Here is a 179,837-nt window from a genome sequence, read left to right on the forward strand (position 1 = left end):
AGCAAGGCGAAGCCGATGACATTGGTGAGCCAGACCTGCATCGCACCCAGGAGCAGCGGCATCCCTGACCCGCCCTTGTCCGTCAGGGAGTGGACCAGCAGCCCGAGCGAGACCATGTTGGTGATGATCACGATGGAGGCGAGGACGATGGACGCGATGCGCGACCACCGCGTCTCACGCGTCATGCGACGCGGGTTGGTCGCGATGAGGGCGACCAGCAGCGCGAGCTCGATGGCCGGGATGACGTATCGCGGCTCGAACAGCAGCGACTTCGGCAGCAGGGCGTACGCGAGGCCGGCGACGATCACCGCGATCGCCGGCGGCAGACGATGCTCGCCGTCGGCGTTGCGACGCGAGCTGAGCTCCTTCTTCGCCTGTTCCTTCGGGTTGGCCATGCCTGCACGCTAGACCCGCTCGGGGCCGTTCGCTCGTCGGCGCGATCGCCGTAGTCTGGAGTCGCCCGCCGACCCGAACAAGGAGCGCCATGCCTGCCACTCGTCTGATGCCGTCCGAGGAGTCGTCTGACCTGATCGCTCTGACGCGCGACATCGTGGCCAAGGAGCTGGCGCCGAAGGTCGCGCAGATCGAGGCGTCGGGGGAGTTCCCGCGCGAGGTGTTCCGCACGCTGGGCCGGGCCGGGTTGCTGTCGTTGCCCTATCCGGAGGAGTTCGGCGGGGGCGGTCAGCCGTACGAGGTCTACCTGCAGGTGCTGGAGGAGATCGCGGCGGTGTCGGCGTCGGTCGGTGTGGGTGTCAGCGTGCATGCGTTGTCGTGCTTCGGGCTGTTCACCGCCGGCACCGATGAGCAGCGCAAGCAATGGCTGCCCGAGATGTTGTCCGGGGAGCAGCTCGGCGCCTACTGCCTGTCGGAGGCCCATGCGGGCTCTGACCCGGCGGCGATGAAGACCCGCGCGGTGCGTGACGGTGATTCGTACGTGCTCAACGGCGCGAAGGCGTGGACCACGCACGGCGGGAAGGCCGACTTCTACAAGGTCATGGCCCGCACCTCCGACGACGGCGGACGCGGGATCTCCTGCTTCCTGGTGCCGGCCGACACGCCTGGGCTGAGCGCCGACAACCCTGAGCAGAAGATGGGGCTGATGGGTTCGACGACGGCGACGATGCTGTTCGAGAACGTACGCATCCCGGCCGAACGGCGGCTCGGCGACGAGGGCCAGGGGTTGCCGATCGCGTTGGCCGGCCTGGACTCGGGACGCCTGGGCATCGCCGCTGTCGCGACCGGGCTGGCGCAGGGGGCGCTCGATGCGGCGGTCGCGTACGCCAAGGAGCGCCAGACGTTCGGCAAGGCGATCATCGACCACCAGGGTCTCGGCTTCGTGCTCGCCGACATGGCCGCAGCGGTCGAGTCGGCGCGCGCGACGTACCTGGCCGCAGCGCGGCTCAAGGACGCCGGGCAGAAGTTCTCCCGGCAGGCCTCGATCGCCAAGCTCGTGTGCACCGACAACGCCATGAAGGTCACCACCGACGCCGTGCAGGTCTTCGGCGGCGCCGGCTACACCCGTGACTTCCGCGTCGAACGGTTCATGCGCGAGGCCAAGGTCATGCAGATCTTCGAGGGCACCAACCAGATCCAGCGACTCGTCATCGCCCGCGACCTCGCCCGCTGAGGTTCGCCTAGACGTTGCGGCGGTACTGGCCGCCGACCTCGAAGAACGCCTCGGTGACCTGCTGCAGCGAGCAGACCCGCGCGGCGTCCATGAGGACCGCGAAGACGTTCTCGTGATTGATCGCCGCCAGCTTGAGCCGCTCGATGGCCTCGGCAGCCTCGTCGCGATGCGTCTTGTGGAACGTCTGGACCCGCTCGAGCTGTGAGGACTTCTCGGCCTCGGTCGCCCGGGCCAGCTCGACGGTCGGCGGCTCGAGGTCGTCGGCGTGCGGGTTGCGGAACGTGTTGACGCCGACGATCGGCAGCGAGCCGTCGTGCTTGCGCTGCTCGTAGAGCATCGACTCGTCCTGGATGCGGCCACGCTGGTAGCCGGTCTCCATCGCGCCCAGCACGCCGCCGCGCTCGTTGATGCGGTCGAACTCGGCGAGCACGGCCTCCTCGAGCAGGTCGGTGAGCTCGTCGATGATGTACGCACCCTGGGTCGGGTTCTCGTTCATCGCCAGGCCCCACTCGCGGTTGATGACGAGCTGGATCGCGAGTGCGCGGCGTACGGACTCCTCCGACGGGGTCGTGACGGCCTCGTCGTACGCGTTGGTGTGCAGGCTGTTGGCGTTGTCGTAGATCGCGATGAGCGCCTGCAGCGTCGTGCGGATGTCGTTGAAGCTCATCTCCTGCGCGTGGAGCGAGCGGCCCGAGGTCTGCACGTGGTACTTGAGCTTCTGCGAGCGCTCGTTGGCGCCGTACTTGTCGCGCATCGTGATGGCCCAGATGCGGCGGGCGACCCGGCCCAGCACGGAGTACTCGACGTCCATGCCGTTGGAGAAGAAGAACGACAGGTTGGGGGCGAAGTCGTCGATGTCCATGCCGCGCGCGAGGTAGGCCTCGACGTACGTGAATCCGTTGGCGAGTGTGAACGCCAGCTGGCTGATGGGGTTCGCCCCGGCCTCGGCGATGTGATAGCCGGAGATGCTGACCGAGTAGAAGTTGCGCACCTGGTTGTCGATGAACCACTCCTGGATGTCGGCCATCATCCGCAGGCTGAACTCGGTGGAGAACAGGCAGGTGTTCTGCCCCTGGTCCTCCTTGAGGATGTCGGCCTGCACGGTGCCGCGGACGTTCTGCAGCGCGTACGACCGCAGGACGGCGTACTCCTCGGCGTCGGGCTCACGATTGTGCTCGGCGCGGAACACGTCGGCCTGCTGCTCGATCACGGTGTTGAGGAAGAACGCGAGCACGGTCGGCGCGGGGCCGTTGATCGTCATCGACACCGAGGTCGACGGCGAGACCAGGTCGAAGCCGTCGTACAGCGCCTTCATGTCGTCGAGCGTCGCGACCGAGACGCCTGACGTGCCGACCTTGCCGTAGATGTCGGGGCGGAGGTCGGGGTCGCGACCGTAGAGCGTGACCGAGTCGAACGCGGTCGACAGCCGGGTGGCCTCGCCGTCGGCCGACAGCAGCTTGAAGCGGCGGTTGGTGCGGAACGGGTCGCCCTCACCGGCGAACATACGGGCCGGGTCCTCGCCGTCGCGCTTGAACGGGAACACGCCGGCGGTGAACGGGAAGTGCCCTGGCAGGTTCTCGCGACGCCAGTACGACACGAGGTCGCCGTGGTCGGTGTGCCTCGGCAGGCTGACCCGGCGGACCTTGGTGCCCGACAGGGACTCGCGGGTCAGCGCCGTGTGGTTGTCGGTCTCGCGGATGCGTACGACGAGCTCGTCGCCGGAGTAGGTCTCCACGACTGCCGGCCAGCCCTCGATCTGCTGTGCGACCTCGTGGGGCAGGTCCTTCCTTGCGTTGGTCAGCAGAGCCGCCAACTCGTCCCTTGAGCTTGTCGAAAGGTGCTCTTCCGAGGCGACCGCCTCGAGGCGCTGCAGGCGGCGCGCCTTGGCCACCAGGTCGTCAGTCGTCGCGTGATAAGCCCGTACGGTCTCGGTGATCTCGGCGAGATAGCGCGTGCGCTCGGGCGGGACGACCTGGTCGATGCCGCTGGAGAACTTGACGTCGGCCGGAGGCAGGATGCCCTCCGAGACCGCAAGCCCCTCGGGCGCGAGGACCGAGACGAGGTGCTGGAACAGTGCCGTCACGCCATCGTCGTTGAACGTCGCCGCTGACGTGCCGAACACCGGCATGTCCTCGGGCTTCTGCCCGAACGCCTCGCGGTTGCGCACGAGCTGGCGACCGACGTCACGCAGCGCGTCCTTGGCGCCACGGCGCTCGAACTTGTTGATCGCGACGACGTCGGCGAAGTCCAGCATGTCGATCTTCTCGAGCTGCGAGGCCGCGCCGAACTCCGGCGTCATGACGTACATCGACGTGTCCACGAAGGGCACGATCGCGGCGTCGCCCTGGCCGATGCCGGGGGTCTCGACGATCACGAGGTCGTGGCCCGCGGCCTTGAGCAGGTCGATGACGACCGGGAGGCAGTCGGGCAGCTCGTGGCTGCCGCGGGTGGCCAGCGAGCGGAAGTAGATGCGGTCGCCGTCGAGCGAGTTCATCCGGATGCGGTCGCCCAGCAGCGCTCCGCCACCACGGCGGCGCGTGGGGTCGACCGCGAGGATGCCGATGCGCAACTTGTCCTGCTGGTCGAGGCGGAAGCGGCGCGCGATCTCGTCCGTCAGCGACGACTTGCCCGAGCCACCGGTGCCGGTGATCCCGAGGACCGGGGTGCCGGACGAGGCAGAAGCGGCGCGGATCGCGTCGAGGAATCCGGGCTCGAGCTTGCCGAGCTCGGCGCCCGTGATGGCGCGGGCGAGGGCGCCACGCTCACCCGACAGCACGGCGTCGGCGGCGGACTGGTGCTCGTCCCAGAGGTCGAGGTCGCACGCCTCGATCATGGTGTTGATCATGCCGGCAAGGCCGAGCCGCTGCCCGTCCTCGGGGGAGAAGATCGTGACGCCGGCCTTGCGGAGCCGGGCGATCTCCTCGGGGACGATGACCCCGCCACCGCCGCCATAGACCTTGACGTGCCCGGCGCCGCGCTCCCGCAGGGACTCGACGAGGTACTCGAAGTACTCGACGTGGCCGCCCTGGTAGGAGCTGACCGCGACGCCTTGGACGTCCTCGTCGATCGCGGCGTCGACGACTTCCTGGACTGATCGGTTGTGGCCGAGATGGACGACCTCGGCCCCCTGCGACTGCAGGATGCGACGCATGATGTTGATCGAGGCGTCATGGCCGTCGAACAGCGCCGAAGCGGTGACGAAACGGACGGGGTGCGACGGGGTGTGGAAGTCCGGCTTGTTCATGAAACCTCGATCATGGTGGTGCGGGGAATATTCCTAGGGCTTAAAATAGTCGGGCATCCAACTAATTGCCAGTTGACGTGACCTATTCCCCCTACGATGGTGCCCATGCCAGGCGATCCCAAGTTGCCGTTCGACCCGATCGAGCGCGCTTCAGAGCTGTGGAGCAAGCGCATCGGCGACCCCACGTCGATGCGACTGGCGACGTCGATCATGCGGGTCCAGCAGCTGATCATCGCCGAGCTCGATGCGACCCTGAAGCCGTACGGCATCACGTTCGCACGCTACGAGGTGCTGGTCCTGCTGTCGTTCAGCTCGACCGGACGGTTGCCGCTCAGCAAGATCGGCGAGCGGCTCATGGTGCACCCGACGTCAGTGACGAATGCGATGGACCGGCTCGAGGCGCAAGGCCTGGTCAAGCGCGTCGCCGACGTCGAGGACCGTCGGCGTACGTTCGCGGAGCTGACGGCTGAGGGGAAGGACGTCCTCGCCAAGGCGACCGAGCAGATCATGTCGATCGACTTCGCGGTGAGGGGTCTCGACGCGAAGCAGCAGGATGAGACCTACGAGCTCCTGCGAAGCCTGAGGTCGTCCGCCGGAGATTTTGCCTGAGCGAGCGAGCTCAGCTCCCGGCGCAACCGAAAAGCCCCGCCTCCCTCGACGGGAGACGGGGCTTTGTCGACCGGATCGATCAGATCAGGCCGGTGGGGATGGTGCTCGAACCCAGGATCGTGTCCGTCGTCGGGTAGTAGACGCGGTAACGACGCTTGGTGTTCGTCGTGGTCGAGAACGACCCCGTGCCGAAGCCGTTGAGCTCGATGGTCTTCTTGGTCTGCCAGCGACCGGCGCTGTCCTTGTACTGGAGCTTGATCGTGTTCATCGCGACGTATGTGCCCGTCGCAGGCTTGAAGATCTTCCAGTTCTGAGCCTTGAACGTGATGCGTGAGCCGCTGCGCGTGACGACGAGGCCGTACTTGTTGGTCGTCTTGGTCAGGCGGCGCAGGAGGAACGTGTTGCTCATCGTGGAGTCGACGCTCGTGCTGCTGTCGGTGTAGTAGACCGTGCTCGGGCCGAGCTGGGCCGTGCCGGCGCCGACGGTGTTGAGCACGTTGACGAACTGGCCGATCTCGTCCTCGAGGAGAGTGACGGTGCCGCGCGGGGAGCCGTTGAGCGTGAGGTTTGACTCGATGTGATCGATCGGCTTGGTTCCGTTGCCCTCGATGATGCCGTCGACGCTGTTCTCGCCGGCGCTCCAGAGCACACCATTGGAGAAGCTGAGTGTCGTGATGTCGAAAAGCGTGTCGGCTGCAAGGGTTGTGAGTCGTTGGGTCTTGGCCTTCGGCTCGCCCAGGTCGGCCCCGGTCACGGGTGCTCCCGTTCGGGTGCCGGCAGTGTCGGACGCCGCGACGGCCTTCTCGGTCTGGGTGGAATCAGCTGAAGCCGTACCGGCGGTGAGGCTGATGGCGAGGGTTGCTGCGGTCAGCAGCGCGCCTCCGCGGGCAAGGGTCGTTCTACGCACAGGGGTCTCCCGATGTGTGGTGTTGGGGTGGGTTGGTCGAGCAAGTGTTTCATGGGAGGGGCCCTTTGGGACGTGCTTTCACCAATGCCGCTGAACCTGTTGCGGCGTGGGTGGCTTCGCGTGGTCTGGGGGCCGGCTCAACCCGCTGGAGCGGGCTCCGACGTGGTCGGTTCGGGGGTCGGAACCGGCTGGGTCGTCTCGACCGGCTCGGGCTCGCTCGTCGTGGCACTGGTCGCCGGCGAAGGCGTTGTCGCGGAGGGATCTCCGGAGTCGGCGGGCTCGGGTGGGGTGGCTGAACCGTCGGTTGTCGGCGTCGGATCCGTGACGGGCTCCTCCTGGTTCAACGTCTGGTCCTCGTCCACGACCGCCAGGATTCGCTCCTCGAACTGCTCCAGGCGGTCCTGGATCTCCGACAACGGCACGTCCTCGATCGTGGCCCCGAAAGCCGCGATCTCCTCCCACAGCGCGGCGATCTCGCGCATCGCGTCCTCCGACAGTGGGCCGTCCAGCGTCACGAAGAGCTGGGTCGCCAAGGCGTAGGTCAGGCAGTTGGTGCAGTCATAGTTGACCGCCGCGGCGATGTTCTGCGGTGCCGCGACGTGGTTGTCGCCCGTCACCAGCACGACCTGGAAGGCGATGGAGACCGCAGCGCAGTCCGAGCAGCTCGCGAGCGCGTACGACTCGTTCTTCTGCAGGGCCGGCGAGTCACCGGTGACCCAGACGAGCGCGAAGGCGATGTCGTACTGGATCGTGCCGTCCTCGGTGTTGACGGCCAGTGCCTGGTTGTCACCCTTGCCGGGCTTGAGCGGCTTGTTGAAGGGGAAGACCCACGACTCGGCGTGGCCCGAAGCCGGCTGCTCCCGAGGCACGAGGACGAGGGCGAGCTGGGGTGCCTCACGCGTGGGGCGTGCGTCGGCGTCGGGCCAGGCGGTGGCGAGCGTGCCCCGCTGCCCGACGGACAGGCCCGTCGGCGCGTCGTGATTGATCGGCAGTGTGTTGGCGGCATCGACGAGCGTGCCTCGCTCGTACGGCATGATCGGACGGTAGTTGTCGCCTCGGGGCCACCAGGCGAATGCGAGCGCCGCGACGAGGGCCGCGGCGATCAGGGCGACGCCCGACCTCCGCACGGGCCTGCCCTCCGTACTCCGCCAGGCACCGCCGCCGACCTGCTTGACGAGCCGTCCGAGGATCAGCACCGAGGCGACGATCGGAAACGTGAGCGCCAGCATGCCCAGGAGGCGACCTGCGCCTCCGACGAGATCCCCGTCGCCGAAGGCCGCGGACATCAGGTCCTGCTGACGACCGAGGCTCGACCAGGCGGTGCCGATCACGCGGGGCAGCGTGATCACGAGCGTGAACAGGGAGAACGCCAGGATCGGGACGACCAGAAGGACCCAGACCGAGACGACCGACCGGGCCCACGGCTTGAGGACCGTAGCCTCGGGCGATGACCAGCGCCACGGCAGGAGGCCGATCAGGGTCGGCTTGATGCGGTGGAACAGGTCGGGCACGCCGGTGAGGTCGGCCAGGACGTGGTAGCCGTCGAAACGTACGAGCGGCGTGAGCTGGCGGATCATCTGCAGGATCTGCGCGACGACGACGAGCAGCAGCGCGTCATAGCTGGTGGCCCACCAGGCGCCGACGATCGCGATTGCGACGATGGCGTTGAAGTAGAGGCCGCCGAGATCGGTACGCAGGCGACCGCCCCGGCCGAGCCGGTAGGAGTCCGTGACGTCGGTGTAGAACGCCGGCCACACCAGGTAGATCCCGGTGCCCATCGCGCCCGGCGTGGCGCCGCCACGGCGGGCGGCGGCAGCGTGGCCGAACTCGTGGAAGCCGGCGGACAGGACCGTGACCACCACGACCACCAGGAACAACGCCGGCCGGTTGAAGGCCTGGCTAGTCGCCGAAGCCAGGCCCTTGTCGAACAGGAGCCACCACGACACCAGGGCGAACGCCGCGAGGACGAGAGTCACCAGCGCGGGATGGAACAGGAAGGTGAACGGACTGGTCAGGCGCCGGGTCCGCTCAGGATCGGTGACCGCGTATCTGAACCGGAGACCCAGCAGCGGCTGCGCCTTCTTCGTCTCCGGCTGGGTGCCGTCCGCGTTGGCCAGCAAACCGGTGTGACGGAGCTTGGTCTCGACCAGGGTGCGTACGTTGTCCTCGGAGACTTGGGTGCCGGTCTCGGCGGTGACTGTGTGGGCGATCTGGCTGTACGTGCGCCGGCCATCGCACGCGGCCAGAATCTCGTGGAGCAGGGGCGTCAGCTGCACGACCTGGCCGTCTGCTCGGCGCGCCAGGGCCGGCGGGACCCGGTAGCCCGAGCCTGGCATCTGGCCGATGAGCTGGACGTTGTCCGCGCGCAACGGGACGTCGGTCGCGGTGACCGTCGTGACGACCCCGGGGACCGACGCGGCGGAAGCGGCGTCGCCCCCCGGTGAAGGGGTGCTCATCGGGACTGCTGCTACTGCTCGATGTCGGACGACTGGTCGGACGTCGCTTCAGCAGAGCCGGTGATGTCCTGGTTGATGATGGCGTCCTGCTCTGCCACCGCCACGGCATCGCTGTCGACCGACCCGATGTTGGCAGCGACTGCGGCATCGATCGGCGCTGCGACGTTGGCGTTGGCCGCGACCGCACCGTTGATGGGTGCGGCGATGTCGGCATCGGCATCCACGTTGACGTCGACGTCGAGCAGGTTGCCGTCGAGCGAGCCGATGCTGCCCGCGTCCGGGATCGCAGCGGCGGTTGCGTCGGCGGGGGCCGGGGCGTCCGTGCCGATCGTGTCGTCGCTCTGGTCGAGGCCGCTGTCCTGCGTCGCGGTCGCTGTGGCGTCGGCGTCGATGCCCTGGTCGATCATGACGCCCTGGTCGCTGAGCGCCTGGGCCGTCGATCCCTCCGACAGGATGTTGGCGCCGGCGGCCGCATCGATCGGGGCTGCGACGTTGGCGTTGGCGGCGACGGCGAGGTCGATCGGCGCTGCGGCGTCAATCGCGAGATCGATGTCCGCGTTGAGGTCGAGGATCGAGACGACTTCCTTGTCAGGAAGGGCGGTCGCGCCCTGTGCCTCGAGCTCCTCGTCAGAAAGGCCGGCGGGGTCCTGGTCATTCATGATCATTTCTCCATCCCGACGGAGCCGGGTTTGCCCCGTCGCTCGTGGAGCGATACCCGTGGAGCCCATGCACCAAACTCGGAAAAAGTCCCGAACCGGGCCGATCTCGGGCTAGTCCTGGAGCATCGCGGCGTTGAGGGTCGCCTCCGGCACGCCGAATCCCTCGACCAGCGTCAGGGTGTGCGGGCGCAGCTTGTCCAGCAGCTCGTTGACGAGCGAGGTCACGGTCTTGGCGCGGGTGTCGGCGAGCCGGTTGTGGCCCATGAACCAGGCCAGGTCCTCCTCGATCGACGTCAGCGCGTAGAGCGAGCAGACGTCGCGCAGCAGCTCTGCGGCCTCGGCGCTCTCGCAGCGGGCGATGCCGGCGGTGAAGGCTTCCAGGACGACGCGCTCGATGTGGACCCGCCCGGCGCGGATGACGTGGTCCTGTGCCGCGTTGAACACCGCGAACGCCTCGGCCTTGTCGCCGCCCGTGGCGCGGCGGAGTCGCCGGGCCGCGGTCTCGAGGACGTGCTCCTCACGGTCCTCGAACAGGCTCAGCTGCGTGCCGCGGTCGAGCAGGTCGTGGTTGTCGTCGCTGCGGCCGGGACGTGAGTCGATGAGCCTCTGGATCAGCTGGGCGGCGGCGGTGCGCTCCTTGACGACGTCGGCGACCGTGCTGGCCGCGAAGCGTACGAGGCCAACCGGATCGAGGCCGCCGACCTCCTGGGCGTACGACGTCAGCAGCTCCTTGGCGACGAGCTGGAACAGGACGTGGTTGTCGCCCTCGAACGTGGTGAAGACGTCGGTGTCGCCCTTGAGCGTCGTGAGCCGGTTCTCGGCGAGGTAGCCCGCGCCGCCGCACGCCTCGCGGGCCTCCTGGATCGCCTTGGTCGCGTGCCACGTCTGCGCAGCCTTGAGCCCGGCGGCGCGGGTCTCGAGCTCGCGCAACGCCAGCGGGTCGGGGTTGTCCTCGCTCTGCAGCTTGTCCATGCGGGCGACGAGCTGGTTCTGGGCGAACCGGTAGGCGTACGACCGGGCGATCAGCGGCAGCAGGCGACGCTGGTGCATGCGGTAGTCCATCAGCAGGATCTCGTTGCCGGGTTCGGGGCCGAACTGGCGACGCTTGAGGGCGTACCGGCCGGCGATGCTGAGCGCGACCTCGGTCGCCGCGCTCGCCGAGCCGCCGACGCTGACCCGACCGCGGATCAACGTGCCGAGCATCGTGAAGAACCTGGCGTTGACGCTGGCGATGGGCGAGGAGTAGGTGCCGCCCTGGTCGACCTGGCCGTACTTGTTGAGCAGGTTCTCGCGGGGGACGCGCACGTGGTCGAACACGATGCGACCGTTGTCGACCGCGCCGAGCCCGCCCTTGTGCTTGTCGTCCGAGGTCGTGATGCCGGGCAGGTCGTTGCCCTCGTCGTCACGCAGCGGCACGACGAAGCAGTGCACGCCATGGTTCTCGCCCTTGGTGATGAGCTGCGCGAAGACCGCGGCGACCTGGGCGTGCGCGGCGGCACCGCCGATGTAGTCCTTGCGCGACGACGGCGTCGGCGAGTTGATGACGAACTCCTCGGTCGCCAGGTCGTACGTCGCGGTGGTCTCGAGGCTCTGTACGTCGCTGCCGTGGCCGGTCTCGGTCATCGCGAAGCAGCCGATGATGTCGAGGTTGATGAGGCCGGGGATGTACTTCTTGTGGTGCCTTTCGGTGCCGAGGTTCTCGATCGCTCCGCCGAACAGCCCCCATTGCACGCCGGCCTTGACCATCAGTGAGAGGTCGAACTGGGCGAGCATCTCGATGCCCGTGACAGCCATCCCGGGATCGCCCGTGCCGCCGCTCTCGACGCGGAACCCGGCCGCGGGGATGCCGGTCGGGACGAGCTTGTGCATCTGCTCCAGGACGCGGGCACGGGCCTCGTCGAGGGTGAGGTCGTGGTTGTACGCGAGGTCGAGGTCGGCGAGCTCCTTGCGGGCTTGCTCCCGGACGTGGCGCCATTTGCCGTCGAGGGCGATGCGGACGTCGTCGCTGAGGGCCATGACCCACAAGGTACTCGCGTGAGGCGTGGTCGGCACGGGTCTCACCTTGTGCTGGTCGGCTGGCAGCGTCTCAGCATTCGAACAGGTGTTCGACAATGTCGCCGGTTTGCCGTAGCGTTGTCAATGCGCCGATCTGGAACGAAATGGATCGGGTGAGAACCCTTCAGTGGGCCCCAAGGTTGATGATGACTCCCTGCCCGTACGGCCTGAAGGCTTCTTGTGTCTGTTGCTCCCGTCGCTTCGCTCCCGCACCCGTTGGTGTGTGCGGTCGAGCAGATCGAGAGCGCACTGGACCGTATGCCTGTCGGTGGGTGGTCCGGTCTGGAACCGGTCGAGGTGCGCGGCCTGGTGGAGCGGTTGATGCGGGTCGAGGCTCGGGTCAAGGCCCAACAGGTCGCCGGCACCAGGGCGTTGGATAAGTCCGGGTTGGCCAAGGCGTCCGGGGCGTCGTCGACCGGTGCGATGCTGGCCGGTGCTTTCGGCGGTGACCGCCGGTCCGGTGACCAGCTGGTGTCCATGGGCAAGGCACTGGAGTCCGCGTCGCGGACTGAGGACGCGCTGGCTCGCGGTGACATCGGGTCGGCGCAAGCCGCGATCATCGCCAACGCGGTCGCTGACCTGCCCGAGGACACCACGGCGGAGCAGAAGCAGGCCTGTGAGGACACGTTGATCGGCGACGCCGGCCGGTACTCGTTGAAGGACCTGCGGTCGCGGTCCAGGCGGATCACGGACCAGTTCAAGCCCGAGCCCGAGGTCGACGAGATCGAGAACCAGACCTTGGAACGGCAGGAGAAGGACGCCTGGCGGCGTTCGGAGTTCTGGATGGTCAACGACGGTGACGGGACCTGCCGCGGCGGGTTCCGGATCCCCGAGGCCCAGGCCGACATGCTCAAGACCGCGATCGAGGCCATCTCCGCACCCCGCCGCGACCACCTCCACGACCAGACCCCTGCTGCGGAGTCCTACTACGACAAAGACCTGGAGCACCGGCACCGCCTCGGCATGGGGTTCGCCGAGCTCTGCAACCACCTGCCCGGCGACACCCTCCCCGGCAAGGGTGGACTCGGCGCCACGTTGATGGTCCGCTTCGACTACGACACCCTTCTCCGGGGCATCAAGCCGGCCACGTTGTCCACCGGCACCCGCATCAGCGCCGGGCAGGCCCGGCAGATGGCCTGCCGGCTCGGCATGATCCCGCAGGTCTTCAACGGCAAATCGCTCCCTTTGGATCACGGACACGAGCAACGGGTCTTCACCAAGGCCCAGAAACAAGCCCTGGACAACCGTGACGGCGGCTGCACCTTCCCCGGCTGCGACAGGCCACCCGAATGGTGCGAAGCCCATCACTGGCGCACCCGATGGGCCGACGGCTCCGAGACCAGACTCGACGACGGGGTTCTGATCTGCCCCTTCCACCACCGCACCGTCCACGACAACGGCTGGGCCATCAGGATGAGCCCAATCGACGGCTACCCCGAATACCGGCCACCCGGAACCGACACCTGGAAACGAAACCACCGCTGGCGACCCTGATCGGTGGGGGCGCCTCTGCCTCAAAGCCCCCGTCTGCCCGGTCCTAGGCTGGTGCCATGTCCGGACCCGTCACCGTCTCCATCACCCGAAAGGTCGATCCGTCGCAGGAGGACCAGATGCTCGCGTGGCTGCGGGCCGGGTTCGAGCTGGCCGAACGGTTCGAGGGTTACCTCGGCTCAGGCTGGGTGCGACCGTCACCCGGATCGGCCGAGTGGCACATGCTCTATCGCTTCTCGTCGCAGGATTCGCTCGAGGCGTGGGAGCTGTCGGCGCAGCGCCGCTGGTGGCTCGACTCGGCGCAGGGATTCGTCGACGAGGCAGCGCGTGAGCACCGCACGGGAATCGAGGGTTGGTTCGACGAGCCCTCGAGCGTCGACGTCGAGGACCTGCGGCCTGTCGCGCCGGCACCGCCGCGGTGGAAGCAGATGTGCGCGATCTTCATCGTGTTCTACCCGCTGAGCCTGGCCGCCAACTACGTCGCCAAGGATTTCGCTGCGGACTGGTGGCTCCCGTTGCGGGTGCTGGCGATCGTCGGGGTCATGACGCCGCTCATGACCTACGTTGCCCTGCCGTGGATCACCCGGCTGCTGCACGGGTGGCTCAACGCGGCGCGTACGCCATGAGCGGCTCGCTGCTGGTCGCCGGCACGACGTCGGACGCCGGCAAGAGCATCGTCACGACCGGCCTGTGCCGCGCGTTCGCGCGTCGCGGGCTCAAGGTCGCGCCCTACAAGGCGCAGAACATGTCCAACAACTCGATGGTCTGCGGGGACGGCGCAGAGATCGGCCGGGCCCAGTGGGTCCAGGCGCTCGCCGCCGGGGCCGTGCCTGAGGCCGCGATGAACCCCGTGCTGCTCAAGCCGGGCGGCGACCGCAAGAGCCACGTCGTCGTCATGGGGAGGCCGGCCGGCGAGATCTCCTCGGCCGAGTTCATCGGCGGGCGTACGCACCTGGCCGCGGCGGCCCACGCGGCATACGACGACCTGGCTTCGCGCTTCGACATCGTGGTCAGCGAGGGTGCCGGCAGCCCCGCCGAGATCAACCTGCGCGCCGGTGACTACGTCAACATGGGACTTGCGCGTCACGCCGACATCCCGACGGTCGTGGTCGGCGACATCGACCGCGGTGGAGTGTTCGCCGCGATGTACGGCACCGTGGCGCTGCTCGAGCCCGAGGACCAGCGGCTCATCGCCGGATTCGTGGTCAACAAGTTCCGCGGCGACGAGACGCTGCTCAGGCCCGGGCTCGACCGGCTCGAGTCGCTGACCGGGCGCCGGGTCTTCGGTGTGCTGCCGTGGAGCCCCGACGTCTGGCTCGACTCCGAGGACGCCCTCGACCTCGAGGGCCGGCGTTCGGCCGACCGTGACGCCGCGCTGCGGGTCGCGGTGATCCGGATGCCGCGCATCAGCAACTTCACCGACGTCGATGCCCTGGGCCTCGAGCCGGGTGTCGACGTGGTGTTCGCCGCAAAGCCGCAGGACCTCAGCGGCGCCGACGTCATCGTGCTGCCCGGCACTCGCGCCACGATCTCCGACCTCGCCTGGCTGCGCTCACGGGGCCTCGACCAGGTGGTCCTGCAGCATGCCGCGGCCGGACTGCCGGTGATGGGCATCTGCGGCGGCTTCCAGATGCTGGGGCGCACCGTCAGCGATCCCGACGGCGTCGAGGGCGAGGCCGGCGCGTCGGTCGAGGGGCTCGGTCTGCTCGACGTCACGACGACGTTCGAGGCCGACAAGGTCCTGCGGCTGCCGACCGGCTCGGCACTCGGCACCGATGTCGCGGGCTACGAGATCCATCACGGCCGCATCGCGCAAGGGCACGACGAGCCGTTCCTCGGCGGTGCTCGGTCGGCGAACGTGTTCGGCACGATGTGGCACGGCAGCCTGGAGTCCGACGGGTTCCGCAAGGCGTTCCTCGCCGAGGCGGCCAGGCTGAGCGGTCAGGCGTACGAGCCGTCGGAGGTCAGCTTCGCGGCGAGCCGTGAGCGGCGCCTCGACCTGCTGGGTGACCTGGTCGAGCGGCACCTCGATGTCGACGAGCTGCTCGCGATCGCCACGGACGGTGCGCCTGCCGTTCCGCTGCTGCCGCCGGGAGCCCCCTCATGACGGTCCTCGTGCTCGGCGGTACGTCCGAGGCCCGCGAGCTGGCGGTGCTGCTGCAGGACGCCGGCGTGCGTTTCGTTTCGTCCCTCGCCGGCCGGGTCGCCCGCCCCCGGCTCCCGGTCGGGGCGGTACAGATCGGCGGGTTCGGCGGGGTCCCGGGCCTGCGGTCGTACCTGATGGAGATGCGGATCTCGGCGGTCGTCGACGCGACGCACCCGTTTGCGGAGGGCATGAGCGCCAACGCGCTGGCCGCCTGCCACGCCGACGGCGTACCGCTGCTGAGGCTCGAGCGGCCGGGCTGGTCCGAGGCGCCCGGCGCGGATCACTGGCACTGGGTCGACGACCACGACGAGGCTGCCGGCCTGACCGCGACCTTGGGCGACCGGCCGTTCCTGACTGTCGGGCGCCAGTCGCTCCACCGGTTCGTGGATGCGCTGGCCGGCAAGCCGGCGCTCGTCAGGGTCGTCGATCCGCCGGACTTTCCATTGCCCGAGCCGTGGACGCTGCTGCTGAGTCGCGGACCCTACGGGCTCGAGGACGAGCGCGAGGTCATGGCCGACGTCGACGTGCTGGTCACGAAGGACTCCGGCGGCTCCTACACCTGGGCCAAGATGCAGGTCGCCAACGAGCGTGGCATCCAGGTCGTGATCGTCCGGCGTTCAGCCGTGCCGGCCGAGGTGGAGCTGGTCAGCGACCCTGTCGCTGCCGCCGCCTGGGTCACAGCCCGCCAGTGACCCGGATCGTCGTCGCGGTGACGTAGGCGGCCTCGGGCCGGAACAACCATGCGACCGCGCCGGCCACATCGTCAGGTTCGCCGGCTCGGCCCAGCGGGACACGTCCGGCAACCCGGTCAGCGCGGCCAGGGTCACCGGCATCGGCGTGGATGTCGGTGCGGATGATGCCCGGCGCCACCCCGACGACCCGGATGCCGAGCGGCGCAACCTCCTTGCCGAGCCCCAGCGTCAGGGCATCGACGCCGGCCTTGGCTGCGGCATAGTGGACGTACTCGCCGGGCGAGCCGAGCGTCGCTGCGCCTGACGAGATGTTGACGATCGTGCCCCCGTGGCCGGTCATGGCCTGCACCGCCCGCCGGGCGCACAGCACCGCGGACGTGAGGTTGAGGTCGATGACGGATCGGATGACGTCTGGATCGGTCTCTGCCAAGGGTCCGATGTGAAGGGTCGCCCCCGCGTTGTTGACGAGCCCGGTCAGTGGGCCGACCCGCTCCGCGGCAGCGAACAGCGTGTCGAGTCCTTCTGCGGTCGTGACGTCAGCTCGTACGGGGGTCACCACGTCGAGCTCGTCCGCGAGGGCCGCGGCGCTGGCGTCGTCGCGGACGTACGAGGCGATGACCTCGTGGCCGTCCGCGACGAGCGCGCGGGTGACGGCCGCTCCGATGCCACGCGTGCCACCTGTGACGATCGTCGTCATCGGCGGCGCCTGAGTGCGATGCCGACACTGAGCGCGAGGGCGCCGAGTCCGACGGCGTCCGCGAGGCGTACGGACCGGTCGATGTCGGTGGGCAGGGCGGTCGGCCCGTCGCCGAGGACGGGGCGGTGCTCGACCCGGGCGCCATAGACGTTCGTGCCGCCCAGCCGCACGCCGAGCGCTCCGGCGAATGCCGCCTCGACCGGCCCCGCGTTGGGGCTCGGGTGGCGGTGCGCGTCGCGGGTCCACGTGCTGAGCGCGCTGGTGCCACTGCCGCCGACCGTGGGTGCGAGTGCGGCGGCGAGCAGCGCCGACGCGCGGGCCGGCACGAGGTTAAGCACGTCGTCGAGCCGCGCGGAAGCCCAGCCGAAGTTGCGGTAGCGCTCGCTGCGGTGCCCCACCATCGCGTCGAGCGTGTTCGCCGCACGGTATGCCGCGATGCCGGCGACCCCGCCGACCGCTCCGGCGAGCAGGGGCGCGACGACCGCGTCAGACGTGTTCTCGGCGACGGACTCGACGACGGCCCGCGAGATCTCCTGCTCATCGAGCTCCGACGGGTCGCGGCCGACCAGGTGCGTCAGCTGCTCGCGGGCGGCCGGCAAATTGTCGGCATCGAGCCACGCGCGGACGTACGACGCCTCCTTGGAGAGTGAGCGGCCGCCGAGCGCGGCCCACGTCGTGGCGGCGGTGAGGAGCATACGCATCACCGGTCGGCGAGCAGTCATCCGCTCGGCCAGGAGTCCGGCGGCGCCGACGCCACCAACCAGCACGGAGGCGTAGGCGAGCCCAGCGTTGCGGTTGTCGCGGTAGACCCGTCGCTCGACATCGCGTGCCATGAGGCCGAAGCCGGCGACGGGGTGGAAGCGCGCCGGATCGCCGAAGAGCCGGTCCGCGGCGTACCCGAGCGCGAGTCCTGTGGCACGTGCGCGCATCGGGCTCCTCAGGGGCGGTCGTGGTCGGTAAGGTGAAGTCGACAGTAGCGAGGTGCGATGAAGATCCTGATCACGGGCGGTGTGCGCTCCGGCAAGTCGTTCCACGCGGAGTCGTTGTTGCTGGCGGAGCCCAAGGTCACGTACGTCGCGCCCGGGCCGCTGGCCGATCCGGTCTCGGACCCCGAGTGGGCGGCGCGGGTCGCACGGCACCAGAGTCGCCGCCCGGCGTACTGGACGACGGTCGAGACGAGCGACCTCGGCGAGGCGGTCCGTTCGGCCGATGGGGCGGTGCTGATCGACTGCCTCGGCACGTGGGTCACCTCGATCATCGACGAGCTCGATGGCTGGGACGCGGTGCTCGAGGACTGGGAGCCGGTGCTGTTCGAGCGCCTCGACGACGCATTGACCGCGATCGCCGAGCACGAGGGCACGGTCGTCGCGGTGACCAACGAGGTCGGCATGAGCGTCGTCCCGGAGCGCCTGTCGGGCCGCGTCTTCCGCGACATCCTGGGCACGGTCAACCAGCGGGTCGCCGAGGAGTGCGAGGACGTCATGCTTGTCATCGCCGGCCGCGCCCTGCGCCTGTGACTGGGTGGCGGTCTAGAGGTCTTTGGCGAAGCAGAGGGAGATGTCGCTGTCGGCGTAGTGACCGAAGTTGGGGATGCGCTCGTAGCCGGCTGACTCGTACAGGCCGATCGCCTCCGGCTGCGCGTCGCCGGTCTCCAGCAGCAGCCGGGCCCAGCCCAGCGAGCGGGCGTGCTCCTCGAGCCCCGCCAGGACGATCCGCGACAGTCCGCGACCCCGGTGCTCCAAGGGCACGAACATGCGCTTGATCTCGCCGCTCGTCTCGTCGATCGCTCGCAGGCCGCCGCACGCGACGGCCCGATCATCGTCTCGCAGCAGGAAGAACGCCGTGATGTCGTCGGCGCTGGGCGCGGGTCCGGGTTCGCTGTCGGGCGTGCCGTAGCGCTGCTCGATGTCGACGCGTTGGGCCGCACGGAGTGCCTCGGCGTCGGGATCCGACCACTCACAGGGGATGAGCTTCACGCGCCCAATTCTTCAGGAGGCGGCCACGAGCATCGCCGCCAGGGTGACCTCGATCGCGGCGCCGAACACGTCGCCGGTCACGCCGCCGAACCGGGCGACGCAGCGGTATGTCAGCACGGCTCCGACGAGCAGGCCTGCACCGGCGACGACGAGCCCGCGCCACCACGGCCAGCCCGCCCAGTCGACCACGTCGACACAGACCACCGCGACGATGAGCCAGGTCAGCACCGTCATCGCGCGCACGACCGTCCCGGCGTACGTCACCGCGAGCCCGTCGACGCGTGCCGCCGGGACTCCGCGGGCGCAGCACACCGACAGGATCGCCCGCGAGGCGCAGACGAGCACACCGGCGACAACCGGACCCCGGGGTGCGGCGAGGACGGCCGACAGTGACGCGGCCTGAATGCCGAGCACCACGACGAGCGCCGCGGCGCCGGCAGGGCCCGCGGTGCCGCCCTTCATCACCGCGAGCGAGCGCTCACGGTCGTACGAGGCCGTGAGGCCGTCGGCGACGTCCGAGAGCCCGTCGAGGTGCAGTGCCCGGCTGCCGAGAGCGAGTGCGCCGACGGCGACCAACGCGACCGCGAGCGGGGCAAGCTCGAGCTCGCGCCCGCCCCAGCAGATGAGCCCGACGAGCACGCCGAGCGGTGCCACTGCGAAGGGCGCGAGCAGCATGGCCCGCCCGGCGACCTCCCGGTCGACCGCCGTCGGGTGCCGCCACCGCAGGGCGGTCAGCGTGCCGACGGCGAGTCGCCAGGAGTCGTTCACATCAGGTCGGCGAGCAACGCCACGTCGGAGAGCAGCAGGGCCGCCGAGCGTACGAGCGGCACCGCGGCCACCGCACCGCTGCCCTCGCCGAGCCGCATGCCGACGTCGAGGATCGGCTCGAGTCCGAGCTTGTCGAGGGCCAACGACTGGGCCGGCTCGGTCGACCGGTGGCCGGCCGCGAACCAGGCGGCAGCGCCCGGTGCCAGCCGATCGGCCATGACGGCCGACGCGACCGAGATGACGCCGTCGAGCAGGACGGGCACGCCGGCACGGGCAGCGGCAGCCATGAAGCCGGCCGCAGCGGCGAGGTCGGCGCTGCCCAGCGCGGTGAGCGTCTCGACGGGATCGGCCGTACGCTCTCCGGCTCGGTCGAGGGCCTGCTGCACGACCGCCATCTTGTGCACGAGTGCGGGCTCGTCGATCCCCGTGCCACGGCCGGTGACCTCGGTCGCCGGGAAGCCGAGCGAAGCCGCGATCAGGGCCGCGGCGGGGGTCGTGTTGCCGATGCCCATGTCGCCACTGATCAGGAGCTGTGCGCCGGCGGCGATCTCCTCGGCCGCGACAGCCTCGCCGGCGGCGATGGCCTGCAGCGTCTCATCGGTCGTGAGGGCGTCCTCGAGGTGGATCGCGCCGCTGCCGCGACGGACCTTGAACGCCGTGACCTCCGGCGCAACGCCCTCGAGGTCGTCGTCGACGCCGAGGTCGAGCACCCGCACGGTCACGCCGTGCTGGGCGGCGAGCACCGAGACGCCGGCCTTGCCCATCAGGAACGTGCGAACCATGGCCGGCGTGATGGCCTTGGGGAACGCCGAGACGCCGTGGTCGGACACGCCGTGATCGCCGGCGAAGATCACCGCGCGCACGCGGTCGATCGGGACCGGGGGCACCGAGCCCTGGGTCGCGGCGACCCAGACGGCGAGGTCGCCCAGCCGGCCGAGCGCACCGGGCGGGGTCGCGAGTCCGGCGAGGCGCTCGTTGGCGGCGGCCCGGACGTCGATGGACGGGGCGGCGACCGCTTCGTACGCGCTCACAGGCTGGCCGCCAGATCGCGGCGGGCCTGGCTTGCGGACTCCTGGGCGTACAGCTTGCCGATCAGGCCGGTCAGCGCGATGCCGATGACACCCCAGAGGGTGGCCAGGGTCATGAGCGAGCCGCGGCGGAAGTACCAGAGCGTGTCGGCCGGGAAGTCGCCGATCTCGTTGACCGTCGGCATGAGCTCGCCGGCGAGGACCACGACCGCGAGGTAAATCGCCGCGCTGACCACCACCGCCGTGTAGGCGCCGAGGCGTTCGAGCAGTGCGCGGAACAGCAGCACCACGGCGATCATCGCGACGACGGAGATGGCGAGCATCACGAAGTACTGCGTCGTGCGCGCGCCGATCGTGTCCGCGTCGCCGACGGCCGGCGGGGTGGCGGGGTACTTGATGAACGGTACGAGGGCGACGGAGATGAAGCCGAGCGCCGCGACGAGCGCCGTCGACTGGCTCGGGCGCAGGCGGCCGATGCGGCCCAGCGCGAAGGCGGAGGCCAGCGCGACGATGCCGCCGAGCGCGATGCCGGTCGGGACGGTCGCGGTGAGGAGGCCCCACGTCGACTGGTTCTGGCGCGAGACGACGGTGCCGTTCTCTTCATGCGTGTGCTCGGCGGCGCCGGCCTCATCGTGGTGATGGCCGGACTCGGCCGACTCAACCTTGATGGCGGCGTCGATGGAGGGCTCGCCGGCGATGTAGGCCACGGCGAACGTCAGGATGCCGGCGATCAAGCCGGCGAGGAGTCCTCGGACGAGGAAGTTGCGGGGGGTCATGTCGGTCCGTTCGGGTATGCCGAATAAGCCGGACCGCGAATGCGGGTCCGGCTTGGTCGGGTCAGATCAGTGGCAGGGGAATCCGAGCAGGTGGCGTCCATCGTGGACCCACTCGTGGATGGCCGTGCCCGCCGGGAGCGACACTGCGCCCTGGTCGGCGCTGATGAAGAACAGGACGAAGGCTCCGAGGAGACCGAAGAACAGCGCCCAGGGGGCGAGCTCGCGAAGAGGGATCGACGGGATCTCGATCTCGGGTGTTGCGGTGATGGCCTGTGACATGAATTCTCCTGAGGGGATGATTGCGTCCCATGAATGGATGAAATTCCGAGGCGTTGGGTCTGGCTCCACTCGCTGATGCGGGTGTCACAGTAGCGCTACTGCGCCGGAGTCCCACCGGCTTCCTCGACCTCGGTGAAGTCATCCTAGGGCATGGCGACCGCGACCTGTCGAGTGTCGGGATCGACTTGCGTGATGGAACCGTTCGCCGGAAGCTCAGGCCGCTGGCCACTGAGCAGTCCGACGGCAAGACCGATGGTGTCGCCATGGCTGACCGCGACGGTGTGGTGGGGCAGGTCCTGCTCCAGCAGCTGCTGCACGCGGACCAGCACCGACGAGTAGTCCTCGTCGAGACCCTTCTCCAGCAGCAGCGGCTCCTCGACGACCTCGAGCCCGAGCTGTTCGGCGATGATGTCGGCGGTCTGCCTCGCGCGCACGGCGGGTGAGCTGAGGACGCGTACGACACCGCGATCGGCCAGCAGGGCGGCGGTCTGTGCCGCCTGCGCGCGACCGAGCTCGGTCAGCGGCGGGCTCAGCTCGTGCCCCTGCATGCGGTCGATGACGTTCCACGTGGACTGGCCGTGGCGCACCCAGAGGATCATGCGAGTCCTTCGATGTCGGCAACGTCGCCGATCACCGCGACGGCCGGAGCGCCGAGGTCGGCGGCCGCCTCGTCGATCGTGGCGAGCGTCGCGCGTACGACCCGCTGGCTCGGCATCGTGCCGTCGGCGATGACTGCGGCAGGCGTCTCGGGGTCGAGGCCCCCCTCAGCGAGGGCGGCGCAGATCGCGCTGAGCGTGCGTACGCCCATCAGCACCACGATCGTCGTGCCGGAGGCGGCGAGGGCGGCGTAGTCGAGCGTCGAGTCGGGGTGTCCGGGCGGCACGTGGCCGGAGATCACGGTGAAGCCCTGCGTGAGGCCGCGATGCGTGACGGGTATGCCTGCGAGTGCCGGGGCGGCGATCGCCGAGCTGACGCCGGGGACAACCCGTGTCTCGATGCCCGCGTGCAGGCAGGCCAGGAGCTCTTCGCTGCCGCGGCCGAACACGAAGTTGTCGCCGCCTTTGAAGCGCACGACGTTCTTGCCGGACTTGGCGTGCTCGACGAGCAGCTGGTTGATCTCGTCCTGGCTCGTCGACCGGCCGCCGGGGATCTTGGCGACGTCGATGATCTCGGCGTCGGGCCGGGCCCACGCCAGAGCCGCGAGCGGGGCGAGCCGGTCGGTGACGATGACGTCGGCGTTCTCGATCGCCTCGCGTCCGGCGACCGTCACGAGGCCCGGATCGCCGGGGCCGCCGCCGACCAGGGTCACGACACCGGTGTCGAGGATCTGGTCGGGTGCGGTGCGGTCGGCGTGCTGGGTGAGGACGATGCCGGCCTGGTGGACGTCGCTCAGGTCGGCCTCGCGTGCGTGCCAGGTGATCAGCCCGCGGTCCGCGAGGTCCTCGATCGCGGCCGTGGCCGTCGGCGCGACCACGGTGACGACGGCGTCGGCGGCCAGCAGGATCGCGACCTGCGCCGCGGCGCGCGCGTCGCCGCCGATGACGAGGGCGGAGGTGCCGGGGGTCAGGTCCATGGTCCCTCGATCCGCAACGTGGCCAGCAGCTTGCGAGTGGTGTCGGGCTTGCGCACCGCAATGCGTACCCACGTGCCGTCGAGGCCCGGGAACGTGTCGGCGCGCCGAACCGCATAGCCCGCAGCCCGGAGCCGGTCATGGGCGCCGAGGCCGACCTTGGCGAGCACGTACGGTGCGGCGGCGGGCACATGATGGATGCCGAGCTCGGTCAGGCCGTCGGTCAGGACGCGGCGGTGCTGCGCGATCTTGTTCGTACGCTTCGCGGCTTCGGCGAGCGCTTCGGGCGTTGCCGTTGCGATCATCGCGGCGATCGCGGCGGTGGAGACCGACCACGGCGCCTGGTGGGCCTTGAGCTCGGCGAGCAGCTGCGGCGACCCCAGGACATACCCGGCGCGGATGCCGGGGATCGACCACAGCTTGGTGAGGCTGCGGACGACGAGGAGTCCCGGGTCGGGGATCGCCGCTAGCGAGTGACGCTCGTCGGGGACGGAGTCCATGAACGCCTCGTCGACCACCACGACGCGTCCTGGTCGCATGAGGCGGCGCAGCGACTGCTCGGGGTGCAGGACGCTGGTGGGGTTCGTGGGGTTGCCGATCATGACGAGGTCGGCGTCCTCGGGAACCTGTGCTGGGTCGAGGACGAAACCGTTCGCGGGATCGGTGAGGACGTGCTCGGGGTGATGGCCGGCAGCGGCCAGGGCGACGTCGGGCTCGGTGAACTGGGGGTGCACCACGACGGGCCGGCGCCAGGCGCGAGCCCGGGCGATGAGCCCGAAGGCCTCGGCGGCTCCGGCGGTCGGCAGCACCTCGTCGGTGCGGCGGCCATGGCGCTTGGCGATGGCGTGCTGCGCTGCCTCGGCGTTGGGGTAGGCACCGATGTCGGCGAGGCTGTCGCGCAGCGCCACGTCGAGCCACTGCGGGCGTACGTCGTCGTGGATGTTGACCGCAAAGTCGATGAGGTCGGAGGAGAGCTCGCGATCCCCATGGAACGCGAGATCCGGTGGTTGAGGTGCGGAGCGAAGCGGAGCCTCGAAACCACCGTGGTTTCGAGACGCCTCGTTCCTCGCCTCCTCAACCACCGAACTCGGCACGTACGCGTGCACGGCTTCGGCGAAGCGCTGCGCCATCTTCGGGTGACCGGCCCAGTGGGTGTGGAGGTACGAGGCGTGCAGCGTCGCTGAGCCGAAGCCGTGTGGCTGTCCGTCGACCAGCCAGGCAGCCTCGGCTGAGGCCGGGGTGACCGTGGTCCGGTGGAACTCGTGGCCGGTGACCCGGGTTCCCGCCACACCGGTCAGCTGGTCGGCGGGGACGATCGCGGTGCGGTACGAGAGGGTGAGCCTCGGCGTCATGACCGCCTCGGCATCGAGGGCGCCGACCATCGGCATGTCGTCGACCGTGCGGCAGAGGTAGAGCAGCCCGGCGCACTCGGCGTACGTCGGCATGCCGGAGTCGACCGCTGCCCGCAGGGCCTCACGAAGCGGCGCGTTGGCGGACAGCCCGGCGGCGTGCACCTCGGGGAAGCCGCCGCCGAGGTAGAGCCCGGCYGTGCCTTCTGGCAGCGCTTCGTCGGCGAGCGGGTCGAACGTCACCACGTCGCAGCCGGCCGCGCGGAGCAGCTCCTCGGTCTCGGCATAGCGGAACGTGAAGGCACGCCCGCCCGCCATCGCCACGACCGGCCGGCCCTCGGAAGGGGCGCTGATCTCGTTGGCCGCATCCCAGGGCTCGGCGTCCAGGTCTGGCGCGGAGTGGGCAAGGGCCAGGAGCTGCTCGAGATCGATCTTCTCGGCGATCTGGGCGGCGAGCCGGTCCAGGGCGTGCGCTGCGTCGTCACGCTCGGCGGCTGGTACGAGCCCGAGGTGACGCGACGGGGCGACGATGCCGTCGTCGCGCTGCAGCACGCCGAGCACTGGAAGCCCGGTCGACTCGAGCGCGCTGATGACCTCTCCGGCATGCCGCGGCGAACCGGCCTTGTTGAGGATCACGCCGACGATGCGCACGGACGGGTCGAACGCGACCATGCCCTGCACCAGCGCGGCGATCGAGCGGGAGGCGTGCGAGATGTCGACGACCAGGACCACGGGCGTACGCGTGACGGTGGCGACGTGAGCGGTCGAGGCGAATCCTTCGCCGCCGATCTGTCCGTCGTACAGGCCCATGACGCCCTCGATGATCGCGAGGTCGGCGCCACGAGCGCCGTGCAGGAGCAGCGGGACGAGGCGTTCCTCGCCGACGAGGTGCGGGTCGAGGTTGCGGCCGGGCTTGCCGGTGGCGAGCGCGTGATAGCCGGGGTCGATGTAGTCGGGGCCGACCTTGTGGCCGGACACGTCGTGGCCGCCGCGGGACAGCGCCGCCATCAAACCCGTGGCGACGGTCGTCTTGCCGTGGCCCGAGGCGGGTGCGGCAACGATCAGCCGGGGGAGGCCTACCATTCGATGCCCCGCTGACCCTTCTGGCCGTTGTCGAACGGGTGCTTGACGTGCTGCATCTCGGTCACCAGGTCGGCGATCTCGACGAGCTTGGGGTCGGCGTTGCGGCCGGTGATGACGACGTACTGCCGGCCGGGCCGGTTGGCGAGGGTCTCGACGACGTCGTCGACGTCGACCCAGCCCCACTTCATGGGATACGTGAACTCGTCGAGCACATAGAGGTCGTGCGTCTCGGCGGCGATGCGGCGCTTGACCTCGGCCCAGCCCTCGGCGGCGTCGGCGGCATGGTCCTCGTCGGAGCCCTCCTTGCGCGACCACGACCAGCCGGAGCCCATCTTGTGCCACTCGACGGGTCCGCCCTCGCCGGTCTCCTCGTGCAGCTGGCCGAGGCGTTCGAGCACAGTCTGCTCGCCGATGCGCCACTTGGCGGACTTGACGAACTGGAAGACGCCGACGTTCCACCCCTGGTTCCACGAGCGGATCGCGAGGCCGAACGCTGCGGTCGACTTGCCCTTGCCGTTGCCCGTGTGGACCATCAGCAGCGGTCGGTTTCGGCGCTGCCTGGTGGTGAGGCCGTCGTCGGGGACGGCAACCGGCTGACCCTTGGGCATCAGGCGGCTCCCGTCTCGTGGAGGCCGGAGCGGACGACATCGGTGAGCGCGGACGCGCTGACTTCGCCGAGGGGTACGTACTCGGCCATCAGGTGGTCGGCCAGCTGGTGCGCGAGGCCCATGCGGAACTTCCCGGTCTCGCAGTCGATGACCAGGCTGGCGAGTCCGGTCGCGCCGAGGTGCTTGGCAACCTGGTGCGCGCGGGCGAGGGCGTTGTCGCCGTACGTCGCCCGGCCGTCGGTGATGACGACGAGCAGGGGTCGGCGGCGCGGGTCGCGTACGCGCTCGAGTCGCAGCACGTCGGCGGTCTTGAGCAGCGCCTCGGCCAGCGGCGTGCGGCCACCGGCGGGCAGCTCGGCGAGCCGGGTCGCGGCGATGTCGATCGAGCCGGTCGGCGGGAGCGCGAGCTCGGCGCCGTCCTGGCGAAACGTGATGAGCCCGACCTTGTCGCGGCGCTGGTAGGCGTCCATCAGCAGCGACAGGATCGCGGTCTTGACCTGCTCCATGCGCTTGCGCGCGGCCATCGAGCCGGAGGCGTCGACGCAGAACAGGATCAGGTTGGACTCGTGTCCCTCCTTGACCGCGAGTCGCAGGTCGTCGGCGCGGAACTGCAGGTTGTCGACGCGGCCGCGGGCGTGCTGGTGCGGCGCCGCGGCGCGGATCGTCTCCATGAGGTGGATCGAGCCGCCCTGGCCGGTACGCCGTTGGGCGCCGATGCGCCGGCCGGTCTTGGTGATCGCCCGTGAACGCTTGCCGGACTCACCTGCGCCGGTGCCGCCGACGGTGAACAGCCGGGGCCGGTAGGGCTGCTGCGGTGCCGCAACCGTGACCTCATCGGCCCCACCCGGCTGCTGCTCCTGCTGCTGTTCGCGCTGGGAGTGACGCTCTTGAGGATCCTCCCGGCGTGTCCCATCAAAAGCGTCACTCTCAGCGGGGTCGGAACCCGGCTCGGAGGGTGACTCTGACTCGGAGGCCTGGGACTCCTGGGTCTCAGCGTCGTCGGTGCCGTCGCCCTCGGGCTCCGGCGGCGGCTCGTCGTCGCCGAGGATCTGGTCGAGCAGGTCCTCGTCGATGCCGGGAGCGTCGAACGGGTTGCGCCGGCGACGGTGCGGCAGGGCCAGCCTGGCCGCAGCGCGGATGTCCTCGCGCAGCACGCTCGTACGCCCGTTCCACGCGGCGTGAGCGGCAGCGGCGCGGGCCGTGACGATGTCGGCGCGCATGCCGTCGACCTCGAACGCGGCACAAACCTCAGCGATCTTGAGCAGCGCCCAGTCGCTGAGGTCGACCTGGTCGACGAGCTTCTGCGCCGACTGGATGCGATCGGTCAGCGTGGCCTCGTCCTCGGCGTACCTCGCGGCGAAGGCGTCAGGATCGGCCTCGTACGCCAGCCGCCGGCGTACGACCTCGACGCGCGTCGAGGGATCACGCGGTGCCGCGACCTCGACCGTCAGGCCGAACCGGTCGAGCAGCTGCGGGCGGAGCTCGCCCTCCTCGGGGTTCATGGTGCCGACGAGCACGAAGCGGGCGGCGTGCTCGACCGAGACACCGTCGCGCTCGACCGTCGAGCGGCCCATCGCGGCGGCGTCGAGCAGCAGGTCGACGAGGTGGTCGTGCAGCAGGTTGACCTCGTCGACGTAGAGGATGCCGCGGTGCGCCCGCGCGAGGAGCCCGGGCTCGTACTCGGTGATCCCGTCCGACAGCGCCTTCTCGAGGTGCAGCGAGCCCAGCACGCGGTCCTCGGTCGCACCGACCGGCAGCTCCACCAGGCGTACAGGCCGGGTCTCGACGTCGACATCGGCGGCGAACGGGCCGTCGGGGGACAGTGGGTTCGACTCGCGCGGGTCGGTCGAGAACCTGTCGCCGGCGATCACGTCGATCGGCGGCAGCACGGAGGCGAGCGCGCGGACCATGGTCGACTTGGCGGTGCCCTTCTCGCCGCGCACGAGCACGCCGCCGATCGCAGGCGAGATCGTCGAGAGGGTCAGGGCAAGCGCCATGTCGTCGGATCCGACGACGGCGCTGAAGGGGTAGTGCTGTGGCATATGGGGCTCCCGCTCGATCTGCCATCGATGACGGGCACGGTTGCGTCCGCCAGTCAGCCTCGAGGCCGGTCTTCGGACTTCCTGGGTTTGACGCCAGGTCACCGCAGCGGGCCCTGTGCCGGATTTGCACCGGCTTCCCGATTCTCCCCGTGAGGGGCACCTCAAGACTGTGCTGGCAAGACTAACGGTTGTGGTCGTATGTCAATAGGTCGCCGGGTTGGCAGACCTTGGGTGGCAGATATCGTCACCCGCATGAGCACACAGGTCACGGTCGTCGGGATCGGCGCGGACGGCTGGACCGGACTGACGTCCCGAGCCAAGGAGCTGGTCGAAGCCGCTGACGTCGTGCTCGGCGGCGAGCGGCACCTCGCGATGCTGCCTTCGACAAGCTCAGGCGAGGGCGCTGACCAAACCCGCGAGCCCTGGCCGTCGCCCCTGCGTGAAGGCTTGCCGGCCCTGCTCGACAAGCACGATGGCAAGAACGTTGTCGCGCTCGCCTCGGGTGACCCGCTCGTTTCCGGCATCGCGACGACACTCGTCGACCTGCTCGGCAAGGATGCCGTCGAGGTCGTGCCCGCGCTCTCCTCGGTCGCCCTGGCCCGCGCCCGGATGCGCTGGTCGGCCGAATCGACCGAGGTCGTGACCCTCGTGGGCCGCGACCCGCACCTGGTCGCCCGGTCGCTGGCGCCCGGCCTGCGGCTGCTCGTGCTGTCGTCCGACGGATCGACTCCTGCTGAGGTCGCCGGACTGCTCACCACGGCCGGATACGGCGCGAGCCCCATGACCGTGCTGGCGGATCTCGGCTCGGAGACCGAGTCGCGTACGGACGGCGTCGCCGCCTCATGGGGCGATCAAGCCGCACCTGACCTCAATGTCGTCGCGGTCGAGCTCGTCAGCTCCGGCGCCACGGTGCTCGGCTTCACCGCCGGCTTGCCCGAGGGCGCTTTCGACCACGACGGACAGATCACCAAGCGGGACGTACGCGCCTCAGCATTGGCCCGCCTCGCTCCGCTGCCGGGCCAGCTGCTCTGGGACGTCGGAGCGGGCGCCGGTTCGGTGGCGATCGAGTGGATGCGCGCCCATCCGACCTGCCGCGCGATCGCGATCGAGGCCCGCGAAGACCGATCCGCGCGGATCGTCCGCAACGCCTCGATGCTCGGCGTGCCGTCCCTCGAGGTGCGGACCGGCCACGCCCCCGAGGCGCTCGAGGACCTGGAGGCGCCCCACGCGATCTTCATCGGTGGCGGCGCGACCGAGGACGGTGTGCTAGACGCGTGCTGGTCAGCGCTTCGCCCGGGCGGTCGCCTGGTCGTCCACGGTGTGACGCTCGAGACCGAGGCGGTGCTCGCGGTCCGCTACGCGCAGCTCGGCGGGGAGCTGACCCGCCTCCACGTGGAGCACGCAGCGCCGATCGGCACGTTCACCGGATGGACCCCCGCCCGCGCGATCATGCAGTGGGCCGTGACGAAGGGCGAGAACGTATGACCGTCCACTTCGTCGGTGCCGGTCCGGGCGCGGCCGACCTGCTCACGCTGCGCGCCGTCGCGCTGCTCAACGCCGCGGACGTGTGCGTCTACGCCGGCACCTACATCGACCACGCCGTGCTCGATCACTGCCCCGAGGGTGCGCAGCTCGTCGACACGCAGGACCTCGACCTCGACCAGATCACCGCCCGCATCGTCGATGCCCACGCGGCCGGACTCGAGGTCGTACGCCTGTGCTCCGGTGACCCCTCGATCTACTCAGCCCTGCACGAGCAGGCCAAGCGGCTCGATGCCCATGGCGTGCCGTGGGACGTGACTCCCGGCGTGCCGGCATACGCAGCAGCGGCGGCCCTGCTCGGCGCCGAGCTCACGGTGCCCGAGGTCGTGCAGTCCGTCGTGCTGACGCGTACGCAGGCCAGGTCGACGGCGATGCCATCGGGCGAGGCGCTGGCAGCCTTCGCGGCGACCGGCTCGACCCTGGTCCTGCACCTCGCGATCACCCGCGCCCGTACGCTCGCCGCCGAGCTCGCGGAGTCGTACGGGGCTGACTGCCCCGTGGCGGTGGTGGCAAATGCGAGCCAGCCCACCGAGGTCGTGCTCCGCGGCACCCTCGGCGACATCGCCGACCAGGTCGAGGCCGCGGGGCTGCGCCAAGCGGCGGTCATCCTCGTCGGCAAGGCGCTCGCCGAGGACGTACGCGGTGGCGAGTCGTACCTCTACGACCCGGCTCGCGACCGCTCCGCCAAGCGCCGCTGAGCTACAACGACAGCTTCGGCATGTCCTGCCATGCCTGGAGGAACCGGGCTTCGGACTCGAGTGCCCGGTTGGCCTCCACGTCGTACAGATGCAGATAGACGAGGTCGTTCTCGCCTCGTCGGCGCGCGTCGGCGGTGAGCTCGAGCAGGAGGTCGCGGACCACGGCGCTGTCGTGGTGCTCGCCGAGGATCCGTTGCAGCTGGTGGGCGGCGCGGGCCAGCTTGGCCGCCCGCTTGGGTCGGATCGGGGTCGCCACCTCGGCTGAGTAGCGCAGCCGCTTGGCGCCCTTGCGGACCTCGTGCAGTGCGACGTCGCGATCGGCAGTCTCGACGGCGGCCGCGACCTCGACCGCCCGAGCCAGCCGCTTGCCGGACTTGGCGACGAGGCGAGGGAGGACCTTCTTCGCCGGCTTCGACGCTCGTGGCGTCAGCGGCGGGTCTGCCAGCAGCGCGTCGAGTGCCTCGAGCAGCCGGGCATGACGGTCGCTGTCGAGCGCGGCCACCGCCTCGTGCCGTCCGGCGACGAGAGCGGCCTCGAGCTTGGCTTCGACCCGTTCGGACACCGGCCCGGCGATGAGCTCTGCGGGCTCGGCGACCAGCAGCTCGGTGAGTCGCTCGCGCGTGACCTGCGCATCACGCGCCACCGCCGACGCGCCAGCCAGCCACCTCAGCTCTCCACGCAGGTGAGCAACGACATCGGGATCGAGGAGCTTTCGGTACGCCGCGAGTGCCGCCCGTAGGCGACGGATCGCGATGCGCATCTTGTGCACCGCGTCGGCCTCGTCCTCGCGGACGCGGGACCCGTGATGCCGGAGCATCGCGACCTGGTCCTCCAGGTAGGACATCAGCAGGACCGAGGCAGGGCTGTTGCGCGTCGGATCGCCCATGTACGACCTCCGCTCCCGGTACCTCGTTCGATCGTAACGGCCGGGGCCTCCGGTGGGACCGCCTCAGACCAGGGCGTACCAGCGACCGGTAGTATCGACGACGGCTCCCAGCGTGGCGCCCACCTCGAGGTCGTCTGTCCCGTCGCGGGTGTGGCTGACCTCGAACGGCTCGATGCCAGGCGCGCTGATCGACAGGCTGAGCTCTGCGCGAGTGCGGTCGTCGTAGCTCGTGGACGTGATGGAGAGGATCTCGGCGGTCGCGGCGACTCCTGCGACCTGGAGCCGGCGCATGCCGCGTGCCGCCCGTCGCACGTCCGACGAGAGCGCCACGCCGAGGGGGATCAGGACGAGCGACAGCACCACAGCGATCAGGACGCAGGCCCACGCGTCGGCATCGAGCAGCAGGCCGAGCGCCAGGAAGCCGGGACCGCTCAGCACCATGACGACGCACAAGGCATACATCGACATGCGCCACACGCGGCCGACGGGCGTCACCTCTGTCATGGTGACATCCTGTCAGCGCTGGTCAGTCAGTGAAGCGCGGGGTCCAGGTCAGGCCGGCGGTCGTCGTGCGGGTGCCGCTGGCGCCGACGAGCAGCAGGCACTTCATGTCGATCGTGGCCGGATCGAGCTCCGCCAGGGTCGTCACCGTCAGCGACTCCTCGTCGCGGCCGACGTCACGGCCGACGACCACGACGGTGTCGCCGGCGCGGTGCTCGAGCAGGATCCGCTGGGCATCGGCGACCTGCGTCGTCCGTGAGCGGGAGGCGGGGTTGTAGATCGCGAGCACGAGGTCAGCCTCGGCGACGGCGCGCAGCCGCTTCTCGATCAGCGCCCACGGCTTGAGCCGGTCCGACAGGCTCATGACCGCGAAGTCGCCGCCGATCGGCGCGCCGGCGCGGGCCGCGACGACCTGGACGGCCGAGAGCCCGGGCAGTACGCGGATCGGTACGTCGGCGTATGCCTCGTCCTCGGCAGCCTCGAACACCGCGGCGGCCATGCCAAAGATGCCGGCGTCGCCGCCGGACACCACGGCGACGCGTTCGCCCTTGAGCGCCAGGTCGAGGGCCAGTCGCGCGCGGTCGACCTCGACGGTGTTGCCCGAGGCGTGGCGGGTCAGGCCCTCGCGCTGAGGGACGCGGTTGACGTACGGCGCGTAGCCCACGACGTGCTGCACCTCGGCGAGAGCCGCGGTGACCTCGGGGGTGATCCAGCGGTCGGGGCCGGGCCCGAGGCCGATGACGAGGAGCTCTGCTGCTGTGCCCCTTGATCTCGATACACCGCTCGTTCCGCCCCCTGCTCGCTGCGCTCGCGGGGGGACCCCCAGCGGCACTCGATCAGCGGGGAGGACCAACATGGGCTTGGCGTCGCCGGGGACGACGATGAGGGAGAAGTACGGCACGGTGTCCGGGTCGACGTCGGCGACCGGTAGCCAGCGTTCCTCGGGCATCGACGCGCGCTCGACGTAGAGCGCACCCTCGAGCCGGCCGGCCTGGCGCAGCGCCGAGACGACTTTGGGGAACGTACGGCCGAGCTTCATGATGATCGCGCCGTCAGTGTCAGCGAGGCGGCGCGCCAGCTCGGGCTCGTCGAGTGTGCCGGGCAGGATCGTCAGGACGTCGGTCTGGCGTACGAGCGGGGACGCGACCGTCGCGGTGGCCGCCGCGAACGACGTCACTCCCGGGACGACCTCGGTCTCAAACCGGTCGGCGAGCCGGTCGTGCATGTACATGTAGGACCCGTAGAACAGAGGGTCGCCCTCGGCCAGCACGACTACGGTGCGGCCGGCCTCGAGGTGCACGGCGAGCCGGGCGGCGGACTCCTCGTAGAACTCCGCCATCGCACCGGCATACCCGCCGGCGTGCTCGGTGGTGCCGGTCGTCACCGGATAGCGCAGCTCCTCCTCGATGACGCCGTCGGGAATGAGCCCGGCGGCGATCCGGCGGGCGTTGGACTGCTTGCCGACGCCGGCGTGGAACGCGATGACGTCCGCCTCGGCGATGAGCCGGGCCGCCTTGAGGGTGATGAGCTCGGGGTCGCCCGGGCCCAGCCCCACCCCGTACAAGCGGCCGGTCACTCCTGCTCCTGGGCGATCGCGTTGAGCGCCGACGCAGCCATCGCCGATCCGCCGCGGCGACCGTGCACCGTCAGGTAGGGGATGTCGAGCTCGAAGCTGGCGAGGGCTTCCTTGGACTCAGCGGCGCCGATGAAGCCCACTGGCGTACCGATGATCGCGGCGGGCCGTGGCGCACCGTCGAGCAGCATCTCGAGCAGGTGGAACAGCGCGGTCGGGGCATTGCCGAACGCGACGACCGCGCCCTCGAGCCGGTCCTCCCACAGCGACACGGCAGCCGCGGAGCGCGTCGTCGACCAGGCCCTGGCCAGTCCCGGCACCCGCGCGTCACGCAGGAAGCACAGCACCTCGTTGTCCTTCGGCAGTCGCGTGCGGGTCACGCCGGAGGCGACCATGTTGGCGTCGGTCAGGATCGGCGCGCCGGCCTGGAGCGCCTCACGTGCCGCCGAGACCAGACCTGGGTGGATGTCGAGGTCACGGGTCAGGTCGACCTGGCCGCAGGCATGGACCATCCGCACGGCGACCTTCTCAGCGTCGGCTGGGATGTGTGACAGCTCGGCCTCGGCGCGGATCGTGGCGAACGAGTCGACATAGATCGCCGGTCCGTCGGCGACGTAGTCGTAGTGCCGTGTGGGCTGCTTGGGATTCATTCCGTCTCCAGGTCGGGGATGACGATGCTTCGCCACGGCGTCACGATCACTTCGGTCCGGGCGCGATCCAGGATCTCGGCTGCGAGCTCGGGGGTGAGCAGGCCGTCGGGCACCGCGAGATGGTCGGCGCTGCGGCCGTCGTCCTGCGCGATGATGCCGTACGGCGGGGGCAGCGCGCTGACCTGGGTCCGGAGATCACGGGCATGATGCGTGCCGAGCAGCTCGGCGCCGCCCTCGGGCATCTCGTCGATGTGCCACAGGGCGGAGTCACCCTCGCCGCGCAGCCGGAGGAAGGCCTCGGCATACGACAGCAGGGCAGCGGGTGCCTCGTCGAGCGGGATCAGCGGCCCCCAGTGGTGCGAGCCGATGCGGAGCTGGACGGTCTCGGCATCGACCGCCATCAGCCCGAGGTCGAGGGTGCGCGAGGCGATGTCGCCGCGACCGTCGTCGAGGACGAACAGGAAGCGCCCGGCGAGGCCTGCGAAGTCCGGCTCGGCGCACAGCAGGTGGTCCAGCTCGCGCGCCGTCGCCCGGAGGTCGGCACGTCCGCCGAGGCGGCCGGTGAGGGGCGACACCATGATGTTGCGCACCAGCTCATGGCTCGGCGACGGCAGCAACCCGGTCTCGGCGATCGCGTCGACCAGCACCGCGGGCACGCACCCGTCCGAGTGCTCGATGCCGCGGAGCTGCAGGTTGGTCCGCTTCGTCAGCAGGATCGTGCCGTCGGCGAAATCCGCTGCGATGCCGACCAGGTCGCGCAGGGCCGAGGTCGGCAGCACGCCACCGATGAGCCGCAGCCGCACGATCGCGCCGTCGTCCGCGATCCATGGGCGCAGGACGCCGGGGCACCGGTCGGCATGGGAGCGATTCGTCACCCCGTCATGGTGTCACGCGGGCTTTGGCGCCTCGTCCAGCACGCAGTCGCCGCAGATCCCCGCGCCGGGCACGCGGTAGAACAGGCAGCACGAGCGGCGTACGAATGAGGGTCCCGCGGGATCGAGGTCGCCGGTTCCGGCGAGCGTGCCGTGCTCGAGGAGCTGCTCGAGGAGCTGCGTCGCGGCGGCGGCCCGATCGGGACGCGCCGTGCGCAACATCGTCAGCGCACCGGCGAGGCTCGAGGCGACATTGCCCCAGAGCACCTGTGGCGACAGCGAGAACGTACGCCCGAAGGCATCCAGCACCGGAGCGACGATCGGCCGCAGGATCCTGTCATCGAGGTCGTCGGCGAGGTCGCCGGCCGCCTCCGACCCCTCGGCGTCGGAGCGCGCCATCGGCCACGGCCCGCCGACTGTCGGCTTCCACCACAACCCATCGAGCTGCAGGTCCGGGACGCGATCGGCGAGCACCGCGCAGGCGAAGGCCGGTGACACGAGCCGGGCAGCCAGGCCGAGGAAGACGATCGACGCGGTGGCGCGCTCCTCGATCTCGTCGACCGCGACGCCCGACCGCTCGGCGAGCATCTCGCGAGCCGCAGCGACGCGCTCCACCAGCGCTTCGGGGCTCTCCACGAGCTCCCGCAGCGGGCGCCAGCCGGCATCGGGCGCCCACCGCTCGAGGACGAAGAACGGGCCGACCTCGGCAGCGAGGTCGAGCGCCGCATCGTCCATGCCGGGCATCAGCCGTTGGTGCCGCTGAGCAGCCCTGTCGTACGTACTTCGGAGACGTCTCCGCGCGCCGCCCGTGCGGACGCCTGACCCGCGAGTGCATCGGCGGCGACGTTGAGCGGCCACACGGTCAGGTCCGTGAGGTGGGCCTTGACCTTCTGGAAGAACACCGGGGCGTCGGAGTCGCGGCGTGCCTGCATCAGCGCGTAGATCGCCTGGACGATCTCGACGTTGGCGACGATCTCCTTCTTGGAGTTGCGCCAGCCGTTGCGGGCCCAGCCGCTGGCCCAGGTCGTCGAGCAGCCGATCGTGTAGGACGAGTCGGCCTGGATCACGAGCGGGCGATCGGCGAAGTCGCGCAGCGCGTTCTCGACCGCCAGCAGCTCGCCGATGTTGTTGGTGCCCTGCAGCAGCCCGCCGCAGGCCGAGGTGCCGTCGTCCGCGACGTAGGCCCACCCGGTCGGCCCCGGGTTGGTGACGCACGAGCCGTCGGTGCCGACGACGATCGCGCCCCCGAGCTGCATCACGGCGGTGTGGGTCCTGGCGAGTGTCACGGGCTGCTCCTGGCGTCGATGGGTCGTCCGCCAGTATGGCTGCTCGGTCCACCAGAATCTCGCAGCGACCGAGCCGGTAGGCTGATCGGCACTTCCACGTCGCAGGAATCCGGTGCAACTCCGGAGCGGTTCCGCCACTGTGTCGCCGTCAGGCCAGCCAGACACTGGGCGTGGAGCAACCCACCACACGGGGCGAGAACCCCGAGGAGGAACATGACGCGCATCGCGCTGCTGTCCACGTCCGACACCGACCTGCTGTCCGCGCGGGCGAGCGGCGCCGACTACGTGCTGGCCAACCCGGCACGCCTCGACGTCGCCGCTGAGCTGCCGCCCACGATCGACGGTGCCGACCTCATCGTCGTACGCATCCTCGGCACCGCGAGCTCGTGGCGCGACGGCCTCGACGCGGTGCTGGCCTCCGGCGTGCCGGTCGTGGTGCTCGGCGGCGAGCAGACCCCGGACGCCGAGCTGATGAGCCACTCGACCGTGCCGGTCGGCACCGCAGCAGAGGCGCATCGCTATCTCGCCGAGGGTGGCCCGGCCAACCTCGGGCAGCTGCACGCCTTCCTGTCCGACACCGTGCTGCTGACCGGTGTCGGCTTCGAGCCCCCTGCGGTGCTTCCGGAGTTCGGTCTGGCGGAGCGACCCGCGCCGACCGGCGACCTTCCGAAGATCGGCATCCTCTACTACCGGGCGCATGAGGCGTCGGGCAACAGCGCGTTCGCGCACCAGCTCGCCGACGCGATCGACGCGACCGGCGAGGCGTACGGCGTGCCGATCTTCTCCTCGTCGCTGCGGGCCGCGCCCGATGAGCTGTTCACCGAGCTGGCCAAGCTCGACGCGCTGATCGTCACGGTGCTGGCGGCCGGCGGCACCAAGCCCGGCACCGTCAGCGCCGGCGGTGACGACGAGGCATGGGACGTCGAGCGCATGAAGGCCCTCGACATCCCGATCCTGCAGGGTCTCTGCCTGACCTCGAGCCGTGAGGACTGGGAAGCGTCCGACGACGGCGTCACGCCGCTCGACTCGGCCAACCAGATCGCGATCCCGGAGTTCGACGGCCGCATCATCACGGCGCCGTTCTCGTTCAAGGAGATCGACGAGGACGGCCTGCCGCGCTACGTCGCGGACGCCGAGCGCTGCACCCGGGTCGCCGGCATCGCGGTCGCCCACGCGCGGCTGCGCCACATCGCGCCGTCCGAGCGCAAGATCGTGCTGATGCTGTCGGCGTACCCGACCAAGCACAGCCGGGTCGGCAACGCCGTCGGCCTCGACACCCCGGTGTCGACGATCCGCCTGCTGCGCGAGATGCGCGACGCGGGCTATGACCTCGGTGCGCCAGGCGAGATCCCGGGACTGGAGCTCGACGACCTGACCGAGGCCGGTGACGCGCTGATCCATGCGCTCATCGCGGCCGGTGGCCAGGACGAGGAGTGGCTCACCCAGGTGCAGCTGACCGAGAGCCACGTCCGTATCCCCGCTGCGCAGTACGCCGAGTGGTTCGAGGGCTTCCACCCCGACCTGCGCGACGCCATGCTCGAGGCGTGGGGTCCGGCTCCGGGCAAGCTCTTCGTCAACACTGGGTCTGATGGAGGGGCACAAGAAATCGTGCTGGCCACGATCCGCGCCGGCAACATCGTGCTGATGATCCAGCCGCCTCGCGGCTACGGCGAGAACCCCGTCGCGATCTACCACGATCCCGACATGGCGCCATCGCACCACTACCTGGCCGCCTATCGGTGGGTGGAGCAGGCATTCGGTGCTCACGCTGTCGTCCACCTCGGCAAACACGGCTCGATGGAGTGGCTGCCGGGCAAGAACGCCGCATTGTCGGCGTCCTGCGGCACTGACGCCGCGATCGGCAACCTGCCGCTGATCTACCCCTTCCTCGTCAACGACCCGGGCGAGGGCGCGCAGGCCAAGCGCCGCGCACATGCCACGATCGTCGACCACCTGATCCCGCCGATGGCGCGCGCGGAGTCGTACGGCGACATCGCCAAGCTCGAGCAGCTGCTCGACGAGTACGCCAACATCGCCGCGATGGACCCGGCCAAGCTGCCGGCGATCCGGTCGCAGATCTGGACCCACATGCGGGCCGCGGAGATGCACCGCGACCTGGGCCTCGACGACATCCCGGACGAGGACGACTTCGACGACTTCATCTTCAACGTCGACGGGTGGCTCTGCGAGATCAAGGACGCACAGATCCGCGACGGTCTCCACGTGCTCGGCCATGCGCCCCAGGGCGAGGCGCGGGTCAATCTCGTGCTGTCGATCCTGCGTGCGAGCCAGATCTGGGGCGGTGAGACCGGAGCAGTCCCCGGACTCCGTGCTGCGCTCGGCCTCAAAGAAGGCTCGCAGCTTGGCGACATCGACCAGATCGAGGAGCAGGCCCGCGCCCTGGTGCAGGGCATGGAAAATGCACAATGGGAACCTTCAATGGCTGAGACTCTCAGTGAAGATGCGGATGTCGTGCGGGTCCTCGAGTTCGCCGCCACTGAGGTCGTGCCGCGACTGGCCAAGACCACCGACGAGCTCGACCATGTGCTGCACGCGCTCGCCGGCGGCTTCATACCCGCGGGTCCATCGGGCTCGCCGCTGCGCGGACTCGTCAACGTCCTGCCGACTGGTCGCAACTTCTACACCGTCGACCCCAAGGCTGTCCCGTCCCGCCTGGCGTGGGAGACCGGTCGCGCCATGGCGGACTCGCTGATCGAACGCCACCTCGCCGACACCGGCGACTACCCGCGCTCCGTGGGTCTTTCGGTTTGGGGCACGTCGGCGATGCGTACGTCCGGCGACGACATCGCCGAGGTGCTCGCGCTGATCGGCGTCGAGCCGGAGTGGGATCCCGCCTCGCGGCGGGTCAACGGCCTGCGGGTCATCCCGCTCGACGAGCTGGGGCGTCCGCGCATCGACGTGACCGTACGAATCTCCGGATTCTTCCGCGACGCGTTCCCGCACGTCATCGGCATCCTCGACGACGCGATCCGCCAGGTCGCCGAGCTCGACGAGCCCGACGACCAGAACTACGTACGCGCGCACGCGCAGCGCGACCTCGCCGACCACGGCGACCAGCGCCGGGCCACGACCCGTATCTTCGGCTCGAAGCCCGGCTCCTACGGCGCCGGCATCCTGCAGGTCATCGAGGCCGGCAACTGGCGCGACGACAAGGACCTCGCCGAGGTCTACACCGCGTGGGGCGGGTTCGCCTATGGCCGTGACCTCGACGGCGCGCCGGCGGCCGACGACATGCGGGCCAACTACAAGCGCATCGCGGTCGCCGCCAAGAACATCGACACCCGCGAGCACGACATCGCCGACTCCGACGACTACTTCCAGTACCACGGCGGCATGGTCGCGACCGTCCGCGCGCTGACCGGCACGGACCCCAAGGCGTACGTCGGCGACTCGACGACACCCGACGCCGTGCGCACGCGGACCCTGCAGGAGGAGACGACTCGCGTGTTCCGCGCCCGTGTCGTCAACCCGCGGTGGATCGGCGCGATGCAGCGGCACGGCTACAAGGGCGCGTTCGAGCTCGCCGCGACGGTCGACTACCTCTACGGCTTCGACGCCACGACGGGCGTCGTCCACGACTGGATGTACGAGACCCTCGCCAAGGAGTACGTGCTCGACGAGGTCAACCAGGAGTTCATGAAGAAGTCGAACCCCTGGGCGCTGCGCGGCATCATCGAGCGGCTCAACGAGGCGGCCGAGCGCGACCTGTGGGCCGACCCGGATCCTGACGTGCTCGCCGAGATGCAGCAGGTCTACCTCGACATCGAGGGCGACCTGGAGGACCGAGGATGAGGCGCATCCGGGTCATCGGGATCGGACCCGGCGACCCGGACCAGGTGACGCTCGAGGCGGTTGCGGCGATGCACTCGGTGGCCTACTTCGTGGTCGCCGACAAGGGCCCCGACGACCCGCTGCTGGCCGCACGGCAGGCGCTGCTGACCCGGCACGTCGGGTCAGGCGCGCAGGTCGTGGCCGTACGCGATCCCGATCGCGACCGGGCTGACCCTGCCGACTACCAGGGCGCCGTGAGCGACTGGCACGAGGCGCGCGCCGAGGCGTACGAACAGGTCATGCTCGAGCAGCCCGGCGACGTCGGCTTCCTGGTGTGGGGCGATCCGGCGTTCTACGACTCCACCATCCGCATCGTCGAGCGGGTGCTGGCGCGCGGCAAGGTCGAGGCCGAGTGGGACGTCATTCCTGGCATTTCCAGCCTGCAGCTGCTCGCGGCCCGTCACCGCATCGTGTTGCACGAGATCGGCCAGCCCATCACGGTGACGACGGCTCGCAAGCTGCGGGAGGCCGTCGAGGCCGGTGCCGACAACATCCTCGTCATGCTCAGCGCCCGGATCGACCTCGACGGGTTCGACGAGTGGCACATCTGGTGGGGTGCCAACCTCGGCACCGAGCACGAGCGACTCGTTGCCGGCTCGGTCGCCGATGTCGCTGCCGAGGTCGACGCAGCCCGCGCCGCCACGAAGGCTGACGCGGGCTGGGTCATGGACGCCTACCTGCTGCGGAGCTGATCAGGCGGGCTGGGCAGCGAGCTGCGGGTACATCGCCTCGATCGGTGCGGCGAGCCCGGCCTTGACCTGGTGGCTCACGTCGTCGGCGAGCACCTCGAACGCTCCGGCCTCGATGCCGTCGAGGGCGGACTTCACGACGTCCGCGGGGTCGGACTTCGGCGCGTCGACCTCCGCGACCATGTCGGTGTCGACATAGCCGACGTGCAGCCCGACGACCTGGACACCGCGGGGCGCGAGTGCCAGCCGGATGCCGTTCGTCGCGCTCCAGAGCGCAGCCTTGGTCGGCTCGTACGTGCCGCCGAACGACACCCAGGACAGGGCCGAGTGGGTGTTGAGGACGACGCCGTTGCCGTTCTCGGCGATGCGGTCGCCGAGCAGCGAGGCCAGGCGCAGCGGCCCGAAGTAGTTCGTCTCGAACTCCTGGCGGATCGCGGTCTGGTCAGCGGTCAGCAGCGGCCCGCCCGCGACGATTCCGGCGTTGTTGATCAGGACGTTCACGTCGGGGGTCGCGGCGACAGCGGCCTCGACGGAGTCGGCGTCGGTCACGTCGAGCTGGAGCGCGACGACACGCGGATCACTCGTGTCGATCGTCGAGGCGTCGCGAGCGGTCGCGTAGACCTTCTTCGCGCCGCGCTCGAGGAGCTGACGGACGAACTCCTTGCCCATGCCGCGGTTGGCTCCGGTGACGAGAACGGTCTGGTTGGCGAGTGAGGTCATGGTGGGTCCTTGAGAGAAGTAAACAGATGGGTGTACTTCTGGAAGAGTACACAGATCAGTTTACTTTCCGCAACCGGGCGCCTATTCTGGGTGCGTGACCACGACGACCAAGCCCAAGCCCCGCGAGCGACTGCTGGCGGCTGCCGAGGAGCTGTTCTACGCGGAGGGCGTCCACATCGGCGTCGATCGGTTGTGCGACGTCGCCCAGGTCTCGAAGCGGTCGATGTACCAGCACTTCGGCAGCAAGGACGAGGTCCTCGTCGAGATGCTCAAGCTCCGCGCCTCGCACGTCATGGACGGGCTCGACACCGCTCCCGATGCTCCGCCGCGCGAGCGGATCCTGGCGGTCTTCGACGCGCTCAACGCGCAGGCGGCCACGCCGGAGTTCCACGGCTGCCCGTTCGTCAACGTGGCCACCGAGCTCAAGGACCGCGAGCATCCAGCGAGCGTCGCCGCCCTCGGCTACAAGCTCGAGCTCAACGCGTTGTTCGAGGAGCAGGCACGTCTCGCCGGCGCCAAGGATCCGGAAGCCCTCGGCATCCAGCTCACGATGATGTTCGACGGTGTCAGTGCCTACAGCGTCGTGCGCGGTGCGGGGTCGCCGGCTGTGCGGTCGGCGGTCGAGGCGCTGCTGGCCTCGCAAGGGGTCTGACTCAGCTGCTGATGACCGCGCTGAAGGCGGCAGTGAGCGTGTCGGCGACGGCCTCAGGCGTACGCCCGACGTAGCCCGCGACCATCGCCCCGTCGCGCAGCATCATGAACTGCTCAGCCTTGGCGTCGACATCGGCGGCGCCGAGCTCGGTCAACAGCTCGGCGAACTGGCCGACGAGCCACGTGCGGTGATCCATGACGACCCGGTGCCCGGGGTGGTCCGGCTGCGACAGCTCCGCGGCGGCGTTGATGAACGCGCAGCCGCGGAAGCCCGGCGAGCAGGCCAGTGCGCCGATGCCTTCGGCGTACCAGCGCAGCACACCCATGGGGTCGCCTGCGAGCTCGGCCCGCTTCTGGGTCAGGAGTCCTTCGGACCATGCGACCTGTTGCTGGAGATAGGCCGTGATCAGGTCGTCCTTGGTGGGGAAGTGCCGGTAGAACGTGACCTTCGAGATGCCCGCCTCGGCGATGAGCCGGTCGGCGCTGACGGCCCGGATGCCGTCGGCGTAGTAGCGACGCGTCGCGGCATCGAGGATGCGATCACGCACGGGGGCTGCGGTGGTCGCCATCGTCACACTCCTTCGGGTTTGCCATGGTCCCATGATCGTGGTTTGATCAATGTAGACGTACTAGTTAGTCTACCTCAAACCTAGGAGCCCCGCATGCCCGAGCAGATCCTCTACACCGCCGTCGCCACCTCGACCGGAGACGCCCGCAACGGACACGTACGTTCGAGTGACGGCCTCCTCGACACGGACGTCCGCTTCCCGGTCGAGCTCGGCGGAGCAGGCGGCGCGACCAACCCCGAGCAGCTGTTCGCCGCCGGCTATGCGGCGTGCTTCCACTCGGCGCTCAAGTCGAGCAAGGCACAGCACGGCGTCGACGTCGTCGACTCCGCCGTCACCGCTGAGGTCGGCATCGGCCCGAACGGTCTGGGCGGGTTCGGCCTCGCGGTCACGCTGCGCGTCGAGATGGCCGGCGTGTCCCAGGAGGACGCCGAGAAGGCCGTGTCGGTGGCGCACGAGTGGTGCCCCTACTCCAACGCGACTCGCGGCAACATCGACGTCATCCTCGACGTCGAGGTCGCCTGAGGCTCAGTCCTCCGGGTCGACCGGCGGCTCGGCACCTTCGTGCTCGTCCCGGTCGGCCCACTCCAGCAGTGGCGCGATGTCGAACACCGCCTGGTCGATGCCCTCGTGCAGGTCACCGAGCTCGGCGAACCGGGCCGGCACGGTCTCGATCGTGAAGTCGTGTGGATCGACGTCGTCGACCTCGTCCCACCTGATCGGCGTCGAGACCCGCCCGTCCGGGAAGCCGCGCACCGAGTAGGCCGCCGCGATCGTGTGGTCGCGGGCGTTCTGGTTGTAGTCGACGAACAGCTGCGCCGGGTCGCGATCCTTGCGCCACCAGGTTGTCGTGACGTCGTCAGGCGCTCGCCGCTCGACCTCCCGCGCGAACGCGAGCGCCCCACGGCGTACGTCCTTGAAGCCGTGCTCGGGCTTGATGCGGACGTAGACGTGCAGGCCGTTGCCGCCTGAGGTCTTCGGGAATCCCGTCGCCCCGATCTCGTCGAGGACCTCCTCGGCGACCCGGGCGACGCGCTGCACGGTCGCGAAGTCACACTCCGGTCCGGGGTCGAGGTCGATGCGCCACTCGTCGGGCTTCTCGACGTCGGCCTTGCGGCTGTTCCAGGGGTGGAACTCGACGGTCGACATCTGCACGGCCCAGATCACCGAGGCGAGCTCGGTGACGCAGAGCTCGTGGACGTCGCGGTTGAAGCGGGGAAAGTGCACGCTGACGGTCCTGACCCACGGCGGCGCGCCCGACGGGAGCTTCTTCTGATGCACCTTCTCGCCTGCCAGCCCCTTTGGGAAACGGTGCAACATGCAGGGCCGCTCGTACAGCGCGTTGACGATGCCGTCGCCAACCGCGAGGTAGTAGTCGACGAGGTCGAGCTTGGTCCAGCCGCGGTCGGGGAAGTAGACCCGGTCAGGGTTGGTGACGCGCACGACCTTGTCGTCCACCTCGATCTCCACCGCGGGCGACGATGCCTTGGCCATGGCCCCACGCTAGAGGCTAGGGCCGACGTACGCCCGTGGGATTGGGGTACGGCACTGCGCCGGTCGCGTCGATCGCCTGGGCCAGCGCCAGCAGCGGCGCCTCGATCGTGATCATGCGGCCCGTGGCCTCGCGATCGATTCCTGCCGCGCACACGCGATCCGTCGCGTCCTCGATCTGCTGACGGGCCGAACGCCCGGTCTCGGTGATCGTGCCATCGGCATCGACCCAGCCGCGCGTCGCCAGCCGGCTGATCGCAGCCGCCCATTCGTCCTCGGTCCAGCCGCGCATCTTGCGCTGCTGCTCACCAGCGAGACCCGCGGCGACGGCCAGGGCGTTCGCGGCTGCACCGTCGAGGCCCGCGGAGGTCAGCACCGCGATGTGGCAGTCGCCGCGATACTCGCGGATCACGGTCGCGGCATGCCACAGCCGCCCCGGGGCATCATCCGGCTCCGGCAGCGAGAAGTGCGCGGCGGCGAGGGGCTTGCCGGCGAAATCGATGCCTCGCGTGATCGCTGACAGCTCCCTGGCGAGGCGGTCGGTGTCGAGGTCGACGAGTGCCGGCGCGAGCGCCTCGCGGGCCAGGTCGTACCGGGTCCGCAGGACGTCATCGCGCGATGCCATCGACCAGGCATCCGGCAGTGCACGGGCGACCATACGCGGCGCGAAGCCCTGGAACAGCGCCACGACGAGCTCCGGCGCCGGTGTCCCGACCGCCGCGGAGCGGGAGGCCATGTAGCCCATCCAGTAGCCCTTGAGGCCGATCGCCTCGTAACGCTGCCGGGTGCCAGGAGCGAAGTAGACGACGTCGTGAACCGCCTCGATCGAGCGCCAGAAGGCTGTGCCGTTGGTCATGCCGCAAGTCTCGCCGACTGAGCGCAACCCCGGCGGGCCGGGTCGCTCCCGGACGCCGGGACGGACTCCCGAAGACGCGGGAGCCCTCCGGGATGCGCTGCCCTGTCCCCGGGAAGGGTCCGCGCTCAACGATCGAGGCAACCCATCGTGGGTCCATCGTCAGGAGTCGATCATGAAGACCCGAAGCGCACCTCCCACCACTCCCGAACCTCAGGCGCCACCTCGCGACAGACGTGGCTTTTGGCGCATCGTGCTCGCGATCATCGTGCTGCTGCCGATGCCCGCCAAGGCCGTGTACTACCTGCTGACGCCCGTCGCGGGCGACGTGACCTTCAAGGAGTCCGTCACGTGGTTCGAGGCGCACCGCGGACTGATGGAGACCCTGAAATGGCTCGACGCGGTGTTCGTGGTCCTGCTCATCCCCGCCACCATGGGAGTCATCTGGGTCGCCCGCCGGGGCGCTCCGCGGCTGTCCACGGTTGGTGCGCTCATCGCGCTGTCAGGCTTCTTCACCGGCATCGCCCTCCTCCCGTCAGGCAACCTGGGGCTCGTGACCGTGCAGCACGATCTGGACCCCACCTCGATGGCGGCGCTGCAGGATGCGATGGAGCACGACCCGCTTCTTGGGATCGCTTCGGGAATGTTCATCGCCGGCATCGTCTTCGGGCTGGGCCTGCTCGGCGGCGCCCTGCGGCGGAGCAGGGCAGTGCCGGCCTGGGCGGCGTTCGCCGTGATGATCGGCGGCGCCACGCACCCGTTCATTCCCGGCACCGTCGGTCAGGGAATCGGCCTGCTGGTGCTCGCCGTCGGGTTCGCCGGAGTCAGTGTCGCCCTGATGCGGATGACGAACGACGACTTCGATCTCGCGCCGATCGGCCCCTGAGCCCGCTGGGAGTGACGTTTGCGTCGGGGTCGCACGGCGATTCGCGACCCAAACGTCACTCCCATCGAGGGTCTACTGCAGCGTCATCCTTGGTTCGCCCGCTGACGTCAGCCCGGTGCCGGTGCGCACGCAGGCGCCACTCCTGGGCGTACCGCCGTTGTATGCCTGACGCACGCACGAGCGGGTCGCGAGCTGGCCCCAGTAGTTGGGGTGCAGCGATTCCTGGATGTAGTACGGGCTGTCGCCAGCAGTCGTCACCGTGCGGATCTGGTTGACCCACTCCGTACGGTCGACCGCCGTCGGGGCCGTCCAGTTGGCCAGGCCGACCTCTTCGTACAGGCCGATGCCGCCCTCGCAGAGCCGCCGGCCGTTGAAAGTCGACGCGAGGTTGAGCGTCTTGGCGTTCGTGATGCCGGCCTGGCTGATCGCCCCGGTCACGGTGTTGTTGATCGTGGGCAGCGCGGTGCTGTTGGCCCAGTCGGCGTCGGCGTTCCAGAAGCCGCAACCGCCGGTGTTCTGGCGCGTGTAGCCGCTCTCGCTGTAGCGGAAGCCCGAGCCGTTCGGGACCGGTGACGGGTAGTTCTGCACCAGCAGGGTCCACGAGCTGTCGGCGTACCCGGCGTTGCGCATCGCGGTCCGGACGTTGGCGTACGCGGTCGCGATCCGGGTCTTCACCGCGGCGACGTTGCTGGTCGTGAAGTTGGCGACGACGCTGCTGTCGTCCTTGCAGTAGTCCTTCCACCACGACGGCGACGAGAGGAAGTCCGTCACGCACGACTGCACGACGCTAGCGAAGTTGAAGTCGTTGCCGCCGATCGACACCGTGACCATCTTGACGTTGTGCGTCGCAGCGAACTGCTGCAGCATCTTGGCCTGCCCCTGCTTGCCGGCCCCGTTGTCGTAGAAGTCGAGTCCGGGCTTGAAGTCGCTGCCGTCGGACGTCGCCGTGCGGGCTCCGGAGCAGGCCAGGTTGAGTCCCAGCACCCCGCCGCCGATGTAGATCTCGGCGCTCTTGCTGCGGTGGCACCGGTTGATCTGCTCGCCGGTGTTCGAGGCGTTGTCGAAGTACGCCGTGCCGCCCAGCGCGTCGGCCCGCGAGGCGCTGTCGTTGGACGAGCCGGCCCAGCGGCCGGCCTCACCGGAGATGTACGAGTCGCCGACCGACACGACGTACGGTGTGCCGCTGCCGGGGCCGTCCGCCTGGGCGGATGGTGCGGGTACGAGGGTGAGTGCGGCGAACGCCAGACTCAACGCTCCGACGAGTGGACGTGCTCGGCTGACCAGCGACATGCGGTGCCTCCTAGGCGGTCGTGCTCCCCCCGACCCGGTGGGCCCGAACCGAACCTAGTGGTGCACGTCACACTTTGGGAAGACCTAAATTACTTTCGGGTAACGGCCGCTGACGCAGCGGCCGGGTCAGGACCTTCGCGATGCACGCAGGTATGCCCTCGTCGTCCCCGTGGTCGCGGGCCCGGTACGCGCTGGGGCTCTCGCCGACGAGCTCGGAGAACCGCGTGCTGAAGGTCCCGAGTGAGGAGCATCCGACCTCGAAGCAGACCTCGGTGACCGACAGGTCGCCGCGACGCAGCAGCGCCATGGCGCGCTCGATGCGCCGGGTCATGAGATAGCCGTACGGTGTCTCGCCGAACGCCGCGCGGAAGCTCCGCGAGAAGTGACCGGACGACATCAGCGCGACGCGGGCCAGCGCCTCGACGTCGAGCGGCTTGGCGTACTCCCGGTCGATCGTGTCGCGCGCCCTGCGGAGCAGGACCAGGTCCTCGTTGGCCACGCCTCAATGATGGCACCCGGCTCGGTCGCATTTGACCTGGAGTGCGCTCCAGGGTGAATGCTGAAGTCATGACTGTGACCGAGGTCCCCGCCGAGGGGCTGACCATCAGCGGCGCCGCCGAGCTGAGCGGGCTGAGCGTCGACACCCTGCGTTACTACGAGAAGGAGGGCCTGTCCCTTCACCGCCCCGAGCGCTCTGCGTCGGGGCAGCGCCGCTACACCGAGGAGGACGTGCGCTGGCTCGGCACCCTCGTCATGCTGCGCCGGACCGGTATGCCGATCCGTGACGTCCGCCGCTTCGTCGACCTCTACCGGGTCGACGGCAGCGAGTCCGCGCGGATGGCGATCCTCGAGGCGCACCGCGAGCACGTGCTGGAGCAGCTCAGCGAGGTGCAGACCCACCTCGCCGCAATCAACCGCAAGATCGAGATCTACAAGGAGATGGTGAACGGATGAAGACCACCGCATGGGGGAGCCAAGGGCTCGAGGCCAGTGTCGAGGGGCTTGGCGCGATGGGTATGTCGGCGTTCTACGGCGGGCGCGACGACGTGGAGTCGACCGCGACACTCAACCGGGCGCTCGACCTCGGCATCACGATGATCGACACCGCCGAGATCTACGGACCGTTCCTCAACGAGCGGCTCATCGGGCAGGCGATCGGCCATCGGCGTGACGAGTTCGCGCTCGCGACGAAGTTCGCCACGCACATCGAGGACGACGGCACGATGGGCCCGGCCGATGGCAGCCCGGCGTACGCCCGCAAGGCGCTCGAACGCTCGCTCAAGCACCTCGGCATGGAGACGATCGACCTCTACTACCTGCACCGCGTCGACCCGACCGTCCCGATCGAGGAGACCGTCGGCGCGATGGCGGAGTTCGTCGCCGAGGGCAAGGTCCGCTACCTCGGTCTGTCCGAGGCGGCGCCCGAGACGATCCGGCGCGCGCACGCGACGCACCCGATCACGGCGCTGCAGACCGAGTACTCGCTGTTCGAGCGCGACCCCGAGGTCAACGGCGTCCTCGACACGACGCGTGAGCTCGGCATCGAGTTCGTGGCGTACTCACCCCTGGGCCGTGGCGTGCTGACCGGAGCAATCTCGTCTCCGGCGGACCTGCCGGAGGGCGACTGGCGCCGCAACATGCCGCGGTTCGGCGACGCGGCCATGACGCACAACCTGACGGTCGTCGACAAGGTGCGGGCGCTGGCTGGTGCCAAGGGCGTCACGCCCGGGCAGCTGGCCCTGGCCTGGGTCCTGCATCAGGACGGTGTCGTCGCGATCCCAGGGACGAAGCGTCGGACCTACCTCGAGGAGAATGCTGCGGCGGTCGACGTCGAGCTCACCGACGAGGACCTGGCCGCTCTCGCCGACGCGGCCCCCGTGGGTGTGACCCTGGGAGACCGCTACGACGAAGCCGGCATGAGAGCGGTCCACGTCTGACGAGTCCGTTGGTTGAGGTGCGGAGCGAAGCGGAGCCTCGAAACCACCGTGGTTTCGAGGCTCCGGCCGCGGGCGGCCTGCGCACCTCAACCACCGAGGTGCTCACGGGGCCGAAGAACTACGCCTTGGCGTAGCGCAGCACCCACTCGACGAACGGTGTCGCCTCGCGCCAGTCCGCGCGTACGTGGTCGAGCAGCTCGGGCGTGTGGATGAACGGTTCGAAGCCGTAGCTCTTGCCGAGCGTCATCGACTTGTGCCGCAGCAGCTCGATGCGGGGGTGGTCGACGTCGAAGCCGCGCGGCGCGGTCTTGAGCCGGTCGCCGCCCAGCTCCCACCCGGCAGCCTGCATCGTCGCGAGGATCTCCTCGAGCTCGCCACCGCGGCGCTTGTCGACGATCGCGTCGCGGATGCTGGCCAGCCGGGGCGACGATGCCTCGTAGAACCCCACGCCGACGCGCACGCCCGGCGCGCCGACCTGCACGTAATAACCGGTCGCCGGGCCTCTCGGCACGAACGCGCCCTGGTGGGTCTTGTAGGGCGTCTTGTCCTTGGCGAACCGCACGTCGCGGTAGGGCCGGAACACCTTGGCGTCGCCGAACTCGTCAGCCAGCGCAGCGACCAGAGCCTTCATCGGCGTCGCGACGGCCGTGTCGTACGTCGGCTTGTGGGCTTCCCAGTACGTCTTGGTGTTGTCCATCTCGAGGTCGTCGTAGAAGTCGAGGGCCTCGACGGGAAAACCGGTGAACTCGGACACCCTGCGAGGCTACTTCGTGACCACGAGGTCCTGCTCGGCGAGATGTGCCGAGGCTCAGGGCAGAAGCAGGACCTTGCCGGTGGCCCGGCGCTCGTCGAGGGTGAGGAGCGCCTGCGTGGCTTCGGCGAGCGGGAACGTCGGGCCGACGACCGGGCGCAGCGCACCGCTCTCGAGGTGCGGCGCCAGGGCCGCCCATTCCTTGGCGACATGACCCGGGCGCGACAAGGCGTACGCGCCCCAGCCGACACCGACGACGGAGACGTTGTTAAGCAGCAGGCGGTTGACCTTGACGGTCGGGATCTCGCCGGCCGTGAACCCGATGACGAGCAGGCGGCCGTCCTCGTTGAGGCAGCGGAGCGAGTCGGTGAACCGGTCGCCGCCCACCGGGTCGACGACGATGTCGACCCCGCCCTGCTCCTTGACGGCGTCCTTGAAGCCGTCAGGCAGCACGAACGCGTCGGCGCCTGCCTCGAGGGCGATGCCACCCTTCTCGGCAGTCGACGTGACCGCGATGACCCGGCCCGCACCGAAAGCCTTCGCGACCTGGATCGCGGCGGTGCCGACACCGCCGGCGGCGCCCTGGACCAGCACCGATTCACCCTCCGCGAGACGGCCGCGTTCGACGAGCGCGAAGTAGGCGGTGCCGTAGTTGAAGACGATCGCGGCGCCCTGTTCGTACGAGATGCTGTCGGGGATCGGGAACGTCAGGTCGAGCTGGGCCACCGCCTCCTCGGCGAAGCCGCCGAGCAGGCACAGCGCCGCGACCCGGTCGCCGGGGGAGAACCCCGAGCCGTCGGGCGCGCTGATGACCTCGCCGGCGATCTCGGCGCCCGGCGTGAACGGCAGGTCGGGCTTGAGCTGGTAGAGGCCGCGACTCTGGAGGACCTCGGGGAACGCGACGCCCGCCGCGTGCACGCGGATCAGGACCTGGTCATCAGTGGGTTCAGGGCTCGGGATGTCGACGAGCTCGATCGCCGAGGGACCGTCGAGAGTCGTGATCTGTACGGCTTTCATGTCCGCGAGACTAGCGCACCCACTAAGCGATCGCTTAGCGCGCGCAGGGGACACGACTGCGCCCCCGGTGCCGAGGCAGTCCGGGGGCGCGGTCATTCGAGTGATCAGCAGCGCGTACGGGTGTAGTAGTCGGTGCTGTAGTAGACGACGGGGCTCTCGCCGAAGACGATCTTCTTGACGTCTCCGCTGAGCCGCTGCTCGTAGTGCAGGTGCGACGTCGGCTGGTCGCCGGACTTGCCGACCTGAGCGATGGTCGTGCTCGCGGTGACCGACTGGCCGACCGACACGGTGGTGGTGCCGCCCTTGAGGTGGGCATAGAACGACGTCCATCCGTTGCCGTGGCTGATCTCGATCGTGTGGCCGTACGTGTGATCGCCGGCGTACTGCGGCGCGTAGTAGCGCACGGCCTTGACCGTGCCGGCGGCGCTCGCCTTGACCGGCTTGCCCCAGTCGTCGTCGCCGGATCCCTGGTTGAGGTCGATGGCGTAGAGCGGGCTGTGGGTCGAGTACGTGGCGCCCCGCCACGTGTCGCCACAGGAGAACGGGATCTTCATCAACGGGCGGGACGTGTCGGCGGCGTCAGCTGATCCGGCGATGGTCGCGCCTCCGGTGACCAGCGCGGCGGTGCAGACAACGGCGGCACCCAGGCGAGCCAGGCGGGAATGACGGATGCTCATGGCGTTTCCTCTCTCGTGGGCCCAGCCCCGGTGGCCGTGCCGTGGCTCGAGCGTTGCCGGGGCCGCTGCGACATCGCTGCGCGTGGCCTCACAGGAAGTTCGCAGCAGATTCGCAGCGCCCGGGACGACGGTGCTGTCGTCGAGCCGAACGGTTCGGCCTCCCACACCGAAACGAGGACGACATGTTGCTCTCCCTTCGCCGCACCGCCCTGGCCGCGGCCTCGCTCGCACTGGTCGGCGGCACCGCCGCCTTCTCCGCCCCGGCATCGGCCAACCTCCCCGCACCGGACGGAGGTGGAATCTCGGCGCTGCGTCAGGAGACGATCGACCGGGCCCGCGCGAACCTCAACAACCCGCGCAAGTTCAAGACCTCGTCGACCTCCTCGATCTACACGAGCACCGTGCTGGACGCCGAGAACCGCAACGTCCTCGAGCGCAGTGGCAGCAACGCCAACCGGGTCGAGTTCAACGACTACAACGGCCAGGAGTGGTGCGGCTACTTCGTCGCACGGGTGTGGAGTGGCGAGAACACGCCGAACCCGGCGGACTACCCGCGCATCCCTGACGCGTACCCCTCCTCGCAGGCCTGGCGCACCGGCGTCGGCGACCGCTTCCACGCCTTCAACGGTGCCGGCGGCATCAAGCCGAAGCCGGGCGACGTGCTGGTCTGGCAGAACCTCGACACCAGCACGGGCGGTCACGTCGGCGTCGTCATCAGCTACAACTACGACACCAACCAGGTCGTGACGATCGAGGGCAACGTCAACGGCGACGAGGTCGCTCGCAAGGTCTACGCCTGGGACTCCAACGGACCGTCGATCTCGGGCAAGACGTTCAAGGGCTTCACCGATCGGGAGTGAGTCGGCGCCGAGCAGGGGGGTGCCCGGTGGAGTCTTCCACCGGGCACCGTTGCGCCTAGTCGGTCGACGCGCCGTCCGTACGACTGTCGTCGAGGAGCGCGCCCTCGAGGTCGTCGGCCGTCACGAGCTGGGCCGAGGCGCGGGCCGCACGCTCCTGCCGGTAGACCTCGTTTGCCTCGGCGTGGCGACCCTGGAGGTCCAGGACCAGGGCCAGCTCTCGCAGTGAAGCCGCAACGCTGAGGGCGCGGTCGATCAGGGTGAACTCCTCGACACTGGTGCGGAGCTCCGCGGCCGCTTCGTCGAGGCGGCCGAGCAGTCTCAGGCCACCGGCCCGGGCGCGCCGGGCACGGGCGGTGAGGAACGAGTCCTGTGACTGCGAGGCGCGTCGCCACGCCTGGTCGGCCTGCTCCAGCGCCTCCGCGCCGCGCCCCAGGGCGACGCTGACTTCCGCACGTGCGTCGAGGACGTAGCTGTAGATGTGAGCCTCCGCCTCGCCGTCGAGGAGTGCGAGTGCCTCGTCGACGAGTACGTTCGCCGGTCCGAGCGCGCCGCGCCGGCGGCAGGCTCGTGACAGCTCGAGCGTCGCCTGCCCGAATGCCGCACGGGCCGGGGTCGCGGAGAGGACCTCTCGTGCGCGGGTGAACTCCCGCGTGGCGTCCGACAGCTCGTCGTAGTCGTTGTGGATCGTCCCGCGGACGATCGCGACCCAGCCCGCGAGCACCCGGTCGTCGACATGGGCCAGCGATGCCTCGGCCCGGCGCACGTCCTGCTCTGCCTCGGCACGCCGGCCGAGGGAGAGCCAGGAAAGGGCGCACAGGATGGCGGAGGCCGCCGCGGCGCTGTGGGCACCGAGAAGCGTGAGCTGGCGACGTGCCTGGTCGGCGAGCGCTCGTGCCTCGGCGGACGACGACGCCCGCGACTGCAGGTGCCAGCCGCGGCACAAGGCGAGGTGTGCTGCACCCAGACGGCCGTCGTCGCCGGGCCCGAGGTGTGGCTGGACCTCCTCCACCGCAGCGACCCAGTCACCCTCGGACGGCGAGACGTGATGGGCGCCGGCTGTCACCGCGAGCAACCGCCAGGCGAGATCGGGACGGTGCGGGGCGAGGTGGCGCGCACACGCCCTGGCCAGCGAGTTCTCGGTGGCGAAGAACTCCTGGCTCAACCGTCGCTCCTGCGGAGTCGTGGCCCGGCCCAGCGGGGAGGGCGCGTCGACTCCTCGCAACGCTGACAGCGGCACGAGCTGGGTGGAATGCGTCAGGTGCGGCATGGCGGCACGCTCGAGGAGCTGCTCGGCGACGCGCACGAGGGCATCGGGACCGGCCGGGCCCTCGTTGCGCGGTACGACGAGGCGCTCCACGACGTCGTGCATGCGGTACTGGGCGGTGCGACCGGTGCTGATCACGGGCTCGACGAGGCTCGAGGCCACGAGGGCGTCCATGGCCCGGTCGCCCGCATCCTCGTCGTCGAGCAGGGCGCCCGGCACCCACCCGCTGAACGTGCTGGTGGGCAGCTGCGAGATGAGGATCGCTGCGTGACGCGCTTCCTCCGGCAGTCGTTCCCACACCAGCGCCAGGCCCGCCGCGAGCGCCCCGAGCCCGTCCCGGTCAGGCACCTGTTCGGCCACCCTCGCCGCCACGCGCGACAGCGAGAGGTCGGGACGTTGGGCCGCGCGGGAGGCTCCGACACGCAGGGCGAGCGGCATACCGCTGAGGATGCGTACGAGTTCGGCTGCGCCGGCCGGGTCGGAATCGACCCGCTCGGCACCCACGACAGAGCGGAGCAGGTCGAGTGACTCACCGGGCGAGAGCGGGCCGACCCGCAGCTGGGTGTCGGCGGCGAGGTCCTCGATCGGGTATCGCGACGTGACGATGGCCATCGACCCTGCTGCGGCGGGGACCAGGGTGCTGAGGTCGAGGGTTCCTCCGGGCGCGGCGTCGACCCCGTCCAGCACGATCAGAACCCGTCTGCCGTCGAGCAATGACCGGAAGAGAGAAGCGCGATCCTTCGGCTCGTCTGGGACCGCCACGGGGTGCACCCCCAGCAGCCGGAGGAAGGAGGCGAGGACCGTCTCCACCGCGGTGGTGTCACGGTCGTTCGCTGCGTCGAAGTACAGCGTGCCGTCCGGGAACTCGTCCCGCAGTCGCTGCCCGGCCTCGATCGCGAGCGCGCTCTTGCCCATGCCGGTCAGCCCCGTCACGTGCACCACGACGGCGTCGTCTCTCGCGCGGACGGCAGCGTCCTCGAGCGTCGCGAGCGCGTCCCCGCGTCCGACGAAGCCGGGCGTCCGTCGAGGCAAGGTGCGAGGGACCGGCAGGTCATGTGCCGGGGCTGCCGGACCGTCAGGATCCGGTGCCAGGATTCCGCGCTCCTCGGCGGAGGCCGGAGGTTGGCCGTCGAGCACCTGCGCGTGCGCCTCCCGCAGTCGCGCCGACGGAGCGACGCCGAGCTCCTCGTCCAGGCGGTCGTACGCCGTGCGGTAGACGCGAAGTGCCTGCTCCTGCTGCCCGGTCGCGGCAAGGGCCAACATGTAGTGGGCGACGAGCACCTCCCGGAACGGGTGCCGGGCCGTGAGTGCGGCGAGGTCTGCCTGCACCGTGTCGGCGCGCCCGAAGGCCAGCGCCGCTTCGGCGTGCTCCTCCCAGAGCGCGAGCCGTTCCTGTTGCAGCAGATCGCGCTCGATCTCGACGGCCGGCGTCGTCGCAATGCCCTGAAGCGCCTCGTCGTCGAACAACGTCAGCGCGTCACGGAATGCGTCGAGGCACTCCGGGGATCCGTTGGCCGCGAGGCTCCGTGCGCGGCCGCGGTGGTCCTGGTGCTCCAGCAGATCGACCCGGACGCCTGGTGAGAGCCGGTAGCCGCCGCCCTCCGTGAGCAGGGGCGAGGCGCCGGCGTCGGCGCACTTGCGACGGATGCCTGACACCAGCGCCTGGATGCGGTTGGGCGCCGAGGGTGGCGCGTCGTCTCCCCACAGCCAGGCCTCGAGACTCGGACCGGCGACGGTCGAGGTCAGCGCAGATCGGGCGAGGAGGCTGCGCTCGAGGGCAGACAGTCGTACCGGTACGCCGTCGGACTCGAGCGTCACTGGCCCGAGCACCCGAAGCTGAAGCTCGACGTCCCCCGATCGCGTCACGGCGCCGACGATAGCGGGTCGGACCCCGCATGTCTCGGGATGCGGCGCAGGTCGGTTGCGAGGTGCGGGACACAATGATTCATATGCGTCTGATCGATCTGCTGCCGAAAGGCGTGACGACGGACGAGGACGTCGTCTACGACGCCATCACGCAGTGGGTCGACCACCGGGGGCTGACCCTCTATCCCGCACAGGACGAGGCGATCCTCGAGTGCGTCGCCGGGTCCAACGTGATCCTGGCGACGCCGACCGGTTCCGGCAAGAGCCTGGTGGCGACCGGCGCGATGGCCGCAGCGCTGGCCCGCGGCGAGTGCAGTGTCTACACCGCGCCGATCAAGGCGCTCGTCAGCGAGAAGTTCTTCGACCTCTGCGAGATCTTCGGCGCCGACAACGTCGGGATGGTGACGGGCGACGCGGCGGTCAACGCCGACGCGCCGATCATCGCCGCGACTGCCGAGATCCTCGCCAACATGGCGCTGCGTGAGGGCGCCGACGCCGACATCGGCCTCGTCGTGATGGACGAGTTCCACTTCTATGCCGACCCGGACCGGGGCTGGGCGTGGCAGGTGCCGCTGATCGAGCTGCCCAAGGCGCAGTTCCTGCTGATGTCGGCGACGCTGGGCGACACGACGCGGTTCGAGGCCGATCTCAGCAGGCGTACGGGCCGGGAGACCACGCTCGTCACGACGTCGGAACGACCCGTGCCGCTGATCTCGGAGTACGTCTCGACGCCGATCCAGGAGACGCTCGAGCAGCTGATCGAGACCCACCAGACGCCCGTGTACGTCGTGCACTTCACCCAGGTCTCGGCGCTCGAACGGGCCCAGGCGCTCACCAGCATCAAGGTCGCGACCCGTGAGGAGCGCGACGTGATCGCCGAGCATCTCGGCGACTTCCGGTTCTCCTCGGCGTTCGGCAAGACGCTGTCGCGGCTCGTACGCATGGGGGTCGGCGTGCACCACGCCGGGATGCTCCCGCGCTACCGGCGGCTCGTCGAGACGCTGACCCAGGCCGGGCTGCTCAAGGTCGTGTGCGGCACCGACACCCTCGGCGTCGGCATCAACGTCCCGATCCGCACCGTGCTGTTCAGCGGGCTGTCGAAGTACGACGGGGTCCGCCAGCGTCAGCTCCAGGTGCGCGAGTTCCAGCAGATCGCCGGACGTGCAGGCCGGGCCGGCTTCGACACCGTCGGCCACGTGATCGTGGAAGCGCCCGAGCACGACATCGAGAACGCCCGGCTGGTCCGCAAGGCCGGCGACGACGTCAAGAAGCAGCGCAAGATCCAGCGCAAGAAGGCGCCGGAGGGCTTCGTGTCGTGGGGCGAGGGGACGTTCGCCAAGCTCTCGACCGGTACGCCCGAGGCGCTCGTCTCCCGCATGCGGGTCAGCCACGCGATGGTGCTCGACGTCATCTCTCGGCCGGGAGACGCGCGCGCGTCGCTGGAGCGGCTGCTGCGCGAGAGCGACGAGACCGAGGAGTCGCAGGACCGCCTCCTCGCCGAGGTCGACGAGATCATCGACGCCCTGCTCGCCGGTGGAGTCGTCGAGCCGGTCGACCCGCCGGACGCTGACGGGCGTACGCTCCGGCTGACCGTCGACCTGCAGGCCAATTTCGCCCTCAACCAGCCGTTGTCGCCGTTCGCCGTCGCGGCCTTCGAGCTGCTCGATCGCGACGATCCGGCATACGCGCTCGACATGGTGTCGGTGGTCGAGGCGACGCTCGACGACCCACGGCCGATCATCAACGCGCAGCGCCACCGCGCCCGCGGCGAGGCCATCAACGAGATGAAGATGGACGGCATCGAGTACGACGAGCGGATGGAGCTGCTCGAGGAGATCACGCACCCCAAGCCGCTCGAGGAGCTGCTCGGCGTCGCCTACGAGTCCTACCGCAAGGGCCATCCGTGGGTCGCCGACCACGAGCTGCGGCCCAAGTCGGTCGTGCGCGAGATGTGGGAGCGGGCGATGACGTTCTCCGAGCTGATCGGCGACTATCAGCTCGCCCGGTCCGAGGGACTCGTGCTGCGCTACCTGTCCGACGTCTACAAGACCCTGCTGCGCACGGTGCCCGAGCAGCTGCGCAACGAGGAGCTCATCGACCTCACGGAGTGGCTCGGCGAGCTCGTCCGGCAGACCGACTCGAGCCTGCTCGACGAGTGGGAGCAGCTCATCAACCCGGACGTCGACCCCGAGGACGTACGCCCGAAGGCGACCGGGGCCGAGACGCCGCGACCCGTCACCGGCAATGCGCGGGCGTTTCGCGTGCTCGTGCGCAATGCGCTGTTCCGCCGCGTCGAGCTCGCGGCGCTCGGCCGGTGGAGCGCTCTCGGTGACCTCGACGGCGAGGACGGCTGGGACGCCGCGGCGTGGATGGAGGCGATGGCGGCGTACCGCGAGGAGTACGACGACCTCGGCACCGGTCCAGCCGCCCGTGGGCCCGAGCTGTTCATGGTCGAGGAGGGCTCGACGACGTGGAACGTACGCCAGACGTTCGACGATCCTGACGGCGACCGCGACTGGGGGATCACGGCCCAGATCGACCTGGCTGAGAGCGACGAGATCGGCGAAGCCGCCGTCACGATCCTCGAAGTCGGCCCTCGCTGAAGTGAGGTCATCGGTGGTCGAGTGCCGGCGAGGGACGAGCCGGTGTATCGAGACCACGTGACGTGATCTCGATACGGCTCCTCGTTCCTCGGAGCCACTCGATCACCGAGTGATGCGTCAGCGAGCCGTCAGCCTCAGGGGGGCCTTGTCGCCGGGGACATTCGTGATGTTGCGCAGCTTGTTGGGGGCGACGGCGTCGGCGGTGACCTCGTAGCGCTGCAGCACCTCGCGCAGCACCACGGTGCCCTCCATCAGCGAGAACGCCGCACCGATGCAGCGGCGTACGCCTCCGCCGAACGGGATCCACGTGTTCGCCGCGATCTTGCCGGCGGTGAACCGCTCGGGCTTGAACAGGTGAGAGTCGGCGAAGCTCGCCTCGCGGCTGTGCGACAGCATGATCGACGGCGTGACGGTCGTGCCACGCGGCAGCCGGCGACCTGCCACGACCTGGTCGCTCTGAAGCGTACGGGCGACGAAGTCGATGATCGGGTGCAGCCGCATGCCCTCCTTGAGGCAGGCCTCCAGGTAGGCGTCGTCGCCCGTGTCGGCGGCGACCAGCGCACGGGCGTGGGTCTCGGGGTCGCGGCCGAGCTCGTGCAGCGTCCACGACAGCGCCGACGCCGTCGTCTCGTGCCCCGCGAGCAGCAGTGTGACGAGCTGGTCGCGCATCTCGGCGTCGGTCAAGGGCGCCTCACCATCGTCGCCAACGCGCAGCAACCGGGACAGCACGTCGTCGCGCCCCTGGAGGTCGTGCGCCTCGCGCCGCTCGGCGATCTCGGCGTACAGGAGCTCGTCGACCTCCTGCTGGTTCTTGAAGTAGCCGCGCCACGGCGGGAGCTTGAACAGCCGAGGGTATGACCACGCGAGCAGCATCTTGGCGTCGATGTTGACCATCCGGTTGACCTTGGGTCGCAGCACCGCGAGCCGCGCCTCGTCAGTGACGCCGAAGACGACCTGCAGGATCACGTCGAGGGTGATCGCATTCATCCGGTCGAGCGCCACGACGACGTCGCCGTCGTGCCACGAGTCGACCTCAACCTTGGCGATCGCCTCGACGAGCGGCTGGTACGCCCGCATCGACGGCCCCGTGAACGCCGGCATGAGGAGCTTGCGAGCTCGCTGGTGCTCGGCGTCGTCGGTCAGCAGCACCGAGTGCTCGCCCATGACCGGCTTGAGGATCTCGTTGCCCTTGCCGGCATGGAACTGGGACGGGTCGGCGGCGAAGATCTCCTTGATGTCTGCCGGGTCGCTGAACACGACGAGCGTACGAGGGCCCGGCAGGATCTTGAGGGAGAACGTGTCGCCGAACTCCTGGTGGTACGCCGGGATGGTCCCGGCCCGGTCGCGCAGGAACTTCCACGTCATCCGGCCCGCCGAGAGCCTGGGCCCGGCCGGGATGTCGTATTCCTGCGCAGCCATTACGCCGCCTTCTCCCACTCGAAGTCGGTCGCGTTGACCTTCCGCGTCTCCCACCAGTACTGGAACGTGAACTTCGGCCAGATCGTGCGGTTCTTGCCCTTGCTGTCGAGGTACCACGACGTGCAGCCGCCCTGCGTCCAGATGCCCTTCTCGACGAGGCGCTGGATCTCCTCGTTGAACTCGTCCTGCGCGGGCTTGGTCGGCTCGGCGGAGATCGCACCGCGACGATCCATCTCGTCGAGCATGCGGATGATGAACTTCGTCTGCTGCTCGATCATGAAGACGACCGAGTTGTGGCCGAGCGCCGTGTTGGGGCCGAGCATGAAGTAGAGGTTGGGGAACCCGTTGATCGTCATCCCCATGTACGTCTCGACGCCCTCCTCGCGGAACTGCGTGGCGAGGTCGACGCCGTTCTTGCCCTTGATGTCGAGGTAGTCGAATGCGTCGATGACGTGGAAGCCGGTGCCGTAGATGATGATGTCGGCCTCGTGCTTGACGCCGTTGCCGTCGATCACGCCGTCAGCGACGATCTCCTTGACCCCGTCGGTGCTGAGCTCGACATCGTCGCGCAGGTACGTCTTGTAGTACGTGTTGGACTGCAGCACGCGCTTGCACCCGAGGCGGTAGTCCGGGGTGAGCTTGGCCCGGAGCTCGGGGTCCGGGATGGTCTTCTCGAGGTAGCGCTTGACGATCTTCTCGGCGAACGGGAGCACGTTGATGTGCCCGTTGAAGCCGATCGCCCGCGCCTCGAGCGCCCAGTAGAGCGCGTTGCGGTAGGCCCGCGTGGCGCCCGGGACCGTGGCGAAGAGCTTCTTGCGCCACTCCGGCGTGGGCTTGTCCTTCTTGGGCAGCACCCAGGCCGGCGTGCGCTGGAAGACCGTGAGGTGCTCGGTCTCCTGGGCGATGATCGGGATGAACTGGATCGCGCTGGCGCCGGTGCCGATGACGACGACCTTCTTGCCCTTGAGGTCGACCGAGTGGTCCCACTGGGCGGAGTGGAAGCGCGGTCCCTCGAATGCGTCGGCGCCCGTGATCTCGGGGACGTTGGGGATGTGCAGCCCGCCGACGCCGGCGATCACGACGCGAGCCTCGTAGTCCTCGCCGGAGCGCGTACGCACGGTCCAGACGCTGCGGTCCTCGTCCCACGACGCGCCGGTGACCTCGACGCCGAACGTGATGTAGGGGCGGATGCCCTGCTCGTCGGCGACCTTGCGCATGTAGGCCCAGATCTCCTCCTGGCCCGAGAAGCTCTTGCTCCACTCGTGGTTGAGCTCATAGGAGAACGAGTACATGTGGCTCGGGATGTCGCACTCGCAGCCGGGGTAGGTGTTGTCGCGCCACGTGCCGCCGACGTCGTGTGCCTTCTCGAGGATCACGAAGTCCTCGCGGCCCGACTCGCGCAGCTTCATGGCCGCGCCCATGCCGGAGAATCCCGTGCCGATGATGACGATGTCCTTTTTGATCACCTTTCAGATACTATCGGTATCTGAGAATGTTGCAAAGAGACGAGGGAGCGGTTGTGGCGTCGGACATGACGAAGGTCACCAGGGCTGAACGGCAGGCCCAGACGCGTGAACGACTGATCGAGGTCGCGCGTGAGATGTTCCTGTCGGACGGCTACGGAGCCACGTCTCTCGACAAGGTTGCCGTGCGCGCAGGGTTCTCCAAGGGCGCCGTCTACTCCAACTTCGCCGGCAAGGAACAGCTCTGCATGGCAGTGCTCGACAGCATCCACGAGGAGCAGATCGAGGGGGTCGTCACAGCGTTCTCCCAGGACACCGACCTCGACGGCCGCATCGAGGCCTTCGCCGCCTGGGCCCGTGAGGGTCTCGGCCAGCCACGATGGACCGCGCTCGAGGTCGAGTTCGGTGCGATCGCGCGTCAGAGCCCCTACGTCGCGAAGGAGCTGGTCAAGCGGCACCGCGAGATCCGTGCCGCGATCGCCGATCTGGTGCGCCAGGTGACGGCAGAGGCAGGTCTGGGTGACACGGTCGACGCGGACCAGGCGGCGACGACGCTGCTGAGCCTCGGCATCGGACTCGGCACCCTGCGTTCCCTCGACAGCACGATCGACGTCGGCGTGTTCGCCGACACGATGCGCGCCCTCCTGAAGAGCTCCGGCGGGTAGTCACTCTGGGGGGTTTGTTGTCGCTCCCAGCAATTAGTTTGAAATTCATCTAGGAGGGAGGCTGTCCGCTGCTAGCGTCTGGCACGACCTCTCCCGCATGTCTAGGGCAGGGGCAGGGAGAAGTAGCCCGACCGGGCTACTTGGGATGGCTAGGAGTGGCCAGCCCCACTATGCGAGGGAGATTTCGTCATGCTCAAGAACAACCGCAAGAAGGTCAGCATCGCCGCAGGCCTGGTCATCGCGATCATCGCCGGCGGTGCGGCGTACGCCTACTGGACCGCCGGTGGATCCGGGACCGGGTCCGCCTCGACCGGCACCACCGTGCCGATCACCGCCAACCAGACCAGCACGGTCAGCAACCTGCGTCCCGCGGGCACTGCGCAGACTCTTTCCGGCACCTTCACCAGCACCAACGCCGGCCCGGTGTACGTCGCCAGCGTCGCTGCCGCGGTGACTGGCACCGACAAGGTCGGCTGCGACGCAAGCGACTACACCATCAGCGGCTCGCCCGTCACGGTTGGCGCGGAGGTCACCACCGGTAGCACCTGGGGCGCCGGCGGCACCATGACGATCGCCTTCAACGACAAGCCGGGCACCAATCAGGACGCCTGCAAGGGCGCGGCGGTGACGATCGGCTACACCGTCAACTGACCGATCACTGACACGGCACGGCAGGCGAGGGCCACAGCTCTCGCCTGCTGCGCCGTGTCGATCGTGCCGTCGATGACGGACGAATGACCCTGAGGGAGGAGGCCGGCATGACCAGAGAGCGACACACGACGTGGCTCGTCGCCTTGGCGATCCTGGTCGCCGCCGCCGTACTCGCCCTCCGGTCGTGCGATACGCCGAATGCCCGCAGGATTGGCGGGCTGGGTGCCTCGTCCGCCGAGCAAGGCCGCGGCGACGGAACGTTCACGGTCGCCGGGGACGTCACGCAGCCGATTGCGCCGGGCATCGACGTGCCGATCGTGCTGCGGTTCACGAATCCGTACGACTTCGACTTCGCAGCCAGCCATCTGGTGGTCTCGGTGTCGTCGGTGGAGACCCGTGTCGCGGACCTGTCGCAGACTTGCACGGTCGATGACTTCGCCGTGGTTCAGCTCTCGCCGCAGGCGACAGTGACGATTCCGTCCCACGACAGCACGACGGTCGGATCGATCGGCGGGTCTGGCGCGGGTCGGCCCACGATCAGCTTGATCGACCGTGCGGTCAATCAGGACGGCTGCAAGGACGCGACGGTACGCCTGCGCTACTCGGCGCAGGGCAGGCGACACGGATGAGCATCCGTCGATGGGCCGGTCGGGTCACACCCGTGGTTGTCGTCTCGGTCGTGTGGGTCCTGTTCCTCGGCGGTGGGGCCTTCGCCTATTGGACTGCGTCGGGCTCGGGCTCGGGCGCGGGCGGCACGGGAACGCTGTCGGCGATAACCCTGACGCCGGGCACCCCGGTTGGGGCGCTCTATCCGGGCACGAGCTCAGCGGTCGCGGTGACGGTGACCAACAGCAACACCACCACCGTGCGGATCGGCTCGCTCGAGCTCAACACCTCGTCGGGCACCGGCGGTTTCGCGGTCGACGCGGGCCACTCGGCCTGCGTCGTGTCGGCGTTGAGCTACACGACCCAGTCGAACGGCGGCGCCGGATGGATCGTGCCCGCGCGGACGGGCGGTGTTGACGGCACGCTGGGGGTGACACTGACCGGGGCGCTCACGATGAGCGCAGCCGCGGCCAATGCCTGTCAGGGCGCAACGTTCACCGTCTACCTGACGGCCGGGCCATGATCCACAAGGCTCGGCGCTCGCGTCGTCGGCAGCTCGTCGTCAGCACGTTCGTGCTCCTCCTCACGGTTGGCGCCGCGTACGGCTACTGGACGGCGATCTCCAACCCAGGTGGTGGCGGGGCGGCGGCCGCGACCACGGTCAATGCGGGCAACACCCCTACTGTGTCTGCGACCGGCAGCGCTGTCACCGTGACCTGGTCTGCGAGCACGATCGCGACCGGCTCTGCTGTCACCGGCTACCGCATCACCCGCTACGACCAGGCCACGCATACGGCGCAGACCATGCTCTCGGCCTGCAACGGCGTGGTTGCCGGCACGAGCTGCACCGAGTCGGCGGTTCCCCCCGGCACCTGGAGATACACCGTGACGCCGCTCGTGGCGAGCAACTGGCGCGGTGCCGAGAGCGCCGACAGCAGCTCCGTGACGGTCGACACGACCCCGCCGACCAATGTCCTGTCCGTCTCGGCGCCCGGTGGCAACGCGGCGCTCAACAGCGCGACCGTCTACTACCGCGGAGTGGAGGCCGGATCGCTGCGGGTCACCAACTCGCTGACCGACGCCGGGTCCGGACCGGCGTCGAGCGCCACGGCGGCTCTGGGCGGCACGTCGACGGGCTGGAGCCACACCGCGTCGACGGTGTCCACTCCGTCGGGTGGCCCCTACGTCTCCAATTCGTTCAGCTGGACCGCCGGCACCTCCAGCGCACCGACCGAGGTCGTCACCGGCCGGGATGTCGCCGGAAACTTCGCAACCACCACGCTGTCGTTCGTCAATGACTCGACCGCCCCGGCAGCCGGCACGATCTCGTACGCCGACGGCTATCAGTCGGGCCGGTCGGTGACGGTCACCTTCACCACCGGCACGGACACCGGCTCGGGCGTCGCGACGCGGCAGCTCCAGCGTGCGTCGGCGGCCCTCACCAGTGGCACCTGCGGCACGTTCGGGTCGTTCGGCGACCTCGGCACGGCCGGCCCGACGTCGCCCTACGCCGACACGACGGTCGCCTCCGGTGCTTGCTACAAGTACCGCTACGTGGTGACCGACGCCGTCGGCAACCAGGACATCGCGACCAGCGCCAACGTCGCCAAGATCGACTACGCCGGCGCGGTGAACACCAACGCACAGGGCCAGTGGCGGCTCGGCCAGAGCCTCTTTGCCTCCGACTCGTTCACCGGAACCTCGGGCACCGCGCTGACCAGTCATGCCCCCGAGATCGGCTCGACCTGGTCCACGACCGGTGGTCTGGCCACCGAGCAGATCAGCTCCGTCGGCCGGGCGTACAAGTCCGGGACACTCGGCGGGATCGCGGTCCTTTCGGCCACGTCGCCGACCTCGTCCGACTACGCCGTCGAGTCGGACATCTACGTCAGATCGGTGGTCAACGGCGACTTCGCGGGGGTGATGGCCCGCCAGGACAATGGGGGGTTGGCTGCGGCTGCCAGGTACTACGCGGCCGGATTCCGGAAGTCGCCGACGGGCGGGGCGGGGACCTGGGTGATCATCAAGAACGATGGGATCGTCACGCCCGCGACATTGGGAACCACCTCGGCGGCGACACTGGCGAGCAGCACGTCGTACCGGGTCAGGCTCGAGATCACCGGGACGACCCTGAAGCTGTACGCCGACGGTGTCCTGAAGGTCACGACCACCGACAGCACCCTCGCCGCTGCCGGGAAAGCGGGCATCGTCAGTGGGGACCCGCGATCGGCCACACCTCCGGCGACCTCGGACACGACCGGCATGCACCTCGACAACTTCCTGGTCACCCCGCGGGCCGCCGACAGCAAGGGCACCAACACCGGCGACCACTACAGCGGCGTCGTCCTGGGGCAGACCGGCGCACTCGGAAGCGACACCAACACCGCGGCCCTCTACGACGGTGCCAACGACTACACGACCATCGCCAGGCAGATCTCCGACGACTTCACCATCGAGTTCTGGTTCTCATCCACCCAGGGCCGCGGCACCGGTGCGGACTGGTGGAGCGGCGCCGGCATGGTCGACGCTGAGGTGTCCGGAGCAGCCAACGACTTCGGCGTGTCCCTGCGATCGGACGGCAAGGTCGTGGCCGGCGTCGGCACGCCGGACGTCTCCGTTGTCTCGTCCTCGGGTGGCTACAACAACGGCGCGTGGCACCTGGTGACGTTCACCCGGGTCAAAAGCACTGGCGCCCTGAATCTCTATGTGGACGGCGCGCTGGCCGGCACCGCGACGGGCAGCACCGCGTCGCTGACCAGCTCGAGCACGATCTACTTCGGGCGCCTCGCGTCGTCCACAACCCAGAACTACGCCGGAAAGCTGGACGAGGTCGCGACCTACACGTCGCCGCTGGACGCCGCAGCGATCCTGGCTCACTACCAGCTCGGGTCGGCCTCCGCGCCAGACCTGACCGGACCGACCGGCGGCTCGGTGGATGCCACCGGCCTGACCGGCACCGGCTCGCGCCACTCGACGAGCACGACGCTCAGCCTGGCTCTGGCGAAGGGCACCGACCCCAGCGGCATCGCCACGTCGGGCAACCTGCTCAAGCGGGCCACGGCGACGCTGGCCAGCGGCACCTGCGGCACGTTCGGCAGCTACGTCCTGGTGTCCGGCGGGACCGATCCCGTCTCGCCGAAGTCCGACACGGTCGAGGATCAGGCCTGCTATCGCTACCAGTACTCCGTGGCCGACACCGTCGGGAACTGGACGACCTACACGAGCCCGGACATCAAGGTCGACACCGGGACGCCCTCGACACCGGCCCTGTCCTTCTCGGCGATGACGAACGCGTACTGGAGTGGCGGCGCGTCGACGAGCGTCTACTACCGCTCCGCGGCGGCGGCCTCGTTCACCGCGACCGCCTCGAGCTCCTCGTCATCGGGCATCGCGAGCTATGCGTACCCAGCACTCGGTACGGGCTGGAGCTCGACCGCCGGCACACTCGGCGTCAACACCTACTCCTGGACGGCGAGCCCCGCCGCGCCGGGCACCAAGAACGTGACGGCGACGAGCAACTCCGGGGCGGTCTCGGCGAGCTCGCCGTTCACCATGGTCGGCGACGACACCGCCCCGACGGCCGGCTCGGTCAGCTACGTCAACGGCAGCACGATCGGCTCGACCGCCAGCGTCAGCTTCACGACCGGGACCGACAGCGGTTCGGGCGTGGGCACCCGACTGCTGCAACGGGCGTCCGCTCCGTTCACCGGCATCACGTGCGGCACCTTCGGCTCATTCACGACGATCACGGGCGGCACCAACCCAACGTCACCTGTCAGCGACTCCGTGACGGCCGGCAACTGTTACAAGTACCAGTACGTCGTCAGCGACAACGTCGGCAACCAGCACATCGCCTCCAGCACCGACGTCGCGCACACCCCGTTCGGTGGGATCTGGAGGCTCGACGCCGGATCCGGGTTCTCCGCCGTCGACTCCTCCGGCAACGGCAACACCGCAACTCTCCAGAGCGGTGCCCTGTGGACGTCACCCGGCAAGGTCGGCGCGTCATCGCTCAACCTGAGCGGTGCGACGACCAGCTGGGCCTCGGCCCCCACGGCCGTCGACACCAGCGACAGCTACTCGGTCGCGGCCTGGGTGCGCCCGACGAACGTGACCGGGTTCCGGACATTTGTCGCGATCGACGGCGTCAACATCAGCCCGTTCTACCTGCAGATGGACGCCGGCGTGCTGAAGTTCACGCAGCGCACGACCGACTCGATCAGCACGTCGGCGGCTGTCTCGGTGAACGGTCCGACGGCCGCCGTGAACACCTGGTACCACCTGGTGGGTGTGCACGACAAGACCAACCAGGTCATGAGGTTCTACGTCAACGGTGTGCTGCAGGGCACGACGCCCTACACGTCAGCGTGGAAGGCCACCGGCACCACCACGATCGGCAGGGGGAAGTGGAACGGCGCAGGGGTCGATTTCGTCCAAGGCAACATCGACGAGGTCCGCTTCTACGACAAGGTGCTGACGCAGGCGGAGATCACGGCGCTTCAGTAGGCCCGGCCTGCTGGCGGGCCGAGCCGAGCTTCGCGAGCAGCAGGACCTCGGTGAGGCAGGCGCGCTCGAACTCGGCGAGGTGCAGGCCTTCGTTGGTGCCGTGCGCCCGGGTGTCGGGGTCCTCGACGCCAGTGACCAGCACCGACGCCTGTGGGAACGCCTCGGCGAACGTCGCGATGAACGGGATCGACCCGCCGACCCCCATGTCGATCGGGGCCACGCCGTCCCATGCGGCCGTCATGGCCTCGCGCGCGGCATCGTATGCCGGTCCGGTCGCATCGAGCGCGGTCGGATCGCCACCGTCGGCGTACGTCAGGGTGGCCTGAGCTCCCCACGGAACGTGCGCCATGACGTGCTCGCGAAGGCGTTCGAACGCCCGGTCGGCGGCGTCGCCAGGAGCGATCCGCACCGTGATCATGGCCGACGCGACCGGGACGAGCGTGTTGCTGGCGGCGGCGGTGCTGGGGGCGTCGATCCCGGTCACGGTCACGGACGGCTTGGTCCACATGCGCTCGACGAAGGACCCGGTGCCGATCAGCTGCACGCCGTCGGCCAGTCCGGACTCGTGGACGAGGCGCTCCTGCGGGTAGTCGACGTCGGCCGCATCGGTGGCGACCAGTCCGGCGACCGCGACCGAGCCGTCGTCGGCGTGCAGCGAGGCGAGGATGCGTGTCAAAGCCATCAGGGCATCGGGCACGACCCCGCCGTACATTCCGGAGTGAACACCGTGGCGCAGCGTGCGGACCTCGAGCGTCGCGCGTACGAGACCGCGCAGACTCGTGGTCAGCGCGGGCTCGCCGATGTCCCAGTTGCCCGAGTCGGCGATCACGATGACGTCGGCTTCGAGCAGCGTGCCGTGCTCGGCGATGAACGCCTCGAGGGTCGGCGAGCCGATCTCCTCCTCGCCCTCGACGAAGACCTTGACGCCGACCGGCAACCGGTCGCCGAGGGCTCGCACCGCCGCGAGGTGCATCGCGATGCCGGCCTTGTCGTCGGCCGCGCCGCGGCCGTACAGCCGCTCGTCGCGCTCGGTCGGCTCGAATGGCGGCGAGTCCCAGGCACCGTGATCGCCCTCGGGCTGCACGTCGTGGTGGGCGTAGAGCAGGACGGTGGGGGTCCCGTCAGGACCGGGCTTGCTGGCCAGCACTGCAGGCGCTCCGCCGCTGCGCAGGATCTGCGTGTCAAAGCCCTCGGCGTCGAACAGCGCCCGGGTCGCCTCAGCCGATCTCTCGACGTCGTCGGTGTGCTCGGGAGCGGCGCTGACGGACGGGATCCGGACGAGTGCCTCGAGGTCCTCACGGACCGAGGGGAGTACGGCGGTGAGCGCGGAGCGCAGGTCGTCTGGGGTGCGGGACGTCATGCGTCCGACCCTAGCCAGCGCTCAGTAGCCGCCGTTGACCTTGAAGCGCTCGTAGCTCGCCTGGATCTCGGCCTCGGCCTCGACCCGGCCGGTCCACGTCGAACCCTCGACCGACTTGCCGGGCTCGAGGTCCTTGTAGACCGTGAAGAAGTGCTCGATCTCGAGCCGGTCGAACTCCGGCACGTGGTGGATGTCGCGCAGATGCTCCTGGCGGGGATCCTTGGCCGGGACGCACAGGACCTTGTCGTCTCCGCCGGCCTCGTCGGTCATGCGGAACATCCCGATCGTGCGGCACGAGATCACGCAGCCGGGGAACGTCGGCTCCGACAGGAGCACCAGGGCGTCGAGCGGATCGCTGTCGAGGCCGAGCGTGTCGTCGATGAAACCGTAGTCCGCGGGATACTGGGTCGCGGTGAACAGCGTGCGGTCGAGCCGGATGCGGTGCGTCGCGTGGTCGACCTCGTACTTGTTGCGGCTGCCCTTCGGGATCTCCACGGTGACGTCGAAAATCACTGGTGCCTCCGGCGGTTGAAATGTGGGGTGCGCGTGCCGTGAAGGCGGCGCAACGGGTTCTCTATAGTCTGGCGCATGTGCCATCTCACGGGGAAAGCAGGGTCGCGAAGCCTCGTGGGGCGATCGTCATCCCGTCGCTGGTCCTCGCCGTCGTCGTGGCGCTCAGCATCACGCTGTGGTCCCGTGGCGACCTCAATCGCCTGATCTGCGACGGTGACTGCGGCCCGGCCAATGTCATCCCGCCGCGCACCCTGACTTCCGACACGGTGCCTGCGGAGTCAGCGCCCGGTGTCCCGTCACCCGGCGACATCGACCCGGTCAAGCTCAAGGCGGCCATCACCCCGGCGCTCGCTGCCTCGGTGCTCGGCCCGCACGTGGGGTTCTCGGCCGTCGCGCCGTCCAACGGCAGCGAGCTGGTGTCGTCGGCCCCCGGCCCGTACGTCCCGGCGTCGACGACCAAGGTGCTCACGAGCTTCGCCGCCCTCTCGCTGATCGATCCCCAGACCCGGTTCGCCACGCGAGTCGTCCGCTCGGGCGACCAGGTCGTGCTGGTCGGTGGCGGTGACCCCTATCTGGCCGTCAAGCGCAAGAAGACCAGCGATCCGGTCGTCCAGGCCGACCTCACGACCCTCGCCGCGCGCACCGCCGCCGCGCTCAAGAAGGACGGCACGACGAGCGTCAGCCTCGGCTTCGACGCCTCGTTGTTCACCGGCCCAGCCTCCAGTCCCGGGTGGGAGCCGAACTACGTCAGCCAGAACATCGTCACGCCGGTCAGCGCCCTGTGGGCCGATCAGGGCGCACAGAACGGCGTACGCGCGACGGATCCGGCGGCGAGTGCGGCGCGCACGTTCGCGGGCCTGCTCAAGGACCAGGGCATCAGCGTCGCGGGAGAGCCGGTGCCGGCGGAAGCACCTGCCGACGCGGCGGTCGTGGGAGTGATGCGCAGTGCGACGGTCGCGCGCATCGTCCAGACCCTCATCCGGGTGAGCGACAACCAGGCCGCCGAGGTCATGCTGCGGCAGCTGGCGATCGCGGCAGACAAACCCGCGACGTTCGACGGCGGCACCGAGGCCGTGGTTGACGTCCTCAACGCTGCCGACATCGACACGCAAGGGCTCGTGCTGCGTGACGGGAGCGGGCTCTCGCGCCGCAACCGCATCGCACCCCTGACGCTGGCGCAGACCGTCAACGTCGCGGCCTCGACGCCGCGAACGTCGGGCCTGATCACCGACCTCCCGATCAGCGGGTTCACCGGCACGCTGGTGGGCCGGTTCTCCAAGCTGAGATCGTCGCTGGGGATGGTCCGGGCCAAGACCGGCACGTTGACCGGCGTCCACTCACTCGCGGGCTACGCACTCGATGCCGATGGTCGCCCCGTGGTGTTCGCGGTGATGGCGGATCGTACGAGCAAGATGGCGCCGATGGAGGCGCAGGCCGCGCTCGACAAGGTCGCCGCCGCGATCACCAGCTGCCGCTGCGGTTGATTCGGTGGTTGAGGATTGGGGGTCCCCCCACGAGCGCAGCGAGTAGGGGGCGGAACGAGCGTCTCGAAACCACCTCGCTGTCCCAATGTGGTTTCGAGGCTTCGGCCGCGGGCGGCCTCCGCACCTCAACCACCGAGTCCGGCGCGGCGCAACCACGTAAGTTAGCCACATGATCGATTGGAAGCTCGCGCTCTCGACGGCGACGAAGCTGTCGAAACCCGGTCCGGACCTCTCGGCCGCCGAGGTGGCCGAGGCGGTGGCCGAGCTGCGCGAGGGTGCCGCCAGGTCCGAGGGGCCGGTCCGCGAGTTCAGCGACCTGCACGCAACCTCCGCAACGGCACCGGTCCTGGTGGTGGATCGCCCGCGCTGGATCGAGGCCAACCTCGACACGTTCAAGATCATGATGGACCCCGTCATGGCCAAGCTCGCGGCGTCCAACAAGGCGCCGTCAGGCATGGGCCGCGTCGTCGGAGAGAAGATCAGCGGAGCCGAGCTCGGTGCGCTGATGTCATTCATGTCGAGCAAGGTCCTGGGCCAGTTCGACCCGTTCTGGAATGGCCCCAACGGCGAGGGCGGGCGGCTCCTGCTCGTGGCGCCCAACATCGTCCAGGCCGAGCGGCAGCTCGACGTCGACCCTCACGACTTCCGCCTCTGGGTGTGCCTGCACGAGGAGACCCACCGCGTGCAGTTCACCGCGGTCCCCTGGATGCGCGACCACATGCGCTCGCTGCTCGACGAGTTCATCGACGCGACCGACCTCGACGCGTCCGCGCTCTCGTCGCTCGTGACCGAGGGCCTGGGCGAGGCGATCCGCATCGCCCGCGGAGACTCCGACGCATCGCTCGCCGATCTGTTCCAGAACGACCGCCAGCGCGCGATCGTCGATCGCCTGACCGGCATCATGTCGCTGCTCGAGGGCCACGCCGACGTCGTGATGGACGGCGTCGGACCTGAGGTCATCCCGAGCGTCGCGGAGATCCGCCGGAAGTTCACCGAGCGGCGCAAGGGCACCGGTACGTTCGACCGTCTGCTGCGCCGGTTGCTGGGCCTCGACGCCAAGATGCGTCAGTACCGCGACGGTGCCGAGTTCGTCCGTGAGGTCAATGACAAGGTCGGCCTCTCGGGATTCAACGCGGTGTGGGCCGAGCCGGCCAACCTGCCCACCAAGTCCGAGATCCTCGACCCGTCCTCGTGGGTCGCCCGCGTGCACGGCTGAGCTCGGCGACATGGGCGGCGCACTCGACCCGACGGTCGCAACCGCTCGCAACCTCGTGCGCAGCGCGCTGTCGGACCTCGGCCCCGGCACCCGGATCGTCGTCGGTGTCTCCGGCGGTGCGGACTCCCTGGCGCTGGCGGCAGTCGCGGCGTTCATCGCCGACCGTGAGGCGTACGAGCTGACTGCCGTGATCGTCGACCACCAGCTGCAGGAGGGCTCGGACGGAGTCGCCGACCGGGCGGCCGAGCAGCTCGCGGGGCTCGGTGTCGCGACCGAGGTCGTGCGGGTTGACGTCGGCACCGCGGGCGGACCGGAGGCGTCGGCCCGGCGGGCACGCTACGAAGCGCTCGAGCGCACCGGCGCCGAGGCGATCCTGCTGGCGCACACGCTCGACGACCAGGCCGAGACGGTCCTGCTGGGACTGGGTCGCGGCTCGGGGCCGCGCTCGATCGCGGGCATGTCTCCCGTCGACGGGGTCCTGCGCCGGCCGTTCCTGAGGCTGCGACGGGCCGAGACCGAGCACATCTGCCGGACGTACGAGCTCGAGTGGTGGACCGACCCGCACAACACGGACCCGGCCTACCGGCGGTCACGGCTGCGCGGCGAGGTCATGCCGCTGCTGGAGGACGTGCTGGGTGGCGGCGTCGCCGAGGCGCTCGCGCGCACGGCCGACCAGGTGCGCGCCGACAACGACTGCCTCGACGATCTCGCCGACGCCGTCGAGTCCCCGCTCGACGTGCCGGCACTGCTGGCGCTGCCTGTCGCCCTGCGATCCCGGGTCCTGCGGCGAGGGGCCCTCGAGGCCGGCGCCGAAGGCTCCGCACTGACCGCCGCGCACCTTGCCGAGCTCGACCGTCTGGTGACGGACTGGCACGGCCAGCGGCGGATCGAGCTGCCTGGCGGCATCGCGTGCGTACGGGAGGGGGATTCCCTGTCGTACATGCGGACCCCTGTGGGAGGCTGATCCCGTGGACCTGACTCATGTCGAAGGCGACCTCGAGCTCGATCAAACCCTGTTCACCGAGGAGCAGATCGTCTCCCGGTTGAAGGAGATGGCTGCGGACATCGAGCGTGACTACGAGGGCAAGGACATCCTGCTCGTCGGCGTGCTCAAGGGCGCGGTCATGGTGATGGCCGATCTGGCCCGCAGCCTCGACCGTCACGTCGAGATGGACTGGATGGCGGTGTCGTCCTACGGGTCCGGCACCAAGTCGTCCGGCGTGGTCCGCATCCTCAAGGACCTCGACACCGACCTGCAGGGCCGGCACGTCCTGATCGTCGAGGACATCATCGACACCGGCCTGACGTTGTCGTGGCTCATCACCAACCTGCGCTCGCGCGGTCCGGCGTCGGTCGAGATCGCGACACTGCTGCGCAAGCCCGAGGCCCAGCAGATGGACGTCGAGGTCAAGTACGTCGGCTTCGACATCCCCAACGCGTTCGTGGTCGGCTACGGCCTCGACTACAACGAGAAGTACCGCAACCTGCGATGCATCGGCACGCTCTCCCCGCACGTCTATTCGTAGCAACCGCAGGGGATGGTTCGCTGCGGGCGAACGCTTGCGGGGAACGTTGAGCGGCCGGATACTCGTTCAACTGGTGGACGGCGCTCCGTGTACCGTCTCATTACCGACCAGAACACCAGGAGGAGTGGACCCGCTCCACGCCGTACATGAACTTCAAACGCCTCTTCAAGGGCCCTTGGCTCTGGATCATCCTGATCACGATCATCGTCATCTCGATCATCAGCGTGTCCTCGAACGCCGACGGCTACAAGTCCGTCAAGACCGCCACGATGGTGAGCTACCTCGACGACGGCAAGGTCAAGGACGTCACGTTCGTCGACGGTGACCAGGAGATCCAGGCGACCCTCGACGACGGCAAGAAGGTCAAGGCCAAGTACCTCGGCGACCAGGGCGTACGCCTCGTGGAGCAGGCCGAGAAGGCCCACGCCGACAAGCAGCTCAAGACGTTCGACGTCAAGGTCCCCAAGACCAACCCGCTGCTGTCGCTGCTGTTCACGCTGCTGCCGATCATCCTGATCTTCCTGCTGATCATCTACATGATGAACAACGCCGCCGGCGGAGGCGGACGCGTCATGCAGTTCGCCAAGTCCAAGGCCAAGCTGATGACCAAGGACACCCCCAAGACGACGTTCGCCGACGTCGCGGGCGTCAACGAGGCGATCGAGGAGCTCGGCGAGATCAAGGAGTTCCTCCAGGAGCCGGCCAAGTTCCAGGCCGTCGGCGCCAAGATCCCCAAGGGCGTCCTGCTCTACGGCCCTCCGGGCACCGGCAAGACGCTGCTGGCGCGCGCCGTCGCGGGTGAGGCGGGCGTCCCGTTCTACTCGATCTCCGGCTCCGACTTCGTCGAGATGTTCGTGGGTGTCGGCGCCAGCCGCGTCCGCGACCTGTTCGAGCAGGCCAAGGAGAACGCTCCGGCGATCGTCTTCATCGACGAGATCGACGCCGTCGGACGCCACCGCGGCACCGGCATGGGTGGCGGCCACGACGAGCGCGAGCAGACCCTCAACCAGCTCCTGGTCGAGATGGACGGCTTCGACGTACGCGGCGGGGTCATCCTGATCGCGGCGACCAACCGCCCCGACGTGCTCGATCCAGCGCTGCTGCGCCCGGGCCGTTTCGACCGGCAGATCGGCGTCGAGGCGCCCGATCTCGCGGGCCGTACGCAGATCCTCAAGGTGCACTCGCGCGGCAAGCCCATCGCGCCGGGTGTCGACCTCGAGGCGATCGGCCGACGTACGCCCGGCTTCAGCGGTGCCGACCTGGCCAACGTGCTCAACGAGGCCGCACTGCTGACCGCCCGCAACAACGCCAAGACGATCGACAACCTCGCGCTCGACGAGGCGATCGACCGGGTCATCTCCGGCCCGCAGAAGCGCAGCCGCCTGATGAACGAGGACGAGCGCCGCATCACCGCCTATCACGAGGGCGGACACGCGCTCGTCGCCGCTGCCCTGCCGCAGAGCGACCCCGTGCACAAGATCACGATCCTGCCGCGCGGCCGTGCCCTGGGCTACACGATGGTGCTGCCCGACGAGGACAAGTACTCCCAGACGCGTGCCGAGCTGCTCGACAAGCTGGCCTACATGATGGGCGGCCGGGCGGCCGAGGAGCTGGTGTTCCACAACCCGACGACGGGCGCCGGCAACGACATCGAGAAGGCCACTGGTCTGGCCCGCGCCATGGTCACGCAGTACGGCATGACCGAACGGCTCGGCGCCGTACGCCTCGGCGAGAACGAGTCGCAGCCCTTCCTGGGCCGCGACATCGGTCACGCCCGCAACTACTCCGAGGCGGTCGCGGCCGTCGTGGACGAGGAGATCAACAAGCTGATCTCCTACGCCCACCAGGAGGCGTTCGACATCCTCAACGAGAACCGCGACGTCCTCGACGCGCTGGTCACCGAGCTGCTCGAGAAGGAGACGCTCGACAAGAAGCAGGTTGCCGAGATCTTCGCTCCGTTGCGCCGGCGCGAGATCCGTCCGGCATGGACCGGGTCCGAGACCCGCGTCCCGTCGACCCGGCCGCCGGTCGCGACGATCCCCGGCCAGTCCTACAGCGGCAACAACGGCACACCGATCGTGGTCGGTCCCGACAGCGGCGTGGACGCCCCGTCGCCTGCCGCCGGCGACGTCCACGGCAACCCCGAGCTGCCATGACGGTTGACCGTCCGCGCGCGGAGGCGGCAGTCCGCGAGCTGCTGATCGCCATCGGGGAGGACCCGGATCGCGAAGGTCTGCGGGACACCCCGGCGCGGGTGGCCAAGTCGTACGAGGAGCTGGTCGCCGGCCTCGACCAGAACCCGGCAGAGGTCCTCACCGCGGTGTTCGAGGTCGGTCACGACGAGCTCGTCCTGGTCAAGGACATCGAGATGTGGTCGATGTGCGAGCACCACCTGGTGCCGTTCTTCGGCGTCGCCCACGTCGGCTACATCCCGACCGACGGCGGTCGGGTCACGGGGCTCTCAAAGCTCGCCCGTGTCGTCGACGTCTTCGCCCGCCGCCCACAGGTGCAGGAGCGCCTCACGACGGACATCGCCGACGCGCTCATCGAGCACCTCGACCCACGCGGCGTCATCGTCGTGATCGAGGCCGAGCACCTGTGCATGACGATGCGCGGTGTCCGCAAGGGTGGGGCCAAGACCATCACGAGCGCCGTACGCGGGCAGCTGCGCGACCCGGCGACCCGAGCCGAGGCCATGGGCCTCATCACGGCCCGATAGCTCGCTGTGCTGCCTGTCCTGCCCGGGCTGCCCGAGGACCGCTGCCTCGTGATGGGCGTCGTCAACGTCACGCCTGACTCGTTCTCCGATGGTGGCAAGTGGCTCGACGCTCCGGCCGCGATCCAGCACGGCATCGACCTCGTCAGCGCTGGCGCCGACCTGGTGGACGTCGGCGGCGAGTCGACCCGGCCGGGCGCCACCCGCATCGACGGCGCCGAGGAGCTGCGCCGCGTCGTTCCCGTCATCGAGGGTCTCGTCGCGGAGGGCATCACGGTGTCGGTCGACACGATGCGCGCCTCGACCGCGCAGCAGGCACTCGACGCCGGAGCGGTGCTCATCAACGACGTGTCCGGCGGGCGTGCGGACCCGGAGATGATGCGCCTCGCGGCCCAGGCCCATGCGTCGATCGTCCTGATGCACTGGCGCGAGCACTCCGCGGTGATGCAGAACCACACGCACTACGACGACCTGGTCGACGACATCATCCGCGAGCTGATGGGCCAGCTCAACGCCGCGGTGCACGCCGGCGTCGACCCGGAACGCATCATCCTCGACCCGGGCCTGGGGTTCTCCAAGACGGGGGAGCAGAACTGGACCGTCCTGGCGCACCTCGACGCGTTCATGGAGCTGCGCCACCCGGTCCTCGTTGCCGCGTCGCGCAAGCGCTTCCTCGGCGAGCTGTTGGCGGACCCTTCGACAGGCTCAGGACAAGCGCGGCTTCGGCCGACGGACGGTCGCGACGACGCGACGGCGGCGATCACGACGCTGGCCGCCCTCGCGGGGGCGTGGTGCGTCCGCGTCCACGAGCCGGCGGCGTCGGCCGATGCCGTACGCGTCGTGGCTCGTCTGGCGCAGGAGGCTGAGTGAGCGACTACCTCACGTCGCACCGGCTGTTCTACGACGCCGTCGAGACCGGTGATGTCGACCTGATGGCCTCGCTGTGGGTCGACGACGCCGACACGTCGTGCGTACACCCCGGCGCGGTTCCGTTGCGGGGCACGGCGCAGGTGCTGCGGTCGTGGACTGTGTTGATGGCCAATGTCGGCTACATCCAGTTCTTCCTCACTGACGTCGAGGTCACGACCTTCCCGCGCGGCGACGCCGAGCCCACGACTGCCGTCGTGACCTGCACCGAGAACATCCTGTCGGGCGAAGCCCTCTCCGTGGAGGCCTTCTCGGGGGGCAAGCTGGTGTGCACCAGTATCTTGGTCAAGGAACCCGGGGGCTGGAAGTTCTGGTCGCGCCATGCCTCCCCGATCGCCGAGCTGCACATCGAGGACGAGGACTCTGCATGATCCCGAACGGTCTTGACCGCATCGATCTGCGCGGCATCTCGGCACGTGGTTTTCACGGCGTCTTCGCCGAGGAGCGGCAGAACGGCCAGACCTTCATCGCCGACGTGAGCCTGGGCCTCGACCTCGGCCCGGCGGCCCGCGAGCACGACCTGACCAAGACGGTCCACTACGGCGTACTCGCCCAGCAGATACACGATGCCATCGTCGGGGACCCGGTCGACCTCATTGAGTCGCTCGCGCTCCGTATGGTGGACTTGTGCTTGGCCGAAGAGTCGGTCCAATGGGTTAGCGTGACGGTGCACAAGCCGGAGGCGCCCATCGAGGTGACGTTCGAAGATGTCGCCGTCACGATAGAGCGGAGCAAACTGTGACCGAAGCGCCCACACCGTATGTCCTGGACGCCGACACGATGACTGGCGGGATGCGTCCCATCCGCCAGGCCGTCCTGTCCCTCGGCTCCAACCTGGGCGAGCGGCACGCCAAGCTCCAGGGCGCGGTCTCCGCGCTCGAGGACACCCCGGAGGTCACGGTCGTCGCGATCTCCTCGGTCTACGAGACGGATCCGGTCGACGCGGTCGAGGGCTCCGGCAAGTTCCTCAACGCCGTGGTGCTGATCGACACGACGCTCACGGTGCACACCCTGCTCGACCGGGCCCTGGCGATCGAGGACGCGTTCGGCCGCGAGCGCTCCGAGCCCGGTGCCCCGCGCACGCTCGACGTCGACCTGATCGTCGTGGGGCCCCGCGTCGCCGACGACGAGTCGCTCAAGCTTCCGCACCCCCGCGCCCACGAGCGCGGCTTCGTCCTGGTGCCGTGGCTCGAGATCGACCCGGAGGGCGAGATCCCCGGTCGCGGTTTCGTCGCAGACCTCCTCGAGGGCATCGACACCAAGGGCGTCCACAAGCGCGAGGACCTCGAGATCATCCTGTGATCTCGTCTCGCGGATGAACCGGGTTCGCCCCACATCAGCGCTTCTGGTCGTCGCGCTGATCGGTACGGGGCTGGTCGTCGGCCGGCTCATCCCGCCGGTGATCGTCCGCTTCGACGGCAGTGTGCCTCGCCTCGGCTGGGCTGCCCCGCTCACGCTGTTGCTCGCCGCCATCCTCGTCGGCACTCTCGCCTGGAACACCTGGCAGACCCTGCACAAGAAGCACGAGCGGATGACCGCCGACCACGGCATCAGGATGCTCGCGATCGCCAAGTCCTGCGTCGTCGTGGGATCGCTGGTCGCGGGTGTCTACGGCGGTTTCGCGCTGGCCTACATCGGCGCGCTGGACGCGCCACTCGGCAAGGAGCGAGTCGTACGCGGTGGTGCCGCGGCGATCGCCAGCCTCCTGCTGCTGACGGCGGCGCTGTTGCTGGAGCGGGCCTGCCGACTGCCCGGTGACGACGACGACGGCAAGAACGGCAAGACCAAGAACGGCCGCCCCGACCCCACCCCCGCCTAACCCACGCTGACGAGTCACTCACCAAGCGCTGAGGAGTCACTCCACGTCGGATGACGAGTCACCTACGACGTGACGAGGAGTCACTGACCATGGGGCCGACCTGCGCGAGTGACTCGTCGGTCCGTGCGGAGTGACTCGTCAGCGGGGTCAGGTCAGAAGGGTCTTGCGGAGGGTGCCGAGGCCGACGCTGCCCACCGCAAGAGCCTGACGGTGGAACTCCTTGAGGTCGGTGCCGTTGGCGGCCACCCACTCATCACGCAGCTGCTCCCACATCCGCTGGCCGACCTTGTAGGACGGCGCCTGACCCGGCCAGCCGAGATAGCGGTTGGCCTCGAAGCGGATGAACGGCTCGTTCATGTTGACGTGTTGCGACAGGAACGGGAACGCATCGTCGCCGGTCCACGTGCCGCTGCCATCGGGCTTGGGCTTGCCGAGGTGCACGCCGAGGTCGATCACGACCCGTGCGGCGCGCATGCGCTGACCGTCGAGCATCCCGAGGCGGTTCGCCGGGTCGTCGAGGTAGCCGAGGTCCGACATGAGCCGCTCGGCGTAGAGGGCCCAGCCTTCGCCGTGACCGGAGTTCCAGTTGATGCGACGCCAGCCGTTGAGCTCGGCGCTGTTGTGGACCGCGAGGCCGCACTGGAGGTGATGGCCGGGCACGCCCTCGTGATAGACCGTGGTCAGCTCGCGCCACGTGTCGAACTCCGTGATGCCCTCGGGCACGCTCCACCACATACGGCCGGCGCGCTCGAAGTCCTCGCTCGGCGGCGTGTAGTAGATGCCGCCCTCCTGCGTCGGCGCGATCATGCACTCGAGGCGGCGCATCCGCTCGGGGATGTCGAAGTGCGTACGCCCGAGGTCGGCGACGGCCCGATCGCTGGTCTCTTGCATCCACGCCTGGAGAGCTTCCGTGCTGTGCAGCTTGTACGCCGGATGGCCGTCGAGGTGCTTGATCGCCTCGGCGACCGTGGCGCCAGGCAGGATCTGGTCGGCGATCTTCTCCTGCTCCTCGACCATGCGGGCCAGCTCCTCGAGTCCCCACTCATAGGTCTCGTCGAGGTCGATCTCGGCGCCGACGAAGTAGCGCGACGCGAGGGCGTAGTGCTCGCGGCCCACTCCGTCCGCCTCGGGGGCGTGGGGTGCGAGCTCGCGGTCGAGGAAGTCCGCCATCGCGGCGTACGCCTCGGTGGCTGCCTGCGCGCCCTCTTGGAGCTCAGCCTTGAGCGAGGCCAGGACGTCGGCACGGGCGGCGAGCGTGAGGAAGAAGCTGTCGGCGCGAGCCTGCTTACGGGCTTGGTCGCCGACCTCGTGAACCTGACGGATGGCCGGCACGTTGCCCGCCGCTATGCCGGCGCGCAGTGATTCGAGGTAGCCCGACATCGCGCCCGGGATGTTGTGCATCCGGCGGGCGATGTGCGCCCAGTCGTCCTCGGTCTCGGTGCTCATGAGGTCGAAGATGTCGCGCAGGTCCTGGCCGGGCGAGGCGATCACATTGAGGTCGCGCTGCCAGAAGCCCGCCTCGTGCTTCTCCACGCCGAGGCTCAGCGTGCGGATCAGCTCGGCCTGCGTGACGGTGTCGACCTCGTCAAGCGGCGTCGCTGTCCGTACGCGCGCCAGCATGGCCTTCGCCGCCTCGACCGCTGCCGCCGCCCCGTCGGGCGACCGGTCGGCGTAGTCGGACTCGCGGCCAGGCCGGCCGAGGTGGATGTGGAGCTCGGGTTCGAGCTCGAGCATCGTGTCGAGCCACTCCTCGGCGAGGGTGTCGATCGGCGTGGGGGTGCGGGGCGTGGTGTCGGCCATGATCCGACCCTATGCGAGCCCGGGCGCTCTCTCCGCCGTGCCGGTTCTGGTGAGGCCTGACACGATGGTCGGGTGGCCTTCCGTGTCGCCACCGGGCTGGGGTGGCTCCTGCTGCTGGTCCTGGTGACATCGATGTTGCAGCCCATCGGTGACCCCGTCACCTCCTCACTCACCTACTTCGCGACCTGGATCCTGTCGACGACTCTTCCGGGTGTCCTGATGTGGAGGGCCGTGGGCCGGCCCACCAGCCTGGTCCAGGAGCTCGGCTTCGGGTCGGTGCTCGGCATCGCGTTGCTGCTCCTGGCGTGGCTGCCGGCCACGCTCCTCGGCACACCCACGCTGATGTGGCTCTGGCCAGCGGGGTTGATTGCCGCGTTCGTCGCCACGCCATCCCTTCGACGTCATTGGCTCCCGGTACGTGACCCGGGCCTGCGGACGCCTGGGAGATGGCACGCCGCGATGATCGTGGTGACAGCTGTCGGGTTCCTTCGTCTGTACTCGATCGCCCTCGATCTGTGGCCGCTTCCCCCCAAGGCATCCTCGGTGATCTTCCAGGACGCTTGGTACGGGATGGGGCTGAGCCAGGCGCTCTCACACAATGTGGTGATCGACGACCCCGCCGCGGCCGGCGTCACGTTGCACTATCACTGGTTCGCCAACGCCCACGTGTCGGCAACCCGGTCGATGAGCGGGCTTCCCGCCGCGGAGGTGAGCCTTCACCTCTGGCTCGTCGGCATGGTGATCACCCTGGCGCTGGTGGTGGCGGCGGCGGCGGAGCGCATCCTCGAGGGGGCGGGTGGAGAGCCTCGCCGATCGGTCGCCTGGTGGGCCGGCCCTCTGGCGGCGCTGATGGTGGTCGCGCTCCCGGCGGCGATCTTCCTGGGCGAGCCGCGCCTGCCCGCGATCAACAACGGTTTCGTCCACTCAAGTCCTTCGGGGATCCTGGCCATGGTCGTGGTCCTCGCTGTCGTGGGGCCGGTTCTCGACGTCATCAGCGGCCACGGCCGACGCGGCAGCTGGCTCTTGTTGCTGACGCTGTTCGTCCTGAGCGCGGGAACCAAACCGAGCCTGCTGCCCGTGTTCGCCTGCGGTGGCCTCCTGCTCACCGTGGTGCAGTGGCTGCAGACCCGGCAGCGGCCGACCGTGCCGATCCTGCTCACCGTGATACCGATCGCCCTGACCGGGATCGCGGCGATCGCGCTGATCGGGAGCGCTGACGGCAGCCGGTTGCAGCTGTTCCAGACGCTCGCGCTCGACCCGGCGTTCACCCTGGCTGCCGGTATCGACGTGAGCCTGCCGGCGCGGGGTGGCTGGATCCAGCCAGGCCTGGAGAACGGGCCAGACGGCATGGTCAGCCTCGCACTGGGGCTGTTCGCGTTGTTCGTCCTGACCGAGCTCCCACGCCTCCTGGGTCTCCTCGGTCCGCTGACCGGCAGGATGCGCCACGATCCAGGCGCCTGGTGGTGCGCAGGAGTCGTGGGCTCTGGCTGGTGCGGGCTGTGGGTCCTGGCCCATCCCGGCAACAGCCAGCACTACTTCTGGCGCATCGTGATCCCCCTGGGCATGGTGCTGACCGTCACGATGATCGTCCGGCTCCTGCCAGAACCTCCGCGCCGATCGTTCCTCGCGATCGCCGTGGTGGGCCTCACCGGGCTGGCGATGGCCGCGATCTACGCAGATCCCGACCCGGTATTCGACCTCGTCGTGCAGGTCGTGGAACCAGTCGAACCACCGCCTCCCATGCCGGACAGGCTTCAGCCGTATGTCATCGCGGGCGTCGTCGCGATCGTCGTGATCGTCGTGGTCAAGGTGTTCTCGTGGCGGCTGAAGCGGGCGCAGGTGCCAGCAATCGCCCTGCTGGCGGTCTTCGTGTGTGCCGTGGGCGTCGGTTCGGCGGCCATCGACCTGCGCGCCGCCGTGCGTTACTCCCGGGCGGATCTTCCCGTCGTGGACCGGTCGAGCTCGCGCTACGTCAGCAGCGCCGAGCAGCGGGCCGCCCTCTGGCTCAACGCGAACTCAGATCCGGATGACGTCGTCGCGACCAACGTGCTGTGCGTTCCGGCGCGCTATCGGCCCCACTGCCGGCACGCGTCGTTCTGGCTGTCCGGTCTCTCCGGAAGGCAGCTCTTCATCGGCAGTTGGGCCTACACGGAGGCGAACCTGGCTGCGTACGGCAAGGCAGACGACGAGGTGCAGTACCAGCGGCGCCGGTCGCCGTGGCCCGACCGGGTCGCACTCTCGCTGGATGCGGTGCGAGCTCCGAGCCGGGCGACCATCACGGCGCTCGAGCGACGTGGGGTGCGGTGGATCTTCGCCGATTCCCGCGCCACCGCAGTGTCGCCGGCGCTCAAGGACCTGGCGACCCTGCGCTACAGCAACCGGGAGGTCATGATTTTCGAGTTGCCCTGACCGCCGGTGCCGACCCTACGATGACCACATGTCACTGACGCTGTGCGTGCAGCTCTGGGCGGTCCCGGGCAACGAAGGACTCCTGGCGACGTACGAGGACGAGGTGCTCAGCCTGCTCGGCGATCACGGTGCCCGCCTGGTGCAGCGGGTGCGCAGCGTCGAGCGCGGCGACGGTCCGTACGAGGTGCAGATCATCGAGCTGCCGGACGAGGCGGCGCTCGACGCGTTCATGGCCGACCCGCGCCGGCTTGCCTCCGCGCCGATCCGCGACCGCTCGGTCGCCCGCACCGAGATCACGAGGGTGACGCAGGTCTGAGCCGAGGCGTCAGCGGGTGACGCGCCAGACGCTGGGCGCCGACCCGTGATCGCGCTTGAAGGCGCGGCTGAAAGCCTCCTCCGACTCGTACCCGACCCGACGCGCGATGGCAGTGACCGGCAAGGTCGTGGAGTGCAGCAGGTCCTCGGCGACGTGCATCCGCCAGCCGGTCAGGTAGCGGATCGGCGCCAGGCCGAGCACCGTGCGGAATCGCTCGTCTAGCACGGTGGACGAGACCGTGGCCTCGCGCGCGAGGTCGGCGAGCGTCCACTTGCGCGCCGGGTCGCCGTGGATCGCGGCAAGCGCGGGCGCGACGACGGGGTCGTGCAGGGCAGCCAGCCAGCCGGTGTCGGTCGCCGGTGCGTTGGACAGGTGCAGCTTGAGCACCTCGCGCAGCAGCAGCTGCGGTATGTCGGTGGGACCCGCGAGGCGGTCGTCGGTCACCGGGCTCGTCTGCTGCAGGACGAGGTCGCTGCTGGCCCTGACCCACGACCGGACCGGTCCCTCCGGCGGAGTCACGACGAACACGGGCGGGAAGACCCTCATGTGCGGGTCGAAGAGACGGTCGTCGCATGCCAGGTAGCCACAGATGACTTCGCTGCGCGCCCCACCAAGACCGTGGACGATGTGCGGCATCGCGGTCCACGGCGGCGGATCGACGAGCTGCGTGATCGGCACGAGCTCGGCCGTCTCGAGCCCGCCCATCCGATGCTGGTCGTTGTAGGGCAGCACGATGACGTCGCCCTCGTGGGCCCAGACCTTGTGCGCGCCGGCCTCGACCCAGCAGCTGCCCGAGACGAGGACGTGGAAGAGCACGATGCGCACCGCCTCGGGGGCCAGCACGGCGGCAGCGTCCTGCGACGGCAGCGACTCGTACGCCCAGGACTCGGTGTATTCGCCGCGCAGGAAGATCGCGCCGGACAGCTGGATCTGCGCCAGTGCGGCGGCAAGTGCGGCGGATCGGTCAGGTCCGGCGGTGCCTGGGTCATGGCCGGACCGGGTGATCGTCATGAGACTGAGTGTGTCAGCAAATCCCTCGAAGGAGACCGAAAATGCCGCTCTACATGGACGTTCACGAACAGCTTCCCGAAGGCGCCGGCGCTGCAGATGTCGCCGAGGCGCACAAGGCCGACCTGGCCACGCAGGACGCGTACGGCGTGCAGTACCTGCAGTACTGGGTCGACGAGGCCAACGGCAAGGCGTTCTGCCTCGTCGATGCACCGGATCCCGATGCGGCGATCGCGGTGCACCGTGAGGCGCATGGTCTCGTCGCCGACCGCATCTATCCGGTCGTCGAGGGCCTCTGATGTCGCTGGCCCAGCGGTTCAACGCCACCGGCTTCTCTCGCTGGGTCAACGGCCCGAGCGGCCGCGCGTTCCGGCTCCTTGCCGGAGCTGCGTGGCTCGCCTTCGGGCTGGTGTTCCTCGGTCACTGGTGGGGGATCGCGGCGATGGCGTGGAGCGTCCTGCCGCTCAGCGCCGGCATCTTCGACGTCTGCTGGATCAGCGCCGTACTGGGCGGCCCGCTCCGGGGCAAGTCGATCCGTGCCGGCCAGACCGTCCGCACCTATTGAGGGCGACCTATTTGTCGATGTCGCCGACGACGAAGAACATCGAGCCGAGGATCGCGACGAGGTCGGCGACGACCGCGCCGCCGACGATCTCGGGCAGCACCGCGACGTTGTTGAACGACGCCGATCGCAACTTGAGCCGCCACGGGGTCTTCTCGCCCCGCGACACCAGGTAGTAGCCGTTGAGCCCCAGGGGGTTCTCGGTCCACACGTAGGTCGAGCCCTCCGGCGCCTTGAGGATCTTGGGCAGCCGTACGTTGACCGGCCCCGGAGCGATGTCGGCGAGGCGGGCGAGGCAGGCGTCGGCGAGGTCGAGCGAGACCTTGGTCTGCTCCAGCAGCACCGCGAACCGGGAGTAGCAGTCGCCGTCGGTCATGACCGGCACCCGCAGGACGTCCTGCAGCTCGCCGTACGCCAGGTAGGGCTCGTCGCGCCGCAGGTCCATGTCGAGTCCCGAGGCTCGCGCGATCGGCCCGGACACGCCGTACGCCTCGACGAGGGCCGTGGAGAGCACGCCGACGCCGCGCGTACGGGCCCGGAAGATCTCGTTGCCGAAGATCAGGTCCTCCAGCTCCTGCAGCCTCGTGCGTACGGTCGAGATCGCCGCCGAGGCGCGCCCGGTCCAGCCCGCCGGGATGTCCTCCTTGAGGCCGCCGACCCGGTTGAACATGTAGTGCATGCGTCCGCCGGAGACCTCCTCCATGACCTCCTGGATCGTCTCCCGCTCGCGGAACGCGTAGAAGATCGGCGTGATGGCGCCGAGCTCGAGCGGATAGGACCCGAGGAACATCAGGTGGTTGAGCACCCGGTTGAGCTCGGCCAGCAGCGTACGGATCCAGGTCGCCCGTTCGGGCACCTCCATGCCGAGCATGTCCTCGACCGCGAGCACCACGCCGAGCTCGGAGGAGAACGCGCTGAGCCAGTCGTGCCGGTTGGCCAGCACGATGATCTGCCGGTAGTCGCGGACCTCGAACAGCTTCTCGACGCCGCGATGCATGTAGCCGATGATCGGCTCGCACGCCACGACCCGCTCGCCGTCAAGCGTCAGGCGCAGGCGTAGGACGCCGTGCGTCGCCGGGTGCTGTGGCCCGATGTTGAGGACCATGTCGGTCGTGGCGAAGCCCGTGCCGACGCTCGCGGTGACCTCGGTCATGAGCGCCGGAACGTTCGCTGGACGCGTCGCACGATGCGCTTGACGAGGCCGCGCGGTGAGTGCCGCTCCACCCGCTCCAGCCGGGCATACAGCTCATCGATCTGCCGCTTCTGGGTCGCCAGCTGGTCGGCCGTCGACGCCTGGATGCGGGCGTGCCGGCTGCCCGCGCCGCTCCATGGCGGGTGCGGGAACGGCTGCTCGTACGCCTGGGGGTGACGCGTGATGTCGAGGACCATGCCGTCGCGCAGCCACTTGAGTCGGGACGCGATCTCGTGACCGTCCGAGGCGATCAGCGGGTGCACCGGCTGCGGGAAGGTCGCGGCGGCGAGGCGCTGGTCGAAGCCGCCGTCGCCGTTGCCCTCGGTCCACATGTGGTCGAGGCGATTGCGCTCGAGGAACGCGGTGTAGCGGTCGAAGCCCTCCGGCATCGCGGCGTTGAACTCCGACATGTCGGTGGCCTCGTAGAGGTCCTCGGCCTTGAGCTCGGCGGTGAACTCCGGCATCAGGGTGTACGGCATCCGGTGGTACTCGGCGAGCTCCAGCGTGCGGGAGTCGTGCGCCAGCAGCAGCGCCGGCGTACGTCCGAGGAGCGCCGCGACGTTGCCGTGGAACCGGGTGCCGTACGCGAAGTCCTGCGTCGCGAGGAAGTCGTACCAGGTCCAGGTGTCGAGGAAGAGCCGGATGCGGTCGGACTGGTAGAGCGGGTGCTCGAGGTGCACCGGCACGAGCGGGTCGTGGACGTGCGGGAAGGGCGTGCCCCACAGCAGCATCCGCAGGTCGTGGGCGTCCTGGCCGATGTAGGTGAGGTTGGGGTGGCGCTCCGCCTGAGCGGTGGCGAACGCGCCGATGCCGGCGACCTCTGGCGTCAGGTTGAGCGCGAGCGGGCTGTCGACCGAGATCGAGTCGACCTTCTTGTCCACCCGGAAGTCGCGGCCGTGCAGGTAGAGCGAGGGGCAGCCGATGACCTCGACGGACGCCTCGGGGAAGCCGAGCCCCAGCAGGTATGACCGGGTGAACTCCCCGCGTACGCCGATGGAGGCCGAGCGGTCGAGGACGAGCCCGACGAACCGCTTGACCGTGTCGGCGATCGGTTCGAGTGACTCGACGCCCTGGCCGTGTGCCGCCTGGGCGCCGATGCCGACGACCGTGACGGGGATCGTCAGGTCCTTGAGCAGCTCGCTGAGCCGGTCGAGGCGGGGCGCGAAGTCGGGGCGGAACGCGTTGGCCATCGGTATGACGAAGTGGTCGAACTCCTCGTTGACCCGCGCCGCATCGCCGCGCTCCGGGACGACCCGCTCCGAAAGCGTGCCGTTCGAGACCAGCTCGGCGCCGTCGATCGACAGCGCCTTCCACACCGAGTGCTGGAACAGGTAGTTGCCGCTGTTGCTGTTGAACACGTCCTGCGTCAACGTCGACTCGGCGACGACGGGGGTGAACGGGTCCTTGCCGGAACGGACCAACAGCCGTGTCATGAGAGCAGTCTTCCATGGCCGAGGGTGTCCGTGACGAGCCACCAGAAGTCACCGAGCCCGCCGCTGGCCATCAGCTCGCCCGCCTCGCCCGCCGCCGCCAGCCCTCGCATGTACGCACTGGGATCCGAGTGCGCGAGCTCGAGCGGCGGTCGTGCCCCTGCGAGGCCCAGCCGGGCCAACGCATCGCGCTGACGGAGCAGGGTCGCGCCGACGGCTGCGACCACCGAGTCGACGGCGACGTGGGCGGTGATGTCGCGGCTGCCGTCGGGAACCACGTCGACCTCACGTCCGCCGGCGTACGACCGCAGGGTGCCGAACGGCGGCCGGTCGTCGCGGGTGTGGCCGTAGTCGATCGCGATCGCGGTGCCCTTCACCCTGGAGACGGCGTCGGCCCACGCGGTATCCCGGGCGTCGCCGACCTCGGCCCGCTCGCCGGTCTGGGTGAGTGGCCACCAGTCACGCAGCCACGGCGAGTCATACGCATCGCCGAGCGTCTCCCCGCCGGTCGCTTTGTCGACGAGCACCTCACGTACGACGCCCTGATCGTCGAGCTCAACGACCTCGCACGGCACGTTGTCGAGCCACTCGTTCGCGATCAACAGCCCTTCGACGCGGTCGGGCAACGCCGGCAGCCACTCGATCCGCTCGTGCAGGGTGTCGGGGCGGTCGGAGACCTCCACGCCGATGAGCTCCACGTCATCGCCGACGAGGAGGCGCAGGGCGTCGAGCAGCTCGCCGCTCCCGGCGCCGACATCGACGACGGTCGGCGACTCCGTGCGGCGGACCAGCTCAGCGATGGCGCCGGCGAATGCCCCGACGTGCACGCTGGTGCGGAAGTGGTCGGCGGGCCTGGAGGTGCGGAAGAAGCCACCCTCGGCGTACAGCGCACGCTCCCAGGCCTCCCGCCAGCGCACCAGCCCTCTCGTCATGGGATCAACCTAGAGCGGCGTCGCTATGCTCGGCGCGTGGCTCGACTTCGGAGGCGTCTGCGACGGGCCCTGGCGATGCCGCTCGACCGCTGGCGCCAGCGCTCGCGGCCGCTGCTGAGCATCGTCGTCCCGGTCTTCAACGGCGAGGCGTACCTCGACGAGTGCCTCACCTCGGCCCGCCGTCAGGACTACCGCCGGGTCGAGATCGTGGTCATCGACGACGGCTCGACCGACGGCAGCCTCGACGTCGCCCGCCGCCACGCCGCGGCCGACAGCCGGATGACCGTTCTGAGCCAGGCGAACGCCGGGGTCGGTGAGGCCCGGCGGGCGGCCGTAGCGGTCGCGACAGGGGAGTTCCTGACCTTCCTCGATGCCGATGACTCGGTGACGCGCGGTGGCCTGCGCGCGGCGATGGACGTGATCGAGGAGACCGGGTCCGACGTCTCCGTCATGCCCTACCAGCGGCAGGAGGGCACGGCGATCCGTCCGCCGGCGCCGTGGATCCGCAGCCTGCACGCCCGCCCGGCCCGGCACACGACCCTGAGCGAGCGCCCCGACGTCCTCGTCAACGCGGTGGCGTGCGCCAAGATCTTCCGGCGTACGTTCTGGGACGCGACGCAGCTGACGTTCCCGACGGTGCTGCTCGCCGGTGACCAGATCGTCACTGCCACGGCCTACCGAGACGCCGACGGCATCGACATCTCCGGCGTCACGGGCTACACGTGGCGGCGCCAGGAGTCGTCGATCTCGCAGGGTCAGGTCACCGCAGACGCGGTCCACGCCCGGCAGGACGCGATCGATGCCGTCCTCGAGGTGCTCGCGCCCCTGCCGGACGTACGGGCGGAGCGCGCGCTGCAGTACCTCCGCTACAACATCCCCAACTCCGTCCTCAAGCTCGAGCGGGCCGACGACGCCTATCTCGACGCGCTGGTCGAGCGGGTCCCGCGCGTTGTCGAGGCAGCGCCCGCCGATCGGTACGCCCGCGAGGTGCCGGCGCAGTACCGCGTCCTCTACGCGCTGCTCGCGAACGGCGACCGGGAGGCGATCTGGCGCTACGTACGCGCGGAGGGCATGCAGTCAGAGATGCACCCGTCCGGCGTCGAGCCCGCGGGCCTCACGTCCTACCTGCCGGGCTGGCAGAACGACCCGGTGCCGGCCGAGGCGTACGTACTGACCGCCGAGCAGACGGCGCTCAAGGTGCAGGTCCGTGGCTCGCACGCCGATGGGGCGGACCTCGTGCTCGATGTCGCGGCGTGGTTCCCCAACCTCGACCCTGCGGAGCCGGTGCTCGAGGTCAAGACCGACGGTGACGTCGCCGACGTCGAGCACGCGGGGGAGCCGGCGGTGTTCACCTCGCGTATGGGCAGCACGCGCGCCTACCCCGGCTCCGGCTGGACCGTGACCCTGCGCGGAGCCGCCCGCCGCGCGCCGAAGCAGATCACCCTCACGCTGAGGGACGGCGACCGAGAAGGCACCGCCACGGCGAAGGTGCCCAGGTAGCGAGGTCTCGATACGCCTCCTCGCAGAGCTCGTCGGCTACTCGACCGGCGAATGCTCGCGTAACAACTCGCTGGTCGAGTGCCTGCGAGGGACGAGCAGGTGTATCGAGACCGCCCCACGCTCAGCGTGTGACTCATGGCATAGGTCGTAGCCCTGTCGCCACGGCGCCCCGACGGTAGACTGAACACGTCAGTTTGTCTGGTACCCGCTCGCGGGACTGGAACGAAAGGCACCACGCATGCAGCGTTTCTCCATGGGCGTGATCGGAGCCGGAAGAGTCGGCGCCGTCCTCGCTTCACGATTCCGTGCCGCCGGCTACCCCCTCGTGGGCGTGAGCGGCCGGTCCCGGGCCTCGCAGCTCCGCATCGCGACGCTGCTGCCCGGCGTCGACGTGCTCTCGCCGGTCGAGCTCGCCGCGGCCAGCGACATCCTCGTGCTCGCCGTTCCCGACGACGACTTGATCGCGATCGCCGAGGAGCTGGCCGCCTCTGGCGCCGTCCGCCGTGGCCAGTACGTGCTGCACACCAGTGGTCGCCACGGGCTCGACGCGCTCGCCTCGCTGACCCGGCTCGGCGCGCGGCCCATCGCGTTCCACCCCGCCATGACCTTCACCGGCACGCCGGTCGACCTTGACCGCACACCGGTCTTCGGACTCACCGCCGGTCCCGCCGAGCGTGCGCTTGCCGAGGAGCTCGTCGCCGCTCTCGGCGGCACCCCGATGTGGGTCGCCGAGGCCGACCGCGTGCTCTACCACGCAGCCCTGGCCCATGGCGCCAACCACCTCGTCACGCTGGTCGCCCAGTCGATGGACCTGCTCCGCACCGCCGGCGCAGCCGATCCGGCGGCCGTGCTCCGGCCCCTGCTGACCGCAGCCCTCGACAACGTGCTCGCCTATGGCGACGCGGCCCTCACCGGCCCGGTCGTACGTGGCGATGTCACCACGATCCGCGCCCACGTCGACGCGCTGGCTGCGGCCGACGTCGACGACGCGACCGTCGATGCCTACCTTGAGCTCGCGCGCGCCACCGCAGGCCGTGCCGAGTCCGACGGACGCCTCGCCCCGGTCCAGGCCAGCACGATCCGCCAGGTCCTCGACGAGGCCGACTGGGACACGCTCGCCGAGATCGCCGCCGGGATCTGACCCATGGCCACGCCGACCATCGCGCGTACGCGTGCGGAGCTCGACGCCGCCCGCGGTGACTCGACCGTCTCGTTCGTGCCCACGATGGGCGCGCTGCACGACGGTCATCTGCAGCTGCTCAAGCACGCCCGCCCGCTCGGCGACACCCTCGTGGCGTCGATCTTCGTCAACCCGACGCAGTTCGCGCCCGGCGAGGACTTCGAGGCCTACCCCCGTACGTTCGACGCCGACCTCGAGCGCTGCGCCGAGGCGGGCGTGGACGTCGTGTTCGCGCCCGCCGTCCAGACGATGTACCCGTCCGGCCTGGTCGACACCGTCACGGTCGATCCCGGCCCGCTCGGTGCTGTCCTCGAAGGCGCGGTCCGGCCCACCCACTTCCGCGGAGTGCTGACCGTCGTGGCCAAGCTGTTCGGCCTCGTACGCCCCGACGTCGCGGTGTTCGGTGAGAAGGACTACCAACAGCTCACCCTGATCCGGCACATGGCGCGCGAGCTCGCCCTCGGTGTCGAGATCGTGGGTTGCCCGACGGTGCGGGAGTCCGACGGGCTCGCGATGAGCTCGCGCAACCGCTACCTCTCCGACGACGAGCGACAGCGTGCGGCGTACATCTCGGCTGCCCTGCGGGCCGGCGTTGCCGCGGGTCCGGACGGGGCGGACGCCGTGCTGGCCGCCGCGCAGACCGAGCTCGACTCCGCAGACATCACGCCGGACTACCTCGTGCTGACCGATCCCGACCTCGGGCGTGCGCACCCAGGAGCCGAGGCCCGGCTGCTCGTCGCCGCCAAGGTTGGCACGCCGCGCCTCCTCGACAACACCGCCCTCACGCTAGGAGCCTGACGTTGATCCGCACCATGATGAAGTCGAAGATCCACCGCGCGACGGTGACCCAGGCCGACCTGCACTACGTCGGCTCGGTGACGGTCGACCAGGACCTCCTCGATGCCGCCAACCTGCTGCCCGGTGAGCTCGTCCACATCGTCGACATCGACAACGGGGCCCGCCTCGAGACCTACACGATCGCCGGCGAGCGCGGCAGCGGCGTCATCGGCATCAACGGCGCCGCCGCCCACCTCGTGCACCCGGGCGACCTCGTGATCCTCATCGCGTACGCGCAGCTGGAGGACGCCGAGGCGCGTACGTTCGAGCCCAGCGTCGTGTTCGTCGACGCCGACAACCGGGTCATCGGCACCGGCAGCGATCCCGCTGAAGCGTTGCCCGGCTCCGGCCTGACCCGCGGCGACATCCTCGACAACCCACTCGTGGCATCGCGGTGATCACATGACGCTGCTCTGCCTGGACGTCAGCAACAGCCACACGACGATCGGCGCGTTCGACGACGACGAGCTGATCGCCCACTGGCAGGTGTCGTCCGACGAGCGGCGTACGTCCGACGAGTGGCACATGCTGGTCATGGGACTCGTCGACCAGGAGGGCATCTCGCACATCAGCGCAGTGGCCCTGTGCTGCACCGTGCCGGCGATCCTCGTCGAGCTCCGGGCGATGCAGGAGCGCTACTGGGCCGACCTGCCCGTCTCGATCGTCGGGCCCGGCGTCAAGACCGGCGTGCCGATCCACACCGACAACCCGCGCGAGGTCGGCGCCGACCGCATCGTCAACGCCCTCGCCGCTGCCGAGCTCTATGGCGGACCCGCGATCGTGGTCGACCTCAACGGCACCGCGACGATCTTCGACGTCGTCGATGACGACAACCGCTACATCGGCGGCGCGATCGCCCCGGGCGTCGAGCTCTCCCTCGAGGCACTGGCTCGCCGCGGCGCGCAGCTGCGCAGCGTCGAGCTCGCCCTCCCGCGCGACGTCATCGGCAAGAACACCGTCGAGGCGCTCCAGTCCGGCATCGTCTATGGCTTCGCCGGACTTGTCGACGGCCTCGTCACCCGCATCATCGAGTCCCTCGACGCCGATCCCGACCATGTCACGGTGATCGCCACCGGGTCCTACCCCGAGGCCGTCGTCGACCACTGCACGACCATCACGACCCGCGACCCGTGGCTGACCCTCACGGGCCTCCGCCTGGTCCACGAGAAGAACCACGCCTGAGCCGAGGTCTGACGAGAAAATCTGGTTTTGTCTGCCTATAGCCGGACAAAACCCGATTCTTCGGTCACCACGGGCACCGATAGGATCGACCCTCGTGAGCGACGCGACCAGCACCCCTGCCCCCGAGGACGACCTCCCCGAGCAGATGCGCGTGCGACTGGACAAGCGCCAGCAGCTGATCGACCGCGGTGAGGAGCCATATCCCGTCGTCGTCGGCCGCACCCACACGCTCAAGCAGATCGTCGAGGCGTACGACGCCGAGGCCCTCGGCGCTGACACGCAGACCGGCGATGTCGTCACGGTTGCCGGCCGGGTGATCTTCGTCCGCGGCACCGGCAAGCTCGTGTTCGTGGCACTCCGCGAGGGCGACGGCACACCACTGCAGGCCATGATCTCGCTCGACGGCGTGGGCGAGGAGCGGCTCGCGGCGTTCAAGTCGACGGTCGACATCGGCGACCACCTGGCGGTCACCGGCGAGGTCATCACGAGCAAGCGCGGCGAGCTCTCCGTCATGGCGAGCTCGTGGCAGATCGCCGCCAAGACCGTGCGCCCGCTGCCCAACGAGCACAACCCGCTGTCCGACGAGGCTCGCAGCCGCATGCGCTACGTCGACCTGATCGTGCGGCCCGAGGCGCGGGACAACGTACGCGTGAAGGCCAAGGTCCTGCAGTCGCTGCGCGCAACCCTCGACGCCCACGAGTTCATCGAGGTCGACACCCCGGTCCTGCAGCACACCAACGGCGGTGCCGCAGCCCGGCCGTTCTCGACGCACACCAACGCGTTCGACGAGGACATGCTGCTGCGCATCGCGATCGAGCTCGACCTCAAGCGCGCGCTGGTCGGCGGCGTCGACCGGGTCTACGAGATCGGCAAGACGTTCCGCAACGAGGGCGTCGACAACACCCACAACCCCGAGTTCATGATGCTTGAGGCGTATGAGGCCTACGGCTCGTACGACACGATGGCCGAGCTCACCCGCGACCTCGTGGTCAATGCCGCGCGGGCGGTCGGCAAGACCGTGGTGCCGGGTCGCGACGGATCGCAGATCGACCTCGAGGGCGAGTGGAAGCACGCCACGATCCACGAGCTCGTCTCGGAGGCGACCGGCACGACGATCGACAACGACACGTCGGCCGACGACCTCACGGCGCTGGCGGCCAAGCACGATGTGGCGCTCCAGCCGCACTGGGTCGCCGGCGACATCGTGCTCGAGCTCTACGAGAAGCTCGTCGAGCACACGCTGATCCAGCCGACGTTCGTCCGCGACTACCCCGAGGCCGTACGCCCGCTCGCCAAGAAGCACCGCACGAAGCCGGGACTCGTCGAGGCGTGGGACCTCATCATCAACGGCGTCGAGCTGGCGCCGGCCTACTCCGAGCTCAACGACCCGGTCATCCAGCGTGAGCGGCTCGAGGAGCAGTCCCGGCTCGCCGCCGCTGGCGATCCTGAGGCGATGGACGTCGACGAGGACTTCCTGCGCGCCCTGGAGTTCGGCATGCCTCCGGCCGGTGGCATGGGCCTCGGCGTCGACCGGCTCGTCATGCTGCTGCAGGGCATCGGCATCCGTGAAGCGATACTGTTCCCGCTCTCGCGGGCAGAGTGACCCGAGACTGCAGGAAAAAACCTCACCGGAAAGTGATCCGCCAGAGCGGGTGAGAGCCACAGTACTTATGTGAGCAACCACCAGGACAGCACGGACGCGGAGTTGATCCGTGCTGTTGGCGAAGAGGATCAGGCGGCCCTGCGGGAGCTGTTCGACCGCCACGCCGCGTGGATCACGGTGCGCCTGCGGCACCGCACCTCGAGCGAAGAGTTCATCTCCGAGGCGCTCCAGGACACGTTCGTGGCGGTCTGGCGAGGAGCGTCGAAGTTCCGCGGCGAAGGGGACGTCGGCGCCTGGATCTGGGGCATCGCGATCCGCCAGCTGATGCAGCACTTCCGCGGGAGGAAGGTGCCGGTCCCGGTCACCGCGGAGCAGATCTCCGCGACCGCGCCGGTGGTGCAGAGCGCCGAGGACGAGCTGCTCATCGCGGTCGAGCACGGTGACGTCGGTACGGCGATGCGCTCGCTGTCGCCCGAACTTCGCACGGTGTTGAAGGCGACGGTCATCGACGGCCTGACGACGCGTGAAGCCGCACGCCTGCTCGGACTGCCCCACGGCACCGTGAAGAGCCGATTGCGGACCGCCAAGACACGACTGCGCGAGCAGCTGATTCCGATCCAGGGATGGGAGATCTGATGACCAGCACCGAGTGGCATGTCGGACCTGAGCTGTGGCAGCGATACGCCGGCCACACGCTCGACTACGCGACCGAGAGCGCGGTCGAGGCGCATGTCGACCGTTGCGCCGACTGCCGCCGGGCCGCACGCGCGTACGTCGACCCGGCGCCGCTGGAGATCGCGTGGAGCGCGATCACCACTGAGACCGCTCGACCGCAGCACCCGGTCCTGCTCCGCGGGCTCGTACGGCTCGGCCTCGCGGAGCGGGATGCCGTGCTGCTCGGTGGATCCTCGGGTCTGCACCGGCCATGGGTCGTGGCGGTCCTGAGCTCCGTGATGTGCGCCATCCTGACCGGCTTCCTGCCGGTCTACCAAGACCGGTTCTACATCCTGCTCGCCCCATTGATCCCGGTGCTCGCGGTCGCCGCGTCGTACGACTCGACTGACCGGCTGCGCGAGCTGCTCGCCACGACGCCGCACAGCAAGCTGCGCCTGGCCCTGTTGCGTACGTCGGCGGCGCTCGCCTCAGCGGTTCCGCTGACCCTCGCGATCGGCCTGCTCGTGCCCGGCCTCGAGAACCTGGCCTTCGCGTCGCTGCTCCCGGGGCTCTGCCTCACGGTCACGATGCTCGTGCTGCTCACGTGGTGGGAGGCCGTGACGACGACAGGTGTCGTCGCCACGACCTGGGCCGTGGTGGTCGGGTTCGCGGGGCGCGACGCTCCGGCGCTGGTCGACACCGCGCAGATGCAGGTCTTCTTCCTGGTGGCAGCGCTCGTCATCGCCTCGATGTTCGTGGTCCGCACCGCCACCAGCCGCGCCAACGGAGGTTTCTGATGAGCACTGCGACGCTCGAAGGCGTCTCGAAGACGTACGGTCGCACCATCGCCTTGCGGCCCACCGACCTGCGACTCGAGAACGGTGTCATCGGGCTCCTCGGCCCGAACGGCGCGGGCAAGACGACGATGCTGCGCCTGCTGGCCTCGGCGCTGCCGCCCACGACGGGCCGCATCGTCGTTGCAGGACACGAGATCACCGGCACGATGGCAGAACGTACGGCGGCCCGCCGCTGCCTGGGCTACCTCCCGCAGGAGGTGACGTTCCCGCGGAGCATGACGGCCTTTGCCTTCCTGGACTACGTGGCGGTGCTGAAGGAGTGGAACGTCACCGCGACGCGGCACCGTGAGGTACGCCGGGTGCTCGACCTGGTGCAGCTCGGCGATCGAGCGACTCGGCGGATCGCGAAGCTGTCCGGCGGCCAGCGTCGCAGGCTGGCCGTGGCGCAGGCGCTGATGGGGGCTCCCGACCTGGTGATCCTCGACGAGCCGACCACCGGCCTCGACCCGGAGCAACGAGCGTCGCTTCGGGGCATCCTCTCCGGGCTCGCCGGGACCGTGCTGCTCTCCACCCATCAGACCGAGGACGTGTCCGCGCTGTGCGACCGGGTGATCGTCCTCGACGACGGAGCGATCAGGTTCGACGGCACCGTCGCCGAGCTCGTGGCGCTGGCCCGCGGGCGGGTGCACGTCGCTCTCGAGGCGTCACCGTCCGCCGTCACCAGCTGGCGCACCGGCACCGGTGCGATTCGCTCCGTGGGCGGCACGCCCGCACTGGACGCAACGATCGTCGAGCCGACGGTCGAGGACGCATACCTGCTGCTTCGGGGACAGCAGACCGACAACGAAGGAGCACTCCCATGACCAACCTGGATCGCAACCTGGAGCGGCGAGAAGGGCCACCCCTCTCGACCCTGGCCCGCAAGGAGATTGTCCGCTACCTACGCCACCCGGTCTTCCTCGCCGGTCTGGCCCTCACCACCCTGGTCAGCCTCGTCGTCGACGAGACCAGCTCGACGGTGCTCGACGGTCTCGCCCCGGCTGCGGGCCTGGGGCTGTTCGGACTGATCGTGATGGCGTCGCTCACCAAGAGCTCGGACCGCGCGGCAGAGGCCGCCGGGACCGTGGCGATCGACCAGCGGACGCGCACCCTGGCCCTCGCCTCGGCCGTCGTGGTGCCCTTCGCCTTCGCGCTGCTGTGGTTCGTCCGCTCGGTCCTGATCTACAACTCGTCGCCGCCTGACGCCAACACCGTTCCGTTCGGACCGGTGAGCGATGCGTACGTCTACATGGTCATGTTCGACCAAGGCGTCCTCGCGGCCGTTGGCGGTCCGCTGCTGGGCCTCGTGATCGCGCGCTGGATCCCCAGGCGCGGAGCCACTCCGGTCGCCGTCGTGGTCATGGTCCTGGTCACGATCATGCTGCAGGGCATCTTCGAGTCGACCCGGTCGTTCCGCGAGATCTGGCCCTGGACACACTTCTACGGCCCGATGGGGGTGGAGGGTGACGCTGATCGGTGGGTCGTGCTCACCGGCTCGCCGTACTGGTACGCGGCCTACCTGGTGGCTCTCTGCGTGATCGGCCTGCTGGTCGCGCTCTACCGGGATCACGAGTCGCCGCGGGGGAACCTGCGCAATGTCATCGTCGTGGTCGCGGTCGTCGCAACGGTGTTGTGCGTGCTCGCGATGACTGGCGGGTTCGACAGCACGCTGGTCAACCCGCTGCCTTCGGGCAAGGCCTGATCCGATGCTCGGCTATGCCGGCCGTGCCCTTCCTTGGGCACGGCTCGGCGTCGTCAGCGTGCTGATCGTCGTCCTGATGGAAGTGGTCCACCGCTGGCCGTGGACCATGTGGCCGCTCCAGGGCGTCGCGGTGGGCCTGCTGGCCGCCGGCGCCGGCTGGTGCTTCGACGAGACCGCCGCAGCCGTGGTCGACACCGCGCCACGGCGGCTGGCCTGGCGTACGGCCGTACGTTCGAGCGGCCTGGTCCTGCTGCTGGTCTCGTGGGTCGGGGCGGTCTGGTGGTCCCGGGAGAGCCTCTTCGGTCATCCGTGGGCGGTCGCCGGTCAGGGCGTCGCCGCGGTGATCGCTGCAGCGGCGTACGCGACATGGCGCCGCTCCGGCGGCGATCCCGAGCCGGGCCGGACGATCGCCTTCACGGCCGTGCCGACGGCCACGTTCTGGGCCCTGCTCAAGCCGCTGGACGAGTCGGTGGCGGTCTTTCCCTACGCCGATGCCGGATCGGGGCTCGGCAGCTGGGAGGGCTCCGTCGCGCTGTGGTCGATCGTCGCGGGCGCAGCCCTGATCATCCTGGCCGCGGCATTGACCGACGGCCGTTGGGCCCGCCTCCGAACACGTCGGGTTCCGACGACAGGAGACCCTGGAATTCCGCGCTTCCAGTGAAGAACGACCAGTAGGATGACTCCCCGTGGCAGAAGCGAAGGTCGGCGAGCTCCCACTCGACCGGACGTTCTTCGGCGCTCTCCGGCAGTTCGGTGACGCGCCCGCGTTGCGCTCGGCAATCGGCGACCTCTCCTACACCGAGCTGGCCGCCGCCGCCGAGGACGTAGCGGCAGCCTGGGGCCCCGGCCGCCATCTGGTCATGATCTCGTGCTCCAACACGGTCGAGACGATCGTCGCGCAGGTTGCCGCACTCGCCCATGGGCACGTCGCCATCCTGCTCCCGCCGGACGCGGCCCTCGCCGGTCGCATCAGCGAGACGTACGGGCCGGACGTCCTGATCGCCGACGGCGAGACCATCCTGCGGGAGGACGAGCCCGAGCACCTGCACCCCGATCTCGCGCTCCTGCTGGTGACGTCGGGCAGCACGGGCTCGACCAAGCTGGTCCGCCTCTCGCACCGCAACCTGCGTTCCAACAGCCAGGCGATCATCGACTATCTGGCGATCGAGGCCGACGACCGAGCCATCACGAGCCTCCCGGTCCACTACTCGTACGGCTTCTCCGTCGTCGCCAGTCACCTCGAATCAGGGGCGAGCCTGGTCGTCACGGCCTACTCGGTGGCGGACCCGTGCTTCTGGGAGCTGGCCAACGAGCAACAGGTCACCTCGTTCGCCGGAGTGCCCTACACGTACGACCTGATCGATCGCGGCGGCTTCCATGACCAGCTCCCCGGCTCGCTCCGCCGGGTGACCCAGGCAGGCGGCCACCTGCCTCCCGCCAAGGTCGTCGAGTGGTCGGCTCGCGGGCGCGCGAACGCCTTCGACTTCTTCGTCATGTACGGCCAGACCGAGGCGACGGCCCGGATGGCGTACCTCCCTCCGTGGGCCGCGGAGTCCGCGCCTGACGCCATCGGCCAGGCGATCCCGGGCAGTCGCTTCCGGCTCGAACCGGTGCCGGAGTCGGCGGAGCCTGGGGTCGGGGAGCTCGTCTTCACCGGCGACGGCGTGATGATGGGGTACGCCGAGACCCCTGCGGACCTCGCGGAGGGTGCCGGACCCGACGAGCTGCGCACCGGTGACCTCGCCCGGGTCGGCAGCGACGGGTTCTACCGCTGGGTCGGACGGCGCAACCGCATCGCCAAGACCTTCGGCATGAGGATCGACCTCGACCACCTCGAGGAGGAGCTCGCCGAGCTGGGCACGGATGCCGCCAGCGTCGAGATCGACACTGGCATCGCCATCTTCGCGACATCTGGCGACGACCTGCTCGCTGCGGTCGCCCAGGCAACCGGGCTCCCGCGCCATGCCATCCAGGTGAGGACCGTCCCGGAGCTGCCGATGACGCCGAGCGGCAAGGTCGACTACGGCCGGCTGCGTCAGCTCGCCAACGAGCCCATGGACCAGACCGGCGCGGGGCCACGGGGGCGTTCGGCCGAGGAGGCGGTTCGTCACGCCTTCGAGCTGGTCCTGCATCGTCCTGACGCCAAGCCGACCGACAGCTTCACCTCTCTCGCGGGTGACTCGCTCAGCTACGTCGAGCTGTCCGTACGTCTGGCAGACCTCGACGTGGACACCGCGCCGGGCTGGCAGCACCTCACGATCGCCGAGCTCGCCACGACCACCCGCCCGCGCCGGGCCTGGGCGACCCTCGACTCGACCATCGTCCTGCGCGCAACGGCGATTGTCCTGATCGTGCTGTCGCACGCCGGTGTCGTCAGCGTGACCGGTGGTGCGCACGTCCTGCTCGCGGTCGCCGGCTACAACTTCGCGAGGTTCCAGCTCGGCCGCGCGGACCGCGCGACCCTCTGGCGATCCCGCTGGCGGTCCCTCGCGCAGGTGATGGCTCCCTGCCTGCTGTGGATCAGTGCCATGACCGTGCTGTTCCGCGCGTACGACGTCGACTCGATCTTCATGCTCGAGGGCATCCAGGGGTTCGAGGTGACAGCAGGGCGGCGTCTCTGGTTCCTCGAGGCGTACTTCTGGGCCCAGGTCATCGTGATCCTCGCGCTCGCGATCCCGCTGTTTGATCGCCTCCGGCGGCGTGCCCCGTTCAGGTTCGCCCTCGGCGTGCTGGCGGTCGCGACGGTCTCTCGCCTCGCCTACACGGGGATCTACGCCGACTACGACCTTCACCACGAGTACGACCTGGTCGCGATCGCCTGGTGCTTCGCGGCCGGCTGGGCGGCCGCGCTCGCCCCGTCGGTGGCGGCACGGGTCGGCATGACCGTGATCTGCGGACTGTCGACGTTCGGGTTCTTCGAGGACCTGCAGCGAGAGCTTGTCCTGTTCACCGGGTTCGTCGTGCTGACCTGGTTCCCGCTCGTCCCCGTGCCGCACCGCCTCGTACGGCCGATCGGCATGGTGGCCAGCGCCTCGCTGTTCATCTACGTGAGCCACTTCCAGTTCGTGCCGGCGGTCATCGAGATCAACCCGCTGCTGGCGGTCGGCGCGGCCATCGCCATCGGGATCGCGTTCGAGCGGGCCTGGGCCTACGGCCTGTCGTTCCTGCGTGCCCGGACCCGGCGCCCCTTTCTGCCGACAGCGAACTCCGGAACACCGGGTCTCCGGTGAAGGTTGGGTTACACATATGGACATCGATGCGTGCAGATTTCCATACCCGACTAAACTGAACTGATAGTCCAGCAGAGGGGGACGCCATGTTCGAAAGATTTACCGACCGTGCTCGTCGCGTGGTCGTGCTTGCCCAAGAAGAGGCACGCATGCTCAGCCACAACTACATCGGCACGGAGCACATCCTCCTCGGCCTCATCCACGAAGGTGAGGGCGTTGCGGCCAAGGCTCTGGAGAGCCTCGACATCTCGCTCGAGGCGGTCCGCGGCCAGGTCGAGGACATCATCGGCCAGGGTCAGCAGGCTCCGAGCGGGCACATCCCGTTCACGCCCCGCGCCAAGAAGGTCCTCGAGCTCAGCCTGCGCGAAGCACTGCAGCTCGGCCACAACTACATCGGCACCGAGCACATCCTGCTCGGCCTGATCCGCGAGGGCGAGGGCGTCGCCGCCCAGGTCCTCGTCAAGCTGGGCGCCGACCTCAACCGCGTACGCCAGCAGGTCATCACGCTCGTCAGCGGCTTCCAGGGCAAGGAGGCCGAGCAGGCCGGCGCGCCCAGCGAGTCCGCCCCGAGCACGTCCGCCGTGCTGGACCAGTTCGGCCGCAACCTGACGCAGGCCGCCCGCGAGGGCAAGCTCGACCCGGTCATCGGCCGGGACGACGAGGCCGAGCGCGTCATGCAGACGCTGTCGCGACGCACCAAGAACAACCCGGTGCTCGTCGGTGAGCCCGGCGTCGGCAAGACCGCCGTCGTCGAGAGCCTCGCCCAGGACATCGTCCGCGGCGACGTGCCCGAGACGCTCAAGGACAAGCAGATCTACACGCTCGACCTCGGCGCGCTCGTCGCCGGCTCGCGCTACCGCGGTGACTTCGAGGAACGCCTCAAGAAGGTCCTCAAGGAGATCCGCACCCGCGGCGACATCATCTTGTTCATCGACGAGATCCACACCCTCGTGGGTGCGGGTGCCGCCGAGGGCGCGATCGACGCCGCCAGCATCCTCAAGCCGATGCTGGCCCGTGGTGAGCTGCAGACCATCGGTGCCACGACGCTGGACGAATACCGCAAGCACTTCGAGAAGGACGCAGCGCTCAACCGCCGCTTCCAGCCGATCCTCGTCGACGAGCCGTCCGTGCTCGACACCGTCGAGATCCTCAAGGGCCTGCGCGACCGCTACGAGGCGCACCACCGCGTCTCCATCACCGACGACGCGCTCGTGGCGGCCGCGACGATGGGCGACCGCTACGTCTCCGACCGGTTCCTGCCCGACAAGGCGATYGACCTGATCGACGAGGCCGGCGCCCGCCTGCGCATCCGCCGCATGGCGACCCCGCCGGAGCTCAAGGAGTTCGACGACAAGATCCAGGACGTGCGCCGCCGCAAGGAAGGCGCCATCGACGCGCAGGACTTCGAGGCTGCCGCCTCCCTGCGCGACGAGGAGAAGAAGCTCATCAACGCCAAGGGCGAGCGTGAGAAGGCCTGGAAGTCGGGTGACCTCGACACCGTCGCGGTCGTCGACGAGAACCTCATCGCCGAGGTCCTCGCCAAGGCCACCGGCATCCCCGTCGGCCAGCTCAGCGAGGCCGAGTCGAGCCGCCTGCTCAACATGGAGGAAGAGCTCCACAAGCGGGTCATCGGTCAGGACGAGGCCATCAAGGCGCTTTCCCGGGCCATCCGCCGTACGCGTGCGGGGCTCAAGGATCCCAAGCGTCCCGGTGGATCGTTCATCTTCGCCGGGCCCTCGGGCGTCGGCAAGACGTGGCTGTCCAAGGCCCTCGCCAACTTCCTGTTCGGCGACGAGGACTCCCTCATCCAGCTCGACATGTCCGAATACAGCGAGAAGCACACGGTCTCGCGACTGTTCGGCTCGCCTCCCGGCTACGTCGGCTACGAAGAGGGCGGCCAGCTCACCGAGAAGGTCCGTCGCAAGCCGTTCTCCGTCGTCCTGTTCGACGAGATCGAGAAGGCTCACCCCGACATCTTCAACTCGCTGTTGCAGATCCTCGAGGAGGGCCACCTCACCGACGGTCAGGGTCGCGTCGTCAACTTCAAGAACGCGGTCGTCATCATGACCACCAACCTCGGTGCGCGTGAGATCTCCAAGGGCGTCAACCTGGGCTTCAGCCAGGCCGGCGACACCGCGGGCTCCTACAACAAGATGAAGGAGCGCGTCTCGATCGAGCTCAAGCAGCACTTCCGGCCTGAGTTCCTCAACCGAGTCGACGAGATCATCGTGTTCCCGCCGCTGACGCAGGAAGAGATCCTGCAGATGGTCGACATGATGATCGACTCGCTCGAGCTGCGTCTCGGCGAGAAGGACATGAACATCGAGCTGACGGTGGAGGCCAAGGACCTGCTGTCCAAGCGTGGCTTCGATCCGGTGCTCGGTGCGCGTCCGCTGCGTCGCACGGTCCAGCGCGAGATCGAGGACGTCATGGCCGAGAAGCTGCTCTACGGTGAGCTTCGGCCCGGTCAGCTCGTGCTGGTCGGTGTCGAGGGCGAAGGCCCCGAGGCGGTCTTCACGTTCGAGGGCCGCAACAAGGCCGACCTGGCCCTCGAGATGCCTGCCGATGTGCCGCCGGCCGTCGAGGCATCAGCCGAGTAACCTCCGCACGTACGACACGAAGCCCCCGCAGCCAGGCTGCGGGGGCTTCGTCGTGCCGGAGCGTCAGTGCGACGTCTGGGTGTTGAGCAGCACGACGCCGGCGATGATCAGCGCGATCGCGGCGACCTTGACGATGTTGACCGGCTCGTCGAGGAACACCACGCCGACGACCGCGATCGCCGCGGTGCCGAGTCCCGCCCAGATCGCGTAAGTCACGGACACTGGGATCTCCTTGACCACCAGGGTCAGCAGCCAGATCGACACCGCGTAGCCGGCGACGACGATCGCGGTCCAGCCGGGGTTGGTGAACCCGTGGGCGCGGGGGAGGGCGGCGGTGGCGAACACCTCGGTGGTGATCGCGACGGCCAGCAGGGCTGCGGCGACGTACATGGGATTTCCTGGCTTCCTGTAGCACTTGCTACATGCTCGACTGTAGCACATGCTACGTTTGGTGTCGATGAACAAGCGAGACGACCTCACCGAAGCGGCCACCGACTATGCCCTGGCTCACGGGCTGATCGGCCTGAGCCTGCGCCCGCTTGCTGCCGAGCTCGGCACGAGCGACCGAATGCTGATCTATCACTTCGGCTCCAAGGACGAGCTGGTCGCGGCCGTGCTCGCGAACTCCAACGAGCGCTCGAAGGCGATCATCAACGACATGGTGCCGTCAGCGTCGCTGCGCCAGGCCGTGCTCGACCTCTGGACCACCTATACGGAGGGACAGGTGCAGCGGTGCCAGCGCATGTACGTCGAGGCGGCCGCGCTCGGGCTGTTCGGCCGCGAGCCCTATGCCTCGTCGATGCGGGAGTCGAATGCCGTCTGGATGGCAGCGATGGCGGCCCACCTCCAACGGTCGGGAGTGGCGGCTGCTGACGCACCGCGGTTGGCCGGCCTGATCGACGCGACGTTCAACGGCGTGCTCCTCGACCGGCCGCTCGACGACGAGGCCGAGTCACGCCAGATCATCGACGACCTCGCGAAGGCTCTGGGCTGATCGTCAGCTCGGCAGGGCATACGTGTCGTCGGCGAGCGGCTCGACGAGGCCATCGGCGACCAGGCCGTCGAGGGCACGCTCCCGTTGCGGCGCATCGGCCCATACGAGGTCGAGAGCCGACTTCGGCACCGGACCGGGTGCCTCGCGCAGCACCGCCATGAGACGGCCGCGGCACTGGCGATCCGTGCCGTGCCAGGCCTGGCCGCGTCGAGCCGGTCCGTCGTACGCCGGATAGCCGGCGGCCCGCCAGCGGCACAGGTCAGCCACCGGGCAATCGCCGCAGCGCGGCGACCGGGCGGTGCAGACGAGTGCGCCGAGCTCCATCGTCGCGGCGGCCCAGCGGTGCGCATCCCGTTTGGGCAGCAGCGCGCCGGCCAGATCGCGCTCGGCGCTGGTGACGGTTGCCGCCGGGAACTGCTCGCCGCCCACGACCCGGGCGAAGACCCTCCGGACGTTGGTGTCGAGCACCGCCTCGCGCCCCCCGAAGGCGAAGGACGAGACAGCGGCGGCGGTGTACGCGCCGACGCCGGGCAGCGCCAACAGCTCGTCGAGGGAGTCCGGGACCTCGCCGCCGTGGCGGTCGACGATCGCGGTGGCGGCGGCGTGCAGGCGGAGCGCGCGACGGGGATAGCCGAGCCGGCCCCAGGCGCGTACGGCCTCACCCGGCGACTCAGCGGCGAGCGCTGCCGGGGTGGGCCAGCGCTCGACCCAGGCCTCATAGACGGGGAGGACTCGCGAGACCGGGGTCTGCTGCAGCATGAACTCAGAGACCATGACCGCCCACGGTGACGCATCGCGGCGCCAGGGCAGGTCACGGGCCGCGCGAGCGAACCAGCCGAGGAGCTCGTCGTGCATCCGCGCAAGGTCTGCGAGGGGCAGCGGATCGGTACGGGTCGTCATGTCGCGTCGATCCTCGCATGCGAGGCGAAAGTCCTCTCCTGACCGTCCTGCGAGGGCGCGTCGAGCCGGGTTGGGGCCCGCCGCGCAGATAGCGTGGGTCTGTGAGCCAGCGACGGTTGCCTGCGGAGGTCTACTGGCGTCGTCGGCTGCTCGTCCTCGCGGCACTGATCGCCCTCGTGTGGCTGGCTCTGCGGTTCGTCGGAGGCGAGGACGCTCCGGATCCCAAGCCGACCGCGAAGGCCACGGTGGCCACCACGCCGGCGCCGACCGTGGCCGCCCCCGTCAACGGCATCATCGACGTCACGCTGGTGAGCGCGAGCCGACCGTGTGATCCCGAAAAGATCCGCATGACGCCGACGGTCGTGCCGGGCCAGTTCACCAAGGCCCCTGTGACGATCGGTCTCGTGGTCAGCTCGACCGAGAAGACCGCGTGCACGCTCACGCCCGAGCATGCCGACATGGTCGCCGTGATCAGCGCCAACAAGACGGCGATCTGGGACTCCACGGTCTGCAAGACCGCCCTGCTCGACCAGCCGGTGTCGGTCTCACCGCAGTGGGCGTCCCTCGTCACGGCCACCTGGTCCGGCCGCGGTTCGGGCGGCAAGTGCTCGACCAAGGAGGGCTACGCGACGCCGGGCACCTATTCGGTGCAGGTCGGCACGCTCGGCGGGGAGCCGGGCAAGACCACCTTCACCCTCGATCGCAAGCCGGAGCCCAAGCCGACCAAGACCACGCCGACTCCGACGAAGACGACCCCCTCGGCCAAGAACACGACGAAGCCCGCCGACGACTGATCGGCCCGGCTAGTTCGATGGTCCGGGCCGACGACTGAACGGTTATACGTACCGCTCGAGGATGCTGGACTCGGCAAGCCGCGAGAGGCCCTCGCGAACGCCACGGGCGCGCAGGTCGCCGACGCCCTCGACGGTCTGGAGATCCTCGATGCTGGCAGCAAGTAGCTTCTGCAGCGAGCCGAAGTGCTCGATGAGCCGCTCGACTACCGTGATCGGCAGCCGCGGGATGCGGGCGAGCAGGCGGTAGCCGCGCGGCGCCAGCGGACTGTCGAGGGTCTCCTCGGTGCCGATGCGCAGGGCGCGGGCGACCGAGCCCAGGTCGACGAGGTCGGTCGACTCGATCGCGGCGAGCTCGGCCAGCACTGCCTCGGTCGTACGGCCGCGGCGGCCGCTGGGCATGTAGTCGCGGATGATCAGCTCACGCTCGGCGTCGACCCCGCTGATGAGCTCCTCGAGCTGGAGCGCCAGCAGGCGGCCGTCCGAGCCGAGCTCGAGGACGTACGTGTCGATCTCGCCGGCGATGCGGCTGACCATCTCGAGTCGCTGGGCGACGGCAGAGACGTCGCGGACGGTGACGAGGTCCTCGATCTCGAGGGCCGACAGGGCGTCGGAGACCTCGTCGAGCCGGTTGCGGTAGCGCTCGAGGGTCTGCAGGGCCTGGTTGGCGCGGCCCAGGACGGCGCCGGTCTCCTCGAGCACGTGACGCAGGTCCTCGAGGTAGAGCGCGATGATGTGCATCGACGCCGAGACGGAGATGACGGGCGCGCCGGTCTGGCGGGCCACCCGGTCGGCGGTGCGGTGACGGGTGCCGGTCTCCTGCGTCACGATCGACGGGTCGGGCATCAGGTGGACGCCGGCCATGAGGATGCGGGTCGCGTCGCGGTCGAGGATGATCGCGCCGTCCATCTTGGCGAGCTCACGCAGGCCGGTCGCCGTGAACGGCACGTCGAGGGCGAAGCCGCCGGTCGACATCGCCTCGATCTGGCGGTCGTGACCCACGACGATCAGGGCGCCGGTGCGGCCACGCAGGATGCGTTCGAGGCCCTCACGCAGCGAGGTGCCCGGCGCGACGGTCGCCAGGGTGGCACGCAGGCGCGCGGAAGTCTCGGCTGCCGCCGCGGCTCGCTCCGCAGATGACACCATGCCCCTCACCACCTCACTCAGGTCGCCTCAGTGTATGCGGTCTCAGTAGGGTGCCGTGACATCGAGACAGGCCATCGCTGCTTCGATGTTGCTGACGGCAGCGATCGCCATCGACGATCGGAGCCCGTCGAGTCCCTCAGAGCCGGCTGGCACCACTGCCCGGCGAAACCCGATCCGTTCGGCCTCGCGAAGCCTGGCGGCGAGGTTGCTGACCTTGCGGACCTCACCCGCGAGCCCGACCTCGCCGATCGCCACGAGGTCGGCCGGCACCGCGAACTCCCGCTCGGCGGACACCGTCGCGATAGCGAGCGCCAGGTCGACCGACGGCTCGACGAGTCGCGCGCCGCCGACCGTCGCGGTGTAGACGTCGAGCTCGGACAGGTTGATCCTGCAGTGCTTGGTGAGGACCGCGAGGATCATCGCGACTCGCGACGAGTCGAGACCGCTGGACGTACGCCTGGGGGAGGGCGTCGACGACTTGACGGTCAGCGCTTGCACCTCAGCGAGCAGCGGCCGGCGGCCCTCCATCGTGACGGTCACGCACGTCCCGGGCACGGGCTGCTCGTGGCGGGAGACGAACAACCCCGTGGGGTCGGGGACCTCGACGATGCCGTCGTCGACCAAGTCGAAGCAGCCGATCTCGTCGACCGGGCCGAAGCGGTTCTTGACCGCTCGCAGCAGACGGAGTCGCGAGCTGCGATCGCCCTCGAACTGCAGCACGACGTCGACGAGGTGCTCGAGGACGCGAGGCCCGGCGACCGAGCCGTCCTTGGTGACGTGGCCGACCAGCAACGTCGCGATGTTGTCGCGCTTGGCCTGCTGGATGACCGCCGATGCGACCTCGCGGACCTGGGTGACGCCACCTGGCACGCCGTCGACATCCGCCGAGCCGATCGTCTGGACCGAGTCGACGATGAGGAGCCCCGGCTTGACCGTGTCGACGTGGGTCAGGACGGCGCCGAGATCGGTCTCGGCGGCGAGGAAGAGGTTGTCGTCGACGGCACCCGTGCGCTCGGCGCGAAGGCGTACCTGCGCCGCCGACTCCTCGCCGGAGACGTAGAGCGTGCGGCGGCCGGCCCTGGCCCAGCGAGCAGCGACCTCGAGCAGCAGCGTGGACTTGCCCACCCCGGGCTCGCCGGCGAGCAGCAGCACTGCACCGGGCACGACGCCACCGCCGAGCACCCGGTCGAGCTCGCCGATGCCCGATGTCGTCGAACGCGCCGACTCGATCGTGACATGGCTGATCGGGACCGCCGGTGTGACGACGGGAGCGGCCTGGGTGCGGCCGGTGCGCACGGGAGCCGCGACGTCGACGGTGCCCCACGCCTGGCACTCGCCGCAGCGGCCGACCCATTTGCTGGTGGTCCAGCCACAGTCCGCGCACACATATGCGGGTCGGGCGGTCTTGGTGGCGGCCATGCCCACACGCTAGGCGAAGCAGGTGACGAAATGGCTCAGGCAGTGACGAAACGTGCTGGGTCGAACTGGCATCAGTCGCGACTGGGCGTCGCGATCTAGACTTCTGTCGATGCTCGAGCCTCAGCAGAAAGCCCCGTCAGCACGTCTCGGGCCGGTGACGCTCCCGCGGGTGTTGACGATCATCGCGGCGATGGGCAGCCTCGTCATGCTCACCCTGGTGCTGTGGGCGAGCGACCGGGGCATCGACTTCACCGACGAGGGCTACTACCTCGTGTCGATCGCCACGCCGGACCTCGACGCCCCCTCGGTCACACAGTTCGGGTTCGTCTATCACCCAATGTTCGAGCTGGTGGGGTCCGACATCACCCGGATGCGGCAGCTCAACGTGGTCCTGACCTTTGGCCTGGCCTGGCTGCTGAGCGATCTGGTGGTCCGTCTTGTCCTGGTTGGGCGCGAGGTGCCTCGCTGGCAGCGCGTGAGCCTGTCGGCTTCCCTCGCGTCCGCCTCGCTGGCCCTGTTCGGCACCGTGTGGATCCTCACCCCGAGCTACAACGGCTTGGCACTGCAGGCCTTGATCCTCGTGGGCATCGGCGTGCTGCTGTCGGTCACCAGCGAGCGCACACCGGTGTGGGCGATGGCGCTGATCGGCGTCGGAGGCTGGCTTGCCTTCCTGGCAAAGCCGACGACGGCCCTCGCAGCGGGTGTGCTGGTCGTCCTGTTCGCACTGTTGGTGCGCAAGCCCCGACTCATCCTCGGATCGGCTGCGGTGGCCTCCGGGCTGCTGGTCGCGACGGCACTCGCGATCGACGGATCGGTCCGCGACTTCATCACCCGGGTGCAGTCCGGAGCGGACATCCTGGCTGCACTCGGCGGTGGTGGACACACCCTCGCCGAGACCGTCCGCATCGATCCGCTCGACATGGGCGTGCGGCTGATCCTCGTGTCGATCGGGTTCGCGGTCACAGTCGGGCTGTTGGCAGCGGCCGCCCTGCTGGCCCGCCCGCGTTCGCGACTCGGGCTCGTCGGGCTCGCGGTCCTGTCGGCGGCCATCGTCGGCCTGCTCGGTCAGGGTCACTGGAGAGAGCAGTTCGGCGACGACGCGTTCCGCGAGCTGGTGTTGCTGAGCATTCCGCTCGCAGCAGTGATCGCCGCCGCGAGCACGGCCCTGACCGGTCGGCGTCGACCCACTCGCGCAGAGCTCGGGGTCGCCGCGCTGCTGTTCCTCATGCCGGCCGCGTACGTCATGGGCACGAACAACAACTACTGGATGGCCAGCGGCAGTGCGGCGCTGCTCTGGATCCTCGGGGGTCTGGTCCTCCTCGGCGTCGCCCGCGAGCTCGACGGGGTCGTGACGACGCTCGCGGTGCTCGGGATCGGGACGCAGGTGCTGACCGCGGCGCTGTTGGTGCAAGCCGCCGACAAGCCATACCGGCAGGTCGCCGCGATCCGCGACAACACCATCGCAACCCAGATCGGGCCCGATGGTGCGAGCCTCAAGCTGACGGCGGACTTCGCCACGTACGTCGACGACGCCCGCAAGGTCGCCGACGAGGCGGGATTCGTCCCGGGCACGCCGCTGATCGACCTGACGGGAGCGTCGCCGACCCTGGTCTATGCACTGGATGGCCGGACGATGGGCCAAGCCTGGACGATCGGCGGATACGAGGGCAGCGAGGAGGCGGCCGGCATGTCGCTGGCCTACGCGGACTGCCGGGATCTGGCGCGCGCCTGGGTGCTGACCGATCCCGCCGGCGCCAGGACCATTCCGGAGACCGTGCTCCGCGCATCAGGGATCAACCTGTCCGAGGACCACCGCGTCGCCGGCGAATGGAAGACTGCGCAGGGGGCCTCGGGGTACCCAGCAACGACCCAGACCCTCTGGAGGCCGGATCGCTCAGCAGAATCGGCGAGCGAAGCCTGCAGCGTGGCCCGTGGCGAGCAGAACGGTGGCACCGATGAGTGAGCACGTAGAGACCGATCGGCCGATCTCGGTGTCGATCGTCATCCCCGTCTACAACGGCGAGGCGACGCTGAACAGCCTCATCGACGAGATCGCGACCCTGACCACCGTCCAACGTACGCAGGGCGGTCTGGCGTACGTCGTCGACTCCGTCGTGCTCGCGTGGGACCACGGCAAGGATGCGAGCGACGAGATCATTCGCGAGCTCGCGACGAAGCACTCGTGGATCCGTCCGGTGTGGCTCTCCCGCAACTTCGGCCAGCATCCGGCGACCTGCGCCGGCATCCTGGCCACGGGCTCGGACTGGGTCGTCACGATGGACGAGGACGGCCAGCACGATCCCGCTTTCATCGCGTCGATGCTCGACCGGGCGTATGAGACGCGGTCGCAGCTCGTCTACGCCAAGCCCTCCAACCAGCCCCCGCACGGGTTCGTCCGCAACGCCATGTCGCGGCTGGCCAAGCGCATCTTCAAGTGGCTCATCGGCAACGCAGCGGTGGGCGTCGACTTCCACAGCTTCCGGCTCATGTCAGGGGGACTGGGCCGCGTCGTCGCCGCCTCGATCGGGCCCGGCGTCTATCTCGACGTCGCGCTCGCCTGGGTCGTGCCGACCGTGGCCGGCGTGGACATCCCCATGCGGACGGAGGGGCGACCTGCCACGACCTACACGCCGAGACGCCTCGCCTCCCACTTCTGGCGACTCGTGCTGTCGTCGGGGACCAAGCCGTTGCGGGTCGTGTCGGGCCTCGGTGTGATGTTGGCGTTCCTGGGCTTTGCCCTGGGTGTCTTCTACGTCGTGCGGAAGGCGACGGGAGGCGTGGAGGTGGCCGGGTGGACGACCGTCATGGTCGGCGGACTCGTCGGCGGCGGCCTGATCCTGCTGTCCCTCGGGGTCATCGCTGAATACATCGGGATGATCGCTGCCCGCTCCATGGGCCGCACGAGCTATCTGGTCGTCAGCGACCCGAAGTCAGCGTTCCCCGGCGCGATTGACGCACGGAGCGACTAGGAGCATGTCTCCCGTCAAGACCTGGGTCGTCGGAGCCGGCGGGCTTGTCGGCTCGGCCGTGGCGCGCGCTCCGGGTCTACGGCCGTTCGACTCGGTCAAGGTCCCGTGGGGCACCGATCGCGCGGCAGGCGTCCTGGGTGATGAGCTCGACCGGTTCGCCGACTGGGTCAGTGATGACGACTGGGGGATCGTGTGGGCGGCCGGAGCGGGCGTCATGCTCACCAGCCAGGCTGCGCTCGACGGCGAGCTGGAGCTGTTGGAGTCGTTCTGCGGCCGGCTCCCGGGCCGCCTCCCACACGGTCGGGGCGGCTTCTATCTGGTCTCGTCGGCCGGCGGCGTGTATGCCGGCTCGGCCGATCCTCCGTTCGGCGTCACCACACCGCCGAGGCCGCTCAACGCGTACGGGCGCATGAAGCTGGCCCAGGAAGGCCTGGTCGACTCCATGTCGACCCGGTTGCCGGTGTCGATCGGCCGGTTGTCCAATGCGTACGGACCCGGGCAGGACCTGTTCAAGCAGCAGGGACTGATCACGCAACTGGCCGTCGGGGCACTGTTGAACCGTCCGGTGACGATCTTCGCTCCGCTGCCGACCCTGCGTGACTACATCTATGTCGACGATGCCGCCGGCTTCGTCGTGTCGGACATCCACCGCATGACCCGGACCGACGAGCCGGGGGTGACTCGCCGCGTCGTGAGCTCAGGGCGCGCGGCGAGCATCGCCGAGCTGCTGGTGACCGTCGAACGGATCAGCGGACGCTCGATCCCGGTCATTCACCGACTGGCGGACGGCCCGTACTTCCTGGATCTGCGGATGCAGACGTCGCGTGAGGTGAGCCGCGGGCAGCGGACGCCCCTCGAGGCGGGTGTCGGCCTCGTCCTCCAGGACCTCAGGCGACAGCTCGCGGACGGCCGGCTGGCGCAGCTCGTGTGACTGGCTCGACGAAATTGCGGACTCCGCATCCGCCACTAAAATATGAGCAATGGATTCCATCGAGATCCAGCAGATGGCTGTCATCGAAGAAGGCCACTGGTGGTTTCGCGAACGGCGGGCGCTGATCGCTCGCGAGCTGAGGCGTATGGTCCCCGGCCGCGCCATCGACATCGGGGCCGCCGCGGGCGGCAACACGAGGGTGCTCGAGGACTTCGGCTGGCAGGCCGTCGCGCTCGAGTACGACTCCTCCGGCGCCGAGATGGCCAAGGACCGAGGGATCAAGGTCGTACGCGGCGACGCCACGCAGCTGCCCATGCCCGACGCACAGTTCGACCTTGCCGTGTCGTACGACGTGCTCGAGCACATCAAGGACGACGCGGCCGTGGCCGAAGAGATGATGCGGGTCCTCAAGCCGGGTGGTCGTGTGTTGATCGCGGTGCCGGCAGATCCCCGGCTCTGGAGCGAGCACGACGATGCCGTGAGTCATCTGCGTCGCTACACGCGCGAATCGCTGACGACGCTGTTCGAGGACGCGGGGTTCACGATCGAGAAGGTCAGGTCATGGAACGTGATCCTGCGACCTGCGATTGCGTGGAAACGAAGTCGTGAGTCCAACACCGGGAGCGACATCGAGATGGTGTCTGCTCCACTCAACCGGGTCCTGCACGCGATCGTGGGCATGGAGCGCTTCCTGCCGACCGGCGGGCTGCCCGGCGTCTCGCTGATGCTTCGAGCCCGCAAGCCCTAGCCAGCGACTGCTCAGATTCGGACGACGCCGTCCGGGGTCGTGAACTCCGCAGCGAGGATGCCGGGGGTGCCGTGCGGGGCGACCCAGCGGACCTCGATGTCCTCGAGCGCCTCGACGGCCGGCTCACCGAGGTAGTCGGCAAGGCGGCGGGGGTCGCCGGCGATCTCGAGGGCCGTGAGCGAGATCTCGGAGTCGGCCATCTGCGACGGGTGCTCGGCCGGGTCCTTCTCCCACTTGATGACGAATGGCAGCTGCGGGTCGGCCTTCATGCCGCTCGTGCCGATCTGGCGCCACTCGAGGTTGTAGCCGTCGGGGCGCCGCCGGTTGCCCGGCACTGCGTGCCGACCCATGCGGTGCTCGACCTCGGTGATGTCGTCGACCGAGACGACCCATCCCAGCCAGCCTCCGCCGGCGTCGCGCCGGGCCCGGACGGCCTGGCCGAAGGCGGCCTTGTCGGCGGCGGGGTGGTCGAGTACTTCGACGACCTCGAGGTACTGACGATTCTTGAGCGGCAGGATCATGTTGCGGGTGCCGAACCGGGGGTGGGCACCGCCATCGATGAACTTGGCATTCAGCAGCCGGCCGAGCTCTGCAGTCGTACCGGCGAGGCCGTCAGGGCCGACGGCGAACGAGACGTGGTCGAGGTGCATACGGCATTGTTGCCTGACCGCGGATCACCCCGGTGCAGGGGGTCAGCGGTGGGGGTCGGCCGGGTGTGGTGTATTGGTGCCACCGGCCTCATGCTCCCTGCAATAGCGGGCCAGCTCGGCATATCCAGCCTCGCCCATGAGCTCGGTCAGCTCATCGCGGTTGGTCACGTAGACCGGCTCCAGGCCGACGTGCGCCTCGGTGTTGGACGAGCAGTACCAGTCGAGGTCGGCACCTCCCGGTCCCCAGCCCGCGCGGGTGTACTCGCCGATCTGCGTCTCGGTGTATGTCGTGCCGTCGCCGCGGTCGACGTCGCGGAACTGTCTCCGCAGCGGGAGCTGCCAGCACACATCGGGCTTGGTCGTATGAGGCTTGAGCCCCTGCTCGAGCGCATAGCCGTGCAGTGCGCACCCGTAGCCGCCCTCGAAGCCGCGTGAGTTGTGGAAGATGCAGGCGCCCTCGAACGCGCGCGTCTTGAGCTCACCCTCGTCGTCCTTCTCGGTCCAGCCGTTGCGGTGGCCCTCGTCGTGCCGCTCCCAGTGCGCCGGGGTCAGTTTGTCCACGACCGCGCCGACCCGCGTGGCGTCGTCATCGTCGGCGAAGTGCGCTCCGAGGGTGCAGCAGCCGGCCTCGGGACTGGTCTCGTAGATGCCGGGGCAGCCGGCGCCGAAGATGCAGGTCCACCGCGAGGTGAGCCAGGTCAGGTCGCAGCGAAAGACCTCGGTGGCGTCCGCGGGATTGGCGAACTCCACGTACGTACGGGGGAATCCGAGCTCGACTTCTGGCATCGCTTTCATCGTAGTGCGCGGGTGCACAGCACGGACTGTGCGCCGGCCAGTGAGAGGATGGGCGTATGCGCATGGGCGTCCTCGACATCGGCTCCAATACGGGCCACCTCCTCGTGGTCGACGCGTTCCGCGGAGGCCCGCCGGTCCCGGCGCACAGCTACAAGGAGCCACTGCGCCTCGCGGAGCACCTCGACACCGACAACGCCGTGACAGAGGAGGGCGTCTCGCGGCTGGTCAAGTACGTCGTCGACGCTCGCGCCGAGGCCGAGGACAAGGGCTGCACGACGATCCTCGCGTTCGCGACCTCCGCCGTGCGCGATGCGGTCAACGCCGACGACGTCATCAACCGGGTCAACGAGGCGAGCGGCCTCGACCTGCAGGTGCTCAGCGGTGAGGACGAGGCCCGGCTGACCTTCCTGGCCGTACGCCGTTGGTTCGGCTGGTCCGCCGGACGCCTCGGGGTCTTCGACATCGGCGGCGGGTCGCTCGAGATCGCCGCGGGCCGGGACGAGAACCCCGACGTCGCCCAGTCGATGGCGCTCGGCGCCGGCCGGCTGACCCGTGACTGGCTCGACGCCGGGCGTACGCCCGCTGAGCTGCGGCTGCACGTCCGGTCGACGATCGCCGATGAGGCCGGAGCCGTGCTGCGCGGTGGGGCATTCGACCGCGCGGTCGCCACCAGCAAGACCTTCCGCTCGCTGGCCCGCATCTGCGGGGCCGCCCCTGCGAGCGAGGGCCAGTACGTACGCCGCGTGCTGCGCAAGGAGGACCTCTCGCCCCTGGTCGAGCAGCTCGCCACGATGTCGGCCGAGGAGGTCGCTGGCCTGCAGGGTGTGTCGCCGGATCGCGCCCACCAGATCAGGGCCGGCGCGATCGTGGCCGAGGCGACGATCGACCTGTTCGACCTCACGCAGCTCGAGATCTGTCCCTGGGCGCTGCGCGAAGGCGTGCTGCTGGAGCATCTCGACGCCCTGTAGACCCTGCGGACTAGCCTTGGGCACGTGCCTGGTCCCATCCGCGTCTCACTGTCGACCTCCTCGGTCTACCCGGGGTCGACGGCGAGCGGATTCGAGTCGGCGGCCCGGTTGGGATACGACGGGGTCGAGGTCATGGTCGGCATCGACGACGTCAGTGCCGACATCACCGCGATCAAGGCGCTGAGTGCCTTCCACGAGATCCCGGTCGTCTCGATCCACGCCCCCTGCCTCCTGGTCACGCAGCGGGTGTGGGGCAACGACCCGTGGGGCAAGCTGCACCGCAGTGCCGAGATGGCGCACGAGGTCGGCGCCTCGGTCATCGTCGTGCACCCGCCGTTCCGCTGGCAGCGCGACTACGCCAGGGGATTCGTCGACGGCATCGCCGCCCTCGAGGACCGGCACGGCGTCACGTACGCCGTCGAGAACATGTATCCCTGGCGCACCGGCAAGCGCGAGTTCCAGGCGTACGCGCCGGGGTGGGACCCCCTGCAGCACGACTACGCGCACGTGACGGTCGACCTCTCCCACAGCTCGACCGCCGGCGAGGACCCCGTGGAGATGGCCAAGGCGCTCGGCGGCCGGCTCTCCCACGTCCACATCGCCGACGGCTCCGGGTCCGCCAAGGACGAGCACCTGATCCCGGGACGCGGCTCGCAGCCGTGCCGGGAGTTCCTCGAGCTCGTCGCGGCGTCGGACTACGAGGGCGAGATCGTCGTCGAGATCAACACCCGCAAGGCCAAGGACCAGAACGAACGCGAGGCCGACCTGCTCGAGGCCCTGGCGTTCACCCGCCTCCACGCCTCTGTCTGACCCCGCCAGATTCTGCGAGGATGGCAGGCATGATCACCGCCGACCAGTTCCTCGCCTTCGGGGTTGCGGCCTTCATCCTCATCGCGATTCCCGGGCCCAGCGTCGTGTTCACGATCGGCCGCGCGCTCGCCTACGGTCGCGCGGTCGCCCTCGCGACCGTCGTCGGCAACACCTTGGGCCTGCTGACGGTCGTCATCCTGGTCGCGTTCGGCCTCGGCGTGATCGTCGAGGAGTCGATCGTGGTCTTCATGATCCTGAAGTTCGCCGGAGCCGCATACCTCGTGTGGCTCGGCGTCCAGGCGATCCGGCACCGCAAGGCGTTCAGCGTCAAGAACGCGGGAGCCGGCGGCTTCCCGGTGCTGACCTGGCCCAAGGTGATCCGCCAGGGCTACATCGTCGGGGTCTCCAACCCCAAGGCGTTCATGATCATCGGTGCCGTGCTGCCCCAGTTCATCGATCGCGGCAACGGCCACGTCCAGGCCCAGATGCTCCTCCTCGGCCTGATCGCCGTGGTGATCGGCCTGCTCTCCGACAGCCTGTGGGCGGTCATCGCGAGCCAGCTCCGCACCTGGTTCAACGCCTCGCCCAAGCGCGGCGAGGCGATGGGCGCGGTCGGTGGGACGTCGATGATCGGCCTGGGGGTCGGGCTGGCCGTCTCCGGCAACCACCACTGACCCGCCCCGGGAGACCCGCCCTACACTCGCCGGTATGACTCAACGCATCGCGATTCTCGGCGCCGGCGTGATGGGCGAGACCCTCCTGTCGGCGATCCTCCGATCGGGCCAGCCTGCCACAGACGTCGTGATCTCCGAGAAGCGCGAGGAGCGGGCGACCGAGCTCCGCGAGGCGTACGGGGTCACGGTCACCGGCAACGCCGAGGCCGTCGCCGACGCCGATGTGGTCCTGCTGGTCGTCAAGCCGCAGGACGTGCTGGCGCTGCTCGACGAGATCGCCGGCTCTGTCAGTCCTGACGCCACGGTCGTGTCCCTCGCCGCCGGCATCACGATCGGGACGATCGAGGGCGCCCTCCCTGACGGGGTCGCGGTCATCCGCGCGATGCCCAACACCCCGGCCCTCGTGGGTGAGGGCATGTTCGGCATCTCGCCCGGCACCTCGTGCTCGAGCGATCGCGTCGATGAGGTCGTACGCCTGCTGGAGTCCGGCGGCAAGGTCGTGGTCGTCGACGAGGCCAAGCAGGACGCCGTCACGGCGGTCTCCGGCTCCGGACCTGCCTACGTCTTCTACCTCGCCGAGGCGATGATCGCCGGGGGCGTCGACGCAGGCCTCGACGAGGAAACCGCGCGTACGCTCGCCGCCCAGACGCTCGTCGGCGCGGCAAAGCTGCTCTCGGAGTCGGACGACACCGCCGAGGAGCTCCGGCGCCGGGTCACCTCGCCCAACGGCACGACGCACGCCGCCATCACGACGTTCGACCAGCACGGGGTCAAGGACGGGTTGATCGCCGGCATCTCGGCTGCCGCCGCCCGATCCGCCGAGCTCTCCGGCCCGGCATAGGCTCTAGTGCATGACCGAGCGCCAGCGAGGGAATCATGAGGCACTCATGCCGTCGCCTCCGTATCGTTGCCTCTTCTTGGAGGTGACGGCATGACTGACCGGGCATGCGTCGTCTTCGACCAGCATCTGACCGAGTACAACTTCGGTCTGTCCCACCCCATGGCGCCGGTCCGCATCGACCTCACGATGGCACTCGCCCGCGAGATCGGCATCGTCGACGGGCTTGATGTCGTCGGGGCGATTCCAGCCACCGACGACGAGCTCAACCTGATCCACTCCGCGAGCTACATCGAAGGCGTCCACAGGCTCAGCGACCACCCGACGGACACCGATCCGAGCATCGGTCTGGGCACCGACGACAACCCGGTGTTCGCCCACATGCACGAGGCCAGCGCCCTGATCGCCGGCGCCAGCGTCGAGGCGGCCCGCCGGGTCTGGACCGGGGCCGCACCCCGCGCGGTCAACGTCAGCGGGGGACTGCACCACGCGATGCCCGGCAACGCCAGCGGCTTCTGCATCTACAACGACGTCGCGCTAGCGATCCGGTGGCTGCTCGACAACGGTGCGCAACGCGTGGCGTACGTCGACGTCGACGCCCACCACGGCGACGGCGTGCAGCAGATGTTCTGGAACGACCCACGGGTCCTGACGATCTCGATCCACGAGGGCCCGCAGACGCTGTTCCCCGGCACCGGCTACTCCGCCGAGACCGGTGGGGAGGGCGCCGAAGGCTCCGCGGTCAACATGCCGCTCCCGCCCGGCACGTCGGACGCCGGGTGGCTGCGCGCGTTCCACGCCGTGGTGCCGGCGCTGGTGCGCGAGTTCAAGCCCGACATCCTTGTCACGCAGCACGGGTGCGACTCCCACATGGACGACCCGCTGACCAACCTGATGCTCAGCGTCGATGGCCAGCGCGCGTCCTACCTCGCCCTGCGCGACCTCGCCGAGGAGGTCTGCGGCGGCAAGTGGGTCGCCACGGGCGGTGGCGGCTACGCCGTCATGGACGTCGTGCCCCGGGCCTGGGCGCATCTGCTCGCGATCGTCGCGGGATCACCGCTCGACCCCTCCACGCTGACCCCGGAACGCTGGCGTGCGCGCATCGAGGAGCTGCGCGGATCGCCCGGACCGCTGCGCATGACAGACGGTCGCGCCGTGGGCTATCGCGCCTGGGAACAGGGCTACGACCCCGCCAGCTGGCTGGATCGCTCGATCCAGGCCACCCGCACCGCGGCATTCCCCCTGAACGGCCTCGATCCCCAGCCGTGAGCCCTGAAATACCGGGCAGAATGCGCTCTAGCGAGGGAATTTGGGTAACTACTGTCCCGGAGGCCTCAGGAGGCACTAGTCTCAACCAAGGCACGCGCGCTGTTTCTCCGGTGGGGAAGCCGGAGAGCGCGCGTGCCCCTCAGGAAGCAGGTGGTGACATGGCATCCGGACCGACGTTCTTGACCGTCGCGGAAGTGGCGGCTCAGATGCGAGTCTCGAAGATGACGGTCTACCGTCTCGTGCACTCCGGCGAGCTCGAAGCCGTCCGCGTGGGGCGCTCCTTCCGCGTGCCCGAGCACGCTGTCGAGGAGTTCCTCGGCAAGTCCTACTTCCAGGCTGGCTGACCAGGCGCCCAACGTACGATTCGCGGCTCCCAGCGCGTGCATGGTCGGGCAAAATCCCGGCGGATGCTCACGTGTAGGCTGTTCGCAGCCAGTACCGGGGACCAAAGGCACGTCGGCGATCTCCGGAATGGCCACCAATCTCAGGCACCAGCCACATCGCGTGGCCAACAAGAATTGAGTCGTGACCCGTGGGTTCAGTCATCAAGAAGCGTCGCAAGCGGATGTCGAAGAAGAAGCACCGCAAGATGCTCAAGCGCACGCGAGTACAGCGTCGTCGTCTGGGCAAGTAGTCCTCCATGGCCCGGTCTGTCCTCGTCACCGGTGTTGCGGGTTCGTTTGCGTCGCTCTTCGCGCGCCGACTCGCGGACCTTGGCGAGGATGCGGGCATCAGCAAGGTCGTCGGCATCGACACGATGCTGCCGCCAGGTGACCTCGGTGGCGTGAAGTTCGTCCGCGCCGACATCCGCACTCCGGTCGTGGGCAAGGTCATCGCCGTCGAGGACGTCGACACCGTCGTCCATCTCGACGTCAACCCGCCCAAGCGCGGCCGTGCCGGTGGCGCCAAGGAGCTCAACGTCATCGGCACGATGCAGCTCCTGGCTGCCTGCCAGCGCTCGTCGACGGTCACCAAGTTCGTCCTGGGCTCCTCGACCGCGGTCTACGGCTCGTCGCCGCGCGACCCGGCGATGTTCACCGAGTCGCTGCTCGCCCGCGACGGCGTACGCAGCGGGTTCCCCAAGGACATCGTCGAGGTCGAGTCGTACGTTCGTGGGTTCGCCCGGCGCCGCCCCGAAGTCATCATCACGACGCTTCGATCGGCGCAGATCCTGCACCCGTCGATCGAGACCCCGCTGGCGACCTACTTCTCCAGCCCGGTGCTCCCGGCGGTCATGGGCTTCGATCCCCGGCTGCAGTTCGCCGACCTGAGGGATGCGTTCGCGGTCCTGGAGCAGTCGATCCTCAAGGACCGTCCCGGCACGTTCAACATCGCCGGCGACGGCGTCGTGCTGCTCAGCCAGGCGGCTCGTCGGCTCGGTCGGCCGATCATCCCGCTGCCGCCGATCGGTTTCGCCACAGCTGCGCGGCGGGTGCTGCGGGCAGCAGGATCCGACATCCCGCCTGATCTGCACCGCCTCCTGACCTACGGCCGCGTCGTCGACACCTCAGCGCTGCGAGAGATCTTCGGCTACGAGCTGACCCGCACCTCCCAGGACACCTTCGACGACTTCCGCGAGTCAGTGAGGCCCGGCCTCATGTCTGCGGTGGGGGGACGAGCATGACCGACGACCGCAAGACCATCGGATCGGGTGGCAAGGCTGGCCGCGGCAACCGCCAGACCTCGCCATCGGCGGCAGCGCGCGCGCTCGCCGGTGCGCCTCCTGCCAAGAAGCCAGTCGCCAAGAAGCAGGTCCCCGAACCCACGGCCAAGAAGAGTGCCGCCAAGACTGCCAAGCCGGCCGCCAAGAAGACTGCGGCCAAGAAGACTGCGGCCAAGAAGACGGCGCCCGCGGCACCCCCACCACCGCCACCGAAGCCGCGGCTGCGTGCCGTGACCGACGAGGACGCGGCCGAGGCGGCCGCTGCGGCGGCCGAGGAAGCCGCCAAGCGCACCCGGACGGCTGGAGCTGCACCGCTGTCGGCCGGCATCCCGATCGACGAGATCGTGGTCGCCCTGATCCAGGGCGCGCAGCGAGTCCTCGGCTCCGACTGGGAGTCGCGCGTCGCCACGCTTCTCGCGACGATCCGCAAGCGCATGAGCGGCGACTACGAGGTCGACGAGTTCGGCTTCGACCCGCAGATCACCGAGGTCCTGGCGGCCGCGATCGAACCCCTCGCCGAGAAGTGGTTCCGCCTCGAGGTCCGCGGGATCGAGAACATCCCGGCCGACGGCGGGGCGCTGCTGGTCGCCAACCACTCGGGCACGGTCCCGATCGACGGTCTGATCACGGGCTACGCCGTCAAGAAGTACTCCGGGCGCAACCTGCGGCCTCTGGGCGCCGACCTCGTGTTCTCGCTCCCGTTCGTCGGCCAGATCGCCCGCAAGGTCGGGGCGACGCTCGCCTGCACCGAGGATGCCGAGCGGCTGCTCACGACCGGCGAGCTCGCCGGTGTGTGGCCCGAGGGCTTCAAGGGCATCGGCAAGCCGTTCGCCGAGCGCTACAAGCTCCAGCGATTCGGCCGGGGCGGCTTCGTCTCGTCGGCCATGCGGGCACAGGTGCCGATCGTCCCGGTGTCGATCGTCGGCGCCGAGGAGATCTACCCGCTCGTGGGCAACGTGCCCTCGCTGGCCCGCCTGCTCGGGCTGCCCTATCTGCCGATCACGCCGTTCTTCCCGCTGCTGGGTCCGCTCGGCATGGTCCCGCTGCCCAGCAAGTGGATCATCGAGTTCGGTGAGCCGATCCGCACCGACGCGTACGACCCGGAGTCCGCGGACGATCCGATGCTGCTGTTCAACGTGACCGACCAGGTGCGGGAGACGATCCAGCAGACGCTCTACGGCCTGCTGGTCGACCGAGGCAACGCGTTCTTTTAGATCGGCTGAGGCCGCCAGCGGCCGAACGTCGATCAAGGTTGAGCCGAAGCGCGCCGAAGGCGCCACCTAGTCGAAACCCAGTGAGCTGAGCACCCAAGTTGGGTAGATCAACGCGCCCTTACTGGTTTCCGAGCAGCCCGTTCAGCAGACCGGGGATGAGACCCTCTTGGTTCTCGTCACCCAGCACGGCACCGAGGACCGGATCGGTGACATCAGCCAGCGACGGGGTCTTGGTGGTGGGTGCGGGCGTCGGGAGTGCCACGAGCGGCTTGTCGGTCGGCGTGGCCGTGGTCGGGCTCGAAGCGGGCTTGGAGTCGGTGCCCGACTTGGTGCTCGACTTGTCGTCCTTGGCGCCCGACTTCGTGGTGCCCTGGGGCGTCACGGACAGGCCCTCAACGGAGGAGACCAGCTTCTGGAGATCCCCGGTCGTGCACGCGCTGCAGAGCGAGGAGGCCCGGGTCGCCAGCTCGCTGATCGTGGCGGTCGCCGAGTCGAACGAGTCGCTGGCACCGGGTGGCAGCTGGGAAGACAGCGCCGAGAGGTTGGCTGTCGCCTCGATCGCGAAGTCGTTGACGGTGCGGATCGACTTCTGCTCGCCGCTGTCGGTGAAGTCGTCGAAGAGGGCGCTCGAACCGGACTCGGCCTGCGTCGCGAAGGATTCGAGTGTCTCGGCGATGAGGTTCTCGGAGCCGTCCTTGCCGCTCAGTTCGCGAGCCTCGGCGAGGCGCTCGGAGGCCTGACGGAGCTGGAACGAGCCGCGGGAGGCCTCGTCGCGGTGGAGGGTGAGCTCGACTGACTCAACGCTGCGCTTGACCGGATAGAGCATGTCGCCCGGGACGGCGGACGCGCTCGAGGCGACGACGCCGACAACGCCGGCCGAGGCGACCATGGCTGCGGTGAGGCCGGCAACGCGACGACGGACGGGACTGGTGTGGCGTGTGGGCGCTGCTGCGCGCGACGTGGTGGCAGGCATCGGAACGAGCGCCGTCTCGGCCTCGGTCATGAGCATCGTGCGGAGTGACTCGCGGAACATCGGCGAGGGCTCGGCAACGGCGGCTTCGCAGATACCTTCGACGAAGCGCACCAGCCCGGCGATTTCTTCGTCGCCAGCTGTGCGGCCGCTCCAAGCCTCCTCGAAGGACTGGGCGTCGTCGTGGAAGCGACGGCCGATCATGATGGGTTCCTCACTGCTGTGGATGTTCCACGACCTACAACGACCTCAGGCGCCCTGAGGTTACGGGGAAATGACAGGACAAAGACGTCTGTGGAAATCATCGCGCGTCCTCCGGCATCGTCTTGGCCAGGCTCCGGACGGCACGCAGCTGGAGCTGCTTGATGGCACCTTCGCTGCGGCCGAGTGCGGCAGCGGTCTGGGCGATCGACAGGCCTTGGATGAAGCGCATGAGGATGCAGTCGCGCTGTTCGTTGGGCAGCGAGTTGACCGCCTCGAACAGCATCTCGTTGGAGATCAGTGCCAGGACCTCGTCCTCGGGGCTGGCGACCGTGGCCTTTCCCTCGGGAATCGTCTCGGCGACGATCTCCAGTCGCGCCCGGCTGGACTTGAAATGGTCGGCGACGAGGTTGCGGGCGATCGTCGTCAGCCACGCCCCGAAGTCCTTGCCCTGCCAGTTGAAGCGCTGGATCGCCCGGAGCCCGCGGACGAACGTCTCGCTGGTCAGGTCCTCCGCGAGCTGCTGGGATCCGACGCGGTAGTAGATGAACCGGAAGACACCCGAGACGTAGTGGTCGTAGAGCTGTCCGAACGCCTCGGCGTCGCCCTCCTTGGCAAGGTCGACCAAGGCGCGCAGACGGGTGGCCTCGGGATCGTTGTCGTCGCTGGGGCTGCCGGAGCCGGTGGAGGGCGCGTACGCCGGGGAGTCCGCGACCGAGAGGGCGATCAGGAGCGAGCGGTCGTCGGGGGTCGCCAAGGCAAGTGACAGCGCAGCGCGCAATCGACTTGTGGTGTCCCTCACAGGCCCTCCCTGTTCTCCGAAATACTAACGCGGAGGGGGGTAACTGTCAGTTTCTTCCGGTTTTTCTGTGACGCAGCACACGCCACGCACCGCCGGCGGCAGCGGCCGCGATGACGCCCTTTCCGCTGACCAGCGCCACTTTGCGCCCTGTGCGGTAGTCGCGGATGCGCCAGCCGTTGGACCTGGCGTGAGCGCGGAGCGTGGAGTCAGGATTGACGGCACAGGGATGTCCCACGAGGGACAGCATCGGCAGGTCGTTGCTGGAGTCGGAGTACGCGTAGCAGTCCGCCAGCACCAGACCCTCGCGCTCGGCGATCTCCTTGATCGCGGTGGCCTTGCCCTCGCCGTGCAGCATCTCGCCCACCAGCTCGCCGGTGTAGACGCCGTCGATGTGCTCCGGGACAGTGCCCAAGGCGCCGGTCAGGCCGAGGCGACGGGCGATGACGTTGGCGATCTCGATCGGCGCGGCGGTGATGAGCCAGACCCGCTGGCCCCGGTCGAGGTGCCACTGGGCGATCGCGCGGGTGCCCGGCCAGATCTTGTGCGCCATGTGCTCGTCGAAGATCTCCTCGCCGATCTCCTCGAGCTCGGAGACCTTGTGCCCGGCGATGAACGCGAGCGCCGACGAACGGGCCCTGGCGATGTGCTCGGGGTCCTCGACGCCCGCGATCCGGAAGTAGAGCTGCTGCCACGTGGCCTTGACGATGTCCTTGGTCGTGAAGAACTTGCGTCGGTGCAGGCCGCGAGCGAGGTGGAAGATCGACGCACCTTGCATGATCGTGTTGTCGACGTCGAAGAACGCTGCCGCCGTCGTGTCGGGCTGGGTCGTGAGCGCATTCTCCATCTCGGCCGCCGCCGCTGCGGCCTGGCCGGACAGCACTGATCGCGACCGCAGATTGCGTGGTTGATCGGGTCGAGCGTCCCGTGGCATGTAACCGAGACTAACGTCCTCTGTCCTCAGCTACCTGTGGTTGACTCGGAGGCGTGACAGTCAATGTCAGCGACTACCTCCGAGACGCTGCGTCCACCGATCCTGATGGCGTCGCGTTGGTGGAGCACCGCGCCCAACGGCGTGAGGTCACCTGGCGTGAGCTCGACGACGCAGCCGACGCGGTCGCGCGTGGCCTGTCCGCCCGCGGGCTCGTGGCCGGCCAGCGCGTCGCGGTCGTCATGGCCAACCGCATCGACCTGCCGATCGCCTACTTTGGCATCCTGCGCGGCGGCATGGTCGCGGTGCCGATCAACCCCCGGTCGACGACCCGGGAGATCGGGCGCATGCTGGCCGACTCGTTGGCTCGTGTCGTGCTGTGCGACGAGGCCGGCATCTCGCAGGTCCGCGAGGCCGTGACCGACGACCACCAGGTCAGTGTGATCGTTGACGGCGCGAAGCCTCAACAAGGTGAGACGGCGTTCGAGGCGTTCCTGGCCGACGCGGTCGGCACCGACCCCGCAGCGCCCGTCGATGCCGAGGCCCTGGCCGTCGTGCTCTACACGTCCGGCACAAGTGGCAAGCCGCGCGGCGCGATGCTGACGCATCGAGCGCTGATCGCCAACATCGAGCAGATCGCCCGGCTCGACCCGCCGGCGATGACGTCCGACGACGTATGCCTGGGGCTGCTGCCGATGTTCCACATCTACGGCCTCAACTGCGTGCTGGGCCAGGCCGTACGCCAGCGGGCCCGCGTGCTCCTCGTCGACGGATTCGACCCCGGCGGGCTGCTGGACCAGATCGTGGCCGAAGGCGTCACCAACATCCCGCTCGCGCCGCCCGTCGTGGCAGCCTGGGCCGGACGCGACGACCTGCGGGACAAGCTCGCTCGCGTGACGACGATCCTGTCCGGGGCCTCGGCCCTCGACCCCGAGCTCGCCGAGACCTTCTTCGCGTCGTCCGGCAAGCACATCGAGCAGGGCTACGGTCTCACTGAGACCGCGCCGGTCATCGCCACGACGTTCGATTCCCCCCGCGAACCGGGCACGCCGCCCAAGCCCGGCTCGGTTGGCCGTCCGCTGCCGGGCATCGAGGTCCGGATCGTCGAGGCCAACGGTGCCGACGCGCATGCGGGTGATCCTGCGGAGATCTGGGTCAAGGGCGACAACCTCTTCTCGGGCTACTGGCCCGACGGGGTGGACGGCCCGCGTGACGACGGCTGGTATCCCACGGGTGACGTCGGCTTCCTCGACGGGGACGGTGACCTCACGCTGGTCGACCGGCTCCGGGAGCTGGTCATCGTGTCGGGCTTCAACGTCTACCCGTTCGAGGTCGAGGACGTGATCGCCGAGGTGCCGGGAGTCACGCAGGTCGCGGTCGTCGGCCTGCCCGACGAGGAGACCGGCGAGGCCGTCGTGGCGTTCGTCGTCCCCGAGAACCCGGAGACGGACGAGACCACGATCATCGAGTCGGTCGAGGCGCACTGCCGTACGCGGCTGGCTCGGTTCAAGCAGCCCAAGCGGATCGTGGTCGTGCAGGGCCTGCCGCACTCGGCGACCGGCAAGGTCGCCAAGGGTCGCCTGCGTGCCCTCGCCCGCAGCGAGACGCTCGGCCTCGACGCATCGTGACGATCGCCCATTCCGGCGATGCCCGTGTCGTCGTCTACTCCCGTCCCGGGTGCCACCTGTGCGAGGTGGCGGAGGCGCTCGTCGCCGAGATCTGTGCCGAGACCGGCGCCACTTGGTCCCGGGTCGACATCACGACGGACGACGACCTGACCTCGCGATTCACCGAACAGGTGCCGGTCACGTTCGTCGACGGGGCCCAGCACGACTTCTGGCGCGTCGACCCCGTACGCCTGCGAAAGGCGCTCGAGCGTACGTCCTGAGGCGCAAGCACATGTGACATATGCCATCGCTCCGACTCACGATTTTGTTAACGCGTTCACAAACTCTTAAACTGAGGGCGCATCGCATGCCAGTCCCGACAGGGATAATCCCGGGCAATGCAGTGCAGGAGCACCGTGACCATACTTCGCACCCCCCTCGCGGACGGAAGCGCCCGTGGCATCCCTGATGCCACCGTTGCCCGTCTGCCGGTCTACCTGCGCGCTCTCAACGCGCTGACCGAGCAGGGCGTCGCGACGTGTTCCTCCAACGACCTCGCTGAGAACGCCGGCGTCAACCCGGCCAAGCTCCGCAAGGACCTGTCCTACCTCGGCTCCTACGGCACCCGTGGTGTCGGCTACGACGTCGAGTACCTCCGCTACCAGATCGCCCGCGAGATCGGCCAGACCCAGGACTGGGACGTCGTCATCGTCGGCGTCGGCAACCTCGGCTCCGCTCTGTCGGCCTACCAGGGCTTCAGCACGCGTGGCATTCGCGTGGCGGCGCTCGTCGATGCCGACCCCAAGCGCGTCGGCGCCGTCATCTCCGGCATCAAGGTGACCTCGCTCGACGACCTGACGACGGTCGTCAAGGAGCGCGAGATCTCGATCGGCATCATCGCGACCCCGGGCACGGCCGCCCAGGAGGTCGCCGATCGCCTCGTCGCGGCGGGCATCACCAGCATCCTCAACTTCGCGCCTGCGCTCGTGCAGGTCCCCGACGGCGTCGACGTCCGCAAGGTCGACCTGTCGATCGAGCTGCAGATCCTCGCCTATCACGAGCAGCGTAAGGCCGGGAACGACAAGGTGGTTGGTGCATGAGCGTTCTCGTTGTTGGTATGTCCCACAAGTCGGCCCCGATCGACATCCTCGAGCGCGCGTCGCTCGACGTCGACGCGGCGGTCAAGCTCTCGCACCTCGTGCTCGAGGCCCCCTTCGTCTCCGAGTCGGTCGTCATCTCGACGTGCAACCGGGTCGAGATCTACGTCGAGGCCGAGCGCTTCCACGGCGCCGTCGAAGAGGTGTCGCGCCTGCTCGCCGAGCACTCGGGCCTCGACCGTGACGACTTCGTCCGCCACGTCTACGTCCACTTCGACGAGGCCGCCGTCGCGCACCTGTTCGGTGTTGCCGCCGGCATGGACTCGATGATCCTCGGTGAGAGCCAGATCCTCGGCCAGGTCCGCGACGCGCTCCACAGTGCACAGGCCGAGTCGACCGTGGGCTCGGCGCTCAACGCGCTGTTCCAGCAGGCGTTGCGCATCGGCAAGCGTGGCCACGCCGAGACCGGCATCGACCGACTCGCTCCGTCGATCGTCACCGCTTCGCTCGATGCCGCCGGTGACGTCGTCGACGCCGAAGACACCCGCTTCCTGGTCGCCGGCGCCGGCACGATGGCCAGCCTCGCCGTCCGCACCCTCGTCGGTCGCGGAGTGGCGCCGAGCCGCATCATGGTCGCCAACCGCACGTTCCAGCGTGCGTACGCCCTGGTCGCCGCGTTCGGCGTCAGTGCGGTCCGCTGGGAGGCCATGGACGTCGAGCTGTCCGCGACGGACGTGCTCATCAGCTGCACCGGCGCGACCGGCGTCGTGTTCGACCGCGAACGCATCGCCAAGGCCGGCGCGGGCCGCAGCATGGCGCTGATCGACCTCGCCCTGCCCCGTGACATCGACACCGCGGTCCGCGATCTCGAGGGCGTCGACCTCATCGACCTGGTCGTGCTGGCGCGCCTGGGCGAGAACTCCGAGCTCGCCGGCGACATCGAGCTGGTGCGTGGCATCGTCGAGGACGAGGTCCGTACGTTCCTCGCCGCCAAGGCCGCCTCACACATCACGCCGACCGTCGTCGCGCTGCGCACGATGGCGACCGATGTCGTCGCCGCCGAGCTGGCCCGCATCGAGACCCGGCTCCCTGACCTCACCGACGACCAGCTCGCGGCGGTCCGCAAGGCCCTGCACCGCGTCGCCGAGAAGCTCATCCACGCGCCGACCGTGCGCGTCCAGCAGCTCATCGACGGACGGGCCGACCTGACCTACGCCGAGGCTCTCGCCGACCTGTTCGCACTCGACCAGTCGACCGTCGACGCCGTGACGCAGGTCAAGGGGGAGTCCTCATGACGGCCCTGCGACTCGGCACCCGCGCCTCGGCGCTTGCCATGACCCAGTCGGGCCTGATCGCCGACCGGCTCCGCGCGACCGGCGTCGAGGTCGAGCTCGTCACGATCTCGACCGAGGGCGACCGCAGCTCGCAGCCGCTGGTCGAGTTCGGTGGCCAGGGTGTGTTCGTCGCTGCCCTGCGCGAAGCGCTCGTACGTGGCGATGTCGACATCGCGGTGCACTCGCTCAAGGACCTGCCGACGACCCCCGATCCCCGCCTCGCCCTCGCCGCGATCCCGCAGCGCGAGGACCCCCGCGACGTGCTCGTGGCCCGCGACGGGATGACTCTTGGCGAGCTGCCGCAGGGCGCCCGCATCGGCACCGGCTCGCCGCGCCGCGAGGCACAGCTCAACGCGCTGGGCCTCGGTGTCGAGGTCGTCCCGGTCCGCGGCAATGTCGACACCCGCATCGCCAAGGTCGCCTCGGGCGAGTACGACGGCGTCCTGCTCGCCCGCGCCGGACTGCTGCGGCTCGGCCGCGCCGACGAGGCGACCGAAGTCATTGATCCTCTGCAGATGCTTCCCGCCCCCGGGCAGGGAGCACTTGCCTGCGAATGTCGCGCCGATGATGACGCGACGATTCACCTACTCAGCGGTCTCGACGACAGCGACACCCGTGCTGCCGTCACCGCTGAGCGCAGCCTCCTCGCCACCCTCGAGGCAGGTTGCAGTGCACCTGTGGGAGCTCTTGCCGAAGTCGCCCAGGGCGACGACGGTGACGAGCTCTGGCTCCGTGCCGTGGTCGGAAGCACTTCCGGCTCGCCCACCATCCGACTGTCCGCGACCGGCTTGCCATCCGAAGCCGCCGCGGTCGGGGAGCGTCTCGCTGCCGAGATGCTCGCCGAAGGCGCAGACACCCTTGTGTCTGTCGCCTCATAACCCCCAGGCAGATCGAGAAAAGGACCACCGTGACCATCACCACTGCGATGCGAGAAGCACCGTCCCCGGCTCGACCGAACGCACACAAGGCCGTCCGCGGCCACGTGAGCTTCGTCGGCGCCGGACCGGGCGATGCCAGCCTGCTGACGGTGCGCGCGGCTGAGCTGCTCGCCCAGGCGGACATCGTCATCACGGAGCTGCCCGAGCAGGCGGCCCTCGTCACCAACGGTGCCGAGATCGTCGACGGCGGAGTCGGCGAGGACGGCGAGACCCTGACGCACGCCGCGCGTGCCCGACTCGTCGTCAAGTACGCCAAGACCGGCTCCCACGTCGTACGCCTGATCGCGGGTGACCCGTTCACCTACGCGACGGCGCCCGAGGAGGCCGCGGCCTGCAGCAAGGCCGGCATCGGCTTCGAGATCGTGCCGGGCATCTCGTCGGTCTCGGCCGTGCCCGCCTACGCCGGCGTGCCGCTGACCAACCGCACCCACCGCGAGTACTCCGTGGTCAGTGTCGGCGACGCCTCGATCAACTGGTCCGAGCACGCCAGCCAGGAGACCCTGGTGCTGCTGTCGGCCGTCGCTCGCATCGGCGAGGTCGCTGCCGGGCTCATCACCGCCGGACGCTCCGCCGAGACGCCCGTTGCGATGACCCGGGTGGGCACGACGACCGAGCAGACCACGATCGTCTCCACCCTCGCCGACATCGCCGCCGACGCCAAGGCTGCCGGCATGACCGCGCCGGCCATCACGGTCGTCGGCCAGGTCGTCACGATGCGCGAGGCGCTGTCGTGGTTCGAGACCAAGCCGCTCTACGGCTGGCGCGTCCTGGTGCCCCGCACCAAGGAGCAGTCGGCCAGCCTGGCTGCGCGCCTGCGTGGCTTCGGTGCCCTCTCTGAAGAGGTCCCGACGATCTCGGTCGAGCCGCCGCGCAACCCGCAGCAGATGGACAAGGCCGTCCGCGGCCTCGTCGAGGGTCGCTACGAGTGGATCGCGTTCACGAGCGTCAACGCCGTCAAGGCCGTGCGCGAGAAGTTCGAGGAGTACGGGCTCGACGCCCGCGCGTTCTCGGGCCTCAAGATCGCCGCGGTCGGCGACAAGACCGCCGAGGCCATCGCCACGTGGGGCATCCGTGCCGACCTCATCCCGAGCGGTGAGCAGTCGGCCCGTGGGCTCCTCGAGGACTGGCCGCCGTACGACGACCTGCTCGACCCGATCAACCGGGTCTTCCTGCCCCGCGCCGACATCGCGACCGAGACCCTCGTGGCCGGACTCGTCGAGCTGGGCTGGGAGGTCGACGACGTCACGGCGTACCGCACCGTCCGGGCGGCCCCGCCGCCAGCGCCGACACGCGAGGCGATCAAGACCGGCAAGTTCGACGCGGTCATGTTCACCTCGTCGTCCACGGTCCGCAACCTCGTGGGCATCGCCGGCAAGCCGCACACGTCGACGATCATCGCGTGCATCGGCCCGGCGACCGCCAAGACCGCCGAGGAGCACGGCCTGCGGGTCGACGTCCTCGCCGAGTCCCCGTCGGTCGAGGTGCTGGCTGACGCGCTCGCCGAGTTCGGCGCGGCTCGTCGCCTCGCGTTCCTCGACGCGGGCGAGCCGGTGACCAAGCCTTCGCAGAAGCGTCCTTCGACGCGACGGAAGGCCTGAGGCATGAGCGAGCGCCAGCGAGCGAACCATCAGGACAGCATGGTTGCGCGCCCTTACCGTTGCTTCTTCGAGGGCGCGTAACCATGCCATTCCCCGCCGATCGTCCTCGTCGCCTGCGCCAGTCGCCGGCGATGAGGCGGTTGGTGGCGGAGACGCACGTCCAGCCCTCCCAGCTGATCCTGCCGATGTTCATCGCGGAGGGCCTCAGCCAGCCGCACCCGATCGCCAGCATGCCCGGCGTCGTGCAGCACACGCGTGAGACGGCTCGCAAGGCGTACGCCGAGGCAGCCGCGCTCGGGCTCGGCGGCGTCATGCTGTTCGGCGTGCCCGAGCACAAGGACGCCCAGGGCTCCGGTGCCCTGGACCCTGACGGCATCCTCAACGTCGCACTCGCCGACGCTCGCGCCGAGGTGGGCGACGACCTGCTGGTGATGTCGGACCTGTGCCTCGACGAGTTCACCGATCACGGCCACTGCGGTGTGCTCGACGCCCAGGGTCGCGTCGACAACGACGCGACGCTCGAGATCTACGCCCAGATGGGTGTCGTGCAGGCTGAGTCAGGCGCCCACGTCGTCGGTCCCAGCGGCATGATGGACGGCCAGGTCGGTGTCATCCGCGAGGCACTCGACCACGCGGGACATGACGACACCGTGATCCTGGCCTACGCGGCGAAGTACTCCTCAGCCTTCTACGGCCCCTTCCGCGAGGCCGTGGCGTCGTCGCTGCAGGGCGACCGCAAGACGTACCAGCAGGACCCCGCCAATGCCCGTGACGCGATCCGCGAGGTGCTGCTCGACATCGAGGAGGGCGCCGACATCGTCATGGTCAAGCCGGCGCTGTCCTACCTCGATGTCATCGCCGACGTCCGCGCGACGGTCAACGTGCCGGTCGCGGCCTACAACATCTCCGGCGAGATGGCGATGGTCGAGGCTGCGGCGGCCAACGGCTGGATCGACCGAGAGCGCACGATCGACGAGATCATCCTGTCGATACGCCGGGCCGGCGCGGACATCGTGCTCACCTACTGGGCCGCGGAGCTCGCCGCCCGCCTCAACCGCTGAGCGGCTTCAGTCGTAGATGACCGCGCGGCCCTGACGTCGCAGCTCGGCAAGGCCGTCGCGCATGCCCTGCAGCTGGTCGGGGGTGTGCCCCTCCCAGTCCGTCAGCTCGCCGACGATCGTGACGGGGTCCTTGGTGCGATAGGACCGGGTCGGATTGCCCGGGAACTTCTTGTCCGTCACGTTCGGGTCGTCTTCGAGTGATCCCGTCGGCTCCACGATGTAGATCCGGCCGCGACCCTCGCCCTCGGCGAGCTCGGCGCCCCAGGCCGCGGCGTCCAAGGTCTCCGTGACGTAGACGTGGTTCGCCGTCCGTCCCTCCTCGTAGTTCGAGCGGTGCCCGGGCACCAAGACGCCGCCGACGGACAGGTCGGCCTTCGTCCCGTGCAGCAGCGCCCCCGACTCGTGGACCTCGAACGGCTTCGGTCCGCCCATGATGCACACCCCCATTAGCTCAGCCACGACTCTATTGCGGCAACACAAGCAGAAGGGGCCCTCCATCGGAGGGCCCCTTCTGCTGATGTCCGCTTGGCTAGCTCAGCAGCGAGGTGATGCAGCTCGTGAGCGCGACCAGGTCGAGGGCGGAGATGCCGCTCGCGATGCACTGGGTCTTGGCCTCGGCCCAGGTCAGGGTCGCCGAGCCGCCGGTGCTGCCGCCAGTCGTGCCGCCGGTGGTGCCACCCGTGGTGCCACCCGTGGTCCCTCCGGTGGCGCCGCCCAGATCGCTGGACAACCCGTCGACCAGGCCGGTGATGCCTCCGGTCGTGCCGCCGGTCGACCCTCCTCCGCCAGTGCCACCCGTGCCGCCAGTGCCACCCGTGCCGCCGGTGCCACCGCCCGTGCTGCCGCCTCCGGTGCTGCCGCCCGAGCCGGACTCGTTGGCCTTCTGCTCGGCAGCCGCGGCCTTCTTGCGCTGCGCCGAGCTCAGGGTCTGGTCGTTCGACGACGAGGTCAGGACCGAGCCGGTCGTGTAGCCGTTGGGCGACTGCGTGAAATCACCCTGGGCGTACCTGGCGGAGATGGCCAGGACGAGGTCGACGTAGGAGTCGGAGTGGTTGTAGCGCTTGACCGCGGCAGCCGCGCCCGACTGCGTCGAGAGGTCGTCGGTGCCGGCGCACAGGTAGACGCCCGCCGAGGTGGCCGCGTCGTCGATGTCCTGCGGGTTCTTCTTGCCGTCGTTGTCCGAGTCGACCGCAACGTTCTTCCAGGTGCCGGGGATGAACTGCATGGGGCCGACCGCGCGGTCGTAGACCGGGTCGTTGTCGAGCGAGCCGCTGTCGGTGTCGGTGATCTTGGCGCGGCCGTCGTTGCCGTCGAGGGCGACGCCGTAGATGCCGGGCGTCGCGAGGCCGTCGGCGTTGAGGGAGTTGCCGCCCGTGCGGCCGTGGTTGGACTCGACGCGGCCGATCGCGGCAACCAGGTTCCAGGGCAGCTTGCACGCCTTGTCAGCCTTGCCGAGCAGCGTCTCGGAGCGGTGGTAGGCGTAGAGCGCAGACGCAGGAATGCCGTTGGTGGAGAGCGTCGAGACGGTGCCGGCGAGGCCCGCCTTGGGGTCGATGCCTTCGGGAGTCGGCTGCACGCTCGCGGGGTCCTCGAACGCGGTCGAGGGCACGTTGGGGATGTTGGCGTCGGAGCTGTCCGACGCCGTCGCGAGGTCCGCGCGGGCCAGCGTGGCGCCCCATGCTCCGACCAGAACGGCCATCGGAACAAGGGCGCTGGCCTTTTGCCAGCGCGTGAGTTTGCGAGCTCCCATAAGACTGTGCCCTCCATGCTGCCGTCACAACGTGCGGCATACCGTAAACCGATGTTACTGCCAGGCGCGACGCGCCGCAAAGCAGTGACGACCTACACAACGAGGTCGACAGCCTGTTGGTTACGGTCTGTCGACGCCGCCGACCGGCCGGAAATGCCATTGAGGACAATGGATGGCGTGACTTCCAACCCCGCTTCGCAAGGCCTGTTCGACCGCGCCCGGGCGGTCTCGCCTGGCGGCGTCAACTCCCCGGTGAGAGCCTTCCGGGCCGTCGGCGGCACTCCGATCTTCATGCGGTCCGGGGCTGGTGCCTGGCTGACCGACGTCGACGGCAGCCGCTACGTCGACCTCGTCGGCTCCTGGGGCCCCATGCTGCTGGGCCACGCCCACCCTGAGGTCCTGGCCGCCGTGTCCGAGGCGGTCGGTCGCGGCACGTCGTTCGGTACGCCCAGCGAGCCCGAGGTCCTGCTCGCCGAGGAGATCGTCGGGCGTACGCCCACGGACTCGGTGCGCCTGGTGTCGTCGGGCACCGAGGCGACGATGTCGGCGATCCGGCTTGCTCGCGGGTTCACCGGGCGCGACAAGATCGTCAAGTTCGCGGGTTGCTACCACGGCCACGTCGACGCACTCCTGGCCGAGGCCGGATCGGGCGTCGTGACGCTGGGCCTGCCGGAGACACCCGGCGTGCCGGCGCACGTCACGGCCGACACGATCGTGCTGCCCTACAACGACCGGGCCGCAGTCGAGGCGGCCTTCGAGGCGTACGGCGACCAGATCGCCTGCCTCATCACCGAAGCCGCGCCGGGCAACATGGGTGTCGTACCGCCGGAGCCGGGCTTCAACGGCTTCCTCGCCGAGACGTGCGCGCGCAACGGGGCCCTGTTCATCAGCGACGAGGTCATGACCGGCTTCCGGGTCACCCGCTCCGGGCACTGGGGTGTCGACGGTGAGCCGGAAGGATGGCGACCCGACCTGCTGACGTTCGGCAAGGTCATGGGCGGTGGCTTCCCCGCGGCGGCGTTCGGGGGCCGTCGCGACGTCATGGAGCAGCTCGCACCGGTCGGGCCCGTCTATCAGGCGGGCACGCTGTCGGGCAATCCGATCGCGACCACCGCAGGCCTCACGACCCTGCGGCTCGCGGACGCCGAGGCGTACGCCCGGCTCGACGATGCCTCGTCGCAGCTGCAGCGACTCGTCGCCGATGCGCTCGACGCCGCCGGCGTCACGTACGCACTGCAGAGCGCCGGCAACATGTTCAGCGTCTTCTGGGGCGTCGACAAGCCCGTGACGGACTTCGCCGGCGCGCAGGCGCAGGAGGCGTGGCGCTACCGCCCGTTCTTCCACGCGATGCTCGACGCCGGCGTCTACCTCCCACCGAGTGCCTACGAGTGCTGGTTCGTCTCGGCGGCGCACGGCTCGGAGGCACTCTCTAGAATTGCCGAGGCGCTGCCGGCTGCAGCGCGCGCTGCTGCCCAAGCGACTTCCGACAGCTGACAAGGACGACGACCATGACGACTCGAACCATCGTGCATCTGATGCGGCATGGCGAGGTCCACAACCCGATGGGCGTCCTCTACGGCCGCATCGCGGGCTACAACCTCTCCGAGCTCGGGCACGAGATGGCCGCCAAGGTCGCCGAGTCGCTCAAGAGCAACGACATCACGCACCTCGTGGCCTCGCCGCTCGAGCGTGCACAGCAGACCGCCAGGCCGCTCTCGGAGATCCTCAAGCTCGACATCGAGATCGACGAGCGCGTCATCGAGGCGGGCAACAAGTTCGAGGGCAAGACCTTCGGCATCGGCGACGGGGCGCTGAAGCGCCCGCAGAACTGGTGGCACCTGCGCAACCCGCTCACGCCGTCGTGGGGCGAGCCCTACAAGGAGATCGCCGCCCGTATGCGCGCCGCGATCGACGACGCCCGCGAATCCGCACGCGGTCATGAGGCCGTCATCGTGTCGCACCAGCTGCCGGTCTGGACAGCCCGGCGGTCGTACGAGAAGGCGCGCTTCGCCCACGACCCGCGCAAGCGGCAGTGCTCGCTCGCGAGCCTCACGACCTTGACGTTCGAGGATGACGCGTTCGTCGGCCTGACCTACAGCGAGCCGGCCGGCGACCTCATCCCGGACGCCCTGCGCAACAAGTTCGTCGGCGGGGCATGACCCGCACCCCACGACTCCGAGTGGCAATGGCGATCGGGGCGCTGGTCCTGGTCTCCGCGTGCGGTGGTGGCGGCCGGGACCGTACGACCGACGGCTACGTCGGCGCTGACGGGAGCAAGAACGAGCTCGTGACCGTCGTCCCTGTGGCCGAGCGCAAGCCGGCCCCCAAGCTCGAGGGAGAAGGTCTCGACGGCAAGCCGCTGTCGACCACCGACTTCGCCGGCAAGACCCTCGTGATCAACCTATGGGGGCCGTGGTGCCCCCCATGCCGCGCCGAGGCACCGGTGCTCAAGGAGATCTCCGAGTCGTACGCCGAAAAGGATGTGCAGTTCATCGGCATGCTCACGCGTACGCCGGACACGTCGTCGGCGATCGCGTTCAACCGCAAGAAGGGCATCGCCTATCCGAGCTTCGCGGACGAGGGTGGCAGCCTCGAGCTCGAGTTCGTCGACACCTTGCCGACCCAGGCGATCCCCACGACGTGGGTCATCGACGCCAAGGGCCGGGTCGCCGCCCGCATCATGGACCCCAAGCTGCGCGCCTCGACGCTCGCCGGTGTGATCGACGACGTGCAGAAGAGCACGCCGTGACGGACTGGTTCCAGGACACCGTCTCATCAGGCAACCTGCTCCTTGCGGTGCCGATCGCCGTGCTCGCCGGGCTCGTGTCGTTTTTCTCCCCGTGCGTGCTGCCGTTGCTGCCGGGCTACCTGTCGTACGTCTCGGGCGTCGCCGCGCAGGACCTCGAGTCGGCCAGGCGCGGACGCCTGCTCGCGGGGTCATTGCTGTTCGTCCTCGGCTTCAGCACGGTGTTCGTCCTGGGCGGGGCGCTGTTCGGGTCGGTGGGCCTCGAGCTGGAGAAGTACCAGCGTGAGCTCTCGATCGTCACGGGCATCCTGGTGATCGCCTTGGGCCTGGTCTTCGTCGGCTTCATCCCGTTCATGCAGCGTGAGTCCCGGGTGCATGCCGTGCCGACCGTGGGGCTCGCGGTCGCGCCGCTGCTCGGTGTCTTCTTCGGCCTCGGCTGGACCCCGTGCATCGGACCGACACTCGCTGCGGTGCTGGGCCTCTCGTTCTCGGCCGACGACGCCTCTGCTGCCCGTGGTGCTTTCCTCGCCCTCACGTACTGCCTGGGTCTCGGGATCCCGTTCGTCCTCGCGGCCCTCGGGTTCGGCAAGTTCATGCGCGCGGTGTCGTGGTTCAAGCGCAACCAGCGCCTCGTCTCGATCATCGGCGGCGTGCTGCTGATCGCGGTGGGCGTCATGCTCGTGACCGGCTGGTGGGAAGACCTGGTCGGTGAGATGCAGACGTGGGTCAGCGGATTCGAGGCGCCGGTATGAGCGAGCGCCAGCTGGGGGTCCCCCCACGAGCCCTGCGAGTAGGGGGCGCGAATCATGTGGCTGCAGTCATGCCGCTGCCTCCGTATCGTGGGCTCTTCTTGGAGGCGGCGGCATGACCGACAACGCCGTTCCCGCCCTCGGGCGCCGGGAGTTCACCCGGTGGTTCTGGCGACAGCTGACCTCGATGCGTACGGCGCTCTTCCTCCTCCTGCTGCTGGCGATCGCCGCGGTCCCGGGATCGCTCGTGCCGCAGCGTGGCGTCGACGCGCGGGCTGTCGAGACGTACTTCCTCGACCATCCCAAGAGCGCGCCGACGCTCGACAAGCTCGGATTCTTCAGCGTCTACACGTCACCGTGGTTCAGCGCGGTCTACCTGCTGCTCATGGTGTCCCTGATCGGCTGCATCATCCCGAGGTCGTTCGTCTACCTCAGAGCCATGCGCGCCCGGCCTCCCAAGGCTCCGCGCAACTTCTCGCGCCTGCCGGCCTCGGCGTCCTTCGAGACGCAGGCGTCGGTCGAGGAGGTCATCGCCGCGGGCCGCCAGGCGCTCGGCCGGGCCCGCATCGACGTCGTTGACGGTGAGCTCAGTGCGGAGCGTGGCTTCCTCCGCGAGGCCGGCAACCTGGTCTTCCACATCAGCGTCGTCGTGGTTCTCGTGGGCGTCGCGGTCGGCACCCTGTTCGGCTATCGCGGCTCGGCGATCGTCACGGAGGGGCAGGGCTTCTCCAACTCCCTCACGCAGTACGACGAGTTCGGCTCCGGATCACTGTTCAAGCCAGGCCAGCTGCCGCCGTTCTCCCTCAAGCTGGAGAAGTTCACCGCCAAGTTCCAGCCGCTCGGCAGCCAGCAGGCCGGGGCCCCGAGGCTGTTCCGGGCTCAAGGGGCGTACACGTCGAAGCCCGGTGCCGGCGAGCGTACGTTCGACATCACCGTCAACCACCCGCTCGAGATCGACGGAACCTCGGTGTTCCTCGTCGGACAGGGCTATGCGCCGGTGCTCAAGGTCACCGACGCCGGCGGCGATGTCGTGTTCAACGAAGCGGTGCCGTTCCTGCCGAGCGACCCGTCGTACACCTCGAACGGCGTGGTCAAGGTCCCCGATGCCGAGCCGCAGCAGCTCGGGTTCCAAGGATTCTTCCTGCCGACCGCCGCCAGCGGAGCCGATGGCGCGTCGATCTCGGTCTATCCCGCTGCCGCCAATCCGTTGCTCGGTCTGTTCGTCTGGCACGGCGACCTCGGCCTCGACGCCGGTACGCCCCAGTCGGTCTACATCCTCGACAAGTCGAAGATGAAGCAATACATGAACGGCGACAAGGGCTATCGCGTCAGCCTCCAGCCGGGCCAGTCGCAAAAGCTGCCCAACGGCGGAACAATCGAGTTCGCCGGACTCAGGCAGTTCGCCCGGTTCCAGATCAGCGCCTCGCCGGGTGTGCAGGTGCCGCTCATTGGCATCGTCGCCGGCCTCCTGGGGCTCGTGACCTCGCTGACGGTCAAGCCGCGCAGGACCTGGATCAGGGCCCGTCGCGACGGTTCACGTACCGTGGTGGACGTCGCCGTGCTCGACCGCGTCCCCCGTGACGACCTGCCGGCCGACCTGAACGCCTTCCTCGAGCGGTTCCGCGAATCGCTGGGAGAGACAGAGGAGAAAGTGACATGACGGCTGCGCAGTACGAGCAGTTCTCCAACTACGCCGTCGCGTCGGCGACCGGCATCCTGGCGCTCGCGTTCGTCGCGTACGTCGCGCAGTGGGGGTTCGCCCGCAAGATCGCTCCGGAGCGCGAGCTGGTTGCGGCTGGCCCGGGCACTGAGGGGTCGACGGCCGAGGAGGGGACCGCCTCGGAGCGCAGCGACATCGCCGGTGGCATCGGGTTCTCGCTCACGAGTCTTGCCTGGATCGTGCTGCTCGCCGGAGTCATCGCCCGTGGCTTGTCTGCCGAGCGGGTGCCGTGGGGCAACATGTACGAGTTCGGCTGCGCCGCGACGCTCATGGCCCTCACGGCATACATCGTCCTCGTGCGGATGTGGGCGATCGACTGGGTCGGTCCGATCATCACGGGCTTCGGCACCGTCGTGCTCGGCCTGTCGGCGCTGGTCTTTGTGCCGCCGGGGCCGCTCGTGCCCGCCCTGCACTCGTACTGGCTGGTGATCCACGTCCTCGGCGCGATGATCTCCGGCTCGGCGTTCCTCGTCGGCGCCGCGGCGTCGGTGCTCTACCTCGTCAAGGCCCGCGCCGAGCGCACCACCGCCGAGGCTGACCGAGTCGGCTTCCTGTGGCGCATCCCGCCGTCGGCCAAGATCGACCAGGTCGCCTATCGCGTCCACGCCTTCGCCTTCCCGATCTGGACCTTCGCCGCGCTGATCGCCGGTCCGATCTGGGCGCAGTACGCCTGGGGCCGCTACTGGGGTTGGGACCCCAAGGAGGTCTGGGCGTTCATCACCTGGGTCGTCTATGCCGGCTACCTTCACGCGCGCGCCACGGCGGGCTGGAAGGGCAAGGCCGCCGCGATCATCGCACTGGTCGGCTTCGCGACGTTCGTCTTCAACTTCGTCGGCATCAACCTCTTCGTGTCCGGCATGCACTCCTACGCCAAGTAGGGCCCGCGGCCACTGCGCCTCTAGAGACCTCGGAGGTAGTCGGGGTCGTCGTCGGGGCCTCTGGGGCCGGGGCTCGGGGGACGGGGCGGCTTGGCCCGGCCATCGCCGGGTGCCGAGCGTTCGCGACCGACCAGCAGCCACAGCAGCGGGCCGACGGCGGGGGCGAGGATCACCAGGAACCACAGCGGCTTGGGGATGTATCGAACGCTGTGGCTGGGGGTCGCGACGAGGTCGAACAGCGCGTAGACGAACAGGGCAACACCGATGACGATGAGTACGAACTTGCCCATGCAGCAACGTTACCGGGCGCGGTGCAACCGGCTCCCGCGTTGACTCGGCAAGCGATTAGGCTGCGGCTATGAAGGCTTTCTGGACCTACACCCTCGCCCGACTTGCTGTGTTCGGGGTGACGTTCGGTGTGGTCTGGCTGATCGCGTCGATCTGGGTCGAGTGGGGCAACCTCACGTCGCTCCTGGTCCTGCTGATCGCCCTCATCCTCTCCTCGGTGATCTCGATCTTCGCGCTCGCCGGCCTGCGCGAGAACCTCGCGCAGAACGTCCAGGAGCGGGCGGCGCGCATGACGCAACGCATCGAGGAGTCGCGCAATGCCGAAGACGTCGACTGAGAGTCGCGCCTGGATCGCCGAGGCCATCCGCCGGGTGGACGCCGACGCCAACCGCAGCGCCGACACCCACCTGCACGTGTTGCCGATCCCGGTGCCGGGCATCGACCTCTACCTCAAGGACGAGTCGATCCACCCGACCGGCAGCCTCAAGCACCGGCTGGCCCGGTCGCTGTTCCTGTACGCCCTGTGCAACGGCTGGCTCGAGCCCGAGACGACAGTCATCGAGGCGTCGAGCGGGTCCACCGCAGTCAGCGAGGCCTACTTCGCCCGGCTCGTCGGTCTGCCGTTCGTCGCGGTCATGCCGGCCACGACGAGCCCCGAGAAGATCGACCTGATCGAGTTCTACGGCGGGCAGTGCCACCTCGTCGACGACCCCGGCACGATCTACGACGTCGCCGAACAGCTCGCGAGCGAGTGCGGCGGGCACTACATGGACCAGTTCACGTATGCCGAGCGGGCGACGGACTGGCGCGGCAACAACAACATCGCCGAGTCGATCTTCGAGCAGCTCGCCGCGGAGCCTCACCCGTGCCCGAGCCTCATCGTGGTGGGAGCCGGCACGGGTGGCACGTCCGCGACGATCGGCCGATTCGTCCGCTATCGCCGGCACGACACCAAGGTCGTGGTCGCCGACCCCGAGAACTCAGCGTTCTACGGAGGCTGGGCGGCCGATCGGTCCGACGTCACGACCGACAAGCCGTCCCGCATCGAGGGCATCGGGCGCATGCGGGTCGAGAAGTCGTTCGTCGGCGGGGTCATCGACGACATGGTCTGCGTCCCGGATGCCGCCTCGATCGCCGCGATGCGCTGGATCTCGAAGATCCTCGGCCATCGGGTCGGCGGCTCGACGGGCACCAACATCTGGGCGACGCTCCAGCTGATCGACGAGATGCGTGCCCGCGGGGAGTCCGGCAGTGTCGTGACGCTGCTGTGTGACGGCGGCGAGCGTTACAGCCACACCTACTACGACGACGCGTGGCTCGAGTCCAAGGGACTCGACATCACGCCGTATGCCGCCGCGCTCGCCGAGTTCGACAAGACCGGGGTCCTCCCGGCGGTCTAGCTCACCGGCACGATCTCGGCCGACAGCAGGACGCCGTCGTCGATCACGAGCCGCCCCATCGTGCCGCGGGGCTGACGGCGCTTGTCCGTTGGTGAACCGGGGTTGAAGAGCCGCTGGCCGTCGTGCTCGGTGTCCCACGGGATGTGGGAGTGGCCGAACACGACGAGGTCGGCGTCCGGGAACCGTCCGCGCATACGGGCGGCCCGGCCGACCTTGTCGCCGCTGATGTGGATCATCGCGACCTTGAGGCCGTCGAGGTCGAGCTCCAGCGTCTCGGGTGCACCCCAGGCGGCGACGTCCGGCCCGTCGTTGTTGCCGAGGACGACATGCACCGGGGCGTATGCGGTGAGCTCCTCGAGCACGTCCGGGGTGCAGACATCGCCGGCGTGCAGGATCACGTCGACATCGCCGAGCTGCTCGGCGACGGCCGGAGGCATGGACTTCCAGAAGCGCGGAGCGTGGGTGTCGGCGAGGACGGCGACGCGCAGCACGTCAGGCCCCGATGAACAGCCCGAGTGCGAGCCCGACGGCATACACGAGCTCGGCCAAGCCGGTGTCGCGGAGCACGGGGATGAGCGCCAGGCCCTTCGCCCCGGAGGCCACGACCTGGCGGGCGCGCACGGCGAGCGGGACCATCGCCAGCCCGAGGAGGGCCCAGAGCGTGAAGGCCGCCGCCCACACCAGCGAGGCGATCGCGACCAGCAGCAGGAAGGCATAGAACCGTCGGGTCCAGGTGTCACCCAGCACGACGGCCAGGGTCTTCTTGCCGGTGACTGAGTCGGTCGGGATGTCTCGCAGGTTGTTGGCGACGAGGATCGCGCAGGCCAGGGCTCCGACGCCGATCGCGCAGGCGATGGCGAGCCACGTGACGTCCTCGATCTGCACGTACGCCGTGCCGAGCACCGCCACCAGGCCGAAGAACAGAAAGACGCTGACCTCGCCGAGCCCGCGATAGCCATACGGCGACGGTCCGCCGGTGTAGGTCCACGCCGCTGCGATGGCGGCGACGCCGACCAGCAGCAGCCACCAGCTCGAGGTCGCGGCGAGAGCGAAGCCGAACGCACCGCCGAGGGCCAGGAACAGCAGGGCCGCACGCTTGACCGAGCGGGCGGGCACGAGGCCTGAGCCGACCAGGCGCAGGGGACCGACTCGGTTGTCGTCGGTGCCCTTGATGCCGTCGGAGTAGTCGTTGGCGTAGTTGACGCCGATCTGGAGCGAGAGCGAGACGCCGAGCGCCAGCAACGCCTTCCACCAGACGAAGGCGTCGGCGTATGCCGCGGCGCCGGTGCCGGCCAGCACCGGCGCGACCGCAGCCGGAAGCGTGCGGGGCCGTGCGCCGGCGATCCAGAGCTTGGCGGGGGAGAGCGAAGGGGTGGTCACGATCGACCAGTCTGCCACCTGACAGTCTGTCAACTCCGAGTTGACGGTCGGAGGTCGTCAAGTTAGCGTTGACAACATGACGATCGACGACGCGGAGTTCTCCGACCTGATCGGCCGGGCCATCGCCCGGCTCGACCCGACGATCGAGCGCCGACTCGACAGCGAGCCGCAGGCACACCTGGACCTGGCGGTCCTGACCCACCGGGCACATGAGGAGACCGGCCGCCTGATGCGGTCGGCAGTGACATCGGCGCGCGCGGCCGGATGGAGCTGGGAGGCGATCGGCTCGGCTCTCGGCATGACGCGCCAGGCGGCGCAGCAACGCTTCGGCCATCGACCCGAGCCGATCCCGGGAACCGCTGAGCACCGTCAGTTGGTGGGGCTCACCGCGTTCAACGAGATCGACGTGCTCAATGCGTGGGGGCGGCACGGTTGGCACTCGACCGGCTACGGCCCGTTGTTCCACGACGTCCAGAAGTCACCCGTCCAGTGGGAGCACAAGCGGGCAGTGATCGGCAGCCGCAAGGCCAAGGACCTCGAGGCCAAGGGCTGGGAGCGCATCGGCACGATGTGGTTCCCGTGGACGTACGTCAAGCGCCCGCTCGACGCCCCGGCGGAGCCCGGTGAGCCGGAATGAGCCCAAGTCTGCGGCCGGTGGAGGGATCGCCGCGCGAGGTGTTCGCGCTCGTCGAGGCTTGGGTCAGCGACGGCGGTGAGCCGATCGTCATCCGTACGTCCGGCAGCACCGGGGAGCCCAAGGACGTCGTGCTGTCGCATCGCGCGGTGCTGTCTTCGGCGCAGGCAAGCCTTGACCGCCTGGGCGGCCCCGGAGGCTGGCTGCAGGCCATGCCGGTGACCGGCGTGGGCGGCTTCCAGGTGCTCGTACGCTCGGCGGTCGCGGGTCTCGAGCCCGTGTACGCCGATGAGCATGCGTCGCTGGGTGCCGCGATCGCGGCGATCCCCGGTCCTCGGCGCTATGCCTCGCTCGTGCCGACGCAGGCCCACCGGCTCGTCGAGTCGGGAGAGGTCGGCGTGCTTGCCGGGCTCGACGCGTTGCTCATCGGCGGCGCGGCCGTGCCCCCGGACCTGCTCGAGTCCCTGCGGTCGGCCGGAGTGCGGGTCGTGCGGACGTACGGGATGAGCGAGACGTGCGGAGGTTGTGTCTACGACGGGCTGCCGCTCGACGGCGTCCAGGTGCGGATCGACGACGTGGGCCAGGTGCACCTCGCGGGGCCGGTGCTGTTCGACGGCTACGCCGACCCGGAGGCCACCGCGCAGGTCCTGCACGACGGCTGGTTCGCGACGGCGGACCTCGGTGAGATCGACGAGGACGGCCGGCTGCACATCACCGGCCGCAGCGATGACGTCGTGATCAGCGGCGGCGTCAACGTTGCGCTCCCGGCGGTGACGGCGGCGCTGAAGATGTACGACGGCGTACGGGATGCGGTGGCGCTCGGCGTGCCAGACCCGGAGTGGGGTTCACGGGTCGTGGCCTACCTCGTGCCCGACGACGCCGTGTGCCTCGACGGCTTGCGGATCGACCAGCTGCGCGACGGCGTCGAGGAGGTCGGGCTGCCCCGCACGTGGGCGCCCCGGGAGGTCGTCCTGCTCGACACCCTCCCGCTGCTCCCCGGCGGCAAGCTCGACCGTGAGAAGCTGCGCCGCGCCGCTGGGCGGTGATACCCGGGCGCGGCTCGTCCCTCGCCGCTCACTCCGCTGCTCGCGCGGGCGCTCGCACCGGCCGGCTGGCTCGCTGCGCTCGCCCAGGGATCAGTTAGGTCACCGCCCCGGCGATGGCGTCGTCGATCGGGGTTTCGCCGCTGACGAGCTCCCACTGGCGGTTGATCGTGGCCGGCTCGTCGAGCACCGCGACGATGACGGCCGCGACGTCCGCACGCGGGATCTGGGCACGGTCGACGGTCTCGGCCAGCGTGACCAGGCCCGTCGGCGCGTCGTCCGTCAGGCCGCCCGGCCGGATGATGGTCCAGTCGAGGTCGCTCTCGCGCAACGCGATGTCGGCATCCCGCTTCGCCTCGACGTACGCCTTCCAGACGTTCGAAGCGTCGTCGCCAACGGGCTGGTCGACGGCGATCGCCGAGATCTGCACGAACCGGGTGACGCCGGCGGCCTGAGCCCCCTTGATCGACTTCAGCGACCCGCCGAGGTCGACTGTCCGCTTACGCCCGATGTTGCCGTCCGGCCCGCCGCCGGCAGCGAACACCACGGCATCCGCGCCGGTGAACGCCTCGGCGAACGCGTCGGCGCCCTCCTGCTCGATGTCGAGGATGCCGACCTCGGCGCCGAGTGCCTCCAGCTCCGGGGAGTAGTCGGGGTTGCGTACGAGCGCCACGGGCTGGTGCCCGGCGTCGACGAGGAGGGGGATGAGGAGGCGGGCGATCTTGCCGTGGCCTCCGACGATGGCAACTCGAGTCATGTCTCGACAGTACGGACAGGGCGGTAAGTTGCCACTCGTGCAGTTCCGTACGTACGCCATCGCGATGCCCACGCGGTTCCGCGGCATCGACCGGCGCGAGGGGATGCTCGTCGAGGGGCCCGCGGGCTGGGCCGAGTTCAGCCCGTTCCTTGACTACGACGCCCGTGAGAGCGCGCCCTGGCTCGCCGCGGCCCTCGACTCGGCCGAGCGTGAGTGGCCCGCACCCGTACGCTCGCAGGTCGCGGTCAACTGCACCGTCCCGGCGGTCGGGCCCGAGCAGGCAGCGAGCATCGTCCGCAGCAGCGGCTGCGGCACTGCCAAGGTCAAGGTCGCCGAGCGTGGCCAGTCCCTCGCCGAGGACGTCGAGCGCGTCGAGGCCGTGCGCGACGCGATCGGGCCGCAGGGCAAGGTCCGCATCGACGCCAACGGCGGCTGGTCCGTCGACGAGGCGGTCAGCGCGATCGCTGCCCTCAACATCGCCGCACACGGCCTGGAGTACGTCGAGCAGCCCTGCGCCTCCGTCGAGGACCTCGCCGTCGTACGCCGCAAGGTCGGTGTCCCGATAGCCGCCGACGAGTCGATCCGCCGGGCCGACGATCCGTTCCGTGTCGTCGAGCTCGAGGCCGCCGACATCGCAGTGCTCAAGGTCGCGCCGCTCGGTGGCGTCCACGCGTGCCTGCGGATCGCCGAGCAGATCGGACTGCCGGTCGTGGTGTCCAGTGCCGTCGAGACCTCGATCGGCCTCGCCGCCGGTCTCGCCCTCGCGGGTGCACTGCCCGAGCTGCCGTACGCCTGCGGCCTCGCCACCACGTCCCTGCTCGCCGGCGATGTCGTCGCCGAGCCGCTGAGGGCCGTGGGCGGATTCCTTCCCGTCGGCCGCCAGGTGCTCGAACCCACGGCGTACGACGCGGTCGCCGCCGATGGTGAGACCGATGCCCGCTGGCAGGCTCGGCTGTCGGCCGTACGCGCGGTGCTGGCATGACGGACGACAAGCAGCACGCCGTCGGAGTTGCCCGCCGGCTCGTCAACACCCTCTTGGGGTGGAAGGTCACCGACGCCGTACTCGCGCCGGGCTCCCGGTCGGGCCCGCTCGCCCTGGCGTTCGCCGCGGCCAACGAGCAAGGGCTGATCCGCCTGCACGTGCGTGTCGACGAGCGGGAGGCCGGGTTCCTCGCACTGGGCTTGGCGAAGGCATCCCGTCGTCTCGTGCCGGTCATCACTACCTCCGGCACGGCCGTCGCCAATCTCCATCCGGCGATGCTCGAGGCCAAGCACGCCGGTGTCCAGTTGCTCGCGGTCACTGCGGACCGCCCCTCACGGCTGCGCGGCACCGGAGCCAACCAGACCACTGATCAGTGCGAGATCTTTCCGGGCATCCCGTTCATCGAACGGGTCAACCAGATCTACGGCGGCCCAGCGCACCTCAACCTCGAGCTGGACGAGCCACTGATTGAGCCGATCGAGTGGGACTTCCCCGTGACTGGGTCGCTGGGTCGCGCGTGGCAAGAGCCTCAAGCCCTCATCCTCGAAACTGGTCCGCGCACGGTCGCCGTCGCCGGCGACGATGCGAAGCAGCCCGCCCGCATCCTGGCCCGCGACGCCGGCTGGCCGTTGCTCGCCGAGCCGAGCTCGGGGTCGCGCAACGGCGAGGCCCTCGTGGCATACCGGATGCTGCTGGCCCACTCGCCGCTCGCCGATCAGATCGAGCGGGTCGTCAGCTTCGGCCACGCCACCCTCTCGCGCCCGGTTACGCAGCTGCTGTCCCGCACCGACATCGAGATCGTGCACGTCGGCACCCAGAAGACGTTCCCGGCCCCGGCTGGCGACAACGTCCGATTCGCCCAGGCGGTCGAACACACTGGCGCGGGAGATCCGGGTTGGCTCGACGACTGGAAGGCTGCTGACGCCAAGGCCACCGCAGCCATCGACGACTTGCTCGACGGCACCACGCCCTACGACGTCGCCCGCACGATCAACGCCGCCGTTCCGCCCGACGGCCTGCTGTTCGTCGGCTCGTCGAGCCCCATCCGCGACCTGGACCTGGTGGCCCGCCCCTACACCGTCGGGCAGCGTCGGCTCATCATCGCCAACCGAGGGCTGGCCGGCATCGACGGCGTGCTCTCCAGCGCGATCGGCGCGGCCCTCGCCCGTACGTCCAGCCGCTCGATTGCCTACGTCGGCGACCTCACGTTCCTGCACGGCAGCAACGGCCTGCTGATCGGTCCTGGCGAGCCCCGACCTGACCTCACGATCGTCGTCGCCAACGACGACGGCGGCAGCATCTTCTCGACGCTCGAGCAGGGCGCGCCGGAGTATGCCGCGACGTTCGAGCGGGTCTATGCCACACCGACGGGCGCCGACATCGCGGCGCTCTGCCAGGCGTACGGGGTCGCCCATCGCCGCGTCGAACCCACCGATCTCGCCGCCGCGCTCGAGGAGGACGTGACCGGAATCCGCGTCCTCGAGGTGCCGGTCGACCGCGCCGGCCGCCGTGACCTGATGGCCCGGATCGGCGCTGCTGTCAGGACGGTTCTCCAACCCTGACAGTGGTTGTGTCATTGACATACCCGCAGTAGGTTGTGTGCACCGTCACGGCCGCTGAAAGGGAGTCATGGGCGACGAGAGCTACGACTACATCGTCATCGGATCGGGCAGTGCGGGCGGCGTCGTCGCCGCGCGCTTGAGCGAAGACCCGTCCGTTTCGGTGCTGCTCCTCGAGGCGGGGCCGGACGATGACGACGACATGATCCACCTGCCGGCAGGCTTCTCGGCGCTGTTCAAGACCAAGTGGGACTGGGGTTACCAGACGACTCCGCAGAAGCAGCTCGGCGGTCGGCGAGCCGACTGGCCGCGCATGAAGGCGCTCGGCGGGTGTTCGTCGATGAACGCGATGATCTACATCCGCGGCAACCGCGAGGACTACGACGAGTGGCGCGACGCGTATGGCGCAACCGGCTGGGGCTATGACGACGTCCTGCCCTACTTCACGAAGGCCGAGGGCAACACTCGGCTGCACGACGAGTTCCACGGCACCGACGGCCCCCTGCACGTCGAGGACCGTCGCTACACCCACGAGCTCAGTCACGCGTTCGTCGAGTCGGCCGTCTCGGCTGGTCTCAAGCGCAATGACGACTTCAACGGCGCGGAGCAGCAGGGCGCCGGGCTCTACCAGGTGACCTGCAAGAAGGGTCGCCGTTGGTCGGTCGCGGACGCCTACATCCACCCCGCCAACAAGCGGCCGAACCTCACGGTGCTGACCGAGGCGTTCGTCGCCCGGATCGAGCTCGAGGGCACGCGCGCGACCGGCGTGACGTACCGGCGGGGCGGCGTCACCCACACGGCGAAGGCCAGGGCCGAGATCGTGCTGTCCGCCGGCGCGATCGCCAGCCCCCAGATGTTGATGCTGTCCGGCATCGGCCCCGGTGCGCACCTGCGCGAGCACGGCATCGACGTACGTGTCGACCTCCCGGGCGTGGGCCAGAACATGCAGGACCACCCCATCTCCGGCGCGCTGTTCTACACCAAGGACACGACGGACCTCGCCGAGTTCCTCACGCTGGCCAACGTGGTCAAGGCGCAGAAGGCCGGGCGTGGCCCGCTGAGCTCCAACGTCGCCGAGGCCGGCGCCTTCTTCACGTCCCGCGACGACCTGACGGCACCCGACCTGCAGTTCCACATGCTGCCGGCCGGGTTCTACGACAACGGCCTGCATGAGCCCGTACGCCGTGGGCTGACGGTCGCCTCGACCCTCGTACGCGTCGAGAGCAAGGGCCACATCAAGCTGCGCTCGGCCGACCCGACGTGGCACCCCGAGATCGAGCCGAACTACTACGACGACGGCGCCGACCTGGACGCGATGCTGGCTGGCTTCCGCCGGCTGTTCGAGGTCGTCACGCAGGGCCCGCTCGCCAAGTACATCGCCCAGCCGTGGGAGCCAGCGACGCTCAGCCCCACGACGGACGACTTCATCGCCACGATCGGCCGGCTCGGCCAGACCGTCTATCACCCGGTCGCGACCTGCGCGATGGGCACGATCGAGGGCAGCGTCGTCGATCCGGAGCTCAAGGTCCACGGCGTCGAGGGCCTGCGGGTCGCCGACGCCTCCGTCATGCCGCGCGTACCTCGCGGCAACACCAACGCACCCGCCATCATGGTTGGCGAGAAGGCCGCCGACCTCATCAAGGAGTCCCGATGACCGCAACGCTCGAACCCACCGTCGAGAGCGGCACCACGCCGACGTTCGACTCGCTCAACCCCGCGAACGGCGACGTCGTCGGCACCCATCCCATCGAGGGCAAGGCCGAGGTCGACGCGGCTGTGGCTCGCGCCCGTGAGGCGGCCGAGTGGTGGGGCGGCCTGAGCTTCAAGGAGCGCGGCGACTACCTGCTGACCTGGCGCAGCGTCATCACGCGCCGCATCGCGCAGCTCGCCGAGCTGTCACACCGCGAGACCGGCAAGCCGCACGGCGATGCCCAGCTCGAGATCATCATCGCGATCGACCACATCGCGTGGGCCGCCAAGCACGCCAAGAAGGTCCTCGGTCCGCAGAAGGTCGCGTCGGGCTTGCTGATGGCCAACCAGGCCGCATCCGTCGAGTACCACCCGCTCGGCGTCGTCGGCGTCATCGGGCCGTGGAACTATCCGGTCTTCACCCCGATGGGCTCCATCGCGTACGCCCTCGCTGCGGGCAACCCAGTGGTCTTCAAGCCCAGCGAGTACACGCCGGGTGTCGGTCAGTGGCTCGCCGACACCTTCACCGAGGTCGTGCATGGTCGTCCAGTCCTCCAGGTCGTGACGGGCCTGGGCGAGACCGGCGCCGCCCTGTGCACCTCGGACATCAACAAGCTGGCGTTCACGGGATCGGGTCCCACCGGCAAGAAGGTCATGGCCGCGTGCGCCGAGAACCTCACGCCGGTCCTGATCGAGGCCGGCGGCAAGGACTCGCTGATCGTCGACGAGGACGCCGACATCACGAAGGCGGCCGAGGCCGCGCTGTGGGGCGGCATGTCCAACGCCGGCCAGACCTGCATCGGCACCGAGCGCGTGTACGTCCACGAGAAGGTCTTCGACGCGTTCGTCAGCGAGATCACCGAGCAGGCCAAGGACCTGCGTGCCGGCGACGACCCGGGCGCCAAGCTGGGCCCCATCACGATGCCGTCGCAGATCGGCATCATCAAGAGCCACATCGACGACGCGATCGCGAAGGGCGCCACGGTGGTCATGGGCGGCGCCGACGCAGTCGGTGAGCGCTTCGTGCAGCCGACGATCCTGACGCACGTGCCCGAGGACTCCACCGAGATCACCGAGGAGACCTTCGGACCCACCCTCGCGATCAACCCGGTCAAGAGCATGGACGAGGCGATCGAGCTGACCAACGCGACGTCGTACGGCCTCGCCGGCGCGGTGTTCTCCAAGAAGCACGGCGTCGACATCGCCCGCCGTGTCCGGTCCGGCATGACGTCGGTCAACTCGGTCATCGCGTTCGCCGCCGTCCCGGGCCTGCCGTTCGGCGGTGTCGGGCAGTCCGGCTTCGGCCGCATCCACGGTCCCGACGGGCTCAAGGAGTTCACGTACGCCAAGGCGATCACCCGCCAGCGCATGAAGCCGCTCATGATGCTGACGTCGTTCGCGCGGGATGCCAAGACCGACAACAGGGCCGCCAAGCTCATCACCGTGATGCACGGAGGCAAGAAGACCCTGCGCTGAATCTGAGGTACCTGCTCGCCAGATCTAGGTAACTCGTCCGATGTGGGGGTCTACCTCACCCGACGACTCTGGACTCATGATCCTTTCTCCAGAGCAGTTCGTTCCCCTCGAGGTCAGCCGTCACCACGCGGCGGCGATGGCGCTGTCCGAGCTCTCGCGCCACCAGCGCGACCGTACGGGCTTCGAGCCCCGGCGCGCCCGCCAGCACCGTCGGGGCCTGGTCGTGCGCCTCGTCAGCATGACGGTGGGGCGGACGGCACACGTATGACGGTCGTCCCGTTGTCAGCCGAGTCCGACATGATTGAGGACATGGCCAACGATCGGACACCCGCGACACCCCTGATCGGACGTGTCCGCGAGCTCGAGCAGCTGCTCGAGGCTGCCGGCGTGACCCGGCCCGATGCTCGCGACGTCGTGCTGATCGGCGGCGACGCCGGCATCGGCAAGACTCGCCTGTTGCGCGAGCTCGGTGCCCGCGCGCGCACCGCCGGCCATCGGGTGCTGGCCGGGCACTGCCTCGACCTCGGCGACAGCGCACCGCCCTATCAGCCGTTCTCCGAGGCGTTCGCCTCCCTCGGCGACGTCGAGCGCGACGAGCTGGCTGCGCGTTTCCCCGCCCTCGGGCCTCTGCTGCCCTGGCCCTCGCCCGCGCCTGGAGATGGTGTCGAGCGCGCAGAGCTGTTCGCTTCGGTCGTCGCCGGACTCGACTCGCTCGCGGGTGACCAACCCCTGCTCCTGGTGATCGAGGACGCCCACTGGGCCGACGCCTCGACCCGGCACCTCATCCGCTTCGTGCTGTCCCACGGTTTCCATGGCCCGGTCCACGTCGTCGTGAGCTATCGCGCCGACGATCTCCACCGACGCCACCCGCTGCGCCAGGCCTTGTCCGAGTGGGTCCGGCTCCCGGGCGTGCGCCGCATCGAGCTCGAGCCGCTCGACGACACCGATGTCGTCGACCTGATCCGGGCCCACGGCGCCGACGCGCTCGACGGCGAGAGCCTGCTCGCGGTCGTACGCCGTGCAGCCGGCAACGCCTTCTTCGCCGAGGAGCTGCTCGACGCCGGCCTCGCCAACGTTGACGGCGCGCTGCCCGAGACCCTCGCGGACCTGCTGCTGATGCGCCTCGAGCGGCTCGACGACAACGCCCGCCGGCTCGTCCGTACGGCGGCGTGCTCCGATGCCCGGTACGACTACTCCGTCCTGACCCGGGTCGTCGGCCTCGCAGAGGACGAGCTCGACGAGGCGCTTCGCTCGGCGATCGACCACAAGGTCCTGACCCGTGTCGGCAACGACTCCTACTGGTTCCGTCACGCCCTCCTGGCCGAGGCCGTGCGCGACGACCTGCTGCCCGGCGAACGACGGCGCATCCACGCGGCTTACCTCGATGCGCTCACGTCGGGCAGTCGCCGAGGCGCAGCCGCGGATATCGCGCTGCATGCCCTCGGCGCGGGGCAGCGTGAGACGGCGTTCCTGGCCAACGTCCAAGCAGCCGAGGAGGCCCAGCGGTTGTCGGGCTATGACGAGGCTGCCCAGCACTACGAGCAGGCCTTGACCCTGGTCGATTTCGCGCCCGACGACCTCGACCTGGTCAAGCTCGTGATCGACGCGTCCTCGGCGCTCGTCACGTCGGGCCGCCTCCTGCGCGCCGTCGAGCTGCTCCGCGACCACCTGGCCCAGCTGCCGGCAGATGCGCCGGCGGAGGCTCGTGGGCGGCTGCTCGTCGCGATCGGCGACACGGCCTACTACGCGAACCTCGACAACGAGGCCGAGCAGGCCAGCCTCGAGGCGACCAAGATCGTGCCCGACGAGCCCACCGAGCTGCGCGCCGAGGTCGCAGCGCTGCGATCACGCATGGCGTCCAACCGCAACCGCCATGACGAAGCGATCGAGTGGGGCGAGCGAGCGCTCGCGATCGCCGAGCAGATCGGTGCAGCCGACGTCATCGCCGACGCCAAGGCCACGCTGACACGGGTCATGGTCCGCACCGGCAACGACCCCGAGAAGGCCAAGCGCGGCTTCCTCGAGCTCGTCGAGGTCTCGCGAGCAGACGGTCATGTGCTCGGCGAGCTGCGTGGGCTGCACCAGCTCGCGTTCGTCCACTACAACGCCGGTGAGCTGGACGAGGCCGAGGACGCGTTCCGACAGGGCATGATTCGCGCTGCCGAGACGGGTTGGGCGTGGGGTCCCTACGGCTTCGACGGGCGCTTCTTCTCCGCCCTCATCTGCTACATGCGCGGCCGGTGGGACGAAGCCCTCGCGTTGCGCGGTGTCGGTCCCGATGCGCCGTCGATTCCCGAAGCATCGCTCGCTGCGGTCGCCCTCATGGTCCATGCCGGCCGGGGCAATGTCGAGGAGGTCGAGCGCACCCTCACGATGCGCTCGTTGTGGCGTCACGAGATCGCGGCCTCTGTGCATGCGACCTCGGGCCTGATCGAGCTCCATGGCATCGCAGGAGACCTGGCCGCCGCCCGCCGGGCGTTCGACGACCTCGTCGAGCTGGAGTTCCGGGCCTGGGACGAGCCGCTGTTCCCGGGCAGCATCCGGCTGATCGCACTCCTGATCGGCCAGTACGCCGCGGCCGTCCCTTCGCTCGACCGCGCTGACCTGGGCGGGCTGCTCGAACAAGCCGCCGAGCTGGCCGACTTCGCCGATCGTGCTGCGGCGGCGACGGTCCCGCTGGGTCCTGAAGGCGTGGCCTGGCAGATCCGGGTGCACGCTGAGCACGCGAGACTGCGGTGGTTGTGCGGGGTCGACGTACCCTCGGTCGACGAGCTGACCGACCTCTGGCGCCGCGCACGTGAGGCGTTCATCGGCATCGATGACCCGTACGAGACCGCCAGGTCGGCGACCCGGCTGGCGGCGGTGCTGCTCACGAGCGGCAGCGAGGCCGAGGGCAAGCAGCTGCTCGGCGAGGCACGGGCGACCGCCGAACGGCTCGGTGCCAGACCGCTGCTCACCGAGATCAACGGGCTCACGCGCCGTCCGGCCAAGTCCGACGTCGAGCTGACGCCGCGTGAGCGGGAGGTCCTCGAGCAGGTCAGTGCCGGCCGCAGCAACGGCGAGATCGCGTCCCGGCTGTTCATCAGCACCAAGACGGTGTCGGTGCACGTCTCCAACATCCTCGCCAAGCTGGGCGCCTCGGGCCGCACCGAGGCCGCGGCGATCGCACGCCGCCGCGGACTCCTCGACGAGTGACGCCGGCGTGAGTCGGTAGCCTGACGCCGTGCCATTCCATCGATACGTCGCGCTCGGCGACTCGTTCACCGAAGGCGTCGGCGACAACGACGCGTCGCTGCCCAACGGCGTACGCGGCTGGGCGGACCGTGTCGCCGAGGTGCTCGCCGGCGACGACTTCGCGTACGCCAACCTCGCGATCCGGGGGCGCCAGCTGCTGCCGATCCTCGCCGAGCAGATCGACCCTGCGCTCGAGATGAAGCCGGACCTGGTCAGCATCTACGCCGGTGCCAACGACGTGCTGCGCCCGCGGATCGACGTCGACCGGCTCGTGGCGGCGTACGACCAGGCGCTCGGCCGGGTCGTGGATGCCGGGGCGCACCTGCTGATGTTCACGGCGTACGACCCGGGTGGCTCGCCCGTGTTCGGGGCGCTGCGCGGACGGTTCGCGATCTACAACGAGCTCGTCCGGCAGGTGGCCGACAAGCACGGAGCGACGCTGGTCGACTTCTGGCGCCTCCGCGACTACCGCGACGATCGGCTGTGGGACGTCGACCGCATGCACATGTCGAGCCTGGGTCACCAGCGCATGGCGATCGCGGTGCTGGATGCCCTCGGGGTCAAGCATGACCTGACGATGCCCGAGCTGCCGCGCCTGCCGCTGCCCACCGCGAAGGAGCGACGAGCCGCCCATCTCGAGTGGGCCAAGGCCCACGCTGCGCCGTGGGTCAAGCGACGCCTCACCGGCGTCTCGTCCGGCGACAACCTCAGCCCCCGCTGGCCGACCCTCACCCCCGTCGAGCGGTGACCGGAACCGCGTAGCGCCAAGTCACCGCTCAGGGGAGAGATCAGCGCGTACGGCGCAGGGCCGTGAGCTGCAGCGCCGCGAAGACCGCGACGATGCCGGCCTGCAGGATCGTCCAGACCTCGCCGGTCGTCGTGAGGTCGAGCCAGCCGAGCACGACCGCGGCGACCGAGCCGACTGCCCAGGCGACGTTGACCTCGGCAGCGAACGTCGCCCAGCCCCGAGGGATCGGCTGACGCGTGCCGGTGACCGCGAGGATCACCGCGCACACCATGAGGAACGCCCCGATGGCGACGAAATGCATTGGCGACGGCCCGAGCAGTGAGTCGAGGAGTGCGGCGCCAGCGAGGTACGCGAGTCCGTTCGCTCCGGTCACGGCGGCATCGAGCAGGAGCGCGGTCTTGAGCGAGACCGGGCCCGTGGTGGCAGTGGTGGTGTCTGCAGTGGTTGAGTTCATGCCGCTGAGTCTGGGCAGCCGAGGTAGGCGTCGCAATTACCTGTGAGGTCATGGCCCTGCGCCGGCCGATCCGGAAGAGTGGCGACATGACGACGACCGCCACGACCTCGCCCGTCGGCGCCCTGCTGCGTGACTGGCGACAGCGCCGCCACTACAGCCAGCTCGACCTGTCGATCGAGGCCGGCATCTCGTCCCGCCACCTGAGCTTCGTCGAGACCGGCCGATCCCGTCCGAGCCGGGCCATGGTGCTGCAGCTCGCCGCGACCCTCGAGGTGCCGAAGCGGGAGCAGAACCAGCTGCTCATCGCCGCCGGGTTCGCACCGGCGTTCCCCGAGCGCCCGCTCGACGATCCGGATCTCGCCGCGATCCGCGCAGGCCTCGACCGGGTCCTCACGGCGTACGAGCCCTACCCGTGCCTGGTCGTCGACCGCGGCTGGAACATGGTCATGGCGAACGCGGGGGTCGCTCCACTCCTCCAGGACGTCGCGCCCCACCTCCTGGAGTCGCCGAACGCCTTGCGCATCAGCCTGCATCCCGAAGGCCTTGCGCCACGAATCCTCAACCTCGCCGAGTGGCGATTCCATGTGCTCGGCCGATTGGCCCGTGAGGGCGCCGCGAGCGGCTCGGAGCTGCTCCGCACGCTGCACGAAGAGCTCCTCGACTATCCGGTCGGGCTGCAGCCCGGCGTCGACGACGGGGGCGTCGCGGTGTCGATGGTGCTCGACTCACCGGACGGGCCGCTGTCGTTCATCAGCACCGTGACGACGTTCGGCACGGCGCTGGACCTGACCGCCGCCGAGCTCAGCATCGAGGCGTTCCTGCCCGCCGACGACGCGACCTCGAGGGCCCTCCAGGGCTAGTCCCGGGGCGTCAACGCGTCGCGCACCGGTATGAGCTTGGCGTTCGACTCCGCGAGCTCGTCGGCCGGCACCGAGTCCGCGACGATGCCGCAGCCGGCGAACAGGCGTACGACCGACCCGTCGCCATCGATCTGCGCCGACCGCAGGCCGATGCCCCACTCGCCGTCGCCGGACGCGCCGATCCAGCCGACCGGCCCCGCGTAGCGGCCGCGGTCGAGCAGCTCGATCTCAGCGATCAGGCTCACCGCCGCGTCGGTCGGGGTGCCGCCCACCGCGGCCGATGGGTGCAGCGACGCGGCCAGGCTGAGAGCGCTGGCGTCGTCGCGGATGACGCCGGTGACGTCGGTCGCCAGGTGCATGACGTTGGGCAGGTGCAGCACGAATGGTGTCTCGGGCACGTTCATGCTCGTGCAGTGCGGGGCGAGCGCCTCGGCCACCGACCGAACCGCGTACTCGTGCTCCTCGAGATCCTTGCTGGACCGGGCGAGGGAGCCGGCGAGCGCGAGGTCGTGCGCGTCGTCCCCGGTACGCCTGATGGTGCCGGCGAGCACCCGCGACGTGACGAGCCCGCGCTCGAGGCGTACGAGCATCTCTGGCGTCGACCCGAAGAATCCGTCGACATGGAACGTCCAGCAGCTGGGGTAGTCCGCAGCGAGCCGGGTCAGCGGCGCTCGTACGTCGAGGGGCTCGTCGAGGGTGGCGACCAGGTCGCGCGCGAGGACGACCTTGTCGAGACCGCCCTGCTCGATCCGCCGCACTGCCTCGCCGACCAGGCCCTGCCACGTCACGCTGTCGACCGGGCCGTCGGCGAACGTCGTGCCGACCGGATCTGCCGGCATCGAGGCAGCAAGGTCAGGTGCGGCGCTGATGCCGAGCCCGATGACCGTGATCCAGGCCATCCCGTCACGGCGACCGACGACGACCTCGGGGACCACGAGCGTGCTGCCCTCGGCGTCATCGGTGAACGTGAACGAGCCGAACGCCACGAGGCCGGAACCGGGCACGTCGACGTCATCGCGTACGACGGCGTGCGACGACAGCTCCCGCCACCACTCCGACGCATCGGTGAATCGCTCGGGCCCGGCGGTGGAGAACTCGGCGGCGCGACCCCAGCCGACGAGGCCATCACCCCCGTGGACCCACGCGAGGGCATCGGTCGCGGGGAGCAGCGCGAGCAGGGGACCGGGGTCGTCGAGCGGCGAGGAGCGGACCAGGAGTGGTGCCGTCGCCGCATCGACAGCAGGGTTGCTCACAGTCCATGAGCCTACCCGTGGCAGGGTGGAGAGGTGAGCCGAGCCGGTCTGGACAAGGAACCCCACGACGTCGCGAAGATGTTCGACGGAGTCGCCGAGAAGTACGACCTGACCAACGACGTGCTGTCGCTCGGGCAGGACCGTCGCTGGCGCAAACGCGTCGTCGAGCTGGTCGATCCGCAGCCCGGCGAGACGATCCTCGACCTCGCCGCCGGCACCGGCACGTCGAGCCAGCCGTTCGCCGACGCGGGCGCCACGGTCGTGCCGTGCGACTTCTCGATCGGCATGCTCGAGGTCGGCAAGCGTGAGCGACCCGCCCTGGCCTTCACCGCAGGTGACGGGATGCTGCTGCCGTTCGCAGACGAGACGTTCGACGCCGTGACGATCTCATTCGGCCTGCGCAACATCGTCGACCCGATCTCCGGCCTGCGCGAGCTGCTCCGGGTCACCAAGCCGGGCGGCCGCATCGTGGTGTGCGAGTTCAGCACGCCGACGTGGGGACCGTTCGACGCGATCTACAGCAACTACCTCATGCGGGCGCTGCCGACGATCGCCCGCAAGGTCTCGTCCAACCCCGAGTCGTACGTCTACCTCGCCGAGTCGATCCGTGAATGGCCGGACCAGAAGGGTCTCGCGCTGCGCATGGTCGAGGCCGGCTGGGGCAAGGTCGACTGGCACAACCTCTCCGGCGGCATCGTCGCATTGCACCACTCGTTCCGGCCATGACGCTGCAGACCGCGATCCTGTCCTTCGCCGGCGTCGCGATCCTGATCACGATCATCCCGGGGCTCGACACCGTCATCGTCCTGCGGTCGGCGCTCAGCCGAGGTCGCGGTCACGCGTACGCCACGGCGTTGGGCGTGAGCTCCGGGGCGCTGGCGTGGGGCGTGGCCGCCGCGGTCGGTGCATCGGCAGTGCTGGCGGCGTCGGAGCTGGCGTTCACGGTGCTCAAGGTCGCCGGCGCTGCCTACATGGTGTGGCTCGGCGTCTCGATGATCTGGAGCAGCCGCTCGGCGCACGGACTCGTCGTCGCCATGTCTGAGGAGCCCCGGTCGCGGTGGAGCTCGTGGCGCCGCGGCCTCATGACCAACCTGCTCAATCCCAAGGTCGGGGTCTTCTACCTCGCGACGATCCCGCAGTTCATGGCCGTGGGCGTCTCACACCTCGCGATGGGCCTGATCCTCGCGCTCGTGCACGACCTGATCGCGATGGTCTGGTTCACCGCGGTCATCGTGCTGGCAGGTCGGGCGAGGCGCCTCTTCAGCGGCGCCGGGTTCACCCGGGTCGTCGACCGCATCACCGGCACGGTGCTCGTGGGGCTCGGTATTCGCCTGGCCACGGCCCACCGCTGACGCCTGAACGTGCAGGTTAGTGTGACCTCAGTTACAACCACCGGGGGACGGGCGTATCGTGAGACCGTGATCACGTTGTGAAGCAATTCACAAGCGCACGAACATACACAGCTCTTGCTCTGTCGGTTGAAGCCTGGGAGGTGCCGTGACGGCTTACACGCCGATCATCGTGCTCGGAGCCATTGCGGCTGCATTTGCCATCGGCAGCGTCGCGATCGCCCCGCTGACCGGGCCCAAGCGCTACAACCGGGCCAAGCTGGACCGCTACGAGTCCGGCATCGAGCCCAGTCCGCTGCCCGAGGGCGGCGGCAAGGTCTCGATCCGCTACTTCATCATCGCGATGCTGTTCATCGTGTTCGACATCGAGATCATCTTCCTCTACCCGTTCGCCGTCGCCTTTGACGCGCTCGGGTGGTTCGGGCTGATCGAGATGTTCATCTTCATGGTGACCGTGTTCATCGCCTATGCGTACGTCTGGCGCCGTGGAGGCCTCGAATGGGACTAGAAGAAAAGCTGCCGAGCGGGGTGCTCCTCTCCACCGTCGAGGGACTCGCCGGCTACATGCGCAAGGCCTCGTTCTGGCCCGCGACCTTCGGGCTCGCGTGCTGCGCGATCGAGATGATGACGTTCGGCGCCCCGCGGTTCGACTCGGCGCGCTTCGGCATGGAGGTCTTCCGGCCCTCGCCGCGCCAGGCCGACCTGATGATCGTCGCCGGCCGGGTCAGCAACAAGATGGCCCCCGTCGTCCGCCAGATCTACGACCAGATGGCCGGCCCCAAGTACGTCCTCGCGATGGGCGTCTGCGCCAGCTCGGGCGGCATGTTCAACAACTACGCGATCGTGCAGGGCGTCGACCACGTCGTGCCGGTCGACATGTACCTCCCCGGCTGCCCGCCCCGCCCCGAGATGCTGATCGACGCGATCCTCAAGCTGCATGACCAGATCCAGCACGAGAAGCTCGGCGCCAACCGTCTCGACGAGATCAAGCAGGACGAGAAGGTTGCCCTCCTCGCCACGCCGACCTCGGCCATGAAGGGACTCATGCGCTGATGGTTGACGCCAAGGGCAACAAGGACGCCCGGGACAAGGGCACCGAGACCCAGGACGCCTCGCACGAGACACAGGCCGAGCTGGTCAAGAGCGACGCAGTCGAGCTCGAGATCGTCGAGGTCCGAGAGGGCGCCTTCGGCGCTCACGGCACCGGCGACACCAGCGGCTTCGGCGGCCTGACCCGGCCGGTCATGATGCCTGGAGCGACCCAGCGTCCCTACGGCGGTTGGTACGACGACGTCGCCGACCAGCTGGCGACCATCACGGAGCTCGATGAGGCGATCGAGAAGGTCGTCGTCGACCGTGGCGAGATCACGTTCTTCATCCGCCGGCACAAGCTGCTGGAGACCGTCACGCACCTGCGCAACGATCCGGTCCTGCGCTTCGAGTTCTGCTCCAGCGTCTCGGGCGTGCACTTCCCGCACGAGACCGGCCGCGAGCTGCACGTCGTCTATCACCTGCTCTCGATGACCCACAACCGTCGGATCCGGCTCGAGGTCGTCACGCCCGACGACGACCGGCACCTCCCGAGCGTCGTCAGCATCTACCCGACCGCCGACTGGCAGGAGCGGGAGACCTGGGACATGTTCGGGATCATCTTCGACGGCCACCCAGCCCTGACCCGCATCCTGATGCCGGACGACTGGCCCGGCCACCCGCAGCGCAAGGATTACCCGCTCGGTGGCATCCCGGTGGAGTACAAGGGCGGCACCATCGCACCGCCGGACCAGCGGAGGAGCTACTCATGACCGACACCGATCAGACCGTGAGCGATCCCTACGCCAGCACGACCGACTCGGCCGAGGGCCCGGTCTTCACCGTGACCGGCCAGGACTGGGACACGATCGACGCCTCGGCGGTCGAGGGCGACCACCTCGTCATCAACATGGGCCCGCAGCACCCGTCGACGCACGGCGTGCTGCGCCTCGTGCTCGAGATCGACGGCGAGACGGTGCGCGATGCAAGGGCCGGCATCGGCTATCTGCACACCGGCATCGAGAAGAACATGGAATACCGCACCTGGACGCAGGGCGTGACGTTCTGCACCCGGATGGACTACGTCGCGCCGTTCTCCAACGAGGCGGCCTACGTCATGGCGGTCGAGAAGCTGCTCGGCATCGAAGCGCCCGAGAAGGCCCAGGCGATCCGCGTCCTGATGCTCGAGCTCAACCGGATCTCCTCGCACCTGGTCTGCCTCGCGACCGGCGGCATGGAGATCGGCGCCCTGACGGTCATGACCTGCGGGTTCCGCGACCGCGAGCTGATCCTCGACCTGTTCGAGATGATCACCGGCTTGCGCATGAACCACGCCTACTTCCGCCCCGGCGGCGTCGCGCAGGACCTGCCGGCCGGTGCGATCGAGAAGCTCCGCTCCACGGTCCGCCTGCTCAAGAAGCGCCTGCCCGAGTACGCCGCACTGTGCAACGCCAACCCGATCTTCAAGGGTCGCCTCAAGGGTGTCGGCCACCTCGACCTCGCCGGCTGCCTCGCGCTCGGCCTCACCGGGCCCGTGCTGCGCTCGACGGGTTACGACTGGGACCTGCGCCGGAAGCAGCCCTACTGGGGCTACGACACGTACGACTTCGACGTCGTGACCCGCGACGAGCCCGACGCGTACGGCCGGTTCCGCGTGCGCCTCGACGAGATGTGGGAATCCATCAAGATCGTCGAGCAGGCCATCGAGCGGCTTGCGGGCATGGAAGGCCAGCCCGTCATGGTCGCCGACAAGAAGATCGCCTGGCCCTCGCAGCTGAGCGTCGGCGCGGACGGCCAGGGCAACTCCGCCGAGCACATCAAGCACATCATGGGTGAGTCGATGGAAGCGCTGATCCACCACTTCAAGATCGTCACCGAGGGCTTCCGCGTGCCCGCCGGCCAGGCGTACGCGAGCATCGAGGCGCCGCGCGGCGAGATCGGCTGCCACGTCGTCTCCGACGGCGGCACCCGGCCCTACCGCGCGCACTTCCGCGATCCGTCGTTCGTCAACCTGCAGGGCACCTCGGTCATGAGCGAGGGCGGCATGCTGTCCGACGTGATCGTCGCGATCGCCAGCATCGACCCGGTCATGGGTGGGGTGGACCGCTGATGAGCCTCACGGACACCACGCTGGGTGAGCTGCGCGAGCTCGCCGGCCGCTATCCCCAGTCACGCAGCGCCTTGCTGCCGATGCTGCACCTGATCCAGTCGGCCGAGGGCAATGTCACCAACGAGGGAATCGAGGTCTGCGCCGACATCCTCGGCATCAGCGCCGCCGAGGTCTCGGGTGTCGCGACGTTCTACACGATGTACAAGCGCCGGCCGATGGGTGAGCACCACGTCGGGGTCTGCACCAACACCCTGTGTGCCGTGATGGGCGGCGACTTGATCTTCGAGCGGCTCAAGGGCTACCTCGACGTCGGCAACGACGAGACGACCGAGGACGGCAAGGTCACGCTCGAGCACATCGAGTGCAACGCTGCCTGCGACTTCGCGCCGGTCATGATGGTCAACTGGGAGTTCTTCGACAACCAGACTCCCGAGTCCGCGGTCGAGCTCGTCGACAAGCTGCGCGCCGGCGAGCCGGTGCAGGCGACGCGCGGTGCCACGATCACGTCGTGGCGCGAGGCCGAGCGAGTGCTCGCGGGCTTCGAGGACGGCCTCGTCGACGAGGGTCCCGCCGCTGCGGGCCCGTCGCTCGCCGGACTCGAGATCGCCGCCGAACGCGGCTGGTCGGCGCCGACCGTGGAAGAGACGAAGAAGAAGCCCGAATCGACGACCGAGCCGAAGACCAAGACCGAGGCCGCCGAGCACGCCGACACGTCGCGCGCCGAGTCCGAGACCAAGGTCGAGGAATCTCCGGCCGACACCGCCAAGGAGGGCAAGGATGACTGACACCCTCACCCCGGTGCTCAGCGCCGACTGGGGCACGGATCGCGCATGGACCCTCAAGGCGTACAAGAAGGCCGGGGGCTATTCCGCGCTCGAGACCGCGCTCAAGATGGCACCCGACGACCTGATCGCGTTGGTCAAGGACTCCGGCCTTCGTGGTCGTGGCGGTGCGGGCTTCCCGACCGGCATGAAGTGGAGCTTCATCCCTCAGGACAACCCGAAGCCCAAGTACCTCGTCGTCAACGCCGACGAGTCCGAGCCGGGCACCTGCAAGGACATCCCGCTCATGATGGCAACGCCGCACACGCTGATCGAGGGCGTCATCATCGCGGCCCACGCGATCCGCGCCAAGACCGCGTTCATCTACGTACGCGGCGAGGTCCTCCACGTCGTACGCCGCCTGCGCGCCGCCGCACGTGAGGCCCAGAAGGCCGGCTACCTCGGCACCGACATCCTCGGCTCGGGGGTCGACGTCGAGCTCATCATCCACGCCGGCGCCGGCGCCTACATCTGCGGCGAGGAGACCGCGCTCCTCGACTCGCTCGAGGGTCGCCGCGGCCAGCCCCGCCTGCGCCCGCCGTTCCCTGCGGTTGAGGGCCTCTACGCCTCGCCTACCGTCGTCAACAACGTCGAGTCGATCGCCTCGGTGCCGTCGATCGTCAAGAACGGCGTCGACTGGTTCGGCTCGATGGGTACCGAGAAGTCCAAGGGCTACACGCTCTACTCACTCTCGGGCCACGTCGCCCGCCCGGGCCAGTACGAAGCGCCGCTCGGCATCACACTCCGCGAGCTGCTCGACCTCGGCGGCGGCATGCGGCCCGGCAGCGAGCTGAAGTTCTGGACCCCCGGCGGCTCGTCCACCCCGATCCTCACGGCCGAGCACCTCGACATCCCGCTCGACTACGAAGGGGTCGGAGCAGCCGGCTCGATGCTGGGCACCAAGGCGCTCCAGGTCTTCGACCAGACGACCTCGGTCGTACGCTGCGTGCTCCGCTGGACCGAGTTCTACAAGCACGAGTCGTGCGGCAAGTGCACGCCGTGCCGCGAAGGCACGTGGTGGCTGGTCCAGACCCTGCAGCGCCTCGACGAGGGCCAGGGCAAGGACGGCGACATCGAGCTGCTGCTCGACCTCTGCGAGAACATCCTCGGCCGCTCGTTCTGCGCCCTCGGCGACGGCGCCACCAGCCCGATCACCTCGGCGATCCAGCACTTCCGCAGCGAGTTCGAGTCCGGCATGCACACGCCGTCGCGCGAGCTGTTCCCGCCGGCCGCATCCACGCTCTTCGCCCAGGAGGTGACGGCGTCATGACTCTCGAGGCCACACCCGACACCCAGACCCCGGTCGAGCTCGTCACGCTGACGATCGACGACGTCGAGGTCAGCGTCCCCAAGGGCACCCTCGTGATCCGCGCCGCCGAGCTGATCGGCACCGAGATCCCGCGCTTCTGCGACCACCCGCTGCTCGACCCGGTCGGCGCCTGCCGCCAGTGCCTCGTCGAGATCACCGACGCCGGCAACGGTCGTGGGTTCCCCAAGCCGCAGGCGTCCTGCACGATCGAGGTCGCGGCCGGAATGGTCGTCAAGACCCAGGTCACGTCGCCGGTCGCCGAGAAGGCCCAGCGCGGCAACATGGAGTTCCTGCTCATCAACCACCCGCTCGACTGCCCGGTCTGCGACAAGGGCGGCGAGTGCCCGCTGCAGAACCAGGCGATGACGCACGGGCAGGGCGAGACCCGCTTCACCGAGGTCAAGCGGACGTTCCCCAAGCCCATCAAGGTCTCCGAGCAGGTCCTGCTCGACCGCGAGCGCTGCGTCCTCTGCGCCCGCTGCACCCGGTTCTCCGAGCAGATCGCCGGTGATCCGTTCATCGCGCTGATCGAGCGCGGCGCTCAGCAGCAGGTCGGCATCTACGAGGAGGAGCCGTTCAGCTCCTACTTCTCCGGCAACACGATCCAGATCTGCCCCGTCGGCGCCCTGACGAGCGCCGACTACCGCTTCCGCGCCCGTCCGTTCGACCTGGTCTCGACTCCGTCGGTCGCCGAGCACGACTCCAGCGGCTCCGCGATCCGCGTCGACCACCGTCGCGGCCGGGTCATGCGCCGGCTCGCGGGCGATGATCCCGAGGTCAACGAGGAGTGGATCACCGACAAGGACCGCTTCGCGTTCACCTACGCCACGGTCGGCGACCGCATCACGACGCCGCTCGTACGCAACCCCGAGACCGACGAGCTCGAGCCCGTCTCGTGGCCCGCTGCCCTGGCCGCCGCGGCCAAGGGCCTCGCCGCGGCCGACGGCAAGGTCGGGGTGCTGCCCGGCGGTCGTCTGACCACCGAGGACGCATTCGCCTACAGCAAGTTCGCGCGCACCGTCCTGCGTACCAACGACATCGACTTCCGCGCGCGTGCCCACTCCGAGGAGGAGGCACAGTTCCTGGCCTCCCGGGTCGTGACCACGTCGCTCGACGTCACGTTCGCGGATCTCGAGAAGGCCTCGACCGTCGTCCTCGTCGGCTTCGAGCCCGAGGACGAGAACGGCAGCATCTTCCTGCGGCTCCGCAAGGCCTCACGTGCGGGCAGCAAGGTCGTCGCGATCGCGAGCCACGCCACGCGCGGCCTGCGCAAGATGTCCGGCGAGCTCGTCCAGACCGTCCCCGGCCACGAGCCGGCGGCACTGGACGCCCTCGAGCTCGACCAGGACGCGATCTTCCTCGTGGGCGAGCGACTCGCGTCGGTGCCCGGCGGCTTCAGCGCCCTCGTGGCCGCCGCCGACAAGGCCGGAGCCCGCATCGCCTGGGTCCCGCGACGGGCCGGCGAGCGCGGCGCAGCCGAGACCGGCTGCCTGCCGGACCTGCTGCCCGGTGGCCGCCCGCTCGACGACGTCGAGGCTCGCACCGACCTGGCCGCGGCCTGGGGCGTACGCACGGTGCCGGCGCGACGAGGTCGCAACACCACCGAGATCTTCGAGGACGCCAGGCTCGGCACGGTCCAGGCACTGCTGATCGGCGGCGTCGAGATCGACGACCTGCCCGACCCGGCAACGGCTCGCAAGGCTCTCGACAAGGTCGAGTTCATCGTGAGCCTCGAGGTCCGAGAGAGCGAGGTCACGGCAGTCGCCGACGTCGTGCTACCGGTCGCCCCCGTCGTCGAGAAGCCAGGCAGCTTCGTCAACTGGGAGGGCCGCATCCGTACGTTCGACGCCGTGCTCCACGAGCCCAACTCGCTGACCGACATCCGGATCCTCGCCGGCATCGCCGAAGAGATGGGCCGGCCGCTCGGCTTCCGTACGGTTGCCCAGGCCAGGTCTGCCATGCGCGAACTTGGCCCTTGGGATGGCGAGCGCGCCGCTTTCCCGTCCAAGACTTACGAGCAGGGGCCTGGAGTAGGTAAGCGGACGGTCGTGCTCGACACGTGGCGCCTCATGATCGATGACGGCCGCGGCCAGGACGGCCAGCTGGAGTTCAAGGCGACGGCCCGCCCGGCCGTGCTGCGCGCCAGCGAGACGACGCTCAAGGCGTTCGACGTGGAGCCCGGCGGCATGGCGACGCTGTCGACCGACGCCGGCAGCGTCAGCTTCCCGACCGAGGTCGCCGAGCTGCCCGACGGTGTGGTCTGGGCCCCGGCCAACTCCGGTGCCAGCCTGCGCTCGGCCCTGGGCGCCGGCTACGCGGACCACGTCAGCATCAGCGGGGGAGCGTCATGAACGACATCTTCGGCAACGAGCCGTTCTGGGTGATCCTGCTCAAGTCGGTGCTGATCTTCGTCGTGCTGGTGGTCTACACCCTGTTCAACATCTGGTTCGAACGCCGTGTCGTCGCCAAGATGCAGCACCGCATCGGCCCCAACGTGCACGGCCCGGCCGGCCTGCTGCAGAGCCTCGCCGACGGCGTCAAGCTCGCACTCAAGGAAGACATCGTCGTCAAGGCGGCCGACAAGCTCGTCTACGTCCTCGCGCCGATCCTCGCCACGATCCCGGCCTTCCTCGCGTGGGCGGTCATCCCGTTCGGCCCCGAGGTGACGATCCCGTTCACCGACCAGGAGACGATCCTGCAGCTCACCGACCTGCCGGTCGCGGTGCTCTACATCCTCGCGGTGACGTCGATCGGGGTCTACGGCATCGTGCTCGCGGGCTGGTCCTCCGGCTCGATCTACGCCCTGCTGGGCGGCCTGCGCTCGAGTGCGCAGATGATCTCGTACGAAGTCGCGATGGGCCTCTCGCTCGTCTCGGTGTTCATGTACGCCGGCTCGATGTCGACGTCGCAGATCGTGTCGGCGCAGCACAGCATGTGGTACTTCGTGCCGCTGTTCCCGTCGTTCGTGATCTACCTGATCTCGATGGTCGGCGAGACCAACCGCGCCCCGTTCGACCTCCCGGAGGCCGAGGGCGAGCTGGTCGGTGGTTTCCACACCGAGTACTCCTCGCTCAAGTTCGCACTGTTCTTCCTCGCCGAGTACGTCAACATGGTCACCGTCTCGGCGCTGGCCACGACGATGTTCCTCGGCGGCTGGCGCGCACCGTTCGGCATCTCCCACATCTGGGAGGGCGCCAACGAGGGCTACTGGCCGCTGTTGTGGTTCTTCGGCAAGACGTTGGGCTTCATCTTCATCTTCGTCTGGCTCCGCGGCACGCTTCCGCGCATGCGCTACGACCAGTTCATGACCTTCGGCTGGAAGGTCCTGATCCCGTTCGCGCTGGCCTGGATCGTCGCGGTCGCTTTCATCCGCAAGCTCAAGAGCGAGGACATGCTGGGCCAGCAGACCCTCATCTGGGTCGCCGTCGCAGCCGGAGTGCTCGTGATCCTGACGTTCCTGATCCCGGAGAAGAAGGAACCGGAGCCGTCGCCAGACGACGACTCCGAGTTCGACGCCTTCGCCGGCGGATACCCCGTGCCGCCCATCACCGAGCCACCGACCAGGAGTGCCCGATGAGCGAGCGCCAGCGAGCGAATCATGAGGCAGCGATCATCTCGTCGCCTCGATACCGTGCCCTTCCTGACGAGGTGACGAGATGAGCAACCCCCTTCGCGAGACTCTCTGGGACCCGATCGCCGGATTCGGCGTGACGTTCCGGACGATGTTCCGCAAGACCGTGACCGAGCAGTACCCGTTCGAGAAGGTCCCGACGGCGCCACGCTTCCACGGCCGGCACCAGCTCAACCGCTGGCCCGACGGCCTCGAGAAGTGCATCGGCTGCGAGCTGTGCGCGTGGGCCTGCCCCGCCGACGCGATCTATGTCGAGGGCGCCTCCAACGTTGACGGCGACCGCTACAGCCCCGGCGAGCGCTACGGCCGCGTCTACCAGATCAACTACCTGCGCTGCATCCTGTGCGGGCTGTGCATCGAGGCGTGCCCGACGCGCGCGCTGACGATGACCAACGAGTACGAGCTCGCCGACAACAACCGCGCCGATCTGATCTACGAGAAGAACGACCTGCTGGCGCCGCTGCTGCCCGGCATGGTCGAGCCGCCGCACGAGATGATGATCAGCGACGACCACCAGGACTACTACCGCGGCAAGTCGCTGCCGATCTTCCCGGTGGATCCCGCCGAGACGGCGGACGTCAACCCCGCAGGCGCACCCGGGGAGGCCAAGTGACCGCCTTCTGGTTGCTCGCGCCGATCATGGTGATCGCCGCGCTCGGACTGGTCTTCGCCCGCAAGGCCGTGCACGCCGCGCTCTGCCTGGCGGTCGTGATGATCAGCCTCGCCGTGCTCTACGCCGCACAGGGCGCACCGTTCCTGTTCGCCGTGCAGATCATCGTCTACACCGGCGCCATCATGATGCTGTTCCTGTTCGTCCTGATGCTCGTCGGCGTCGACTCCTCCGACGCGGTCAAGGAGACGATCGGCGGCCAGCGCCTCGCGGCGGCGATCATCGGCCTGCTCTTCGGCTTCACGGTCGTGCTCGCGGTCGGCCAGACCGTCTCGGGCGTGGTCGTCGGCCTCAAGGCTGCCAACGGCGACGGCAATCCATACGGGCTCAGTGAGCTGCTGTTCGGCAAGTACGTCCTGGCGTTCGAGTTCACCAGTGCGCTGCTGATCACCGCGGCGCTGGGCGCCATGGTGCTGGCCCACAAGGAGCGCCTCACGACCCGGCACTCGCAGGCCGACATCGCCGCCCGTCGCATGCGGGAGTACGCCGAGTCCGGCCGGCACCCCGGACCCCTGCCGACGCCGGGTGTCTTCGCCCGTCACAACGCGGTCGACACCCCGGCCCTGCTTCCTGACGGCACCCCACTCGACACCTCGATCTCCTCGAGCCTGGTGGCTCGCGGCCAGGTCCGCCAGGGCTTCGACGACGACATCGACAAGGTCGTCGAGCAGCTCGATGACGAACGGCGCTCCGATGAGTCGTTGGGAGGCGAGAAGTGAACGAGTACATCACGCTGTCCCTGATCCTCTTCACGATCGGCTGTGTGGGCGTCCTGGTCCGCCGCAACGCGATCGTGGTCTTCATGTGCATCGAGCTCATGCTCAACGCCACCAACCTCGCGTTCGTCAGCTTCTCCCGGCAGAACGGCAACCTCGACGGGCAGGTGGCGGCGTTTTTCGTCATGGTCGTCGCGGCCGCCGAGGTCGTCGTCGGACTGTCGATCATCGTGTCCATCTATCGCGCGCGTCGTTCGACCTCGGTCGACGAGGCGAGCCTCTTGAAGTCGTAGGGGGAGCACGATGTTCGATCTCCAGTGGCTGCTGATTGCCATCCCGCTGGCCAGCGGCCTCGGCCTCCTGGTGTGGGGCAAGGAAGGTGACCGGTTCGGGCACCTCATCGGGACCGCGGCCTCGAGCCTCTCCTTCATCTTCGGCGTGGTGCTGTTCGTGTCGCTGATGGGCAAGGACGTCGAGGAGCGGTCGGAGTCGACCAAGGTCTTCACCTGGATCGATGCCGGATCGTTCCACGTCGACGCCGGCTTCACGTTCGACCAGCTGTCCGGACTGTTCGTGCTGCTCATCACGGGCGTCGGCACGCTGATCCACATCTACTCGATCGGCTACATGGCGCACGACGAGCGCCGGCGCCGGTTCTTCGCGTTCCTCAACATCTTCATCGCGGCGATGCTGACGCTGGTCCTCGCCTCGGACTACCTCGTGCTGTTCCTCGGCTGGGAAGGTGTCGGCCTGGCGTCGTACCTCCTGATCGGGTTCTGGCAGCACAAGGACTCCGCCGCCGCGGCCGCCAAGAAGGCATTCGTCGTCAACCGCGTCGGCGACCTCGGCATGGCGATCGGCATCATGCTGATGTTCACCGAGTTCGGCACCTCGTCGATCTCTGCCGTCAACGGCGCCATCACCAGCGCGTCGGGCTCGGTTGCCACGGCGCTCGGCTTGCTGCTCCTGCTCGGCGCGTGCGGCAAGTCCGCCCAGGTGCCGCTGCAGAGCTGGCTGCTCGACGCAATGGAGGGCCCGACCCCGGTCTCGGCCCTGATCCACGCCGCCACGATGGTCACCGCGGGCGTCTACCTCGTCGTACGCTCCAACGGCATCTTCGACGCGTCGGAAGCCGCGCGCACGGCGGTCATCATCGTCGGTCTCGTCACGCTGCTCGCCGGAGCCTGGATCGGTTGCGCCAAGGACGACATCAAGAAGGCGCTCGCCGGCTCCACGATGAGCCAGATCGGCTACATGATGCTCGCCGCCGGCCTCGGCCCGGCCGGCTACGCGTTCGCGATCTTCCACCTCATCACGCACGGCTTCTTCAAGGCCAACATGTTCCTCGGCGCCGGATCGGTCATGCATGGCATGAACGACGATGTCGAGATGCGCCACTACGGCGGCCTGCGTACGTTCATGCCGATCACGTTCGCGACGTTCGGGCTCGGCTACCTCGCGATCATCGGCGTCCCACCGTTCGCGGGCTTCTGGTCCAAGGACAAGATCATCGAGGCCGCGTTCGGCGAGAACTTCTGGGTCGGCCTGGGTGCGCTGATCGGCGCCGGCGTCACGGCGTTTTACATGACTCGCCTGATGATCATGACGTTCTTCTCCGAGAAGAGATGGCGCGAGGAGGTGCACCCGCACGAGTCGCCGCGGGTCATGACCTGGCCGCTGATCGCGCTCGCTGCGCTGTCCGCCGTTGGCGGCCTGCTGCTGGCCAGTGACTGGATCAGCGAGTGGCTCGAGCCGGTCACCGGTCACGCCGAGCACCACGAGCTCGAGATCCCGGCGATCGTCCTGACGCTCATCATCACGGCTGTCGTCGCCATCGGTGTCGCGGGCGCGGCGTTCTTCTACAACCGCGAGCCGATCGCCGCCGAGATGCCCGCCGACAGCTCGGTCTCGATCTTCGCGCGCGCCGGTCGCCACGAGCTCTACGGCAACGAGCTCAACGACACCGTCGTCGTACGCCCGACACGTCACCTCACCCGGTTCCTGGTGTGGTTCGACGGCAAGGGCGTCGATGGCTTCGTGACCGGTGTGGCCGACCGGCTCGGAGACACCTCACAGTTCCTGCGCAAGCCGCAGACCGGTTATGTCCGTTCGTACGCACTCACGATGTTCGGCGGCGTTGCCGTCCTCGTCCTTGCCCTCCTGGCGGTGACCCTCGCATGATCCTCTCGATCCTCGCCGCGACTCCGATCGCGGGAGCGGTGATCCTCGCCCTCCTGCCCCGTGAGTCAGCACCGCACCACCGGGCCAAGTACGTCGCGCTCGGCGTCTCGCTCCTCACGCTCGCCCTGTCGCTCGTCGTCATGGCGAAGTTCGACCAGGACGCCGGCGGCTACCAGCTGACCGAGAAGCACGAGTGGATCAAGGTCTTCGGCGCCTACTACTCCCTCGGCGTCAACGGCATCGGCATCACGCTGATCCTGCTGACCACCGTCCTGGCCCCGATCGTCATCCTCGCGGCGTGGGGTGACCGGCTGCCCGAGCCCCGCAACACGAATGCGTACTTCGCCTGGATGCTCGCGGTCGAGGGCCTCGCGATCGGCGCGTTCGCGGCGACCGACGCCTTCTTGTTCTACGTCCTGTTCGAGGCGACCCTGATCCCGCTCTACTTCCTGATCGGCTCGTTCGGCGGGCCCAGCCGGTCGTACGCCGCGGTCAAGTTCCTGATCTACAACCTTGTCGGCGGCTTGCTGATGCTGGCCTCGATCGTCGGCCTGTACGTCATCAGTGCCCGGCAGGGCGATGCGTCGTTCCTCCTGAGCGACCTGCAGAACCTCGACTTCAGCACCAACACCGAACGCCTGCTGTTCCTCGGCTTCATGGCGGCGTTCGCGATCAAGGCGCCGCTGTGGCCCCTGCACACGTGGCTCCCGGATGCCGCGGGCCAGGCCACGCCGGGCACGTCGGTGCTGATGGTCAGTGTGATCGACAAGATCGGCACGTTCGGCATGATCCGCTGGTGCCTCGGGCTGTTCCCCGGTGCGTCGGACTGGGCCAGTCCCGTCGTCATCGTGCTCGCGGTCATCAGCATCCTCTACGGCGCGCTGCTGGCGGTCGGTCAGGACGACATCCGCCGGCTCATCGCGTTCACCTCGGTGTCGCACTTCGGCTTCATCATCCTGGGCATCTTCGCGTTCACGACGACGTCGCTCGCCGGCTCGACGCTCTACATGTTCAACCACGGCCTCTCGACGGCTGCGCTGTTCCTCGTCACGGGCATGATGATCGCCCGACGTGGCTCGGCGAAGATCTCCGACTTCGGCGGCGTCCAGAAGATCGCCCCGATCATGTCGGGCGTCCTGCTCGTCGCAGGCCTGTCGAGCCTCTCGCTGCCGGGCCTCGCGCCGTTTATCTCGGAGTTCCTGGTGCTCGCCGGCACGTTCACGCAATCGATCCCGGCGGCGGCGTTCGCGACCCTCGGCATCGTGCTGGCGGCGCTCTACATCCTGATCATGTACCAACGCGTCATGACCGGACCGCTCAAGGCCGGCAACGAGGGCGTGAGCGATCTCGACCATCGCGAGATGGCGTCGCTGACCCCCGCGATCATCCTGATCGTCGGCCTCGGCTTCTTCCCGCAGCCGCTGCTCAACGTCATCAACCCCGCGATCGACGAGGTGGTCAGCCACGTCGGCAAGGGTGACCCGGCGCCCAAGACACCGGTGATCGCTCAATCAGCCACGCAGGAAGGAGGCCACGAATGATCGACATGCTTGCATCCGCGACCGACCTGCCTCCGATCTCCGCCCCGGACATCGAGTACGCCCTGCTGGCGCCGCTGTTCATCATCTCCGGTGCCGCCGTGCTCGGCGTCATCGTGGAGGCGTTCTGGCCCCGCACGACCCGCTTCGTGGTCCAGGCCGCGATCGCGGTCATCGGCATCGTCGCGGCATTCGCCGACACGGTCTGGGTCTTCCAGGACCTCCACAAGGTGGACAGCTCGGTCCTCGCCCGCGGCAAGATCGGCGCCGAGGGTGCCCTGGCGATCGACGGCCCCGGCGTCTTCGCGTGGGGCATCCTGCTGATCTTCGGGCTCCTCAGCATGCTGCTGTTCGCCGAGCGCCGCCTCGAGGGCGGGCTCAGCGGGTTCACGGGCCGGGCCGCCGACGCGCCGGGTTCGGCCGCCGAGGCCGAGGCGATCAAGCATCGTGTCGAGCACACCGAGGTCTTCCCGCTCGCGCTGTTCGCCCTCGTCGGCATGATGCTCTTCGCGTCGTCCAACGACCTGCTGACGATGTTCGTGGCCCTCGAGGTCCTGAGCCTCCCGCTCTATCTGCTCTGTGGCCTCGCCCGTCGTCGCCGGCTCATGAGCCAGGAGGCCGCGCTCAAGTACTTCCTCCTGGGCGCGTTCTCGTCGGTGTTCTTCCTCTACGGCATCGCGCTGACGTACGGCTATGCCGGTAGCTTCAAGCTCTCCGACATCGACATCGCCGTCACCAACCGCACGGGCGGCGAGAACATGCTGCTCGCTGCCACCGCGCTCATCGCGGTCGGTCTGCTGTTCAAGATCGGCGCCGTGCCGTTCCACACCTGGACGCCAGACGTCTACCAGGGCGCCCCGACCTCGGTCACCGCGTTCATGGCGGCCGGCACCAAGGCCGCGGCGTTCCTCGCCCTGCTGCGGGTGTTCTTCGTGGCGTTCGGTGGCTCCTCGTGGGATTGGCGGCCGATCATCGTCGCGATCGCGATCATCACGATGTTCCTCGGCGCGGTCGTGTCGATCTCGCAGACCGACGTCAAGCGCATGCTGGCCTACTCCTCGATCGCCCACGCGGGCTTCCTGCTGGTCGGCTTCACCGGCGCCTACATCGGCACGAGCGACTCCTCGCGAGTCACCTCGACCTCGAGCATCCTGTTCTACCTGACGGTCTACGGCGTCTCCTCGATCGGCGCGTTCGCGGTCGTGACCCTCGTCCGCGACTCCGGTGGCGAGACGACCCACCTGTCGAAGTGGGCCGGCCTCGGCAAGACGTCGCCGGTGCTCGCGGGCTCGTTCGCGCTGTTCATGCTGTCGTTCGCCGGCATCCCGCTCACGGGTGGCTTCATCGGCAAGTGGACGGTCTTCAGCGCGGCATGGTCCGGTGGCTACTGGTGGCTGGTCGTGATCGGCGTGCTCGTGAGTGCGCTCGCCGCCTACTTCTACGTCCGGGTCATCGTGCTGATGTTCTTCACCGATCCGGTCGGCGAAGGGCCGACCGTTGCGGTGCCGAGCGTCCTGACCACCGGGGTGCTCGCCGTGGCTGTGATCGCCACGCTGGGACTCGGTATCATTCCGGGACCGGTGCTCGATCTCGCGCAGCATGCGGGCGCCTTCGTGCGCTGATCCGTTCCCCAAGGAGTTCTGCGTGTCCCGTCTGGGTGTCTCGTTCACCGACCCCGCCCTGGAGTCGCGCGTCCTGGTGGGGGTCGAACAGGTCGAGAAGCAGCTCCTCGCCGCCGTCGACAGCCCGGAGAAGTTCGTCGCCGAAGCCGCAGCTCACCTGCTCAACGCCGGAGGAAAGCGCTTCCGGCCGCTGCTGGTGATGCTCAGCGCGGAGTTCGGCGAGTCCGCCAATCCCGACGTCGTACGTTCTGCGGTGGTTGTCGAGCTCACGCACCTGGCGACGCTCTATCACGACGACGTCATGGACGAGGCGGACAAGCGCCGCGGTGCGCCGAGCGCCAACGCGCGTTGGGACAACTCGGTCGCGATCCTGGTCGGCGACTACCTGTTCGCGCAGGCCTCAGATCTGGTGTCGGACCTCGGCCCCGAGGCCGTACGCATCCAGGCGCGGACGTTCTCCCGGCTTGTCAAGGGCCAGATCCGCGAGACCCTCGGCCCGTCCGAGGACGATGACGCCCTGGCCCACTACCTGTCAGTCGTCGCGGACAAGACCGGGTCGCTGATCGCCACGGCGGCGCTGTTCGGCGCCAAGATGGCCGGAGCCCCGGTCGACGTGCAGGAGACGCTCAGCGAGTTCGGCGAGCGGATCGGCGCGGCATTCCAGCTCAGCGACGACATCATCGACATCGCCAGCGAGACCGGCGACTCGGGCAAGACCCCGGGCACTGACCTGCGCGAGGGCGTCCCCACGCTGCCGACGCTCATCGCGCTCCGGTCGACCGACGCCGAGAGCGAGCGGCTCCGGTCCCTGCTGGCCAAGCCGTTGACCGACGACGTCGAGCTCGACGAGGCCCTCCGGCTGCTGCGCGTGCATCCCGCGATGAACGAGGCCCGCGCCTACGTCCAGGCCGAGGCCGACGCCGCGAGCGCCCTGCTCGCCAAGCTGCCCGATGTGCCGGCCCGCGAGGCACTGCAAGCCCTCTGCGACACCGTCGCCAACCGGCTGGGCTGAACCGGCCGCAGGCCGACTAGATGCAGGCCGGCTCTGGCCGGGCACCGCGGCGGCGGCTGGTGATCGCGTCGATCGTGAAGATCACGAGCGCGAGCCACACCAGGATGAAGCCGATCCACCGCTCGGTGGTCATGGTCTCGTCGAAGATCGTCAGGCCGGTGATGAACTGGATGATCGGGCCGAGGTACTGCAGGATCCCGATCGTCGTCAGCGTCAGCCGGGTGGCTGCGGCGCCGAACAGCAGCAGAGGGATCGCGGTGACCACGCCGGTGCCGATCAGCAGGGCGGTATTGCCCGGACTGTCATGACCGAACGTCAGGGCGCCGCGTACCTGGAGCACGACGAGGAAGGCGACCGCGACGGGGAACAGGATCGCCGTCTCCATCCCGAGCCCCTCGAACGCGCCGAGGTTGGCCTTCTTCTTGAGGAATCCGTACGTCGCGAACGAGAACGCGACCAGCAGCGCGATCCACGGCAGCCGGCCGTACCCGACCGACAGCACGACGACCGCCAGGGCGCCGATCCCGATGGCTCCCCACTGTGCGGGTCGGAGCGTCTCCTTGAGCACGAAGACGCCGAGCAGCACCGTGACGAGCGGGTTGATGAAGTAGCCCAGCGACGTCTCGACGACGTGCCCGTTGGTGACGCCGTAGATGAAGCCGCCCCAGTTGAGCGCGATCGTGATCGACGCAAACGTCAGGATCACCATGAGGCGGCGGTCATGGGCGATGGCGATGAACTTCGACCACTTGCCCATCGCAGTGATCGACACGAGGACGAACACCATCGACCAGACGAACCGGTGGGCGAGGATCTCCAGCGAGCTCGCCGGTTCGAGCAACGGCCAGTAGAGCGGGAAGAAGCCCCAACACAGGTAGGCGGCGACTCCAAGGGCCACACCGCTCTTGGAGTCGTTCACCAGACGAGAGTACGCCCGTGGGAGGTCTTCCTCAGGCCGTCGTGGCCACGGCGCGAAAGGTTGGCCGGAATTCGGCGAAGTCTGACCGGCGGGGCACCATAGCCTCATGGCTGAACAACCGCGGTGGTTCACCGAGACCAAGGACGGCCACTCTGAGTGGTACGTCGAACGCTTTCGCACGATGGCGGCTGAGGGCGCCGACCTCGGGGGTGAGGCGCGCCTGATCGACGCGATCGTTGCGCCCGGCTCCCGAATCCTTGACGCCGGGTGTGGGCCGGGCCGGGTCGGCGCCGTATTGCACGAGCGCGGGCACACTGTCGTCGGGGTCGACGCGGATCCGGTGCTGATCGCCGCTGCGAACGAGGACCATCCCGGACCGCGCTGGCTCGTCTCGGACCTGAGTCAGCTCGACCTCGCCGAAGAGCTGTTCGACGTCGCGGTGGTTGCCGGCAACGTCATGGTGTTCGTCGCCCCTGGCACGGAACCCGAGGTGCTGGCCCGGCTTCGGGCCCATGTCCGCACGGGTGGCCGGATCGTGCTGGGATTCGCGCTCGACCGGGGCTACGACATCGACCGGTTCGACGCTGACATTGCGTCCGCCGGGCTTGTGCTGGAGCAGCGCTTCGCGACGTGGGACCTGGTGCCGTTCAGCGACGATGCCGAGTTTGCGGTCACGTTCCTGCGCGTGCCCTGACGCCCGGCCGTTTGGCGCGGGATGGGCTAGCGTCGGAGCATGCTCGCCGCTGGGCGTTTCGAGTCGTACGGGCCGTCGCACCTCACTGTCCTGGCAATCTTCGCAGTCGGCATCGTCGTGGCGGTGCTGGCGGGTCGTCGGCTGCGGGGGACTGCGCAGGAACAACCGGTCAGGCGTACGTTCGCCGTCGCGATCGTCGCGATCGCCCTGCCGCTCCAGATCCTGCAGTTCACTCCGGACGAGTGGGACCTACAGACGTCCCTGCCGTTCCAGCTGTGCGACTTCGGCTGGGTGTTCGCGGTCCACGCCCTGTGGACCCGCAACCGGCTCAGCGCGACCATCACCTACCTGTGGGGCATCACCCTCACGACCCAGGGCATCTTCACTCCCGACCTCGCCTCGGACTTCCCCGAGGCCAGGTTCCTGATGTTCTGGGGCATGCACCTGCTGATCGTCTGGGCCTCGTTCTTCCTGGTGCTCGGCCTGCGGATCCTGCCGACTTGGCACACGTACCGGCAGACCATCGCGATCACGCTGGCCTGGGCTGTCAGCGCGTACGTGTTCAACGTCATCGCCGACACCAACTACGGTTACCTCAACCGGCTGCCCAAGAGCTCGTCGCTGCTGGACTACCTCGGACCGTGGCCGCTGTACGTCGTCCTCGAGATCGCGATCGTCGCAGTCGTGTGGGCGCTGCTGACCTGGCCGTGGGTGCGGGAGCGGCAAGACGTACCTAGAGGCAGACGGGTGCCGCCGCCCCACTAGTTCCCTCGAGCTTGCGGCGGTTCAGGGTCGCCAGCGGTGGTTGCGTTTCCAGGTGTCGGATCCGGGTGGCCGGTATTCGGGGTGGCCGTCGACCGGTGACATTCGGATGGCCCAGTCTTTGTCGTGGACGGTGCGGTGGTGGAAGGGGCAGATCAGGACGCCGTCGTCGAGTGTGGTGTCTGATCCGTCGGCCCATCTGGTGCGCCAGTGGTGGGCTTCGCACCATTCGGGTGGCCTGTCGCAGCTGGGGAAGGTGCAGCCGCCGTCACGGTTGTCCAGGGCTTGGCGTTGGGTCTTGGTGAAGACGCGTTGCTCATGTCCGTGATCCAACGGGAGCGATTTGCCGTTGAACACCTGCGGGATCATGCCGAGCCGGCAGGCCATCTGCCGGGCCTGGCCGGCGGAGATCCGGGTGCCGGTGGACAAGGTGGCGGGTTTGATGCCGGCGACGAGGGTGTCGTAGTCGAAGCGGACCATGAGGGTGGCGCCGAGTCCGCCTTTGCCGGGCAGGGTGTCGCCGGGCAGGTGGTTGCAGAGTTCGGCGAATCCCATGCCGAGGCGGTGCCGGTATTCCAGGTCTTTGTCGTAGTAGGACTCCGCGGCCGGTGTGTGGTCGTGGAGGTGGTCGCGGCGGGGTGCGCTGATGGCTTCGATCGCAGTCTTGAGCAT

At 69.2% G+C, this 179,837-nt stretch carries 173 protein-coding genes and 2 riboswitches (1 of these 175 only partly in view); of the genes, 110 read left to right on the forward strand and 63 right to left on the reverse strand.

From position 1 onward, the window contains the following. Nucleotides 1-395, reverse strand: partial view of a hypothetical protein gene (locus tag AC1DVU_RS20835; RefSeq protein WP_476924374.1) — the 5' portion only. It extends 325 nt beyond the left edge of the window; only the first 395 of its 720 coding nucleotides appear in the window; it begins with the start codon at nucleotides 393-395; the stop codon falls past the left edge of the window. An 89-nt stretch (nucleotides 396-484) separates the two neighbouring features. Between AC1DVU_RS20835 and AC1DVU_RS20840 the strand changes: the two genes are divergently transcribed. Continuing rightward, the gene (locus AC1DVU_RS20840; RefSeq protein WP_476924375.1) at nucleotides 485-1,627 is read left to right on the forward strand and encodes an acyl-CoA dehydrogenase family protein; all 1,143 of its coding nucleotides are present in this window, start codon (nucleotides 485-487) and stop codon (nucleotides 1,625-1,627) included. Nucleotides 1,628-1,634: 7 nt separating this feature from the next. On the opposite strand, the gene icmF is transcribed toward AC1DVU_RS20840, so the two are convergent. After that, the gene (icmF, locus tag AC1DVU_RS20845) at nucleotides 1,635-4,871 is read right to left on the reverse strand and encodes a fused isobutyryl-CoA mutase/GTPase IcmF (protein WP_476924376.1); all 3,237 of its coding nucleotides are present in this window, start codon (nucleotides 4,869-4,871) and stop codon (nucleotides 1,635-1,637) included. 105 nt (nucleotides 4,872-4,976) lie between these two features. Between icmF and AC1DVU_RS20850 the strand changes: the two genes are divergently transcribed. Continuing rightward, nucleotides 4,977-5,480, forward strand: coding sequence for a MarR family winged helix-turn-helix transcriptional regulator (locus AC1DVU_RS20850; RefSeq protein WP_476924377.1), 504 nt, complete (start codon nucleotides 4,977-4,979; stop codon nucleotides 5,478-5,480). A gap of 79 nt (nucleotides 5,481-5,559) precedes the next feature. On the opposite strand, the gene AC1DVU_RS20855 is transcribed toward AC1DVU_RS20850, so the two are convergent. From AC1DVU_RS20855 to AC1DVU_RS20870, 4 genes are all read right to left on the reverse strand, one after another. Then, nucleotides 5,560-6,387, reverse strand: coding sequence for a hypothetical protein (locus tag AC1DVU_RS20855; RefSeq protein ID WP_476924378.1), 828 nt, complete (start codon nucleotides 6,385-6,387; stop codon nucleotides 5,560-5,562). A 137-nt stretch (nucleotides 6,388-6,524) separates the two neighbouring features. Continuing rightward, the gene (locus AC1DVU_RS20860) at nucleotides 6,525-8,843 is read right to left on the reverse strand and encodes a hypothetical protein (protein ID WP_476924379.1); all 2,319 of its coding nucleotides are present in this window, start codon (nucleotides 8,841-8,843) and stop codon (nucleotides 6,525-6,527) included. A gap of 11 nt (nucleotides 8,844-8,854) precedes the next feature. Then, nucleotides 8,855-9,502, reverse strand: coding sequence for a hypothetical protein (locus tag AC1DVU_RS20865; RefSeq protein ID WP_476924380.1), 648 nt, complete (start codon nucleotides 9,500-9,502; stop codon nucleotides 8,855-8,857). 111 nt (nucleotides 9,503-9,613) lie between these two features. Further along, nucleotides 9,614-11,518: an acyl-CoA dehydrogenase family protein gene (locus AC1DVU_RS20870; RefSeq protein ID WP_476924381.1), complete on the reverse strand. Its 1,905-nt coding sequence runs from the start codon at nucleotides 11,516-11,518 to the stop codon at nucleotides 9,614-9,616. A 219-nt stretch (nucleotides 11,519-11,737) separates the two neighbouring features. Here AC1DVU_RS20870 and AC1DVU_RS20875 point away from each other — a divergent pair, with 219 nt between their 5' ends. Genes AC1DVU_RS20875 through AC1DVU_RS20890 form a run of 4 tightly spaced genes read left to right on the forward strand, consistent with a single transcriptional unit; the run spans nucleotide 11,738 to nucleotide 15,886 of the window. Further along, the gene (locus AC1DVU_RS20875; RefSeq protein ID WP_476924382.1) at nucleotides 11,738-13,051 is read left to right on the forward strand and encodes an HNH endonuclease signature motif containing protein; all 1,314 of its coding nucleotides are present in this window, start codon (nucleotides 11,738-11,740) and stop codon (nucleotides 13,049-13,051) included. Nucleotides 13,052-13,107: 56 nt separating this feature from the next. Continuing rightward, on the forward strand, nucleotides 13,108-13,674 hold the full coding sequence (locus tag AC1DVU_RS20880; protein WP_476924383.1) for an antibiotic biosynthesis monooxygenase: 567 nt from the start codon (nucleotides 13,108-13,110) through the stop codon (nucleotides 13,672-13,674). Then, entirely contained in the window at nucleotides 13,671-15,155 is a 1,485-nt protein-coding gene (locus tag AC1DVU_RS20885; protein WP_476924540.1) for a cobyric acid synthase, read from the forward strand. Before AC1DVU_RS20880 ends, AC1DVU_RS20885 begins: the two co-directional genes overlap by 4 nt. Continuing rightward, nucleotides 15,152-15,886: a cobalt-precorrin-6A reductase gene (locus AC1DVU_RS20890; protein WP_476924384.1), complete on the forward strand. Its 735-nt coding sequence runs from the start codon at nucleotides 15,152-15,154 to the stop codon at nucleotides 15,884-15,886. The genes AC1DVU_RS20885 and AC1DVU_RS20890 overlap by 4 nt, the downstream gene beginning before the upstream one ends. Here the strand turns inward: AC1DVU_RS20890 and AC1DVU_RS20895 are convergent. Both AC1DVU_RS20895 and AC1DVU_RS20900 read right to left on the reverse strand, forming a co-directional pair. After that, nucleotides 15,870-16,583, reverse strand: a complete 714-nt coding sequence (locus AC1DVU_RS20895) for an SDR family NAD(P)-dependent oxidoreductase (RefSeq protein ID WP_476924385.1) — start codon at nucleotides 16,581-16,583, stop codon at nucleotides 15,870-15,872. The genes AC1DVU_RS20890 and AC1DVU_RS20895 overlap by 17 nt on opposite strands. Then, the gene (locus AC1DVU_RS20900; protein WP_476924386.1) at nucleotides 16,580-17,512 is read right to left on the reverse strand and encodes a cobalamin biosynthesis protein; all 933 of its coding nucleotides are present in this window, start codon (nucleotides 17,510-17,512) and stop codon (nucleotides 16,580-16,582) included. The genes AC1DVU_RS20895 and AC1DVU_RS20900 overlap by 4 nt, the downstream gene beginning before the upstream one ends. Nucleotides 17,513-17,569: 57 nt before the next feature. Here AC1DVU_RS20900 and AC1DVU_RS20905 point away from each other — a divergent pair, with 57 nt between their 5' ends. After that, nucleotides 17,570-18,100 (forward strand): bifunctional adenosylcobinamide kinase/adenosylcobinamide-phosphate guanylyltransferase, encoded by a 531-nt coding sequence (locus tag AC1DVU_RS20905; RefSeq protein WP_476924387.1) that lies wholly within the window; start codon nucleotides 17,570-17,572, stop codon nucleotides 18,098-18,100. Nucleotides 18,101-18,112: 12 nt separating this feature from the next. Here the strand turns inward: AC1DVU_RS20905 and AC1DVU_RS20910 are convergent, their stop codons facing one another. From AC1DVU_RS20910 to AC1DVU_RS20955, 10 genes are all read right to left on the reverse strand, one after another. After that, nucleotides 18,113-18,559, reverse strand: coding sequence for a GNAT family N-acetyltransferase (locus AC1DVU_RS20910; protein ID WP_476924388.1), 447 nt, complete (start codon nucleotides 18,557-18,559; stop codon nucleotides 18,113-18,115). Nucleotides 18,560-18,571: 12 nt separating this feature from the next. Next, nucleotides 18,572-19,327, reverse strand: a complete 756-nt coding sequence (locus AC1DVU_RS20915; RefSeq protein WP_476924389.1) for an adenosylcobinamide-GDP ribazoletransferase — start codon at nucleotides 19,325-19,327, stop codon at nucleotides 18,572-18,574. After that, nucleotides 19,324-20,358 carry a nicotinate-nucleotide--dimethylbenzimidazole phosphoribosyltransferase gene (cobT, locus tag AC1DVU_RS20920; protein ID WP_476924390.1) on the reverse strand — a complete coding sequence of 345 codons (1,035 nt, stop codon included), beginning with the start codon at nucleotides 20,356-20,358 and terminating at the stop codon, nucleotides 19,324-19,326. Before cobT ends, AC1DVU_RS20915 begins: the two co-directional genes overlap by 4 nt. After that, on the reverse strand, nucleotides 20,355-21,131 hold the full coding sequence (locus tag AC1DVU_RS20925; protein ID WP_476924391.1) for a CbtA family protein: 777 nt from the start codon (nucleotides 21,129-21,131) through the stop codon (nucleotides 20,355-20,357). Before AC1DVU_RS20925 ends, cobT begins: the two co-directional genes overlap by 4 nt. Nucleotides 21,132-21,197: 66 nt before the next feature. Continuing rightward, nucleotides 21,198-21,410, reverse strand: a complete 213-nt coding sequence (locus AC1DVU_RS20930; protein ID WP_476924392.1) for a CbtB domain-containing protein — start codon at nucleotides 21,408-21,410, stop codon at nucleotides 21,198-21,200. 143 nt (nucleotides 21,411-21,553) lie between these two features. Beyond that, nucleotides 21,554-22,009 (reverse strand): histidine phosphatase family protein, encoded by a 456-nt coding sequence (locus AC1DVU_RS20935; RefSeq protein WP_476924393.1) that lies wholly within the window; start codon nucleotides 22,007-22,009, stop codon nucleotides 21,554-21,556. Continuing rightward, nucleotides 22,006-22,983: a uroporphyrinogen-III C-methyltransferase gene (gene cobA, locus AC1DVU_RS20940; RefSeq protein WP_476924394.1), complete on the reverse strand. Its 978-nt coding sequence runs from the start codon at nucleotides 22,981-22,983 to the stop codon at nucleotides 22,006-22,008. Before cobA ends, AC1DVU_RS20935 begins: the two co-directional genes overlap by 4 nt. After that, complete coding sequence (locus AC1DVU_RS20945; RefSeq protein WP_476924395.1) at nucleotides 22,974-25,412, reverse strand: cobyrinate a,c-diamide synthase; 2,439 nt, start codon at nucleotides 25,410-25,412, stop codon at nucleotides 22,974-22,976. Before AC1DVU_RS20945 ends, cobA begins: the two co-directional genes overlap by 10 nt. Next, entirely contained in the window at nucleotides 25,406-26,020 is a 615-nt protein-coding gene (gene cobO, locus AC1DVU_RS20950) for a cob(I)yrinic acid a,c-diamide adenosyltransferase (RefSeq protein WP_476924396.1), read from the reverse strand. Before cobO ends, AC1DVU_RS20945 begins: the two co-directional genes overlap by 7 nt. Beyond that, nucleotides 26,020-28,062 carry a putative cobaltochelatase gene (locus AC1DVU_RS20955; RefSeq protein WP_476924397.1) on the reverse strand — a complete coding sequence of 681 codons (2,043 nt, stop codon included), beginning with the start codon at nucleotides 28,060-28,062 and terminating at the stop codon, nucleotides 26,020-26,022. The genes cobO and AC1DVU_RS20955 overlap by 1 nt, the downstream gene beginning before the upstream one ends. A 46-nt stretch (nucleotides 28,063-28,108) precedes the next feature. Further along, a riboswitch (cobalamin riboswitch) is annotated at nucleotides 28,109-28,241 on the reverse strand. A 73-nt stretch (nucleotides 28,242-28,314) separates the two neighbouring features. On the opposite strand from AC1DVU_RS20955, the gene cbiE reads away from it, so the two are divergent. Beyond that, nucleotides 28,315-29,547, forward strand: coding sequence for a precorrin-6y C5,15-methyltransferase (decarboxylating) subunit CbiE (cbiE, locus tag AC1DVU_RS20960; RefSeq protein ID WP_476924398.1), 1,233 nt, complete (start codon nucleotides 28,315-28,317; stop codon nucleotides 29,545-29,547). Beyond that, complete coding sequence (gene cobM, locus AC1DVU_RS20965) at nucleotides 29,544-30,302, forward strand: precorrin-4 C(11)-methyltransferase (RefSeq protein WP_476924399.1); 759 nt, start codon at nucleotides 29,544-29,546, stop codon at nucleotides 30,300-30,302. Before cbiE ends, cobM begins: the two co-directional genes overlap by 4 nt. A gap of 1 nt (nucleotide 30,303) precedes the next feature. On the opposite strand, the gene AC1DVU_RS20970 is transcribed toward cobM, so the two are convergent. The 7 genes from AC1DVU_RS20970 to AC1DVU_RS21000 form a co-directional block, all read right to left on the reverse strand. After that, nucleotides 30,304-31,188 carry a CHAD domain-containing protein gene (locus AC1DVU_RS20970; RefSeq protein ID WP_476924400.1) on the reverse strand — a complete coding sequence of 295 codons (885 nt, stop codon included), beginning with the start codon at nucleotides 31,186-31,188 and terminating at the stop codon, nucleotides 30,304-30,306. A gap of 63 nt (nucleotides 31,189-31,251) precedes the next feature. Beyond that, nucleotides 31,252-31,692 carry a hypothetical protein gene (locus tag AC1DVU_RS20975; protein ID WP_476924401.1) on the reverse strand — a complete coding sequence of 147 codons (441 nt, stop codon included), beginning with the start codon at nucleotides 31,690-31,692 and terminating at the stop codon, nucleotides 31,252-31,254. 22 nt (nucleotides 31,693-31,714) lie between these two features. Continuing rightward, entirely contained in the window at nucleotides 31,715-33,265 is a 1,551-nt protein-coding gene (locus AC1DVU_RS20980; RefSeq protein ID WP_476924402.1) for a precorrin-2 C(20)-methyltransferase, read from the reverse strand. After that, complete coding sequence (locus AC1DVU_RS20985; protein WP_476924403.1) at nucleotides 33,262-33,912, reverse strand: precorrin-8X methylmutase; 651 nt, start codon at nucleotides 33,910-33,912, stop codon at nucleotides 33,262-33,264. Before AC1DVU_RS20985 ends, AC1DVU_RS20980 begins: the two co-directional genes overlap by 4 nt. Continuing rightward, a complete protein-coding gene (locus AC1DVU_RS20990; protein WP_476924404.1) occupies nucleotides 33,909-34,787 on the reverse strand; it encodes a nitrite reductase in 879 nt (292 codons plus the stop codon). Before AC1DVU_RS20990 ends, AC1DVU_RS20985 begins: the two co-directional genes overlap by 4 nt. 12 nt (nucleotides 34,788-34,799) lie before the next feature. Next, nucleotides 34,800-35,528, reverse strand: coding sequence for a (2Fe-2S)-binding protein (locus AC1DVU_RS20995; protein WP_476924405.1), 729 nt, complete (start codon nucleotides 35,526-35,528; stop codon nucleotides 34,800-34,802). Next, a complete protein-coding gene (locus AC1DVU_RS21000; RefSeq protein WP_476924406.1) occupies nucleotides 35,528-36,070 on the reverse strand; it encodes a ribonuclease H family protein in 543 nt (180 codons plus the stop codon). Before AC1DVU_RS21000 ends, AC1DVU_RS20995 begins: the two co-directional genes overlap by 1 nt. 79 nt (nucleotides 36,071-36,149) lie before the next feature. Continuing rightward, nucleotides 36,150-36,258, forward strand: a riboswitch (cobalamin riboswitch). Between the two features lie 25 nt (nucleotides 36,259-36,283). Here AC1DVU_RS21000 and AC1DVU_RS21005 point away from each other — a divergent pair. Then, nucleotides 36,284-39,883 (forward strand): cobaltochelatase subunit CobN, encoded by a 3,600-nt coding sequence (locus AC1DVU_RS21005; protein WP_476924407.1) that lies wholly within the window; start codon nucleotides 36,284-36,286, stop codon nucleotides 39,881-39,883. Further along, the gene (gene cobF / locus AC1DVU_RS21010) at nucleotides 39,880-40,614 is read left to right on the forward strand and encodes a precorrin-6A synthase (deacetylating) (protein ID WP_476924408.1); all 735 of its coding nucleotides are present in this window, start codon (nucleotides 39,880-39,882) and stop codon (nucleotides 40,612-40,614) included. Before AC1DVU_RS21005 ends, cobF begins: the two co-directional genes overlap by 4 nt. Here the strand turns inward: cobF and AC1DVU_RS21015 are convergent, their stop codons facing one another. Then, entirely contained in the window at nucleotides 40,615-41,331 is a 717-nt protein-coding gene (locus tag AC1DVU_RS21015) for an SDR family oxidoreductase (protein ID WP_476924409.1), read from the reverse strand. Between the two features lie 94 nt (nucleotides 41,332-41,425). Between AC1DVU_RS21015 and AC1DVU_RS21020 the strand changes: the two genes are divergently transcribed. Beyond that, nucleotides 41,426-41,983 carry a TetR/AcrR family transcriptional regulator gene (locus tag AC1DVU_RS21020; RefSeq protein WP_476924410.1) on the forward strand — a complete coding sequence of 186 codons (558 nt, stop codon included), beginning with the start codon at nucleotides 41,426-41,428 and terminating at the stop codon, nucleotides 41,981-41,983. Between the two features lies 1 nt (nucleotide 41,984). On the opposite strand, the gene AC1DVU_RS21025 is transcribed toward AC1DVU_RS21020, so the two are convergent. After that, nucleotides 41,985-42,551 (reverse strand): TetR/AcrR family transcriptional regulator, encoded by a 567-nt coding sequence (locus AC1DVU_RS21025; RefSeq protein WP_476924411.1) that lies wholly within the window; start codon nucleotides 42,549-42,551, stop codon nucleotides 41,985-41,987. 93 nt (nucleotides 42,552-42,644) lie between these two features. Between AC1DVU_RS21025 and AC1DVU_RS21030 the strand changes: the two genes are divergently transcribed. Further along, nucleotides 42,645-43,073: an organic hydroperoxide resistance protein gene (locus tag AC1DVU_RS21030; RefSeq protein ID WP_476924412.1), complete on the forward strand. Its 429-nt coding sequence runs from the start codon at nucleotides 42,645-42,647 to the stop codon at nucleotides 43,071-43,073. Between the two features lie 3 nt (nucleotides 43,074-43,076). On the opposite strand, the gene ligD is transcribed toward AC1DVU_RS21030, so the two are convergent. Continuing rightward, nucleotides 43,077-44,042: a non-homologous end-joining DNA ligase gene (gene ligD, locus AC1DVU_RS21035; RefSeq protein WP_476924413.1), complete on the reverse strand. Its 966-nt coding sequence runs from the start codon at nucleotides 44,040-44,042 to the stop codon at nucleotides 43,077-43,079. A gap of 16 nt (nucleotides 44,043-44,058) precedes the next feature. After that, complete coding sequence (locus AC1DVU_RS21040) at nucleotides 44,059-44,895, reverse strand: SCO6745 family protein (protein WP_476924414.1); 837 nt, start codon at nucleotides 44,893-44,895, stop codon at nucleotides 44,059-44,061. 172 nt (nucleotides 44,896-45,067) lie between these two features. On the opposite strand from AC1DVU_RS21040, the gene AC1DVU_RS21045 reads away from it, so the two are divergent. Further along, nucleotides 45,068-45,778, forward strand: coding sequence for a hypothetical protein (locus AC1DVU_RS21045; protein WP_476924415.1), 711 nt, complete (start codon nucleotides 45,068-45,070; stop codon nucleotides 45,776-45,778). Between the two features lie 72 nt (nucleotides 45,779-45,850). On the opposite strand, the gene AC1DVU_RS21050 is transcribed toward AC1DVU_RS21045, so the two are convergent. Together AC1DVU_RS21050 and AC1DVU_RS21055 are read right to left on the reverse strand one after the other, a co-directional pair. After that, nucleotides 45,851-47,068 carry an SGNH/GDSL hydrolase family protein gene (locus AC1DVU_RS21050; RefSeq protein ID WP_476924416.1) on the reverse strand — a complete coding sequence of 406 codons (1,218 nt, stop codon included), beginning with the start codon at nucleotides 47,066-47,068 and terminating at the stop codon, nucleotides 45,851-45,853. A 67-nt stretch (nucleotides 47,069-47,135) separates the two neighbouring features. Further along, nucleotides 47,136-47,567, reverse strand: coding sequence for a helix-turn-helix transcriptional regulator (locus tag AC1DVU_RS21055; protein ID WP_476924417.1), 432 nt, complete (start codon nucleotides 47,565-47,567; stop codon nucleotides 47,136-47,138). Between the two features lie 68 nt (nucleotides 47,568-47,635). On the opposite strand from AC1DVU_RS21055, the gene AC1DVU_RS21060 reads away from it, so the two are divergent. Both AC1DVU_RS21060 and AC1DVU_RS21065 read left to right on the forward strand, forming a co-directional pair. Beyond that, complete coding sequence (locus AC1DVU_RS21060; RefSeq protein ID WP_476924418.1) at nucleotides 47,636-48,022, forward strand: MerR family transcriptional regulator; 387 nt, start codon at nucleotides 47,636-47,638, stop codon at nucleotides 48,020-48,022. After that, nucleotides 48,019-49,005, forward strand: a complete 987-nt coding sequence (locus AC1DVU_RS21065) for an aldo/keto reductase (protein ID WP_476924419.1) — start codon at nucleotides 48,019-48,021, stop codon at nucleotides 49,003-49,005. The genes AC1DVU_RS21060 and AC1DVU_RS21065 overlap by 4 nt, the downstream gene beginning before the upstream one ends. A 118-nt stretch (nucleotides 49,006-49,123) precedes the next feature. Here AC1DVU_RS21065 and AC1DVU_RS21070 read toward each other — a convergent pair whose 3' ends face one another. The 3 genes from AC1DVU_RS21070 to AC1DVU_RS21080 all read right to left on the reverse strand — a co-directional run bounded on the left by AC1DVU_RS21070 (nucleotide 49,124) and on the right by AC1DVU_RS21080 (nucleotide 51,450). Next, nucleotides 49,124-49,759, reverse strand: a complete 636-nt coding sequence (locus AC1DVU_RS21070; RefSeq protein WP_476924420.1) for a DUF2461 domain-containing protein — start codon at nucleotides 49,757-49,759, stop codon at nucleotides 49,124-49,126. 54 nt (nucleotides 49,760-49,813) lie between these two features. Continuing rightward, a complete protein-coding gene (locus AC1DVU_RS21075; RefSeq protein ID WP_476924421.1) occupies nucleotides 49,814-50,773 on the reverse strand; it encodes an NADPH:quinone oxidoreductase family protein in 960 nt (319 codons plus the stop codon). Nucleotides 50,774-50,877: 104 nt separating this feature from the next. Next, nucleotides 50,878-51,450 carry a M23 family metallopeptidase gene (locus tag AC1DVU_RS21080; protein WP_476924422.1) on the reverse strand — a complete coding sequence of 191 codons (573 nt, stop codon included), beginning with the start codon at nucleotides 51,448-51,450 and terminating at the stop codon, nucleotides 50,878-50,880. A 182-nt stretch (nucleotides 51,451-51,632) separates the two neighbouring features. Here AC1DVU_RS21080 and AC1DVU_RS21085 point away from each other — a divergent pair, with 182 nt between their 5' ends. Next, a complete protein-coding gene (locus tag AC1DVU_RS21085; protein ID WP_476924423.1) occupies nucleotides 51,633-52,310 on the forward strand; it encodes a CHAP domain-containing protein in 678 nt (225 codons plus the stop codon). A gap of 55 nt (nucleotides 52,311-52,365) precedes the next feature. Here the strand turns inward: AC1DVU_RS21085 and AC1DVU_RS21090 are convergent, their stop codons facing one another. After that, nucleotides 52,366-55,440: an AfsR/SARP family transcriptional regulator gene (locus tag AC1DVU_RS21090; protein ID WP_476924424.1), complete on the reverse strand. Its 3,075-nt coding sequence runs from the start codon at nucleotides 55,438-55,440 to the stop codon at nucleotides 52,366-52,368. A gap of 83 nt (nucleotides 55,441-55,523) precedes the next feature. On the opposite strand from AC1DVU_RS21090, the gene AC1DVU_RS21095 reads away from it, so the two are divergent. After that, nucleotides 55,524-58,043: a DEAD/DEAH box helicase gene (locus tag AC1DVU_RS21095; protein WP_476924425.1), complete on the forward strand. Its 2,520-nt coding sequence runs from the start codon at nucleotides 55,524-55,526 to the stop codon at nucleotides 58,041-58,043. Nucleotides 58,044-58,160: 117 nt separating this feature from the next. On the opposite strand, the gene AC1DVU_RS21100 is transcribed toward AC1DVU_RS21095, so the two are convergent. Then, on the reverse strand, nucleotides 58,161-59,462 hold the full coding sequence (locus tag AC1DVU_RS21100) for a cytochrome P450 (protein ID WP_476924426.1): 1,302 nt from the start codon (nucleotides 59,460-59,462) through the stop codon (nucleotides 58,161-58,163). Next, complete coding sequence (locus AC1DVU_RS21105; RefSeq protein ID WP_476924427.1) at nucleotides 59,462-60,928, reverse strand: flavin-containing monooxygenase; 1,467 nt, start codon at nucleotides 60,926-60,928, stop codon at nucleotides 59,462-59,464. Before AC1DVU_RS21105 ends, AC1DVU_RS21100 begins: the two co-directional genes overlap by 1 nt. 65 nt (nucleotides 60,929-60,993) lie before the next feature. Here AC1DVU_RS21105 and AC1DVU_RS21110 point away from each other — a divergent pair, with 65 nt between their 5' ends. From AC1DVU_RS21110 to AC1DVU_RS21130, 5 genes are all read left to right on the forward strand, one after another. After that, nucleotides 60,994-61,590 (forward strand): TetR/AcrR family transcriptional regulator, encoded by a 597-nt coding sequence (locus AC1DVU_RS21110; RefSeq protein ID WP_476924428.1) that lies wholly within the window; start codon nucleotides 60,994-60,996, stop codon nucleotides 61,588-61,590. A gap of 189 nt (nucleotides 61,591-61,779) precedes the next feature. Beyond that, on the forward strand, nucleotides 61,780-62,241 hold the full coding sequence (locus AC1DVU_RS21115) for a hypothetical protein (protein WP_476924429.1): 462 nt from the start codon (nucleotides 61,780-61,782) through the stop codon (nucleotides 62,239-62,241). A gap of 107 nt (nucleotides 62,242-62,348) precedes the next feature. Then, a complete protein-coding gene (locus tag AC1DVU_RS21120) occupies nucleotides 62,349-62,870 on the forward strand; it encodes a hypothetical protein (RefSeq protein ID WP_476924430.1) in 522 nt (173 codons plus the stop codon). Then, nucleotides 62,867-63,370 carry a hypothetical protein gene (locus tag AC1DVU_RS21125; RefSeq protein WP_476924431.1) on the forward strand — a complete coding sequence of 168 codons (504 nt, stop codon included), beginning with the start codon at nucleotides 62,867-62,869 and terminating at the stop codon, nucleotides 63,368-63,370. The genes AC1DVU_RS21120 and AC1DVU_RS21125 overlap by 4 nt, the downstream gene beginning before the upstream one ends. Beyond that, on the forward strand, nucleotides 63,367-67,353 hold the full coding sequence (locus tag AC1DVU_RS21130) for a LamG-like jellyroll fold domain-containing protein (protein ID WP_476924432.1): 3,987 nt from the start codon (nucleotides 63,367-63,369) through the stop codon (nucleotides 67,351-67,353). The genes AC1DVU_RS21125 and AC1DVU_RS21130 overlap by 4 nt, the downstream gene beginning before the upstream one ends. On the opposite strand, the gene AC1DVU_RS21135 is transcribed toward AC1DVU_RS21130, so the two are convergent. Both AC1DVU_RS21135 and AC1DVU_RS21140 read right to left on the reverse strand, forming a co-directional pair. Next, nucleotides 67,337-68,713 carry a M20/M25/M40 family metallo-hydrolase gene (locus AC1DVU_RS21135; protein ID WP_476924433.1) on the reverse strand — a complete coding sequence of 459 codons (1,377 nt, stop codon included), beginning with the start codon at nucleotides 68,711-68,713 and terminating at the stop codon, nucleotides 67,337-67,339. The genes AC1DVU_RS21130 and AC1DVU_RS21135 overlap by 17 nt on opposite strands. A 21-nt stretch (nucleotides 68,714-68,734) precedes the next feature. Further along, nucleotides 68,735-69,226: an inorganic diphosphatase gene (locus AC1DVU_RS21140; protein ID WP_476924434.1), complete on the reverse strand. Its 492-nt coding sequence runs from the start codon at nucleotides 69,224-69,226 to the stop codon at nucleotides 68,735-68,737. A gap of 77 nt (nucleotides 69,227-69,303) precedes the next feature. Here AC1DVU_RS21140 and dacB point away from each other — a divergent pair, with 77 nt between their 5' ends. The 11 genes from dacB (at nucleotide 69,304) to AC1DVU_RS21195 (ending at nucleotide 78,914) form a co-directional block, all read left to right on the forward strand. Beyond that, entirely contained in the window at nucleotides 69,304-70,710 is a 1,407-nt protein-coding gene (gene dacB / locus AC1DVU_RS21145; RefSeq protein WP_476924435.1) for a D-alanyl-D-alanine carboxypeptidase/D-alanyl-D-alanine endopeptidase, read from the forward strand. A 169-nt stretch (nucleotides 70,711-70,879) separates the two neighbouring features. Then, a complete protein-coding gene (locus tag AC1DVU_RS21150) occupies nucleotides 70,880-71,926 on the forward strand; it encodes a zinc-dependent metalloprotease (RefSeq protein WP_476924436.1) in 1,047 nt (348 codons plus the stop codon). A gap of 10 nt (nucleotides 71,927-71,936) precedes the next feature. Next, entirely contained in the window at nucleotides 71,937-72,890 is a 954-nt protein-coding gene (tilS, locus tag AC1DVU_RS21155; protein WP_476924437.1) for a tRNA lysidine(34) synthetase TilS, read from the forward strand. Between the two features lie 4 nt (nucleotides 72,891-72,894). Next, a complete protein-coding gene (hpt, locus tag AC1DVU_RS21160; RefSeq protein ID WP_476924438.1) occupies nucleotides 72,895-73,452 on the forward strand; it encodes a hypoxanthine phosphoribosyltransferase in 558 nt (185 codons plus the stop codon). 146 nt (nucleotides 73,453-73,598) lie between these two features. Beyond that, on the forward strand, nucleotides 73,599-75,608 hold the full coding sequence (gene ftsH / locus AC1DVU_RS21165) for an ATP-dependent zinc metalloprotease FtsH (RefSeq protein ID WP_476924439.1): 2,010 nt from the start codon (nucleotides 73,599-73,601) through the stop codon (nucleotides 75,606-75,608). Further along, nucleotides 75,605-76,171, forward strand: coding sequence for a GTP cyclohydrolase I FolE (gene folE / locus AC1DVU_RS21170; protein ID WP_476924440.1), 567 nt, complete (start codon nucleotides 75,605-75,607; stop codon nucleotides 76,169-76,171). The genes ftsH and folE overlap by 4 nt, the downstream gene beginning before the upstream one ends. 51 nt (nucleotides 76,172-76,222) lie before the next feature. Then, a complete protein-coding gene (folP, locus tag AC1DVU_RS21175) occupies nucleotides 76,223-77,038 on the forward strand; it encodes a dihydropteroate synthase (protein WP_476924541.1) in 816 nt (271 codons plus the stop codon). Further along, a complete protein-coding gene (locus tag AC1DVU_RS21180; protein WP_476924441.1) occupies nucleotides 77,035-77,466 on the forward strand; it encodes a nuclear transport factor 2 family protein in 432 nt (143 codons plus the stop codon). The genes folP and AC1DVU_RS21180 overlap by 4 nt, the downstream gene beginning before the upstream one ends. Continuing rightward, nucleotides 77,463-77,837 (forward strand): dihydroneopterin aldolase, encoded by a 375-nt coding sequence (gene folB / locus AC1DVU_RS21185; RefSeq protein WP_476924442.1) that lies wholly within the window; start codon nucleotides 77,463-77,465, stop codon nucleotides 77,835-77,837. Before AC1DVU_RS21180 ends, folB begins: the two co-directional genes overlap by 4 nt. After that, nucleotides 77,834-78,397 (forward strand): 2-amino-4-hydroxy-6-hydroxymethyldihydropteridine diphosphokinase, encoded by a 564-nt coding sequence (gene folK, locus AC1DVU_RS21190; RefSeq protein ID WP_476924443.1) that lies wholly within the window; start codon nucleotides 77,834-77,836, stop codon nucleotides 78,395-78,397. Before folB ends, folK begins: the two co-directional genes overlap by 4 nt. 13 nt (nucleotides 78,398-78,410) lie before the next feature. Beyond that, a complete protein-coding gene (locus AC1DVU_RS21195) occupies nucleotides 78,411-78,914 on the forward strand; it encodes a DUF3180 domain-containing protein (protein ID WP_476924444.1) in 504 nt (167 codons plus the stop codon). A gap of 147 nt (nucleotides 78,915-79,061) precedes the next feature. On the opposite strand, the gene AC1DVU_RS21200 is transcribed toward AC1DVU_RS21195, so the two are convergent. Then, entirely contained in the window at nucleotides 79,062-80,714 is a 1,653-nt protein-coding gene (locus tag AC1DVU_RS21200; protein ID WP_476924445.1) for a DUF885 domain-containing protein, read from the reverse strand. A 72-nt stretch (nucleotides 80,715-80,786) separates the two neighbouring features. Between AC1DVU_RS21200 and AC1DVU_RS21205 the strand changes: the two genes are divergently transcribed. Both AC1DVU_RS21205 and AC1DVU_RS21210 read left to right on the forward strand, forming a co-directional pair. Beyond that, nucleotides 80,787-83,123 carry a hypothetical protein gene (locus AC1DVU_RS21205; protein ID WP_476924446.1) on the forward strand — a complete coding sequence of 779 codons (2,337 nt, stop codon included), beginning with the start codon at nucleotides 80,787-80,789 and terminating at the stop codon, nucleotides 83,121-83,123. A 28-nt stretch (nucleotides 83,124-83,151) separates the two neighbouring features. Next, nucleotides 83,152-83,439 carry a hypothetical protein gene (locus AC1DVU_RS21210; RefSeq protein ID WP_476924447.1) on the forward strand — a complete coding sequence of 96 codons (288 nt, stop codon included), beginning with the start codon at nucleotides 83,152-83,154 and terminating at the stop codon, nucleotides 83,437-83,439. A 9-nt stretch (nucleotides 83,440-83,448) separates the two neighbouring features. Here AC1DVU_RS21210 and AC1DVU_RS21215 read toward each other — a convergent pair whose 3' ends face one another. Further along, nucleotides 83,449-84,450 (reverse strand): AraC family transcriptional regulator, encoded by a 1,002-nt coding sequence (locus tag AC1DVU_RS21215; protein ID WP_476924448.1) that lies wholly within the window; start codon nucleotides 84,448-84,450, stop codon nucleotides 83,449-83,451. A gap of 41 nt (nucleotides 84,451-84,491) precedes the next feature. On the opposite strand from AC1DVU_RS21215, the gene AC1DVU_RS21220 reads away from it, so the two are divergent. After that, nucleotides 84,492-84,746 (forward strand): DUF4242 domain-containing protein, encoded by a 255-nt coding sequence (locus AC1DVU_RS21220; protein ID WP_476924449.1) that lies wholly within the window; start codon nucleotides 84,492-84,494, stop codon nucleotides 84,744-84,746. Further along, nucleotides 84,746-85,012, forward strand: coding sequence for a hypothetical protein (locus AC1DVU_RS21225; RefSeq protein ID WP_476924450.1), 267 nt, complete (start codon nucleotides 84,746-84,748; stop codon nucleotides 85,010-85,012). Before AC1DVU_RS21220 ends, AC1DVU_RS21225 begins: the two co-directional genes overlap by 1 nt. Nucleotides 85,013-85,019: 7 nt before the next feature. On the opposite strand, the gene AC1DVU_RS21230 is transcribed toward AC1DVU_RS21225, so the two are convergent. Genes AC1DVU_RS21230 through AC1DVU_RS21240 form a run of 3 tightly spaced genes read right to left on the reverse strand, consistent with a single transcriptional unit; the run spans nucleotide 85,020 to nucleotide 88,563 of the window. Next, nucleotides 85,020-86,162 (reverse strand): NADH-quinone oxidoreductase subunit D, encoded by a 1,143-nt coding sequence (locus AC1DVU_RS21230; RefSeq protein ID WP_476924451.1) that lies wholly within the window; start codon nucleotides 86,160-86,162, stop codon nucleotides 85,020-85,022. Further along, on the reverse strand, nucleotides 86,159-87,634 hold the full coding sequence (locus tag AC1DVU_RS21235) for a polysaccharide pyruvyl transferase family protein (protein ID WP_476924452.1): 1,476 nt from the start codon (nucleotides 87,632-87,634) through the stop codon (nucleotides 86,159-86,161). The genes AC1DVU_RS21230 and AC1DVU_RS21235 overlap by 4 nt, the downstream gene beginning before the upstream one ends. Next, complete coding sequence (locus AC1DVU_RS21240; RefSeq protein ID WP_476924453.1) at nucleotides 87,631-88,563, reverse strand: SAM-dependent methyltransferase; 933 nt, start codon at nucleotides 88,561-88,563, stop codon at nucleotides 87,631-87,633. The genes AC1DVU_RS21235 and AC1DVU_RS21240 overlap by 4 nt, the downstream gene beginning before the upstream one ends. Before the next feature lie 36 nt (nucleotides 88,564-88,599). Between AC1DVU_RS21240 and AC1DVU_RS21245 the strand changes: the two genes are divergently transcribed. The 13 genes from AC1DVU_RS21245 to AC1DVU_RS21305 all read left to right on the forward strand — a co-directional run bounded on the left by AC1DVU_RS21245 (nucleotide 88,600) and on the right by AC1DVU_RS21305 (nucleotide 103,887). After that, nucleotides 88,600-90,063 carry a glycosyltransferase family 2 protein gene (locus tag AC1DVU_RS21245; RefSeq protein ID WP_476924454.1) on the forward strand — a complete coding sequence of 488 codons (1,464 nt, stop codon included), beginning with the start codon at nucleotides 88,600-88,602 and terminating at the stop codon, nucleotides 90,061-90,063. Nucleotides 90,064-90,301: 238 nt separating this feature from the next. Further along, nucleotides 90,302-91,204, forward strand: coding sequence for a Rossmann-like and DUF2520 domain-containing protein (locus AC1DVU_RS21250; RefSeq protein ID WP_476924455.1), 903 nt, complete (start codon nucleotides 90,302-90,304; stop codon nucleotides 91,202-91,204). Nucleotides 91,205-91,207: 3 nt separating this feature from the next. Then, nucleotides 91,208-92,041, forward strand: coding sequence for a pantoate--beta-alanine ligase (gene panC, locus AC1DVU_RS21255; RefSeq protein ID WP_476924456.1), 834 nt, complete (start codon nucleotides 91,208-91,210; stop codon nucleotides 92,039-92,041). A gap of 2 nt (nucleotides 92,042-92,043) precedes the next feature. After that, nucleotides 92,044-92,478: an aspartate 1-decarboxylase gene (gene panD, locus AC1DVU_RS21260; protein WP_476924457.1), complete on the forward strand. Its 435-nt coding sequence runs from the start codon at nucleotides 92,044-92,046 to the stop codon at nucleotides 92,476-92,478. A 4-nt stretch (nucleotides 92,479-92,482) separates the two neighbouring features. Further along, the gene (locus AC1DVU_RS21265; RefSeq protein WP_476924458.1) at nucleotides 92,483-93,262 is read left to right on the forward strand and encodes a type III pantothenate kinase; all 780 of its coding nucleotides are present in this window, start codon (nucleotides 92,483-92,485) and stop codon (nucleotides 93,260-93,262) included. A gap of 94 nt (nucleotides 93,263-93,356) precedes the next feature. Next, complete coding sequence (gene lysS / locus AC1DVU_RS21270) at nucleotides 93,357-94,865, forward strand: lysine--tRNA ligase (RefSeq protein WP_476924459.1); 1,509 nt, start codon at nucleotides 93,357-93,359, stop codon at nucleotides 94,863-94,865. A gap of 69 nt (nucleotides 94,866-94,934) precedes the next feature. Beyond that, nucleotides 94,935-95,501 carry an RNA polymerase sigma factor gene (locus tag AC1DVU_RS21275; RefSeq protein ID WP_476924460.1) on the forward strand — a complete coding sequence of 189 codons (567 nt, stop codon included), beginning with the start codon at nucleotides 94,935-94,937 and terminating at the stop codon, nucleotides 95,499-95,501. Next, entirely contained in the window at nucleotides 95,501-96,316 is an 816-nt protein-coding gene (locus tag AC1DVU_RS21280; protein ID WP_476924461.1) for a hypothetical protein, read from the forward strand. The genes AC1DVU_RS21275 and AC1DVU_RS21280 overlap by 1 nt, the downstream gene beginning before the upstream one ends. Further along, nucleotides 96,316-97,179 (forward strand): ATP-binding cassette domain-containing protein, encoded by an 864-nt coding sequence (locus AC1DVU_RS21285; RefSeq protein ID WP_476924462.1) that lies wholly within the window; start codon nucleotides 96,316-96,318, stop codon nucleotides 97,177-97,179. The genes AC1DVU_RS21280 and AC1DVU_RS21285 overlap by 1 nt, the downstream gene beginning before the upstream one ends. Further along, a complete protein-coding gene (locus tag AC1DVU_RS21290; RefSeq protein WP_476924463.1) occupies nucleotides 97,176-98,057 on the forward strand; it encodes a hypothetical protein in 882 nt (293 codons plus the stop codon). Before AC1DVU_RS21285 ends, AC1DVU_RS21290 begins: the two co-directional genes overlap by 4 nt. Nucleotides 98,058-98,061: 4 nt before the next feature. Continuing rightward, nucleotides 98,062-98,718, forward strand: a complete 657-nt coding sequence (locus tag AC1DVU_RS21295; RefSeq protein WP_476924464.1) for a hypothetical protein — start codon at nucleotides 98,062-98,064, stop codon at nucleotides 98,716-98,718. A 25-nt stretch (nucleotides 98,719-98,743) separates the two neighbouring features. Next, the gene (locus AC1DVU_RS21300; protein ID WP_476924465.1) at nucleotides 98,744-101,287 is read left to right on the forward strand and encodes an AMP-binding protein; all 2,544 of its coding nucleotides are present in this window, start codon (nucleotides 98,744-98,746) and stop codon (nucleotides 101,285-101,287) included. Between the two features lie 86 nt (nucleotides 101,288-101,373). Next, the gene (locus AC1DVU_RS21305; protein WP_476924466.1) at nucleotides 101,374-103,887 is read left to right on the forward strand and encodes an ATP-dependent Clp protease ATP-binding subunit; all 2,514 of its coding nucleotides are present in this window, start codon (nucleotides 101,374-101,376) and stop codon (nucleotides 103,885-103,887) included. 63 nt (nucleotides 103,888-103,950) lie between these two features. On the opposite strand, the gene AC1DVU_RS21310 is transcribed toward AC1DVU_RS21305, so the two are convergent. Further along, nucleotides 103,951-104,277, reverse strand: a complete 327-nt coding sequence (locus AC1DVU_RS21310; protein ID WP_476924467.1) for a DMT family transporter — start codon at nucleotides 104,275-104,277, stop codon at nucleotides 103,951-103,953. 67 nt (nucleotides 104,278-104,344) lie between these two features. Here AC1DVU_RS21310 and AC1DVU_RS21315 point away from each other — a divergent pair, with 67 nt between their 5' ends. Continuing rightward, complete coding sequence (locus AC1DVU_RS21315) at nucleotides 104,345-104,881, forward strand: TetR/AcrR family transcriptional regulator (RefSeq protein ID WP_476924468.1); 537 nt, start codon at nucleotides 104,345-104,347, stop codon at nucleotides 104,879-104,881. A 3-nt stretch (nucleotides 104,882-104,884) separates the two neighbouring features. On the opposite strand, the gene AC1DVU_RS21320 is transcribed toward AC1DVU_RS21315, so the two are convergent. After that, nucleotides 104,885-105,781, reverse strand: a complete 897-nt coding sequence (locus AC1DVU_RS21320; RefSeq protein WP_476924469.1) for an HhH-GPD family protein — start codon at nucleotides 105,779-105,781, stop codon at nucleotides 104,885-104,887. Nucleotides 105,782-105,882: 101 nt separating this feature from the next. On the opposite strand from AC1DVU_RS21320, the gene AC1DVU_RS21325 reads away from it, so the two are divergent. Further along, nucleotides 105,883-106,575 (forward strand): hypothetical protein, encoded by a 693-nt coding sequence (locus tag AC1DVU_RS21325; protein ID WP_476924470.1) that lies wholly within the window; start codon nucleotides 105,883-105,885, stop codon nucleotides 106,573-106,575. Between the two features lie 42 nt (nucleotides 106,576-106,617). On the opposite strand, the gene disA is transcribed toward AC1DVU_RS21325, so the two are convergent. Both disA and radA read right to left on the reverse strand, forming a co-directional pair. Next, entirely contained in the window at nucleotides 106,618-107,718 is a 1,101-nt protein-coding gene (disA, locus tag AC1DVU_RS21330) for a DNA integrity scanning diadenylate cyclase DisA (protein WP_476924471.1), read from the reverse strand. 42 nt (nucleotides 107,719-107,760) lie between these two features. Next, a complete protein-coding gene (gene radA / locus AC1DVU_RS21335; protein ID WP_476924472.1) occupies nucleotides 107,761-109,137 on the reverse strand; it encodes a DNA repair protein RadA in 1,377 nt (458 codons plus the stop codon). 109 nt (nucleotides 109,138-109,246) lie between these two features. Between radA and AC1DVU_RS21340 the strand changes: the two genes are divergently transcribed. The 4 genes from AC1DVU_RS21340 to AC1DVU_RS21355 are packed head-to-tail and all read left to right on the forward strand — an operon-like array spanning nucleotide 109,247 to nucleotide 113,785. Continuing rightward, nucleotides 109,247-111,100 (forward strand): hypothetical protein, encoded by a 1,854-nt coding sequence (locus tag AC1DVU_RS21340; protein ID WP_476924473.1) that lies wholly within the window; start codon nucleotides 109,247-109,249, stop codon nucleotides 111,098-111,100. Continuing rightward, complete coding sequence (locus tag AC1DVU_RS21345) at nucleotides 111,093-112,106, forward strand: glycosyltransferase (RefSeq protein WP_476924474.1); 1,014 nt, start codon at nucleotides 111,093-111,095, stop codon at nucleotides 112,104-112,106. The genes AC1DVU_RS21340 and AC1DVU_RS21345 overlap by 8 nt, the downstream gene beginning before the upstream one ends. A 4-nt stretch (nucleotides 112,107-112,110) precedes the next feature. Then, on the forward strand, nucleotides 112,111-113,037 hold the full coding sequence (locus AC1DVU_RS21350) for an NAD-dependent epimerase/dehydratase family protein (protein ID WP_476924475.1): 927 nt from the start codon (nucleotides 112,111-112,113) through the stop codon (nucleotides 113,035-113,037). Between the two features lie 49 nt (nucleotides 113,038-113,086). Further along, nucleotides 113,087-113,785: a methyltransferase domain-containing protein gene (locus AC1DVU_RS21355; RefSeq protein ID WP_476924476.1), complete on the forward strand. Its 699-nt coding sequence runs from the start codon at nucleotides 113,087-113,089 to the stop codon at nucleotides 113,783-113,785. Between the two features lie 11 nt (nucleotides 113,786-113,796). Here AC1DVU_RS21355 and AC1DVU_RS21360 read toward each other — a convergent pair whose 3' ends face one another. Further along, nucleotides 113,797-114,435 carry a VOC family protein gene (locus AC1DVU_RS21360; protein WP_476924477.1) on the reverse strand — a complete coding sequence of 213 codons (639 nt, stop codon included), beginning with the start codon at nucleotides 114,433-114,435 and terminating at the stop codon, nucleotides 113,797-113,799. A gap of 42 nt (nucleotides 114,436-114,477) precedes the next feature. Then, nucleotides 114,478-115,221 (reverse strand): DUF3109 family protein, encoded by a 744-nt coding sequence (locus AC1DVU_RS21365; RefSeq protein ID WP_476924478.1) that lies wholly within the window; start codon nucleotides 115,219-115,221, stop codon nucleotides 114,478-114,480. A 65-nt stretch (nucleotides 115,222-115,286) separates the two neighbouring features. Between AC1DVU_RS21365 and AC1DVU_RS21370 the strand changes: the two genes are divergently transcribed. The 9 genes from AC1DVU_RS21370 (at nucleotide 115,287) to AC1DVU_RS21410 (ending at nucleotide 122,666) form a co-directional block, all read left to right on the forward strand. Then, nucleotides 115,287-116,198 (forward strand): Ppx/GppA phosphatase family protein, encoded by a 912-nt coding sequence (locus AC1DVU_RS21370; RefSeq protein ID WP_476924479.1) that lies wholly within the window; start codon nucleotides 115,287-115,289, stop codon nucleotides 116,196-116,198. 24 nt (nucleotides 116,199-116,222) lie between these two features. Then, nucleotides 116,223-117,008: a sugar phosphate isomerase/epimerase family protein gene (locus AC1DVU_RS21375; protein ID WP_476924480.1), complete on the forward strand. Its 786-nt coding sequence runs from the start codon at nucleotides 116,223-116,225 to the stop codon at nucleotides 117,006-117,008. Nucleotides 117,009-117,037: 29 nt separating this feature from the next. Then, on the forward strand, nucleotides 117,038-117,682 hold the full coding sequence (locus AC1DVU_RS21380; RefSeq protein WP_476924481.1) for a LysE family translocator: 645 nt from the start codon (nucleotides 117,038-117,040) through the stop codon (nucleotides 117,680-117,682). A 34-nt stretch (nucleotides 117,683-117,716) separates the two neighbouring features. Continuing rightward, complete coding sequence (gene proC, locus AC1DVU_RS21385; protein WP_476924482.1) at nucleotides 117,717-118,523, forward strand: pyrroline-5-carboxylate reductase; 807 nt, start codon at nucleotides 117,717-117,719, stop codon at nucleotides 118,521-118,523. A 90-nt stretch (nucleotides 118,524-118,613) separates the two neighbouring features. Next, nucleotides 118,614-119,789: an acetoin utilization protein AcuC gene (locus AC1DVU_RS21390; protein ID WP_476924483.1), complete on the forward strand. Its 1,176-nt coding sequence runs from the start codon at nucleotides 118,614-118,616 to the stop codon at nucleotides 119,787-119,789. Nucleotides 119,790-119,947: 158 nt separating this feature from the next. Then, on the forward strand, nucleotides 119,948-120,133 hold the full coding sequence (locus AC1DVU_RS21395; protein ID WP_056399614.1) for a helix-turn-helix domain-containing protein: 186 nt from the start codon (nucleotides 119,948-119,950) through the stop codon (nucleotides 120,131-120,133). Between the two features lie 188 nt (nucleotides 120,134-120,321). Continuing rightward, a complete protein-coding gene (locus AC1DVU_RS21400; protein WP_019143756.1) occupies nucleotides 120,322-120,423 on the forward strand; it encodes a 30S ribosomal protein bS22 in 102 nt (33 codons plus the stop codon). 6 nt (nucleotides 120,424-120,429) lie between these two features. After that, nucleotides 120,430-121,413 (forward strand): NAD-dependent epimerase/dehydratase family protein, encoded by a 984-nt coding sequence (locus AC1DVU_RS21405; protein WP_476924484.1) that lies wholly within the window; start codon nucleotides 120,430-120,432, stop codon nucleotides 121,411-121,413. Next, a complete protein-coding gene (locus AC1DVU_RS21410; protein WP_476924485.1) occupies nucleotides 121,410-122,666 on the forward strand; it encodes a lysophospholipid acyltransferase family protein in 1,257 nt (418 codons plus the stop codon). Before AC1DVU_RS21405 ends, AC1DVU_RS21410 begins: the two co-directional genes overlap by 4 nt. 118 nt (nucleotides 122,667-122,784) lie before the next feature. On the opposite strand, the gene AC1DVU_RS21415 is transcribed toward AC1DVU_RS21410, so the two are convergent. The 3 genes from AC1DVU_RS21415 to AC1DVU_RS21425 form a co-directional block, all read right to left on the reverse strand. Next, the gene (locus AC1DVU_RS21415) at nucleotides 122,785-123,840 is read right to left on the reverse strand and encodes a DUF5667 domain-containing protein (protein WP_476924486.1); all 1,056 of its coding nucleotides are present in this window, start codon (nucleotides 123,838-123,840) and stop codon (nucleotides 122,785-122,787) included. Between the two features lie 97 nt (nucleotides 123,841-123,937). Continuing rightward, nucleotides 123,938-124,639 (reverse strand): sigma-70 family RNA polymerase sigma factor, encoded by a 702-nt coding sequence (locus tag AC1DVU_RS21420; protein ID WP_476924487.1) that lies wholly within the window; start codon nucleotides 124,637-124,639, stop codon nucleotides 123,938-123,940. A gap of 46 nt (nucleotides 124,640-124,685) precedes the next feature. After that, a complete protein-coding gene (locus AC1DVU_RS21425; RefSeq protein WP_476924488.1) occupies nucleotides 124,686-125,570 on the reverse strand; it encodes an HAD family hydrolase in 885 nt (294 codons plus the stop codon). A gap of 53 nt (nucleotides 125,571-125,623) precedes the next feature. Between AC1DVU_RS21425 and AC1DVU_RS21430 the strand changes: the two genes are divergently transcribed. From AC1DVU_RS21430 to hemB, 7 genes are all read left to right on the forward strand, one after another. Further along, nucleotides 125,624-127,195 (forward strand): class I adenylate-forming enzyme family protein, encoded by a 1,572-nt coding sequence (locus AC1DVU_RS21430; protein ID WP_476924489.1) that lies wholly within the window; start codon nucleotides 125,624-125,626, stop codon nucleotides 127,193-127,195. Beyond that, complete coding sequence (locus AC1DVU_RS21435; protein WP_476924490.1) at nucleotides 127,192-127,455, forward strand: glutaredoxin family protein; 264 nt, start codon at nucleotides 127,192-127,194, stop codon at nucleotides 127,453-127,455. The genes AC1DVU_RS21430 and AC1DVU_RS21435 overlap by 4 nt, the downstream gene beginning before the upstream one ends. A gap of 135 nt (nucleotides 127,456-127,590) precedes the next feature. After that, nucleotides 127,591-128,274, forward strand: coding sequence for a redox-sensing transcriptional repressor Rex (locus tag AC1DVU_RS21440; RefSeq protein ID WP_476924491.1), 684 nt, complete (start codon nucleotides 127,591-127,593; stop codon nucleotides 128,272-128,274). After that, entirely contained in the window at nucleotides 128,271-129,566 is a 1,296-nt protein-coding gene (locus AC1DVU_RS21445; RefSeq protein WP_476924492.1) for a glutamyl-tRNA reductase, read from the forward strand. Before AC1DVU_RS21440 ends, AC1DVU_RS21445 begins: the two co-directional genes overlap by 4 nt. Then, on the forward strand, nucleotides 129,563-130,483 hold the full coding sequence (gene hemC / locus AC1DVU_RS21450) for a hydroxymethylbilane synthase (protein ID WP_476924493.1): 921 nt from the start codon (nucleotides 129,563-129,565) through the stop codon (nucleotides 130,481-130,483). The genes AC1DVU_RS21445 and hemC overlap by 4 nt, the downstream gene beginning before the upstream one ends. A 47-nt stretch (nucleotides 130,484-130,530) precedes the next feature. Then, on the forward strand, nucleotides 130,531-132,141 hold the full coding sequence (locus AC1DVU_RS21455) for a bifunctional uroporphyrinogen-III C-methyltransferase/uroporphyrinogen-III synthase (RefSeq protein WP_476924542.1): 1,611 nt from the start codon (nucleotides 130,531-130,533) through the stop codon (nucleotides 132,139-132,141). Nucleotides 132,142-132,224: 83 nt separating this feature from the next. Further along, nucleotides 132,225-133,202 (forward strand): porphobilinogen synthase, encoded by a 978-nt coding sequence (hemB, locus tag AC1DVU_RS21460; RefSeq protein ID WP_476924494.1) that lies wholly within the window; start codon nucleotides 132,225-132,227, stop codon nucleotides 133,200-133,202. Nucleotides 133,203-133,208: 6 nt separating this feature from the next. Here the strand turns inward: hemB and arr are convergent, their stop codons facing one another. Together arr and AC1DVU_RS21470 are read right to left on the reverse strand one after the other, a co-directional pair. Continuing rightward, on the reverse strand, nucleotides 133,209-133,649 hold the full coding sequence (gene arr / locus AC1DVU_RS21465; RefSeq protein ID WP_476924543.1) for an NAD(+)--rifampin ADP-ribosyltransferase: 441 nt from the start codon (nucleotides 133,647-133,649) through the stop codon (nucleotides 133,209-133,211). 82 nt (nucleotides 133,650-133,731) lie between these two features. Next, nucleotides 133,732-134,901, reverse strand: coding sequence for a lytic transglycosylase domain-containing protein (locus AC1DVU_RS21470; protein ID WP_476924495.1), 1,170 nt, complete (start codon nucleotides 134,899-134,901; stop codon nucleotides 133,732-133,734). A 228-nt stretch (nucleotides 134,902-135,129) separates the two neighbouring features. Here AC1DVU_RS21470 and hemL point away from each other — a divergent pair, with 228 nt between their 5' ends. From hemL to ccsB, 6 genes are all read left to right on the forward strand, one after another. Further along, a complete protein-coding gene (gene hemL / locus AC1DVU_RS21475; RefSeq protein ID WP_476924496.1) occupies nucleotides 135,130-136,446 on the forward strand; it encodes a glutamate-1-semialdehyde 2,1-aminomutase in 1,317 nt (438 codons plus the stop codon). 14 nt (nucleotides 136,447-136,460) lie between these two features. Next, nucleotides 136,461-137,111 carry a histidine phosphatase family protein gene (locus AC1DVU_RS21480; protein ID WP_476924497.1) on the forward strand — a complete coding sequence of 217 codons (651 nt, stop codon included), beginning with the start codon at nucleotides 136,461-136,463 and terminating at the stop codon, nucleotides 137,109-137,111. Next, entirely contained in the window at nucleotides 137,108-137,701 is a 594-nt protein-coding gene (locus tag AC1DVU_RS21485) for a TlpA family protein disulfide reductase (RefSeq protein ID WP_476924498.1), read from the forward strand. Before AC1DVU_RS21480 ends, AC1DVU_RS21485 begins: the two co-directional genes overlap by 4 nt. Continuing rightward, nucleotides 137,698-138,450 (forward strand): cytochrome c biogenesis CcdA family protein, encoded by a 753-nt coding sequence (locus AC1DVU_RS21490; RefSeq protein WP_476924499.1) that lies wholly within the window; start codon nucleotides 137,698-137,700, stop codon nucleotides 138,448-138,450. Before AC1DVU_RS21485 ends, AC1DVU_RS21490 begins: the two co-directional genes overlap by 4 nt. A 112-nt stretch (nucleotides 138,451-138,562) precedes the next feature. Further along, nucleotides 138,563-140,107, forward strand: coding sequence for a cytochrome c biogenesis protein ResB (resB, locus tag AC1DVU_RS21495; protein ID WP_476924500.1), 1,545 nt, complete (start codon nucleotides 138,563-138,565; stop codon nucleotides 140,105-140,107). After that, nucleotides 140,104-141,045, forward strand: a complete 942-nt coding sequence (ccsB, locus tag AC1DVU_RS21500) for a c-type cytochrome biogenesis protein CcsB (protein ID WP_476924501.1) — start codon at nucleotides 140,104-140,106, stop codon at nucleotides 141,043-141,045. The genes resB and ccsB overlap by 4 nt, the downstream gene beginning before the upstream one ends. Nucleotides 141,046-141,065: 20 nt before the next feature. On the opposite strand, the gene AC1DVU_RS21505 is transcribed toward ccsB, so the two are convergent. Beyond that, nucleotides 141,066-141,335: a PLDc N-terminal domain-containing protein gene (locus tag AC1DVU_RS21505; RefSeq protein ID WP_476924502.1), complete on the reverse strand. Its 270-nt coding sequence runs from the start codon at nucleotides 141,333-141,335 to the stop codon at nucleotides 141,066-141,068. A 68-nt stretch (nucleotides 141,336-141,403) separates the two neighbouring features. On the opposite strand from AC1DVU_RS21505, the gene AC1DVU_RS21510 reads away from it, so the two are divergent. Together AC1DVU_RS21510 and AC1DVU_RS21515 are read left to right on the forward strand one after the other, a co-directional pair. Further along, complete coding sequence (locus AC1DVU_RS21510; protein WP_476924503.1) at nucleotides 141,404-141,670, forward strand: DUF4229 domain-containing protein; 267 nt, start codon at nucleotides 141,404-141,406, stop codon at nucleotides 141,668-141,670. Continuing rightward, nucleotides 141,651-142,733, forward strand: coding sequence for a PLP-dependent cysteine synthase family protein (locus AC1DVU_RS21515; RefSeq protein WP_476924504.1), 1,083 nt, complete (start codon nucleotides 141,651-141,653; stop codon nucleotides 142,731-142,733). The genes AC1DVU_RS21510 and AC1DVU_RS21515 overlap by 20 nt, the downstream gene beginning before the upstream one ends. Here AC1DVU_RS21515 and AC1DVU_RS21520 read toward each other — a convergent pair. Both AC1DVU_RS21520 and AC1DVU_RS21525 read right to left on the reverse strand, forming a co-directional pair. Then, nucleotides 142,730-143,224, reverse strand: a complete 495-nt coding sequence (locus tag AC1DVU_RS21520) for a metallophosphoesterase family protein (protein WP_476924505.1) — start codon at nucleotides 143,222-143,224, stop codon at nucleotides 142,730-142,732. The two genes, AC1DVU_RS21515 and AC1DVU_RS21520, sit on opposite strands and share 4 nt — an antisense overlap. Before the next feature lies 1 nt (nucleotide 143,225). Next, nucleotides 143,226-144,116 carry a 1,4-dihydroxy-2-naphthoate polyprenyltransferase gene (locus tag AC1DVU_RS21525; protein WP_476924544.1) on the reverse strand — a complete coding sequence of 297 codons (891 nt, stop codon included), beginning with the start codon at nucleotides 144,114-144,116 and terminating at the stop codon, nucleotides 143,226-143,228. 73 nt (nucleotides 144,117-144,189) lie between these two features. On the opposite strand from AC1DVU_RS21525, the gene AC1DVU_RS21530 reads away from it, so the two are divergent. Next, nucleotides 144,190-144,750, forward strand: coding sequence for a hypothetical protein (locus tag AC1DVU_RS21530; RefSeq protein ID WP_476924506.1), 561 nt, complete (start codon nucleotides 144,190-144,192; stop codon nucleotides 144,748-144,750). A gap of 17 nt (nucleotides 144,751-144,767) precedes the next feature. Next, the gene (locus AC1DVU_RS21535; protein ID WP_476924507.1) at nucleotides 144,768-145,793 is read left to right on the forward strand and encodes an AMP-binding protein; all 1,026 of its coding nucleotides are present in this window, start codon (nucleotides 144,768-144,770) and stop codon (nucleotides 145,791-145,793) included. 94 nt (nucleotides 145,794-145,887) lie between these two features. On the opposite strand, the gene AC1DVU_RS21540 is transcribed toward AC1DVU_RS21535, so the two are convergent. Continuing rightward, nucleotides 145,888-146,547, reverse strand: coding sequence for an SDR family oxidoreductase (locus AC1DVU_RS21540; protein WP_476924508.1), 660 nt, complete (start codon nucleotides 146,545-146,547; stop codon nucleotides 145,888-145,890). 37 nt (nucleotides 146,548-146,584) lie between these two features. On the opposite strand from AC1DVU_RS21540, the gene AC1DVU_RS21545 reads away from it, so the two are divergent. From AC1DVU_RS21545 to AC1DVU_RS21575, 7 genes are all read left to right on the forward strand, one after another. After that, complete coding sequence (locus tag AC1DVU_RS21545; RefSeq protein WP_476924509.1) at nucleotides 146,585-147,529, forward strand: o-succinylbenzoate synthase; 945 nt, start codon at nucleotides 146,585-146,587, stop codon at nucleotides 147,527-147,529. Continuing rightward, a complete protein-coding gene (gene menD, locus AC1DVU_RS21550) occupies nucleotides 147,526-149,091 on the forward strand; it encodes a 2-succinyl-5-enolpyruvyl-6-hydroxy-3-cyclohexene-1-carboxylate synthase (RefSeq protein WP_476924510.1) in 1,566 nt (521 codons plus the stop codon). The genes AC1DVU_RS21545 and menD overlap by 4 nt, the downstream gene beginning before the upstream one ends. 67 nt (nucleotides 149,092-149,158) lie before the next feature. Next, nucleotides 149,159-150,742: a GMC family oxidoreductase gene (locus AC1DVU_RS21555; protein ID WP_476924511.1), complete on the forward strand. Its 1,584-nt coding sequence runs from the start codon at nucleotides 149,159-149,161 to the stop codon at nucleotides 150,740-150,742. Beyond that, nucleotides 150,739-152,253: an aldehyde dehydrogenase family protein gene (locus AC1DVU_RS21560; protein ID WP_476924512.1), complete on the forward strand. Its 1,515-nt coding sequence runs from the start codon at nucleotides 150,739-150,741 to the stop codon at nucleotides 152,251-152,253. The genes AC1DVU_RS21555 and AC1DVU_RS21560 overlap by 4 nt, the downstream gene beginning before the upstream one ends. 76 nt (nucleotides 152,254-152,329) lie before the next feature. After that, on the forward strand, nucleotides 152,330-152,521 hold the full coding sequence (locus AC1DVU_RS21565; RefSeq protein ID WP_476924513.1) for a hypothetical protein: 192 nt from the start codon (nucleotides 152,330-152,332) through the stop codon (nucleotides 152,519-152,521). A gap of 41 nt (nucleotides 152,522-152,562) precedes the next feature. After that, nucleotides 152,563-155,448, forward strand: a complete 2,886-nt coding sequence (locus AC1DVU_RS21570; RefSeq protein WP_476924514.1) for a helix-turn-helix transcriptional regulator — start codon at nucleotides 152,563-152,565, stop codon at nucleotides 155,446-155,448. Between the two features lie 28 nt (nucleotides 155,449-155,476). Then, a complete protein-coding gene (locus AC1DVU_RS21575) occupies nucleotides 155,477-156,235 on the forward strand; it encodes an SGNH/GDSL hydrolase family protein (RefSeq protein ID WP_476924515.1) in 759 nt (252 codons plus the stop codon). 40 nt (nucleotides 156,236-156,275) lie between these two features. Here AC1DVU_RS21575 and AC1DVU_RS21580 read toward each other — a convergent pair whose 3' ends face one another. Then, nucleotides 156,276-156,689, reverse strand: coding sequence for a hypothetical protein (locus tag AC1DVU_RS21580; protein ID WP_476924516.1), 414 nt, complete (start codon nucleotides 156,687-156,689; stop codon nucleotides 156,276-156,278). 86 nt (nucleotides 156,690-156,775) lie between these two features. Between AC1DVU_RS21580 and AC1DVU_RS21585 the strand changes: the two genes are divergently transcribed. Continuing rightward, a complete protein-coding gene (locus AC1DVU_RS21585) occupies nucleotides 156,776-157,549 on the forward strand; it encodes a helix-turn-helix domain-containing protein (protein WP_476924517.1) in 774 nt (257 codons plus the stop codon). Here AC1DVU_RS21585 and AC1DVU_RS21590 read toward each other — a convergent pair. Beyond that, nucleotides 157,546-158,802 (reverse strand): isochorismate synthase, encoded by a 1,257-nt coding sequence (locus AC1DVU_RS21590; protein ID WP_476924518.1) that lies wholly within the window; start codon nucleotides 158,800-158,802, stop codon nucleotides 157,546-157,548. The two genes, AC1DVU_RS21585 and AC1DVU_RS21590, sit on opposite strands and share 4 nt — an antisense overlap. A gap of 33 nt (nucleotides 158,803-158,835) precedes the next feature. Between AC1DVU_RS21590 and AC1DVU_RS21595 the strand changes: the two genes are divergently transcribed. The 17 genes from AC1DVU_RS21595 to AC1DVU_RS21675 all read left to right on the forward strand — a co-directional run bounded on the left by AC1DVU_RS21595 (nucleotide 158,836) and on the right by AC1DVU_RS21675 (nucleotide 176,790). Then, nucleotides 158,836-159,528, forward strand: a complete 693-nt coding sequence (locus AC1DVU_RS21595; protein WP_476924519.1) for a demethylmenaquinone methyltransferase — start codon at nucleotides 158,836-158,838, stop codon at nucleotides 159,526-159,528. Next, complete coding sequence (locus AC1DVU_RS21600) at nucleotides 159,525-160,154, forward strand: LysE family translocator (protein ID WP_476924520.1); 630 nt, start codon at nucleotides 159,525-159,527, stop codon at nucleotides 160,152-160,154. Before AC1DVU_RS21595 ends, AC1DVU_RS21600 begins: the two co-directional genes overlap by 4 nt. A gap of 145 nt (nucleotides 160,155-160,299) precedes the next feature. Further along, nucleotides 160,300-160,659 (forward strand): NADH-quinone oxidoreductase subunit A, encoded by a 360-nt coding sequence (locus tag AC1DVU_RS21605; RefSeq protein WP_476924521.1) that lies wholly within the window; start codon nucleotides 160,300-160,302, stop codon nucleotides 160,657-160,659. Further along, on the forward strand, nucleotides 160,650-161,204 hold the full coding sequence (locus AC1DVU_RS21610; RefSeq protein ID WP_476924522.1) for a NuoB/complex I 20 kDa subunit family protein: 555 nt from the start codon (nucleotides 160,650-160,652) through the stop codon (nucleotides 161,202-161,204). The genes AC1DVU_RS21605 and AC1DVU_RS21610 overlap by 10 nt, the downstream gene beginning before the upstream one ends. Beyond that, nucleotides 161,204-161,953 carry an NADH-quinone oxidoreductase subunit C gene (locus AC1DVU_RS21615; protein ID WP_476924523.1) on the forward strand — a complete coding sequence of 250 codons (750 nt, stop codon included), beginning with the start codon at nucleotides 161,204-161,206 and terminating at the stop codon, nucleotides 161,951-161,953. Before AC1DVU_RS21610 ends, AC1DVU_RS21615 begins: the two co-directional genes overlap by 1 nt. Further along, entirely contained in the window at nucleotides 161,950-163,290 is a 1,341-nt protein-coding gene (locus AC1DVU_RS21620) for an NADH-quinone oxidoreductase subunit D (RefSeq protein WP_476924524.1), read from the forward strand. The genes AC1DVU_RS21615 and AC1DVU_RS21620 overlap by 4 nt, the downstream gene beginning before the upstream one ends. Next, the gene (gene nuoE, locus AC1DVU_RS21625) at nucleotides 163,290-164,075 is read left to right on the forward strand and encodes an NADH-quinone oxidoreductase subunit NuoE (RefSeq protein WP_476924525.1); all 786 of its coding nucleotides are present in this window, start codon (nucleotides 163,290-163,292) and stop codon (nucleotides 164,073-164,075) included. The genes AC1DVU_RS21620 and nuoE overlap by 1 nt, the downstream gene beginning before the upstream one ends. Continuing rightward, the gene (gene nuoF, locus AC1DVU_RS21630; RefSeq protein WP_476924526.1) at nucleotides 164,068-165,381 is read left to right on the forward strand and encodes an NADH-quinone oxidoreductase subunit NuoF; all 1,314 of its coding nucleotides are present in this window, start codon (nucleotides 164,068-164,070) and stop codon (nucleotides 165,379-165,381) included. The genes nuoE and nuoF overlap by 8 nt, the downstream gene beginning before the upstream one ends. After that, the gene (locus tag AC1DVU_RS21635; RefSeq protein WP_476924527.1) at nucleotides 165,378-167,771 is read left to right on the forward strand and encodes an NADH-quinone oxidoreductase subunit G; all 2,394 of its coding nucleotides are present in this window, start codon (nucleotides 165,378-165,380) and stop codon (nucleotides 167,769-167,771) included. Before nuoF ends, AC1DVU_RS21635 begins: the two co-directional genes overlap by 4 nt. After that, nucleotides 167,768-168,997 (forward strand): NADH-quinone oxidoreductase subunit NuoH, encoded by a 1,230-nt coding sequence (gene nuoH / locus AC1DVU_RS21640; protein ID WP_476924528.1) that lies wholly within the window; start codon nucleotides 167,768-167,770, stop codon nucleotides 168,995-168,997. Before AC1DVU_RS21635 ends, nuoH begins: the two co-directional genes overlap by 4 nt. A gap of 79 nt (nucleotides 168,998-169,076) precedes the next feature. Further along, the gene (gene nuoI, locus AC1DVU_RS21645) at nucleotides 169,077-169,664 is read left to right on the forward strand and encodes an NADH-quinone oxidoreductase subunit NuoI (RefSeq protein WP_476924529.1); all 588 of its coding nucleotides are present in this window, start codon (nucleotides 169,077-169,079) and stop codon (nucleotides 169,662-169,664) included. Further along, the gene (locus AC1DVU_RS21650; protein ID WP_476924530.1) at nucleotides 169,661-170,440 is read left to right on the forward strand and encodes an NADH-quinone oxidoreductase subunit J; all 780 of its coding nucleotides are present in this window, start codon (nucleotides 169,661-169,663) and stop codon (nucleotides 170,438-170,440) included. The genes nuoI and AC1DVU_RS21650 overlap by 4 nt, the downstream gene beginning before the upstream one ends. Then, the gene (gene nuoK / locus AC1DVU_RS21655; RefSeq protein ID WP_476924531.1) at nucleotides 170,437-170,730 is read left to right on the forward strand and encodes an NADH-quinone oxidoreductase subunit NuoK; all 294 of its coding nucleotides are present in this window, start codon (nucleotides 170,437-170,439) and stop codon (nucleotides 170,728-170,730) included. The genes AC1DVU_RS21650 and nuoK overlap by 4 nt, the downstream gene beginning before the upstream one ends. Before the next feature lie 10 nt (nucleotides 170,731-170,740). Then, entirely contained in the window at nucleotides 170,741-172,618 is a 1,878-nt protein-coding gene (gene nuoL / locus AC1DVU_RS21660; RefSeq protein WP_476924532.1) for an NADH-quinone oxidoreductase subunit L, read from the forward strand. Then, nucleotides 172,615-174,159: an NADH-quinone oxidoreductase subunit M gene (locus tag AC1DVU_RS21665; RefSeq protein ID WP_476924533.1), complete on the forward strand. Its 1,545-nt coding sequence runs from the start codon at nucleotides 172,615-172,617 to the stop codon at nucleotides 174,157-174,159. The genes nuoL and AC1DVU_RS21665 overlap by 4 nt, the downstream gene beginning before the upstream one ends. After that, nucleotides 174,156-175,778: an NADH-quinone oxidoreductase subunit NuoN gene (gene nuoN, locus AC1DVU_RS21670; RefSeq protein ID WP_476924534.1), complete on the forward strand. Its 1,623-nt coding sequence runs from the start codon at nucleotides 174,156-174,158 to the stop codon at nucleotides 175,776-175,778. Before AC1DVU_RS21665 ends, nuoN begins: the two co-directional genes overlap by 4 nt. Nucleotides 175,779-175,800: 22 nt before the next feature. Further along, on the forward strand, nucleotides 175,801-176,790 hold the full coding sequence (locus AC1DVU_RS21675; RefSeq protein WP_476924535.1) for a polyprenyl synthetase family protein: 990 nt from the start codon (nucleotides 175,801-175,803) through the stop codon (nucleotides 176,788-176,790). 16 nt (nucleotides 176,791-176,806) lie between these two features. Here AC1DVU_RS21675 and rarD read toward each other — a convergent pair whose 3' ends face one another. Next, the gene (gene rarD, locus AC1DVU_RS21680; RefSeq protein ID WP_476924536.1) at nucleotides 176,807-177,709 is read right to left on the reverse strand and encodes an EamA family transporter RarD; all 903 of its coding nucleotides are present in this window, start codon (nucleotides 177,707-177,709) and stop codon (nucleotides 176,807-176,809) included. 106 nt (nucleotides 177,710-177,815) lie between these two features. Between rarD and AC1DVU_RS21685 the strand changes: the two genes are divergently transcribed. Beyond that, nucleotides 177,816-178,403 carry a class I SAM-dependent methyltransferase gene (locus tag AC1DVU_RS21685; RefSeq protein WP_476924537.1) on the forward strand — a complete coding sequence of 196 codons (588 nt, stop codon included), beginning with the start codon at nucleotides 177,816-177,818 and terminating at the stop codon, nucleotides 178,401-178,403. A 39-nt stretch (nucleotides 178,404-178,442) separates the two neighbouring features. Then, entirely contained in the window at nucleotides 178,443-179,168 is a 726-nt protein-coding gene (locus tag AC1DVU_RS21690; RefSeq protein WP_476924538.1) for a YwaF family protein, read from the forward strand. A 21-nt stretch (nucleotides 179,169-179,189) separates the two neighbouring features. On the opposite strand, the gene AC1DVU_RS21695 is transcribed toward AC1DVU_RS21690, so the two are convergent. Next, the coding region (locus tag AC1DVU_RS21695; RefSeq protein ID WP_476924539.1) for an HNH endonuclease signature motif containing protein at nucleotides 179,190-179,837 on the reverse strand (648 nt) is incomplete at its 5' end.

This window comes from Aeromicrobium sp. P2_G6, assembly GCF_056403535.1.

Coding starts and splice junctions, on each gene's coding strand:
- AC1DVU_RS20840 (WP_476924375.1), top strand. CDS start 485: ATGCCTGCCACTCGTCTGATGCCGTCCGAGGAGTCGTCTGACCTGATC.
- icmF (WP_476924376.1), bottom strand. CDS start 4,871: ATGAACAAGCCGGACTTCCACACCCCGTCGCACCCCGTCCGTTTCGTC.
- AC1DVU_RS20850 (WP_476924377.1), top strand. CDS start 4,977: ATGCCAGGCGATCCCAAGTTGCCGTTCGACCCGATCGAGCGCGCTTCA.
- AC1DVU_RS20860 (WP_476924379.1), bottom strand. CDS start 8,843: ATGAGCACCCCTTCACCGGGGGGCGACGCCGCTTCCGCCGCGTCGGTC.
- AC1DVU_RS20865 (WP_476924380.1), bottom strand. CDS start 9,502: ATGAATGACCAGGACCCCGCCGGCCTTTCTGACGAGGAGCTCGAGGCA.
- AC1DVU_RS20870 (WP_476924381.1), bottom strand. CDS start 11,518: ATGGCCCTCAGCGACGACGTCCGCATCGCCCTCGACGGCAAATGGCGC.
- AC1DVU_RS20880 (WP_476924383.1), top strand. CDS start 13,108: ATGTCCGGACCCGTCACCGTCTCCATCACCCGAAAGGTCGATCCGTCG.
- AC1DVU_RS20885 (WP_476924540.1), top strand. CDS start 13,671: ATGAGCGGCTCGCTGCTGGTCGCCGGCACGACGTCGGACGCCGGCAAG.
- AC1DVU_RS20890 (WP_476924384.1), top strand. CDS start 15,152: ATGACGGTCCTCGTGCTCGGCGGTACGTCCGAGGCCCGCGAGCTGGCG.
- AC1DVU_RS20895 (WP_476924385.1), bottom strand. CDS start 16,583: ATGACGACGATCGTCACAGGTGGCACGCGTGGCATCGGAGCGGCCGTC.
- AC1DVU_RS20900 (WP_476924386.1), bottom strand. CDS start 17,512: ATGCGCGCACGTGCCACAGGACTCGCGCTCGGGTACGCCGCGGACCGG.
- AC1DVU_RS20905 (WP_476924387.1), top strand. CDS start 17,570: ATGAAGATCCTGATCACGGGCGGTGTGCGCTCCGGCAAGTCGTTCCAC.
- AC1DVU_RS20925 (WP_476924391.1), bottom strand. CDS start 21,131: ATGACCCCCCGCAACTTCCTCGTCCGAGGACTCCTCGCCGGCTTGATC.
- AC1DVU_RS20930 (WP_476924392.1), bottom strand. CDS start 21,410: ATGTCACAGGCCATCACCGCAACACCCGAGATCGAGATCCCGTCGATC.
- AC1DVU_RS20935 (WP_476924393.1), bottom strand. CDS start 22,009: ATGATCCTCTGGGTGCGCCACGGCCAGTCCACGTGGAACGTCATCGAC.
- cobA (WP_476924394.1), bottom strand. CDS start 22,983: ATGGACCTGACCCCCGGCACCTCCGCCCTCGTCATCGGCGGCGACGCG.
- cobO (WP_476924396.1), bottom strand. CDS start 26,020: ATGCCCAAGGGTCAGCCGGTTGCCGTCCCCGACGACGGCCTCACCACC.
- AC1DVU_RS20955 (WP_476924397.1), bottom strand. CDS start 28,062: ATGCCACAGCACTACCCCTTCAGCGCCGTCGTCGGATCCGACGACATG.
- cbiE (WP_476924398.1), top strand. CDS start 28,315: ATGAGCACACAGGTCACGGTCGTCGGGATCGGCGCGGACGGCTGGACC.
- cobM (WP_476924399.1), top strand. CDS start 29,544: ATGACCGTCCACTTCGTCGGTGCCGGTCCGGGCGCGGCCGACCTGCTC.
- AC1DVU_RS20970 (WP_476924400.1), bottom strand. CDS start 31,188: ATGGGCGATCCGACGCGCAACAGCCCTGCCTCGGTCCTGCTGATGTCC.
- AC1DVU_RS20975 (WP_476924401.1), bottom strand. CDS start 31,692: ATGACAGAGGTGACGCCCGTCGGCCGCGTGTGGCGCATGTCGATGTAT.
- AC1DVU_RS20985 (WP_476924403.1), bottom strand. CDS start 33,912: ATGAATCCCAAGCAGCCCACACGGCACTACGACTACGTCGCCGACGGA.
- AC1DVU_RS20995 (WP_476924405.1), bottom strand. CDS start 35,528: ATGCCCGGCATGGACGATGCGGCGCTCGACCTCGCTGCCGAGGTCGGC.
- AC1DVU_RS21005 (WP_476924407.1), top strand. CDS start 36,284: ATGACGCGCATCGCGCTGCTGTCCACGTCCGACACCGACCTGCTGTCC.
- cobF (WP_476924408.1), top strand. CDS start 39,880: ATGAGGCGCATCCGGGTCATCGGGATCGGACCCGGCGACCCGGACCAG.
- AC1DVU_RS21015 (WP_476924409.1), bottom strand. CDS start 41,331: ATGACCTCACTCGCCAACCAGACCGTTCTCGTCACCGGAGCCAACCGC.
- AC1DVU_RS21025 (WP_476924411.1), bottom strand. CDS start 42,551: ATGGCGACCACCGCAGCCCCCGTGCGTGATCGCATCCTCGATGCCGCG.
- AC1DVU_RS21030 (WP_476924412.1), top strand. CDS start 42,645: ATGCCCGAGCAGATCCTCTACACCGCCGTCGCCACCTCGACCGGAGAC.
- ligD (WP_476924413.1), bottom strand. CDS start 44,042: ATGGCCAAGGCATCGTCGCCCGCGGTGGAGATCGAGGTGGACGACAAG.
- AC1DVU_RS21040 (WP_476924414.1), bottom strand. CDS start 44,895: ATGACCAACGGCACAGCCTTCTGGCGCTCGATCGAGGCGGTTCACGAC.
- AC1DVU_RS21045 (WP_476924415.1), top strand. CDS start 45,068: ATGAAGACCCGAAGCGCACCTCCCACCACTCCCGAACCTCAGGCGCCA.
- AC1DVU_RS21050 (WP_476924416.1), bottom strand. CDS start 47,068: ATGTCGCTGGTCAGCCGAGCACGTCCACTCGTCGGAGCGTTGAGTCTG.
- AC1DVU_RS21060 (WP_476924418.1), top strand. CDS start 47,636: ATGACTGTGACCGAGGTCCCCGCCGAGGGGCTGACCATCAGCGGCGCC.
- AC1DVU_RS21065 (WP_476924419.1), top strand. CDS start 48,019: ATGAAGACCACCGCATGGGGGAGCCAAGGGCTCGAGGCCAGTGTCGAG.
- AC1DVU_RS21075 (WP_476924421.1), bottom strand. CDS start 50,773: ATGAAAGCCGTACAGATCACGACTCTCGACGGTCCCTCGGCGATCGAG.
- AC1DVU_RS21080 (WP_476924422.1), bottom strand. CDS start 51,450: ATGAGCATCCGTCATTCCCGCCTGGCTCGCCTGGGTGCCGCCGTTGTC.
- AC1DVU_RS21085 (WP_476924423.1), top strand. CDS start 51,633: ATGTTGCTCTCCCTTCGCCGCACCGCCCTGGCCGCGGCCTCGCTCGCA.
- AC1DVU_RS21095 (WP_476924425.1), top strand. CDS start 55,524: ATGCGTCTGATCGATCTGCTGCCGAAAGGCGTGACGACGGACGAGGAC.
- AC1DVU_RS21100 (WP_476924426.1), bottom strand. CDS start 59,462: ATGGCTGCGCAGGAATACGACATCCCGGCCGGGCCCAGGCTCTCGGCG.
- AC1DVU_RS21110 (WP_476924428.1), top strand. CDS start 60,994: ATGACGAAGGTCACCAGGGCTGAACGGCAGGCCCAGACGCGTGAACGA.
- AC1DVU_RS21115 (WP_476924429.1), top strand. CDS start 61,780: ATGCTCAAGAACAACCGCAAGAAGGTCAGCATCGCCGCAGGCCTGGTC.
- AC1DVU_RS21120 (WP_476924430.1), top strand. CDS start 62,349: ATGACCAGAGAGCGACACACGACGTGGCTCGTCGCCTTGGCGATCCTG.
- AC1DVU_RS21125 (WP_476924431.1), top strand. CDS start 62,867: ATGAGCATCCGTCGATGGGCCGGTCGGGTCACACCCGTGGTTGTCGTC.
- AC1DVU_RS21130 (WP_476924432.1), top strand. CDS start 63,367: ATGATCCACAAGGCTCGGCGCTCGCGTCGTCGGCAGCTCGTCGTCAGC.
- AC1DVU_RS21135 (WP_476924433.1), bottom strand. CDS start 68,713: ATGACGTCCCGCACCCCAGACGACCTGCGCTCCGCGCTCACCGCCGTA.
- AC1DVU_RS21150 (WP_476924436.1), top strand. CDS start 70,880: ATGATCGATTGGAAGCTCGCGCTCTCGACGGCGACGAAGCTGTCGAAA.
- tilS (WP_476924437.1), top strand. CDS start 71,937: ATGGGCGGCGCACTCGACCCGACGGTCGCAACCGCTCGCAACCTCGTG.
- ftsH (WP_476924439.1), top strand. CDS start 73,599: ATGAACTTCAAACGCCTCTTCAAGGGCCCTTGGCTCTGGATCATCCTG.
- folE (WP_476924440.1), top strand. CDS start 75,605: ATGACGGTTGACCGTCCGCGCGCGGAGGCGGCAGTCCGCGAGCTGCTG.
- folP (WP_476924541.1), top strand. CDS start 76,223: ATGGGCGTCGTCAACGTCACGCCTGACTCGTTCTCCGATGGTGGCAAG.
- folB (WP_476924442.1), top strand. CDS start 77,463: ATGATCCCGAACGGTCTTGACCGCATCGATCTGCGCGGCATCTCGGCA.
- AC1DVU_RS21195 (WP_476924444.1), top strand. CDS start 78,411: ATGAACCGGGTTCGCCCCACATCAGCGCTTCTGGTCGTCGCGCTGATC.
- AC1DVU_RS21200 (WP_476924445.1), bottom strand. CDS start 80,714: ATGGCCGACACCACGCCCCGCACCCCCACGCCGATCGACACCCTCGCC.
- AC1DVU_RS21210 (WP_476924447.1), top strand. CDS start 83,152: ATGTCACTGACGCTGTGCGTGCAGCTCTGGGCGGTCCCGGGCAACGAA.
- AC1DVU_RS21215 (WP_476924448.1), bottom strand. CDS start 84,450: ATGACGATCACCCGGTCCGGCCATGACCCAGGCACCGCCGGACCTGAC.
- AC1DVU_RS21220 (WP_476924449.1), top strand. CDS start 84,492: ATGCCGCTCTACATGGACGTTCACGAACAGCTTCCCGAAGGCGCCGGC.
- AC1DVU_RS21225 (WP_476924450.1), top strand. CDS start 84,746: ATGTCGCTGGCCCAGCGGTTCAACGCCACCGGCTTCTCTCGCTGGGTC.
- AC1DVU_RS21230 (WP_476924451.1), bottom strand. CDS start 86,162: ATGACCGAGGTCACCGCGAGCGTCGGCACGGGCTTCGCCACGACCGAC.
- AC1DVU_RS21235 (WP_476924452.1), bottom strand. CDS start 87,634: ATGACACGGCTGTTGGTCCGTTCCGGCAAGGACCCGTTCACCCCCGTC.
- AC1DVU_RS21240 (WP_476924453.1), bottom strand. CDS start 88,563: ATGACGAGAGGGCTGGTGCGCTGGCGGGAGGCCTGGGAGCGTGCGCTG.
- AC1DVU_RS21250 (WP_476924455.1), top strand. CDS start 90,302: ATGCAGCGTTTCTCCATGGGCGTGATCGGAGCCGGAAGAGTCGGCGCC.
- panC (WP_476924456.1), top strand. CDS start 91,208: ATGGCCACGCCGACCATCGCGCGTACGCGTGCGGAGCTCGACGCCGCC.
- AC1DVU_RS21265 (WP_476924458.1), top strand. CDS start 92,483: ATGACGCTGCTCTGCCTGGACGTCAGCAACAGCCACACGACGATCGGC.
- AC1DVU_RS21280 (WP_476924461.1), top strand. CDS start 95,501: ATGACCAGCACCGAGTGGCATGTCGGACCTGAGCTGTGGCAGCGATAC.
- AC1DVU_RS21285 (WP_476924462.1), top strand. CDS start 96,316: ATGAGCACTGCGACGCTCGAAGGCGTCTCGAAGACGTACGGTCGCACC.
- AC1DVU_RS21290 (WP_476924463.1), top strand. CDS start 97,176: ATGACCAACCTGGATCGCAACCTGGAGCGGCGAGAAGGGCCACCCCTC.
- AC1DVU_RS21295 (WP_476924464.1), top strand. CDS start 98,062: ATGCTCGGCTATGCCGGCCGTGCCCTTCCTTGGGCACGGCTCGGCGTC.
- AC1DVU_RS21310 (WP_476924467.1), bottom strand. CDS start 104,277: ATGTACGTCGCCGCAGCCCTGCTGGCCGTCGCGATCACCACCGAGGTG.
- AC1DVU_RS21315 (WP_476924468.1), top strand. CDS start 104,345: ATGAACAAGCGAGACGACCTCACCGAAGCGGCCACCGACTATGCCCTG.
- AC1DVU_RS21320 (WP_476924469.1), bottom strand. CDS start 105,781: ATGACGACCCGTACCGATCCGCTGCCCCTCGCAGACCTTGCGCGGATG.
- disA (WP_476924471.1), bottom strand. CDS start 107,718: ATGGTGTCATCTGCGGAGCGAGCCGCGGCGGCAGCCGAGACTTCCGCG.
- radA (WP_476924472.1), bottom strand. CDS start 109,137: ATGGCCGCCACCAAGACCGCCCGACCCGCATATGTGTGCGCGGACTGT.
- AC1DVU_RS21340 (WP_476924473.1), top strand. CDS start 109,247: ATGCTCGAGCCTCAGCAGAAAGCCCCGTCAGCACGTCTCGGGCCGGTG.
- AC1DVU_RS21345 (WP_476924474.1), top strand. CDS start 111,093: ATGAGTGAGCACGTAGAGACCGATCGGCCGATCTCGGTGTCGATCGTC.
- AC1DVU_RS21350 (WP_476924475.1), top strand. CDS start 112,111: ATGTCTCCCGTCAAGACCTGGGTCGTCGGAGCCGGCGGGCTTGTCGGC.
- AC1DVU_RS21355 (WP_476924476.1), top strand. CDS start 113,087: ATGGATTCCATCGAGATCCAGCAGATGGCTGTCATCGAAGAAGGCCAC.
- AC1DVU_RS21360 (WP_476924477.1), bottom strand. CDS start 114,435: ATGCACCTCGACCACGTCTCGTTCGCCGTCGGCCCTGACGGCCTCGCC.
- AC1DVU_RS21365 (WP_476924478.1), bottom strand. CDS start 115,221: ATGCCAGAAGTCGAGCTCGGATTCCCCCGTACGTACGTGGAGTTCGCC.
- AC1DVU_RS21370 (WP_476924479.1), top strand. CDS start 115,287: ATGCGCATGGGCGTCCTCGACATCGGCTCCAATACGGGCCACCTCCTC.
- AC1DVU_RS21380 (WP_476924481.1), top strand. CDS start 117,038: ATGATCACCGCCGACCAGTTCCTCGCCTTCGGGGTTGCGGCCTTCATC.
- proC (WP_476924482.1), top strand. CDS start 117,717: ATGACTCAACGCATCGCGATTCTCGGCGCCGGCGTGATGGGCGAGACC.
- AC1DVU_RS21390 (WP_476924483.1), top strand. CDS start 118,614: ATGACTGACCGGGCATGCGTCGTCTTCGACCAGCATCTGACCGAGTAC.
- AC1DVU_RS21395 (WP_056399614.1), top strand. CDS start 119,948: ATGGCATCCGGACCGACGTTCTTGACCGTCGCGGAAGTGGCGGCTCAG.
- AC1DVU_RS21405 (WP_476924484.1), top strand. CDS start 120,430: ATGGCCCGGTCTGTCCTCGTCACCGGTGTTGCGGGTTCGTTTGCGTCG.
- AC1DVU_RS21410 (WP_476924485.1), top strand. CDS start 121,410: ATGACCGACGACCGCAAGACCATCGGATCGGGTGGCAAGGCTGGCCGC.
- AC1DVU_RS21415 (WP_476924486.1), bottom strand. CDS start 123,840: ATGATCGGCCGTCGCTTCCACGACGACGCCCAGTCCTTCGAGGAGGCT.
- AC1DVU_RS21425 (WP_476924488.1), bottom strand. CDS start 125,570: ATGCCACGGGACGCTCGACCCGATCAACCACGCAATCTGCGGTCGCGA.
- AC1DVU_RS21445 (WP_476924492.1), top strand. CDS start 128,271: ATGAGCGTTCTCGTTGTTGGTATGTCCCACAAGTCGGCCCCGATCGAC.
- hemC (WP_476924493.1), top strand. CDS start 129,563: ATGACGGCCCTGCGACTCGGCACCCGCGCCTCGGCGCTTGCCATGACC.
- AC1DVU_RS21455 (WP_476924542.1), top strand. CDS start 130,531: ATGCGAGAAGCACCGTCCCCGGCTCGACCGAACGCACACAAGGCCGTC.
- hemB (WP_476924494.1), top strand. CDS start 132,225: ATGCCATTCCCCGCCGATCGTCCTCGTCGCCTGCGCCAGTCGCCGGCG.
- arr (WP_476924543.1), bottom strand. CDS start 133,649: ATGGGGGTGTGCATCATGGGCGGACCGAAGCCGTTCGAGGTCCACGAG.
- AC1DVU_RS21470 (WP_476924495.1), bottom strand. CDS start 134,901: ATGGCCGTTCTGGTCGGAGCATGGGGCGCCACGCTGGCCCGCGCGGAC.
- AC1DVU_RS21480 (WP_476924497.1), top strand. CDS start 136,461: ATGACGACTCGAACCATCGTGCATCTGATGCGGCATGGCGAGGTCCAC.
- AC1DVU_RS21485 (WP_476924498.1), top strand. CDS start 137,108: ATGACCCGCACCCCACGACTCCGAGTGGCAATGGCGATCGGGGCGCTG.
- resB (WP_476924500.1), top strand. CDS start 138,563: ATGACCGACAACGCCGTTCCCGCCCTCGGGCGCCGGGAGTTCACCCGG.
- ccsB (WP_476924501.1), top strand. CDS start 140,104: ATGACGGCTGCGCAGTACGAGCAGTTCTCCAACTACGCCGTCGCGTCG.
- AC1DVU_RS21505 (WP_476924502.1), bottom strand. CDS start 141,335: ATGGGCAAGTTCGTACTCATCGTCATCGGTGTTGCCCTGTTCGTCTAC.
- AC1DVU_RS21510 (WP_476924503.1), top strand. CDS start 141,404: ATGAAGGCTTTCTGGACCTACACCCTCGCCCGACTTGCTGTGTTCGGG.
- AC1DVU_RS21515 (WP_476924504.1), top strand. CDS start 141,651: ATGCCGAAGACGTCGACTGAGAGTCGCGCCTGGATCGCCGAGGCCATC.
- AC1DVU_RS21530 (WP_476924506.1), top strand. CDS start 144,190: ATGACGATCGACGACGCGGAGTTCTCCGACCTGATCGGCCGGGCCATC.
- AC1DVU_RS21540 (WP_476924508.1), bottom strand. CDS start 146,547: ATGACTCGAGTTGCCATCGTCGGAGGCCACGGCAAGATCGCCCGCCTC.
- menD (WP_476924510.1), top strand. CDS start 147,526: ATGACGGACGACAAGCAGCACGCCGTCGGAGTTGCCCGCCGGCTCGTC.
- AC1DVU_RS21555 (WP_476924511.1), top strand. CDS start 149,159: ATGGGCGACGAGAGCTACGACTACATCGTCATCGGATCGGGCAGTGCG.
- AC1DVU_RS21560 (WP_476924512.1), top strand. CDS start 150,739: ATGACCGCAACGCTCGAACCCACCGTCGAGAGCGGCACCACGCCGACG.
- AC1DVU_RS21565 (WP_476924513.1), top strand. CDS start 152,330: ATGATCCTTTCTCCAGAGCAGTTCGTTCCCCTCGAGGTCAGCCGTCAC.
- AC1DVU_RS21570 (WP_476924514.1), top strand. CDS start 152,563: ATGGCCAACGATCGGACACCCGCGACACCCCTGATCGGACGTGTCCGC.
- AC1DVU_RS21580 (WP_476924516.1), bottom strand. CDS start 156,689: ATGAACTCAACCACTGCAGACACCACCACTGCCACCACGGGCCCGGTC.
- AC1DVU_RS21585 (WP_476924517.1), top strand. CDS start 156,776: ATGACGACGACCGCCACGACCTCGCCCGTCGGCGCCCTGCTGCGTGAC.
- AC1DVU_RS21600 (WP_476924520.1), top strand. CDS start 159,525: ATGACGCTGCAGACCGCGATCCTGTCCTTCGCCGGCGTCGCGATCCTG.
- AC1DVU_RS21610 (WP_476924522.1), top strand. CDS start 160,650: ATGGGACTAGAAGAAAAGCTGCCGAGCGGGGTGCTCCTCTCCACCGTC.
- AC1DVU_RS21615 (WP_476924523.1), top strand. CDS start 161,204: ATGGTTGACGCCAAGGGCAACAAGGACGCCCGGGACAAGGGCACCGAG.
- AC1DVU_RS21620 (WP_476924524.1), top strand. CDS start 161,950: ATGACCGACACCGATCAGACCGTGAGCGATCCCTACGCCAGCACGACC.
- nuoE (WP_476924525.1), top strand. CDS start 163,290: ATGAGCCTCACGGACACCACGCTGGGTGAGCTGCGCGAGCTCGCCGGC.
- nuoF (WP_476924526.1), top strand. CDS start 164,068: ATGACTGACACCCTCACCCCGGTGCTCAGCGCCGACTGGGGCACGGAT.
- AC1DVU_RS21635 (WP_476924527.1), top strand. CDS start 165,378: ATGACTCTCGAGGCCACACCCGACACCCAGACCCCGGTCGAGCTCGTC.
- nuoH (WP_476924528.1), top strand. CDS start 167,768: ATGAACGACATCTTCGGCAACGAGCCGTTCTGGGTGATCCTGCTCAAG.
- nuoI (WP_476924529.1), top strand. CDS start 169,077: ATGAGCAACCCCCTTCGCGAGACTCTCTGGGACCCGATCGCCGGATTC.
- nuoL (WP_476924532.1), top strand. CDS start 170,741: ATGTTCGATCTCCAGTGGCTGCTGATTGCCATCCCGCTGGCCAGCGGC.
- AC1DVU_RS21665 (WP_476924533.1), top strand. CDS start 172,615: ATGATCCTCTCGATCCTCGCCGCGACTCCGATCGCGGGAGCGGTGATC.
- nuoN (WP_476924534.1), top strand. CDS start 174,156: ATGATCGACATGCTTGCATCCGCGACCGACCTGCCTCCGATCTCCGCC.
- AC1DVU_RS21685 (WP_476924537.1), top strand. CDS start 177,816: ATGGCTGAACAACCGCGGTGGTTCACCGAGACCAAGGACGGCCACTCT.
- AC1DVU_RS21690 (WP_476924538.1), top strand. CDS start 178,443: ATGCTCGCCGCTGGGCGTTTCGAGTCGTACGGGCCGTCGCACCTCACT.